At 40.2% G+C, this 230,686-nt stretch carries 230 protein-coding genes, 3 tRNA genes, 1 other RNA gene, 4 pseudogenes and 1 other annotated feature (1 of these 239 cut by a window edge); of the genes and pseudogenes, 196 read left to right on the top strand and 42 right to left on the bottom strand.

What is annotated here, in order from left to right; genetic code table 11:
* Positions 1-449, bottom strand: partial view of a sodium-dependent transporter gene (locus tag OC530_RS02290; RefSeq protein ID WP_262079140.1) — the 5' end (the start) only. The gene continues 892 nt to the left of window position 1, outside the view; only the first 449 of its 1,341 coding nucleotides appear in the window; its start codon is at positions 447-449; the stop codon falls past the left edge of the window.
* 340 nt (positions 450-789) lie between these two features.
* Here OC530_RS02290 and OC530_RS02285 point away from each other — a divergent pair, with 340 nt between their 5' ends.
* Entirely contained in the window at positions 790-1,530 is a 741-nt protein-coding gene (locus tag OC530_RS02285; RefSeq protein WP_033685220.1) for a MerR family transcriptional regulator, read from the top strand.
* 41 nt (positions 1,531-1,571) lie between these two features.
* Here OC530_RS02285 and OC530_RS02280 read toward each other — a convergent pair whose 3' ends face one another.
* From OC530_RS02280 to OC530_RS02270, 3 genes are read right to left on the bottom strand one after another with little or no spacing between them, the layout of a single operon-like run.
* Positions 1,572-2,093 (bottom strand): DUF1697 domain-containing protein, encoded by a 522-nt coding sequence (locus tag OC530_RS02280; RefSeq protein WP_020903482.1) that lies wholly within the window; start codon positions 2,091-2,093, stop codon positions 1,572-1,574.
* 48 nt (positions 2,094-2,141) lie between these two features.
* A complete protein-coding gene (locus OC530_RS02275) occupies positions 2,142-3,314 on the bottom strand; it encodes an NAD(P)/FAD-dependent oxidoreductase (RefSeq protein WP_023947244.1) in 1,173 nt (390 codons plus the stop codon).
* 57 nt (positions 3,315-3,371) lie between these two features.
* Positions 3,372-4,217, bottom strand: a complete 846-nt coding sequence (locus tag OC530_RS02270; protein WP_024057020.1) for a DegV family protein — start codon at positions 4,215-4,217, stop codon at positions 3,372-3,374.
* A 124-nt stretch (positions 4,218-4,341) separates the two neighbouring features.
* On the opposite strand from OC530_RS02270, the gene OC530_RS02265 reads away from it, so the two are divergent.
* From OC530_RS02265 to OC530_RS02145, 25 genes are all read left to right on the top strand, one after another.
* A complete protein-coding gene (locus OC530_RS02265; protein WP_000004136.1) occupies positions 4,342-4,899 on the top strand; it encodes a TetR/AcrR family transcriptional regulator in 558 nt (185 codons plus the stop codon).
* A gap of 18 nt (positions 4,900-4,917) precedes the next feature.
* Positions 4,918-5,385 carry a cytidine/deoxycytidylate deaminase family protein gene (locus OC530_RS02260; protein WP_023947240.1) on the top strand — a complete coding sequence of 156 codons (468 nt, stop codon included), beginning with the start codon at positions 4,918-4,920 and terminating at the stop codon, positions 5,383-5,385.
* Between the two features lie 89 nt (positions 5,386-5,474).
* Positions 5,475-6,104 (top strand): uracil phosphoribosyltransferase, encoded by a 630-nt coding sequence (upp, locus tag OC530_RS02255; protein ID WP_000515974.1) that lies wholly within the window; start codon positions 5,475-5,477, stop codon positions 6,102-6,104.
* Between the two features lie 173 nt (positions 6,105-6,277).
* Entirely contained in the window at positions 6,278-6,868 is a 591-nt protein-coding gene (clpP, locus tag OC530_RS02250; RefSeq protein WP_000613475.1) for an ATP-dependent Clp protease proteolytic subunit ClpP, read from the top strand.
* A 78-nt stretch (positions 6,869-6,946) separates the two neighbouring features.
* Complete coding sequence (locus OC530_RS02245; protein WP_000462122.1) at positions 6,947-7,222, top strand: YlbG family protein; 276 nt, start codon at positions 6,947-6,949, stop codon at positions 7,220-7,222.
* Positions 7,223-7,299: 77 nt separating this feature from the next.
* Positions 7,300-8,460, top strand: coding sequence for an ABC transporter substrate-binding protein (locus tag OC530_RS02240; RefSeq protein WP_020903477.1), 1,161 nt, complete (start codon positions 7,300-7,302; stop codon positions 8,458-8,460).
* Positions 8,461-8,681: 221 nt separating this feature from the next.
* A complete protein-coding gene (locus OC530_RS02235; protein ID WP_000941427.1) occupies positions 8,682-9,551 on the top strand; it encodes a branched-chain amino acid ABC transporter permease in 870 nt (289 codons plus the stop codon).
* Between the two features lie 3 nt (positions 9,552-9,554).
* Positions 9,555-10,511, top strand: coding sequence for a branched-chain amino acid ABC transporter permease (locus OC530_RS02230; RefSeq protein ID WP_262079126.1), 957 nt, complete (start codon positions 9,555-9,557; stop codon positions 10,509-10,511).
* Positions 10,511-11,275: an ABC transporter ATP-binding protein gene (locus OC530_RS02225; protein ID WP_001185997.1), complete on the top strand. Its 765-nt coding sequence runs from the start codon at positions 10,511-10,513 to the stop codon at positions 11,273-11,275. Before OC530_RS02230 ends, OC530_RS02225 begins: the two co-directional genes overlap by 1 nt.
* Positions 11,275-11,985: an ABC transporter ATP-binding protein gene (locus tag OC530_RS02220; protein ID WP_000062200.1), complete on the top strand. Its 711-nt coding sequence runs from the start codon at positions 11,275-11,277 to the stop codon at positions 11,983-11,985. Before OC530_RS02225 ends, OC530_RS02220 begins: the two co-directional genes overlap by 1 nt.
* A gap of 360 nt (positions 11,986-12,345) precedes the next feature.
* Positions 12,346-13,002, top strand: a complete 657-nt coding sequence (locus tag OC530_RS02215; protein ID WP_000268661.1) for a CBS domain-containing protein — start codon at positions 12,346-12,348, stop codon at positions 13,000-13,002.
* 109 nt (positions 13,003-13,111) lie between these two features.
* Positions 13,112-14,207, top strand: a protein-coding gene (prfB, locus tag OC530_RS02210) for a peptide chain release factor 2 (protein ID WP_138337628.1) whose coding sequence is annotated in 2 segments (ribosomal slippage) — positions 13,112-13,183 and positions 13,185-14,207 — 1,095 coding nt in all. Because the reading frame shifts where the segments join, the coding sequence is not laid out codon by codon here.
* A 17-nt stretch (positions 14,208-14,224) separates the two neighbouring features.
* Positions 14,225-14,917, top strand: a complete 693-nt coding sequence (gene ftsE / locus OC530_RS02205; protein ID WP_000022265.1) for a cell division ATP-binding protein FtsE — start codon at positions 14,225-14,227, stop codon at positions 14,915-14,917.
* Entirely contained in the window at positions 14,910-15,836 is a 927-nt protein-coding gene (gene ftsX / locus OC530_RS02200; protein WP_049512196.1) for a permease-like cell division protein FtsX, read from the top strand. The genes ftsE and ftsX overlap by 8 nt, the downstream gene beginning before the upstream one ends.
* A 412-nt stretch (positions 15,837-16,248) precedes the next feature.
* Complete coding sequence (locus OC530_RS02195; RefSeq protein ID WP_262079117.1) at positions 16,249-18,429, top strand: PTS transporter subunit IIBC; 2,181 nt, start codon at positions 16,249-16,251, stop codon at positions 18,427-18,429.
* A 51-nt stretch (positions 18,430-18,480) separates the two neighbouring features.
* The gene (locus tag OC530_RS02190; RefSeq protein ID WP_262079115.1) at positions 18,481-19,296 is read left to right on the top strand and encodes an endonuclease/exonuclease/phosphatase family protein; all 816 of its coding nucleotides are present in this window, start codon (positions 18,481-18,483) and stop codon (positions 19,294-19,296) included.
* Between the two features lie 352 nt (positions 19,297-19,648).
* Positions 19,649-20,992, top strand: coding sequence for a DEAD/DEAH box helicase (locus tag OC530_RS02185; RefSeq protein WP_173233728.1), 1,344 nt, complete (start codon positions 19,649-19,651; stop codon positions 20,990-20,992).
* Between the two features lie 366 nt (positions 20,993-21,358).
* On the top strand, positions 21,359-22,549 hold the full coding sequence (gene metK, locus OC530_RS02180) for a methionine adenosyltransferase (RefSeq protein ID WP_262079112.1): 1,191 nt from the start codon (positions 21,359-21,361) through the stop codon (positions 22,547-22,549).
* Positions 22,550-22,881: 332 nt separating this feature from the next.
* Entirely contained in the window at positions 22,882-23,817 is a 936-nt protein-coding gene (locus tag OC530_RS02175) for a dihydroorotate oxidase (RefSeq protein ID WP_262079110.1), read from the top strand.
* Positions 23,818-23,849: 32 nt separating this feature from the next.
* Positions 23,850-24,887: a DNA polymerase III subunit delta gene (holA, locus tag OC530_RS02170; protein ID WP_262079108.1), complete on the top strand. Its 1,038-nt coding sequence runs from the start codon at positions 23,850-23,852 to the stop codon at positions 24,885-24,887.
* A 506-nt stretch (positions 24,888-25,393) separates the two neighbouring features.
* On the top strand, positions 25,394-25,999 hold the full coding sequence (gene sodA / locus OC530_RS02165; protein ID WP_262079105.1) for a superoxide dismutase SodA: 606 nt from the start codon (positions 25,394-25,396) through the stop codon (positions 25,997-25,999).
* Between the two features lie 156 nt (positions 26,000-26,155).
* Positions 26,156-26,686 carry a YutD family protein gene (locus tag OC530_RS02160; RefSeq protein ID WP_261016541.1) on the top strand — a complete coding sequence of 177 codons (531 nt, stop codon included), beginning with the start codon at positions 26,156-26,158 and terminating at the stop codon, positions 26,684-26,686.
* A 20-nt stretch (positions 26,687-26,706) separates the two neighbouring features.
* Positions 26,707-27,792, top strand: coding sequence for a 23S rRNA (adenine(2503)-C(2))-methyltransferase RlmN (rlmN, locus tag OC530_RS02155; RefSeq protein WP_000804760.1), 1,086 nt, complete (start codon positions 26,707-26,709; stop codon positions 27,790-27,792).
* Positions 27,792-28,265 (top strand): VanZ family protein, encoded by a 474-nt coding sequence (locus OC530_RS02150; protein ID WP_261227056.1) that lies wholly within the window; start codon positions 27,792-27,794, stop codon positions 28,263-28,265. The genes rlmN and OC530_RS02150 overlap by 1 nt, the downstream gene beginning before the upstream one ends.
* Before the next feature lie 9 nt (positions 28,266-28,274).
* Entirely contained in the window at positions 28,275-29,816 is a 1,542-nt protein-coding gene (locus tag OC530_RS02145) for an ABC-F family ATP-binding cassette domain-containing protein (protein ID WP_261227055.1), read from the top strand.
* A 55-nt stretch (positions 29,817-29,871) separates the two neighbouring features.
* Here OC530_RS02145 and OC530_RS02140 read toward each other — a convergent pair whose 3' ends face one another.
* From OC530_RS02140 to OC530_RS02125, 4 genes are all read right to left on the bottom strand, one after another.
* Positions 29,872-30,675: a peptidylprolyl isomerase gene (locus tag OC530_RS02140; RefSeq protein ID WP_164226926.1), complete on the bottom strand. Its 804-nt coding sequence runs from the start codon at positions 30,673-30,675 to the stop codon at positions 29,872-29,874.
* Between the two features lie 176 nt (positions 30,676-30,851).
* Positions 30,852-31,076: a helix-turn-helix transcriptional regulator gene (locus OC530_RS02135; RefSeq protein ID WP_173217638.1), complete on the bottom strand. Its 225-nt coding sequence runs from the start codon at positions 31,074-31,076 to the stop codon at positions 30,852-30,854.
* Positions 31,077-31,078: 2 nt separating this feature from the next.
* Positions 31,079-31,657, bottom strand: coding sequence for a DUF3796 domain-containing protein (locus tag OC530_RS02130; protein WP_173217636.1), 579 nt, complete (start codon positions 31,655-31,657; stop codon positions 31,079-31,081).
* 524 nt (positions 31,658-32,181) lie between these two features.
* Positions 32,182-32,328 (bottom strand): hypothetical protein, encoded by a 147-nt coding sequence (locus OC530_RS02125; RefSeq protein WP_262079098.1) that lies wholly within the window; start codon positions 32,326-32,328, stop codon positions 32,182-32,184.
* Positions 32,329-32,505: 177 nt separating this feature from the next.
* On the opposite strand from OC530_RS02125, the gene rpsP reads away from it, so the two are divergent.
* The 7 genes from rpsP to OC530_RS02090 all read left to right on the top strand — a co-directional run bounded on the left by rpsP (position 32,506) and on the right by OC530_RS02090 (position 35,908).
* Positions 32,506-32,778: a 30S ribosomal protein S16 gene (gene rpsP / locus OC530_RS02120; RefSeq protein WP_000268760.1), complete on the top strand. Its 273-nt coding sequence runs from the start codon at positions 32,506-32,508 to the stop codon at positions 32,776-32,778.
* A gap of 19 nt (positions 32,779-32,797) precedes the next feature.
* Positions 32,798-33,037 carry an RNA-binding protein KphA gene (gene kphA / locus OC530_RS02115; RefSeq protein WP_000379617.1) on the top strand — a complete coding sequence of 80 codons (240 nt, stop codon included), beginning with the start codon at positions 32,798-32,800 and terminating at the stop codon, positions 33,035-33,037.
* A 44-nt stretch (positions 33,038-33,081) separates the two neighbouring features.
* Complete coding sequence (locus OC530_RS02110) at positions 33,082-33,408, top strand: MazG nucleotide pyrophosphohydrolase domain-containing protein (protein WP_112443777.1); 327 nt, start codon at positions 33,082-33,084, stop codon at positions 33,406-33,408.
* A 103-nt stretch (positions 33,409-33,511) separates the two neighbouring features.
* Positions 33,512-34,300, top strand: coding sequence for an alpha/beta fold hydrolase (locus OC530_RS02105; protein ID WP_112443488.1), 789 nt, complete (start codon positions 33,512-33,514; stop codon positions 34,298-34,300).
* A gap of 30 nt (positions 34,301-34,330) precedes the next feature.
* Positions 34,331-34,849: a ribosome maturation factor RimM gene (gene rimM, locus OC530_RS02100; RefSeq protein ID WP_083989289.1), complete on the top strand. Its 519-nt coding sequence runs from the start codon at positions 34,331-34,333 to the stop codon at positions 34,847-34,849.
* On the top strand, positions 34,839-35,558 hold the full coding sequence (trmD, locus tag OC530_RS02095) for a tRNA (guanosine(37)-N1)-methyltransferase TrmD (RefSeq protein ID WP_262079089.1): 720 nt from the start codon (positions 34,839-34,841) through the stop codon (positions 35,556-35,558). The genes rimM and trmD overlap by 11 nt, the downstream gene beginning before the upstream one ends.
* Before the next feature lie 11 nt (positions 35,559-35,569).
* Complete coding sequence (locus OC530_RS02090; protein WP_173217632.1) at positions 35,570-35,908, top strand: ATP cone domain-containing protein; 339 nt, start codon at positions 35,570-35,572, stop codon at positions 35,906-35,908.
* Positions 35,909-35,938: 30 nt separating this feature from the next.
* Here OC530_RS02090 and OC530_RS02085 read toward each other — a convergent pair whose 3' ends face one another.
* Positions 35,939-36,259 (bottom strand): hypothetical protein, encoded by a 321-nt coding sequence (locus tag OC530_RS02085; RefSeq protein ID WP_172930969.1) that lies wholly within the window; start codon positions 36,257-36,259, stop codon positions 35,939-35,941.
* Between the two features lie 98 nt (positions 36,260-36,357).
* Between OC530_RS02085 and OC530_RS02080 the strand changes: the two genes are divergently transcribed.
* Positions 36,358-36,573 carry a YdbC family protein gene (locus tag OC530_RS02080; protein ID WP_000807422.1) on the top strand — a complete coding sequence of 72 codons (216 nt, stop codon included), beginning with the start codon at positions 36,358-36,360 and terminating at the stop codon, positions 36,571-36,573.
* Between the two features lie 53 nt (positions 36,574-36,626).
* On the opposite strand, the gene OC530_RS02075 is transcribed toward OC530_RS02080, so the two are convergent.
* Positions 36,627-37,163, bottom strand: a complete 537-nt coding sequence (locus OC530_RS02075) for a biotin transporter BioY (protein WP_262079075.1) — start codon at positions 37,161-37,163, stop codon at positions 36,627-36,629.
* 356 nt (positions 37,164-37,519) lie between these two features.
* On the opposite strand from OC530_RS02075, the gene OC530_RS02070 reads away from it, so the two are divergent.
* The 4 genes and pseudogenes from OC530_RS02070 to OC530_RS02055 all read left to right on the top strand — a co-directional run bounded on the left by OC530_RS02070 (position 37,520) and on the right by OC530_RS02055 (position 40,985).
* Positions 37,520-37,780, top strand: coding sequence for a hypothetical protein (locus OC530_RS02070; protein ID WP_225904818.1), 261 nt, complete (start codon positions 37,520-37,522; stop codon positions 37,778-37,780).
* Positions 37,781-37,886: 106 nt separating this feature from the next.
* Positions 37,887-39,869: an ABC transporter permease gene (locus OC530_RS02065; RefSeq protein ID WP_262079072.1), complete on the top strand. Its 1,983-nt coding sequence runs from the start codon at positions 37,887-37,889 to the stop codon at positions 39,867-39,869.
* A pseudogene (locus OC530_RS02060) lies at positions 39,866-40,488 on the top strand (ATP-binding cassette domain-containing protein). The gene OC530_RS02065 and the pseudogene OC530_RS02060 overlap by 4 nt, the downstream one beginning before the upstream one ends.
* Entirely contained in the window at positions 40,485-40,985 is a 501-nt protein-coding gene (locus OC530_RS02055) for a hypothetical protein (RefSeq protein ID WP_173217622.1), read from the top strand. Before OC530_RS02060 ends, OC530_RS02055 begins: the two are co-directional and overlap by 4 nt.
* Positions 40,986-41,150: 165 nt before the next feature.
* Here the strand turns inward: OC530_RS02055 and gor are convergent, their stop codons facing one another.
* Positions 41,151-42,497 (bottom strand): glutathione-disulfide reductase, encoded by a 1,347-nt coding sequence (gene gor / locus OC530_RS02050; protein WP_262079067.1) that lies wholly within the window; start codon positions 42,495-42,497, stop codon positions 41,151-41,153.
* Between the two features lie 289 nt (positions 42,498-42,786).
* On the opposite strand from gor, the gene OC530_RS02045 reads away from it, so the two are divergent.
* The 16 genes and pseudogenes from OC530_RS02045 to ciaH all read left to right on the top strand — a co-directional run bounded on the left by OC530_RS02045 (position 42,787) and on the right by ciaH (position 58,250).
* A complete protein-coding gene (locus OC530_RS02045) occupies positions 42,787-43,992 on the top strand; it encodes an efflux RND transporter periplasmic adaptor subunit (protein ID WP_262080035.1) in 1,206 nt (401 codons plus the stop codon).
* Positions 43,976-44,677, top strand: a complete 702-nt coding sequence (locus OC530_RS02040; RefSeq protein WP_000811469.1) for an ABC transporter ATP-binding protein — start codon at positions 43,976-43,978, stop codon at positions 44,675-44,677. The genes OC530_RS02045 and OC530_RS02040 overlap by 17 nt, the downstream gene beginning before the upstream one ends.
* A 1-nt stretch (position 44,678) precedes the next feature.
* Positions 44,679-45,938, top strand: a complete 1,260-nt coding sequence (locus OC530_RS02035) for an ABC transporter permease (protein WP_262079064.1) — start codon at positions 44,679-44,681, stop codon at positions 45,936-45,938.
* 123 nt (positions 45,939-46,061) lie between these two features.
* On the top strand, positions 46,062-48,059 hold the full coding sequence (metG, locus tag OC530_RS02030) for a methionine--tRNA ligase (RefSeq protein WP_164226930.1): 1,998 nt from the start codon (positions 46,062-46,064) through the stop codon (positions 48,057-48,059).
* A gap of 48 nt (positions 48,060-48,107) precedes the next feature.
* Positions 48,108-48,344 carry a hypothetical protein gene (locus tag OC530_RS02025; RefSeq protein WP_262079060.1) on the top strand — a complete coding sequence of 79 codons (237 nt, stop codon included), beginning with the start codon at positions 48,108-48,110 and terminating at the stop codon, positions 48,342-48,344.
* Positions 48,345-48,433: 89 nt separating this feature from the next.
* Complete coding sequence (locus OC530_RS02020; protein ID WP_000665422.1) at positions 48,434-48,754, top strand: PadR family transcriptional regulator; 321 nt, start codon at positions 48,434-48,436, stop codon at positions 48,752-48,754.
* A 3-nt stretch (positions 48,755-48,757) separates the two neighbouring features.
* Entirely contained in the window at positions 48,758-49,573 is an 816-nt protein-coding gene (locus tag OC530_RS02015; RefSeq protein WP_262079057.1) for a hypothetical protein, read from the top strand.
* A gap of 74 nt (positions 49,574-49,647) precedes the next feature.
* Complete coding sequence (locus OC530_RS02010) at positions 49,648-50,574, top strand: aldo/keto reductase (protein WP_173213712.1); 927 nt, start codon at positions 49,648-49,650, stop codon at positions 50,572-50,574.
* Between the two features lie 97 nt (positions 50,575-50,671).
* On the top strand, positions 50,672-50,908 hold the full coding sequence (locus OC530_RS02005) for a DUF2829 domain-containing protein (protein WP_000142161.1): 237 nt from the start codon (positions 50,672-50,674) through the stop codon (positions 50,906-50,908).
* Complete coding sequence (locus OC530_RS02000; protein WP_262079053.1) at positions 50,901-51,599, top strand: 3-oxoacyl-ACP reductase; 699 nt, start codon at positions 50,901-50,903, stop codon at positions 51,597-51,599. Before OC530_RS02005 ends, OC530_RS02000 begins: the two co-directional genes overlap by 8 nt.
* 9 nt (positions 51,600-51,608) lie before the next feature.
* Positions 51,609-52,108: pseudogene (locus OC530_RS01995) on the top strand (NUDIX hydrolase).
* Positions 52,086-52,934: a putative PEP-binding protein gene (locus OC530_RS01990; RefSeq protein WP_173213900.1), complete on the top strand. Its 849-nt coding sequence runs from the start codon at positions 52,086-52,088 to the stop codon at positions 52,932-52,934. The pseudogene OC530_RS01995 and the gene OC530_RS01990 overlap by 23 nt, the downstream one beginning before the upstream one ends.
* The gene (locus OC530_RS01985; RefSeq protein WP_173213704.1) at positions 52,931-53,371 is read left to right on the top strand and encodes an ASCH domain-containing protein; all 441 of its coding nucleotides are present in this window, start codon (positions 52,931-52,933) and stop codon (positions 53,369-53,371) included. Before OC530_RS01990 ends, OC530_RS01985 begins: the two co-directional genes overlap by 4 nt.
* A 122-nt stretch (positions 53,372-53,493) precedes the next feature.
* The gene (locus OC530_RS01980; RefSeq protein WP_262079045.1) at positions 53,494-56,040 is read left to right on the top strand and encodes a M1 family metallopeptidase; all 2,547 of its coding nucleotides are present in this window, start codon (positions 53,494-53,496) and stop codon (positions 56,038-56,040) included.
* Between the two features lie 211 nt (positions 56,041-56,251).
* Positions 56,252-56,926, top strand: a complete 675-nt coding sequence (gene ciaR / locus OC530_RS01975) for a two-component system response regulator CiaR (RefSeq protein WP_000590627.1) — start codon at positions 56,252-56,254, stop codon at positions 56,924-56,926.
* The gene (gene ciaH, locus OC530_RS01970; RefSeq protein ID WP_050971617.1) at positions 56,916-58,250 is read left to right on the top strand and encodes a two-component system sensor histidine kinase CiaH; all 1,335 of its coding nucleotides are present in this window, start codon (positions 56,916-56,918) and stop codon (positions 58,248-58,250) included. Before ciaR ends, ciaH begins: the two co-directional genes overlap by 11 nt.
* Before the next feature lie 28 nt (positions 58,251-58,278).
* On the opposite strand, the gene OC530_RS01965 is transcribed toward ciaH, so the two are convergent.
* Positions 58,279-58,566 (bottom strand): DUF3270 domain-containing protein, encoded by a 288-nt coding sequence (locus OC530_RS01965; RefSeq protein ID WP_050971616.1) that lies wholly within the window; start codon positions 58,564-58,566, stop codon positions 58,279-58,281.
* Positions 58,567-58,705: 139 nt separating this feature from the next.
* On the opposite strand from OC530_RS01965, the gene OC530_RS01960 reads away from it, so the two are divergent.
* From OC530_RS01960 to ezrA, 7 genes are all read left to right on the top strand, one after another.
* Positions 58,706-59,635: a peptidase U32 family protein gene (locus OC530_RS01960; protein ID WP_000411189.1), complete on the top strand. Its 930-nt coding sequence runs from the start codon at positions 58,706-58,708 to the stop codon at positions 59,633-59,635.
* A gap of 199 nt (positions 59,636-59,834) precedes the next feature.
* Entirely contained in the window at positions 59,835-62,285 is a 2,451-nt protein-coding gene (locus OC530_RS01955) for a bifunctional DnaQ family exonuclease/ATP-dependent helicase (protein ID WP_262079039.1), read from the top strand.
* A 36-nt stretch (positions 62,286-62,321) separates the two neighbouring features.
* On the top strand, positions 62,322-63,545 hold the full coding sequence (locus OC530_RS01950; protein WP_262079037.1) for an FtsW/RodA/SpoVE family cell cycle protein: 1,224 nt from the start codon (positions 62,322-62,324) through the stop codon (positions 63,543-63,545).
* Positions 63,546-63,555: 10 nt separating this feature from the next.
* A complete protein-coding gene (locus OC530_RS01945) occupies positions 63,556-64,110 on the top strand; it encodes a DJ-1 family glyoxalase III (protein WP_262079035.1) in 555 nt (184 codons plus the stop codon).
* 84 nt (positions 64,111-64,194) lie between these two features.
* Complete coding sequence (locus tag OC530_RS01940; protein WP_262079033.1) at positions 64,195-64,758, top strand: HAD family hydrolase; 564 nt, start codon at positions 64,195-64,197, stop codon at positions 64,756-64,758.
* Between the two features lie 14 nt (positions 64,759-64,772).
* Positions 64,773-66,719, top strand: coding sequence for a DNA topoisomerase (ATP-hydrolyzing) subunit B (gyrB, locus tag OC530_RS01935; protein ID WP_262079031.1), 1,947 nt, complete (start codon positions 64,773-64,775; stop codon positions 66,717-66,719).
* A gap of 81 nt (positions 66,720-66,800) precedes the next feature.
* Complete coding sequence (gene ezrA, locus OC530_RS01930) at positions 66,801-68,528, top strand: septation ring formation regulator EzrA (RefSeq protein WP_262079029.1); 1,728 nt, start codon at positions 66,801-66,803, stop codon at positions 68,526-68,528.
* Between the two features lie 185 nt (positions 68,529-68,713).
* Here the strand turns inward: ezrA and OC530_RS01925 are convergent, their stop codons facing one another.
* Positions 68,714-69,013 (bottom strand): DUF1827 family protein, encoded by a 300-nt coding sequence (locus OC530_RS01925; RefSeq protein ID WP_000767194.1) that lies wholly within the window; start codon positions 69,011-69,013, stop codon positions 68,714-68,716.
* 67 nt (positions 69,014-69,080) lie between these two features.
* Here OC530_RS01925 and OC530_RS01920 point away from each other — a divergent pair, with 67 nt between their 5' ends.
* The gene (locus OC530_RS01920) at positions 69,081-69,227 is read left to right on the top strand and encodes a hypothetical protein (protein WP_000693452.1); all 147 of its coding nucleotides are present in this window, start codon (positions 69,081-69,083) and stop codon (positions 69,225-69,227) included.
* On the opposite strand, the gene OC530_RS01915 is transcribed toward OC530_RS01920, so the two are convergent.
* The 3 genes from OC530_RS01915 to OC530_RS01905 all read right to left on the bottom strand — a co-directional run bounded on the left by OC530_RS01915 (position 69,224) and on the right by OC530_RS01905 (position 72,526).
* On the bottom strand, positions 69,224-69,676 hold the full coding sequence (locus OC530_RS01915) for an NUDIX hydrolase (protein ID WP_000013080.1): 453 nt from the start codon (positions 69,674-69,676) through the stop codon (positions 69,224-69,226). The two genes, OC530_RS01920 and OC530_RS01915, sit on opposite strands and share 4 nt — an antisense overlap.
* 130 nt (positions 69,677-69,806) lie before the next feature.
* Positions 69,807-72,065 carry an ATP-dependent Clp protease ATP-binding subunit gene (locus OC530_RS01910; RefSeq protein WP_262079025.1) on the bottom strand — a complete coding sequence of 753 codons (2,259 nt, stop codon included), beginning with the start codon at positions 72,063-72,065 and terminating at the stop codon, positions 69,807-69,809.
* A gap of 230 nt (positions 72,066-72,295) precedes the next feature.
* Positions 72,296-72,526, bottom strand: coding sequence for a DUF1797 family protein (locus OC530_RS01905; protein ID WP_000443574.1), 231 nt, complete (start codon positions 72,524-72,526; stop codon positions 72,296-72,298).
* Between the two features lie 189 nt (positions 72,527-72,715).
* Between OC530_RS01905 and OC530_RS01900 the strand changes: the two genes are divergently transcribed.
* The 12 genes from OC530_RS01900 to deoD all read left to right on the top strand — a co-directional run bounded on the left by OC530_RS01900 (position 72,716) and on the right by deoD (position 85,257).
* Complete coding sequence (locus OC530_RS01900) at positions 72,716-73,399, top strand: amino acid ABC transporter permease (RefSeq protein ID WP_001011642.1); 684 nt, start codon at positions 72,716-72,718, stop codon at positions 73,397-73,399.
* Positions 73,399-74,133: an amino acid ABC transporter ATP-binding protein gene (locus OC530_RS01895; protein ID WP_262079022.1), complete on the top strand. Its 735-nt coding sequence runs from the start codon at positions 73,399-73,401 to the stop codon at positions 74,131-74,133. The genes OC530_RS01900 and OC530_RS01895 overlap by 1 nt, the downstream gene beginning before the upstream one ends.
* 153 nt (positions 74,134-74,286) lie before the next feature.
* Positions 74,287-75,144, top strand: coding sequence for a bifunctional methylenetetrahydrofolate dehydrogenase/methenyltetrahydrofolate cyclohydrolase (locus OC530_RS01890; RefSeq protein WP_262079020.1), 858 nt, complete (start codon positions 74,287-74,289; stop codon positions 75,142-75,144).
* 136 nt (positions 75,145-75,280) lie between these two features.
* Complete coding sequence (locus OC530_RS01885) at positions 75,281-76,102, top strand: phosphate ABC transporter ATPase (protein ID WP_262079018.1); 822 nt, start codon at positions 75,281-75,283, stop codon at positions 76,100-76,102.
* 13 nt (positions 76,103-76,115) lie between these two features.
* Positions 76,116-76,988, top strand: coding sequence for an NAD(P)H-hydrate dehydratase (locus OC530_RS01880; protein ID WP_262079016.1), 873 nt, complete (start codon positions 76,116-76,118; stop codon positions 76,986-76,988).
* Positions 76,989-77,269: 281 nt separating this feature from the next.
* A complete protein-coding gene (rpiA, locus tag OC530_RS01875) occupies positions 77,270-77,953 on the top strand; it encodes a ribose-5-phosphate isomerase RpiA (RefSeq protein WP_112443519.1) in 684 nt (227 codons plus the stop codon).
* A 13-nt stretch (positions 77,954-77,966) separates the two neighbouring features.
* Positions 77,967-79,178, top strand: a complete 1,212-nt coding sequence (locus OC530_RS01870; RefSeq protein ID WP_112443520.1) for a phosphopentomutase — start codon at positions 77,967-77,969, stop codon at positions 79,176-79,178.
* Between the two features lies 1 nt (position 79,179).
* Complete coding sequence (locus OC530_RS01865) at positions 79,180-79,740, top strand: DUF1697 domain-containing protein (RefSeq protein WP_138702283.1); 561 nt, start codon at positions 79,180-79,182, stop codon at positions 79,738-79,740.
* The gene (locus OC530_RS01860; RefSeq protein ID WP_138702284.1) at positions 79,737-80,546 is read left to right on the top strand and encodes a purine-nucleoside phosphorylase; all 810 of its coding nucleotides are present in this window, start codon (positions 79,737-79,739) and stop codon (positions 80,544-80,546) included. The genes OC530_RS01865 and OC530_RS01860 overlap by 4 nt, the downstream gene beginning before the upstream one ends.
* A gap of 201 nt (positions 80,547-80,747) precedes the next feature.
* Positions 80,748-80,957 (top strand): hypothetical protein, encoded by a 210-nt coding sequence (locus tag OC530_RS01855; protein ID WP_240148104.1) that lies wholly within the window; start codon positions 80,748-80,750, stop codon positions 80,955-80,957.
* A gap of 43 nt (positions 80,958-81,000) precedes the next feature.
* Positions 81,001-83,748: a thiol-activated cytolysin C-terminal domain-containing protein gene (locus OC530_RS10195; RefSeq protein WP_316043865.1), complete on the top strand. Its 2,748-nt coding sequence runs from the start codon at positions 81,001-81,003 to the stop codon at positions 83,746-83,748.
* A gap of 798 nt (positions 83,749-84,546) precedes the next feature.
* Complete coding sequence (gene deoD / locus OC530_RS01835; protein ID WP_000022097.1) at positions 84,547-85,257, top strand: purine-nucleoside phosphorylase; 711 nt, start codon at positions 84,547-84,549, stop codon at positions 85,255-85,257.
* A gap of 23 nt (positions 85,258-85,280) precedes the next feature.
* On the opposite strand, the gene OC530_RS01830 is transcribed toward deoD, so the two are convergent.
* The 3 genes from OC530_RS01830 to coaA all read right to left on the bottom strand — a co-directional run bounded on the left by OC530_RS01830 (position 85,281) and on the right by coaA (position 87,082).
* Positions 85,281-85,805 (bottom strand): DNA topology modulation protein, encoded by a 525-nt coding sequence (locus tag OC530_RS01830; protein ID WP_262079007.1) that lies wholly within the window; start codon positions 85,803-85,805, stop codon positions 85,281-85,283.
* Positions 85,806-85,857: 52 nt separating this feature from the next.
* On the bottom strand, positions 85,858-86,094 hold the full coding sequence (gene rpsT, locus OC530_RS01825) for a 30S ribosomal protein S20 (protein WP_001274000.1): 237 nt from the start codon (positions 86,092-86,094) through the stop codon (positions 85,858-85,860).
* Positions 86,095-86,161: 67 nt separating this feature from the next.
* Positions 86,162-87,082 carry a type I pantothenate kinase gene (gene coaA, locus OC530_RS01820; RefSeq protein ID WP_000180505.1) on the bottom strand — a complete coding sequence of 307 codons (921 nt, stop codon included), beginning with the start codon at positions 87,080-87,082 and terminating at the stop codon, positions 86,162-86,164.
* A 362-nt stretch (positions 87,083-87,444) separates the two neighbouring features.
* Between coaA and OC530_RS01815 the strand changes: the two genes are divergently transcribed.
* From OC530_RS01815 to OC530_RS01775, 9 genes are all read left to right on the top strand, one after another.
* A complete protein-coding gene (locus tag OC530_RS01815; RefSeq protein WP_112443528.1) occupies positions 87,445-87,849 on the top strand; it encodes a hypothetical protein in 405 nt (134 codons plus the stop codon).
* Positions 87,850-88,057: 208 nt separating this feature from the next.
* Positions 88,058-88,648, top strand: a complete 591-nt coding sequence (locus OC530_RS01810) for a class I SAM-dependent methyltransferase (RefSeq protein ID WP_112443529.1) — start codon at positions 88,058-88,060, stop codon at positions 88,646-88,648.
* Positions 88,645-89,922, top strand: coding sequence for a pyrimidine-nucleoside phosphorylase (locus OC530_RS01805; RefSeq protein ID WP_112443530.1), 1,278 nt, complete (start codon positions 88,645-88,647; stop codon positions 89,920-89,922). Before OC530_RS01810 ends, OC530_RS01805 begins: the two co-directional genes overlap by 4 nt.
* A gap of 19 nt (positions 89,923-89,941) precedes the next feature.
* Positions 89,942-90,604, top strand: coding sequence for a deoxyribose-phosphate aldolase (gene deoC, locus OC530_RS01800; protein WP_112443531.1), 663 nt, complete (start codon positions 89,942-89,944; stop codon positions 90,602-90,604).
* Complete coding sequence (locus OC530_RS01795) at positions 90,591-90,980, top strand: cytidine deaminase (RefSeq protein ID WP_112443532.1); 390 nt, start codon at positions 90,591-90,593, stop codon at positions 90,978-90,980. Before deoC ends, OC530_RS01795 begins: the two co-directional genes overlap by 14 nt.
* A gap of 89 nt (positions 90,981-91,069) precedes the next feature.
* Entirely contained in the window at positions 91,070-92,122 is a 1,053-nt protein-coding gene (locus tag OC530_RS01790) for a BMP family protein (protein WP_049543026.1), read from the top strand.
* A 142-nt stretch (positions 92,123-92,264) separates the two neighbouring features.
* Complete coding sequence (locus OC530_RS01785) at positions 92,265-93,800, top strand: ABC transporter ATP-binding protein (protein WP_045606268.1); 1,536 nt, start codon at positions 92,265-92,267, stop codon at positions 93,798-93,800.
* Positions 93,793-94,851: an ABC transporter permease gene (locus OC530_RS01780; RefSeq protein WP_049524890.1), complete on the top strand. Its 1,059-nt coding sequence runs from the start codon at positions 93,793-93,795 to the stop codon at positions 94,849-94,851. The genes OC530_RS01785 and OC530_RS01780 overlap by 8 nt, the downstream gene beginning before the upstream one ends.
* Before the next feature lie 2 nt (positions 94,852-94,853).
* Entirely contained in the window at positions 94,854-95,810 is a 957-nt protein-coding gene (locus OC530_RS01775; RefSeq protein ID WP_000029124.1) for an ABC transporter permease, read from the top strand.
* Positions 95,811-95,861: 51 nt separating this feature from the next.
* Here OC530_RS01775 and plsY read toward each other — a convergent pair whose 3' ends face one another.
* On the bottom strand, positions 95,862-96,503 hold the full coding sequence (gene plsY, locus OC530_RS01770) for a glycerol-3-phosphate 1-O-acyltransferase PlsY (RefSeq protein ID WP_000628795.1): 642 nt from the start codon (positions 96,501-96,503) through the stop codon (positions 95,862-95,864).
* A gap of 135 nt (positions 96,504-96,638) precedes the next feature.
* Here plsY and parE point away from each other — a divergent pair, with 135 nt between their 5' ends.
* The 18 genes from parE to sufB all read left to right on the top strand — a co-directional run bounded on the left by parE (position 96,639) and on the right by sufB (position 116,768).
* Positions 96,639-98,588 (top strand): DNA topoisomerase IV subunit B, encoded by a 1,950-nt coding sequence (parE, locus tag OC530_RS01765; protein WP_262078992.1) that lies wholly within the window; start codon positions 96,639-96,641, stop codon positions 98,586-98,588.
* Between the two features lie 81 nt (positions 98,589-98,669).
* The gene (locus tag OC530_RS01760; protein ID WP_262078990.1) at positions 98,670-99,821 is read left to right on the top strand and encodes a hypothetical protein; all 1,152 of its coding nucleotides are present in this window, start codon (positions 98,670-98,672) and stop codon (positions 99,819-99,821) included.
* Entirely contained in the window at positions 99,818-101,116 is a 1,299-nt protein-coding gene (locus tag OC530_RS01755) for a DNA cytosine methyltransferase (protein ID WP_262078988.1), read from the top strand. Before OC530_RS01760 ends, OC530_RS01755 begins: the two co-directional genes overlap by 4 nt.
* 323 nt (positions 101,117-101,439) lie before the next feature.
* On the top strand, positions 101,440-103,911 hold the full coding sequence (parC, locus tag OC530_RS01750) for a DNA topoisomerase IV subunit A (RefSeq protein ID WP_262078986.1): 2,472 nt from the start codon (positions 101,440-101,442) through the stop codon (positions 103,909-103,911).
* A gap of 135 nt (positions 103,912-104,046) precedes the next feature.
* Complete coding sequence (locus OC530_RS01745; protein ID WP_262078984.1) at positions 104,047-105,069, top strand: branched-chain amino acid aminotransferase; 1,023 nt, start codon at positions 104,047-104,049, stop codon at positions 105,067-105,069.
* Between the two features lie 22 nt (positions 105,070-105,091).
* Positions 105,092-107,059: a peptide ABC transporter substrate-binding protein gene (locus tag OC530_RS01740; RefSeq protein ID WP_262078982.1), complete on the top strand. Its 1,968-nt coding sequence runs from the start codon at positions 105,092-105,094 to the stop codon at positions 107,057-107,059.
* Positions 107,060-107,156: 97 nt separating this feature from the next.
* Positions 107,157-107,387 carry a DUF2969 domain-containing protein gene (locus tag OC530_RS01735; protein ID WP_000037113.1) on the top strand — a complete coding sequence of 77 codons (231 nt, stop codon included), beginning with the start codon at positions 107,157-107,159 and terminating at the stop codon, positions 107,385-107,387.
* A 49-nt stretch (positions 107,388-107,436) separates the two neighbouring features.
* Positions 107,437-107,517, top strand: a tRNA-Tyr gene (locus OC530_RS01730).
* Positions 107,518-107,526: 9 nt separating this feature from the next.
* Positions 107,527-107,598 (top strand) — tRNA-Gln (locus OC530_RS01725).
* 161 nt (positions 107,599-107,759) lie between these two features.
* Positions 107,760-108,962 carry a 30S ribosomal protein S1 gene (gene rpsA / locus OC530_RS01720; RefSeq protein ID WP_001001631.1) on the top strand — a complete coding sequence of 401 codons (1,203 nt, stop codon included), beginning with the start codon at positions 107,760-107,762 and terminating at the stop codon, positions 108,960-108,962.
* A gap of 85 nt (positions 108,963-109,047) precedes the next feature.
* Positions 109,048-109,545, top strand: coding sequence for a GAF domain-containing protein (locus OC530_RS01715; RefSeq protein WP_262078976.1), 498 nt, complete (start codon positions 109,048-109,050; stop codon positions 109,543-109,545).
* Positions 109,545-111,200, top strand: coding sequence for a DNA polymerase III subunit gamma/tau (gene dnaX / locus OC530_RS01710; protein WP_262078974.1), 1,656 nt, complete (start codon positions 109,545-109,547; stop codon positions 111,198-111,200). Before OC530_RS01715 ends, dnaX begins: the two co-directional genes overlap by 1 nt.
* 27 nt (positions 111,201-111,227) lie before the next feature.
* The gene (locus OC530_RS01705; protein WP_001081602.1) at positions 111,228-111,422 is read left to right on the top strand and encodes a DUF3272 domain-containing protein; all 195 of its coding nucleotides are present in this window, start codon (positions 111,228-111,230) and stop codon (positions 111,420-111,422) included.
* Positions 111,423-111,573: 151 nt separating this feature from the next.
* A complete protein-coding gene (sufC, locus tag OC530_RS01700) occupies positions 111,574-112,344 on the top strand; it encodes a Fe-S cluster assembly ATPase SufC (protein WP_000114489.1) in 771 nt (256 codons plus the stop codon).
* 27 nt (positions 112,345-112,371) lie between these two features.
* Positions 112,372-113,634 (top strand): Fe-S cluster assembly protein SufD, encoded by a 1,263-nt coding sequence (sufD, locus tag OC530_RS01695; protein WP_261025856.1) that lies wholly within the window; start codon positions 112,372-112,374, stop codon positions 113,632-113,634.
* A gap of 10 nt (positions 113,635-113,644) precedes the next feature.
* Positions 113,645-114,871 carry a cysteine desulfurase gene (locus OC530_RS01690; protein WP_262078967.1) on the top strand — a complete coding sequence of 409 codons (1,227 nt, stop codon included), beginning with the start codon at positions 113,645-113,647 and terminating at the stop codon, positions 114,869-114,871.
* On the top strand, positions 114,858-115,298 hold the full coding sequence (gene sufU / locus OC530_RS01685) for a Fe-S cluster assembly sulfur transfer protein SufU (RefSeq protein WP_173270323.1): 441 nt from the start codon (positions 114,858-114,860) through the stop codon (positions 115,296-115,298). The genes OC530_RS01690 and sufU overlap by 14 nt, the downstream gene beginning before the upstream one ends.
* Positions 115,299-115,355: 57 nt before the next feature.
* Positions 115,356-116,768: a Fe-S cluster assembly protein SufB gene (gene sufB, locus OC530_RS01680; protein WP_000797047.1), complete on the top strand. Its 1,413-nt coding sequence runs from the start codon at positions 115,356-115,358 to the stop codon at positions 116,766-116,768.
* 83 nt (positions 116,769-116,851) lie between these two features.
* On the opposite strand, the gene pbp3 is transcribed toward sufB, so the two are convergent.
* Entirely contained in the window at positions 116,852-118,093 is a 1,242-nt protein-coding gene (pbp3, locus tag OC530_RS01675; protein ID WP_262078962.1) for a D-alanyl-D-alanine carboxypeptidase PBP3, read from the bottom strand.
* A gap of 102 nt (positions 118,094-118,195) precedes the next feature.
* Between pbp3 and cozE the strand changes: the two genes are divergently transcribed.
* The 3 genes from cozE (at position 118,196) to OC530_RS01660 (ending at position 121,948) form a co-directional block, all read left to right on the top strand.
* Entirely contained in the window at positions 118,196-119,305 is a 1,110-nt protein-coding gene (gene cozE / locus OC530_RS01670) for a cell elongation protein CozE (protein WP_050079225.1), read from the top strand.
* 540 nt (positions 119,306-119,845) lie between these two features.
* Positions 119,846-120,193: a transfer-messenger RNA gene (gene ssrA, locus OC530_RS01665) on the top strand.
* Between the two features lie 420 nt (positions 120,194-120,613).
* On the top strand, positions 120,614-121,948 hold the full coding sequence (locus tag OC530_RS01660) for an Nramp family divalent metal transporter (protein WP_000094595.1): 1,335 nt from the start codon (positions 120,614-120,616) through the stop codon (positions 121,946-121,948).
* A gap of 78 nt (positions 121,949-122,026) precedes the next feature.
* Here OC530_RS01660 and OC530_RS01655 read toward each other — a convergent pair.
* Positions 122,027-122,114 (bottom strand) — tRNA-Ser (locus tag OC530_RS01655).
* Between the two features lie 161 nt (positions 122,115-122,275).
* Between OC530_RS01655 and OC530_RS01650 the strand changes: the two genes are divergently transcribed.
* From OC530_RS01650 to OC530_RS01635, 4 genes are all read left to right on the top strand, one after another.
* Positions 122,276-123,016, top strand: a complete 741-nt coding sequence (locus tag OC530_RS01650; protein WP_173229206.1) for a DeoR/GlpR family DNA-binding transcription regulator — start codon at positions 122,276-122,278, stop codon at positions 123,014-123,016.
* On the top strand, positions 123,013-123,924 hold the full coding sequence (gene pfkB / locus OC530_RS01645; protein ID WP_173229204.1) for a 1-phosphofructokinase: 912 nt from the start codon (positions 123,013-123,015) through the stop codon (positions 123,922-123,924). Before OC530_RS01650 ends, pfkB begins: the two co-directional genes overlap by 4 nt.
* The gene (locus OC530_RS01640) at positions 123,921-125,873 is read left to right on the top strand and encodes a fructose-specific PTS transporter subunit EIIC (RefSeq protein WP_262078957.1); all 1,953 of its coding nucleotides are present in this window, start codon (positions 123,921-123,923) and stop codon (positions 125,871-125,873) included. The genes pfkB and OC530_RS01640 overlap by 4 nt, the downstream gene beginning before the upstream one ends.
* An 89-nt stretch (positions 125,874-125,962) precedes the next feature.
* Positions 125,963-128,266: a DNA translocase FtsK gene (locus tag OC530_RS01635; protein WP_316043864.1), complete on the top strand. Its 2,304-nt coding sequence runs from the start codon at positions 125,963-125,965 to the stop codon at positions 128,264-128,266.
* A 43-nt stretch (positions 128,267-128,309) separates the two neighbouring features.
* Here OC530_RS01635 and OC530_RS01630 read toward each other — a convergent pair whose 3' ends face one another.
* On the bottom strand, positions 128,310-128,741 hold the full coding sequence (locus OC530_RS01630; protein ID WP_173233851.1) for a DUF6556 family protein: 432 nt from the start codon (positions 128,739-128,741) through the stop codon (positions 128,310-128,312).
* Positions 128,742-128,879: 138 nt separating this feature from the next.
* On the opposite strand from OC530_RS01630, the gene OC530_RS01625 reads away from it, so the two are divergent.
* From OC530_RS01625 to OC530_RS01600, 6 genes are all read left to right on the top strand, one after another.
* Positions 128,880-130,022, top strand: coding sequence for a cysteine desulfurase family protein (locus tag OC530_RS01625; RefSeq protein WP_173233853.1), 1,143 nt, complete (start codon positions 128,880-128,882; stop codon positions 130,020-130,022).
* Positions 130,023-130,030: 8 nt separating this feature from the next.
* The gene (gene thiI / locus OC530_RS01620; protein WP_262078951.1) at positions 130,031-131,245 is read left to right on the top strand and encodes a tRNA uracil 4-sulfurtransferase ThiI; all 1,215 of its coding nucleotides are present in this window, start codon (positions 130,031-130,033) and stop codon (positions 131,243-131,245) included.
* 136 nt (positions 131,246-131,381) lie between these two features.
* The gene (locus OC530_RS01615) at positions 131,382-132,206 is read left to right on the top strand and encodes an alpha/beta hydrolase (RefSeq protein ID WP_100104072.1); all 825 of its coding nucleotides are present in this window, start codon (positions 131,382-131,384) and stop codon (positions 132,204-132,206) included.
* A gap of 20 nt (positions 132,207-132,226) precedes the next feature.
* Positions 132,227-132,967, top strand: a complete 741-nt coding sequence (locus OC530_RS01610; protein ID WP_153199706.1) for an esterase family protein — start codon at positions 132,227-132,229, stop codon at positions 132,965-132,967.
* Positions 132,968-132,979: 12 nt separating this feature from the next.
* Positions 132,980-134,146, top strand: a complete 1,167-nt coding sequence (locus OC530_RS01605; protein WP_262078946.1) for an ATP-grasp domain-containing protein — start codon at positions 132,980-132,982, stop codon at positions 134,144-134,146.
* A 260-nt stretch (positions 134,147-134,406) separates the two neighbouring features.
* A complete protein-coding gene (locus tag OC530_RS01600) occupies positions 134,407-134,607 on the top strand; it encodes a hypothetical protein (protein WP_262078944.1) in 201 nt (66 codons plus the stop codon).
* Between the two features lie 115 nt (positions 134,608-134,722).
* On the opposite strand, the gene OC530_RS01595 is transcribed toward OC530_RS01600, so the two are convergent.
* Both OC530_RS01595 and OC530_RS01590 read right to left on the bottom strand, forming a co-directional pair.
* Positions 134,723-135,193 carry an arginine repressor gene (locus OC530_RS01595; protein WP_001043011.1) on the bottom strand — a complete coding sequence of 157 codons (471 nt, stop codon included), beginning with the start codon at positions 135,191-135,193 and terminating at the stop codon, positions 134,723-134,725.
* Positions 135,194-135,211: 18 nt separating this feature from the next.
* The gene (locus tag OC530_RS01590; RefSeq protein ID WP_262078942.1) at positions 135,212-137,485 is read right to left on the bottom strand and encodes a Xaa-Pro dipeptidyl-peptidase; all 2,274 of its coding nucleotides are present in this window, start codon (positions 137,483-137,485) and stop codon (positions 135,212-135,214) included.
* Positions 137,486-137,830: 345 nt separating this feature from the next.
* Between OC530_RS01590 and OC530_RS01585 the strand changes: the two genes are divergently transcribed.
* From OC530_RS01585 to pyk, 3 genes are all read left to right on the top strand, one after another.
* Positions 137,831-140,932, top strand: a complete 3,102-nt coding sequence (locus OC530_RS01585) for a DNA polymerase III subunit alpha (protein ID WP_173212266.1) — start codon at positions 137,831-137,833, stop codon at positions 140,930-140,932.
* 82 nt (positions 140,933-141,014) lie between these two features.
* Positions 141,015-142,022: a 6-phosphofructokinase gene (pfkA, locus tag OC530_RS01580; RefSeq protein ID WP_173212268.1), complete on the top strand. Its 1,008-nt coding sequence runs from the start codon at positions 141,015-141,017 to the stop codon at positions 142,020-142,022.
* Between the two features lie 58 nt (positions 142,023-142,080).
* Positions 142,081-143,586: a pyruvate kinase gene (gene pyk, locus OC530_RS01575; protein WP_050224194.1), complete on the top strand. Its 1,506-nt coding sequence runs from the start codon at positions 142,081-142,083 to the stop codon at positions 143,584-143,586.
* A gap of 30 nt (positions 143,587-143,616) precedes the next feature.
* On the opposite strand, the gene OC530_RS01570 is transcribed toward pyk, so the two are convergent.
* Positions 143,617-143,874 (bottom strand): hypothetical protein, encoded by a 258-nt coding sequence (locus OC530_RS01570; RefSeq protein WP_240149002.1) that lies wholly within the window; start codon positions 143,872-143,874, stop codon positions 143,617-143,619.
* 500 nt (positions 143,875-144,374) lie between these two features.
* Positions 144,375-144,581 (bottom strand): S24 family peptidase, encoded by a 207-nt coding sequence (locus OC530_RS01565; protein ID WP_173212270.1) that lies wholly within the window; start codon positions 144,579-144,581, stop codon positions 144,375-144,377.
* A gap of 764 nt (positions 144,582-145,345) precedes the next feature.
* On the opposite strand from OC530_RS01565, the gene OC530_RS01560 reads away from it, so the two are divergent.
* The 3 genes from OC530_RS01560 to OC530_RS01550 all read left to right on the top strand — a co-directional run bounded on the left by OC530_RS01560 (position 145,346) and on the right by OC530_RS01550 (position 146,834).
* Entirely contained in the window at positions 145,346-146,218 is an 873-nt protein-coding gene (locus OC530_RS01560) for a DUF4300 family protein (protein ID WP_262078937.1), read from the top strand.
* 12 nt (positions 146,219-146,230) lie between these two features.
* Entirely contained in the window at positions 146,231-146,410 is a 180-nt protein-coding gene (locus tag OC530_RS01555; RefSeq protein ID WP_112443569.1) for a hypothetical protein, read from the top strand.
* Positions 146,411-146,522: 112 nt separating this feature from the next.
* The gene (locus tag OC530_RS01550; protein ID WP_112443570.1) at positions 146,523-146,834 is read left to right on the top strand and encodes a hypothetical protein; all 312 of its coding nucleotides are present in this window, start codon (positions 146,523-146,525) and stop codon (positions 146,832-146,834) included.
* Between the two features lie 153 nt (positions 146,835-146,987).
* On the opposite strand, the gene OC530_RS01545 is transcribed toward OC530_RS01550, so the two are convergent.
* The 3 genes from OC530_RS01545 to OC530_RS01535 are packed head-to-tail and all read right to left on the bottom strand — an operon-like array spanning position 146,988 to position 148,837.
* Positions 146,988-147,803 (bottom strand): TIGR03943 family putative permease subunit, encoded by an 816-nt coding sequence (locus OC530_RS01545; RefSeq protein ID WP_112443571.1) that lies wholly within the window; start codon positions 147,801-147,803, stop codon positions 146,988-146,990.
* The gene (locus tag OC530_RS01540; RefSeq protein ID WP_112443572.1) at positions 147,800-148,705 is read right to left on the bottom strand and encodes a permease; all 906 of its coding nucleotides are present in this window, start codon (positions 148,703-148,705) and stop codon (positions 147,800-147,802) included. The genes OC530_RS01545 and OC530_RS01540 overlap by 4 nt, the downstream gene beginning before the upstream one ends.
* Positions 148,706-148,837, bottom strand: coding sequence for an SPJ_0845 family protein (locus tag OC530_RS01535; RefSeq protein ID WP_000268685.1), 132 nt, complete (start codon positions 148,835-148,837; stop codon positions 148,706-148,708). It abuts the gene before it with no gap.
* A 155-nt stretch (positions 148,838-148,992) separates the two neighbouring features.
* Here OC530_RS01535 and OC530_RS01530 point away from each other — a divergent pair, with 155 nt between their 5' ends.
* From OC530_RS01530 to OC530_RS01515, 4 genes are all read left to right on the top strand, one after another.
* Positions 148,993-149,373 carry a PBECR2 nuclease fold domain-containing protein gene (locus OC530_RS01530; protein ID WP_164225984.1) on the top strand — a complete coding sequence of 127 codons (381 nt, stop codon included), beginning with the start codon at positions 148,993-148,995 and terminating at the stop codon, positions 149,371-149,373.
* A gap of 477 nt (positions 149,374-149,850) precedes the next feature.
* The gene (locus tag OC530_RS01525) at positions 149,851-151,980 is read left to right on the top strand and encodes a Tex family protein (RefSeq protein WP_173233874.1); all 2,130 of its coding nucleotides are present in this window, start codon (positions 149,851-149,853) and stop codon (positions 151,978-151,980) included.
* Positions 151,967-152,416, top strand: a complete 450-nt coding sequence (locus OC530_RS01520) for a SprT family protein (protein ID WP_173234123.1) — start codon at positions 151,967-151,969, stop codon at positions 152,414-152,416. The genes OC530_RS01525 and OC530_RS01520 overlap by 14 nt, the downstream gene beginning before the upstream one ends.
* A 58-nt stretch (positions 152,417-152,474) precedes the next feature.
* Positions 152,475-152,747: a PspC domain-containing protein gene (locus OC530_RS01515; RefSeq protein WP_001085044.1), complete on the top strand. Its 273-nt coding sequence runs from the start codon at positions 152,475-152,477 to the stop codon at positions 152,745-152,747.
* Between the two features lie 142 nt (positions 152,748-152,889).
* Here the strand turns inward: OC530_RS01515 and OC530_RS01510 are convergent, their stop codons facing one another.
* Complete coding sequence (locus OC530_RS01510) at positions 152,890-153,075, bottom strand: hypothetical protein (RefSeq protein WP_262080031.1); 186 nt, start codon at positions 153,073-153,075, stop codon at positions 152,890-152,892.
* 433 nt (positions 153,076-153,508) lie between these two features.
* On the opposite strand from OC530_RS01510, the gene OC530_RS01505 reads away from it, so the two are divergent.
* From OC530_RS01505 to OC530_RS01495, 3 genes are read left to right on the top strand one after another with little or no spacing between them, the layout of a single operon-like run.
* Positions 153,509-154,267, top strand: coding sequence for an ABC transporter ATP-binding protein (locus OC530_RS01505; RefSeq protein ID WP_173250082.1), 759 nt, complete (start codon positions 153,509-153,511; stop codon positions 154,265-154,267).
* A 1-nt stretch (position 154,268) separates the two neighbouring features.
* Positions 154,269-156,257: an ABC transporter permease gene (locus OC530_RS01500; RefSeq protein WP_262078912.1), complete on the top strand. Its 1,989-nt coding sequence runs from the start codon at positions 154,269-154,271 to the stop codon at positions 156,255-156,257.
* Between the two features lie 50 nt (positions 156,258-156,307).
* Complete coding sequence (locus OC530_RS01495; RefSeq protein WP_262078909.1) at positions 156,308-156,544, top strand: hypothetical protein; 237 nt, start codon at positions 156,308-156,310, stop codon at positions 156,542-156,544.
* On the opposite strand, the gene OC530_RS01490 is transcribed toward OC530_RS01495, so the two are convergent.
* Positions 156,541-157,236: a VIT family protein gene (locus tag OC530_RS01490; protein WP_173212283.1), complete on the bottom strand. Its 696-nt coding sequence runs from the start codon at positions 157,234-157,236 to the stop codon at positions 156,541-156,543. The genes OC530_RS01495 and OC530_RS01490 overlap by 4 nt on opposite strands.
* A gap of 710 nt (positions 157,237-157,946) precedes the next feature.
* Between OC530_RS01490 and OC530_RS01485 the strand changes: the two genes are divergently transcribed.
* From OC530_RS01485 to OC530_RS01450, 8 genes are all read left to right on the top strand, one after another.
* The gene (locus tag OC530_RS01485; protein WP_173212285.1) at positions 157,947-159,407 is read left to right on the top strand and encodes an aminotransferase class I/II-fold pyridoxal phosphate-dependent enzyme; all 1,461 of its coding nucleotides are present in this window, start codon (positions 157,947-157,949) and stop codon (positions 159,405-159,407) included.
* Positions 159,408-160,268, top strand: coding sequence for a polyamine aminopropyltransferase (gene speE / locus OC530_RS01480; RefSeq protein WP_000366711.1), 861 nt, complete (start codon positions 159,408-159,410; stop codon positions 160,266-160,268).
* Positions 160,265-161,524, top strand: coding sequence for a saccharopine dehydrogenase family protein (locus OC530_RS01475; RefSeq protein WP_000088751.1), 1,260 nt, complete (start codon positions 160,265-160,267; stop codon positions 161,522-161,524). Before speE ends, OC530_RS01475 begins: the two co-directional genes overlap by 4 nt.
* On the top strand, positions 161,524-162,651 hold the full coding sequence (gene nspC, locus OC530_RS01470; protein WP_173212287.1) for a carboxynorspermidine decarboxylase: 1,128 nt from the start codon (positions 161,524-161,526) through the stop codon (positions 162,649-162,651). The genes OC530_RS01475 and nspC overlap by 1 nt, the downstream gene beginning before the upstream one ends.
* A complete protein-coding gene (aguA, locus tag OC530_RS01465; RefSeq protein WP_173212289.1) occupies positions 162,648-163,733 on the top strand; it encodes an agmatine deiminase in 1,086 nt (361 codons plus the stop codon). The genes nspC and aguA overlap by 4 nt, the downstream gene beginning before the upstream one ends.
* 9 nt (positions 163,734-163,742) lie before the next feature.
* Positions 163,743-164,618 carry an N-carbamoylputrescine amidase gene (aguB, locus tag OC530_RS01460; RefSeq protein WP_173212291.1) on the top strand — a complete coding sequence of 292 codons (876 nt, stop codon included), beginning with the start codon at positions 163,743-163,745 and terminating at the stop codon, positions 164,616-164,618.
* A 191-nt stretch (positions 164,619-164,809) separates the two neighbouring features.
* Entirely contained in the window at positions 164,810-165,511 is a 702-nt protein-coding gene (locus tag OC530_RS01455; RefSeq protein ID WP_173229064.1) for a response regulator transcription factor, read from the top strand.
* Positions 165,508-166,386 carry a HAMP domain-containing sensor histidine kinase gene (locus tag OC530_RS01450; RefSeq protein WP_262078901.1) on the top strand — a complete coding sequence of 293 codons (879 nt, stop codon included), beginning with the start codon at positions 165,508-165,510 and terminating at the stop codon, positions 166,384-166,386. Before OC530_RS01455 ends, OC530_RS01450 begins: the two co-directional genes overlap by 4 nt.
* Before the next feature lie 39 nt (positions 166,387-166,425).
* Here OC530_RS01450 and OC530_RS01445 read toward each other — a convergent pair whose 3' ends face one another.
* The 3 genes from OC530_RS01445 to OC530_RS01435 form a co-directional block, all read right to left on the bottom strand.
* Positions 166,426-167,178 carry an ABC transporter permease gene (locus OC530_RS01445; RefSeq protein ID WP_173212297.1) on the bottom strand — a complete coding sequence of 251 codons (753 nt, stop codon included), beginning with the start codon at positions 167,176-167,178 and terminating at the stop codon, positions 166,426-166,428.
* A gap of 10 nt (positions 167,179-167,188) precedes the next feature.
* Positions 167,189-168,097 carry an ATP-binding cassette domain-containing protein gene (locus tag OC530_RS01440; protein ID WP_262078898.1) on the bottom strand — a complete coding sequence of 303 codons (909 nt, stop codon included), beginning with the start codon at positions 168,095-168,097 and terminating at the stop codon, positions 167,189-167,191.
* Positions 168,098-168,238: 141 nt separating this feature from the next.
* Positions 168,239-169,048: a Cof-type HAD-IIB family hydrolase gene (locus OC530_RS01435; RefSeq protein ID WP_173212301.1), complete on the bottom strand. Its 810-nt coding sequence runs from the start codon at positions 169,046-169,048 to the stop codon at positions 168,239-168,241.
* A gap of 272 nt (positions 169,049-169,320) precedes the next feature.
* Here OC530_RS01435 and OC530_RS01430 point away from each other — a divergent pair, with 272 nt between their 5' ends.
* Together OC530_RS01430 and OC530_RS01425 are read left to right on the top strand one after the other, a co-directional pair.
* The gene (locus tag OC530_RS01430; RefSeq protein ID WP_033683595.1) at positions 169,321-169,542 is read left to right on the top strand and encodes an SP_0924 family bacteriocin-like peptide; all 222 of its coding nucleotides are present in this window, start codon (positions 169,321-169,323) and stop codon (positions 169,540-169,542) included.
* Between the two features lie 53 nt (positions 169,543-169,595).
* Positions 169,596-170,267 carry a CPBP family intramembrane glutamic endopeptidase gene (locus OC530_RS01425; protein ID WP_138704472.1) on the top strand — a complete coding sequence of 224 codons (672 nt, stop codon included), beginning with the start codon at positions 169,596-169,598 and terminating at the stop codon, positions 170,265-170,267.
* A gap of 73 nt (positions 170,268-170,340) precedes the next feature.
* On the opposite strand, the gene OC530_RS01420 is transcribed toward OC530_RS01425, so the two are convergent.
* Positions 170,341-170,526: an AraC family transcriptional regulator gene (locus OC530_RS01420; RefSeq protein WP_138704473.1), complete on the bottom strand. Its 186-nt coding sequence runs from the start codon at positions 170,524-170,526 to the stop codon at positions 170,341-170,343.
* Between OC530_RS01420 and OC530_RS01415 the strand changes: the two genes are divergently transcribed.
* The 18 genes and pseudogenes from OC530_RS01415 (at position 170,519) to OC530_RS01330 (ending at position 187,389) form a co-directional block, all read left to right on the top strand.
* The gene (locus OC530_RS01415; protein ID WP_001025693.1) at positions 170,519-171,427 is read left to right on the top strand and encodes a LysR family transcriptional regulator; all 909 of its coding nucleotides are present in this window, start codon (positions 170,519-170,521) and stop codon (positions 171,425-171,427) included. The genes OC530_RS01420 and OC530_RS01415 overlap by 8 nt on opposite strands.
* Positions 171,424-171,885 carry a signal peptidase II gene (gene lspA, locus OC530_RS01410; RefSeq protein WP_138704474.1) on the top strand — a complete coding sequence of 154 codons (462 nt, stop codon included), beginning with the start codon at positions 171,424-171,426 and terminating at the stop codon, positions 171,883-171,885. The genes OC530_RS01415 and lspA overlap by 4 nt, the downstream gene beginning before the upstream one ends.
* Positions 171,875-172,768 carry an RluA family pseudouridine synthase gene (locus tag OC530_RS01405; protein WP_262078890.1) on the top strand — a complete coding sequence of 298 codons (894 nt, stop codon included), beginning with the start codon at positions 171,875-171,877 and terminating at the stop codon, positions 172,766-172,768. Before lspA ends, OC530_RS01405 begins: the two co-directional genes overlap by 11 nt.
* Before the next feature lie 99 nt (positions 172,769-172,867).
* Positions 172,868-173,935, top strand: a pseudogene (locus OC530_RS01400) (MBL fold metallo-hydrolase); the annotation flags it as partial.
* A 5-nt stretch (positions 173,936-173,940) separates the two neighbouring features.
* Positions 173,941-175,824 carry a phosphorylcholine esterase CbpE gene (gene cbpE / locus OC530_RS01395; protein ID WP_262078889.1) on the top strand — a complete coding sequence of 628 codons (1,884 nt, stop codon included), beginning with the start codon at positions 173,941-173,943 and terminating at the stop codon, positions 175,822-175,824.
* 100 nt (positions 175,825-175,924) lie between these two features.
* Entirely contained in the window at positions 175,925-177,034 is a 1,110-nt protein-coding gene (gene proB, locus OC530_RS01390; protein WP_262078887.1) for a glutamate 5-kinase, read from the top strand.
* A gap of 9 nt (positions 177,035-177,043) precedes the next feature.
* Entirely contained in the window at positions 177,044-178,306 is a 1,263-nt protein-coding gene (locus tag OC530_RS01385; RefSeq protein WP_262078884.1) for a glutamate-5-semialdehyde dehydrogenase, read from the top strand.
* A 3-nt stretch (positions 178,307-178,309) separates the two neighbouring features.
* The gene (gene proC / locus OC530_RS01380; RefSeq protein ID WP_055387714.1) at positions 178,310-179,107 is read left to right on the top strand and encodes a pyrroline-5-carboxylate reductase; all 798 of its coding nucleotides are present in this window, start codon (positions 178,310-178,312) and stop codon (positions 179,105-179,107) included.
* A gap of 113 nt (positions 179,108-179,220) precedes the next feature.
* A complete protein-coding gene (tmk, locus tag OC530_RS01375; RefSeq protein ID WP_055387713.1) occupies positions 179,221-179,859 on the top strand; it encodes a dTMP kinase in 639 nt (212 codons plus the stop codon).
* Positions 179,856-180,746: a DNA polymerase III subunit delta' gene (locus OC530_RS01370; protein WP_262078879.1), complete on the top strand. Its 891-nt coding sequence runs from the start codon at positions 179,856-179,858 to the stop codon at positions 180,744-180,746. The genes tmk and OC530_RS01370 overlap by 4 nt, the downstream gene beginning before the upstream one ends.
* A gap of 39 nt (positions 180,747-180,785) precedes the next feature.
* The gene (yabA, locus tag OC530_RS01365; RefSeq protein WP_000358228.1) at positions 180,786-181,103 is read left to right on the top strand and encodes a DNA replication initiation control protein YabA; all 318 of its coding nucleotides are present in this window, start codon (positions 180,786-180,788) and stop codon (positions 181,101-181,103) included.
* Positions 181,104-181,105: 2 nt separating this feature from the next.
* Positions 181,106-181,984, top strand: coding sequence for a 16S rRNA (cytidine(1402)-2'-O)-methyltransferase (rsmI, locus tag OC530_RS01360; protein WP_262078871.1), 879 nt, complete (start codon positions 181,106-181,108; stop codon positions 181,982-181,984).
* 480 nt (positions 181,985-182,464) lie between these two features.
* On the top strand, positions 182,465-183,808 hold the full coding sequence (gene trmFO / locus OC530_RS01355) for a methylenetetrahydrofolate--tRNA-(uracil(54)-C(5))-methyltransferase (FADH(2)-oxidizing) TrmFO (RefSeq protein WP_262078870.1): 1,344 nt from the start codon (positions 182,465-182,467) through the stop codon (positions 183,806-183,808).
* A gap of 59 nt (positions 183,809-183,867) precedes the next feature.
* Positions 183,868-184,605: a UMP kinase gene (pyrH, locus tag OC530_RS01350; protein ID WP_039704027.1), complete on the top strand. Its 738-nt coding sequence runs from the start codon at positions 183,868-183,870 to the stop codon at positions 184,603-184,605.
* 8 nt (positions 184,606-184,613) lie between these two features.
* Positions 184,614-185,171, top strand: coding sequence for a ribosome recycling factor (gene frr / locus OC530_RS01345; protein WP_001262225.1), 558 nt, complete (start codon positions 184,614-184,616; stop codon positions 185,169-185,171).
* A gap of 59 nt (positions 185,172-185,230) precedes the next feature.
* Positions 185,231-186,085: an RNA-binding virulence regulatory protein CvfB gene (gene cvfB, locus OC530_RS01340; RefSeq protein WP_001095445.1), complete on the top strand. Its 855-nt coding sequence runs from the start codon at positions 185,231-185,233 to the stop codon at positions 186,083-186,085.
* An 8-nt stretch (positions 186,086-186,093) separates the two neighbouring features.
* Positions 186,094-186,309, top strand: a complete 216-nt coding sequence (locus OC530_RS01335) for a YozE family protein (protein WP_001232085.1) — start codon at positions 186,094-186,096, stop codon at positions 186,307-186,309.
* An 84-nt stretch (positions 186,310-186,393) separates the two neighbouring features.
* On the top strand, positions 186,394-187,389 hold the full coding sequence (locus OC530_RS01330) for a PhoH family protein (protein WP_218764114.1): 996 nt from the start codon (positions 186,394-186,396) through the stop codon (positions 187,387-187,389).
* Between the two features lie 56 nt (positions 187,390-187,445).
* Here the strand turns inward: OC530_RS01330 and ald are convergent, their stop codons facing one another.
* Positions 187,446-188,558 carry an alanine dehydrogenase gene (gene ald, locus OC530_RS01325; protein WP_112443604.1) on the bottom strand — a complete coding sequence of 371 codons (1,113 nt, stop codon included), beginning with the start codon at positions 188,556-188,558 and terminating at the stop codon, positions 187,446-187,448.
* Between the two features lie 171 nt (positions 188,559-188,729).
* On the opposite strand from ald, the gene OC530_RS01320 reads away from it, so the two are divergent.
* From OC530_RS01320 to OC530_RS01260, 13 genes are all read left to right on the top strand, one after another.
* The gene (locus OC530_RS01320) at positions 188,730-189,299 is read left to right on the top strand and encodes a GNAT family N-acetyltransferase (RefSeq protein ID WP_262078856.1); all 570 of its coding nucleotides are present in this window, start codon (positions 188,730-188,732) and stop codon (positions 189,297-189,299) included.
* 66 nt (positions 189,300-189,365) lie between these two features.
* Entirely contained in the window at positions 189,366-190,016 is a 651-nt protein-coding gene (locus tag OC530_RS01315; RefSeq protein ID WP_262078854.1) for a helix-hairpin-helix domain-containing protein, read from the top strand.
* On the top strand, positions 190,000-192,240 hold the full coding sequence (locus tag OC530_RS01310; RefSeq protein WP_262078853.1) for a DNA internalization-related competence protein ComEC/Rec2: 2,241 nt from the start codon (positions 190,000-190,002) through the stop codon (positions 192,238-192,240). Before OC530_RS01315 ends, OC530_RS01310 begins: the two co-directional genes overlap by 17 nt.
* Before the next feature lie 123 nt (positions 192,241-192,363).
* Positions 192,364-192,627: a hypothetical protein gene (locus tag OC530_RS01305; RefSeq protein ID WP_164226029.1), complete on the top strand. Its 264-nt coding sequence runs from the start codon at positions 192,364-192,366 to the stop codon at positions 192,625-192,627.
* Between the two features lie 32 nt (positions 192,628-192,659).
* Positions 192,660-193,247 carry an ABC transporter ATP-binding protein gene (locus OC530_RS01300; RefSeq protein WP_164226012.1) on the top strand — a complete coding sequence of 196 codons (588 nt, stop codon included), beginning with the start codon at positions 192,660-192,662 and terminating at the stop codon, positions 193,245-193,247.
* A 3-nt stretch (positions 193,248-193,250) separates the two neighbouring features.
* A complete protein-coding gene (locus OC530_RS01295; RefSeq protein ID WP_164226013.1) occupies positions 193,251-194,435 on the top strand; it encodes a hypothetical protein in 1,185 nt (394 codons plus the stop codon).
* A 160-nt stretch (positions 194,436-194,595) separates the two neighbouring features.
* Positions 194,596-194,727, top strand: a sequence feature (ribosomal protein L20 leader region).
* A 15-nt stretch (positions 194,728-194,742) separates the two neighbouring features.
* Positions 194,743-195,273 carry a translation initiation factor IF-3 gene (infC, locus tag OC530_RS01290; protein WP_000848180.1) on the top strand — a complete coding sequence of 177 codons (531 nt, stop codon included), beginning with the start codon at positions 194,743-194,745 and terminating at the stop codon, positions 195,271-195,273.
* A gap of 32 nt (positions 195,274-195,305) precedes the next feature.
* A complete protein-coding gene (rpmI, locus tag OC530_RS01285; protein WP_001125943.1) occupies positions 195,306-195,506 on the top strand; it encodes a 50S ribosomal protein L35 in 201 nt (66 codons plus the stop codon).
* Between the two features lie 51 nt (positions 195,507-195,557).
* Positions 195,558-195,917 (top strand): 50S ribosomal protein L20, encoded by a 360-nt coding sequence (rplT, locus tag OC530_RS01280; RefSeq protein WP_000124834.1) that lies wholly within the window; start codon positions 195,558-195,560, stop codon positions 195,915-195,917.
* 58 nt (positions 195,918-195,975) lie between these two features.
* The gene (locus OC530_RS01275; RefSeq protein WP_000157153.1) at positions 195,976-196,356 is read left to right on the top strand and encodes a VOC family protein; all 381 of its coding nucleotides are present in this window, start codon (positions 195,976-195,978) and stop codon (positions 196,354-196,356) included.
* Positions 196,357-196,604: 248 nt separating this feature from the next.
* Positions 196,605-197,405, top strand: a complete 801-nt coding sequence (locus tag OC530_RS01270) for a dihydroorotate dehydrogenase electron transfer subunit (RefSeq protein WP_262078840.1) — start codon at positions 196,605-196,607, stop codon at positions 197,403-197,405.
* The gene (locus OC530_RS01265) at positions 197,368-198,354 is read left to right on the top strand and encodes a dihydroorotate dehydrogenase (RefSeq protein WP_316043863.1); all 987 of its coding nucleotides are present in this window, start codon (positions 197,368-197,370) and stop codon (positions 198,352-198,354) included. Before OC530_RS01270 ends, OC530_RS01265 begins: the two co-directional genes overlap by 38 nt.
* 41 nt (positions 198,355-198,395) lie before the next feature.
* Positions 198,396-200,165, top strand: coding sequence for a glucosaminidase domain-containing protein (locus tag OC530_RS01260; protein WP_262078836.1), 1,770 nt, complete (start codon positions 198,396-198,398; stop codon positions 200,163-200,165).
* 60 nt (positions 200,166-200,225) lie between these two features.
* Here OC530_RS01260 and pavA read toward each other — a convergent pair whose 3' ends face one another.
* Entirely contained in the window at positions 200,226-201,881 is a 1,656-nt protein-coding gene (pavA, locus tag OC530_RS01255) for an Rqc2 family fibronectin-binding protein PavA (RefSeq protein ID WP_262078834.1), read from the bottom strand.
* A 104-nt stretch (positions 201,882-201,985) separates the two neighbouring features.
* Here pavA and ybeY point away from each other — a divergent pair, with 104 nt between their 5' ends.
* The 18 genes and pseudogenes from ybeY to OC530_RS01165 form a co-directional block, all read left to right on the top strand.
* Positions 201,986-202,483 (top strand): rRNA maturation RNase YbeY, encoded by a 498-nt coding sequence (gene ybeY, locus OC530_RS01250; RefSeq protein WP_000275156.1) that lies wholly within the window; start codon positions 201,986-201,988, stop codon positions 202,481-202,483.
* Positions 202,464-202,859, top strand: coding sequence for a diacylglycerol kinase family protein (locus OC530_RS01245; protein ID WP_000378166.1), 396 nt, complete (start codon positions 202,464-202,466; stop codon positions 202,857-202,859). The genes ybeY and OC530_RS01245 overlap by 20 nt, the downstream gene beginning before the upstream one ends.
* Before the next feature lie 16 nt (positions 202,860-202,875).
* Positions 202,876-203,775: a GTPase Era gene (era, locus tag OC530_RS01240; RefSeq protein ID WP_050208736.1), complete on the top strand. Its 900-nt coding sequence runs from the start codon at positions 202,876-202,878 to the stop codon at positions 203,773-203,775.
* A gap of 48 nt (positions 203,776-203,823) precedes the next feature.
* Positions 203,824-204,648 (top strand): DNA-formamidopyrimidine glycosylase, encoded by an 825-nt coding sequence (gene mutM / locus OC530_RS01235; RefSeq protein WP_001114504.1) that lies wholly within the window; start codon positions 203,824-203,826, stop codon positions 204,646-204,648.
* On the top strand, positions 204,648-205,253 hold the full coding sequence (gene coaE / locus OC530_RS01230; RefSeq protein ID WP_262078826.1) for a dephospho-CoA kinase: 606 nt from the start codon (positions 204,648-204,650) through the stop codon (positions 205,251-205,253). The genes mutM and coaE overlap by 1 nt, the downstream gene beginning before the upstream one ends.
* Positions 205,240-206,439 (top strand): multidrug efflux MFS transporter, encoded by a 1,200-nt coding sequence (locus OC530_RS01225; protein ID WP_262078824.1) that lies wholly within the window; start codon positions 205,240-205,242, stop codon positions 206,437-206,439. The genes coaE and OC530_RS01225 overlap by 14 nt, the downstream gene beginning before the upstream one ends.
* Positions 206,439-206,588: a 50S ribosomal protein L33 gene (gene rpmG, locus OC530_RS01220; RefSeq protein WP_262078823.1), complete on the top strand. Its 150-nt coding sequence runs from the start codon at positions 206,439-206,441 to the stop codon at positions 206,586-206,588. Before OC530_RS01225 ends, rpmG begins: the two co-directional genes overlap by 1 nt.
* Positions 206,589-206,627: 39 nt before the next feature.
* Entirely contained in the window at positions 206,628-206,861 is a 234-nt protein-coding gene (gene secG / locus OC530_RS01215; RefSeq protein ID WP_000282517.1) for a preprotein translocase subunit SecG, read from the top strand.
* Positions 206,862-206,961: 100 nt separating this feature from the next.
* Positions 206,962-209,316 carry a ribonuclease R gene (rnr, locus tag OC530_RS01210; protein WP_262078816.1) on the top strand — a complete coding sequence of 785 codons (2,355 nt, stop codon included), beginning with the start codon at positions 206,962-206,964 and terminating at the stop codon, positions 209,314-209,316.
* Positions 209,279-209,746, top strand: a complete 468-nt coding sequence (gene smpB / locus OC530_RS01205) for an SsrA-binding protein SmpB (protein ID WP_001051750.1) — start codon at positions 209,279-209,281, stop codon at positions 209,744-209,746. The genes rnr and smpB overlap by 38 nt, the downstream gene beginning before the upstream one ends.
* A gap of 14 nt (positions 209,747-209,760) precedes the next feature.
* Positions 209,761-210,621: an SAM-dependent methyltransferase TehB gene (gene tehB / locus OC530_RS01200; protein WP_173253994.1), complete on the top strand. Its 861-nt coding sequence runs from the start codon at positions 209,761-209,763 to the stop codon at positions 210,619-210,621.
* A gap of 223 nt (positions 210,622-210,844) precedes the next feature.
* Positions 210,845-211,036 (top strand): type II toxin-antitoxin system HicA family toxin, encoded by a 192-nt coding sequence (locus OC530_RS01195; RefSeq protein ID WP_078137158.1) that lies wholly within the window; start codon positions 210,845-210,847, stop codon positions 211,034-211,036.
* A gap of 27 nt (positions 211,037-211,063) precedes the next feature.
* Positions 211,064-211,441, top strand: a complete 378-nt coding sequence (locus OC530_RS01190) for a type II toxin-antitoxin system HicB family antitoxin (protein WP_050252888.1) — start codon at positions 211,064-211,066, stop codon at positions 211,439-211,441.
* Between the two features lie 78 nt (positions 211,442-211,519).
* Positions 211,520-212,473, top strand: a complete 954-nt coding sequence (locus OC530_RS01185) for a competence protein CoiA family protein (RefSeq protein WP_173218299.1) — start codon at positions 211,520-211,522, stop codon at positions 212,471-212,473.
* An 18-nt stretch (positions 212,474-212,491) separates the two neighbouring features.
* A complete protein-coding gene (gene pepF / locus OC530_RS01180) occupies positions 212,492-214,294 on the top strand; it encodes an oligoendopeptidase F (RefSeq protein WP_173218301.1) in 1,803 nt (600 codons plus the stop codon).
* A 1-nt stretch (position 214,295) separates the two neighbouring features.
* A complete protein-coding gene (locus tag OC530_RS01175; protein ID WP_173233957.1) occupies positions 214,296-215,009 on the top strand; it encodes an O-methyltransferase in 714 nt (237 codons plus the stop codon).
* Between the two features lie 66 nt (positions 215,010-215,075).
* On the top strand, positions 215,076-216,017 hold the full coding sequence (gene prsA / locus OC530_RS01170; protein ID WP_262078804.1) for a peptidylprolyl isomerase PrsA: 942 nt from the start codon (positions 215,076-215,078) through the stop codon (positions 216,015-216,017).
* 307 nt (positions 216,018-216,324) lie between these two features.
* Positions 216,325-216,420, top strand: a pseudogene (locus OC530_RS01165) (IS630 family transposase); the annotation flags it as partial.
* A gap of 359 nt (positions 216,421-216,779) precedes the next feature.
* On the opposite strand, the gene OC530_RS01160 reads toward OC530_RS01165, so the two are convergent.
* The 4 genes from OC530_RS01160 to OC530_RS01145 form a co-directional block, all read right to left on the bottom strand.
* Entirely contained in the window at positions 216,780-217,400 is a 621-nt protein-coding gene (locus tag OC530_RS01160) for a histidine phosphatase family protein (protein ID WP_173233961.1), read from the bottom strand.
* Complete coding sequence (locus OC530_RS01155; RefSeq protein WP_061423884.1) at positions 217,400-217,882, bottom strand: aminoacyl-tRNA deacylase; 483 nt, start codon at positions 217,880-217,882, stop codon at positions 217,400-217,402. Before OC530_RS01155 ends, OC530_RS01160 begins: the two co-directional genes overlap by 1 nt.
* Positions 217,882-218,724 (bottom strand): DUF368 domain-containing protein, encoded by an 843-nt coding sequence (locus OC530_RS01150; protein WP_173233962.1) that lies wholly within the window; start codon positions 218,722-218,724, stop codon positions 217,882-217,884. Before OC530_RS01150 ends, OC530_RS01155 begins: the two co-directional genes overlap by 1 nt.
* A gap of 94 nt (positions 218,725-218,818) precedes the next feature.
* Entirely contained in the window at positions 218,819-219,619 is an 801-nt protein-coding gene (locus OC530_RS01145; protein ID WP_173233963.1) for a glycoside hydrolase family 25 protein, read from the bottom strand.
* Between the two features lie 143 nt (positions 219,620-219,762).
* Between OC530_RS01145 and glmU the strand changes: the two genes are divergently transcribed.
* The 10 genes from glmU to OC530_RS01095 all read left to right on the top strand — a co-directional run.
* Entirely contained in the window at positions 219,763-221,142 is a 1,380-nt protein-coding gene (gene glmU, locus OC530_RS01140; protein WP_164227026.1) for a bifunctional UDP-N-acetylglucosamine diphosphorylase/glucosamine-1-phosphate N-acetyltransferase GlmU, read from the top strand.
* A 9-nt stretch (positions 221,143-221,151) separates the two neighbouring features.
* Positions 221,152-221,697, top strand: a complete 546-nt coding sequence (locus OC530_RS01135; RefSeq protein ID WP_164227027.1) for an NUDIX hydrolase — start codon at positions 221,152-221,154, stop codon at positions 221,695-221,697.
* A gap of 11 nt (positions 221,698-221,708) precedes the next feature.
* Entirely contained in the window at positions 221,709-222,023 is a 315-nt protein-coding gene (macP, locus tag OC530_RS01130) for a cell wall synthase accessory phosphoprotein MacP (protein ID WP_000517865.1), read from the top strand.
* Between the two features lie 16 nt (positions 222,024-222,039).
* Positions 222,040-222,732, top strand: coding sequence for a 5'-methylthioadenosine/adenosylhomocysteine nucleosidase (locus OC530_RS01125; protein ID WP_262078794.1), 693 nt, complete (start codon positions 222,040-222,042; stop codon positions 222,730-222,732).
* Between the two features lie 76 nt (positions 222,733-222,808).
* A complete protein-coding gene (gene rocS, locus OC530_RS01120) occupies positions 222,809-223,300 on the top strand; it encodes a chromosome segregation protein RocS (protein ID WP_023932717.1) in 492 nt (163 codons plus the stop codon).
* A 97-nt stretch (positions 223,301-223,397) separates the two neighbouring features.
* Positions 223,398-223,988 carry a 3'-5' exonuclease gene (locus OC530_RS01115; protein ID WP_112443632.1) on the top strand — a complete coding sequence of 197 codons (591 nt, stop codon included), beginning with the start codon at positions 223,398-223,400 and terminating at the stop codon, positions 223,986-223,988.
* Between the two features lie 8 nt (positions 223,989-223,996).
* Positions 223,997-225,760: a glycerophosphodiester phosphodiesterase gene (locus OC530_RS01110; protein WP_316043862.1), complete on the top strand. Its 1,764-nt coding sequence runs from the start codon at positions 223,997-223,999 to the stop codon at positions 225,758-225,760.
* Between the two features lie 326 nt (positions 225,761-226,086).
* Entirely contained in the window at positions 226,087-227,010 is a 924-nt protein-coding gene (locus OC530_RS01105; RefSeq protein WP_262078790.1) for an Rpn family recombination-promoting nuclease/putative transposase, read from the top strand.
* Positions 227,011-227,201: 191 nt separating this feature from the next.
* Complete coding sequence (locus OC530_RS01100) at positions 227,202-228,149, top strand: Rpn family recombination-promoting nuclease/putative transposase (protein ID WP_262078788.1); 948 nt, start codon at positions 227,202-227,204, stop codon at positions 228,147-228,149.
* 720 nt (positions 228,150-228,869) lie between these two features.
* A partial coding sequence (locus tag OC530_RS01095; RefSeq protein WP_262078786.1) for a YSIRK-type signal peptide-containing protein occupies positions 228,870-230,686 on the top strand: 1,817 nt, incomplete at its 3' end.

Raw genomic sequence — 230,686 nt, 5'->3', positions numbered from 1 at the left:
GCTGCTTGAGCTCCTAGGGCAATGGCTGGATTTGAAATGATTGAAGTAAATAACTGAGCATAATCACCCGTTCCACCAAGTTGGAACAATTTTCCAAACTCAATGCCTAGATAGACTAAAATCCAGCCACCAATAACACTGTAAAACGATAAAAGGATAAAAAGGGCAAAGGCACCAATCCAACCGATAAAGTTGTACTTGCTATTCTTTCCTAGTTTTCCAAAGGTTTTGATAGCTGAGACACCAGCACTTCGGCCGAGGGCAAACTCAGCTAGCAAAAGGGGAAAACCGATTAGAATAGTGGAGATGAGAAAGACTAGTAAAAAGCCTCCTCCACCGTTAGCAGCAGTCATATAAGGAAATTTCCAAACGGCTCCAAGTCCGATGGCTGAACCAGCAGATGCTAGGATAAAGCCCAGTTTAGAACCCCATTGCGATTTTTCAGACATAGTTAAACTCCTAAAATTAGTATTACAAAAGAAAAAGCTACTGCCCTTGGCAAATAGCCTCATCAGTACTCAAAATGAGCCTTTCTTTTGATTGATAGACTTGACTATCCTATCATGTTTTCTAAGGTCTGTCAAGAAAACCATTTTCATGTTATGATAAAGTAAAAAATTTCGCAAAAACGCTTGACTCTGACCTAGGGGGAGGGGTTATACTATCAATGTAATACTCTTCGAAAATCAAATTCAAACCACGTCAGCGTCGCCTTACCGTACTCAAGTACAGCCTGCGGCTAGCTTCCTAGTTTGCTCTTTGATTTTCATTGAGTATAAGGAGGAAATCATGTACCATATAAAAGAAGCTGCCCAGCTTTCGGGTGTCTCTGTCAAGACCCTGCATCACTACGACAAGATAGGACTCTTAGTTCCTTTAAAGTTAGAAAACGGTTATCGAACCTACAGTCAGGAGGATTTGGAACGCCTTCAGGTCATTCTTTACTACAAATATCTAGGTTTTTCTTTAGAAAAAATAGCAGAGCTGTTAAAGGAAGATAAATCAGATTTATTGCCTCACTTGACTAGACAGTTGGACTATTTGACTCGAGAAAGGCAACATCTGGATACCTTGATTTCCACCTTGCAAAAAACCATTCAAGAACAAAAAGGAGAAAGAGAAATGAGCATTCAAGAGAAATTCGCAGGATTTAACTATCAAGACCATCAAAAATACCACCAAGAGGCGGTAGAGAAGTATGGACAAGATGTGATGGACCAAGCGCTGGAGCGCCAAAAAGGTCACGAAGACGAAGCTACGGCTGCCTTCAATCAAGTCTTTCGAGCCTTGTCACAAAATCTTCAAGCTGGTCTACCTGTAACAGCAACCGAAAATCAAGAAGAAGCCGCTAAACTCTTGCAAGCCATCCGTACTTATGGATTTGACTGCTCTATTGAGGTATTTGGTTATATCGGTAAAGGCTACGTCTACAACCCAGAATTTAAGGAAAACATTGACAAATTTGGACCTGGAACAGCCCAGTACACATCAGATGTGATTGCCTATTATGTCCAAACTCAGACAAAATAAAATCGGAGGAGCATTCTTCCGATTTTTACTAAATTCAAGCACTACTTGCTTAATAATTTTTCTACTACATTTAGTTTTCGCATGGTCAAATCTACATTAAAAAGCTTTTCAAGATAGTTGGTACTGAGCTTTTTTCGTTTTGCAGTTCTAGGGAGATAGAGGTAAAGACAATGGTTACCGATACAAATTTCTTCTTCACCGTAATCAATTTTCAATTTTTCTAAAGGGAGACTTTGAATAGATTCTTGATAAAAAATCACATGTATACGGTCATAAAGATAGTGTTCTCCAAACGGGTTTTCTTGGACAATTTTTTTAAAATCACTTTTGTTCTTGATAACCATTTTTAAGTCGGCCCCAATTTTTTCCTTTATCAGAGTATGAACACATTCTCGTATTTCTTCTAAATCTAAATCACTTTCAAGAATGATATTCCCACTTTGAATATAGGTTCGAACTTGTTGAAAACCGGCTTCTGTTAAGATATCTACTAGATAAGACATTTTAGGGATAGCATTTTTTCCATTAGGAGTAACTCCCCTTAACAAGATAATATGTTCCAAAGGACTTCCTTTCTTTTGGGGCTGATTTAGCCATTAAATAATTCAGATTTAGATTGGGTTTGATCCCGCCACCCAACCAGTACAAAGGGCAGAAGTGATGTTAAACCCACCCGTGTGGGCATTGATATCCAGTACCTCGCCAGCAAAGTGGAGTCCAGGTACCAGCTTACTTTCTAGAGTTTTGGGATTGATTTCCTTGAGACTGACGCCCCCTTTGGTAACAAAGGACTTAGCAAGGGACATTTTACCAGTTACAGGAATTTTAAGTCCCTTGATAGACTGGACAAGTTGTTCGCGTTCCTTTTCAGTCAGTTGTTTGACTTTGTCAGGATAGCCTGGCACAAAAAATTCTGCCAAGCGTTCTGGAAGTAAAGTTTTTAAGGCATTTTTTAGAGATTTTTCCCGATTTTCTTCTAGAAATGTAGCCAAGTCTTTCTCAGAAAGTTGAGGTAGAACATCCAGTGAGAGAACCTCTCCGCCCTTGACAAAGCTGGACATACGCAGAGCAGCAGGGCCTGACAAACCAAAGTGGGTAAAGAGCAAATCGTGAGTGATGACATGCTTACCATAGCTTAGGGTCACATCGTCCAATGAAATTCCTTGCAAGGCCTTGTGTGGAAAATCTGTCAACAAAGGACTTTCAGCGGCTTCAAGATCGGTAATGGTATGCTTAAAATGACGGGCAATCTCGTGACCAAAACCAGTCGAACCAGTAGAGGGATAGGATTTCCCACCAGTTGTGACAATGAGTTTCTCACAAGTGAAGGTTTGGTCTGCGGACTTAAGGACAAACTGGTCGTCTATCTTTTTAACCGAAACAATCTCCGTTTGAGTAGCAACTCGACCACCGAGTTCAGTGATTTTCTTTTCCAAGGCCTCGATAATGGTCCGAGACTTGTCACTAGCAGGAAAGACGCGTCCGTGGTCTTCGACCTTAAGTTTAACACCATTTTCTGTAAAAAAATTAATGATATCATGGTTATCAAATTGGGAGAAGACACTGTAGAGAAAGCGCCCATTTCCAGGGATGCCAGCTAGTAGGTCATCTAGAGTTCCGTTGTTGGTTACATTGCAACGTCCCCCACCAGTACCAGCTAATTTTTTTCCAAGTTTCCGATTTTTTTCGATGAGGAGGGTTTTCTGTCCATAAAAGCTACTGGAAATCGTAGCCATCATACCAGCAGGACCTCCACCAATGACGATAGTATCAAAATGTTTCATAGCTCTATTGTACCACAAAAAAATAAGAGATGAAGTCACCTCTTGTCAAGAATGCAATTAATCAATTTCATACCCCATCAGCAAACCACCATCTTCTGCATAAAAACTGCAGAGACCAGATGTTGGGAGAATTTTAATATCCGCCTGTGGGAAGGTTTCACGTATTCGGTCTGAAAGCTGTTGGCAACATTTCTCGTTATTACGTTGGGCCATGACAATACGGCCACCAGCATATCCAGCTTTAATGATTTCATCATAGGCAGCTTGAACTGATTTCTTTGGTCCTCGTGCTTTTTGTAGCAATTCGAGAGTTCCAGTTTCACTAGCTTCTCCGACCATACGGATATTGAGAAGGCCAACGACCGTACCGATAAGCTTGCTCAAACGGCCGTTCTTCACCAAGTTATCGACTTTAGCTAGGACAAAAAGTAACTTGGTTTTTTCTTGATAGGCGGTGATAGCTTCAACCACTTCTTCAAAAGATAAGCCCTGGTCGATCAAGTCATTCACTTTTTCTACGAGCAAGTCAACTTCCCCACCAGCAGACAAACTATCAATTATATGAATTTTAGTATCAGGATGTTCTTCCAGATAAATATTTTTTGCTAGTTGAGCACTATTGTGGCTTCCAGAAAGAGTACCAGTGATGGTTACTAGGAAAATGTTTTTGGCTCCTTCAAATGCTCGCAAATAATCATCTGGGCTTGGACAAGCTGATTTTGAAGCTTCTGCAGTTGCATACATGGTTTCCATCATTTGGTCAATGTCAAGACTGGCATCATCAACAAAGACCTGATCAGCTACTTGAATGGTTAAGGGCACACTTACAAAGGTCGTGTCAATAGCTGGTCTTGCCAGCTGACGATAATCACAACCAGAGTCAGCAATAATCTTCCAAGTCATAGAAATTCTCCATCTTTGTCAGTTATACATTGACAAAGGTTCTGTCTTTTTTTACAATTATATCATGAAAGCCCTTGAAACAAAAGCCTCATCCGTCTGTTGTGACAAGTAGAAAGAAAATGTTATGTCTGAACGTAGAATCTCTGAAAAGTCTCTTGAAAATCTCAGAAAATCAAACCAAGAATCCAATTTATTAACTAGAGAAGCCATCGAAACAGCCCTCTTGCAACTCTTGGAAAAAAAGGACCTGACCAAGATTAGTATTTCTGAATTGGTCAAACGTGCAGGCGTTTCTCGTGCGGCCTTTTATCGCAATTATGATTCCAAAGAGGAGATTTTAGAAAGCGTATTTAAACGAACTGTCCACAATATTATGGAACAGTTGCATCATTATGATTTAAAGACAGACCTTTATCTGGTCTGGGTTCACCTTTTCCGAGAAGCAAGAAAGGAAGCCAGAGTGATTCAACTTGCCTTAGATTACCATCTGGAAAAAATCTTTGTCCAAGCCATGCAGGAGTTTCTGGAAAAATACCATGGAAAATCAAAAGGTGTCAGCTCTTATCTTCATTCCTTCTGGAGTTCAGCCATCGTCTCAGTCCTTTTAAAATGGATCAAGGATGGCATGAAGGTACCTGCTGAAAAGATTGCAGATTTACGGTTACCATTTTTTAAAAAATAGAGAAAAAGGAGAAGAGATATGACTGAAGAAAGACTAGCATGGGATGAGTATTTTGCAGCCCAAGCTCTACTAATTGCCAATCGTTCCACTTGTAAACGTGCCAAAGTGGGCGCAATTCTGGTAAAGGATAATAAGGTTATTTCAACTGGTTACAATGGTTCAGTGTCAGGAACCGAGCATTGTATTGACCACGAATGTCTGGTCATTGAAGGCCACTGTGTTCGCACCCTTCACGCTGAGGTCAATGCTATCCTTCAAGGTGCAGAACGTGGTGTTCCTAAAGGCTTTACAGCCTATGTAACCCATTTTCCTTGTCTGAATTGTACCAAACAATTGCTTCAGGTCGGTTGTAAGCGTGTGGTTTATATCAACCAGTACCGAATGGACGACTACGCCCAATACCTTTATCAAGAAAAGGGAACAGAATTGACTCATTTACCACTTGAGACAGTACAGACAGCTCTTAAAGAGGCTGATTTAATGTGAAAAATTATCAAAAATAAATGGTTTAGAAAGATTTTTAAACCGTTTTTTGGTATAATAAGAAGAATAAATTGAAAGAAGGAATTCCAAAAATGGGAAAAATTGAAGTTATTAATCATCCACTGATTCAACACAAATTGTCAATCTTGCGTCGTACAGATACTTCTACAAAAGCTTTTCGTGAGCTAGTAGATGAGATTGCAATGTTGATGGGGTATGAAGTACTTCGTGATCTTCCACTAGAAGATGTAGAAATCGAAACACCAATCACAAAAACAGTTCAAAAACAATTGGCAGGTAAGAAATTGGCTATCGTTCCAATCTTGCGTGCAGGTATCGGGATGGTTGATGGACTTTTGAGCTTGGTTCCAGCTGCTAAAGTTGGCCACATCGGTATGTACCGTGATGAAGAAACGCTTCAACCAGTTGAGTACTTGGTGAAATTACCTGAAGATATTGACCAACGTCAAATTTTTGTGGTAGACCCAATGTTGGCAACAGGTGGATCAGCAATCTTGGCTGTTGACTCTCTTAAAAAACGTGGCGCATCAAATATCAAATTTGTCTGCCTTGTATCAGCACCAGAAGGTGTAAAAGCCCTTCAAGAAGCTCATCCAGATGTAGAAATCTTTACAGCAGCCTTGGATGAACGCTTGAACGAACACGGTTATATCGTTCCAGGTCTTGGAGATGCTGGGGACCGCTTGTTCGGTACAAAATAAAATCGAAAAGAAGAATGAATTGGAAAAGAATTTCCAGTCGTGAAAGGAGGTTGAATTTTTGTTTCTGTCTGATGAAAACAGAGCAAAAATTTGACCTTTTTTGACCAAGATATTATAATAGTCTTATCTTCAGTCATTTGACCAACAAAATTAAAACTCAAAAGGAGAAATAAATGATTCCTGTAGTTATTGAACAAACAAGCCGTGGAGAACGTTCCTACGATATTTACTCACGTCTTCTTAAAGACCGCATCATTATGCTGACGGGCCCAGTTGAAGACAATATGGCCAACTCAGTTATTGCCCAGTTGCTTTTCTTGGATGCCCAAGATAGTACAAAGGATATTTACCTTTATGTTAATACACCTGGGGGTTCCGTTTCAGCTGGTTTGGCAATCGTTGATACCATGAACTTTATCAAGGCAGATGTCCAAACCATCGTTATGGGAATGGCTGCATCTATGGGGACGGTCATTGCATCAAGTGGAGCAAAAGGCAAACGTTTCATGCTTCCAAATGCTGAATACATGATCCACCAACCAATGGGCGGTACAGGTGGTGGTACTCAACAAACCGATATGGCGATCGCTGCAGAACACTTGCTCAAAACTCGTAATACCTTGGAAAAAATCTTAGCTGAAAATTCAGGTCAGTCAATCGAAAAAGTCCATGCAGATGCAGAACGTGATAACTGGATGAGCGCCCAAGAAACACTTGAATATGGCTTTATTGATGAAATCATGGCCAATAATTCATTGAATTAATGATGATAGAAGGCAAACTCGACTGGGTTTGCTTTTTTTGATATAATAGGGAGAGATTTCTTAGAAAGAGGATTTATCATGTTTGAAAAAGTCAATCGATCTGGCTTGATTATCTATCTTTACTATAATCGTGATGCCAAAAAACTGCAGGATTATGGAGATATTACCTATCATTCCAAGAAACATCGTTACTTACAGCTTTATGTTCCAACTCAAGAAGTGGAGCAATTGGTCGGGCGCTTGGGCAAGGAAAAATTTATAAAAAAAGTTAGAGTTTGTCATATCCAAGAGTTGGAAACACCCTTTGTGGGCAATCTTTATCGAGAGGAAAACGTTATCATCGAAAAAGTCTAAGAAAAGTGTTGACAATTTTCTGATAATTCGGTATATTCTTAACATGCTATTTATTTAAGAATAAGGAGACAAAAAAGATGAAGAAAAAATTTGCCCTATCGTTTGTGGCGCTTGCAAGTGTAGCACTTCTTGCAGCCTGTGGAGAAGTGAAGTCTGGAGCGTCAAACGCTGCTGGTAATTCAGTAGATGAAAAGACAATCAAAATTGGATTTAACTTCGAGGAAACTGGTGCCGTAGCAGCCTACGGAACATCTGAACAAAAAGGTGCCCAATTGGCCGTTGATGAAATCAATGCAGCAGGTGGTATCGATGGAAAACAAATCGAAGTAGTCGATAAAGATAATAAGTCTGAAACTGCTGAGGCGGCTTCAGTAACAACTAACCTTGTAACCCAATCTAAAGTATCAGCAATCGTAGGACCTGCGACATCTGGTGCAACTGCAGCTGCTGTAGCTAACGCTACAAAAGCAGGTGTTCCATTGATTTCGCCAAGTGCGACGCAAGATGGATTGACTAAAGGTCAAGATTACCTCTTTATCGGAACATTCCAAGATAGCTTCCAAGGAAAAATTATCTCAAACTATGTTACTGAAAAATTAAACGCTAAGAAAGTTGTTCTTTACACTGACAATGCCAGCGACTATGCTAAAGGTATTGCTAAAGCCTTCCGTGAAGCTTACAAAGGTGAAATCGTTGCAGATGAAACTTTCGTAGCAGGTGACACAGACTTTCAAGCAGCCCTTACAAAAATGAAAGGGAAAGACTTTGATGCTATCATCGTCCCTGGTTACTACACTGAAGCTGGTAAAATTGTAAACCAAGCGCGTGGTATGGGAATTGATAAACCAATCGTTGGTGGTGATGGATTCAACGGTGAAGAGTTTGTACAACAAGCAACTGCTGAAAAAGCATCAAACATCTACTTTATCTCAGGCTTCTCAACTACTGTAGAAGTTTCAGCTAAAGCAAAAGCTTTCCTTGATGCTTACCGTGCTAAGTACAACGAAGAGCCTTCAACATTTGCAGCCTTGGCTTATGACTCAGTTCACCTTGTAGCAAACGCAGCAAAAGGTGCTAAAAACTCAGGTGAAATCAAGGATAACCTTGCTAAAACAAAAGATTTTGAAGGTGTAACTGGTCAAACAAGCTTCGATGCAGACCACAACACAGTCAAAACTGCTTACATGATGACCATGAACAATGGTAAGGTTGAAGCAGCAGAAGTTGTAAAACCATAATAGAAAAATGTTGAAATAGGGAATGAGCCGTTGACTCACTCCCTGTTTCGATGTTTAATACTCTTCGAAAATCTCTTCAAACTGCGTCAACTTCGCCTTGCCGTACTCAAGTACAGCCTGTGGCTAGTTTCCTAGTTTGCTCTTTGATTTTTATTGAGTATAAGAACCTATCAAAAAGTGAGGGGAAACCCTCAAAATTATAAATAGAAAGAGTGAATCTTATGCTCCAACAACTAGTAAATGGTTTGATTCTAGGTAGTGTTTATGCGCTGTTAGCCCTAGGATATACCATGGTTTACGGAATTATCAAGCTCATCAACTTCGCCCACGGTGATATTTATATGATGGGAGCCTTTATCGGTTATTTCTTGATTAATTCTTTCCAAATGAATTTCTTTGTAGCTCTTATTGTAGCTATGTTAGCGACAGCCATTCTTGGTGTCGTGATTGAGTTCCTTGCTTACCGACCTTTGCGTCACTCTACTCGTATTGCTGTTTTGATTACGGCTATTGGGGTTTCTTTCTTATTGGAGTATGGCATGGTCTATCTGGTTGGTGCCAATACCCGTGCCTTCCCTCAAGCGATTCAAACAGTTCGCTATGATTTGGGACCAGTTAGCCTAACAAACGTGCAGTTAATGATCTTGGCCATTTCCTTGATTTTGATGATTTTGTTACAGGTCATTGTCCAAAAGACTAAGATGGGGAAAGCCATGCGTGCTGTATCTGTAGATAGCGATGCAGCGCAATTGATGGGGATCAATGTAAACCGTACTATCAGCTTTACCTTTGCTTTGGGTTCTGCTCTTGCGGGTGCGGCTGGTGTTCTGATTGCCCTCTATTATAACTCTCTTGAGCCTTTGATGGGAGTTACTCCAGGTCTTAAATCTTTCGTTGCCGCAGTACTTGGTGGTATCGGAATCATTCCTGGTGCTGCTCTTGGTGGATTTGTAATTGGTCTATTGGAAACCTTTGCGACAGCCTTTGGGATGTCAGACTTCCGTGATGCCATTGTTTATGGAATCTTGTTGTTGATCTTGATTGTCCGCCCAGCTGGTATCCTTGGTAAAAATGTGAAAGAGAAGGTGTAAACGATGAAGGAAAATTTAAAAATTAATATTCTGTGGTTACTCCTTTTGTTAGCTGGCTATGGCTTGATTAGTGTACTGGTTTCAGTCGGAGTACTCAATCTATTCTATGTACAGATTTTACAACAAATCGGAATTAATATTATTCTGGCTGTTGGTCTCAACTTAATCGTTGGTTTTTCAGGTCAATTTTCACTTGGTCATGCTGGTTTCATGGCGATTGGTGCCTATGCAGCAGCTATTATTGGTTCTAAATCACCAACCTACGGTGCCTTCTTTGGAGCCATGATTATAGGTGCTTTGCTTTCAGGAGCAGTTGCCTTACTTGTCGGAATTCCAACATTACGTTTGAAGGGGGATTATCTTGCAGTAGCGACTCTAGGTGTTTCTGAAATTATCCGTATCTTTATCATCAATGGCGGAAGCCTTACAAATGGTGCAGCAGGTATCTTGGGAATTCCTAACTTTACAACTTGGCAAATGGTTTACTTCTTTGTCGTGATCACAACCATTGCAACCTTGAACTTCTTGCGTAGTCCAATTGGTCGTTCAACCCTCTCCGTTCGTGAAGATGAAATCGCTGCTGAGTCAGTTGGGGTTAATACGACTAAAATTAAAATTATCGCCTTTGTCTTTGGTGCTATTACTGCAAGTATTGCAGGATCACTTCAGGCAGGATTTATCGGTTCAGTTGTACCGAAAGATTACACCTTCATCAACTCAATCAACGTTTTGATCATTGTTGTATTTGGTGGGCTTGGTTCCATTACAGGTGCCATCGTTTCAGCTATTGTTCTTGGAATTTTGAATATGCTTCTCCAAGATGTTGCCAGCGTGCGTATGATTATTTATGCTTTGGCCTTGGTATTGGTAATGATTTTCAGACCAGGTGGACTCCTTGGAACATGGGAATTGAGCCTATCGCGTTTCTTTAAAAAATCTAAGAAGGAGGAACAAAACTAATGGCATTACTTGAAGTAAAACAGTTAACCAAACATTTTGGCGGTCTAACAGCTGTTGGAGATGTGACTCTTGAATTGAACGAAGGGGAATTGGTTGGACTAATCGGTCCAAATGGAGCTGGGAAAACTACTCTTTTCAATCTTTTGACCGGTGTTTATGAACCAAGCGAGGGAACAGTAACCCTAGATGGTCACCTTTTGAATGGAAAGTCACCTTATAAGATTGCTTCTTTGGGACTTGGACGTACATTCCAAAATATCCGTCTCTTTAAAGATTTAACAGTTTTAGACAATGTTTTGATTGCTTTTGGTAACCATCACAAACAACATGTTTTTGCTAGTTTCTTACGCTTACCAGCTTTTTACAAGAGTGAAAAAGAATTAAAGGCTAAAGCTTTGGAATTGCTGAAAATTTTTGATTTAGATGGTGATGCAGAAACGCTTGCTAAAAACCTTGCCTACGGACAACAACGTCGTTTGGAAATTGTTCGTGCCCTCGCTACAGAACCTAAAATTCTCTTTTTAGATGAACCAGCCGCAGGTATGAATCCGCAGGAAACAGCAGAATTGACTGAGTTAATTCGTCGTATCAAAGATGAATTTAAAATTACAATCATGCTGATTGAACACGATATGAATCTGGTTATGGAAGTTACAGAACGCATCTACGTACTTGAATACGGTCGTTTGATTGCTCAGGGAACTCCGGACGAAATTAAGACCAATAAACGCGTTATCGAAGCTTATCTAGGAGGTGAAGCCTAATGTCTATGTTAAAAGTTGATAATCTTTCTGTGCATTACGGCATGATCCAGGCAGTCCGTGATGTAAGCTTTGAAGTGAATGAAGGAGAAGTTGTTTCCCTTATCGGTGCCAATGGTGCAGGTAAGACAACTATTCTCCGTACCTTGTCTGGTTTGGTTCGACCAAGTTCTGGAAAGATTGAATTTTTAGGTCAAGAAATCCAAAAAATGCCGGCTCAGAAAATCGTGGCAGGTGGTCTTTCACAAGTACCAGAAGGACGCCACGTCTTCCCTGGCTTGACTGTTATGGAAAATCTAGAAATGGGAGCTTTCTTAAAGAAAAACCGTGAAGAAAATCAAGCTAACTTGAAGAAGGTTTTCTCACGCTTCCCTCGTCTTGAAGAACGGAAGAACCAAGATGCAGCTACTCTTTCAGGGGGAGAACAACAAATGCTTGCCATGGGACGCGCTCTTATGTCAACACCAAAACTTCTTCTTTTAGATGAACCATCAATGGGACTTGCTCCAATCTTTATCCAAGAAATTTTTGATATCATTCAAGATATTCAGAAGCAAGGAACAACTGTCCTCTTGATTGAACAAAATGCCAATAAAGCACTTGCAATCTCTGACCGAGGCTATGTATTGGAAACAGGGAAAATCGTTCTATCAGGAACAGGAAAAGAACTCGCCTCATCAGAAGAAGTCAGAAAAGCATATCTGGGTGGCTAAAACAATCCAGTGGATTGTTTTAGTCGGTGGATGAAGATTACGAAGTAATCATCATTATAGTCCGGGGGAACTTTTTAGTCGACGGATGAAGATTGCGAATCAATCATCAAATCCAGTGGATTGTTTTAGTTGGCAGATGAAGATAACGAAGCAATTCTCATCTGCACTGGAAGGTTAGCTTCTGATAATTGAAACAAAATCGAATGAAGCGTACCTATCCTTCATTCACAGAGCTCGATTTTAGAGCTCTTTTTGCTAGCTTATTCATACTTTTCTGAATTTTGAAAAAGAAATGTAAGCGTTTGATAGATTTGCAAAAAGATTGTATAATAGGGATAAGAATAGAAAAGGAGAAGTCTCATGGCAGTTAAAGATTTTATGACCCGCAAGGTAGTTTATATTAGTCCAGATACAACAGTATCTCATGCAGCAGATTTAATGAGAGAGCAAGGATTGCACCGCTTGCCTGTTATCGAAAATGATCAATTGGTTGGTTTGGTGACTGAGGGCACCATTGCCCAAGCTAGTCCATCAAAAGCAACCAGTCTTTCTATCTATGAGATGAATTATCTTCTAAATAAGACAAAAGTAAAAGATGTCATGATTCGCGATGTTGTCACTGTTTCAGGCTATGCGAGTCTAGAGGATGCAACTTATCTGATGTTGAAAAACAAGATTGGTATTCTTCCTGTCGTAGATAATCATCAAGTATACGGAGTTATTACGGACCGTGACGTTTTCCAAGCCTTTCTTGAAATTGCTGGTTATGGAGAAGAAGGAATTCGTGTGCGCTTTGTTACAGAAGATGAAGTCGGTGTCCTCGGAAAGATTGTTTCTTTGATTGCAGAAGAAAATTTGAATATCTCGCATACCGTAAATATTCCGCGTAAAGATGGTAAGGTGATTATCGAAGTTCAAATCGATGGCTCAATTGATTTACCATCCTTGAAAGAAAAATTTGAATCAGAGAATATTCAAGTAGAAGAAATTACTCGTACTTCAGCAAAAGTCTTGTAAGAAGGGAAGCCGAAAGGCTTCTTTTTACGTGTAATAAGGGATTAGAGCAAAAGATGGAAAGAAATGATAAAATATGCTATAATGAAATGATGTAAAAAAAGGAGTATTTATGGACATTTCAGTAATTCGTCAGAAAATTGACGCAAATCGTGAAAAATTAGCTTCTTTCAGGGGGTCTCTTTGACCTCGAAGGCTTAGAGGAAGAGATTGCCATCTTGGAAAACAAGATGACTGAACCTGATTTTTGGAACGATAATATCGCGGCCCAAAAAACGTCGCAAGAATTAAATGAATTAAAAAACACTTACAATACCTTCCATAAGATGGAAGAGTTGCAGGATGAAGTTGAAATTTTATTGGACTTTTTAGCAGAAGATGAGTCGGTGCATGAAGAATTGGTAACGCAGTTATCCGAACTTGATAAGATGATGACCAGTTACGAGATGACCTTGCTCTTGTCAGAACCTTATGACCACAACAATGCCATATTGGAAATCCATCCAGGATCTGGTGGCACTGAGGCTCAGGACTGGGGTGATATGTTGCTTCGTATGTACACTCGCTATGGAAATGCTAAAGGCTTTAAAGTAGAAGTATTGGATTACCAAGCAGGAGATGAAGCTGGTATCAAGTCAGTAACCTTATCATTTGAAGGACCTAATGCCTATGGTCTTCTCAAGTCAGAAATGGGTGTGCACCGTTTGGTGCGAATTTCACCATTCGACTCTGCCAAACGTCGCCATACCTCTTTCACATCTGTAGAAGTGATGCCTGAGTTGGACGATACCATTGAAGTGGAAATCCGGGAAGATGACATCAAGATGGATACCTTCCGTTCAGGTGGTGCCGGTGGACAAAACGTCAACAAGGTTTCAACAGGTGTACGTTTAACCCACATTCCAACTGGAATTGTTGTCCAATCAACGGTCGATCGTACCCAGTATGGAAATAGAGATCGAGCTATGAAGATGTTGCAGGCTAAGCTCTATCAAATGGAGCAAGAAAAGAAAGCTGCGGAGGTAGATTCCCTCAAGGGTGAGAAAAAAGAAATCACATGGGGAAGCCAAATCCGTTCTTATGTCTTCACGCCTTATACTATGGTAAAAGATCATCGAACTAGCTTTGAAGTTGCTCAGGTAGATAAGGTTATGGACGGGGACCTAGATGGTTTTATCGATGCCTACCTCAAGTGGCGAATCAGTTAAGAAAGAAAGGAACTCACATGTCAATCATTGAAATGAGAGATGTCGTCAAAAAATACGACAACGGAACGACTGCCTTACGCGGTGTTTCGGTCAGCGTTCAACCGGGAGAATTTGCTTACATTGTAGGACCTTCAGGAGCAGGGAAGTCAACCTTCATTCGTTCTCTATATCGTGAAGTAAAAATCGATAAAGGAAGCCTATCAGTTGCTGGTTTTAATCTGGTTAAGATTAAAAAGAAAGATGTCCCGCTTCTACGTCGTAGTGTTGGAGTTGTCTTCCAGGATTATAAACTCTTGCCAAAGAAAACTGTCTATGAAAATATTGCTTACGCTATGGAAGTAATCGGGGAAAATCGCCGTAATATCAAAAAACGTGTGATGGAAGTTTTAGACTTGGTTGGGTTGAAGCACAAGGTTCGTTCTTTCCCAAATGAGCTCTCAGGTGGAGAGCAACAGCGGATTGCGATTGCGCGTGCTATTGTAAACAATCCCAAAGTATTGATAGCCGATGAACCAACAGGAAACCTGGACCCGGATAATTCATGGGAAATTATGAATCTCTTGGAACGGATTAACCTACAAGGGACAACTATTTTGATGGCGACTCATAATAGCCAGATTGTAAATACCTTGCGCCACCGTGTCATTGCCATTGAAAATGGCCGTGTCGTTCGTGACGAATCAAAAGGAGAGTATGGATACGATGATTAGTAGATTTTTTCGCCATTTATTTGAATCACTAAAAAGTTTGAAACGAAATGGTTGGATGACAGTGGCTGCTGTCAGCTCAGTCATGATTACTTTGACCTTGGTTGCCATATTTGCTTCTGTTATTTTCAATACAGCGAAACTAGCTACAGATATTGAAAATAATGTCCGAGTGATGGTTTATATTCGCAAGGATGTAGCTGATAATAGCGAGACTATTGAAAAAGAAGGTCAAACTGTTACAAATAATGACTACCACAAGGTATACAATGCTTTGAAGGGGATGTCTACTGTTAAGAGTGTTACCTTTTCAAGTAAAGAGGAACAATATGAAAAGTTGACAGAAACAATGGGGGATAACTGGAAAATCTTTGAAGGCGATGCCAACCCCCTCTATGATGCCTATATTGTTGATACCAAAGCGCCAAGTGATGTAAAAACTGTGTCTGAAGATGCTAAAAAAATTGAAGGTGTGTCTGAGGTTCAGGATGGTGGTGCCAATACAGAACGCCTATTCCAACTAGCATCATTTATCCGTGTTTGGGGATTAGTTATTGCAGGACTTTTGATTTTTATTGCAGTTTTCTTGATTTCAAATACCATTCGTATTACCATTATTTCTCGCAGTCGTGAAATTCAAATCATGCGCTTGGTTGGTGCTAAGAACAGTTATATCCGTGGACCTTTCTTACTTGAAGGTGCCTTCATTGGTTTGCTTGGAGCAACTGCGCCATCAGTGTTGGTCTTTATTGTTTATCGAATGGTTTACCAATCTGTCAATAAGTCGTTGGTCGGACAAAATCTTTCTATGATCGCGCCAGAGGTATTTACTCCTCTGATGATTGCCCTATTATTTGTGATTGGAATTTTCATTGGTTCACTGGGATCAGGAATTTCCATGCGCAGATTCTTGAAGATTTAGGTAAAATAATTATTTTTATGAGGAGGTTGTAAAATCTCCTTTTTTGCTACAAGAGTTTTTGAAAAGGGACTTCTAATACTCAATGGAAATAAAAGAGCAAACTAGGTAGCTCGCCACAGGATGCTCAAAATACTGATTTGAGGTTGTAGATAAGACTGACGAAGTCAGTCACATGTATACGGTAAGACGACGCTGACGTGGTTTGAAGAGATTTTCGAAGAGTATCAAGAAGTCCCCCAGAGAAGACTTCTTGATGGCTAACTTGAAATTTGGCACTAGAAATTTTTTTGAAAAAAGTGTAATTTTTTTTGTAAAAGCCTTTACAAAAAAAATTAAAGTGGTATAATTAAATCATAAAAGGTGCAAACGTTTTCGTAAAACGTTTGCCTAAATAAAAATAAAGGAGATTTGAATGATGAAAGATACATTCAAAAATGTCTTGTCTTTCGAATTTTGGCAAAAATTCGGTAAGGCTTTGATGGTGGTTATCGCGGTTATGCCGGCTGCTGGTTTGATGATTTCAATCGGTAAGTCTATCGTGATGATTAACCCAACATTTGCACCACTCGTTATTACTGGTGGTGTCCTAGAGCAAATCGGTTGGGGGGTTATCGTTAACCTTCATATCTTGTTCGCCCTCGCTATTGGAGGAAGCTGGGCTAAGGAACGTGCTGGTGGTGCGTTTGCGGCAGGTCTTGCCTTTATCCTAATCAACCGTATCACTGGTACAATCTTTGGCGTATCAGGAGACATGTTGAAGAATCCAGAAGCTATGGTAACAACTCTCTTTGGTGGATCAATCAAAGTTGCTGATTACTTCATTAGTGTTATGGAAGCTCCAGCACTTAACATGGGTGTATTCGTAGGGATTATTTCTGGTTTTATTGGAGCAACTGCTTACAATAAATACTATAACTTCCGTAAGCTTCCTGATGCACTTTCATTCTTTAACGGAAAACGTTTTGTACCATTTGTAGTTATTCTTCGTTCAATAATTGCTGCAATTGTACTTGCTGCTTTTTGGCCACTTGTGCAAACTGGTATCAATAGCTTTGGTATCTGGATTGCCAACTCACAAGAAACTGCTCCAATCCTTGCACCATTCTTGTATGGTACATTGGAACGTTTGCTCTTGCCATTTGGTCTTCACCATATGTTGACTATCCCAATGAACTACACAGCTCTTGGTGGTACTTATGACATTTTAACTGGTGCAGCTAAAGGTACTCAAGTATTTGGTCAAGACCCACTATGGCTTGCATGGGTAACAGACCTTGTTAACCTTAAAGGTACAGATGCAAGTCACTACCAACAATTGTTAGATACTGTTCACCCAGCTCGTTTCAAAGTTGGACAAATGATCGGTTCATTCGGTATCTTGATGGGTATGATCGTTGCTATCTACCGTAATGTCGATGCTGATAAGAAACATCAATATAAAGGTATGATGATTGCGACAGCTCTTGCAACATTCTTGACAGGGGTTACTGAACCAATCGAATACATGTTCATGTTTGTAGCAACACCTATGTATCTTGTTTACTCACTTGTTCAAGGTGCTGCCTTCGCTATGGCTGACGTAGTAAACCTACGTGTCCACTCATTCGGTTCAATTGAATTCTTGACTCGTACACCACTAGCAATTAATGCTGGTATTGGTATGGATATCGTTAACTTTATCTGGGTAACTGTTCTCTTTGCCGTAATCATGTACTTTATCGCAAACTTCATGATTCAAAAATTCAACTACGCAACTCCAGGACGTAACGGAAACTATGAAACTGCTGAAGGTTCAGAAGAAGCTAGCAGCGAAGTGAAAGTTGCAGCTGGTTCTCAAGCTGTAAACATTATCAACCTTCTTGGTGGACGTGCAAACATCGTTGATGTAGACGCATGTATGACTCGTCTTCGTGTAACTGTAAAAGACGCTGACAAAGTCGGTGATGCAGAACAATGGAAAGCAGAAGGAGCTATGGGTCTTGTCATGAAAGGACAAGGAGTTCAAGCTATCTACGGTCCAAAAGCAGACGTATTGAAATCTGATATCCAAGATATCCTTGATTCAGGTGAAATCATTCCTGAAACTCTTCCAAGTCAAATGACAGAAGCACAACAAAATACAGTTCACTATAAAGGTCTTACTGAGGAAGTATACTCAGTAGCCGATGGTCAAGTTGTTGCTTTGGAACAAGTGAAAGATCCAGTATTTGCTCAAAAAATGATGGGTGATGGATTTGCTGTAGAACCTGCAAATGGAAACATTGTATCTCCAGTTTCAGGTACTGTATCAAGCATCTTCCCTACAAAACATGCTCTTGGTCTTGTGACTGAAGCAGGTCTTGAAGTACTTGTTCACATTGGTTTGGACACAGTAAGTCTTGAAGGAAAACCATTTACAGTTCATGTAGCAGAAGGACAAAAAGTTGCAGCAGGTGATCTCCTTGTCACAGCTGACTTGGATGCTATCCGTGCAGCAGGACGTGAAACTTCAACAGTAGTTGTCTTCACAAATGGTGATGTTATTAAATCAGTTAAATTAGAACAAACAGGTTCTCTTGCAGCTAAAACAGCAGTTGCTAAAGTAGAATTGTAATACACTTGAGGTTGGAAGCTGTTTTCCAACCTCTTGTTTTAGGAGAAAAACATGAAATTTTTAACACTCAATACTCATAGCTGGATGGAAAAAGAAGCCGAGGAAAAATTCCAGCTTTTGCTTGAAGATATTCTTGATAAAGATTATGATTTGATTTGTTTCCAAGAAATCAATCAGGAAATCACCTCGCCTAAGGTAGAAGTTAATGATCTCTATCAAGCTTTACCAGCAGCTGAGCCGATTCATCAAGATCATTATGTTAGACTTTTGGTTGAAAAGTTGTCAGAGCAAGGGAAAGATTACTACTGGACTTGGGCCTATAACCATATTGGTTATGACCGCTACCATGAAGGTGTGGCTATCTTGTCTAAAACACCTATTGAAGCAAGAGAAATTTTGGTTTCAGATGTGGATGATCCAACAGACTATCATACTCGCCGTGTCGCCCTGGCTGAAACTGTAGTCGATGGCAAGGACCTTGCAGTTGCCAGTGTCCACCTTTCTTGGTGGGATAAAGGTTTCCAAGAAGAATGGGCGCGATTTGAGGCTGTCTTGAAAGAATTGAACAAGCCACTTTTGCTGGCTGGAGATTTCAACAATCCAGCCGGTAAGGAAGGCTACCAAGCTATTTTAGCTAGTCCATTGGGCTTACAAGACGCTTTTGAAGTTAGTCAAGAGAAAAGTGGTAGCTATACTGTTCCACCAGAAATAGATGGATGGAAAGGGAACACTGAACCCCTTCGAATCGACTATGTTTTTACTACCAAAGAGTTAGAGGTAGAAAATTTACATGTTGTATTTGATGGTAACAATAGTCCGCAAGTCAGTGATCACTATGGCTTGAGTGCTATTTTAAACTGGAAATAATAACTGATACTCTTCGAAAATCAAATTCAAACCACGTCAACGTCGCCTTGCCGTACTCAAGTACAGCCTGAGGCTAGTTTCCTAGTTTGCTCTTTGATTTTCATTGAGTATGAAAAGAGGTTGGGATTATAAAATTCCAGCCTTTTTCTGATTAGAAAAGCTACTGGAAATAGCCTAATACTCTTCGAAAATCAAATTCAAACCACGTCAGCTTCACCTTGCCGTACTCAAGTACAGCCTGCGGCTAGCTTCCTAGTTTGCTCTTTGATTTTCATTGAGTATAAATAAGTGAGACTACTGAAATGGAATAAAATGTGGTATAATTGATAAGATAGATAGAATCGAGGATAGTATGTCATTTACGAAATTTCAATTTAAAAATTATATTAGAGAAGCCTTGGAGGAGTTAAAATTTACAACTCCAACAGAGGTGCAAGATAAGTTGATTCCCATTGTTTTGGCAGGTCGTGACCTAGTAGGAGAATCAAAAACAGGTTCGGGTAAGACTCACACTTTCCTATTGCCGATTTTCCAGCAATTAGATGAAATCAGCGATAGTGTTCAAGCAGTCATTACTGCACCGAGCCGTGAATTAGCTACTCAAATTTACCAAGCAGCTCGTCAGATTGCAGCCCACTCAGAAGTGGAAGTTCGTGTGGTTAATTATGTAGGAGGGACAGATAAGGCTCGCCAAATTGACAAATTGGCAAGTAATCAGCCTCATATTGTTATCGGAACGCCTGGCCGTATTTATGACTTAGTTAAGTCTGGTAACCTAGCTATTCACAAGGCTAAGACCTTTGTGGTCGATGAGGCAGATATGACCTTGGATATGGGATTCTTAGAAACTGTTGATAAAATTGCTGGAAACCTTCCAAAAGACCTGCAATTCATGGTCTTCTCAGCGACTATTCCACAAAAATTGCAACCATTCTTGAAAAAATACTTGTCAAATCCAGTTATGGAGAAAATCAAGACCAAAACGGTCATTTCTGACACTATTGATAATTGGTTGATTTCGACCAAGGGCCGAGATAAGAATGCTCAAATTTACCAGTTAACTCAGTTGATGCAACCGTATTTGGCAATGATTTTTGTTAACACTAAGACACGTGCTGATGAATTGCATTCATATTTGACTGCTCAAGGCTTGAAGGTTGCGAAAATCCATGGGGATATTGCCCCTCGTGAGCGTAAACGTATCATGAACCAGGTTAAAAATTTGGATTTTGAGTACATTGTCGCAACAGATTTGGCGGCGCGTGGAATTGATATTGAAGGTGTCAGCCATGTTATCAATGATGCCATTCCGCAAGATTTGTCCTTCTTTGTCCACCGTGTTGGTCGTACCGGACGCAATGGCCTACCAGGTACAGCTATTACCCTTTACCAGCCAAGTGATGACTCGGATATCCGTGAGTTGGAGAAATTGGGAATCAAGTTTACTCCTAAGATGGTCAAAGACGGAGAATTTCAAGATACTTATGACCGTGACCGTCGTGCCAACCGTGAGAAAAAACAAGATAAACTTGATATTGAAATGATTGGTTTGGTTAAAAAGAAAAAGAAAAAAGTCAAACCAGGTTATAAGAAGAAGATTCAATGGGCGGTTGATGAAAAACGTCGGAAAAACAAGCGCGCTGAAAATCGCGCTCGCGGTCGTGCAGAGCGTAAAGCAAAACGTCAAACATTTTAATAGCAATTGTTGGAGTACTGAGCTCCAACTTTTTGCTTTATGAGAACGAACTATCTATACAGAAACACTACATTATAGACTGCAAATTGCGTTTAAAAATGGTATAATGGTAAAGTTATATAGTCCCGATAAGATGGTAGAAATTTCTATTTTTTCTTTCGAGTCGCAACTCGCAAAGAATGACGGCTCCAAAGTCGTTCGTCATTCTACGGTTGTCGCTATAGGGTGGTCACCCTATGCGCCTTACTAGCTTCAGAAATAAAAAAGTGTCGTTTTTATTTCTTTCGAGTCGCAACTCGTGGATGATAGGGATTTCTATCAGTACTTTGTAACTCTATAACACTATTTTTAAGGGGGGACATTTTTATGTCAGAACGTAAATTATTCACGTCTGAGTCTGTATCTGAGGGGCATCCAGATAAGATTGCAGACCAAATTTCAGATGCGATTTTGGATGCTATTTTAGCAGAGGATCCAGAAGCGCACGTTGCTGCTGAGACAGCTGTATATACTGGTTCCGTCCACGTTTTTGGTGAAATTTCTACAAATGCCTATGTGGATATTAACCGTGTGGTTCGTGATACCATTGCAGAGATTGGCTACACCAATACAGAATATGGTTTTTCTGCTGAGACAGTGGGAGTCCATCCGTCACTTGTTGAGCAATCACCTGATATTGCTCAAGGTGTTAACGAAGCCTTGGAGGTTCGTGGAAATGCAGACCAAGATCCACTTGATTTGATTGGTGCTGGAGACCAAGGGCTTATGTTTGGATTTGCAGTGGATGAAACAGAAGAGCTCATGCCATTGCCAATTTCACTCAGTCATAAGTTGGTTCGTCGTCTGGCAGAACTTCGTAAGTATGGGGAAATTAGCTATCTTCGCCCAGATGCTAAATCACAAGTTACAGTTGAGTATGATGAAAATGACCGTCCAGTACGTGTGGACACAGTCGTTATTTCAACTCAGCACGATCCAGAAGTCAGCAACGAACAAATTCACAATGATGTCATTAGCAAGGTTATCAAAGAGGTTATTCCAGCCTCTTACTTGGATGAGCAAACAAAATTCTTCATCAATCCTACTGGTCGTTTTGTAATCGGTGGGCCTCAAGGGGACTCAGGCTTGACTGGTCGTAAGATTATCGTAGATACCTATGGTGGCTACTCTCGTCACGGTGGTGGTGCTTTCTCTGGTAAAGATGCGACTAAGGTGGACCGTTCTGCGTCATATGCGGCTCGCTATATTGCAAAGAATATCGTTGCAGCAGGCCTTGCTAAGAAAGCAGAAGTGCAGTTGGCCTACGCTATCGGTGTTGCGCAACCTGTTTCTGTTCGTATCGATACCTTTGGTACAGGAACAGTAGCTGAAAGCAAGCTTGAAAAAGCGGCTCGTCAAATCTTTGACCTTCGTCCTGCAGGAATTATTCAAATGTTGGATCTTAAACGTCCAATCTACCGTCAAACAGCGGCTTATGGACACATGGGACGTACAGATATTGACCTTCCATGGGAACGTTTGGACAAGGTAGATGCTTTAAAAGAAGCAGTCAAATAAATAAATTGAAGAAAGAGGGAACCCCCTCTTTTTTATAGTTTTTAACTATACTGGGATACTGTTCTGAAAATCCATTTTGCGAAAGTAGAGATTTACATGTATTTCTTTAAAAATGATAATGGTTGAGATTTCTCCTTGTTGCTTGGACTTCATTCAAAATTCTGTTACCCAAGCCTTGTTCAAACTTCCAATACACTAGCTGTTTCCATAGCATGACTTCTGCACTAGACTTTCTTTTCCGAATAAATAGATAGAACCATAGAATCTAGTAAACCTAGAATTAAAACTGTGGTATAATATTAGCAATAAAAGGAATCCGGAGGATCAGAATCATGGTATCAACGAAAACACAAATTGCTGGTTTTGAGTTTGACAATTGCTTGATGAATGCAGCAGGTGTGGCTTGTATGACGATAGAGGAGCTAGAAGGGGTTAAAAACTCAGTTGCAGGAACCTTTGTCACAAAGACAGCGACCTTGGACTTCCGTCAGGGAAATCCTGAGCCACGTTACCAAGATGTTCCACTTGGTTCTATCAACTCTATGGGTTTGCCAAATAAGGGCTTAGACTACTATCTGGACTACCTTTCGGATCTGCAGGAAAAAGAGCCAAATCGAACTTTCTTCTTATCTCTAGTCGGCATGTCTCCAGAGGAAACCCATACTATCTTGAAAAAAGTCCAAGAGAGTGATTTTCGTGGTCTGACTGAGCTAAACCTCTCTTGTCCAAATGTTCCAGGAAAACCTCAGATTGCCTATGATTTTGAGACAACAGACCGGATTTTGGCAGAGGTGTTTGCCTACTTCACCAAACCTCTTGGAATTAAATTGCCACCATATTTTGACATTGTTCACTTTGACCAAGCGGCAGCTATTTTCAATAAGTATTCTCTTAAGTTTGTCAACTGCGTCAACTCTATCGGAAACGGCCTTTATATAGAAGATGAGTCCGTCGTTATTCGTCCTAAAAATGGTTTCGGTGGGATTGGTGGAGAGTACATCAAACCGACTGCTCTAGCCAATGTTCACGCTTTTTATCAACGTTTAAATCCTCAAATTCAAATCATTGGAACAGGTGGCGTTCTGACTGGTCGTGATGCCTTTGAACATATCCTCTGTGGAGCGAGCATGGTGCAGGTGGGAACCACCCTTCATAAAGAAGGCGTCGTTGCTTTTGACCGAATTACCAATGAACTGAAAGCAATCATGGCGGAAAAAGGGTACGAAAGCCTAGAAGATTTCCGTGGGAAATTGCGCTATATCGATTGAATTCATTAAAAAATCAGAATAAAGGAGAGACGATGCTAGCTATTGAAGAAAGCCAGAAGTTGACTTTAGCAAATTTACCGAACCTGAGCCTTTTTACAGGGACAGATCAGGGTCAGTTTGAAGTTATGAAGAGTCAAGTATTGAAACAGATTGGCTATGATTCTGCTGACCTCAACTTTGCCTACTTTGATATGAAAGAAGTAGTTTACAAGGATGTGGAACTGGAGTTAGTCAGCCTTCCTTTCTTTGCGGATGAGAAAATCGTGATATTGGATCATTTTGTCGATATCACAACAGCCAAGAAACGCTTTTTAATAGATGATGAACTCAAGTCGTTTGAGGAATACCTTGATAACCCTTCACCAACAACCAAGTTGTTAATCTTTGCAGAAGGAAAACTGGATAGCAAAAGACGGTTGGTTAAATTACTGAAGCGTGATGCTAAGGTTTTTGATGCAGTAGAAGCCAAAGAACAAGAATTGCGCCAGTATTTCCAAAAGTGGAGTCAGAAACAAGGTCTGCAGTTTGCCAATCATTCTTTTGAAAATCTCCTCGTCAAGTCGGGTTTTCAATTTAGTGAAATCCAGAAAAATCTCCTCTTTTTACAGTCCTATAAGGAAGACTCTGTTATCGAGGAAGAGGATATTGTCAACGCAATTCCTAAGACCTTACAGGACAATATTTTTGATTTAACTCAGTTTATTCTGACTAAAAAGATGGATCAGGCGCGTGACTTGGTTAGAGATTTGACCTTGCAAGGTGAAGATGAAATTAAACTGATTGCAGTCATGCTAGGACAATTTCGGACTTTTACTCAGGTGAAGATTTTGGCGGAGTCTGGGCAAACAGAATCTCAGATTGCAAGTAGTCTAGGAAGTTTTCTCGGACGCAATCCCAATCCCTATCAAATCAAGTTTGCGCTGAGAGATTCAAGAGGACTTTCCTTGAGCTTTTTGAAGCAAGCTATTTCCTATTTGATTGAGACAGACTATCAGATTAAAACAGGTCTTTATGAAAAAGGTTTCCTTTTTGAAAAGGCACTCCTACAGATTGCTAGTCAGGTCAATTGACATTTTTTTGAAACTATAACCCGCGTCAATATTATTTTGTCGTGGGTTTCTTAGTGATTTACTTATTTTATACTCAAGGAAAATCAAAGAGTAAACTAGGAAACTAGCCGCAGGTTGCTCAAAGCACTGCTTTGAGGTTGTAGATAAGACTGACGAAGTCAGCTCAAAACACTGTTTTGAGGTTGTAGATAAGACTGACGAAGTCAGCTCAAAACACTGTTTTGAGGTTGTAGATAAGACTGACGAAGTCAGCTCAAAACATGTTTTTGAGGTTGCGGATGAAACTGACGAAGTCAGCTCAAAGCACTGCTTTGAGGTTGTAGATAAGACTGACGAAGTCAGTAACATATATCTACGGCAAGGCGACGTTGACGCGGTTTGAAGAGATTTTCGAAGAGTATTATTAGAAAGTATTTCAGTGATTTCTTCATCTATAAGCAAAAAACTTGAAAAAAGTGAATGTTTGCGTTATCATTTTCATATAGAAAGAAAAAGAGGTATTACAGATGGCTATTATCTTACCAGAACTTCCATATGCATACGACGCTTTGGAACCATACATCGATGCGGAAACAATGCACTTGCACCATGACAAACACCATCAAACTTATGTCAACAATGCCAATGCAGCTTTAGAAAAACACCCTGAAATTGGTGAAGATCTTGAAGCCTTGCTTGCTGATGTAGAATCTATCCCAGCTGATATCCGTCAAGCACTTATCAACAACGGTGGTGGACACTTGAACCACGCTCTTTTCTGGGAATTGATGACTCCTGAAAAAACAGCTCCATCAGCAGAACTTGCAGCAGCAATCGATGCAACATTTGGTTCATTTGAAGAATTCCAAGCAGCCTTCACTGCAGCAGCAACAACTCGTTTTGGTTCTGGCTGGGCATGGTTGGTTGTCAACAAAGAAGGTAAACTTGAAGTGACTTCAACAGCAAACCAAGACACACCAATCTCAGAAGGTAAAAAACCAATCTTGGGCTTGGACGTTTGGGAACATGCTTACTACGTGAAATACCGTAACGTGCGTCCTGACTACATCAAAGCTTTCTTCTCAGTGATCAACTGGAACAAAGTAGATGAATTGTACGTAGCAGCTAAATAATGATAGTTGGAGGGAAGAATTGTTCTTCTCTTTTTAAGGTTATATTATTTTTGTCTGACAAAATCGTCAGACTTTTTTCATTTTTATGAGAAACGTGCTAACTGCTAGAAATTATGGTAGAATAAAGTATTAAGTAATCGTGGAAAAAGGATATCTATGCGAAAAGAAATTGCACCTGAATTATACAACTATAACAAGTTTCCTGGTCCTGAGTTCCATTTACATGGGGACAAGGTTGAAACGGAAGGGATAGCTTTTTCCTTGGTGGAAAATATCAAGGATGCCTTTGATGTGACGGCTTTTAATCAGCGTTTTTCAGAAGTCTTAACCAAGTTTGATTATATCGTGGGAGACTGGAGCAACGAACAGCTTCGCCTACGAGGTTTTTACAAGGATGACCGAACAGAAGAAAAACTTGAAAAAATCAGTCGTTTACAAGACTACCTTTTAGAGTATTGTAGTTATGGTTGTGCCTATTTTGTCCTAGAAAATGAAGCCCCTAAGCGAGCATCATTTGACAAGAAAATGCGTAAGAAGGAAGAAGAAATACCTTCTAGAAAAGGAAAGAAACCGGCTCAAACAAAACGAAAACCGAATGCAGATAAGAAAAATAGACGTCGTCAGAAAGACCAGCATTCTCAGAAAGAGGACAAGGGACAACGTCATTTTGTCATTCGTCAGAAGTGAGTAGAGAATAAGGAGAAGAAATGAAACCGTCAATTTATAGTTTAACACGTCAAACCATGCAGGAATGGGTTTTGGAGCAGGGAGAAAAGAAATTCCGTGCAGACCAAATCTGGGAATGGCTTTACCGTAAACGTGTCCAGTCATTTGAAGAAATGACCAACCTTTCCAAGGATTTGATAGCTAAGCTTAATGACCAGTTTGTGGTCAATCCCTTGAAACAACGTATCGTTCAAGAGTCTGCTGATGGTACCGTTAAATATCTTTTTGAATTGCCAGATGGAATGCTGATTGAGACAGTACTCATGCGTCAGCACTATGGTTTGTCTGTCTGTGTGACCACTCAGGTCGGCTGTAATATCGGTTGTACCTTCTGTGCTTCTGGTTTGATCAAGAAACAACGTGACCTCAATAACGGTGAAATCGTAGCGCAAATCATGCTGGTTCAGAAATACTTTGATGAGCGTGGTCAAGATGAACGCGTCAGCCATATCGTTGTCATGGGGATTGGTGAACCATTTGATAACTACAACAATGTCTTGAATTTCGTTCGTACTATCAACGATGATAAGGGAATGGCCATCGGTGCTCGTCACATTACGGTTTCAACCTCAGGCTTGGCTCATAAAATTCGTGATTTTGCTAATGAAGGAGTTCAGGTCAATCTTGCCGTTTCCCTTCATGCACCTAATAATGAGTTGCGTTCAAGCATCATGAAGATTAACCGTGCCTTTCCGATTGAAAAACTCTTTGCAGCTATTGAGTACTACATTGAGACAACCAACCGTCGTGTGACCTTTGAGTATATCATGCTCAATGAAGTCAATGATGGTGTAGAACAAGCCTTGGAATTGGCTGAATTGCTCAAGAACATCAAGAAATTGTCTTATGTAAACTTGATTCCTTATAACCCGGTTAGTGAGCATGACCAATATAGCCGTAGTCCTAAAGAGCGCGTGTTGGCTTTCTATGATACGCTTAAGAAAAAAGGGGTCAACTGTGTGGTTCGTCAAGAGCATGGTACTGATATTGATGCAGCTTGTGGACAATTGCGTTCTAATACAATGAAACGTGACCGTCAGAAGGCAGTCGCAGCAGTAAATCCTTAATGATGAAGAAGACTTATAATCATATTTTGGTCTGGGGAGTCATTTTCTATAGCATTTGTATCGTTTACTTTTGCTTTACTCCTCAAGAACAATCTCCCGTGGGGGTGGAAACTCCAGGTATTCAGCATCTTGGACGCCTGGTTTTTCTTTTGACTCCTTTCAATTCTTTCTGGAAACTGGGTGAAGTGAGTGACATAGGACAATTATGTTGGATTTTTCTACAAAATATCCTCAATGTCTTCTTGCTTTTTCCTCTGATTTTCCAACTCCTTTATCTCCTTCCAAACTTGCGTAAGACAAGAAAAGTGATTTTTTTCAGTTTTCTAGTGAGTCTTGGAATCGAGTGTACGCAGTTAGTCTTGGACTTTTTCTTTGATTTTAATCGCGTCTTTGAAATTGATGATTTGTGGACCAATACCTTGGGTGGCTATCTGGCTTGGCTCCTCTATAACCGATTACATAAAACAAGATAAGGAATTAAAATGAGTATTTTAGAAGTTAAAAATCTGAGTCACGGTTTTGGTGACCGTGCAATTTTTGAAGATGTGTCCTTTCGTCTCCTAAAGGGTGAACATATCGGCCTGGTCGGTGCCAATGGTGAAGGAAAATCAACCTTTATGAGCATCGTGACTGGTAAGATGTTGCCAGATGAAGGGAAGGTTGAGTGGTCCAAATATGTGACTGCCGGTTACTTGGATCAGCACTCCGTCCTTGCTGAAGGTCAATCTGTTCGCGATGTTCTCCGTACAGCTTTTGATGAGCTTTTTAAAGCAGAAGCTCGTATCAATGACCTCTATATGGAAATGGCTGAAGACGGTGCGGATGTTGATGCTCTCATGGAAGAAGTGGGAGAACTTCAAGACCGTTTAGAGAGTCGTGATTTCTATACTTTGGATGCTAAGATTGATGAAGTAGCGCGTGCCCTTGGTGTCATGGATTTTGGCATGGATACGGATGTAACTTCTTTGTCAGGTGGGCAAAGAACCAAGGTGCTTTTGGCTAAACTCCTCCTTGAAAAGCCTGATATCTTGCTGTTGGACGAGCCGACCAACTATTTGGATGCTGAGCATATTGATTGGCTCAAGCGCTATCTCCAAAACTATGAGAATGCCTTTGTCCTTATTTCGCACGATATTCCATTCCTGAACGACGTTATCAATATCGTCTATCATGTGGAAAATCAACAGCTGACGCGTTACTCTGGTGACTACTACCAGTTCCAAGAAGTCTATGCGATGAAGAAATCTCAGCTAGAGGCAGCCTATGAACGCCAGCAGAAAGAGATTGCAGACCTTAAAGACTTTGTCGCACGAAACAAAGCGCGTGTTGCAACTCGAAACATGGCCATGTCTCGTCAGAAGAAATTGGATAAGATGGATATTATCGAGCTGCAAAGTGAGAAACCAAAACCATCCTTTGATTTCAAACCAGCTCGTACACCAGGGCGCTTTATTTTCCAAGTCAAGGACTTGCAGATTGGTTATGATCGACCTCTCACTAAGCCTTTAAATCTTACCTTTGAACGCAATCAAAAGGTTGCTATTATCGGGGCAAATGGTATTGGGAAAACAACTCTCTTGAAGTCCCTATTGGGCATTATTCCACCAATCGCTGGAGAGGTTGAACGTGGAGACTACCTAGAACTTGGCTACTTTGAACAGGAAGTAGAAGGCGGTAATCGCCAAACTCCTCTTGAAGCTGTCTGGAATGCCTTTCCAGCTCTCAACCAAGCAGAAGTTCGTGCAGCCCTTGCTCGTTGTGGTTTGACAACCAAGCATATCGAAAGCCAAATTCAGGTCTTGTCAGGTGGGGAACAAGCCAAGGTTCGTTTCTGTCTCTTGATGAATCGTGAAAACAACGTTTTAGTGCTGGATGAGCCGACTAACCATTTGGATGTGGATGCCAAGGATGAACTCAAACGCGCTCTCAAAGAATATAAGGGATCTATTCTTATGGTCTGCCACGAACCAGACTTTTATGAAGGCTGGATGGACCAAATCTGGGATTTTAATAATCTAACTTAAGAATGAGAGTAAAAGAAATACAGTACCGAATGAGGATACTGTATTTTTTTGGTTTTTATGATTTAAAATCGTAGTCTTTCACCACTTCGATACTATCGATAGTAATAGCAGTCGTTGGCTTGTCTTTTTCATCTTTTTCGGCTTTAGCAATCTTATCTACAACATCCATACCGTCAATCACTTGACCAAAGACTGGGTGTTTGCCATCAAGACTAGGGTTTCCCCCTTCTTTATAGGCTTCGATGATTTTCTTTGGATACTTGCTTGTAGGGAGTTTAGCAGAGGTATCTGTAGAGTTTTGGTTGATGAAGAACTGGCTACCGTTGGTGTTTGGTTGACCAGTATTAGCCATAGCAAGAGCACCACGGATGTTATACAAATAAGGAGTAATCTCGTTTTTGAAACCAGTTCCCTTGTCTTTAGTCTTATCCTTGTCATGCCAGATGGACTGACCACCTGTACCGTCCCCTTTTGGATCTCCAGTTTGAACCATGAAGCCATCGATAACACGGTGGAAGGTAATACCGTTATAGTAGCCTTCTTTAGCATGAGTGAGGAAGTTTTCAACCGCTAGAGGAGCGAGTTTAGGGAAGAGTTTGATACGGATATCACCTTGGCTTGTGTGGAGAATCACTTCGGCTTCATCTTCAGCAACTTCTTTAGATAGTTGTGGGAAATTGGCGTTTTCGTTTGTTAAAGCATCGTTTAACTCCTTGGTAGATTGGGCTGCTGCTTTGGAGCTTTCCTCAGCGGCCAAGCTAGAATCTACATAGTCATCACCACGCAAACTACGTTGGATGTTGCTACATCCAGCTAGAGCTACAGTGGATAGTAAAAGAAGGGTTGCTAGTTTTTTCATTCTGATCCTTTCAAAAATTCATTTCTACCATTGTACCCTAAAAGGAAGGGGATTTCAAATATTAGTGACAAGGTAGTTTTAGAGAAAGCCAAAAGAAAAATCGCTTGCTTAGAGATTTTTCTTTTGGCTTCAATTCCTAATTAATCAATGAACTTAATACTAGGTCTCGAAAAGAATTATGCTTCCTCTTTCTGTCTGAGTTCAAAGAGCTCTTCTACTTTCAGATTAAAAACTTGAGCAATTTTAAGAGCCATTTCCAGCGAAGGATTGTAACGGTTATTTTCCAAGTGCAGAATTGTCTCGCGTCGTATGCCGATGCGGTCGGCTAACTCCTGCTGGGTCATGCCTGTGGACTCACGGACAGATTTGAGATTAGTAATAATATTGCTTTCTTTGGCCATGCTTATCCTCTACGTTCCAAGATAAGATAGACAACCGAAAAGATGCAAATCAAGGCAGCTATGCTAATAAATATCTGTCCCATGTAAAGAGTGAGAGACCCCATATACCCAATGATAACTGCTAGGATCATCAGTGCGCCTAGTATAAAAACAAACATCAAGCTAGCTGCCTTGGCTAAATTAGCATAAAAGCGTTCGTCCGGAGTTTCCTTGACATTTTTTAAAGAGAAAAAAACAAATACAATCACTTCAATAACGAGGCCAATTCCCAAAATCCATTCTTTAATACCAGAACTTACGCTTGGGGTCGCAACCCAAATCCCTACTGTATAAAAAATGCTTGCTGCAAACACAAGTATCGTGTAAAGCTTAGCAGACAAGTCAAAAATAATCTTTCCCTTACCTTTCTGACTCTTATGTAGCCAGCTCCAAATAGCTATAATTTGACCTAACACTGAAATACCAGTAATAACTAACTTGGGTTCCCAACTAAGATTAGAACCAAATAAAACAATAAAATCAATAAAGAGAGCTACGGCAATCATTGCAATGAGGCCACGCATTTTTTGACTTTTTTTCATGATAGACTCCTTTTTTATGTTATAAATATATAACACTTAAATTTTATGTTATAAATATATCACATTTAAATTTAGAAAGCAAGAATTTATGTGCCAAGGTGGCAATTATTTGAAAAAATTTTTTAATAAAAGCCCTCGATAGTCAAACAACTAAAGAATTCTTTGAAGCAATGCATCGGATTTGGTTTGGATAGTTTCGTTAATAATATTTGATGATAAAGAATTTTTGGAAAATCTAGATACTGTATGAATCTCTATTTTTTTCTTAGACTGTTATAAAGTCTGTCAAAATAAGCTTTGTAGGTGTAGAAGTTAATTTTTACAGAACTAAATTATTCCCCTATTTAGAATCTATTAATTCATATTTTCTAAATTAATAGATATCATTCTTAAAATTCTTGATATTTCTTTTGGGAACGGGATTGGGATTTAGGAGCCAAGTATCCAAATCTCGTTCAGGTGAGATGAAGGGTTTGAGTTGATGGTCTTTATAAAATATTTCTAATACTCTTCGAAAATCAAATTCAAACTACGTCAGCTTTGCCTTGCCGTAGATATATGTAACTGACTTCGTCAGTCTTATCTACAACCTCAAAGCAGTGCTTTGAGCAACCTGCGGCTAGCTTCCTAGTTTGCTCTTTGATTTTCATTGAGTATAAAATAGTATTCACGGATAGCTTCTTTCAAACATTTATTTCCTACTTCTAACAAATTTCTAAAAGGTTTAAGAATTTTATAGTCTGTCAAGTTTTTTTCTTGACACCTGCCAGAAATCTGCTATAATAGAACATGTGCTAAATAGCTCAGCTATTTCACCGAAATAAAAAATAAGAAAAGAGACTTTAAAAATGGCAGTTAAAATCCGTTTGACTCGTATGGGTTCTAAGAAAAAACCTTTCTACCGTATCAACGTAGCAGATTCACGTTCACCACGTGACGGACGTTTCATCGAAACAGTTGGAACTTACAACCCACTTGTTGCTGAAAACCAAGTAACTTTGAAAGAAGACCGCGTTCTTGCATGGTTGGCTGATGGAGCTCAACCTTCAGATACAGTTCGCAACATCCTTTCAAAAGAAGGTGTATTGAAGAAATTCCACGATTCTAAATTCTCAAAATAAGTTTAAAGTAGGTTGACAGATGGATACGATTGAAAATCTTATTATTGCGATTGTGAAACCCTTGATTTCACAACCAGATGCCTTAACTATCAAGATAGAAGATACACCAGAATTTTTGGAATATCATTTGGATCTTGATCAAAGTGATGTGGGTCGTGTAATCGGTCGTAAGGGTCGCACTATTTCTGCGATAAGAACGATTGTCTACTCTGTCCCAACTGAAGACAAAAAAGTAAGAATCGTTATTGACGAAAAATAAGAAGGGCGGGACGAATGTCTCGCTTTTTTTGCAAGGAGCAGGATATGAAAGATTTAACGTTTAGACAATTACAAGACTACCTACTGGAACATTACCAGCAGTCTCGGACTGAGGAAGGTCTCTTTATGAAGTTAGTGGAGGAAGTCGGAGAAGTAGCTGAGGTTTTGAATGGTCGTTCTGGTAGAAAAGAAGGAGTTCAAGATTCGAACGAGGAACTAGCAAAAGAACTGGCTGATATTATTCACTACACTGTCGCAATTGCGGCCATCAACGACATAGATCTAACCAAGACTATTTTTGAAAAAGACAAAAAGGCGTCTATCAAATATCAGCATGAACGTGATTTGGAAGGATTTTTGAATGGAAAGTAGAGATGTTGTCCCCTTCCTCCAACTTGAGAAAATCCTTGGAACATGATAAAATAAAGGATAAGGATTTTTAATAATTCATTATATAGAATGAGTGGATTTCTTTATGAAGAGGTTTGAAGTATCTACAGAGATTGGTAGTCTCTCTGTTACTTATCAAAAGCAAAAGAAAATGCTAGTTTGTTTAAGTGGCGCAGGTTTGCTACCAAGTTATGAAAATTTTTCACTTATACTTGAAAAACTTCCTCCTACAATTGGTTATTTGACAATTGATTTTCCGAACACAGGTAGGAGTCCGATTCATGACCAAACTGGAAAAAATCTAGATAATCTTGCAGATGCAGTTTATGAAGTGCTTGAAGAATTGGCGATTTTTGAATATATACTTTGTGTACATAGTTTGAGTGGAATTTTAGCTTGCAAATTACTCAACAAATCAATTAAGTGTCAGGCTTTACTAGCAATTGAACCGACAACTAAAAAAATCATGTTTGCTGATTTTTCAGAAAATCCTTATCCAGAAATGGAAGAGCAGATGAGGCTGATTGACGAGTGTGATCCTGAACTTTATTTTAAGAACTTAACTCAAGCAACATTTAGTCCTGAAACGAATAAAGAAATCTGGGAAATAATGCAAGAAAAAGGCTTAGAGTTGGAAAAGCAAAATCCAGGATTTCAGATATCTGGAGAGATTATTGAGGAAGATTTTGAGGATGTATCAATACCAGATTGTATCCCTGTATTTGTTTTTTGTCAGCCTTATAGAGAAAAAGAGTACAGAGAATCAGAATATTGGACTTCCAATACTAAACTCATTTTAGGAGGGAATCACCATTATTTACAATGGTCCGAAGCGGAAAAAATTGCGGCTATTATTCGAGAATTGTTAGAATAAGATGGAAAGAAGGAGACTACGGGAGACAAGATGAACTACTTTAATGTTGGGAAAATCGTCAATACGCAGGGGTTGCAGGGTGAGATGCGAGTCTTGTCTGTGACGGATTTTGCAGAAGAACGGTTTAAAAAAGGATCTGAGCTGGCCTTGTTTGATGAAAAAGATCAGTTTGTCCAAACAGTGACTATCGCTAGTCACCGTAAACAGAAGAACTTTGACATTATTAAATTCAAAGATATGTATCATATCAATGCTATCGAAAAGTACAAAGGATACAGTCTCAAGGTCGCTGAGGAAGATTTGAATGACCTAGACGATGGTGAATTTTATTATCACGAGATTATCGGTTTGGAAGTCTATGAGGGTGATAATTTGATTGGAACCATCAAAGAAATCCTGCAACCAGGTGCTAACGATGTCTGGGTGGTCAAGCGAAAAGGTAAACGTGACTTGCTCTTGCCTTATATCCCACCAGTGATTCTCAATGTTGATATTCCAAATAAACGGGTCGATGTGGAAATTTTAGAAGGGTTAGACGATGAAAATTGATATTTTAACCCTCTTTCCAGAGATGTTTTCTCCACTGGAGTATTCAATCGTTGGAAAGGCTCGAGAAAAAGGGCTCTTGGATATCCAGTATCATAATTTTCGAGAAAATGCTGAAAAGGCCCGCCATGTAGACGACGAGCCATATGGAGGCGGACAGGGGATGTTGCTCCGAGCCCAACCTATTTTCGATGCCTTTGATGCTATTGAAAAGAAAAATCCGCGCGTTATTCTCCTCGATCCTGCTGGAAAGCAGTTTGATCAGGCTTATGCTGAGGATTTGGCTCAAGAGGAAGAGCTAATCTTTATCTGTGGTCACTACGAAGGGTATGATGAGCGTATTAAGACCTTGGTGACAGATGAGATTTCCTTGGGGGACTATGTCTTGACTGGTGGTGAGTTAGCGGCCATGACTATGATTGATGCGACGGTTCGCCTGATTCCAGAAGTGATTGGCAAGGAGTCTAGCCACCAAGATGATAGTTTTTCTTCTGGGCTTCTCGAGTATCCTCAGTACACACGTCCCTATGATTATCGAGGTATGGTTGTGCCAGATGTACTGATGAGTGGACACCATGAGAAGATTCGTCAGTGGCGTCTGTATGAGAGTTTGAAGAAAACCTACGAGCGCAGACCAGATTTGTTAGAAAATTATCAACTTACAGCAGAAGAAGAAAAAATGCTGGCAGAAATCAAAGAAAACAAAGAATAAAGGAGAAACCTATGCAAGTAATCAAACGTGATGGAGAAATTGCTGAATTTAATCCAGATAAGATTTACCAAGCTATCTTAAAAGCAGCCCAGACTGTCTATGTATTGACAGATGATTTGCGTCAAAACCTTGCACAAGTCACTAAGAAAGTGGTTTTGGATTTGGAAGAGGCCAAGGTGGAACGTGCTACCATTAGCATGATTCAGTCTATGGTTGAACATCGTTTACTGGGAGCAGGTTACATTACCATTGCAGAACACTACATTTCCTATCGTCTACAACGTGATTTGGAAAGAAGTGGTTATGGAGATCATATCGCAGTTCATTTATATTTTGAACAAGTTCGCTAAGAAAAAAGAGTGGGATGAAGCAACTACATCTCACTCTTTCTTAAATCTATTTTTTTGGGCTGTTTGGACAGTTGAAGGGACAAATCGCAGGCGTTGAATATCGCTTATGCGGATAATACGGGTCACATTTTTGGCAAAATTTTTCACAATAATTTGCTGTCCTTGCTGATCGTATTTGATGATGTCACCTGTAAAACTTGTCTCTGACAAGATAAGGTGAACAGCGGTTTGTTTCTGGATAGCCTCTTCAATAGTGGCTGTAAGGGAGTTGCTTTCAGTCTGGTCTGGTTGGTCATGTCCATTTAAAAAGTCATGTATTTTACCTAGAACTTGCTGGAATTTATGTCTCATATTGGCCTCCCTTCTTTTATATCAATATTATATAAAATTTTCCTAAAATCTACAAGATTTTACGAATAATCAGATGAAAGCTAAAAAAGGAGAAGAAAATGGCAGAATTTACATTTGAAATCGAAGAGCACTTGTTGACTCTTTCTGAAAACGAAAAAGGTTGGACCAAGGAAATCAACCGTGTGAGCTTTAATGGTGCCCCTGCAAAGTTTGATATTCGTGCTTGGAGTCCAGATCATACTAAAATGGGCAAAGGAATTACTCTCTCTAATGAAGAATTTCAAACAATGGTGGATGCCTTTAAAGGCAACTAAGTTTTCAAAATGAAAGAAAAGGATATTGAGTCATGACAACTCGATATCCTTTTTTAGTTAGCAAAGTAAGCCTGATTTTTAAGGCGTTGAAGTAATGGACGGCTAATAAAACTAATAGCTAGAAGTTTACCAAGGTCTGGAATGATAAAGGGAAGAACACCCACAACAAGAGCTTTTTCAAATGCTATTCCAGCTAGGAAATGCAAGCTGAGAATCCCGCCGACAAAGACAAGGGCATCACCCAAGAGGTTTGCAAGAAAAATCTTGACAACACCACTCTTGCTGTTGGTTAGAGAGGAAGTCAGTCCAGAGTAAACGAGATAAAACCAAAGATAGCCTGCAGTAGGACCAACTAAAGCCTGAAAACCAGCTCCACCTCCTGCAAAAACAGGAAGACCGATAGCACCTAGAAGAAGATAGAGTCCAACAGAAAGTACAGCTTCTCTCGGTCTAAAGACAGTAGCAATCAAGCCGATTGCAAAGTTTTGCAGAGTGAAGGGGACGGGTCCAATTGGAAGACTGATTTGTGCCAAAACAGCAATGAGAACAGCCCCAATAGCAGGGATAGCATAAACGTGAGCTTTTTTCAAAATAGTTAACCTCTTTTCTGATATATAGTAACTATTATACTCGTAGAGGAATTATTGTCAACCTATTTTTAAAAACAAGGTAACAAAAATTGTAACAGCCGATTTGATTCACAAGAGAAGTTGGATAATTGTTTTTTATCGATTTGTAAATCGCCTTTATAGATAATCTCATTTTATCAATAAAAAATATACTATAAATACTTGACAAACTAAAATATTAGTATTAAATTAATATTATAAACGCTTACAAATAAATGTGTTCAATTTTAAAATAGAGAATTATTACTGAGTTTTTGTCAAATATTATAATTCAAGGAGAAGTAAAATACAAAAAATTTACTAAGAAGAAGTTCATTTTGCTGGCTACAAGTTTTTTCAGTTTTGGATTTGCTACTACAGCTAGTGTTGGTAGTGAAACTACAGCACACCCTGCTCCAAGTCCCATTATTGATTTATGGAAGTATGGTGTAAGTGATAGCTATGGTTATTCGAATTACTTTGTTAGTTCTTCAAATAATATTAGTTCAGAGTCATCAGTAACGAATATTTTGGGAACGTTAAAGTTCACGATAAAAAAGATTATAGATGGACATTTTCAAGCAAAAAATTTGAAATGATGTTCGATTAAATGCACATTGGGATTATTATAGATTTTAAAAAATAATTTATGAAAACAAGAGACCCAATTATAAAATAGAGTCTTTTGTCATATGGTAATTGCTTATGAAATTAAAATTATGTATCATTGGATTCTTCTTTTGTTTGATTGCTACAATTGGTCTGGTCACTATTAGTGATACCGAAATCCCCATACCTTTACCAATTGATGGTGCTTTTTCTATCCAAGGAAAAAGTAATCTTTCTAATAACGAAATATACGAAATGGTTCGTGACTTATCAAAAACGGAAAAGGTTACCATTTACAAGCCAATCGTTCAGAGTTCGGGTCAGTTGAAGTATGTAAACTTTGATGATGTAAATAATGAACAATTAAAGTCAGCACCAATAGTAGGGATGTATTACACACTTGGGAAAATAGATGTAGACAGTTTGAAACCACTTACGATGACTGGACTACAAACAGTATATATGGCTTATCCTTGGTATATAGGAGGAATATTACAATTTACTGGAACTTTAAGAATACTGTTAATGGGTTCAATTTACTTAACTTTATTAGTTGTTTTATTTGTTGTTAGGACGAGGCAGATCAAAGAAGGAGTGATACGACGTTCTTTGGGCTTGCCTGTATACGACCTTAGAAGAGAGTATGTCATTTCTCTTATTTTTGAACTGATTATGATGGCTTTATTGATGATTTCTTACAGTTCTTTTTTGGGTAATGGTTTCTTCACCTATAGTTCTAAGTTATTTTTCTCTCTGCTTTTAACGAATTTTATACTATTTCAAATCATTGATCTTATTACTTTTGTTTTATTTTGGTTGACGATTCAGATTGAAAAGCCCATTGAAATTATCAAAAACAAGGCGAAAAATAAACTTATTTTTGTCGTATGGCTTGTCATCATTTCGATTATCATTCTTGTCTCAGGAATTTTTTTACAAGAAACAAAGAGTAGTCAATCTAGTATGAACATACAAATACAGAATTTAGTACCATGGGACACAGTAAAAGACTGGAGAAGGATTGAGTTCCTTGGAATTGAAAGTAACTCTGCTAAAAATGGAGAAGTTAGTGATTCAGATGGTCAGTATCTACAGATAGTTGCTGCCTTAAAAAACTTAGATTTTTTATATATAGAACGATCTTCGGCATATGTTCCAGATTTCATGAAAACTTCGCATGTTATAGAAAATTTTTCTAAACAATTAGAAAATGACGGGATAACGAATTCAGAAATAAATAAAGAGTTGATTTATATTAATCAAACAGGTGCTAACCTACAAAATAAAGTGAATGGAACAAACTATCATCTTTTAGATAATAAAATAGCAACCATCTATATTCCTGAGAAGTGGAAAGAAAACCAGAAATCTATTGAGAATACAGTTGTAGCAGAACAATTTATTGGAACAAACTATACAAAAGAACAGCTTGCAGTACAAATAATTCCTGATGGGGAAAAAATTTTTTATTTTAATGAAGATGCTGATAATAATCTTAAAATGAAAGATATTTTACCGCTGGCAAATGTAGCAGATAGCAAAGATAATATAGTTGTTGTGTTAGATACGGACAAAATGATGGAAAATAATAAGTTTTCTTTGGCTAGTAACATACTATATAAATCTCTTTTTAGTCCTGAAGCGGTAAAAAAAATAAATGAGATGACTGTCCCGTTGAATTTCTCAATGAATCCAGTAGATGTTTACCAAATTGTGAAATTAAAGATTCAATCCTTAGAGCACCAAATTTTACTTTCACAAATCTTGCAGAAGATAATTTACAGTATTGTCTTTATACTCATTTATCAATATGTCCAACTTTTTATTACTCTAAAACAGAATGAATATGTGAAAAAAATCATTTTGGGTCTGTCAAAAACATATATAGCAATTTCAAGTCTCAAATATTTTATGATGACTATTACAATGGTTATTCTATTTACATTTCTTATGACAGGGCAAATAGAGTTGCTATATATTGGAGTGGCTTCTCTGCTAGTTTTGATGTTGTCAATCATAATGAGTTTTAGGAAATTATCTGAAAGCTACACTAAAATTTTAAAAGGAGATGAATCATGACAATTGACCTTTTGAACGTTTCAAAGAGTTTCGGCTCAAAGAAGATCTTTACAGACTTAAATTTAATATTTGAATCTGGAAAAAGCTATGCATTGATTGGAGGTTCTGGCTCCGGTAAAAGTACCCTTCTTAATATTATAGGAAGATTAGAAAAAATTGACAGTGGGAATGTTTTAGTTGATAAACAAGATATTTGGAATATAAAAGAAAGAACTTTTTTAAAAATACTGTTGGATATGTATTTCAGAATTATTCTTTAATAGATAACAAAACAGTATATGATAATCTGAGCCTTATCACTAAAGACAAAAAAACAATAACTGACGTACTTGAAAAAGTAGGACTGTCAAGTGACTATTTACATCAAAAAATATACGAATTGTCTGGTGGGCAGGCTCAACGTGTAGCTATTGCCAGAATGTTAATGAAACCACGTAAAATTATTTTAGCAGATGAGCCCACAGGAGCTTTAGATGGTGAGATTGGAAAAGAAATCATTCGTTTGTTATTAAATGAAAAAGATGAAGACAAATATGTTATAATAGCGACGCATGATCCAGCTGTCTATAACGAAGTTGATGTGATAATTGACATGAAAGATATAGGGTATAATGTATGAAAAAGATAATTTATATTGCTTTGATCTTTGTAGCTGGGTTACTTGCCTTCTTCTTTTTTGGAAAACAAATGATTACAAAAGAAAATATCAATAAGCCAACGGTAGAGTTAACAGTCTATACGCTTTCTTCTAGTGATACAGAAAAATGGAATAAAGTGAGACAAGTAGAAACGGAAGAGGCTATATACTTCATAACTGTGAAAGAAGCAGAGTCTTCTGAAGAAGTATTTTCAAACATCATTGCAAATGGAGCTGCTACGGGGTTCGGAGTTCGTGAAGAAGAAGTGAAGAAATTCAATAATGGTTTAGGAGACACTATAGAGGACTCTAAGCATAATAAACTAATTGAAATAGAATTTTTTACTTTTTCTGATGATGGCGAGGGATTTGTGGTAGCAAACTTTGACTACGGTAAAGAAGAGTTGAATTCTCAGAAAAAAGATATAAAAGAGTTATATAAAAAAATATATGAATCTTTTAAAGAAAAGAATAAATGATTGTATTATAATCCGTGTATTTTGCTATGGTTTGTTAATTGATTTTTGCATATCTTACTTCAACATACTATAAAATAAGACATAAGAAAACGAGTATCTCCAACTACGGAAATACTCGCTTTTTGATATTTAGAAGTGTTTTTTGCTCTGCTTCTTTTATTTCGATTAACGCATGGTTACAAATTCTTCGGATGCAGTTGGGTGAATCGCCACAGTTGCATCAAAGTCAGCCTTGGTTGCTCCCATTTTGATAGCAACGGCAAATCCCTGAATCATTTCATCAACGCCGTAGCCAATTCCATGAAGTCCGACAACTTTTTCTTCTGAACCAGCTGTGATCAATTTGAAACGAGTTTCTTGATGGTTGCAAGTGCAAGCAGAGTACATAGAAGTAAAGCTTGATTTGTAAACCTTGATTTGGTCTTGACCGTATTCTTTAATAGCTTGTTCTTCTGTCAAACCAACCGTTCCGATAGCAGGGTGTGAAAAGACGACAGTTGGAATAGTTGAGTAATCCATTTTTGCAGTAGTTTTTCCGTTAAAGAGACGTTCAGATAGGGTACGCCCAGCCTTGATTGCAACTGGGGTCAGTTCTTTCTCGCCCGTTACATCACCTAGAGCGTAGATTCCCTCAACAACAGTATTTTGGTATTCATCCACTTGGATAAAGCCACGTTCGTTCAGAGTTACTCCAGCTTTTTCAAGTTGCAAGCTCTTAACATTTGGACGGCGACCAGTAGCCCAGATAACTTGGCTAGCTGTGTGACTAGTACCATCCTCGAAATGAATGGTAATGCCATCAGTAGTTTTTTCTAACTTGACAGGGACTTTGTGAGTATGAAGTGGCAAGTTTGTTCTTTCCATTTCCTTGACCAGACCTTCAACGATGTAAGAATCAAAACTACGTAAAGGACGATCGCGGCGAACAAAGAGATCTGTCTTGACACCAAAGGTGTGGAGTACGCCAGCCAATTCAACGGCAATATAACCCGCGCCTAGAATAGCAACTGACTCTGGCAATTCTTCCCAAGCAAATACATCATCAGAAGAGCCACCTAGCTCAGCACCAGGAATATTAGGAATACTTGGATGGGCACCAGTAGCAATCACAATATGTTTAGCACGAATCAGTTCACCATTTACGCTAACAGTATGAGAATCTACAAATTCAGCATGACCTTCAATCAAGTCTACACCGTTGCGTTTAAAACTGCCATCATAAGAAGAACGAGCGCGATCGATGTAGGCTTCACGATTACGACGTAGGGTAGCAAAGTCAAAGTTAAGATCAGTAGTCTTAAAACCGTAGTCTTCTCCAAATTGATGGAAAGTCTCAGCGATTTGCGCCCCGTACCACATGATTTTTTTAGGAACACAACCGACATTGACACATGTTCCGCCTAGTTTCTTTTCCTCAATAACGGCCGCTTTGGCTCCGTGTTCACCAGCACGGTTCATGGTAGCAATTCCTCCGCTACCTCCACCGATAGCAATGATATCGTATTCTCTCATTGAAAACTCCTTTGTACTCTTTTAAATAGTAGAGTGTCATTTTTTGATAGTCATATTCTATCTTTTTTTTGATGTGATTGCAAAAATCTGCTACGTTCAAAAAAATTAAAGAAAAGGCTTGCAAAAAAGAAAAATAAAGTGTATTATATAACTAGTACAACGATTGTAAAATAAATTCCGAACAATAATTAAATCCTGAAATGTCATTATTTCGTTCTGAAATGTTATTGTTTCAAATTGATAATTTTTGTATAATATTGTTAAGAACTTTAAATCAAAAAGGAGTTTCATTATGAAAAAGAATGGTAAAGCTAAAAAGTGGCAATTGTATGCAGCAATCGGTGCTGCAAGTGTGGTTGTATTGGGTGCTGGGGGCATTTTGCTCTTTAGACAACCTTCTCAGACTGCTGTAAAAGATGAGGCTACTCATCTTGTTGTTGCCAAGGAAGGAAGCGTGGCATCCTCTGTTTTATTATCAGGGACAGTAACAGCAAAAAATGAACAATATGTTTATTTTGATGCTAGTAAGGGTGATTTAGATGAAATCCTTGTTTCTGTGGGTGATAAAGTCAGTGAAGGGCAGGCTTTAGTCAAGTACAGTAGTTCAGAAGCCCAGGCGGCCTATGATTCAGCGAGTCGAGCAGTTGCGAAGGCAGATCGTCATATCAATGAACTCAATCAAGCACGAAATGAAGCCATTTCAGCTCCAGCTCCTCAAGCCTCTGCGCCAGCAGAAGGAGAAGATGCAACGGTGCAAAGTCCAACTCCAGTGGCTGGAAATTCTGTTGCTTCTATTGACGCTCAGTTGGGTGATGCCCGTGATGCGCGTGCAGACGCTGCGGCGCAATTAAGTAAGGCTCAAAGTCAGTTAGATGCAATGACGGTTCTCAGTACCCTAGAGGGAACTGTGGTCGAAGTCAACCACAATGTTTCTAAATCTCCAACAGGAGCTAGCCAAGTAGTCGTTCATGTCGTAAGTAATGAAAACTTGCAAGTTAAGGGAGAATTGTCTGAATATAACCTCGCCAACCTATCTGTAGGTCAAGAAGTAAGCTTTACTTCTAAAGTGTATCCTGATAAAAAATGGACTGGGAAATTAAGCTATATTTCTGACTATCCTAAAAACAATGGTGAAGCAGCTAGTCCAGCTGCCGCAGCTTCTGGTAATTCTGGTTCTAAATATCCATACACTATTGATGTTACAAGTGAAATTGGTGATTTGAAACAAGGATTCTCAGTAAGTGTTGAGGTCAAAAATAAGAGTAAAGCCATTTTGGTTCCTCTAACAAGTGTTGTGACTGAAAATGATAAGAACTATGTCTGGGTGCTTGACGAGCAGAAAAAGGCCAAGAAAGTGGAAGTTGGTTTGGGTAATGCTGATGCAGACAACCAAGAAATCACTTCAGGTCTGACAAATGGAGTCAAGGTCATCAGTAACCCAACGTCTTCTCTAGAGGAAGGAAAAGAGGTGAAGGCTGATGAAGCAACTAATTAGTCTAAAAAATATCTGCAGAAGCTACCGTAACGGTGACCAAGAACTGCAGGTTCTCAAAAATATCAACCTAGAAGTGAATGAGGGTGAGTTTGTTGCCATTATGGGACCATCTGGTTCTGGTAAGTCTACTCTCATGAATACGATTGGGATGTTGGATACACCAAGTAGTGGAGAGTATTATCTTGAAGGTCAAGAAGTGGCTGGATTGGGTGAAAAACAACTAGCTAAGGTTCGCAACCAACAAATCGGTTTTGTCTTTCAGCAGTTCTTTCTTCTATCTAAACTCAATGCTCTGCAAAATGTAGAATTGCCCTTGATTTACGCAGGAGTTTCGGCTTCAAAACGTCGCAAGTTGGCTGAGGAATATCTAGATAAGGTTGAATTGACAGAACGTAGTCATCATTTGCCTTCGGAATTATCTGGTGGTCAAAAGCAACGTGTGGCTATTGCGCGTGCCTTGGTAAACAATCCTTCTATTATTCTAGCAGACGAACCGACAGGAGCCTTGGATACCAAAACAGGGAACCAAATTATGCAACTATTGGTTGACTTGAACAAAGAAGGAAAAACCATTATCATGGTAACGCATGAGCCTGAAATAGCTGCTTATGCCAAACGTCAGATTGTCATTCGCGATGGAGTTATTTCATCTGATAGTGCTCAGTTAGAAAAGGAGGAAAACTAAGATGCAGAATCTGAAATTTGCCTTTTCATCTATTATGGCTCACAAGATGCGTTCTTTGCTTACCATGATTGGGATTATTATCGGTGTTTCATCAGTTGTTGTCATTATGGCTTTGGGAGATTCCCTATCTCGTCAAGTCAATAAAGATATGACCAAATCTCAGAAAAATATTAGTGTCTTTTTCTCTCCTAAAAAAAGTAAAGATGGGTCTTTTACTCAGAAACAATCAGCTTTTACGGTTTCTGGAAAAGAAGAGGAAGTTCCTGTTGAACCGCCAAAACCGCAAGAATCTTGGGTCCAAGAGGCAGCTAAACTCAAGGGAGTGGATAATTACTATGTAACCAACTCAACGAACGCCATCTTGACTTATAAAGATAAAAAAGTTGAAAATGCCAATTTGACAGGTGGAAACAGAACTTACATGGACGCTGTTAAGAATGAAATTATTGCAGGTCGTAGTCTAAGAGAGCAAGATTTCAAAGAGTTTGCAAGTGTCATTTTGCTTGATGAAGAATTATCCATTAGTCTATTTGGATCTCCTCAAGAGGCTATTAACAAGGTTGTAGAAGTCAATGATTTTAGTTACCGAGTCATTGGGGTTTATACTAGTCCAGAGGCTAAAAGGTCAAAAATATATGGGTTTGGTGGCTTGCCTATTACTACCAATATCTCCCTTGCTGCGAATTTTAATGTAGATGAAATAGCTAGTATTGTCTTTCGAGTGAATGATACCAGTTTAACTCCAACTCTGGGTCCAGAACTGGCACGAAAAATGACAGAACTTGCAGGCTTGCAACAGGGAGAATATCAGGTGGCAGATGAGTCCGCCGCATTTGCAGAAATTCAACAATCGTTTAGTTTTATGACGACGATTATCAGTTCCATCGCAGGGATTTCCCTCTTTGTTGGAGGAACTGGTGTTATGAACATCATGCTGGTTTCTGTTACAGAGCGTACCCGTGAGATTGGTCTCCGTAAGGCTTTGGGTGCAACGCGTGCCAATATTTTAATCCAGTTTTTGATTGAATCCATGATTTTGACCTTGTTAGGTGGCTTAATTGGTTTGACAATTGCAAGTGGTTTAACTGCCTTAGCAGGTTTGTTACTGCAAGGCTTGATTACGGGTATAGAAGTTGGAGTATCAATCCCAGTTGCCCTATTTAGTCTTGCAGTTTCGGCTAGCGTGGGTATGATCTTTGGAGTCTTGCCAGCCAACAAGGCATCGAAACTTGACCCAATCGAAGCCCTTCGTTATGAATAAGATCAACAAGATGGACACTCGTCTATCTTGTTTTTGTATAGATTTCCCTATCGAAAATCCTTAAAAATGTGATATAATGAAGTGTTAGAAAAACAGGTTTCATTTGCCTGGAAAGGAAAAATTATGTCTGAAAAGAATTTTTATATTACAACGCCGATTTACTATCCATCTGGGAAACTTCATATCGGTTCTGCCTACACAACCATCGCCTGTGATGTCCTAGCCCGTTACAAACGCCTAATGGGCTACGATGTCTTTTATCTGACAGGTCTTGATGAGCATGGTCAAAAGATTCAACAAAAAGCGGAAGAAGCTGGCATTACACCACAAGCCTATGTTGATGGAATGGCAGTTGGAGTTAAAGAACTCTGGCAATTACTAAATATTTCATACGATAAATTTATCCGTACAACTGATGACTACCACGAAAAAGTTGTCGCACAGGTCTTTGAGCGCTTGCTGGCTCAAGATGATATTTACTTGGGTGAATACTCTGGCTGGTATTCAGTATCAGATGAAGAATTCTTTACAGAAAGCCAGCTTGCAGAAGTATTTCGTGATGAAGCTGGAAATGTGACTGGCGGTATTGCTCCATCAGGTCACGAGGTTGAATGGGTATCCGAAGAATCATACTTCCTTCGCCTCAGCAAATACCAAGACCGTTTGGTAGACTTTTTCAAGTCCCATCCTGAATTTATCACTCCAGATGGTCGTCTCAATGAAATGCTACGTAACTTCATCGAGCCAGGTTTGGAAGATTTGGCGGTATCTCGTACAACCTTTACATGGGGAGTGCCTGTCCCATCAAATCCAAAACACGTTGTCTACGTTTGGATTGATGCCCTTCTTAACTATGCGACAGCTCTTGGCTACGGTCAAGACGAACATGGTAACTTTGATAAGTTCTGGAATGGAACAGTCTTCCACATGGTAGGGAAAGACATCCTTCGTTTTCACTCCATCTACTGGCCAATCCTTCTTATGATGTTGGATGTTAAATTACCTGATCGTTTGATTGCCCATGGTTGGTTCGTCATGAAAGACGGCAAGATGTCTAAATCTAAAGGGAATGTGGTTTACCCTGAAATGTTGGTAGAGCGTTATGGACTAGATCCACTTCGTTACTATCTCATGCGTAGCCTTCCAGTTGGTTCAGACGGAACCTTCACTCCAGAAGACTATGTAGGCCGTATCAACTATGAATTGGCCAATGACCTTGGGAATCTCCTTAACCGTACGGTTTCTATGATTAACAAGTATTTTGATGGTCAAATCCCTGCCTATGTAGAAAGTGTGACTAAATTTGACAATGCTCTTGCTCAAGTAGCTGCTGAATCAATTGCTGATTACCATAAATACATGGAAGCAGTTGACTACCCACGTGCCCTTGAAGCAGTCTGGACCCTTATCTCTCGTACTAATAAATACATCGACGAGACAACTCCATGGGTCTTGGCTAAGGATGAAGCACTTCGTGACCAATTAGCAAGTGTCATGAGCCACTTGGCAGCCAGCCTCCGCGTCGTAGCACACTTGATTGAGCCATTTATGATGGAAACCAGTCGTGCAGTTTTGAATCAACTTGGTCTAGCAGAAGTTTCTAGCCTTGAAAACTTAAATCTAGCAGACTTTCCTGCAGGTGTAACAGTAGTTGCTAAAGGAACACCAATCTTCCCACGTCTCGATATGGAAGAAGAAATCGCCTATATCAAGGAACAAATGGAAGGCAACAAGCCAGCTGTCGAAAAAGAATGGAATCCAGATGAAGTTGAACTCAAACTAAACAAGGAAGAAATCAAGTTTGAAGACTTTGATAAGATTGAAATCCGTGTCGCAGAAGTCAAAGAAGTGTCTAAAGTAGAAGGTTCAGATAAGTTGCTTCAATTCCGCTTGGATGCTGGTGATGGTGAAGACCGTCAAATTCTCTCAGGGATTGCTAAGTACTATCCAAACGAACAAGAGTTGGTCGGCAAGAAAGTCCAAATTGTTGCCAATCTCAAACCTCGTAAGATGATGAAGAAATATGTCAGCCAAGGTATGATCCTATCAGCTGAACATGATGGACAATTAACCCTTCTCGCAGTTGATCCAGCTGTACCAAATGGAAGTGTGATTGGGTAACAATAGACAGGACTAGTTCATGCTAGTTCTGTTTTTTATTTACACTCAATGAAAATCAAAGAGCAAACTAGGAAGCTAGCCGCAGGTTGCTCAAAGCACTGCTTTGAGGTTGTAGATGAAACTGACAAAGTCAGCTCAAAACACTGCTTTGAGGTTGTAGATGAAACTGACGAAGTCAGCTCAAAACACTGTTTTGAGGTTGTGGATAGAACTGACGAAGTCAGTAACCATACATACGGTAAGGCGACGCTGACGTTGTTTGAAGAGATTTTCGAAGAGTATTAACTATTATGCTTTACAAACTAGTGTAGAAGTAGTATACTATAGGTGAAGCTACTAGTAGGTATTACAAAATAGATTAGAAGGGAGAAGGGATGAAAGAAACTCAACTATTAAAAGGTGTTCTTGAAGGTTGTGTCTTGGATATGATTGGTCAAAAAGAGCGGTATGGTTATGAGTTAGTTCAGACTTTGCGAGAGGCTGGATTTGACACTATCGTTCCAGGAACTATTTATCCTTTGTTGCAAAAGTTAGAAAAAAATCAATGGATAAGAGGCGACATGCGCCCGTCGCCAGATGGTCCAGATCGAAAGTATTTTTCATTAACTAAAGAAGGAGAAGAGCGTGTCTCAGTCTTTTGGCAACAATGGGACGATTTGAGTCAAAAAGTAGAAGGAATTAAGAATGGGGGTTAAACCATGAAGAAAATGAAGTATTATGAAGAAACAAGCGCTTTGCTGCATGAGTTTTCTGAGGAGAATCAGCAGTATTTTGAGGAACTGTGGGATAGTTTTAATCTTGCTGGATTTCTCTATGATGAAGACTATCTCAGAGAGCAGATTTATTTGATGATGTTAGATTTCTCAGAAGCAGAACGAGATGGCATGAGTGCAGAGGATTATCTAGGTAAGGATCCTAAAAAATTAATGAAAGAGATGCTCAAGGAAGCGCCACGTAGTTCTATCAAGGAGTCCCTTTTGACGCCAATTCTTGTCCTAGCGGTATTACGTTATTATCAACTACTAAGTGATTTTTCTAAAGGTCCTCTCTTAACAGTCAATTTGCTCACATTTTTAGGGCAACTTCTTCTTTTTCTGATTGGTTTTGGACTTGTGGCCACAATCTTACGTTGGGGGCTAGTCCAAGATTATCCTAAGATGAAAATTGGCACTTATGTTGTCGTTGGGACTCTTGTTCTGCTAGTTGTTCTAGGATATGTAGGAATAGGAAGTTTCATACAAGAAGGAGCCTTTTATCTTCCTGCTCCCTGGTATAGTTTCCTTGTCTTTACGCTTTCTCTAGTCATCAGTATTTGGAATTGGAAAGAAGCGGTCTTTCGTCCCTTTGTCAGTATGATTGTTGCCCATCTTATTGTAGGCTCTCTGCTCCGTTATTATGCGTGGATGGGCATTTCAAATGTTTTCCTCACAAAGATTATTCCTTTAGCAGTTCTCTTTATTGGAATCTTTGTCTTGTTCCGTGGGTTTAAGAAGATAAAATGGAGTGAAATATAGTCAAAAAGCCGTTACAAAGCGGTTTTTTGTTATAATGAAGAGAAGAATGTTAGAAATTTAAGGAGAAAAATTTGATGAGATACATAACTCTTGGTCAAGATGATAAAGAATTATCAGAAATTGTTCTCGGAATGATGAGAATAGAAGATAAGTCTGTAAAAGAAGTTGAAGAGCTTGTAGAAACAGCACTTTCTGTTGGAATCAATGCTTTCGACTTGGCTGATATATATGGTCGTGGTCGTTGTGAAGAACTGTTAGGTCTTGTCCTAAAAAATCGTCCAGATTTAAGAGAAGAGATGTGGATTCAGTCAAAATGTGGCATTCGCATTGAAGAATTTACCTATTTTGATTTTTCTAAGGACTATATTATAAAATCAGTAGACGGTATTTTGCAAAGATTGAAGATTGATCATCTAGATAGCTTGCTTCTTCATCGACCAGATGCTTTGATGGAATCTGACCAAGTAGCAGAAGCCTTTGATCTCCTTTATAAACAAGGTAAGGTTCGAAATTTTGGAGTTTCTAATCAAAATCCTATGATGATGAAGTTGCTTAAAAAAGATGTCAAGCAGCCGCTAACTGTTAATCAGCTACAATTGAGTGCGGCTTTTACTCCAGGATTCGAATCAGGTTTTCATGTTAATATGGAAGATAGTCAAGCAGCTATGCGAGATGGCAGCATTTTTGAATATTGCAAATTACACGATGTGGTCATTCAAGCATGGTCTGTCTTACAATTCGGGTATTTTAGAGGGAATTTTGTTGGCAATGAGAAATTTCAAGCTTTAAATCAAGTACTTGAGCGTTTAGCTATTAAATATGGAGTAACTTCTTCAACTATTGCTATTTCTTGGATATTACGCTACCCAGCCAAAATGCAGGCAGTCGTAGGTACAACAAATCCTAAGCATTTGATAGAAGCTAGCCAAGCGACAAACTTTAATTTAACAAGAAAAGAATGGTATGAAATTTATCTTGCAGCAGGGAATAATTTGCCATAAGTAGAAGCAGATGTAAATAAATCACGGTCAAAAAGCCGTTGTAAAGCGGTTTTTTTGTTATAATTAAATGAAGAATGTAGAATCAAAGGAGAAAAATATGACATTTGAAGAAATGCTGCCTGGGTTAAAGGCTAAGAAAAAATATGTACGAACTGGTTGGGGAGGCGCTGAAAACTATGTCCAACTCTTTGATACTATTGAACAAAACGGGATTGCACTTGAAGTGACGCCCTATTTCCTAATCAACGTGTCTGGAGAAGGAGAAGGTTTTTCCATGTGGAGTCCGACACCTTGTGATGTTTTGGCGACGGATTGGGTAGAAGTGCATGACTAAATGTGTACTCATTACAGGCGTTAGTTCAGGAATTGGTCTGGCTCAAGCTAGCCTCTTTTTAGAGAAGGGCTATCAAGTTTATGGAGTTGACCAAGGTGAATATCCACTCTTACAGGGTGATTTCCACTTTTTACAGAGAGATTTGACCTTGGGCTTGGAGCCTATTTTTGACTGGTGTCCACAGGTGGATATTTTGTGCAATACTGCTGGAGTTTTGGATGATTATAAACCACTGTTGGAACAGACAGCGCAGGAAATTCAAGAAATTTTTGAAATTAACTATGTGACTCCTGTTGAGTTGACTCGATATTATTTGACGCAAATGCTGGAAAATAAAAAAGGCTCCATTATCAATATGTGCTCTATTGCTTCTAGCCTAGCAGGTGGAGGTGGTCACGCCTATACTTCCTCTAAGCATGCCTTGGCTGGATTTACCAAGCAGTTGGCTCTAGACTACGCTGAGGCTGGGATTCAGGTCTTTGGTATCGCTCCGGGAGCAGTCAAGACGGCTATGACCGCTGCGGATTTTGAACCAGGTGGCTTAGCTGACTGGGTGGCTAGTGAAACACCAATCAAGCGCTGGATTGAACCAGAGGAAGTAGCGGAGATCAGCCTTTTCTTAGCAAGTGGAAAAGCGAGCGCCATGCAAGGACAAATTTTGACAATAGATGGTGGCTGGTCTTTGAAGTAGGAGGATCTGATGGAAATCAAAAGACACTTTGGAGTCTACGCTGTTTGCTTTGAAAATAGGAAGTTACTCTGCATTGAAAAAACGAGAGGCCCTTATCAACATCGGTATGATCTACCTGGAGGCAGTCAGCAACTTGGTGAAGGACTGACGGAAACGCTGACTAGAGAAGTTATGGAAGAGACGGGATTTACTGTTAGAAGCTACTCTAATCCTCGAATCTACGATGTTTTCGTCAGGGAAGAGTTAAAAAATTTTATGGTTCACCATATCATGGCCTTGTATGATGTTGAAATGAATGAGAGTGCACCTCAAGTTACGATTTCGGAAGCTGTATCTGATGGTGCGAATGATTCACTGGGATATGTTTGGATGGATATTCAAGAGATTACAGAAGAAATGCATCGCTATTAGTCTTGAAGGTCAAAGCAGAGTTATTAGGATTTCCAGAACTGGGCAATACTTCTTACATGAATTGGAAGGTGAATGATGAAAAATCAACTTGCTCTTAGTGGCGAAAAACTTGATGAAAAAGTTTACCCACAACTATTTCATCATGTTGGCATGATTCGTGGGGAATATTTATTGAGAGAGCTCAATCAAAACATCCTGTTATCAAGTTGTCAGCAATTTGTAAAAGATTATCTAGACACTATTTGTTCCTTGTACTCGGATGAAGAGGTCTGGTATCGTTTTTCAGAATTAACGAATACAGAAGCCAATTGTTTAGAGGGAACTAAAGAGTATTTTGATGAACGTCATCCTTTGTTTGGTTATAGAGGAACTAGACGTTTACTAGCGTGTTCGGATGAATTTCAGGCTGAGGCAAATGTCGTTACAGAAGTTTATCAAACCAATCCCAATCTGTCTGTTATTTTTCCTTTTGTCAATGATGCCGATCAATTAAAGCAAGCTATTAGAGTATTACATCAGCATGGTTTTACTGGGAAAGTCGGAACGATGATTGAATTACCGTCAGCGTATTTTGACTTGGATAGGATACTGGAAACGGGCATTTCAAAGATTGTAGTTGGAATGAATGATTTGACTTCTTTTGTTTTTGCGACCGTGAGAAACAGTCAATGGCATGATATGGAAAGTCCAATAATGTTAGATATGCTAAGAGATATGCAGGATAAAGTAAGGATGAAAAAGATTGATTTTGCTGTAGCAGGCTATCTGAATACTTCTTTCATACAAAAAATAAATCAGATGGATATCGAATGCATTCTCCATTACAGCTCTATTCCGGAGATTTTTGATTTAGAAATTGACCATCCAGACCACCTCAAACGTGTAAAAGAAGAAAGTAAAAAATTACAAAGGAGAAACCCATGACACCGCAAGAAATGTGGAATAAATACAAACAAATCAATCCTTCTATCGGAGATGAAATCGATGCTTGGGCTTTTGGAGTGGAAGCCGATCTCTTGGCAGATTTGGTTTTAAAAGGAGAAAAGACAGCAACAGCTTCAGCCTACGACCTCTACGCACTAGAAGATGAACCCCTTCCGCAAGAAGGGACCTTCGATGTCATTTTAAATAGCCAAGATCAAGCTGTCTGTATTGTCGAAATTACAAAGGTTTCTGTTGAACCCTTCAATCAAGTTTCTGCTGATCATGCCTTTAAAGAAGGGGAAGGTGACAAATCTTTAGCCTATTGGCGTCAGGTTCATGAGGATTGTTTCGCCGAGTGGCTGAGGGAGGCAGGACAGACTTTTACACCTGACAGCAAGGTTGTTTTAGAAGAATTTCGCAAGGTCTACCCCCTGTAGACTGTTAGACGGAAGAAAGTTTTAGAAATCGCTGTCCAATCCTTTTTTCTTAGACAAAACATGATATAATAAGTTTGTTTGAAGAAGAGCTCTAGCTCTTAAACTTAGAATAGGAGAAAACTATGCAAGCAGTTGAACATTTTATTAAGCAATTTGTTCCTGAACACTATGATTTATTTTTAGACTTGAGTCGTGAGACCAAGACGTTTTCAGGGAAGGTGACCATCACTGGTCAAGCACAGAGTGACCGTATTTCCCTCCACCAAAAAGACCTGGAAATCGCTTCTGTAGAAGTTGCAGGTCAAGCTCGTCCATTTACAGTTGACCATGACAATGAAGCCCTTCATATCGAATTGGCTGAGGCTGGTCAAGTTGAAGTGGTTCTTACCTTTTCTGGTAAAATCACAGACAACATGACAGGGATTTACCCTTCTTATTACACAGTTGATGGAGTCAAGAAGGAAGTCTTGTCTACTCAGTTCGAGAGCCATTTTGCGCGCGAAGCCTTTCCATGTGTGGATGAGCCAGAAGCCAAAGCAACTTTTGACCTCTCTCTACGTTTTGACCAAGCAGAAGATGAATTGGCCTTGTCTAACATGCCAGAAATCGATGTTGAAAACCGTAAGGAAACAGGTATCTGGAAGTTTGAGACAACACCTCGCATGTCTTCTTACTTGTTAGCCTTTGTTGCGGGTGATTTGCAAGGTGTGACGGCTAAAACTAAAAACGGTACCCTGGTAGGTGTCTACTCAACCAAAGCACATCCACTTTCAAATCTTGATTTCTCACTGGATATCGCTGTTCGCTCTATCGAGTTTTACGAAGATTACTATGGAGTTAAGTACCCAATTCCTCAATCTCTCCATATCGCCCTTCCTGATTTCTCAGCTGGTGCTATGGAAAACTGGGGTCTGGTGACCTACCGTGAAGTTTACTTGGTTGTGGATGAGAACTCTACATTTGCTAGCCGTCAACAAGTTGCCCTTGTTGTTGCCCATGAATTGGCTCACCAATGGTTTGGTAACCTCGTAACTATGAAATGGTGGGATGACCTTTGGCTCAATGAAAGCTTTGCTAACATGATGGAGTACGTCTGTGTGGATGCTATTGAACCAAGCTGGAATATCTTTGAAGATTTCCAAACAGGTGGAGTACCTCTTGCTCTTGAACGTGACGCTACTGATGGCGTTCAGTCTGTCCACGTCGAAGTTAAACATCCAGATGAAATCAATACGCTCTTTGACGGAGCTATCGTCTATGCCAAAGGAAGTCGCCTCATGCACATGCTTCGCCGTTGGCTAGGTGATGCCGATTTTGCCAAAGGTTTACATGCCTACTTTGAAAAACATCAGTACAGCAATACAATTGGTCGTGACCTTTGGGATGCCCTTGGTCAAGCGTCAGGACGTGATGTCGCAGCCTTTATGGATTCTTGGTTAGAACAGCCTGGTTACCCAGTTCTTACTGTCAAAGTTGAAAATGATGTCTTGAAGATTTCACAAAAACAATTCTTCATCGGTGAGAACGAAGACAAGAACCGTCTCTGGGTTGTGCCACTCAATAGCAACTGGAAAGGCTTGCCAGATACACTTGAAACTGAAAGCATCGAAATTCCAGGCTACGCAGCTCTTCTTGCTGAAAATGACGGAGCTCTTCGTTTCAATACTGAAAATACAGCCCACTACATTACCGACTATCAAGGAGACTTGTTGGATGCAGTTCTTGCTGACCTAGTTGAGCTTGATAACACAAGCAAATTGCAAATCGTCCAAGAACGTCGTTTGCTTGCTGAGGCAGGACACATTTCTTATGCTGACTTGCTCCCAGTTCTTGATAAACTTGCTAAGGAAGAATCTTACCTTGTTGTTTCAGCTGTTTCTCAAGTGATTTCGGCCCTTGAGCGCTTTATCGATGAAGGAACAGAAGCTGAAAGAGCCTTCAAAGCATTGGTTGCTAAATTGGCTCGTCATAATTATGACCGTCTTGGTTTTGAAGCTAAAGATGGCGAATCAGATGAGGATGAATTGGTTCGTCAGGTGGCTGTTTCTATGATGATTCGCTCAAATGATGCAGAAGCTAGTCAAGTCGCTAGCCAAATCTTCGCAGCCCACAAGGATCAGCTTGCAGGACTTCCAGCAGCTATTCGCTCACAAGTTCTGATCAATGAGATGAAACATCATGAGACTAAAGACTTGTTAGCACTTTATCTTGATACTTATACTCATGCAACAGATGCTGTCTTTAAACGCCAGTTGGCAGCAGCTCTTGCTTACAGTACAGATGCGGATAATATCCAAAACTTGATTACTTCTTGGAAGGACAAATTTGTGGTCAAACCACAGGACTTGTCTGCTTGGTATTACCAATTCCTAGCTCACCAAGTAACTCAGGAACCAGCTTGGTCTTGGGCGCGTGAAAACTGGGCTTGGATTAAGGCAGCCCTTGGTGGAGATATGAGCTTTGATAGCTTTGTTATCCTTCCTGCTCACGTATTTAAGACTCAGCAACGCTTGGCAGAGTACAAGGAATTCTTTGAACCGCAACTTTCTGACCTTGCTCTTAGCCGTAACATCGGTATGGGAATCAAGGAAATTGCAGCGCGTGTTGACTTGATTAACCGTGAAAAAGCTGCAGTGGAAGCAGTTGTTCTTCAATACGGAACTAAATAATTAAGACTAAATAAAAGAAAACTCAGCTATCTCATGTAATACTCTTCGAAAATCTCTTCAAACCACGTCAGCGTCGCCTTACCGTACTTAAGTACAGCCTGCGGCTAGCTTCCTAGTTTGCTCTTTGATTTTCATTGAGTATAAAATGCAGAAAGTTGAGTTTTTTTTAAGGCAAATTTGGTATAATGGTTTTAATAAGGAGGAGTTTCTCATGATAAAAATCTTATTGGTTGAGGATGACCTAGGCCTGTCAAATTCAGTATTTGACTTTTTAGACGATTTTGCGGATGTCATGCAGGTATTTGATGGGGAAGAAGGTCTCTACGAAGCTGAAAGTGGTGTCTATGACTTGATTTTGCTCGATTTGATGTTACCAGAAAAAAATGGCTTCCAAGTCTTGAAAGAATTGCGTGAAAAGGGAATTACGACACCAGTTCTGATCATGACCGCCAAGGAAAGTTTGGATGACAAGGGACATGGATTTGAACTGGGAGCGGATGATTATTTGACCAAGCCATTCTACCTAGAAGAACTCAAAATGCGGATTCAGGCTCTTCTCAAACGTTCAGGTAAGTTTAATGAAAATACGCTATCTTATGGAGATATTCTCATCAATTTATCAACAAATACCGTTAAGGTTGAAGATACTCCAGTCGAATTGCTGGGGAAAGAGTTTGATTTATTAGTTTATTTCCTTCAAAATCAAAATGTTATTTTGCCTAAGACTCAGATTTTTGATCGTCTATGGGGATTTGATAGTGACACAACGATTTCAGTTGTAGAAGTTTATGTTTCAAAAGTCCGTAAGAAATTAAAAGGAACCACTTTTGCAGAGAATTTGCAAACCTTGCGCAGTGTTGGGTATATTTTAAAAGATGTTCAGTAAACTAAAAAAAACATGGTATGCGGATGACTTTAGTTATTTTATCCGCAACTTTGGTGTCTTCACTCTGATTTTCTCTACCATGACTCTGATTATTTTACAGGTCATGCACTCGAGTCTCTATACTTCAGTGGATGATAAGCTCCACGGACTGAGTGAAAATCCTCAAGCAGTTATTCAGCTGGCAGTAAATAGGGCAACAGAAGAGATTAAAGATTTAGAAAATGCCGCTACAGATACTAGCAAGACTGAGATAAAACCCAATGTCAGTTCTAACACAGAAGTCATTCTTTTTGATAAAAATTTTACCCAACTCCTTTCTGGAAATCGATTTTTGGGATTGGATAAGATTAAGTTAGAGAAAAAAGAACTAGGACATATCTACCAGATTCAGGTTTTTAATAGCTATGGGCAGGAAGAAATCTATCGCATGATCTTGATGGAAACCAATATCAGTTCGGTTTCAACCAATATCAAGTATGCTGCTGTCTTGATAAATACCAGTCAGTTGGAGCAGGCCAGTCAAAAGCATGAGCAATTGATTGTGATTGTGATGGCAAGTTTCTGGATTTTGTCTTTGCTTGCCAGTCTCTATCTAGCTAGGGTCAGTGTTAGGCCCCTGCTTGAGAGCATGCAGAAGCAACAGTCCTTTGTGGAAAATGCCAGTCATGAGTTACGAACTCCACTTGCAGTTTTGCAAAATCGCTTAGAGACCCTTTTCCGTAAGCCGGAAGCTACCATTATGGATGTGAGTGAAAGCATTGCATCGAGTTTGGAAGAAGTCCGAAATATGCGGTTTTTGACAACAAACTTGTTGAACTTAGCTCGTAGAGATGATGGGATTAAGCCGGAACTTGCAGAAGTTCCAACCAGTTTTTTCAATACGACTTTCACAAACTATGAAATGATTGCTTCGGAAAATGACCGTGTCTTCCGTTTTGAAAATCGGATTCATCGCACGATTGTCACAGATCAACTTCTCTTGAAGCAGTTGATGACTATCCTATTTGATAATGCTGTCAAGTATACTGAAGAGGATGGTGAAATTGATTTTCTTATCTCGGCGACCGATCGTAATCTGTATTTACTTGTTTCAGATAATGGAGTCGGTATTTCCTCAGAAGATAAGAAGAAAATTTTTGATCGATTTTATCGAGTTGATAAGGCTAGAACCCGGCAAAAAGGTGGTTTTGGTTTAGGTTTATCCCTAGCCAAGCAAATTGTAGATGCGCTTAAAGGAACCATTACTGTTAAAGATAATAAACCCAAGGGAACAATCTTTGAAGTGAAGATTGCCATCCACACACCATCTAAAAAGAAAAAATAAACATATCGCTCCAGATGGGGCGATATGTTTATTTTTTAAGTTTTCGTTTGATAATAGAGCGTTGGACTTTTAAAACAAGTAAGCTGGATACTATTGCTGCAGGTAAGGCGAGCACAGTTGTTAATTTTAATGATAAAAAGATAAAACTAAAGATGGCAATGCAGATACAAAAAACAGCGATATTGACAAAAAATAAAATTTCTTTGAGATTGCTATCAGTTTGTGCTTCAGGTGTATAAGCTTGATAATGAGGAAGTTGCTGGTTTAATTCTTCTTGATAGTCTACCTCATAGGATTGTAATTTTCTTACGGGCATGATTCTCTCCTTAACAGTACATACCTATTTTATCATTTTTTCAGCAGAGAATTATTACAGAAAGGTTACAAAAAGAATAAAGTCCCTTTTCATTTTCAAAGAATAGCTGATTTTCTAGAAATGTGGTATAATTTTTCTTATGGAAAAGATTATCATTACAGCAACTGCTGAAAGTATTGAACAAGTTAAACAACTGCTCGAAGCTGGCGTAGACCGTATATATGTCGGTGAGAAAGATTTTGGCCTTCGTCTACCAACAACCTTTAGTCATGACCAATTGCGTGAAATCGCTAAGCTGGTTCATGATGCTGGTAAGGAATTGATTGTTGCAGTCAATGCCCTCATGCACCAAGATATGATGGACCGTATCAAGCCTTTCCTCGATTTCTTGGAAGAAATCAAGACCGATTATATTACGATTGGGGATGCAGGTGTTTTTTACGTAGTCAACCGCGATGGTTATTCCTTTAAAACCATCTACGATGCTTCGACTATGGTAACTAGCAGTCGCCAGATTAACTTCTGGGGACAAAAGGCTGGCGCCTCTGAGGCTGTTTTGGCGCGTGAAATTCCATCTGCTGAACTCTTTAAAATGCCAGAGATTTTGGAAATTCCTGCTGAAGTTTTGGTTTACGGAGCTAGCGTTATCCATCATTCTAAACGTCCGCTCTTGCAAAACTACTATAACTTTACGCACATCGATGATGAAAAGACGCGCAAGCGTGACCTCTTCTTGGCTGAACCAAGTGACCCAGAGAGCCATTACTCTATCTTTGAAGACAATCATGGAACCCACATCTTTGCCAATAACGACCTTGATTTGATGACCAAATTGACAGAATTGGTGGAGCATGGCTTTACTCACTGGAAATTAGAAGGTCTCTATACACCTGGTCAGAACTTTGTTGAGATTGCAAAACTCTTTATCCAAGCGCGTAGCTTGATCCAAGAGGGCAACTTTAGCCATGACCAAGCCTTCTTGCTGGATGAGGAAGTACGCAAGTTACACCCTAAAAACCGTTTCCTTGATACAGGATTTTATGATTACGATCCTGATATGGTTAAATAAAGTAAATGATTCGTTGAGAGAAGGAAGATGCAAACATTTCTTCTCTCAATTTTTCGTATTTCTTCACTATTTTACAAAAATCAGCAGGCTAGAATGCTCTATTCGATGGGATTTTTAAGAAAAGTAGTGTTCTTGAGTTTGAAAATTATCCTATGTTTGCAGGTGCCAAATGGCCCTTTTTTTGGTATAATTTTTTATAATGAAAACGATTGGTAATCGCTATGTTGTGGTTGATTTAGAGGCAACTAGCACAGGTAGTAAGGCTAAAATTATCCAAGTGGGAATTGTTGTGATTGAGGATGGAAAAATCGTCGATCACTATACGACGGATGTCAATCCACACGAACCTTTGGATGCTCATATTAAAGAATTGACAGGGCTAACTGACAAACGTCTGGCGCAAGCACCTGATTTTTCGCAAGTTGCTAGAAAAATCTTTGACTTGGTGGAGGATGGGATTTTTGTAGCCCATAATGTTCAGTTTGATGCCAATCTCTTGGCGGAAAATTTATTTTTTGAAGGCTATGAACTAAGAAATCCTCGTGTTGACACGGTCGAATTGGCTCAGGTTTTTTTCCCTGAACTGGAAAAATATAGTTTGCCGATTTTGTGTCAGGAATTAGGAATTCCTCTAAAGCACGCTCACACAGCCCTTTCAGATGCCCAAGCTACAGCAGAATTACTTCTTTTTTTACGGGAAAAGATGGCCCAGTTTCCGAAAGGTCTCTTGGAACGCTTGCTGGAAATGGCTGACGCTCTCCTATATGAGTCCTACCTGGTTATTGAAGAAATTTGTCGCAACCAATCTATCCTGACTTCTCCAGACTTGGTCGAAGTTCAAGGACTGTATTTCAAGAAAATTGCAGTTCCTCTGGAGTCACGAAAACTATCTCAGGATTTTTCTAAAAATATTTCTCTGTTGAATCTTGAAGTGAGGGAGGAACAAGAAAGTTTTGCTAAAGAGGTTGGCTTGCTATTGAAAGATGAGTCTGTATCTCTGATTCAAGCGCCGACAGGGATTGGGAAAACCTATGGCTATCTCTTACTCGCTTTGTCCCAAGTAAAAGAGCGTCAGATTGTCCTTAGCGTTCCGACAAAGATTCTTCAAAATCAAATCATGGAAGAAGAAGGTCAATATCTTAAGGATGTGTTTCATATAGATATTCATAGTTTAAAGGGACCACACAATTATCTGAAGCTAGATGCCTTTTATCGCTCCTTGCAGGAAAATGATGAAAATCGCTTATTTAGACGCTTTAAAATGCAACTCTTGGTCTGGCTGACTGAGACAGAGACAGGAGATTTGGATGAGATTGGTCAACTCTACCGTTACCAACATTTTCTAACAGACCTTCGTCATGATGGGAATTTATCATCCAAGAGCTTATTTGTGACGGAAGATTTCTGGAAACGTAGTCAAGAAAGGGCACAAACCTGCAAGCTTTTAGTGACCAATCATGCCTATCTTGTAACCAGACTGGAAGATAATCCTGAATTTGTCAGTGACCGTTTATTGATTATTGATGAAGTCCAAAAAGTTTTGTTGGCTTTAGAAAATCTGCTTCAAGAGACCTACGATATCCAGTCTATTGTCGATTTGATTGATAAGGCTTTAATAGGAGAAGAAAACAGGGTTCAACAACGAATACTAGAAAGTATTCGCTTTGAGTGTCTTTACTTGATAGAACAATTTCAGTCTGGCAAATCTAGGAAAAATATCTTAGATTCTCTTGCCAATCTCCACCAGTATTTTTCAGAATTAGAGGTAGAAGGCTTTGAGGAACTGGTTCGCTATTTTACGGCTGAAGGTGATTACTGGCTTGAAGCAACTGAAACGAGTCAAAAGAAAATTCAGATTTCTTCTACAAAATCAGGCCGTATTCTTCTATCTTCTTTAGTGCCTGATTCATGTCAAGTCTTGGGAGTGTCGGCTACTCTTGAGATTAGTCAGAGAGTTTCTTTGGCAGACCTTTTAGGTTACCCTGAAGCCAGATTTGTCAAGATTGAATCTAATAAAAAACAGGATCAAGAAGTGGTCTTGGTCAAAGATTTTCCCTTGGTAACAGAAACCTCCTTAGAAGTCTACGCCAAAGAGGTAGCTGATTTGCTGATGGATGTTCAAGCTTTCCAGCAACCGATTTTGGCTCTCTTTACTGCCAAAGACATGCTTCTAGCAGTATCAGATTTACTTCCAGTTAGCCACTTGGCCCAGTATAAAAATGGGGATGTTCATCAGCTAAAGAAACGCTTTGAAAAAGGTGAACAACAAATCCTGCTTGGAGCAGCAAGTTTCTGGGAGGGAGTTGATTTTTCAAGTCATCCTTTTGTAATTCAAGTTGTACCAAGACTTCCTTTCCAAAATCCCCAAGAACCCTTGACGAAAAAGATCAATCAGGAACTAATTCAAGAAGGGAAAAATGCCTTTTATGATTATCAATTGCCCATGGCTATTATTCGTTTAAAACAGGCTTTGGGAAGAAGTATGAGACGCGAACACCAGCGTTCCTTAACTCTTATTTTGGATAGGAGAATTGTCGGAAAGCGATATGGCAAACAAATTGTGACTTCTCTAGCAAAAGAAGCGACTGTTAAAACCGTCTCTCAATCCGAAATTGATGAGGCTGTTGATAAATTTTTAAATGAACTTTGATAAATAGTATAGTATGAAAGTATAAGGTTAGTGTATATGAAACGTTCTCTCGACTCTAGAGTCGATTATAGTTTGCTATTGCCAGTATTTTTTCTACTGGTTATTGGCGTGGTGGCTATCTATATAGCTGTTAGTCATGATTATCCAAACAATATTCTGCCCATTTTAGGGCAGCAGGTCGCCTGGATCGCCTTGGGGCTTGTGATTGGTTTTGTGGTCATGCTCTTTAATACAGAATTTCTTTGGAAAGTGACCCCTTTTCTATATATTTTAGGCTTGGGACTTATGGTCTTGCCGATTGTCTTTTATAATCCAAGCTTAGTTGCATCAACGGGTGCCAAAAACTGGGTATCGGTAAATGGTATCACCTTGTTCCAACCGTCAGAATTTATGAAGATATCCTATATCCTCATGTTGGCCCGTGTCATTGTCCAATTTACAAAGAAACATAAGGAATGGCAACGTACAGTTCCGCTGGACTTCTTGTTGATTTTCTGGATGATTCTCTTTACCATTCCAGTCCTAGTTCTTTTGGCACTTCAAAGTGACTTAGGGACGGCTTTGGTTTTTGTAGCCATTTTCTCAGGAATCGTTTTATTATCAGGGGTTTCTTGGAAAATTATTATCCCAGTATTTGTGACTGCTGTAACAGGAGTTGCTGGTTTCTTAGCTATTTTTATCAGCAAGGACGGAAGGGCTTTTCTTCATCAATTAGGAATGCCGACCTACCAAATCAATCGTATCTTGGCTTGGCTCAATCCCTTTGAGTTTGCCCAAACAACGACTTACCAGCAGGCTCAAGGGCAGATTGCCATTGGGAGCGGTGGCTTATTTGGTCAAGGTTTTAATGCTTCTAATCTGCTTATCCCAGTTCGCGAGTCGGATATGATTTTCACGGTTATCGCAGAAGATTTTGGCTTCATTGGCTCAGTCCTTGTCATTGCTCTTTATCTCATGCTCATTTACCGTATGTTGAAGATTACTCTCAAATCAAATAACCAGTTCTACACCTATATTTCCACAGGTTTGATTATGATGTTGCTCTTCCACATCTTTGAAAATATCGGCGCTGTGACGGGCTTGCTTCCTTTGACTGGGATTCCCCTGCCTTTTATTTCTCAAGGAGGATCGGCGATTATCAGTAACTTGATTGGCGTTGGCTTGCTTTTATCGATGAGTTACCAGACAAACCTAGCTGAAGAAAAGAGTGGAAAAGTCCGATTCAAACGAAAAAAGGTTGTATTAAAACAAATCAAATAAGGAGAAAATCATGGTTAAAGTAGCAGTCATATTAGCTCAGGGCTTTGAAGAAATTGAAGCTTTGACAGTTGTAGATGTTTTGCGTCGTGCCGATATCACTTGTGATATGGTTGGTTTTGAAGAGCAAGTGACAGGTTCGCACGCAATCCAAGTCAGAGCAGATCGTGTCTTTGAGGGTGAATTATCAGACTATGACATGATTGTCCTTCCTGGAGGGATGCCTGGTTCTGCACATTTGCGTGACAATCAGGCCTTGATTCAAGAATTGCAAAATTTCGAACAAGAAGGGAAGAAACTGGCGGCCATTTGTGCGGCACCAATTGCCCTCAATCAAGCTGGAGTATTGAAAAACAAGGAATACACTTGTTATGACGGTGTTCAAGAGCAAATCCTTAATGGTCAATATGTAAAGGAAACAGTAGTGGTAGATGGTCAGTTGACAACCAGTCGAGGCCCTTCGACAGCTCTTGCCTTTGCCTACGAGTTGGTGGACCAACTAGGAGGAGACGCAGAGAGTTTGCGAACAGGAATGCTCTATCGAGATGTCTTTGGTAAAAATCAGTAAAACGGGAGTTATTCTCTCGTTTTTTATGTGGAAAAATCAGGGAAATCATCGCTTTTTTCATAAAAAAATGCTATAATGAAGGGTATGAAATATCACGATTATATCTGGGATTTAGGTGGAACTTTACTAGATAATTATGAAACGTCAACAGCTGCATTTGTTGAAACATTGACATTGTATGGCATCACACAAGATCATGACAGTGTCTATCAAGCTTTAAAGGTTTCTACTCCTTTTGCGATTGAGACATTCGCTCCCAATTTAGAGCATTTTTTAGAAAAGTACAAGGAAAATGAAGCCAGAGAGCTAGAACACCCGATTTTATTTGAAGGAGTTTCTGAACTATTGGAAGACATTTCAAATCAAGGTGGCCGTCATTTTTTGGTCTCTCATCGAAATGATCAGGTTTTGGAAATTTTAGAAAAAACCTCTATAGCAGCTTATTTTACAGAAGTAGTGACTTCTAGCTCAGGCTTTAAGAGAAAGCCAAATCCTGAGTCTATGATTTATTTAAGAGAAAAATATCAGATTGGCTCTGGTCTTGTCATTGGTGATCGGCCGATTGATATCGAAGCAGGTCAATCTGCAGGACTAGCTACCCACTTGTTTACCAGTATCGTGAATTTAAGACAAGTATTAGACATGTAAGAAAAAGGAAAAAGATGACAGAAGAAATCAAAAATCTGCAGGCACAGGATTATGATGCCAGTCAAATTCAAGTTTTAGAGGGCTTAGAGGCTGTACGTATGCGTCCAGGGATGTATATCGGATCAACCTCAAAAGAAGGTCTTCACCATCTAGTCTGGGAAATTGTTGATAACTCAATCGACGAGGCCTTGGCAGGATTTGCCAACCATATTCAAGTTTTTATTGAGCCAGATGATTCGATTACTGTTGTCGATGATGGGCGTGGTATCCCAGTCGATATTCAGGAAAAAACAGGTCGACCTGCCGTTGAGACAGTCTTTACGGTTCTTCATGCTGGAGGAAAGTTCGGCGGTGGTGGATACAAGGTTTCAGGTGGTCTTCACGGAGTGGGGTCTTCAGTCGTTAATGCCCTTTCCACTCAATTAGACGTTCATGTCCACAAAAACGGTAAAATTCATTACCAAGAATACCGTCGTGGTCATGTTGTCGCAGACCTTGAGGTGGTTGGGAATACAGATAGAACTGGAACAACGGTTCACTTCACACCAGATCCAGAAATCTTTACTGAAACAACAACTTTTGATTTTGATAAATTAAATAAACGGATTCAAGAGTTGGCCTTTCTAAATCGCGGTCTTCAAATTTCAATTACAGATAAGCGCCAAGGTTTGGAACAAACCAAGCATTACCATTATGAGGGTGGGATTGCTAGTTATGTTGAATATATCAACGAGAACAAGGATGTAATCTTTGATACACCAATCTACACAGATGGTGAGATGGATGATATCACAGTTGAGGTAGCCATGCAGTACACAACAGGTTACCATGAAAATGTCATGAGTTTCGCCAATAATATTCATACCCATGAAGGTGGAACGCATGAACAAGGTTTCCGTACAGCCTTAACACGTGTCATCAACGATTATGCTCGTAAGAATAAGTTACTAAAAGACAATGAAGACAACCTAACAGGGGAAGATGTTCGTGAAGGATTAACTGCAGTTATCTCAGTTAAACACCCAAATCCACAGTTTGAAGGACAAACTAAGACCAAACTGGGGAATAGCGAAGTGGTCAAGATTACCAATCGCCTCTTCAGTGATGCCTTCTCCGATTTCCTCATGGAAAATCTACAGATTGCCAAACGTATCGTGGAAAAAGGGATTTTAGCTGCTAAGGCTCGTGTGGCTGCCAAGCGTGCGCGTGAAGTCACTCGTAAAAAATCTGGTTTGGAAATTTCCAACCTTCCAGGGAAACTAGCAGACTGCTCTTCTAACAATCCTGCTGAAACAGAACTCTTCATCGTCGAAGGAGACTCAGCTGGTGGATCAGCCAAATCTGGTCGTAACCGTGAGTTTCAGGCTATCCTTCCAATTCGCGGTAAGATTTTGAACGTTGAAAAAGCAAGTATGGATAAGATTCTAGCTAACGAAGAAATTCGTAGTCTTTTCACAGCCATGGGAACAGGATTTGGCGCAGAATTTGATGTGTCAAAAGCCCGTTACCAAAAACTCGTTTTGATGACCGATGCCGATGTCGATGGAGCCCACATTCGTACCCTTCTTTTGACCTTGATTTATCGTTATATGAAACCAATCCTAGAAGCTGGTTATGTTTATATTGCCCAACCACCAATCTATGGTGTCAAGGTTGGAAGCGAGATTAAAGAATATATTCAGCCAGGAGCAGATCAAGAAATTAAACTCCAAGAAGCCTTGGCTCGCCATAGTGAAGGACGTGCCAAACCAACCATTCAGCGTTATAAGGGTCTGGGTGAAATGGATGATCACCAATTATGGGAAACAACCATGGATCCCGAACATCGCTTGATGGCCAGAGTTTCTGTGGACGATGCTGCAGAAGCAGATAAAATCTTTGATATGTTGATGGGGGATCGAGTAGAACCTCGTCGTGAGTTTATCGAGGAAAATGCCGTTTATAGTACACTTGATGTCTAAAAAATCGGGAGAAGTAGTTCCCTTGGTCTAAAAAATATGATATAATCATTACGATTGTTTCAAGTAAAAAAGGAGTTTGATATGTCTAATGGACAACTAATTTATTTAATGGTTGCAATTGCAGTCATTTTAGTTCTGGCTTATGTAGTGGCAATCTTTCTACGTAAGCGAAACGAGGGAAGATTAGAGGCGCTAGAAGAAAGAAAAGAAGAACTATACAATCTTCCAGTAAATGATGAAGTAGAAACTGTAAAAAATATGCACTTGATTGGACAAAGTCAAGTGGCTTTCCGTGAATGGAATCAAAAATGGGTCGATTTATCTCTCAACTCTTTTGCCGATATTGAAAATAATCTCTTTGAAGCAGAAGGCTATAACCATTCATTTCGTTTTCTCAAGGCCAGTCATCAAATTGACCAAATTGAGAGTCAAATTACTTTGATTGAAGAAGATATTGCTGAAATTCGCAATGCTTTGGCAGACTTAGAGAAGCAAGAATCTAAAAATAGTGGTCGTGTTCTTCATGCTTTGGATTTATTTGAGGAACTTCAGCATAGAGTTGCTGAAAATTCAGAACAGTATGGTCAAGCCTTGGATGAAATTGAAAAACAATTAGAAAATATCCAATCTGAATTTTCACAATTTGTAACCTTGAATTCATCGGGTGACCCAGTAGAAGCTGCTGTGATTTTGGATAATGCTGAAAATCATATCTTGGCTTTGACACATATTGTTGATCGTATACCAGCAATTGTAACAACATTATCTAAAGAGCTACCAGATCAACTAGAAGATTTAGAAGATGGTTATCGTAAACTAATTGATGCTAATTATCATTTTGTTGAAACGGATATTGAAGCACGTTTCCACTTGCTTTATGAAGCATTCAAGAAAAACCAAGAGAATATTCGTCAGTTGGAATTGGATAATGCCGAATATGAGAATGGACAGGCAAAAGAGGAAATCAATGCCTTGTATGATATTTTTACTCGAGAAATTGCTGCTCAGAAAGTAGTGGAAAATCTACTTGCAACTCTTCCAACTTACCTTCAACATATGAAAGAGAATAATACTTTATTGGGAGAAGATATTGCACGTTTGAGCAAGACCTATTTACTTCCTGAGACAGCTGCAAGCCATGTTCGTCGTATTCAGACAGAATTAGAGAATTTTGAGGCAGCTATTGTTGAGGTAACTTCAAATCAAGAAGAACCAACCCAAGCTTATTCAGTTCTTGAAGAAAATCTTGAGGATTTACAAACTCAACTAAAAGATATTGAAGATGAGCAAATTTCAGTTAGTGAGCGCCTGACACAAATTGAGAAAGATGATATCAATGCACGTCAAAAGGCCAATGTTTATGTCAATCGTCTCCATACTATCAAGCGATACATGGAAAAACGCAATCTGCCAGGTATTCCACAAACTTTCTTGAAGTTATTCTTTACGGCAAGCAATAATACCGAGGATTTAATGGTTGAGTTAGAACAGAAAATGATTAACATTGAATCTGTTACCCGAGTTCTTGAAATTGCAACGAATGATATGGAAGCTTTAGAAACGGAAACTTATAATATTGTACAATATGCAACTTTAACAGAGCAACTCTTGCAATATTCTAACCGCTATCGCTCATTTGATGAACGCATTCAAGAAGCATTTAACGAAGCTTTAGAGATTTTTGAAAAAGAATTTGATTATCACGCTTCATTTGACAAGATTTCTCAAGCATTGGAAGTGGCAGAGCCTGGTGTAACCAACCGCTTTGTTACCTCATATGAGAAAACACGTGAAACGATTCGTTTTTAATAAAAGAAAAAGATTTGATTGTGTGAGAAGCAGAATCAAATCTTTTTCTATAGTAGTATCGTGAGCAAAAGGATTCAAAATGATAAAAACGCATAATAGCAGGTGTAGAAACTCTTGCTACTATGCGTTTTATTATGGAAAGACTTATTGGACTTTCGCTCAAGTCGAGTTTTTACTCAATTTCCTTACTTGATTGGGATTGAAATTCCAATTAATTTCTCTGAGTAGAGTGTCTTGATATTGGCTTCATCAATAGAGTCCTTATCAATTTTACGTTTCAAGAAAAATTCTTGAATGGTTTCGATTTCAGGCTCACGAATAGCACGGTGTTTGTTTGAGATGAGGATTTCATAGTGAAGCGGAGCTTGGGTAAAAATAACATCTGTATTCCCTGCAGAATAAACCTCAACAAGGGTTGCATCTGTACTTTCTAGCTGGCTTTTTACAAGTTGCGAGTGTGAGTTTGTCGTATTGATAAGCTTCATAATATTTCCTCCGATTTTCTAATTCTATTATAGCACTTTTTGAATAAAGTCGCTTGATTTATACTCAATGAAAATCAAAGAGCAAACTAGGAAGCTAGCCGTAGGCTGCTCAAAACACAGTTTTGAGGTTGTAGATAAGACTGACGAAGTCAGTGACCATATCTACGGTAAGGCGACGCTGACGTGGTTTGAAGAGATTTTCGAAGAGTATTAGCCAATCTTATGCTGTTTTTTCCAAGATTGGATGGCCCATTTATGGCTACCACGTTTGAGATTTTCAATAGCCTCATCAATAGGGAACCAGGCAATATGATTAAAGTCTTCTAGTGGCTTTTGCACTTCTTTGAAAGAAGTCGCTTCATAGAGGTAGGCAGGATTGTAGTAGTAGGTGTCACGATGACGAGAGTAGAAATATTCGTCAGCTTGTCCGTAATAAGTACCAATTTCAGCTGTGAAACCAAGCTCTTCAATCAATTCACGCTTTAGAGCTTCCTGATGATTTTCACCTGATTCAATTTCGCCACCTGGTAAGAACCAAGCACCATTAGGAGCTTGAACTAAAACTATTTGTTTTTGTTCAGCGTCAGGGATAACTGCATACACTCCATAGCGTGCAACATAGTCTGTATTCGCTTTTTTTTCTCCGAAAGTTGGGTTTGCCATTGCATTTTCCTCACTATCTAGTATCGTTATTATTATCATAATGGACAAAGAGCAAGCTGTCAAGAAATTACAGTTATTTTAGTAAAAAAGAAGCAGAAAAATTTCATTTTCTACTTCTTTTATATAGGATTTATTTTTCTTTTTCAGAAGTTTTAACTTCAGCTTTTTTGGCAGATTTAATCTGAATGTTTCCCTTGCTAGTCATAACTGCTTTGAGATCTTTTTCGCTTGGATTTTCAAGGTAGTAGTCAGTGATTGCGTCCTCTATATAGTCTTGAATAGTACGACGAAGTGGGCGTGCCCCCATTTTTGGATCATAGCCGAGGTCAACCAACTTTTCCTTGACCTTGTCAGTTACATCTAAATGAATGTTGTTGCTAGAAAGGCGCTTATTAACGTCTGCTAGCATAAGCTCGACAATCTGAAGGAGGTTGTCCTTGCTGAGAGCCTTAAATTCGATAATACCATCAAAACGGTTCATAAACTCTGGGCTAAAGAAGTTGCCGAGTTCACCGAGAACAGAGTTGGTACGTCCTTCGCGAGCTGCTCCAAATCCAACGCTGGCTTCTGCCTTACCTGTACCTGCATTTGAAGTCATGATGATGATGGCATCCTTGAAGCTAACGGTACGTCCTTGCCCATCTGTCAAACGACCATCGTCCAAGACCTGGAGGAACATGTGCATAACATCTGGATGGGCTTTCTCTACTTCATCCAAGAGAATAAGAGAATAGGGATTGCGGCGAACTTTTTCAGTTAATTGCCCAGCCTCATCGTAACCAACATAACCTGGAGGGGCGCCGACCAACTTAGCAACGCTGTGTTTTTCCATATATTCACTCATATCAAAGCGAATCATGCTGTCAGCAGAACCAAAGAGTTCGATAGCTAGTTGTTTGGAAAGTTCTGTCTTACCGACACCAGTTGGTCCGACGAAGAGGAAGCTTCCGATTGGGCGGTTAGGCGTACCGAGACCGACACGATTCCGGCGAATAGCCTTGGCAATCTTATCGACAGCATCATCTTGGCCAATAACATGAGACTTGAGATCTTCGGCTAGATGGATGAGTTGAGATTGTTCTTTCTCTTTTAAATCACCAACAGGGATGTTGGTTTTCTGTTCGATAATGTGCTCAATGGTTTTCTCACTGATGATAGGTGTATCTTGGTCTGTGACCTTTTTCTTTTGCATTTCCTTATATTTGGCAATCTGATCGCGGAAATAAGCCGCCTTCTCAAAATCTTCCTCTCGTGTAGCTTGAGATTTAAGATTTTCAGCCTCAATCAAGCGTTGATCAATTACTTTAGGATCCACAAAATTCAAGGTCAAGTTCATCTTAGAACCAGCTTCATCTAGGAGGTCAATGGCCTTATCAGGCAAGAAGCGATCTTGGATGTAACGATTGGAAAGAGTTGCAGCTGCTTCAATTGCAGCATCGGTATACTGAACGTGGTGGTAGTCTTCGTATTTCTTTTGAATACCTTTGAGGATAGTGATTGTTTCTTCCACTGTTGGTTCATCGACCTTAACAGGTTGCATACGACGCTCTAGGGCAGCATCCTTTTCAATGATACGGTATTCATTGAGGGTAGTAGCACCGACCAGTTGCAGTTCCCCACGAGCAAGGGCGGGCTTGAGGATATTTCCTGCATCCATATTGCCATCGCCTGCAGAACCAGCACCGACAATTTCATGGATTTCATCGATAAAGAGGATGATGTCCTCACGTTTGCGAATTTCTTCCATGAGTTTTTGCATGCGTTCTTCAAATTGTCCACGGATACCCGTTCCTTGAACCAGGCTAACCACATCCAGACGGATAACTTGTTTACCTTGGAGTTTATGTGGCACATCGCCATCGATGATTTTCTGAGCTAGGCCTTCGACAACGGCCGTTTTTCCGACACCAGGTTCACCGATAAGGACAGGATTATTCTTGGTTCTACGATTGAGAATCTCGATGACACGGATAATCTCATCGTCGCGCCCAATAACGGGGTCAATGTCTCCACGACGGGCAATCTCAGTTACGTTGATACCAAATTCTTCCAGCAGCCCTTTTTCTTGGCTAGGTGGCGGAGTTTGAGCAGGTCCACGATTTTGAGAACCATAACCGCCGTTTCCACCGTAACCTCCACCTGATTGGGTTGGGGGAGTTGGAGGAGTATTGTTAGAAGGCCTGAAATTGTTTAGGTCATTGAAGAAATCGCCAAAGGGATCAAAGTCACGATTGTTCAGATCCGTCATGCCTTTAAAAAGACTGTTATTAGGATCAGTCTTGATAATCTTGTAGCAGTTTTGACAGAGGTCAATTTGTTTTTGTTTTCCATTGAGATTGGTGTAAAGATGAATTGTTGAGTCGTTAATTTTACAGTTTTGACAAAGCATACATCTACCTCATTTCTTTCTTTAGCCTGACCTGTTCAAAGGTCAAAAATAGTCAAATTTCTATACTCTCATTATAACAGGATTGGGGTGTAAAGCAAGTAAAAACATTGCAGCTTTGAGAAGTTGTTACAACGAAGATCTTTGTGAATTTGGACTATAAAAAAAATCCTATTTGTGAGACAAAAAGGATTTTGGTTAGACATGCAGGGGGTAATCCTGCTTGTTTTACATTAGTAAAGGAGTTCGTAAATCTCCATTGCAATTAAGTCAATGCTATCAAAAGTATAAGTTTCGCGAGCTTCTACGTCACGAAGGGTAAAGATTGAGCCGTTTTCTTCGTCGTGGCTGTACGCAACTTCTGCAACAACAACTCCTTCGCGTTCAAAATTACGTTTTAAATTTCCGCCATCGTTTGCCATTGCTTCAAGGCGGTTGATGATTCTAACCAAATGTGATTCCATTTTGATTCTCCTTCATTTCTTATCGTTACTATTTTACCATAAAGGAGGCCAACTTGACTAGAAAAAACTAAGATTTCTCGCTAATTCTGCTAGTTTAAAGATTTTTAAATAAATTGGATAAAAGATTTGAATTTTAATTCAATGCATGTTATAATCATACAGTACTCTATTTTAGAAAGCAGTGTGACTATGAATTTTTCTTTTTTACCTAAGTATTTACCTTATTTTAACTATGGGGCTGTTGTGACGGTTCTCATTTCTATCTGTGTTGTCTTTTTGGGAACTATTTTGGGTGTTGTCTTGGCTTTTGGGCAACGTTCAAAGTTTAAACCGCTTGTTTGGCTCGCCAACTTGTACGTTTGGATTTTCCGTGGGACACCGATGATGGTTCAGATTATGATTGCCTTTGCCCTTATGCATATCAATGCTCCGACTATTCAGGTTGGAATTTTGGGTGTTGACCTTTCTCGTCTGATTCCAGGGATTTTGATTATCTCTATGAATAGTGGTGCTTATGTTTCTGAGACTGTTCGTGCAGGAATCAATGCGGTTCCAAAAGGTCAGCTAGAGGCAGCTTATTCGTTAGGGATTCGTCCTAAAAACGCTATGAGATATGTGATTTTGCCACAAGCAATCAAAAATATCTTGCCAGCATTGGGGAACGAATTTATTACCATTATCAAGGACAGCTCCCTCTTATCAGCTATCGGTGTTATGGAGTTGTGGAATGGAGCTACAACAGTTTCCACAACAACCTATCTACCTTTAACACCACTTTTATTTGCAGCCTTTTACTACTTGATTATGACCTCTATTTTGACAGTAGCCTTGAAAGCTTTTGAAAAACGTATGGGACAAGGAGATAAAAAATAATGACAGAAACCTTGATAAAAATTGAAAATTTACATAAATCATTTGGAAAGAATGAAGTATTGAAGGGCATCAACCTCGAGATTAAAAGAGGAGAAGTTGTCGTTATCATCGGTCCTTCAGGGAGCGGGAAATCTACCTTGCTTCGCTCTATGAATTTGTTGGAAGAAGCAACCAAGGGGAAGGTTATCTTTGAGGGAGTTGATATTACGGACAAGAAGAATGACCTGTTTGCCATGCGTGAGAAGATGGGCATGGTTTTCCAACAATTCAATCTCTTTCCTAATATGACTGTGATGGAAAATATCACCTTGTCACCTATCAAGACCAAAGGTGAAAGCAAGGCTGTTGCTGAGAAGAGAGCCCAAGAGCTTTTGGAAAAAGTTGGTTTGCCAGATAAGGCAGATGCTTATCCACAGAGTTTGTCAGGTGGCCAGCAACAACGGATTGCCATCGCGCGTGGGTTGGCCATGGAACCTGATGTTTTGCTCTTTGATGAGCCAACTTCAGCCTTGGACCCTGAGATGGTAGGTGAGGTATTGGCTGTTATGCAAGACCTTGCCAAGACAGGAATGACCATGGTTATCGTAACGCATGAGATGGGATTTGCCCGTGAGGTGGCAGACCGTGTCATCTTTATGGCAGACGGTGTGGTTGTTGAAGACGGAACACCTGAGCAGATTTTTGAACAAACCCAAGAACAACGAACTAAAGATTTCTTGAGTAAGGTTTTATAATCTATTTTAAAATTTCAAGACAAGATTAGTGAAAAGCTCAACCAGAGCTTTTTCTTATAGTTTGAAACTATAGGATTGCCTAGAAAAGAAGTGTTAGAGGGTACTAGCAGTTTTTGGTATAATGGAAGATATTTGAAAGAAAAGAGAAGTGATATGACACAGATTATTGATGGGAAAGCTTTAGCGACCAAATTGCAGGGGCAGTTGGCTGAAAAGACTACAAAATTAAAGGAAGAAACAGATCTAGTGCCTGGTTTGGTAGTAATTTTGGTTGGGGACAATCCAGCCAGCCAAGTCTACGTTCGCAACAAGGAGAGGTCAGCTCTTGCGGCCGGTTTCCGTAGCGAAGTAGTGCGAGTTCCAGAGACCATTACTCAAGAGGAATTGTTAGACTTGATTGCCAAATACAATCAAGATCCAGCTTGGCATGGGATTTTGGTTCAGTTGCCATTACCAAAACATATCGATGAAGAGGCGGTTCTATTGGCTATTGACCCAGAAAAGGATGTGGATGGTTTCCATCCTCTAAATATGGGACGCCTTTGGTCTGGACATCCAGTTATGATTCCATCAACACCTGCAGGAATTATGGAAATATTTCATGAATATGGGATTGACTTGGAAGGTAAAAATGCGGTCGTCATCGGTCGTTCTAATATCGTTGGAAAACCCATGGCCCAGCTTCTTTTGGCAAAGAATGCTACAGTGACCTTGACTCACTCACGCACCCATAATCTCGCTAAGGTGGCTGCAAAAGCGGATATTCTTGTAGTAGCAATCGGTCGCGCCAAGTTTGTTACTGCTGACTTTGTGAAACCCGGTGCGGTAGTCATTGACGTTGGGATGAACCGAGATGAAAATGGCAAGCTTTGTGGGGATGTGGATTATGAGGCAGTTGCCCCACTTGCTAGCCATATTACGCCAGTCCCTGGAGGTGTCGGTCCTATGACCATTACTATGCTGATGGAGCAAACTTATCAAGCAGCACTTCGGACATTGGATAGAAAATAAGAGAAAAATCGCTGAAGAGAGTGTATTTTCTATAGCTATATCTGAAATGGCAGAAATGAGTATTAAATTTTAGAAATAAGTTTATAAAAGGAGGTCTGCGCCTCCTTTTTGTTGTATAATGGAGTGAGGTGATTAGATGATTTTAAAAATTTATAATGGGGAATATAGTTTACAATGGGATGGAATATACTACTTATCACTAATTGATTATCCAAATATTCAAGAGTGGGAATTAGAAAAAATTGCTAAATTTATAGCTTACGAAAAACTTCATAAACGTCAAACAAGTATTGAGTGTGCTGATTCTTGTTTAAAAAAAGAAATTTTGAATCACATCTGTCAGCATCCCTTTCTGCCACCATTTACCCCTACAGATAAAAGAGTAGCCTCGACTTATGATCTACATAAGAGGTTAGTGACTTCAGACTACTGTAGTCATACTACGACTATAGATGCAGCTATTTCTATCTTTAAAACAGGTCAGCTCTTATCTGCTGTGAAAGCCTTTGGGCGAGATGCTGAGGAGTTGGTTTTGGATAGTAGAAATGCTGCATCGGATCCGATAGATTATTTTGACTATGTCATGTTAGGGTGGTCAAATACAAGTTCTGGTTATCGATTAGCGATGGAGCGTTTATTAGGTCGAGCTCCTTCAGAGAAAGAATTACAAGACAAGTTTATTCCTGGAGTGAGTTTTCATTTTCTGTATGAAGAATTAATTCAAGCACCAGGTTATATGTTTGATGGCTACCATGTTGCAAAAATTAAGGACATATTGAATTTATTTAGTGAGTTGTATATTTGCATTATTCCAACTCATAATAAGAGCCAATTTGAAAATATTATTCCAAGTCAATTACTGGATAGGGTGTATTATCTTGACCATGATGGAGAAGGTTTGGAGGAGTGGGTTAAAAAAGTATATCGGATTGTTTTAAAACGATCAGGTAAAGGATAGTTGAGGAAAAACGATGAAAGTGATTGATCAAGCCTTACTAGAAAAAGTCATTATTGAACGTTCTTGTACAAGTCATAAAGGGGACTACGGTCGTCTGCTGTTGCTTGGTGGGACTTATCCTTATGGAGGTGCTATCATTATGGCTGCACTAGCTGCTGTTAAGAGTGGTGCAGGATTGGTGACCGTTGGAACGGACAGGGAAAATATTCCAGCTCTGCACAGCCATTTACCTGAGGCTATGGCCTTTTCTCTTCAAGACCAGCAGTTGTTAAAAGAGCAATTGGAGAAGGCAGAAATTGTCTTGCTGGGACCTGGTTTACGAGACGATGCTTTTGGAGAAAATCTAGTCAAACAGGTCTTTGCTAACTTAAGCCAAAATCAGATTTTGATTGTAGATGGAGGGGCCTTGACCATCCTTGCTAGAACAAGTTTGTCATTTCCTTCGAGTCAGCTTATCCTAACTCCTCACCAAAAAGAATGGGAAAAATTATCTGGAATTACGATTGAAAAGCAAAAGGAAGATGCAACGGCTAGTGCCCTGACTTCCTTTCCTCAAGGAACAATTTTGGTGGAGAAAGGCCCAGCTACTCGTATTTGGCAAGTTGGCCAGTCTGATTATTACCAGTTACAGGTTGGTGGTCCCTATCAGGCGACTGGGGGAATGGGAGATACTCTGGCTGGGATGATTGCAGGATTTGCAGGCCAGTTTAAACAAGCCAGTCTCTACGAGAGTGTGGCAGTAGCGACTCATCTTCATTCAGCTATAGCCCAAGAACTATCTCAAGAACAGTATGTGGTCTTGCCGACGGGAATTAGTAATTGTCTTCCTAAAGTAATGAAAATTATTTGTCAACAAGAGAGGGTAAGCAAAGATAAACTTGTTTAAAATAGATAGATAAACCTACTTCCTTCTCTTAATTTATGATTCTTGAAATGCGCCTGCTTTAATGCTAAACTAGACGTATCAAAGTTAAGGTCTTATTTTTGGAACTGGAAAGAGATGAACAAATCAAATACATAAAAGATAAACTCATTTTTATTCGTTTGGTAAAAAGAAAATGCATATTTTTAAAGAAAGATTGATGAAAAATGTAAATTTGATCTTTTCACTTGAATAAAAAGCGGTTTCATAGTAAAATAAGAACTGAGAATGATGGAGGTAAATCGGTGGAAAATCTGAAGAAAATGGCAGGTATCAAGGCTGCTGAGTTCGTGAGCGATGGAATGGTCGTTGGACTTGGAACAGGCTCGACTGCCTATTATTTTGTCGAAGAAATCGGTCGTCGTATCAAGGAAGAAGGATTGCAGATTACAGCTGTAACAACTTCTAGTGTGACTAGTAAACAGGCTGAAGGTCTTAACATCCCGCTCAAGTCTATTGACCAAGTAGACTTGGTTGATGTGACGGTTGACGGGGCGGATGAAGTGGATAGCCAGTTTAACGGAATCAAAGGCGGTGGTGGTGCCCTTCTGATGGAGAAGGTTGTAGCAACGCCCTCAAAAGAATATATTTGGGTGGTGGATGAAAGCAAGCTGGTAGACAAACTAGGTGCTTTTAAATTGCCAGTAGAAGTGGTTCAGTATGGTGCAGAGCAGGTCTTTCGTCGTTTTGAACGAGCTGGCTACAAACCAAGTTTCCGTGAAAAAGATGGCCAACGTTTTGTGACCGATATGCAGAACTTTATCATTGACCTTGCCTTGGATGTCATTGAAGATCCAATTGCTTTCGGACAAGAATTGGACCATGTCGTTGGTGTCGTGGAGCACGGCTTATTCAACCAAATGGTGGATAAGGTCATCGTTGCTGGACAAGATGGCGTTCAGATTTTAACCTCAAGAAAAGAAAAATAGAAGGGGGCATAAGATGTCTAAATTTAATCGTATTCACTTGGTAGTACTGGATTCTGTAGGAATCGGAGCTGCACCAGATGCCAATAACTTTGTCAATGCAGGGGTTCCAGATGGTGCCTCTGACACACTGGGACACATTTCAAAAACAGTTGGTTTGAATGTCCCAAACATGGCTAAAATAGGTCTTGGAAATATTCCTCGTGAAACTCCTCTTAAGACGGTACCAGCTGAAAGCAATCCAACAGGATATGCGACGAAATTGGAAGAAGTATCTCTTGGTAAGGATACCATGACTGGTCACTGGGAAATCATGGGACTCAATATTACTGAACCTTTCGATACTTTTTGGAACGGATTCCCAGAAGAAATCTTGACAAAAATCGAAGATTTCTCAGGACGCAAGGTTATTCGTGAAGCCAACAAACCTTACTCAGGAACGGCTGTTATCGATGATTTTGGACCACGTCAGATGGAAACTGGAGAGTTGATTATCTATACTTCAGCTGACCCAGTCTTGCAAATTGCTGCCCACGAAGACATCATTCCTCTTGATGAATTGTACCGTATCTGTGAATACGCTCGTTCGATTACCCTTGAGCGCCCTGCCCTTCTAGGTCGTATCATTGCTCGCCCTTATGTAGGTGAACCAGGTAACTTCACTCGTACGGCAAACCGTCGTGACTTGGCGGTATCTCCATTTGCCCCAACTGTTTTGGATAAATTGAACGAAGCTGGTATCGATACTTATGCTGTGGGTAAAATCAACGATATCTTTAACGGTGCTGGTATCAACCATGACATGGGCCACAACAAGTCAAACAGCCATGGAATTGATACACTATTGAAGACCATGGGCCTTGCTGAATTTGAAAAAGGATTCTCATTCACAAACTTGGTTGACTTTGATGCCCTTTACGGCCACCGTCGTAATGCTCACGGCTACCGTGATTGTTTGCATGAGTTTGATGAGCGCTTGCCTGAAATTATCGCAGCCATGAGAGAGAACGACCTTCTCTTGATTACTGCGGATCACGGGAACGACCCAACTTACGCAGGAACAGACCACACTCGCGAATATATCCCACTTTTGGCTTACAGTCCTGCCTTTAAAGGAAATGGCGTCATTCCAGTCGGACATTTCGCAGATATTTCAGCGACTGTTGCCGATAACTTTGGTGTGGAAACTGCTATGATTGGGGAAAGTTTCTTAGATAAATTGGTATAAGATGACTCGCTATGCTTTGCTGGTGAGAGGCATCAATGTTGGTGGCAAGAATAAGGTCGTCATGGCGGAGCTTCGTCAAGAACTGACAGATTTGGGACTGGAAAAGGTTGAAAGCTACATCAACAGTGGCAATGTTTTCTTTACTTCGACAGGGCTAAAAGCCCAATTGATTGAAAAATTAGAGACTTTCTTTGAAGCCCATTATCCATTTATTCAGAGCTTTTCTTTACTGAGTCAGGAAGACTATGAAGCAGAAGTGGAAAATCTCCCAGCTTGGTGGAGCGAAGACTTGGAACGAAAAGACGTCCTATTTTACACTGAGGGTTTGGATGTGGATCAAGTCATCGAGAAAGTAGACAGTTTAAAACTGGAAGATGAAGTTCTTCATTTTGGAAAACTTGGTATTTTCTGGGGGAAATTTTCTGAAGAAACCTACTCTAAAACTGCCTATCACAAGGATCTGCTCAAGATGCCTTTCTATCGCCACATTACCATTCGCAATGCTAAAACTTTTGACAAAATCGGTCAAATGCTAAAAACTAAAAAAGGAGACACACAATGACATTTTTAGATAAAATCAATGAAACAGCTGCCTTCCTGAAAGAAAAGGGAATCCAAGCGCCTGAGTTCGGTCTAATCCTTGGGTCAGGACTTGGAGAATTGGCAGAAGAAATCGAAAATCCAGTTGTAGTAGATTATGCTGATATTCCAAACTGGGGCCGTTCAACAGTAGTTGGCCACGCTGGTAAATTGGTATATGGGGAACTTGCAGGTCGCAAGGTCTTGGCTCTTCAAGGTCGCTTCCATTTCTACGAAGGCAATCCTCTGGAAGTCGTGACTTTCCCAGTTCGTGTCATGAAAGTCCTCGGATGTGAAGGTGTCATTGTAACCAATGCGGCTGGTGGTATCGGATTTGGTCCTGGTACTTTGATGGCTATCTCAGACCATATCAATATGACAGGACAAAACCCATTGATAGGTGAAAACTTGGATGACTTTGGTCCTCGTTTTCCAGATATGTCTAAGGCCTACACACCAGAATACCGTGCTACTGCCCATGAAGTAGCTAAAAAACTGGGTATCAAGCTTGATGAAGGTGTCTATATCGGTGTAACTGGTCCAACTTATGAAACACCAGCAGAGATTCGTGCCTATAAGACACTGGGAGCAGATGCAGTTGGTATGTCTACTGTTCCTGAAGTGATCGTGGCAGCCCACTCTGGCTTGAAAGTTCTAGGAATTTCATGTATTACTAACTTTGCGGCTGGTTTCCAAGAAGAACTCAATCACGAAGAAGTTGTAGAAGTAACCGAACGTGTCAAAGGTGATTTCAAAGGCTTGCTTAAAGCTATTCTTGCAGAATTGTAAGAAAAAAGATTTAAAAGGGGGAATGCCTCTTTCCTTTCATGGTTGACTATTCGGAATAAAGAAGAAACATAGGTAGACTATGGGGTTCTTCCTACTCTTGTACCTGAAAGAGTCTGACAGTTAGCATTGTGAAAGACAAGATTCTAGGATACTAGCATTAGCTTCCTACCAAGCAGACTAGGATGATAAGGAAAGATAAGAATGAATTTATACTCAATGAAAATCAAAGAGCAAACTAGGAAGTTAGCCGCAGGTTGCTCAAAACACAGTTTTGAGGTTGTAGATAAGACTGACGAAGTCAGTGACCATATCTACGGTAAGGCGACGCTGACGTGGTTTGAAGAGATTTTCGAAGAGTATTACTTTCTGAATTTCTCAACCTTGTCTTATATAGGGGACAAGGAGATTTAGTTTGAGTCTGCTTATAAATAAACGAAAAGAAAGATAAGAAATAATGAAAATTGGTCAACGAATTATGCGCTTTGGCATAAAAAAATTAAGTATCGGAGTTGTATCTGTTGCAGTCGGCTTCGCATTTCTAGCTCCAGCTGGAATTTCAGCCAATGAAGTAAAACAAGATGTAACATCTGAAGTGGCAACAAGAGTGCCAGATTCTAAGGAGGAATTGAGAGAGCCGGAAAATGTTGCTCCAAAACTAGAAACTCCTCTTAGAGAGGAGCCAAGACTAGCTCCTCAACCGCTTCCGGAAGCAAGTGAAGTTCTTGAAAACAAAAGGGAAGAGTCAAAAGTAGAGATGACAGAGCCAGCTCAAGACTCACCTGTTCATGCTCCTGTAGAAGAAACTAAAGAAGAAGTTGTGACAGAAAAACCAACAAATACTCGTTCTCTAACCGCAGAAGATTTGGTGAAGATTTCCAAAGGGGAATTGCATTTAGAAAATGATTTGATTGATGAATCTCTCTATGGTGAAAAAGTTCTTGATTTGGAAGGGGATGATGACCAAGATGGCATCAAAAACAAAGATGAACTTTATGTTTACAACAAAGATGGTAAGGATTATCTAGGATATAACAGTCATCCCTTGCTAGCAGACAGTGATGGGGATGGTTTGGCAGATGGAGAAGATGACAATAAGAAAGAATGGTATGTCACAGATCGTGATTCTCTTCTCTTTATGGAGTTAGCCTATCGAGACGATGATTATATTGAGAAAATTTTAGATCATAAGAATCCTTTCCCTAGTCTCTATCTTGACCGTCAAGAATACAAACTCATGCACAATGAATTGGCTCCTTTCTGGAAAATGAAAAAAGCCTACCATACAGATAGTGGTTTGGATGCTTTCTTATTTGAGACCAAGAGCGACCTTCCTTATCTCAAAGATGGAACGGTGCACATGTTGGCTATTCGTGGAACGCGAGTTAATGACGCCAAGGACTTAAGTGCAGATTTGGTTTTATTAGGTGGAAATAAACCAGCTCAAGCAGATGATATCCGCAAGGTTGTTGGGGAATTAGCCAAGGATAAAAGTATTACCAAGTTGTATATGACAGGTCATTCTCTTGGAGGATACCTAGCTCAGATTGCAGCGGTTGAAGCTTACCAAAAATATCCTGATTTTTATAATCATGTATTGAGAAAAGTGACGACTTTCAGTGCTCCTAAAGTGATTACTTCCAGAACTGTTTGGAATGCTAAGAATGGTTTCTGGGATGTTGGTTTGGAAAGCCGTAAATTAGCTGTTAGCGGAAAAATTAAGCATTATGTGGTTGATAATGATAATGTTGTGACTCCATTGATTCATAATGATCGTGATATTGTTACATTTACAGGTAATTCACGATTTAAACACCGTTCTCGTGGCTATTTTGAAAGTCGAATGAATGATATTCCTAACTTTAATATTGGTAAACGAGCTACCTTGGATAAACATGGTTATCGTGATCCGAAATTGGATAAAGTGCGATTCTTTAAGAAACAGGCTCTGCCTCAATCTTCTAGTCAACCAAGCGCTGAACCAATGGAAAATATTGCCTTAGGAAAACAGGTTACTCAAAGTTCGACAGCTTTCGGAGGAGATGCTAGAAGAGCTGTGGATGGCAAAGTTGATGGTAACTATGGCCACAATTCTGTCACTCATACCAACTTCCAATCCAAGCCTTGGTGGCAAGTAGATTTGGCTAAAGAAGAAACCATTCGCCAAATCAATATTTACAACCGCACAGACACTGCCCAGGATAGATTGGCAAACTTTGATGTCATTCTTTTAGACAGTTCTGGTAAAGAAATTGAGAGAAAACGTATAGCATCTCTTAAAGATGTGTCAGCACAAATTGCGATTAACCATAAAAAAGCGCGCTATGTTCGGATTGAGCTAGAAGGCTATAATGCTCTCAGTCTTGCAGAAGTCCAAGTATATCGTGCTGAGAATATCGCTTGGAAAAAACAAGCTAAGCAAAGTTCTACTGATTTTGGTGGAGATGCTAGTCGTGCCTTGGATGGCAATACCAATAGTAGTTATAGTCAACAATCTATCACTCATACTAAGTTTGAAAATCAACCTTGGTGGGAAGTTGATTTAGGTCGTACAGAACAGGTAGGACTTGTTCGCCTTCATAACCGTGGGGATGGAGAGCTTTCTAAACGTCTGTCAGACTTTGATGTGATTTTATATGATGAAAAAGGGAAAGAAGTTGCTAGACAGTATGTTTCTAAACTTGACGGAACGAGCTTGGATGTTCAATTAAATGGGAAATTGGGACGCCGTGTTCGTGTGCAACTACGTAAGAACAATCAAGCCCTCAGTCTTGCAGAAGTTGAAGTTTTCCGCTTTATAGTTACGAATGGTGAGACAGCGACACAAGTTTCTAAGCCAGTTCAACCAATCAGTCAGACTCCTGCCAAAGATAAAACATTGACAATTCAACATAGTGGAGCTTACATTGCTCGCTACTCTATAACTTGGGAAGAAGTTACAGTAGACAAAGATGGAAACCAAGTTGTTCGTAGTCGTTCTTGGGAAGGAAACGGTCGCAACCAGACTGCAGGTTTTGTCCTCAACCTCCCAATCAAAGAAAATATGAGAAATCTGCGAATTAAGATTGAGAAAAAGACAGGTCTACTATGGAATAGATGGCAAACAATCTATGAAAACAGACCAATTTTAGCTCAACCCCACCGTAAAATTACCCATTGGGGAACAACATTAAATTCTAAGATTTCTGATGACGATGTCTTGTAAAAAATCCTACTATTTAATAATGAGATGATTTAGTTTATAAGAGAAGAACTACCTGAGCTTGAATAGAACTCAGGTAGCTCTCTGTGAAAGAACAAAATTAATACTCAATGAAAATCAAAGAGCAAACTAGGAAACTAGCCGTAGGCTGCTCAAAGCACTGCTTTGAGGTTGTAGATATAACTGACGAAGTCAGTAACATATATACGGCAAGGCGACGTTGACGTGGTTTGAAGAAATTTTCGAAGAGTATAAACAGAAAGGTAGAGTGAGGTGTTCTAATTTGAACACGAGTGGAAAACTTTTCTAAAAAATCAGAAGAGAAAGGGAGTTCGGGTTTGAATTGAAGCCGGTCTAATCTTCTCAATATCATCAAAATTAAGAAAGAAAGGAATTGACCCCACCCTAAAAGCAGTGGGAAAAAGATAGTTGGTCTGGCGAGTATCGCTCACTGCGCCCAACTCCTATTCCCCCTTCGCTTTTTGACGGGTTTGGTATCTTTCTGATTATAAATTTTAGAAAAAAGAAAGGATGGGTTAACTGTATTCATTGAACTGAATACGGGCGGAGAACTGTGTAAAAAAGATAAACTGTCTAGCATCATCGATGCTTCGTCAGTTTCCTATTTTTACTTTGTTCTCTGTCGCTATCCTAAATATACAATAAAGAAAGGTAGAGCGTGTGTTCTGATTTGAACACGAGCGGAAAACTTGGAAAATAGATAATCTGATGAGAAATCAGGATTTCTCATCAGATTCCTAATTTTCAGTCGTTTTCTTCTCGCTCTTTGTATCATAAATTATGTCTATCCATATTGCTGCTCAGCAGGGTGAAATTGCTGATAAAATTCTTCTTCCTGGGGATCCTCTTCGTGCGAAATTTATTGCGGAGAATTTCCTTGAAGATGCTGTTTGTTTTAACGAAGTGCGTAACATGTTTGGTTATACTGGTACTTACAAGGGTCACCGTGTATCTGTCATGGGAACTGGGATGGGAATGCCATCCATCTCTATATATGCGCGTGAGTTAATTGTTGACTACGGTGTGAAAAAATTGATCCGTGTGGGAACTGCAGGTTCTTTGAATGAAGATGTTCACGTCCGTGAATTAGTTTTGGCACAGGCAGCTGCAACCAACTCAAACATCGTCCGTAATGACTGGCCACAGTACGATTTTCCACAAATTGCTAGCTTTGATTTGCTTGATAAGGCCTACCATATCGCTAAAGAACTCGGTATGACCACCCACGTTGGGAACGTTTTGTCTTCTGATGTCTTTTATTCAAACTACTTTGAAAAGAACATCGAACTTGGTAAATGGGGAGTCAAGGCTGTGGAAATGGAAGCAGCAGCTCTTTACTATCTTGCTGCTCAACACCATGTTGATGCTTTAGCTATTATGACTATTTCAGATAGTTTAGTTAATCCAGATGAAGATACAACTGCAGAAGAACGTCAAAATACCTTCACCGATATGATGAAGGTTGGATTAGAAACCTTGATTGCAGAATAATTATAGTCAAAAAAGGAAGCCTTTTATGAATTGGAGGACTTCCTTTTCTTATCCAGAAATTGATCTAGCTCTCTCTGATTTCGAAGAATAGTGACTTTATGTGAATATTCTTGGCAAAGTTTTTGGTAATTTTCTTTTTGAGCTTTAGTCCGCCCATCCCAGAGAATCCATCTGATAAACTCCCAATTAAATTGTTCTTGACAACCAGCTGCCATACTTTCTCTGACTTTTCCCCGGTATTTAAGATAACGCTTAAAGGCCCGAAAGAGACAGGTAAATGGTGAAAAATTGAGAAAGATGATTTGGTCAGCTTCCTGCATTCTTTCCTCATAGAAACACCAAGAATAATTACCATCGATGACCCAAGCTTCATGCTTGGTGAGAAAATTTTTCATCTCGGTTAACATCCAATCACGGTCACTGTCTTGCCAACCAGGTTGAAATTGGAGTGTGTCCATATGAAGTTTTGGGATGGAGTAGTAGAGAGATAACTTTTCAGCTAGCGTTGACTTACCAGAACCAGAATATCCGATAATTGCAATTTTCATTTTCTACCTTTTCCTATTTGGAGACAAAAAAACAGCCTCTATGGACTGTTTCTTATTTAGCAAGTTTAGCTGAAAGACGAGCTTTGTCGCGGCTTGCTTTGTTTTTGTGAATCAAACCTTTAGTTTCTGCTTTATCGATAGCTGAGCTAGCAGCACGGAAAAGTTCTTCAGATGGGTTTGCTTCGAAAGCTTTGATAGCAGTACGCATAGCTGATTTTTGAGCTGAGTTCTTTTCGTTTTGTTTAACGTTCAATTCAGCGCGTTTGATAGCTGATTTAATGTTTGCCAATGTTCTTACCTCCATATTTACTAACTATACCATTATATCTGAAAACTTACGTTTTGACAAGGGAAAATTATTTTTTTAAGTAAATTTCATCGATTTCATGGTTCTTGCTTTTATGAAGAATCACTTCTGCACGATTTCTAGTTGGTTCAATATAATTTTGTAGATTTGTGAGATTGATACTGGTCCAGACTTGATGAGCAAAGGATTCCACTTCCCCAATTGGCATTTGAGTAAAACGATAGTAGTAGCTTTCAGGGTCGTTTTGGGCTAGGCTCAGCATTTTCAAGAAACGGTCCAGATACCAACTCTCAATATCATCCACTCCAGCATCAACATAGATGGAAAAGTCAAAGAAGTCGGTGATATAGAGACGCTCGTTTTGTGGATTTTGAAAGACATTTATTCCCTCAACAATGACAAAATCAGCAGCTTTGACGCTTTGCTTTTCCTCGGGTACGATGTCGTAGACTTCATGAGAATAGACAGGAATATCTACATCTTGTCCATTTTTGATGCGATCCAGGAAGTTGAGAAGAGCTTCCATATCATAGCTTTCAGGAAATCCCTTACGATTTAGAATCCCCTGCTCAATCAAGGTTTGATTGGGATAGAGGAAACCATCAGTTGTAACCAACTCAACACTAGCATCAGTTACAGTTCTAGAAAGCAGGGTTTGCAATAGTCGGCTGGTTGTTGATTTTCCAACGGCAACACTCCCAGAAACCCCAATAATAAAAGGCTGAGATTTACTTTCACGTTGGAGGAAAATTCCTTTTGAAAAGGCCAAATCTTCCTTAGTTCGCTTGTAAATCTGAATCAGATGAGCCAAGGGGAGATAGATATCTGTAACGTCTTGAAGACTGATTTGGTCATTAAAACTCTTGATAGATTCCAATTCTTCTTCTGTCAAAGGAGGTGTTGTCTTTCGATGTAAAGATTGCCAAGTCTGGCGGCTGATTTTTTCAAAATGTAAAAATTCGTTGGTCATTTGTTTTCCCCTAGATATTTTGTCTATCATACCATAAAAAGCTAAAAAAATAAAGCGGTTTCTTGATAATAGTAAGCCAATATCGTATAATAGAAGTAGATAGAAGTAGATAGAAGTAGATAGAAGTAGATAGAAGTAGATAGAAGTAGATAGAAGTAGATAGAAGTAGATAGAAGTAGATAGAAGTAGATAGAAGTAGATAGAAGTAGATAGAAGTAGATAGAAGTAGATAGAAGTAGATAGAAGTAGATAGAAGTAGATAGAGGATGAACAATTTATTGATGAAGTAGGAGGAGCCGCTTTCTACTGACTTATCAGCTATAAAGGGGGCTTTTGGGTTTATAACTTATAGGAGGTGTGTCATGAAAATCTTAAAAAGTTATATATTGGAACTCTGTTTTATTTTAAGTTTTGCTCTACCTTTTATAAAAGGAGTCAATGCGGATAATGGTAGACGCTTTGTGGAAATCTATTACGGTTTTACTTTTTTGATGGAACATGCCATTGTAACAGTTGTTTTTATCTGTTCACTCTTGATTGCTTGCCTACTAAAAAAACGGTGGACGAAATGGCTTGTTGCGGGTAGTTATCTATTTTTGATTTTGTGGATTGCGACAGAGGGTTATTTCTTCCGCATGTCACTAGAAGATTTGATACGACTTTGGACAAGTTTGGAATTCCTGACAAAAACGTATCAGTTGGGCTTTTATCTAAACATCTTATTGGGAATCCTGTTGATAATAAAGTATTTTAAGGTTAAGCAATAGTCATAAAAATGCGCTTGATTATAGACAATAAATTTGTTGTTTTATCATGTCAATGATAGCTGTAGTCCTAGATGAAATACTATTTGCTTATAAAGGTTGAAAGAGATTGAAGGGGAGCTATTGTAAAGCAACTTCCTTCAATCTTTTTGTCTCATTCTGGATATGTAAACGATTTACAATTTAAGTCAAATTATGGTAAAATAGTTTCATGAGTAAAATGTATTATGCAGAAAATCCTGACGCTGCTCACGACATTCATGAGTTGAGAGTGGACTTGTTGGGAGAAAAAATGACCTTTTTGACGGATGCGGGTGTTTTTAGCAAGAAAATGGTTGACTTCGGAAGTCAACTCTTGCTCAAGTGTCTAGAGGTCAACCAAGGAGAAACTGTCCTTGATGTAGGCTGTGGTTACGGACCTTTGGGCTTGTCTTTAGCTAAGGCTTATGGAGTTCAGGCGACCATGGTCGATATCAATAATCGTGCCTTGGATTTGGCGCGACAAAATGCTGAACGAAATAAAGTAGAAGCGACGATTTTCCAGTCCAACATCTATGAACAAGTTGAAGGTACATTTGACCATGTTATTTCCAATCCTCCTATCCGTGCAGGCAAGCAAGTAGTTCATGAAATCATTGAGAAAAGTAAAGATTTCTTGGAAACTGGTGGGGATTTGACTATCGTTATCCAGAAAAAACAAGGGGCTCCAAGTGCTAAGTCCAAGATGGAAGATGTATTTGGTAATTGTGAAATCGTCAAAAAAGATAAGGGATACTATATCCTTAGAAGTGTGAACGAATGAGAGCAGTTGATTTAATCCAAAAGAAACGAGACGGTCAAGAACTGACTTCGAGTGAAATTGAATGGCTGGTAGAAGGCTATGTATCAGGAACTGTTCCTGATTATCAGATGTCTGCCTTTGCTATGGCTGTTTATTTCAAAGGAATGACGACACGAGAAATCTCTGACCTAACTATGAAGATGGTCAAGACTGGGCAAGAGTTTGACCTGTCTGCCATTGATGGTGTGAAAGTTGACAAGCATTCTACTGGTGGTGTCGGCGATAAGGTAACCTTGATTTTGGCTCCTCTTGTTGCAAGCTTTGGTGTTCCTGTGGCAAAAATGAGTGGTCGTGGTCTCGGCCATACTGGTGGGACAATTGATAAATTGGAGTCCATTAAGGGCTATCAAGTGGAACGCAGTCAAGAAGATTTCATTCGTCAAGTTCAGGATATTGGTGTATCTGTCATTGGGCAATCAGACCAGCTGGTCAAAGCAGATAAGCTTCTCTACGCTCTCCGTGATGTGACCGCAACTGTTGACACGATTCCTTTGATTGCGAGTTCGGTGATGAGCAAGAAAATCGCTGCAGGAGCGGATGCTATTTTACTAGATGTGACTGTCGGTGAGGGCGCCTTCATGAAGACGGTTGATGAGGCGCGTGAGTTGGCTCAAACTATGGTGGAACTTGGTAAGGCAGTTGGTAGAAAAACGGTAGCAGTGATTACCGATATGAGTCAGCCCTTGGGACGAGCGATTGGAAATCGTCTAGAAATTCTTGAAGCACTTGAGATTTTACAAGGTCAAGGACGTCAGGATATTACCCACTTCATCTGTGAATTGGCTCAAATTATGCTTGGCCTGGCAAATGTAAACAAGACAGTTGAAGAAGTTCGTCAACATCTTGAAAATGGCCAAGCGCTTGCTAAGTTTGAGGAGATGGTCCAAGCCCAAGGTGGAGACTTAGAAGACCTCTATCGTTCTGTAAATGTAGCCCATGTGGTGGAAATACCTGCTCAGGAAACGGGTGTCATTTCAGCTCTTCCAGCTATGGAATTTGGGCTTTATGCTATGAGACTGGGGGCAGGCCGTGCAGTCAAGTCTGATGCCTTGGACTATGAAACAGGAATTGTTTTTGAAAAGAAAGTTGGAGATTCCGTTCAAAAGGGAGAAATTGTTGCAAAAGTATACACAAATGGAAAAATTTTTCCTCAGCTAGTTACAGATTTTCAAAAATATGTTAAAATAAATGATAGGGTGCAAAGTTTACGAGAAATTATAGAAATTATCTCATAAACTGCAGGAGAATCCGAATATGAAATTAAATAAATATATCGATCATACGCTTTTAAAACAAGATGCAACAGAAAATCAAATTGATTGTTTGTTGTCTGAGGCTAGGGAGTATGATTTTGCCAGTGTTTGCGTTAATCCGACCTGGGTTGAACATGCCAAAAAAGGGCTTGAAGGCACAGATGTCAAGGTCTGCACAGTAGTAGGTTTCCCCTTGGGAGCAACAACTTCAACTGTGAAAGCTTTTGAGACAAAAGAAGCTATCCAAAATGGGGCTGATGAGATTGACATGGTAATCAATGTTGGGGCTCTCAAATCAGGCAATTTAGCCTTGGTAGAGTCAGATATTCGCGCAGTCGTGGAAGCAAGTGGTGACAAGTTAGTGAAAGTCATTATTGAAGCTTGCCTTCTGACAGATCAAGAAAAAGTTGTGGCTTGTCAATTAGCCCAAAAAGCAGGAGCTGATTTTGTTAAAACATCTACTGGCTTTTCAACTGGTGGCGCTACGATAGCAGATGTTCAATTGATGCGTGAAACAGTTGGGCCTGATATGGGTGTCAAGGCTGCTGGTGGAGCTCGTTCTTATGCAGATGCTCTTGCCTTTGTGGAAGCAGGGGCGACCCGTATCGGAACGTCAGCTGGAGTAGCAATTCTAAAAGGAGAATTGGCAGATGGCGACTACTGAGTTGATTGAACTGGCAATTGAAACCAGCAAACGTGCCTATGTCCCCTATTCTCACTTTCCTATCGGAGCAGTTTTAGTGGCAAAAGACGGAAGTGTTTACACGGGAGTGAATATCGAAAATGCTAGCTATCCTTTGACCAATTGCGGTGAGAGAACAGCCATTTTTAAGGCTGTATCTGAAGGGCAAAGAGAGTTTTCAGAGCTGATTGTTTATGGTCAAACTGAAAAACCAATTTCACCATGTGGTGCTTGTCGCCAAGTAATGGTCGAATTTTTTGAACAAGATCTAAAAGTGACCTTAGTCGCAAAAGATAAATCGACGGTCGAGATGACGGTCGGGGAATTACTTCCATATTCTTTTACAGACTTAAACTAGTCTGAGTCGCTCTTTGAGTGGCACGGTCCTTGTGGCCAACCAATCCATACTTGCAACATCGTTGCACATCTTATTTAGGAGGTTCAGTAATGAACAAGAAACAATGGCTAGGTCTTGGCCTAGTAGCAGTGGCAGCAGTTGGACTTGCTGCATGTGGTAACCGCTCTTCTCGTAAGGCAGATTCATCTTCTGATGTGAAGACAAAAGCAGCAATCGTCACTGATACTGGTGGTGTTGATGACAAATCATTCAACCAATCAGCTTGGGAAGGTTTGCAGGCTTGGGGTAAAGAACACAATCTTTCAAAAGATAACGGTTTCACTTACTTCCAATCAACAAGTGAAGCTGACTACGCTAACAACTTGCAACAAGCGGCTGGAAGTTACAACCTAATCTTCGGTGTTGGTTTTGCCCTTCACAATGCAGTTAAAGATGCAGCAGCAGAGCACACTGATTTGAACTATGTCTTGATTGATGATGTGATTAAAGATCAAAAGAATGTTGCGAGCGTAACTTTCGCTGATAATGAGTCAGGTTACCTTGCAGGTGTAGCTGCAGCAAAAACAACTAAGACAAAACAAGTTGGTTTTGTAGGTGGGCAGGAGTCAGAAGTTATCTCTCGTTTTGAAGCAGGATTCAAGGCTGGTGTTGCGTCAGTAGACCCATCTATCAAAGTCCAAGTTGACTACGCTGGTTCATTTGGTGATGCTGCTAAAGGTAAAACAATTGCAGCTGCACAATACGCAGCCGGTGCAGATATTGTTTACCAAGTAGCTGGTGGTACAGGTGCTGGTGTCTTTGCAGAAGCAAAATCACTCAACGAAAGCCGTCCTGAAAATGAAAAAGTTTGGGTTATCGGTGTTGACCGTGACCAAGAAGCAGAAGGTAAATACACTTCTAAAGATGGCAAAGAATCAAACTTTGTTCTTGCATCTACTTTGAAACAAGTTGGTACAACTGTAAAAGATATTTCTAACAAGGCAGAAAAAGGTGAATTCCCTGGCGGTCAAGTGATCGTTTACTCATTGAAAGATAAAGGGGTTGACTTGGTAACAACTAACCTTTCAGAAGAAGGTAAAAAAGCTGTCGAAGATGCTAAAGCTAAAATCCTTGATGGAAGCGTAAAAGTTCCTGCAAAATAATGGATGGAAGTTATTTCTTAGGAAGCGGCCATCGGCCGCTTTTTAAGAGTTGAGACAAAGTCATTTTGTCTCAGTAAAGCTTGCTACTAGACAAACTAGCAAGTTTTATTGAAATAAAATAAGACTCTGAAAGGAAGAGCACATGGCACACGAAAATGTCATAGAGATGCGTGATATTACCAAGGTGTTTGGTGAATTTGTTGCCAACGACAAAATCAACCTGCACCTACGAAAGGGTGAAATTCATGCACTTTTAGGAGAAAATGGGGCTGGTAAGTCCACGCTCATGAACATGTTAGCAGGGCTTCTTGAACCAACTAGTGGTGAAATTGTGGTCAACGGTCAAGTTGTCAATCTCGACTCCCCATCTAAAGCGGCTAGCTTGGGAATCGGAATGGTTCACCAGCACTTTATGTTGGTAGAAGCCTTCACAGTGGCTGAAAACATCATTTTAGGTAGTGAATTGACTAAAAATGGTGTGCTAGATATCGCTGGAGCTAGCAAAGAAATCAAGGCTCTTTCTGAACGTTATGGCTTAGCTGTGGACCCTTCTGCCAAGGTGGCAGACATCTCAGTTGGAGCCCAACAACGTGTAGAAATTTTAAAAACCCTTTATCGGGGAGCTGATATTCTTATTTTTGACGAACCAACGGCTGTTTTGACTCCATCAGAAATTGAGGAATTGATGGCTATTATGAAAAATCTTGTCAAAGAAGGAAAATCAATTATCTTGATTACCCACAAGTTGGATGAAATTCGTGCAGTTTCTGACCGCGTTACAGTTATCCGTCGTGGGAAATCAATTGAAACCGTCAAAATTGCAGGAGCTACTAATGCTGATTTGGCAGAAATGATGGTAGGACGTTCTGTTTCCTTTAAAACAGAGAAACAAGCCTCTCAACCAAAAGAAGTGGTCTTGTCAATCAAAGATTTGGTGGTCAATGAAAACCGTGGTGTTCCAGCTGTGAAAAATCTGTCCTTGGATGTTCGAGCGGGAGAGATTGTTGGTATTGCAGGGATTGATGGAAATGGTCAGTCTGAACTGATTCAAGCCATTACAGGTCTTCGCAAGGTTGAATCTGGTAGCATTGAGCTAAAAGGAGATTCAATTGTAGGCTTGCATCCACGACAAATTACAGAGCTAAGTGTTGGGCACGTTCCAGAAGACCGTCACCGTGATGGTTTGATTTTGGAAATGATGATTTCTGAAAATATTGCCCTTCAAACTTACTATAAAGAACCACATAGTAAAAATGGAATTTTGAACTATTCAAATATTACTTCTTATGCTAAAAAGCTAATGGAAGAATTTGATGTTCGTGCTGCCAGTGAATTTGTTCCTGCAGCTGCACTTTCAGGAGGAAATCAACAAAAAGCAATTATTGCTCGTGAAATTGATCGTGATCCTGATCTCCTTATCGTCAGCCAGCCAACTCGTGGTTTGGATGTCGGTGCCATTGAATATATCCACAAACGCTTGATTGAAGAGCGTGATAATGGGAAGGCTGTCCTTGTTGTCAGCTTTGAACTAGATGAGATTTTAAATGTCTCAGATCGTATTGCCGTTATCCACGATGGTAAGATTCAAGGTATTGTGTCACCAGAAACAACCAATAAACAAGAACTTGGTGTCTTGATGGCTGGTGGAAACTTGGGAAAGGAGAAGAGTGATGTCTAAAAAACTACAACAAATTTCGGTTCCCTTGATTTCTGTCTTTCTAGGAATTTTACTTGGAGCCATTGTCATGTGGATCTTCGGTTATGATGCTATTTGGGGCTACGAAGAATTGTTCTACACGGCCTTTGGTAGTCTGCGTGGGATTGGAGAAATCTTCCGTGCTATGGGGCCTTTGGTCTTGATTGGTCTTGGTTTTGCTGTTGCCAGTCGTGCAGGTTTCTTTAACGTCGGGCTTCCTGGTCAGGCCTTGGCTGGTTGGATTCTTAGTGGTTGGTTTGCTTTGTCGCATCCAGATATGCCACGTCCCTTGATGATTCTAGCAACTATCGTGATTGCCTTGATTGCTGGAGGGATTGTTGGCGCGATTCCAGGTATTCTTAGGGCTTATCTAGGGACGTCAGAGGTTATCGTAACCATCATGATGAACTACATTGTCTTGTATGTAGGGAATGCCTTTATCCATGCCTTCCCTAAAGACTTTATGCAAAGTACAGATTCGACAATTCGTGTTGGTACTAATGCAACCTATCAGACACCTTGGTTGGCTGAGTTGACTGGTAATTCACGGATGAATATCGGTATTTTCTTTGCTCTCATTGCCGTTGCAGTCATTTGGTTCATGCTCAAGAAAACAACCCTTGGTTTTGAAATCCGTGCGGTTGGTCTTAATCCACATGCTTCAGAATACGCTGGTATTTCTGCAAAACGAACGATTATCCTATCAATGATTATTTCAGGTGCCTTGGCAGGTCTTGGTGGAGCTGTTGAAGGACTTGGAACCTTCCAGAACGTCTATGTTCAAGGCGCATCATTAGCCGTCGGATTTAACGGAATGGCGGTTAGTCTGCTTGCGGCCAACTCACCAATTGGTATTCTCTTTGCATCCTTCCTATTTGGTGTTCTCCAAGTTGGAGCCCCAGGTATGAATGCGGCGCAGGTACCATCTGAGCTTGTCAGCATTGTAACAGCGTCTATTATCTTCTTTGTCAGTGTTCATTACCTTATCGAACGCTTTGTCAAACCTAAAAAACAAGTTAAAGGAGGTAAGTAAAGATGTCTATTACAACCTTGCTCACCCTCTTGGTGTCTTCTATGCTGATTTACTCAGCACCCCTCATCTTTACAAGTATTGGTGGTGTTTTCTCTGAACGTGGTGGTGTGGTAAACGTCGGCCTTGAAGGAATTATGGTTATGGGTGCCTTTTCTGGAGTTGTCTTTAACCTTGAATTTGCAGAACAATTTGGAGCAGCAACTCCATGGCTATCCTTGCTTGTAGCAGGATTGGTTGGAGGCCTCTTCTCTATCATCCACGCAGCAGCGACGGTTCATTTCCGTGCAGACCATGTTGTCAGCGGTACGGTATTGAACTTGATGGCGCCAGCCTTGGCTGTTTTCTTGGTGAAAGTACTTTATAACAAAGGACAAACCGACAACCTAAGTCAGACTTTTGGACGCTTTGATTTCCCAGTCTTGGCAAATATACCAGTTATCGGTGATATTTTCTTCAAGTCAACTAGTCTACTTGGTTATCTGGCGATTGCCTTCTCGTTCCTCGCTTGGTTTATCCTCTTCAAGACTCGATTTGGTCTTCGTCTTCGCTCTGTCGGTGAACACCCTCAAGCAGCGGACACCTTGGGAATCAATGTCTATAAAATGAGATATTTAGGGGTTATTATTTCAGGTTTCCTAGGTGGAATTGGCGGAGCGATTTATGCTCAATCCATCTCAGTTAACTTCTCAGTGACAACTATTGTTGGACCTGGATTTATTGCTCTTGCTGCGATGATTTTTGGAAAATGGAATCCAATCGGAGCCATGCTTTCTAGTCTCTTCTTTGGACTTTCACAAAGTTTGGCTGTTATCGGATCTCAATTGCCATTCCTACAAGGAGTGCCTGCAGTTTACCTTCAAATCGCACCTTATGTTTTGACAATTCTTGTCTTGGCAGCCTTCTTTGGAAAAGCAGTCGCACCAAAAGCAGATGGTATCAACTATATCAAATCAAAATAACAGGCTTATTAATAGCATACAAAAAACGTCAGTACAGAATGAACTGGCGTTTTATTTTTTAGGATGTTGATGGGTTAAGTTCAATCCCCAAGGGACTAAATTTTCAGTTTTATTTTGGATGCGTGTGATATTATCCTTATGGCGAATGATGATCAAACTAGCAAGAGCTAGGATAATAGTGATGAAGAGAGGGTCATAGTTACTCAGGATAAAACCAAAAAGTGGAAAGAGTAGAACTCCGATGACAGCTGCGATAGATGCTGTGACGCTAGACAGCGAAATCATACTACCAAGATAGAGGGTTCCAAAGAAAACAACCGCTAGGTAGAGACAGAAGACAGGCGCAAATCCGAAAATCACTCCCGCACTGGTTGCGACAGCCTTGCCACCCTTAAATCCTGCAAAGATAGGGAAGGTATGGCCAATAACAGCCAAAAGTCCAAAGATGAGAGGCGAAACGCCTTGCAGATGAAAGATAATAGGCAGAAGCGTTGCTAGGGTTCCTTTGAAAAAGTCAATCACAAAGGTTGCCATACCAGCTTTCTTACCTAAAATGCGAAAGGTATTGGTCGTTCCAGTATTACCAGAACCATGCTCGCGCAGATTGATTTGAAAGAATACTTGTCCAATCCAGAGACCAGACGGAATTGAACCCAGCAGATAGGCTAGGATTAATAAAACTATTGTAATCATACTCCTATTATATCATGAAATGGAAAAGAAAGGCAGAGAATCACTTCTGAAATTGTCACATCGGAGAAAGAAAAATTTTGCAAAATCCATGGAAAACCTGTAGAATAGTAAAGATGAACGAATAGGAGGTTCCTTGTGTCAAAAAAGGAAATCAATATTAACAATTATAATGATGATGCCATTCAGGTGCTAGAAGGGTTGGATGCGGTCCGAAAACGTCCAGGGATGTATATCGGATCGACCGATGGTGCTGGTCTCCACCACCTAGTCTGGGAAATAGTCGATAATGCAGTCGATGAAGCCCTGTCTGGGTTTGGTGATCGTATCGATGTAACTATCAATAAAGACGGAAGTTTAACGGTTCAAGACCACGGACGTGGAATGCCAACTGGTATGCATGCGATGGGAATTCCAACTGTTGAGGTTATCTTTACCATTCTTCACGCCGGAGGGAAATTCGGTCAGGGGGGCTACAAGACATCTGGTGGTCTCCACGGGGTTGGTTCTTCCGTTGTTAATGCCCTTTCTAGCTGGTTAGAAGTAGAAATTACTCGTGATGGTGCAATCTATAAGCAACGTTTTGAAAATGGTGGAAAACCTGTCACGACTTTGAAGAAAATCGGTACAGCACCTAAGTCAAAAACAGGTACCAAAGTGACCTTCATGCCAGATGCCAGTATCTTTTCTACGACAGACTTCAAGTACAATACCATTTCAGAACGTCTCAATGAGTCAGCTTTTCTCTTAAAAAATGTGACCTTGTCCTTGACGGACAAGCGAACAGATGAGTCTGTTGAGTTTCACTATGAAAATGGGGTACAAGACTTTGTTTCTTATCTGAACGAAGATAAGGAAACCTTGACGCCAGTTCTATACTTTGAAGGGGAAGACAATGGTTTCCAAGTGGAAGTTGCGCTTCAGTATAATGACGGATTTTCAGATAACATCTTGTCCTTTGTTAATAATGTTCGTACCAAGGACGGTGGAACACATGAGACTGGACTTAAGTCTACCATTACCAAGGTTATGAACGACTATGCGCGTAAGACGGGGCTTCTCAAGGAAAAAGATAAAAATCTTGAAGGTTCCGACTATCGTGAGGGACTAGCGGCTGTTCTTTCTATCCTTGTTCCTGAAGAACACCTCCAGTTTGAAGGTCAGACCAAGGACAAGCTAGGAAGCCCTCTTGCTCGTCCCGTTGTGGATGGAATTGTAGCTGATAAGTTGACCTTCTTCCTTATGGAAAATGGAGAATTGGCTTCTAATCTCATCCGCAAGGCTATTAAGGCCCGTGATGCTCGTGAAGCAGCACGTAAGGCGCGTGATGAGAGCCGAAATGGGAAGAAAAATAAGAAAGATAAGGGCTTGTTGTCTGGAAAATTGACCCCAGCCCAGTCTAAGAATCCAGCTAAGAATGAACTCTATCTAGTCGAGGGGGACTCTGCTGGCGGTTCTGCTAAACAAGGCCGTGACCGTAAGTTTCAGGCTATCTTGCCCCTTCGTGGTAAGGTTATCAATACAGCCAAGGCCAAGATGGCGGATATTCTCAAAAATGAAGAAATCAACACTATGATTTATACTATAGGTGCGGGTGTGGGAGCAGATTTCTCCCTTGAAGATACCAACTATGACAAGATCATTATCATGACCGATGCGGACACCGATGGTGCCCATATTCAGACCTTGCTCTTGACATTTTTCTATCGTTACATGCGTCCCCTAGTTGAGGCAGGACACGTTTATATCGCCCTTCCGCCTCTTTACAAGATGTCCAAAGGCAAAGGTAAGAAAGAAGAAGTGGCCTACGCTTGGACGGACGGAGAGCTAGAAGAACTCCGCAAGCAGTTTGGTAAAGGTGCTACCCTCCAACGCTATAAAGGTCTCGGTGAGATGAATGCGGACCAGCTCTGGGAAACAACTATGAACCCAGAAACCCGCACCCTCATCCGTGTCACAATCGAAGACCTAGCACGCGCCGAACGCCGCGTCAATGTCCTCATGGGGGATAAAGTAGAACCACGCCGTAAGTGGATTGAGGACAATGTCAAGTTTACGCTGGAAGAGAGTGGAGAGATGGTGTTTTAGGGATATTTAGAAATGTTTTATATGCTAGTGAATATTAGTTAAGAAAACTAGGTAACTATATTTGAAAGAGAGCTAACAACTATGTCAGAAACCATTCAAGAAAAAGAATTTCAAAAACGAATTTTTGATAGCTGTGAAATCCAAGAAAATATTAAAGTGTTATTTAATTTTCCAAATTCCAGTCAATTTGAGCGTGAAATAGAATTTATAAATGGTATTACCTCTGATTTTATAATCTATGATAGTAGCAAAGATGAGATGAAGGCTATTTTAGAATGTAAGAGGGCAGATATTGGAGTGACTGAATATGTCCGTGGAGTAGGACAACTTTTCCAGTATGAGTACTTTCAGGATGAGAAAATTAGTCCACGTAGATTTGCAAATATATCTTATTCTTCTGATTGTAATAATAATGTACTAGTTATCCCTTCTTCATTTATTAGGAATACAAGCCTGAATATAGGGCGTTTCAGATACCCTGAAAATTCATCTATCTTAGAAGTGCACGAAAATAATAATCGTGTTCGTCTGATTGATAAGAATGAACTGGAGAAACTTTCAGATGCATTAGAAAATGATTTGACCACAATTAGTCAGTACTATGTACGAGATACAAGAATCTTTGAACATTATATTCTTCTACAGTTTTTGAAATTGCTACATGAATTTAAAGGTTACTTAAACAGAGATGTAATAGAACGGAGCTATTTGAGGAAGATTCATGTTATTAATAATAGAAATTGGAGAAATGCGTTTATTTCGCTATCAAGTTATGGATTAATTGGAAGAAATAATAAATTAACCCAAGCAGCAGGAACGCTGTCGAATGTATCAGTGTTCGAATTTATCAATTCTATTTATGAGGACTATATTGCTCCATTTATTGATGAATTGATGACAGTTTTAGAAGAAAATGCTAATAAAGTTGGTATTGTTTCACTTAGAAATACTGAAATTGCTGAGAAAATACGTCGCAAATATAATGGAAAAGATGTTCTTTTTTTGACAGATAGCGATAGTCGTTATATTTCAAGTTGGTTGAATATCATGAGAGACGATATTGGTTGTATCTCGTTTGAGCCTCGAAGTGCGAAAAGAACAATTAATTTTATTCCAAAAGATTTAACAAGTAAGAGTAGATGTGAGAAAATTGAAGAATTTTCAGTGGCTCAAAACTATGTTGATGAATATTTAAAGATTAAGAAAGACTTAATGAGGGAAATATTAAAATGACAGCAAATACTGGTTATACTATTTTTGAGACTTTTGTTGGTGCTGGTGGTTCTCATTTAGGTTTTATGTGGGAAAATTTCAGAACAGTCTATGTTAATGATTTCGTTGATGACTGTTTGAAAACACTAGTGTACAATAATCCTAACTTAGTGGAAGAAAAGGCTGTTGTGGACAACACTTCTATTACAGACTTAAATCCTGTTGCACTACGTCAACGTTTAAAAGTAGAACAGGGAGAAATAGATGTTTTTTTTGGTGGTGTTGTCTGCAAGAGTTTCAGTCTAGCAGGTGAACGTAATCCTATTGACGAAAGGAATTATCTTTACCATAAACAATTAGAATTGGTGGAGGAATTTTTACCAAAGATTTCGATTGTCGAAAATGTTCCAGGAATTTTAAATGCAAAAATTTATATTGGACAAGATGATGAAGATGAATTAAAAGAAGAAATAATGAAACTTTGGACGGAACTTGAAAATTACAAGGGACGTAAAGCAGCACTTCGTAAAATTCAACAAGTTACTCCAGAATTCGAGGAAGAAGGAAAAAAACTTAGAAATAAGAAAAAATCTCTACTTTCTCGTATTGAAAAATCTGAGAATTATATATCAGTAATGGAGGATATTAGAAGGATTTATGATCGTTTAGGTTATAAAGTTTATACTTCTATTTTAAATGCTTCTTGGTATGGTTCTTCAACAAAGCGTGAACGAGTTATCATTGTGGCTGTTCGTAATGATATTGAAATAGATTTTTCGTTTCCGGAACCTAAGTATATGAGTGAATCTGTTTTTAAGCCTTATTTATCAAAAAAATATTTAAAACTTTCACGTGTTAAAACTGTTAATGATGCATTGGCAATGATTGATTATAGTGATCATGAAGATGCTGATAATCATCCAATGAATCATAGCCCAAGAACGATTGAACGTTTTAAATATATCCCTGAAGGAGATAGTATAGCTAATCATATTGATGAACTCCCTGCTGATTTGAAAATCAGTAAATTCTATTCAAGAGGTTCTACTATGAGATTAGATGGTAATTCTCCGAGTCCAACATTGGTTCCTGGGCACAGTAATTTTCCAGTTCATCCTAAGGAACATAGAAGTATAACTGTGAGGGAAGCGGCTACTATTACAGGATTTCCTCTCAAATATAAATTTTTTGGAACACATAGCAAGCGTTGTGAACATGTAGGTAATGCAGTTCCTCCACAATTAGCACAAGCAATTGCTCAAGAATGTGTAAAGTTATTAGATCAATATTATTCATCGCTTTCAAATAATGATTGATGCCACATTTAGGTAATGATTACGCTTTTGAATTAGAATAGATATATAAGGAGTTGAACACGCCTTAAATACTGTGTAAAATTCCTTATTACTCATTGAAGCAACAAATTTTAAACACAATAAACTACAGAAAGGGTCGTTTGGTTAACTGAACACGGGACTAATCCTTCCTACATCCTTTTATCATTACACCCACTATATATTCTTTGAAAGGAGTTGAACACGCCTTAAATGCTGTGTGAAAAGATAAATTCTCTTGTGAGCATCGCTCACTGCAATAATTTCCTATTTTCACTTGGTATTTTACGGGCTCTGTATCCTATATGAGTAACATTCAAAACATGTCCCTGGAGGACATCATGGGAGAGCGCTTTGGTCGCTACTCCAAGTACATTATTCAAGACCGGGCTTTGCCAGATATTCGTGATGGCTTGAAGCCGGTTCAGCGTCGCATTCTTTATTCGATGAATAAGGATGGCAATACTTTTGACAAGAGCTATCGTAAGTCGGCCAAGTCTGTCGGGAATATCATGGGGAATTTCCACCCACACGGTGATAGTTCTATCTATGATGCCATGGTTCGTATGTCACAGGACTGGAAAAATCGTGAGATTCTAGTTGAAATGCACGGTAACAACGGTTCTATGGACGGTGATCCGCCTGCGGCCATGCGTTATACCGAGGCGCGTTTGTCAGAGATTGCTGGTTATCTCCTTCAGGATATCGAGAAAAAAACAGTTCCTTTTGCTTGGAACTTTGACGATACGGAGAAAGAGCCGACAGTTTTGCCAGCAGCCTTTCCAAATCTTTTAGTCAATGGTTCGACTGGGATTTCGGCTGGTTATGCCACAGATATTCCTCCCCATAATTTGGCTGAGGTTATTGATGCGGCGGTTTACATGATTGACCACCCAACGGCCAAGGTTGATAAACTCATGGAATTCTTGCCTGGACCAGACTTCCCGACTGGAGGGATTATCCAGGGTCGTGATGAAATCAAGAAGGCCTATGAAACTGGGAAAGGGCGCGTGGTTGTTCGTTCCAAGACTGAGATTGAAAAGTTAAAAGGTGGTAAGGAACAAATCGTTATCACTGAGATTCCTTATGAAATCAACAAGGCCAATCTGGTCAAGAAAATCGATGATGTTCGTGTTAATAACAAGGTGGCTGGTATTGCTGAGGTTCGCGATGAGTCTGACCGTGATGGTCTACGTATCGCTATCGAACTCAAGAAAGATGCCAATACGGAGCTTGTTCTTAATTATCTTTTCAAATACACAGACCTGCAAATCAACTACAACTTTAATATGGTGGCGATTGACAATTTCACGCCTCGTCAGGTTGGGATCGTTCCAATCTTGTCTAGCTACATCGCCCACCGTCGTGAAGTGATTTTAGCGCGTTCATGCTTTGACAAGGAAAAGGCTGAGAAACGTCTCCATATCGTCGAAGGTTTGATTCGCGTGATTTCAATTTTGGACGAAGTCATTGCTCTTATCCGTGCTTCTGAGAATAAGGCGGACGCCAAGGAAAACCTCAAAGTTAGCTATGATTTTACAGAAGAACAGGCTGAGGCCATCGTTACCTTGCAACTATACCGCTTGACCAATACCGATGTGGTTGTCTTGCAGGAAGAAGAAGCAGAGCTTCGTGAGAAGATTGCCATGCTTGCGGCTATTATCGGTGATGAGCGGACTATGTACAATCTCATGAAGAAAGAGCTTCGTGAGGTCAAGAAGAAATTTGCTACTCCACGTTTGAGTACTTTAGAAGACATTGCGAAAGCAATCGAGATTGATACAGCTAGTCTGATCGCTGAGGAAGATACCTACGTCAGCGTGACCAAGGCAGGTTACATCAAGCGTACCAGTCCACGTTCCTTTGCGGCTTCAACGCTGGAAGAAATTGGCAAACGTGATGACGATCGTTTGATTTTTGTTCAATCTGCCAAGACAACTCAACACCTCTTGATGTTCACAAGTCTTGGAAATATCATCTATCGACCAATCCATGAATTAGCTGATATTCGCTGGAAGGACATCGGAGAGCATCTGAGCCAAACCATCACAAACTTTGAAACGAATGAAGAAATCCTTTATGTGGAAGTCGTGGATCAGTTTGATGATGCGACAACTTATTTTGCAGCCACTCGTCTAGGTCAAATTAAACGCGTAGAGCGCAAAGAATTCTCTCCATGGCGAACCTACAAGTCTAAGTCTGTCAAGTATGCCAAGCTCAAAGAAGAGACAGACCAGATTGTAGCAGTGGCTCCGATTAAACTAGATGATGTTCTCTTGATTAGCCAAAACGGTTATGCTCTGCGTTTCAATATCGAAGAGGTTCCGGTTGTTGGTGCCAAGGCTGCAGGTGTCAAGGCTATGAACCTGAAAGAAGATGATGTCCTCCAATCGGCCTTTATCTGTAATACCTCGTCCTTCTATCTCTTGACTCAGCGTGGAAGTTTGAAACGTGTTTCCATTGAGGAAATTCCAGCAACCAGCCGTGCCAAACGTGGTTTACAAGTTTTGCGTGAGTTGAAAAACAAACCGCACCGTGTCTTCTTAGCAGGAGCAGTTGCCGAACAAGGATTTGTAGGTGATCTCTTCAGTACAGAAGTGGAAGAGAACGACCAAACTCTGCTTGTTCAATCCAACAAAGGAACAATCTATGAAAGCCGATTGCAAGACTTGAACTTGTCAGAACGCACTAGCAATGGAAGCTTCATTTCTGACACGATTTCAGATGAAGAAGTTTTTGACGCTTATCTTAAAGAAGTATTTACTGAAACTAAATAAGTGAAATGAAGAATCAGTTCTAAGAGCTGGTTCTTTTTTATTGAAGAAATTTTCTGAAAATTACAAAATATACTTGCTATTTTAGAAAAATAGTGTAGAATATAAGAAATAGGTTTTTAGAATAAGGAGTGGAATATGACAGTAACGATTGATTGGGAAAACCTCGGTTTTTCCTATATGAAATTACCTTATCGCTATATTGTTCATTTTAAAAATGGACAATGGAATCAAGGAGAGCTTACAGAGGATGCAACTTTGCATATTTCAGAGTCTTCTCCAAGTCTCCACTATGGACAACAAGCATTTGAAGGTTTGAAAGCTTATCGTACTAAGGATGGCAGTATTCAACTGTTCCGTCCTGATGAAAATGCCAAACGCTTGCAACGTACATGTGACCGTCTCTTGATGCCACAAGTTCCTACAGACATGTTTGTAGAAGCTTGTAAAGCAGTTGTCCGTGCCAATGAAGAATACGTACCACCATACGGAACAGGTGGAACCCTTTATCTTCGTCCACTTTTGATTGGTGTTGGAGATATTATCGGGGTAAAACCAGCAGAGGAATACATTTTTACCATCTTTGCTATGCCAGTTGGAAATTACTTTAAGGGTGGGTTGGTTCCAACCAACTTCTTGATTCAGGATGAATACGACCGTGCTGCTCCAAATGGTACAGGTGCGGCTAAGGTTGGTGGGAACTATGCTGCAAGTCTCTTGCCAGGGAAATTGGCCAAGTCACGCCACTTCTCAGATGTTATCTATCTAGACCCATCAACTCATACAAAGATTGAAGAAGTCGGCTCAGCTAACTTCTTTGGAATTACAGCTGACAATGAGTTTGTAACACCATTGAGTCCATCTATCTTGCCATCTATTACTAAGTATTCTTTGCTTTATTTGGCAGAACACCGCTTGGGCTTGACTCCTATTGAGGGGGATATCCCAATTGATAACCTTGACCGTTTTGTAGAGGCAGGTGCCTGTGGTACAGCAGCAGTTATTTCGCCAATTGGTGGAATTCAGCACGGTGATGATTTCCATGTATTCTATAGTGAAACAGAAGTTGGTCCTGTGACTCGTAAACTCTATGATGAATTGACAGGTATTCAGTTTGGTGATATTGAAGCGCCAGAAGGTTGGATTGTAAAAGTAGATTAAAATAAACAAAAGGAGATTTTTGATGAAATCGAAAAAGTGGCTCTTAACAGCAGGAGTAGTCCTGAGCACGACAGCTCTTTTAGTGGCTTGTGGAAAAGCTGATAAAGAAGCAGATGCACCGACAGCATTTTCATATGTCTATGCAGTAGATCCAGCATCCTTGGACTACAGCATAGCAACGCGTACATCCACAACAGATATTATCGGGAATGTCGTTGATGGCTTGATGGAAAACGACCAGTACGGAAATGTTATTCCTTCCTTGGCTGAAGATTGGTCTGTCTCAAAAGATGGGTTGACTTATACCTATAAACTTCGTAAAGGAGTTAAATGGTACACTTCAGAAGGTGAAGAATACGCAGAAGTAACAGCCCATGACTTTGTGACAGGACTAAAACACGTAGCTGACGGCAAGTCAGACGGTGTTTCTCTCATCCAAAATTCAATCAAGGGCTTGGATGCCTACATGACTGGTGAGACGAATGATTTCTCTACAGTTGGTGTTAAGGCCTTGGACGATTACACAGTTGAATATACCCTAAATAAACCAGAAAGCTTCTGGAACTCTAAAGTTACAACAGCAACTATGTTGCCTGTAAATGAAGAGTTTTTGAAGGCATCAGGTAAAGATTATGGAGCAGTTACTCCAGCAGGGATTCTTTACAATGGTCCTTATATCTTGAAGACCTTGACTTCTAAATCGTTAATCGAATACGAGAAAAATCCAAACTACTGGGATAAAGAAAAGGTAAAAATCGAAAAGATCAAATTGACCTACTACGATGGTTCTGATCAGGAATCGTTGATTCGTAGCTTCTCTTCAGGTGCCTATACGACAGCCCGTCTCTTCCCAAGTAGCTCAAACTTTGCTTCAACTTTGGAACAATACGGAGATAAAATCACTTATAGTCCACAGGACTCAAGTAGTTATTACTTCACCTTTAACGTAAATCGTCAGTCATATAATAAAACTGCGAAAACAAGTGAGGAACAAAAGACTTCTACAAAAGAAGCTATGCTAAATAAGGACTTCCGTCAGGCTATCAACTTTGCCTTCAACCGCCATTCTTATGCTGCCCAGCTAAATGGTGAAGACGGTGCGGACAAGATTATTCGTAACAGCCTTGTTCCTGACAACTTTGTGCAAGCAGGTGGTAAAAACTTTGGTCAAATCGCTCAAGCAGAGTTGGTGAACTATGGTGACCAATGGAAAGGTGTTGAGCTAGTTGACGGTAAGGATTCTATCTACAACCCTGACAAGGCTAAAGCTGCTTTCGAAAAAGCTAAGAAAGACTTGGAATCTAAAGGGGTAACTTTCCCAATTCATTTGGATGTCCCAGTTGAGCAAACAGATACCATCGCCGTTCAACAAAGCAACTCTTTCAAACAGTCAATTGAATCAACTCTTGGTGCTGAAAATGTTGTTATCGACGTTCTTCAAATGACAGATAATGAAAAGGAAACAATCACTTCTCAAGCGCGTGTTCCTTCTCAAAAAGACTATGATTTGAATAGTACAGGATGGGCTCCAAGCTACCAAGACCCAGCATCTTACTTGAATATCATGGATCCTAAATCAGGTTCTGCCATGAAACACCTTGGTATTACTAAAGGGAAAGATAAGGATGTTGTAGCGAAACTTGGTTTGGACCAATATAAGAAATTATTGGATGATGCCGATTCAGAGACTACAAATCTTGAAGAACGCTATGAAAAATATGCCAAGGCTCAAGCTTGGTTGACAGATAGTTCATTATTGATGCCAACAGCTTCATCTGGTGGTTCTCCAGTTGTAAGTAATGTCGTGCCATTCTCAAAACCATACTCACAAGTTGGTATTAAAGGTGACCCATATATCTTTAAAGGAATGAAATTGCAAAAAGATATCGTTACAACAAAAGAATATGAAGAAGCACTGAAAAAATGGCAAAAAGAAAAATTGGAATCAAACGGTAAGTACCAAAAAGAACTAGAAAAACACATTAAATAAAGCAGAAAACTCTATATCAGACAAGCCTGGTATAGAGTTTTTTCTTGCTAGTTTTAGGATTTTCTTGTAAAATAGAAAAAGTGAAGAGAGGTATGAAATGAGTAAGAAAGATAAAAAAATTGAAATTCAAGTAGCAGATGCCAAGGTTAATGTAGGAAAAGACAGTTTTGAAGGTTATACCTTGACCATTGGTAAAAAAGTTATCGGAGAAATTGCCGAATTAGATGGACAATTTGCCATCATAAAGAATGGGAATGTCGATAGTTTTTATAAAAAATTGGAAAAAGCTGTGGAAATTTTGATTGAAAATTATAATTTAGCAAAATAAGTCTTGTTTTTTTGAAATTTTCATGATATAATAGTCCATGTTGATTGTCGGAGAGATAGCGAAGAGGCTAAACGCGGCGGACTGTAAATCCGCTCCTTCGGGTTCGGGGGTTCGAATCCCTCTCTCTCCATTTCATCAATGGGGTATAGCCAAGCGGTAAGGCAAGGGACTTTGACTCCCTCATGCGTTGGTTCGAATCCAGCTACCCCAGTTCTTAGGTAATGATCAAGATAAAAAGCAAAATATCTTAGGGTATTTTATTTTTATAATTGAAAGACGTGAACGATATGAACATGTCCTTGCGGGTGCTTAGGAAAAAAATTATAAGTATGTCAAGTTTAAGAAAAACTTGATTGTTGGAGGATTTTTTAGATGAACGAATTTGAAGATTTGCTAAATAGCGTTAGCCAAGTTGAGACTGGTGATGTTGTTAGTGCTGAAGTATTGACAGTTGATGCGACTCAAGCTAACGTTGCAATCTCTGGAACTGGTGTTGAAGGTGTCTTGACTCTTCGCGAATTGACAAACGATCGCGATGCAGATATCAATGACTTTGTTAAAGTAGGAGAAGTATTGGATGTTCTTGTACTTCGTCAAGTAGTTGGTAAAGATACTGATACAGTTACATACCTTGTATCTAAAAAACGCCTTGAAGCTCGCAAAGCATGGGACAAACTTGTTGGTCGCGAAGAAGAAGTTGTTACTGTTAAAGGAACTCGTGCCGTTAAAGGTGGACTTTCAGTAGAATTTGAAGGTGTTCGTGGATTTATCCCAGCTTCAATGTTGGATACTCGTTTCGTACGTAACACTGAGCGTTTTGTAGGTCAAGAATTTGATGCTAAAATCAAAGAAGTTGACGCTAAAGAAAACCGCTTCATCCTTTCACGTCGTGAAGTTGTTGAAGCAGCTACAGCAGCAGCTCGTGCTGAAGTATTCGGTAAATTGGCTGTTGGTGATGTTGTAACTGGTAAAGTTGCTCGTATCACAAGCTTCGGTGCTTTCATCGACCTTGGTGGTGTTGACGGATTGGTTCACTTGACTGAATTGTCACACGAACGTAACGTATCACCAAAATCAGTTGTAACTGTTGGTGAAGAAATTGAAGTGAAAATCCTTGATCTTAACGAAGAAGAAGGACGTGTATCACTTTCACTTAAGGCAACAACACCTGGACCATGGGATGGCGTTGAGCAAAAATTGGCTAAAGGTGATGTAGTAGAAGGAACAGTTAAACGTTTGACTGACTTCGGTGCATTTGTTGAAGTATTGCCAGGTATCGATGGACTTGTTCACGTATCACAAATTTCACACAAACGTATTGAAAATCCAAAAGAAGCTCTTAAAGTTGGTCAAGAAGTTCAAGTTAAAGTTCTTGAAGTTAACGCAGATGCAGAGCGCGTATCACTTTCTATTAAAGCTCTTGAAGAGCGTCCAGCTCAAGAAGAAGGACAAAAAGAAGAAAAACGTGCTGCTCGTCCACGTCGTCCAAAACGCCAAGAAAAACGTGATTTCGAACTTCCAGAAACACAAACAGGATTCTCAATGGCTGATTTGTTTGGTGATATCGAACTTTAATCAAATTGAAAATTCACAAAATCCTTTGTTTACTAAACAAGGGATTTTTCTTTTGTCTCTGCTCCTTTTTTGATATAATAGTTCTATGTTAAAATCAGAAAAACAATCACGTTACCAAATGTTAAATGAAGAATTGTCCTTCCTATTGGAAGGCGAAACCAATGTTTTGGCTAATCTTTCCAACGCCAGTGCTCTCATAAAATCACGTTTTCCTAATACCGTATTTGCAGGTTTTTATTTGTTCGATGGAAAGGAATTGGTTTTAGGTCCCTTCCAAGGAGGTGTTTCCTGTATCCGTATTGCACTAGGCAAGGGCGTATGTGGTGAAGCTGCTGAGTTTCAGGAAACAGTCCTGGTTGGTGATGTAAGTACCTATCCCAACTATATTTCTTGTGACAGTCTAGCTAAAAGTGAAATTGTGGTGCCGATGATGAAGAATGGTCAGTTACTTGGAGTTCTGGATCTGGATTCTTCAGAGATTGAGGATTACGATGCAACGGATCGAGATTATTTGGAACAATTTGTCGCGATTTTGCTTGAAAAGACAGAATGGGACTTTACAATGTTTGGGGAAAAATCTTAATGTATCAAGCACTTTATCGAAAATATAGAAGTCAAAACTTCTCCCAGTTGGTTGGTCAAGAAGTTGTGGCTAAGACTCTTAAACAAGCAGTGGAGCAAGAGAAAATAAGTCATGCTTATCTTTTTTCTGGTCCACGGGGAACGGGAAAAACCAGTGTAGCTAAGATTTTTGCCAAAGCTATGAACTGTCCAAATCAAGTGGGTGGTGAACCTTGTAATAACTGCTATATTTGCCAAGCAGTGACAGATGGTAGTTTAGAAGATGTCATTGAAATGGATGCGGCTTCTAATAATGGGGTAGATGAAATTCGCGAAATTCGTGATAAATCTACCTATGCGCCTAGCCTTGCTCGTTATAAGGTTTATATCATAGATGAGGTTCACATGCTGTCTACAGGGGCTTTTAATGCCCTCCTAAAGACGCTGGAAGAGCCAACACAGAATGTGGTCTTTATTTTGGCTACTACTGAATTGCACAAGATTCCTGCCACTATTCTATCCCGTGTGCAACGTTTTGAGTTTAAATCGATTAAGACACAGGATATTAAGGAACATATCCGCTATATCTTAGAAAAAGAAAATATCAGTTCTGAACCAGAGGCTGTGGAAATCATTGCCAGACGGGCTGAAGGTGGAATGCGAGATGCCTTGTCTATTTTAGATCAAGCCCTGAGTTTGACACAGGGAAACGAGTTGACGACTGCCATCTCTGAAGAAATTACTGGTACCATTAGTCTATCAGCCTTGGATGATTATGTGGCTTCCTTGTCTCAACAGGATGTTCCCAAAGCCTTAGCTTGCTTAAATCTTCTCTTTGAGAATGGTAAGAGCATGACTCGTTTTGTGACCGACCTTTTGCACTATTTAAGAGACTTGTTAATTGTTCAAACAGGGGGAGAAAACACTCATCATAGTCCAGTCTTTGTAGAAAATTTGGCACTTCCTCAGGAAAATCTGTTTGAAATGATTCGCTTGGCGACAGTGAGTTTAGCAGATATTAAGTCTAGTTTGCAGCCCAAGATTTATGCTGAGATGATGACTATTCGTTTAGCGGAAATCAAGCCTGAACCAGCTCTTTCAGGGGCGGTTGAGCATGAAATTGCTGCACTGAGACAGGAAGTTGCCCGTCTCAAACAAGAACTCGCCAATGTGGGAAACGTATCTAAGCCAACAAATCCAGTTCCTAGTCGTCCAGCAGCGGGCAAGACCGTCTATCGTGTGGATCGTAATAAAGTACAATCTATCTTACAAGAGGCCGTCGAAAATCCTGATTTAGCACGTCAAAATCTGATTCGCTTGCAGAATGCCTGGGGAGAGGTGATTGAAAGTCTTGGAGGTCCTGATAAGGCTCTGCTAGTTGGTTCTCAACCAGTTGCGGCCAATGAACACCATGCTATTCTTGCTTTTGAATCTAACTTCAATGCTGGTCAAACCATGAAACGAGACAATCTCAACACCATGTTTGGTAACATCCTCAGTCAGTCAGCAGGTTTTTCACCCGAAATTTTAGCCATTTCCATGGAGGAATGGAAAGAAGTTCGCGCAGCCTTTTCAGCCAAAGCCAAATCTTTTCAAACTGAAAAAGAAGCAGAAGAAAGCCTGATTCCAGAAGGATTTGAATTTTTGGCTGATAAAGTGAAGGTAGAGGAAGACTAAAGAGAGATTTCATGATACAATAAGTTTATGAATAGACAACAATTTATTATCATCGCGCTGTTTACAGCTGCTGAGACCTATTTTTTCAATGAAGCTTGGATGACTGGTCGTTATATTATGGCAGCCTTTTGGGCCATTTTGCTCTTTAGAAATTTCCGAGTTAGTTACTTGATGGGCAAAATTGTAGATGTCATTGACCAGCATTTAAAAGGAAAAGACTAGTCCTCAGCTTCTAGACAAAATCAAAGCCTTTTAGGCTTTTTTTTGTTATACTATAAAAGTATATTTATTGACCTTTTACCGTATTTTCTAGGGAAATCAAGTATGTTTCTAGTGAGCACTGGTAAAGGTCTTGAAAAAGAAAGGAACTATCATGTCAGTATTAGAGATCAAAGATCTTCACGTTGAGATTGAAGGAAAAGAAATTTTAAAAGGGGTTAACCTAACCCTGAAAACAGGAGAAATCGCCGCTATCATGGGACCAAATGGTACAGGTAAATCGACTCTTTCTGCAGCTATCATGGGAAATCCAAACTATGAAGTTACCAAAGGTGAAGTCTTGTTTGATGGCGTAAACATCCTTGAGTTGGAAGTTGACGAGCGTGCGCGTATGGGACTTTTCCTTGCTATGCAATACCCATCAGAAATTCCTGGAATTACCAATGCTGAGTTTCTTCGTGCAGCTATGAATGCTGGTAAAGAAGACGATGAGAAGATTTCAGTTCGTGAGTTTATCACTAAACTAGACGAGAAGATGGAATTGCTCAACATGAAAGAAGAAATGGCTGAGCGTTACCTCAACGAAGGTTTCTCTGGTGGTGAGAAAAAACGAAATGAAATTCTTCAACTTTTGATGTTGGAACCAACTTTTGCCCTTTTGGATGAGATTGATTCAGGTCTTGATATTGACGCTCTTAAAGTTGTATCGAAAGGTGTCAATGCCATGCGTGGTGAAGGTTTTGGTGCTATGATTATCACTCACTACCAACGTCTCTTGAACTATATCACACCAGATGTGGTACACGTGATGATGGAAGGTCGTGTTGTCCTTTCTGGTGGTCCAGAATTGGCTGCGCGTTTGGAACGTGAAGGATACGCAAAATTAGCTGAAGAACTTGGCTATGACTACAAGGAAGAATTGTAATTTCCTCGTGTCTTTTAGGAGAAGTAAATGACTAAAGAAAATATTAAACTTTTTTCAGAAATGCACGCTGAACCAAGCTGGTTGGCTGATCTCCGTCAAAAAGCTTTTGACAAGATTGAGACTTTGGAATTACCAGTTATTGAGCGTGTCAAATTCCACCGTTGGAATCTGGGGGATGGAACGATTACAGAAAGCGAGCCATCAGCAAATGTTCCAGATTTCACAGCTTTAGATAATCACTTGAAGTTGGTGCAAGTAGGAACTCAAACAGTTTTTGAACAAACACCAGTTGAGTTAGCTGAACAAGGTGTTATCTTCACAGACTTTCACTCAGCTTTAGAAGAAATTCCAGAGCTTATTGAGGAATTCTTCATGTCATCTGTTAAGTATGACGATGACAAATTAGCAGCCTACCATACTGCTTATTTCAATAGTGGTGCCGTTCTCTACATTCCTGATAACGTGGAAATTGCTGAACCAATCGAAGGAATTTTCTATCAAGACAGCGATAGCGATGTGCCGTTTAACAAACATATCCTGATTATCGCAGGTAAAAATTCTAAGATTAGTTATCTGGAGCGTTTAGAGTCACGCGGTGAAGGAAGTGCCAAAGCAACTGCAAACATTACTGTTGAAGTAATTGCACGTTCTGGTGCTCAAGTGAAGTTTGCTGCTATCGACCGTCTAGGTGAAAACGTTACTGCCTACATTAGCCGTCGTGGTAAATTGGGCAACGATGCAAGTATTGACTGGGCAATCGGTGTCATGAACGAAGGAAACGTCGTTGCTGACTTTGATAGCGACTTGATTGGTAACGGTAGCCATGCGGATCTTAAAGTGGTAGCTCTTTCAAGTGGCCGTCAGGTACAAGGGATTGATACCCGCGTAACAAACTATGGTTGTAACTCCATCGGAAATATCCTACAACATGGGGTTATTCTTGAAAAAGCAACCTTAACCTTCAATGGTATCGGCCACATTATCAAGGGTGCTAAGGGAGCAGATGCCCAACAAGAGAGCCGTGTTCTTATGCTTTCAGACCAAGCGCGTTCGGATGCCAATCCAATTCTTTTGATTGACGAAAATGATGTTACTGCAGGTCACGCAGCTTCTATCGGTCAGGTAGATCCAGAAGATATGTATTACCTCATGAGCCGTGGCTTGGATAAGGCAACTGCAGAACGTTTGGTTGTCCGTGGTTTCCTCGGCTCCGTTATCGTTGAGATTCCAGTCAAAGAAGTTCGCGATGAAATGATTGCAACTATCGAAGAAAAATTGTCAAAACGCTAAGGGGAAGCCTATGTTAGATGTAGAAGCGATTCGCAAGGATTTTCCAATTTTAGACCAGATTGTCAATGATGAACCATTGGTTTATTTGGACAATGCTGCGACGACACAAAAACCACTAGCAGTTCTTGAAACGATTAACCGCTACTATGAGAAGGACAATGCCAATGTTCACCGTGGTGTTCATACCTTGGCAGAGCGTGCGACAGCTTCCTATGAAGCCGCTCGTGAATCCATTCGTAAGTTTATCAATGCAGGCTCTACAAAGGAAGTTCTCTTTACCAGAGGAACGACAACCAGTCTGAACTGGGTAGCACGCTTTGCTGAGGAAATTCTGACTGAGGGAGATCAAGTTTTGATTTCCGTCATGGAACACCATTCCAACATCATTCCTTGGCAGGAAGCCTGCCGTAAGACTGGGGCAGAGCTTGTTTATGTCTATCTTAAGGACGGTGCCTTGGATATGGAGGATTTGCGAGTTAAATTGACTGATAAGGTGAAATTTGTCTCCCTAGCTCATGCCTCAAATGTTCTTGGAGTGGTTAATCCTATCAAGGAAATCACTCAAATAGCCCACCAAGTTGGAGCCATCATGGTAGTTGATGGAGCACAATCTACGCCTCATATGAAGATTGATGTCCAGGACTTGGATGTGGACTTCTTTGCCTTTTCAGGTCACAAGATGGCTGGTCCAACTGGTATCGGTGTTCTTTACGGCAAAGAAAAGTATCTGGAACAAATGTCACCAGTTGAATTTGGCGGCGAAATGATTGATTTCGTTTATGAACAATCTGCTAGTTGGAAGGAATTGCCTTGGAAATTCGAGGCTGGAACTCCTAACATGGCTGGTGCAATCGGACTTGCTGCTGTAGTTGATTATCTGGAAAAGATTGGTATGGATGCCATTGAAGCCCATGAACAGGAATTGATCGCCTATGTCTATCCAAAATTGCAGGCGATTGAAGGATTGACTATTTACGGTTCTCAGGACTTGACTCAACGTTCAGGTGTCATTGCTTTTAACCTAGGCGACCTTCATCCTCACGACCTTGCGACTGCTTTGGATTATGAAGGAGTGGCTGTTCGTGCAGGTCACCATTGTGCGCAACCCTTGCTCCAGTATTTGGGTGTTCCAGCAACAGCTCGTGCAAGTTTTTATATCTACAATACCAAGGCAGATTGCGACAAGCTAGTTGATGCCTTACAAAAGACAAAGGAGTTTTTCAATGGCACTTTCTAAACTAGATAGCCTTTATATGGCAGTGGTAGCGGACCATTCGAAAAATCCACATCACCAAGGGAAGTTGGAAGATGCTGAACAAATCAGTCTCAACAATCCGACCTGTGGCGATGTTATCAATCTCTCTGTCAAGTTTGATGTAAATGACCGTTTGGAAGATATCGCTTTTCTAAACTCAGGTTGTACCATCTCAACTGCCTCTGCTAGCATGATGACAGATGCAGTTTTAGGAAAAACCAAGCAAGAAATCTTAGAACTTGCGACCATTTTTTCTGAAATGGTTCAAGGGCAAAAAGATGACAGACAAGATAGTCTTGGTGATGCAGCTTTCTTGTCAGGTGTTGCCAAATTCCCTCAACGAATCAAGTGTGCGACCCTAGCTTGGAACGCCCTGAAGAAAACAATTGAAAATCAAGAAAACAAGTAAGGCAAGTTTCTTTTGTCTTATGAATCAGTAGAAATGAAGAATGAAAGAAAGGATATTATGGCTGAAGAAAGAGTAGAACCAAAACCAATTGATCTTGGTGAATATAAATTTGGTTTCCATGATGATGTAGAGCCTGTCCTATCGACAGGAAAAGGATTGAATGAAGATGTCATTCGTGAACTATCAGCTGCCAAGGGAGAACCTGAGTGGATGTTAGAATTCCGTTTGAAGTCTTATGAAACCTTCAAAAAAATGCCCATGCAAACTTGGGGAGCAGACTTGTCAGAGATTGATTTTGATGACTTGATCTACTACCAAAAACCATCTGATAAACCAGCTCGTTCCTGGGATGACGTTCCTGAAAAAATCAAAGAAACCTTTGAACGTATCGGGATTCCAGAAGCTGAGCGTGCTTATCTAGCCGGTGCCTCTGCCCAGTACGAGTCAGAAGTGGTTTACCACAACATGAAGGAAGAATTTGAGAAGTTAGGTATCATCTTTACAGATACGGATTCTGCTCTTAAAGAATACCCAGACTTGTTTAAACAATACTTTGCCAAGTTGGTACCACCAACAGATAACAAGTTGGCTGCCCTTAACTCAGCAGTATGGTCAGGTGGAACTTTTATCTACGTACCAAAAGGGGTCAAAGTGGATATTCCTCTTCAAACCTACTTCCGTATCAACAACGAAAATACAGGTCAGTTTGAACGTACCTTGATTATCGTTGATGAGGGAGCAAGTGTCCACTACGTAGAGGGCTGTACAGCGCCAACTTATTCAAGCAACAGCTTGCATGCTGCCATCGTAGAAATTTTTGCCTTGGATGGTGCTTATATGCGTTATACAACCATCCAAAACTGGTCTGATAACGTCTATAACTTGGTAACAAAGCGTGCTAAGGCTCAAAAGGATGCCACGGTTGAATGGATTGATGGAAACTTGGGTGCCAAGACAACTATGAAATATCCATCTGTTTACCTAGATGGAGAAGGGGCGCGTGGGACCATGCTTTCGATCGCCTTTGCCAATGCAGGACAACACCAAGATACGGGTGCTAAGATGATCCACAACGCTCCACATACTAGCTCATCTATCGTGTCTAAATCCATCGCTAAAGGCGGAGGAAAGGTTGACTATCGTGGACAAGTAACCTTTAACAAGAACTCTAAGAAATCTGTTTCTCACATTGAGTGTGATACCATTATTATGGATGACTTGTCAGCATCAGATACTATTCCATTTAATGAAATTCATAACTCGCAAGTCGCTTTGGAACATGAAGCTAAGGTTTCTAAGATTTCAGAAGAGCAACTCTATTACCTCATGAGCCGTGGATTGTCAGAATCAGAAGCGACAGAAATGATTGTCATGGGATTTGTGGAGCCCTTCACAAAAGAACTTCCAATGGAGTATGCTGTTGAGCTGAACCGCTTGATTAGCTATGAAATGGAAGGATCAGTCGGATAAAATTTGATTTTAGATTTACTAAAAATCAAGGACTTTGAAGATGAACTTGTAATAAAAAATCGCGATTTTAAACCGCGATTTTTTTATAATTTCTCATTAACAAATCGGATAAACTGATTCCACCAAACTTTTAAGAAGAAAGCTTTTTCAACTTTCTTTTCTGCTACCATTTCGAAACTAGGGCGCTCTGTGGTGATGTAACCTTGACCGATCAAGTCCTTGTCTTCGTAAGTCAGATGGCCAACCACTGTTCCAGCTTCAAGTGGTGCTGGGATTGTTTTAGAATCGGGAGTGAATTGAACAGATTGGGAAGATTGGTTCCCAACACGTTCAATTAGATAGATATCCTCTGGGGCCACTGCAGTGACCGTATCTTCTTTTCCATCTTGTACAGGGGCTTTGCTATCTTGATAGGCATCGCCTTGCTGAACGATTTTGCGAAGTGTAAATGTAGAAGAAATATAATCCATTAGTGAAGATGTAGCTGTAAATCGAGCGTAAGGATTATTGTCTTGATGATCTGCATTTAAAACAACTGTGATGACTCTCATGCCTTTTTCGACAGTAGTACCAACAAAAGACTCTCCAGCCTTATCTGTTGTTCCTGTTTTTAGCCCATCAAAACCACCACGGTAAGCAGGCATACCTTCTAACATGTAGTTGGTTGAAGTGATTGTCATCCCAGCAAAAGTAGAAGAAGGTTTTTTGGTGATTTCTAAGACTTGTGGGTATTTTTTGATGAGGTTGCGGGCAACGATGGCAACATCATAAGCACTGAGCTTATTTTCATCATCTTTATTAGATCCTGGGTAAATGTTATCCCCTAGAGTCTCATTGTTAAGACCAGTTGTATTGACAACCGTGGCATCATTGATTCCCCATTCCAGGAGTTTGGCACGCATCATATCGACGAAGTCTTTCTCTGAGCCAGCAATTTTCTCAGCTAGGGCAATAGCGGCACTGTTGGCACTAGATACCAGAGTTGCTTCAAGCAACTCTTCGACAGTATAATTACGGGCCTCCATAGGAACATTACTGGCTTCAGAATTTGTCGTCAATTGATAAGGATAATCAGAAATATCTACTGGGGTGGATAGTGTGATACTTCCATTTTCCAGAGCTTCATAGACTAGATAAACAGTAATCAATTTTGTTATGGAAGCAATTTCGACAGGTTGCGTTGCATCCTTCTCATAGAGAATTTTACCAGTATTTGCCTCAACAGCAATGGCATGTTTTGCAGCAATATTAAAATCTTGAGCAGCAACAGTAGAAGCACCTCCTAAAAGGGAGACAGTTAATAAAGTTAAAAATATTTTTTTCATAGTAGTCTTATTCTATCATAAAGAAAAAAAATATTCTTGCTTTAATAATTCATCCGTTAAGCTTTTTGAAAATATGGTAAAATAGAGTGAGGGAGGTAACTCATGTTTCGTAGAAATAAATTATTTTTTTGGACCACAGAAATTTTACTCTTAACAATCATCTTTTACCTATGGAGACAGATGGGGTCTTTGATTAACCCTTTTGTTAGCGTGCTTAATACAATTATGATTCCATTTTTATTAGGGGGCTTTCTTTATTATTTGACAAACCCTATTGTTACTTTCTTAAATAAAGTCTGTAAACTCAATCGTTTGCTTGGTATTTTAATTACCTTGTGTGCTTTGGTCTGGGGAATGGTCATAGGTGTTGTCTATCTCTTACCTATTTTGATTAATCAGTTATCTAGCTTGATTATATCTAGTCAAACTATTTATAGTCGAGTACAAGACTTAATCATAGACTTATCTAATTATCCTGCGCTCCAGAATTTGGATGTAGAAGCTACAATTCAGCAGTTAAACTTATCCTATGTTGATATTCTTCAGAATATCCTAAATAGCGTATCAAATAGTGTGGGGAGCGTCTTGTCAGCTCTTATCAGTACTGTTTTGATTTTGATTATGACTCCGGTTTTTTTGGTTTATTTCCTATTAGATGGACATAAATTCTTGCCCATGCTTGAAAGAACGATTCTAAAGAGGGATCGCTTGCATATTGCAGGTCTCTTAAAGAATTTAAATGCGACGATTGCTCGCTATATTAGTGGAGTTTCGATTGACGCAATCATTATAGGTTGTTTGGCTTATATTGGCTATAGTATTATTGGTTTAAAATATGCTTTAGTTTTTGCTATTTTTTCTGGTGTAGCCAATTTAATTCCTTATGTGGGGCCAAGTATTGGTTTGATTCCTATGATCATCGCAAATATATTCACTGATCCCCATAGAATGCTGATTGCAGTGATTTATATGCTTGTTGTTCAGCAGGTAGATGGTAATATCTTATATCCTCGAATCGTAGGAAGTGTTATGAAGGTTCATCCAATCACGATTTTGGTTTTACTTTTGTTGTCAAGCAATATCTATGGTGTAGTTGGAATGATTGTCGCAGTGCCGACCTATTCTATCTTAAAAGAAATTTCTAAGTTCTTATCCCGTTTGTATGAAAATCATAAAATAATGAAAGAACGAGAAAGAGAATTAGCTAAGTAAAACTCAGGAGAACCCTGATTTTTCTTTACTGGAAGTGGCCTTTAGATTAGAAGATTGAAAATAAGTTAAAGTCCTAAACTAATTTTCACAGCTAAGAATAGTAGAAGTTAATCTGATAAAAATCGAAAAACCAGTGGAATTCCGTGTCAGGATAAGTTCCACTGGTTTTCATAGTCTATTAAAGTTTGAATGGAACCTATTTATTTTAGTTTAATAAGTGAAAATTATTCCGAATAATATAAGGATTTATTTTATAGTTTTTAAACTCAAATGAATTGAAACAAAGAGAGTAGGAAAATTCTCATCTGAAAGTATTTTAGAATAATTTTCTTAGTGAATTTCTTCAAAACAGATAGCTTTATCTTAGGTATGTGTTAATTGGATTTTGTAAACTCTATTCACAATCGTAAAGTTATGCACTGAGAAAGTTGTAGTTAGTCTCCCAGTTTGCTAAATTTCTCGAATAGTATCTTTTTTAGGTACGTGATTTCCTTTTTGCATTTTTGTGTTAGATAAGGTATAATGGTTTTATTGTCTTTTGGGGTCGTTACGGATTCGACAGGCATTATGAGGCATATTTTGCGACTCGTGTGGCGACGTAAACGCTCAGTTAAATATAACTGCAAAAAATAACACTTCTTACGCTCTAGCTGCCTAAAAACCAGCAGGCGTGACCCGATTTGGATTGCTCGTGTTCAATGACAGGTCTTATTATTAGCGAGATACGATCAAGTCTCGTCTAGCGGCTTGATAAGAGATTGATAGACTCGCAGTTTCTAGGCTTGAGTTATGTGTCGAGGGACTGTTAAACTAATACATAACCTATGGTTGTAGACAAATATGTTGGCAGGTGTTTGGACGTGGGTTCGACTCCCACCGGCTCCATTGATAATTTACATTGTTTTGTAAATCTTTCTAAAACGTTGTTTTTACAACGTTTTTTATTTTATTCTTTGGTATTCTTTTGCAAAAAAAGAATACAACATTTTGTTGTATCCTAAATATTAAATCAAGTCCTGAATTTTCTTAAGTTTTTATCATATTTTCTGTTATAATTAAGGTGCCTTAAGAAAAATAATGAAAAAACTAAATGTTTTTCATATAGTTTTCATTTTTTGTGTTATAATTAAGGTGCCTTAAGAAAAATATTAATGTGCCTTAAGAAAAATATTAATGTGCCTTAAGAAAAATAATGAAAAAACTAAATGTTTTTCATATAGTTTTCATTGTTTTAATAGTTTAAAGTCAATCTTATTTTTCTCTAATAGAAAATAATGAAAAAGTAGGTTTAGAAAGAGGTAAGTATCTATGTCTTCTCATAAAAAAGTGTCACTCTCTGAGATTAATCAATCTATCGATACTCCAAATAACAATCATTTCTGGCAAAATTTAAAGGCCTTTTTAGGTCCGGGTGCTCTTGTCGCAGTTGGTTATATGGATCCAGGAAACTGGATTACCAGTGTAGTCGGTGGTGCTTCCTATAAGTATAGTCTCTTGTTTGTTATCTTGATTTCATCTCTCATTGCCATGCAACTTCAGCAGATGGCAGGAAAGCTTGGTATTGTAACCCAGATGGACCTGGCTCAAGCAACGGCTCATCATTCACCTAAATGGCTTCGTTATAGTCTATGGGTGATTTTAGAATTAGCCTTGATGGCGACAGATCTGGCAGAAGTTCTAGGTTCAGCGATTGCTCTCAATCTTCTCTTTAAGATTCCGATTATGATAGCCATCCTCTTGACCGTGTTGGATGTTTTTCTCTTATTGCTTCTGATGAAATTTGGCTTTAAGAAGATTGAAGCTATTGTGACAACACTGATTTTAACCATTCTAGCAATTTTTACCTATCTTGTAGCCTTGTCACATCCAAGCTTCCAAGGAATCGTTGAGGGTTATCTACCGAATGCAACCTTATTTGAAAGTCCTTTGCCAGGGCATGAAAGTCAATTAACCTTGGCACTAGGGATCGTGGGAGCAACTGTTATGCCTCATAACCTCTATTTGCATTCATCCTTGTCACAGACTCGTAAAATCAATCACAAGGACAAAAATGATGTTCGAAAAGCCGTACGCTTTATGACCTGGGATTCTAATCTCGAGTTATCCTTGGCCTTTGTCGTTAACTCCCTTCTTTTGATCTTAGGAGCGGCTCTCTTTTTCGGCCATGCATCCGAGATTTCTGCCTTCTCTCAAATGTATAATGCCTTGCAGGATTCTACTATTGCAGGAGCTATAGCTAGCTCGACCTTATCAACCTTGTTTGCCTTGGCTTTATTAGCCAGTGGTCAGAATTCGACAATTACGGGTACCTTGACTGGACAAATCGTTATGGAAGGTTTCTTGCATATGAGATTGCCTCAATGGTTCATTCGTTTGGCGACTCGCCTCTTTGCCTTGCTACCTGTCATGATAGTTGCAGTTCTGTTTGGTCATCAGGAAAAAACCTTGGATCAGTTATTGGTCTATTCACAGGTCTTTCTTTCAATCGCTCTTCCGTTTTCAATCTTCCCTTTGATTTATTTAACTTCTAAGAAATCACTGATGGGCGAATTTACCAATGCTAAATGGAATACCATCCTTGGTTATATTGTTTCCATTATCTTAACAATTCTCAATGTGAAATTGTTATTTGATATTTTCTAAGAAATTCACCCGAGTTATAAAACAAGCATATAAGAAAAAAGATACCCAAGATTTCTTGGGTATCTTTTTTAAAATAAACGGAAGACATGGGATTCGAACCCACGCACGCTGTTACACGCCTACCGCGTTTCCAACACGGCCTCTTAAGCCTCTTGAGTAATCTTCCAATACTTACTCCAATAGTCTACCATAAAGGCTCTTATCTTGCAATAAAAATTCTGGAAATAAGAAAAATGATAGAATTTGAAAGAAAATGATAAAAAATGCTTGACTTTGAAATAAAGTATGATAGAATGAATAGTGTAAACAATAACAGGAGGTGATTCGGTGTTAAAAACAGAGCGGAAGCAACTGATTTTAGAGGAGTTAAATCAACATCGTGTAGTTTCTCTAGAAAAATTAGTTAGTTTGCTAGAAACGTCAGAATCAACGGTTCGAAGAGACTTGGATGAGTTGGAGGTAGAAAACAAGCTTCGTCGCGTGCATGGTGGAGCAGAATTGCCCCACTCCTTGCAGGAAGAAGAAACCATTCAAGAAAAATCTGTCAAAAACCTTCAAGAGAAGAAGTTGCTGGCTCAGAAAGCAGCCTCTCTTATCAAGGAACAAGATGTCATCTTTATCGATGCTGGAACAACGACAGCCTTTTTAATTCATGAATTGGTCAATAAGAATGTTACAGTTGTGACCAACTCCATTCACCATGCAGCTCAGTTGGTTGAAAAGCAGATTCCAACTGTCATGGTTGGAGGAAGTGTCAAGATGGCGACAGATGCGAGCATCGGGGGCGTTGCTCTTAACCAGATTAACCAATTGCACTTTGACCGTGCCTTTATCGGGATGAATGGTGTGGACGATGGCTATTATACGACTCCTGATATGGAGGAGGGAGCTGTGAAGCGTGCTATTTTAGAGAATGCCAAACAGACCTATGTCTTGGTGGATTCGTCTAAGATTGGACAAACTTGCTTTGCAAAGGTAGCACCACTCAAACGCGCTATTGTTATCACAAGTCAAGGGCATGATCTCTTGCAGGTTATTAAGGAGAAAACGGAGGTAATAGAAGTATGATTTATACAGTCACACTCAATCCATCCATTGACTATATCGTTCGTTTGGACCAAGTCCAAGTCGGTAGTGTCAATCGAATGGATAGTGATGATAAGTTTGCTGGAGGGAAAGGAATCAATGTCAGTCGTGTCTTGAAACGCTTGGATATTCCCAATACAGCAACTGGATTTATCGGAGGTTTTACTGGTAAATTTATCACAGATACTTTGGCAGAGGAAGAAATCGAGACACGTTTTGTCCAAGTAGCAGAAGATACTCGCATCAATGTCAAGATTAAAGCAGACCAAGAAACAGAAATCAACGGGACTGGTCCAAATGTGGAACCAGCTCAGCTAGAAGAATTGAAAGCTATTTTATCTAGTTTGACTGCAGAAGATACAGTTGTCTTTGCTGGTTCAAGTGCTAAAAATCTAGGCAATGTTATCTACAAGGATTTGATTGCCTTGACGCGCCAGACGGGTGCGCAAGTCGTTTGTGATTTTGAAGGACAGACCTTGATTGATAGTTTGGACTATCAGCCACTTTTGGTCAAACCAAACAATCATGAACTTGGAGCTATTTTTGGGGTTGAACTCGATAGTTTAGATGAAATTGAAAAATATGCTCGAGAGTTACTGGTTAAGGGTGCTCAAAACGTCATTATCTCTATGGCTGGTGACGGTGCTCTTCTTGTCACATCTGAGGGAGCTTATTTCGCTAAACCAATCAAAGGAACAGTCAAAAATTCTGTCGGAGCTGGCGATTCTATGGTCGCTGGATTTACAGGTGAATTTGTCAAATCAAAAGACGCAGTAGAAGCCTTCAAATGGGGAGTGGCTTGTGGAACGGCAACGACCTTCTCTGATGACTTGGCAACAGCAGAATTTATTAAAGAAACATATGAAAAAGTTGAGGTAGAAAAAAGATGAAAATTCAAGACCTATTGAGAAAAGATGTTATGTTGCTGGATTTGCAGGCAACTGAAAAAACTGCTGTCATCGAAGAGATGATTAAAAGCTTGGTAGACCACGGTTATGTAACAGATTTTGAAACCTTTAAAGAAGGAATTTTGGCGCGTGAAGCTCTCACTTCTACTGGTTTGGGTGACGGAATCGCTATGCCTCACAGCAAAAACTCTGCTGTAAAAGAAGCGACAGTTCTCTTTGCCAAGTCAAACAAGGGTGTTGACTACGAGAGCTTGGATGGACAAGCAACCGACCTCTTCTTCATGATTGCAGCTCCAGAAGGTGCTAATGATACCCACTTGGCTGCCTTGGCAGAATTGTCTCAATACTTGATGAAAGACGGCTTTGCTGATAAACTTCGTCAAGCAACATCAGCTGACCAAGTCATTGAACTTTTTGACCAAGCTTCAGAAAAAACTGAAGAGCCTGTTCAAGTATCTGCCAATGAATCTGCTGACTTTATCGTAGCTGTTACAGCTTGTACAACAGGTATTGCCCACACTTACATGGCCCAAGAAGCCCTTCAGAAAGTGGCTGCTGAAATGGGGGTTGGTATCAAGGTCGAAACCAACGGAGCTAGCGGTGTTGGAAACCAACTAACTGCAGAGGATATCCGCAAGGCTAAAGCTGTTATCATCGCAGCAGACAAGGCAGTTGAAATGGATCGTTTCGATGGCAAACCATTAATCAATCGTCCAGTTGCTGACGGTATCCGTAAGACAGAAGAATTGATTAACTTGGCTCTTTCAGGAGATGCTGAAGTCTACCGTGCTGCTAATGGAGCAGAAGGTGCAACAGCCTCTAACGAAAAACAAAGCCTTGGTGGTGCCTTCTACAAACACTTGATGAGTGGTGTGTCCCAAATGTTGCCATTCGTTATCGGTGGGGGTATCATGATTGCCCTTGCCTTCTTGATTGACGGTGCTTTGGGGGTTCCAAATGAAAATCTTGGCAATCTTGGTTCCTACCATGAACTAGCTTCTATGTTCATGAAAATTGGTGGAGCTGCCTTTGGTTTGATGCTTCCAGTCTTTGCAGGTTATGTTGCCTACTCTATCGCTGAAAAACCAGGTTTGGTAGCAGGTTTCGTGGCTGGTGCTATTGCCAAAGAAGGTTTTGCCTTTGGTAAAATTCCTTATGCCGCAGGTGGTGAAGCAACTTCAACTCTTGCAGGTGTCTCATCTGGTTTCCTAGGTGCCCTTGTTGGTGGATTTATCGCAGGTGCCTTGGTTCTTGCCATCAAGAAATACGTTAAAGTTCCACGTTCACTTGAAGGTGCTAAATCAATTCTTCTTTTGCCACTTCTTGGAACAATATTGACTGGGTTTGTTATGCTAGCTGTTAACATCCCAATGGCAGCAATCAACACTGCTATGAATGACTTCCTAGGCGGTCTTGGAGGAGGTTCAGCTGTCCTTCTTGGTATCGTCCTTGGTGGAATGATGGCTGTCGATATGGGTGGACCAGTTAACAAAGCGGCTTATGTCTTTGGTACAGGTACGCTTGCAGCTACTGTTTCTTCAGGTGGTTCTGTAGCAATGGCAGCAGTTATGGCTGGAGGAATGGTGCCACCACTTGCAATCTTTGTCGCAACTCTTCTTTTCAAAGATAAATTTACTAAGGAAGAACGCAACTCTGGTTTGACAAACATCATCATGGGCTTGTCCTTTATCACTGAGGGAGCAATTCCATTTGGTGCCGCTGACCCAGCTCGTGCGATCCCAAGCTTTATCCTTGGTTCAGCAGTAGCAGGAGGCCTCGTTGGTCTTACTGGTATCAAACTCATGGCGCCACACGGAGGAATCTTCGTTATTGCCCTTACTTCAAATGCCCTCCTTTACCTCGTTGCTGTCTTGGTAGGAGCAATCGTAAGTGGTGTAGTCTATGGTTACCTACGCAAACCACAAGCATAAAACTTAGATAGAAAAATGAAAAGATTGTACCGTTGGGTGCAGTCTTTTTCTCTTTCCGAAATGCCTGTGAAATGTGGTATAATAGAAGAATGGTAAACAAGAATACAAGTAAAACAAGACGGAGACCGTCTAAAGCAGAACTCGAAAGAAAAGAAGCGATTCAACGAATGTTGATTTCGTTGGGAATCGCGATTTTATTGATTTTCGCAGCCTTCAAATTAGGGGCTGCAGGTATCACCCTTTACAATTTAATTCGCTTGCTGGTGGGTAGCCTAGCTTATCTGGCAATATTTGGTATCCTGCTCCACCTCTTCTTTTTCAAGTGGATACGAAAACAGGAAGGACTCTTATCAGGATTTTTTACCATATTTGCAGGTTTGCTCTTGATTTTTGAAACCTATTTAGTTTGGAAATATGGTTTGGACAAGTCGGTCCTAAAAGGAACCATGGCGCAGGTTGTGACGGATTTAACTGGTTTTCGAACGACCAGTTTTGCTGGAGGGGGCTTGATTGGTGTCGCTCTTTATATTCCAACCTCCTTTCTCTTTTCAAATATCGGCACTTACTTTATTGGTTCTATCTTGATTTTAGTGGGTGCCCTCCTAGTCAGTCCTTGGTCTGTTTACGATATTGCTGAATTTTTCAGTAGAGGCTTTGCTAAATGGTGGGAAGGACATGAGCGTCGAAAAGAGGAACGCTTTGTCAAACAAGAAGAAAAAGCTCGCCAAAAGGCTGAGGAAGAGGCTAGATTAGAACAAGAAGAGACCGAAAAGGCCTTACTCGATTTGCCTCCTATTGATATGGAAACGGGTGAAATTCTGACAGCAGATGTTGTGCTTGACGTTCCTCCTGTTCCAGAAGAAGACTGGGTGGAACCAGAAATCATCCTGCCTCAAGCCGAACTTGAATTCCCTGAGCAGGAAGATGGCTCTGATGACGAAGATGTTCAGGTCGATTTTTCAGCCAAGGAAGCCCTCGAATACAAACTTCCAAGCTTACAACTCTTTGCCCCAGATAAACCCAAGGATCAGTCTAAAGAGAAGAAAATCGTCCGGGAAAATATCAAAATCCTAGAAGAAACCTTTGCTAGCTTTGGTATCAAGGTAACAGTTGAACGGGCTGAAATTGGGCCATCAGTGACCAAGTATGAAGTCAAGCCAGCAGTTGGAGTACGGGTCAACCGCATTTCCAATCTAGCAGATGACCTCGCTCTAGCCTTGGCGGCCAAGGATGTCCGAATCGAAGCACCTATCCCAGGGAAATCTCTAGTCGGAATCGAAGTACCCAACTCTGAAATTGCGACAGTTTCTTTCCGCGAACTATGGGAACAATCTCAAACGAAAGCAGAAAATCTCTTGGAAATTCCTCTAGGAAAGGCGGTTAATGGCACTGCAAGAGCTTTTGACCTTTCTAAAATGCCCCACTTGCTAGTTGCAGGTTCAACGGGTTCAGGGAAGTCAGTAGCTGTTAACGGCATTATCGCTAGCATCCTCATGAAGGCGAGACCTGACCAAGTTAAATTTATGATGGTCGATCCCAAGATGGTTGAGTTGTCTGTTTACAATGATATTCCCCACCTCTTGATTCCAGTCGTGACCAATCCACGTAAGGCCAGCAAGGCTTTGCAAAAGGTCGTGGATGAAATGGAAAATCGTTATGAACTCTTTGCCAAGGTGGGAGTTCGGAATATTGCAGGTTTTAATGCCAAGGTAGAAGAGTTCAATGTCCAGTCTGAGTACAAGCAAATTCCGCTACCGCTCATTGTCGTGATTGTGGATGAGTTGGCTGACCTCATGATGGTTGCCAGCAAGGAAGTGGAAGATGCCATCATTCGTCTTGGGCAGAAGGCGCGGGCTGCAGGTATCCACATGATTCTTGCAACCCAGCGTCCATCAGTTGATGTCATCTCTGGTCTGATCAAGGCTAATGTCCCATCTCGAGTGGCTTTTGCGGTATCATCAGGTACAGACTCGCGCACCATCTTGGATGAAAATGGAGCGGAAAAACTGCTTGGACGTGGAGATATGCTTTTTAAACCAATTGATGAAAATCATCCAGTTCGTCTCCAAGGCTCCTTTATCTCGGATGATGATGTCGAGCGCATCGTAAACTTCATTAAGGCTCAAGCAGATGCGGACTACGATGAGAGTTTTGATCCCGGTGAGGTTTCTGAAAATGAAGGAGAATTTTCAGATGGTGAATCTGGTGGTGATCCGCTCTTTGAAGAAGCCAAGGCTTTGGTGATCGAAACCCAGAAAGCTAGCGCATCTATGATTCAGCGTCGTTTATCAGTTGGATTTAACCGTGCGACCCGCCTCATGGAAGAGCTTGAGATGGCAGGTGTCATCGGTCCAGCTGAAGGTACCAAACCAAGAAAAGTATTGCAACAATAAAAAATAGCTTCTTTCCAAGTTTGGAGGGAAGCTATTTTAGTGATTATTGATTAGTTTTATTTTCCGAAGTTGGTGTATTATTGGACTGTTTTTCATTTTCAGTAGCAGGTTTACTTGGAGCAGGAGCAGAAGAATCCTGAGTTGATGTTTTCTGCTCTTCTTTTTTCTCTTCCTTGACGCTGGCTTTTGGTGTTTCCTCTTGCTGTGTTTTTTCTTGAGTGGTGTTAGTTTCTTTATTGGGACTAGTGTTTTCCTTAGGGGATTCTTTTTGAATTTCTTTGACAATGGTTGTCGTCTGGGTTGTCGTAGGTTCTTTTTTAGTATTTTTGTTATTATCCAAGGCGTTCATGATAGTGATACTTGCGGTAATTAAGCCAAGGATACTAGCGATAGTCGCAACGATTTTTTGAAAGACTGTAAAGCCTTTTTTGATGTGTTCTGTTTTTGGTTTTGAAGTTCTACGATAATTAGACATGCATTCTCTCCTTTAATTAAAATTTATTATACCGCATTTCTTTAAAAAAATCTTAAAAAAAGAGGAATTGCCCTTTCTTGTCGCAGGCTCCGTTTCATGATACAATAGAAGGAGTTATTTTAGAAAGCGTGAGAAAACATGATTTACTTTGATAATTCGGCGACGACCAAGCCCTATCCTGAAGCACTTGAAACCTATATGCAGGTCGCTTCAAAAATTTTAGGAAATCCATCTAGTCTCCATCGTTTGGGAGACCAGGCAACACGAATCTTAGATGCTTCTCGGCAACAGATTGCAGATTTAATCGGTAAGAAAAGCGATGAAATCTTCTTTACTTCTGGTGGGACAGAAGGAGATAACTGGGTCATCAAGGGTGTGGCCTTTGAAAAGGCTCAGTTTGGAAAGCACATCATTGTATCAGCCATTGAACATCCGGCAGTCAAGGAATCAGCTCTTTGGTTGAAAAGTCAAGAATTTGAAGTGGATTTTGCTCCGGTAGATGAGAAAGGATTTGTGGATGTTGAGGCGCTGGCAGATTTGATACGACCTGATACGACCCTTGTTTCTATCATGGCTGTGAACAATGAAATTGGCTCGATTCAACCTATTCAAGCTATTTCAGAACTGTTAGCAGACAAGCCGACTATTTCCTTCCACGTTGATGCGGTTCAGGCGCTTGCCAAGATTCCGACTGAAAAGTATCTGACAGAACGAGTGGATTTTGCGACTTTCTCTAGTCACAAGTTCCACGGGGTTCGTGGTGTTGGTTTTGTCTATATCAAGTCTGGCAAGAAGATTACGCCTCTTTTAACAGGTGGTGGTCAGGAGCGTGATTATCGTTCGACAACTGAAAATGTGGCAGGAATTGCAGCGACAGCCAAGGCCCTTCGTTTGTCTATGGAGAAGCTAGATTTCTTTACAAGCAAGACTGGACAGATGAAGGCAGTGATTCGTCAAGCACTTCTGGACTATCCGGATATTTTTGTCTTTTCAGATGAGGAAGACTTTGCCCCTCATATCCTGACTTTTGGAATCAAGGGTGTTCGTGGTGAAGTCATCGTTCACGCTTTTGAAGACTATGATATTTTCATCTCAACGACCTCTGCTTGTTCGTCCAAGGCAGGGAAACCTGCAGGTACCTTGATTGCTATGGGAGTGGATAAAGATAAGGCCCAGTCAGCTGTGCGTCTAAGCCTAGACCTTGAAAATGATATGAGTCAGGTCGAGCAGTTTTTGACCAAGCTAAAATTAATTTATAATCAAACTAGAAAAGTAAGATAGGAGCATTTATGCAGTACTCAGAAATTATGATTCGCTACGGTGAGCTGTCAACCAAGGGTAAAAACCGTATGCGTTTCATCAATAAACTTCGTAATAATATTTCAGACGTTTTGTCTATCTATCCCCAAGTTAAGGTAACAGCAGATCGCGACCGTGCCCACGCTTACCTCAATGGAGCAGATTACACAGCAGTAGCAGAATCGCTCAAACAAGTTTTTGGAATTCAAAACTTTTCCCCTGTTTATAAGGTTGAAAAATCTGTAGAAGTTCTGAAGTCTGCTGTCCAAGAGATTATGCAGGACATCTACAAGGATGGTATGACCTTTAAAATTTCTAGCAAGCGTAGCGACCACAACTTTGAGTTGGATAGTCGTCAACTCAATCAAACACTTGGAGGAGCTGTTTTCGAAGCCATTCCAAATGTGCAAGCTCGAATGAAAAATCCTGACATCAATCTTCAGGTGGAAATCCGTGAAGAAGCAGCCTATCTTTCTTATGAAACTATTCGTGGGGCTGGTGGTTTGCCAGTTGGAACTTCAGGTAAAGGGATGCTCATGTTGTCAGGAGGGATTGACTCACCTGTAGCAGGTTATCTTGCTCTTAAGCGTGGAGTGGATATTGAAGCTGTTCATTTTGCCAGCCCACCTTACACTAGTCCTGGTGCCCTAAAAAAAGCCCAAGATTTGACTCGAAAATTGACCAAGTTTGGTGGAAATATCCAGTTTATCGAGGTTCCTTTTACAGAGATTCAAGAGGAAATCAAGGCTAAAGCGCCAGAAGCCTACCTCATGACCTTGACACGACGTTTTATGATGCGTATTACAGATCGTATTCGTGAGGTACGAAATGGTTTAGTTATCATCAATGGGGAAAGCCTAGGTCAAGTAGCCAGCCAAACCTTGGAGAGCATGCAGGCTATCAATGCAGTTACCAACACTCCCATCATCCGTCCAGTTGTGACAATGGATAAGTTGGAAATCATTGACATTGCTCAGGAAATTGACACCTTTGAAATTTCTATCCAGCCTTTTGAAGACTGTTGTACCATTTTTGCACCTGACCGTCCTAAGACCAATCCTAAGATTAAAAATGCAGAACAGTATGAAAAACGTATGGATGTTGAAGGTTTGGTTGAGCGAGCAGTGGCTGGAATCATGATTACTGAGATTACACCTCAAGCTGAAAAAGATGAAGTCGATGACTTGATTGATAATTTGCTCTAATCAGAAAATCCAAAAGAATTTAGAAAAATAAATGAAAAAGTTAGTTTTTAATCCCAAAAACGGAAGAAAAACTGACTTTTTTTCTATAATTGTGATATAATAAAATAAAATTTTGAATATAGAGAGTTTTCTGATAATGAATCAATCCTACTTTTATCTAAAAATGAAAGAACACAAGCTCAAGGTTCCTTATACAGGTAAGGAGCGCCGTGTGCGTGTTCTTCTGCCTAAAGATTATGAGAAAGACACGAATCGTTCCTATCCTGTTGTTTACTTTCATGACGGGCAAAATGTCTTTTATAGTAAAGAATCCTTTATTGGTCACTCATGGAAGATTATCCCAGCCATCAAACGTAATCCTGATATCAGTCGCATGATTGTCGTAGCCATTGATAATGACGGTATGGGGCGGATGAATGAGTATGCGGCTTGGAAGTTCCAAGAATCTCCTATCCCAGGGCAGCAGTTTGGCGGTAAGGGTGTGGAATATGCCGAGTTTGTTATGGAGGTGGTCAAGCCATTTATCGATGAGACCTACCGTACAAAAGCAGACCGCCAGCATACAGCCATGATTGGTTCCTCATTAGGAGGGAATATTACCCAGTTTATCGGTTTGGAATACCAAGACCAAATTGGTTGCTTGGGCGTCTTTTCATCTGCTAACTGGCTCCATCAAGAAGCCTTTAATCGCTACATCGAGCGTCAGCAACTATCGCCTGACCAGCGCATCTTCATCTATGTGGGAACGGAAGAAGCGGATGATACAGACAAGACATTGATGGCTGGTAATATTAAACAAGCCTATATCGACTCATCGCTTCGCTATTACCATGATTTGATAGCGGGGGGAGTACACTTGGGCAATCTTGTTTTGAAAGTTCAGTCTGGTGCCATCCATAGTGAAATCCCTTGGTCAGAAAATTTACCAGACTGTCTGAGATTTTTTGCAGAGAAATGGTAAGTTAGAAAAGGAGAAAGCCAATGCATATTGAAAACCTTAGCCACTGGAGTGGCCATCTCAACCGTGAAATGTACCTTAATCGTTATGGACATGCTGGGATTCCAGTTGTGGTCTTTGCTTCATCAGGTGGTAGTCACAACGAATACTATGATTTTGGCATGATTGATGCCTGTGCTTCCTTTATCGAGGAAGGCCGTGTTCAGTTCTTTACCCTATCCAGTGTAGACAGTGAGAGCTGGTTGGCCACTTGGAAAAACGGTCACGACCAAGCGGAGATGCATCGTGCCTATGAGCGCTATGTGATTGAGGAGGCCATTCCTTTTATCAAGCACAAGACAGGTTGGTTTGATGGAATGATGACGACAGGTTGTTCTATGGGAGCCTATCATGCACTCAATTTCTTCCTCCAGCATCCAGATGTCTTTACCAAGGTGATAGCTCTCAGTGGTGTTTACGACGCACGTTTCTTTGTCGGCGATTACTACAATGACGATGCTATTTACCAAAACTCGCCAGTAGATTATATCTGGAATCAGAACGACGGCTGGTTTATTGATCGTTACCGTCAGGCAGAGATTGTGCTTTGTACGGGTCTTGGTGCCTGGGAACAAGACGGTCTACCATCCTTTTACAAGCTCAAAGAAGCCTTTGACCAGAAACAAATTCCAGCCTGGTTTGCTGAATGGGGACACGATGTCGCCCACGACTGGGAATGGTGGCGCAAACAAATGCCTTATTTCCTCGGCAATCTCTATTTATAAAAGGAGTTATTTATGAATTACCTTGTTATTTCTCCCTACTATCCACAAAACTTTCAACAGTTTACCATCGAACTAGCTAATAAAGGCATCACAGTCTTGGGAATTGGTCAAGAGCCTTACGAGCAATTGGATGAGCCCTTGCGCAATAGCCTGACCGAGTATTTCCGTGTAGATAACCTTGAGAACATAGATGAAGTCAAACGTGCAGTTGCTTTCCTTTTCTATAAACATGGTCCAATTGATCGCATCGAATCTCATAATGAATACTGGCTTGAGCTGGATGCAACACTCAGAGAACAATTCAATGTCTTTGGTGCCAAACCAGAGGATCTCAAAAAGACGAAATTTAAGTCTGAAATGAAGAAGCTGTTCAAAAAAGCAGGTGTCCCTGTGGTCCCTGGAGCTGTTATCAAGACGGAAGCAGATGTTGATCAAGCTGTGAATGAAATCGGCCTTCCAATGATTGCCAAACCTGATAATGGAGTGGGAGCAGCCGCAACCTTTAAGCTTGAAACAGAAGACGATATCAATCACTTCAAGACTGAGTGGGATCATTCAACTGTTTATTTCTTTGAGAAATTTGTCACCTCTAGCGAAATTTGCACCTTTGATGGTCTTGTGGACAAGGATGGTAAAATCGTCTTTTCAACGACCTTTGACTACGCCTATACACCGCTTGATCTCATGATGTACAAGATGGACAATTCTTATTACGTTCTCAAGGATATGGATCCTAAATTACGTAAATATGGTGAGGCAATTGTCAAAGAATTTGGTATGAAAGAACGTTTCTTCCATATTGAGTTCTTCCGTGACGGGGACAACTACATTGCCATTGAGTACAATAACCGTCCTGCAGGTGGTTTCACTATCGATGTTTATAATTTTGCTCATTCCTTGGACCTCTATCGTGGCTACGCAGCTATAGTCGCAGGAGAAGAGTTCCCAGCGTCAGAGTTTGAACCTCAGTATTGTTTGGCTACATCACGTCGTGCAAATGCTCACTATGTCTATTCAGAAGAGGACTTGCTTGCCAAATACAGTCAGCAGTTCAAGGTTAAAAAAATCATGCCAGAGGCCTTTGCGGAACTTCAAGGAGATTACCTTTATATGCTGACAACTCCGAGTCGACAAGAAATGGAGCAGATGATTGCAGATTTCGGACAACGTCAGGCTTAAGAGACTATTGGATTAAGGAAATTCACTTCCTTAATCCTTTTGTTTTGTCTGATAAAAAATAAGAGCATCCTAACAAGGTAGCTATCATAAAACTTGTTCGATAACTATTTGAAGCAGGATTAGGTGGTCAGAAATTGAATTTTAACATTTCAATTGAGTCATAGTATTGTGCTTTCGTATCCTTAAATCAGCTAAAAGGATCCATGACGACACCTATACGATATAGTTTTCAAAATACCAAACAAGTCTATTAATACTCAATGAAAATCAAAGATCAAACTAGGAAACTAGCTGCAGGCTGCTCAAAACACTGTTTTGAGGTTGTAGATGAAACTGACGAAGTCAGCTTAAAACACTGTTTTGAGGTTGTAGATAAGACTGACGAAGTCAGTAACCATACCTACGGCAAGGCGATGTTGACGGGGATTGAAGAGATTTTCGAAGAGTATAAATCTTCCTAGGATAAAGCAAAACGCATAGTATCAAGGGTTTTCAACACTTGATACTATGCGTTTTCTGATGTTAAAGACTTTCTACCAGGTTTTTTAAAGCATAATTGTTAGTTGTAGTCATTTATTATTCTTCAAAGAAAAATGGTGGGGCGAATTTTTTCAGTTCTTCAAAGCACTTTTGAGCAGCATCTGTATCTTCACAGATGATAAGGCAAACATCATCACCACAAAGGGTTGCGATAATATATTGGAAATCAAGAGCATCAATAATTGTAGCGAACGATTGTGCTAGACCAGGAAGAGTTTTGAGTAGGACTTGGTGCTGAATAGGTCGCAACATGATGAGGGCATCTTCCATATAGTTTTCCAAACGTTTTTCCCATTTTGAGATGGAACCATTATTAAGAACATAATAAGCGTTATCTTCTTCGCGGACTTTTGATAGGTTCATATTTTTGATGTCGCGTGAGAGGGTTGCCTGGGTCACTTGAATGTCGTTCTCAGCAAGAAGGGACTGCAATTCAGCCTGTGTATGAATCTTGTTTTTTGCGACAAGAGCGCGTATAAGTTGGTGTCGGTGTTCTGATTTATTCATAATAATTTAACTCCTTTTTTAGTAAGGTATTGTAAGTGTGGACTGAGTGAGGTCGACAGTCAAGTGGTAGTCGGTATTGTCACGGATTGTGATTTCAAAGTCAGTAGTATAGAGGACTAAACGAAGAGTATCTCCTTCTTTTAGCTTATAAATAGTTGGTTGCAGTTCAAATTGCACATCCATCCATTCATCTGCAGTAATATCCTCTACTAACAGTAGATCAGTTCTATTTTGTAAATTAAGGTAGCCTTTTGTCACGACTCGTTGTGCATCTGGCCTAAATGGTAATTCACAGAGATTTTCCAACATGTGGTAGCGTCCATTATCAATGGTTTTAGCACTTAAAATAGCTGGATAAGGTTGTAGGTATTTCTTTTGACCAAGTTCCAGTAGTTGAGCAGATAAGAACCCCTTGTTTGTGCTGGATTTGATACGAAGATTAAGCTGAGCGCGACCGTTCAGGTGGAGATCTTTAGTCACAGGCAGGTCAATAGTAATCTGATTGGCTTTCCCTTGATAGAGTTCCGTATTGAAGGTCTGGTAGGTCTTACCATAACGCTCAAAATCCTTATCTGGGTACTGGTTTTGAATAGCTTGCTCTTCTTGCCCAAGTGAGAAGGTTTCAAAGTTTTCTTGCCCACCGAAGTTATCAAGTGATAGCCAAGTCTGTGGAGCTGTATTGTCCTGCCAGATAAGAGTAGGAAGTTGGAAATCTGTATCTTGTCCCAGTAATTTTTTAGTCAATAAGGCATTCATGGCTTCACGGAAATCAATGGACTGCCAGTTATTCATATAAACATGGGCACCATTATGGAAAAAGAGGTGCTTGTTTATATGATTAGGAAGGGCATGGAACATCTGGTAAACATGAAGTGGTTTGACATTCCAATCCTGTGAACCGTGGGTAAAGACAACCTCTGCTTTTACATTATGGGCATTGAGCAGATAGTTGCGATCATGCCAAAACTGGTTATAGTCGCCGGTCTTGCGATCTAGTTGTTCCTTTACTTTTTCTAAGTCAGCTTGGTGAGCTTCATTGCCACGGATATAGTCGCCAGCCAAGAGATTACGAGAATAGGTTAACTCAGCAAGGGAGTCAAAGTCCTCACCGGGATAACCGCCTGGACTAGTTACCAGACCGTTTTCACGGTAGTAGTTGTACCATGAAGAAATGCCAGCCTCAGCAATGATTACTTCTAAACCATCGACGCCTGTAGTCGCAAGCCCATTGGACATAGTTCCAAGATAGGAAAGTCCAGTTGTGGCAACTTTTCCGTTTGACCAGTCAGCTTTGACTTGACGTTGGCGCGTGTGGTCAGTAAAGGCACGGCAACGGCTATTAAGCCAATCGATGACATTTTTATAAGCCTCGATTTGCTGGTAGTCTCCATTAGTCATGAAACCAGTAGAGTCTTTGGTACCAATACCTGACACATAGAGATTGGCAAAACCTCGTGGAAGGAAATAGTCATTAAGAGTATAGCTAGAGTTGATGTGGCTTAGCTTTTCCTCAGCTTCCGACACAAGCTCAGCTTGGCCTTGGGGTTGGACGAGATTGAGTTGAGGTTCCTCTAGTTCAATCTTATGAGCAGGCTTTACCTCAAGCTCGCCCTCCATCTTGTAGAGAGCCTTATCGCTTGCCTTGTCATTTGTTCCCTGATGATAAGGGCTGGCTGTCATGATGGCAGGGATTTTTCCATCAAAACGAGGACGAATAATGCTGACCTTGACTAAGTCTGGAAGACCTTTTTGGTCAGTATCGACACGAGACTCAACGTAAACGACTTCACGAATGACATCATGGCTGGAAAAAGTTGCTAAACTTTTGCCGTTAAAGTAGTGATAGTCATTATCCTCAGAGATAAGACCGTCGCTTACCAGTTGATGAATCAGGGTATTCCCTTTTTTGGTGCGAGTATTGAGTAACTGATAGAGATTTTCAATCAAGTCATCGTATACAATAGGAAATCCAGTCTCTTTACGAAAAGCTTCACTGTCTTCGAAGTCAACCAAATAAGAAAAGCCTAAAAGTTGAAAAGTAACAGTATAAAAAATATCTGCTGTCAAGTCTTTATCAGATTTGAAAAAAGTTAATATGTTAGTTTCTTTGTCTATAGCCAAGCAGGAGAGTGGATAGTCGGTGTTCTCATAAGTGAAAAAGAAGCGACGTAAAAAAGTTTCCAGTAATTCCTTGGGATTGGCTGTGTTTTGTAAATCAAAGCCACATTTTTTTAGTTCAGATAAGATATTTTCTTTTGGAAAAGTGATATAACTATATTGATTAAAACGCATAGAACCTCCATATAGAATGATAGTTAAGGTTATTATATCAAAAAAAAAGCAGAAAGGGAATTGTTAACTGCAAAAGGAAATAATCCAATAAAAATGAATAAAGTGCTAAATTCAATATAGAGAACAGTGTAATAATAGACGTAATGGGTATAATATAAAAATTCTAGGAGATTTATATTGTATGTTTTCTATTTTATATATAATATAGTATAAATATAAAAAATAATGACAAAAACACAAATGAATAAAAAGTAAATTAGTACGCTGATGAAATGTTTCTCAAGAGAAGCCTTTTATAGGTGAAAATGGTATAATATAGTGAGAAGGATAGAGGAGAAGTGTAAATTGATCGCACAACTAGATACAAAAACAGTCTATAGTTTTATGGAGAGTGTCATTTCAATCACCAAGTATGTGAGAGCAGCTAAAGAATTCGGCTACACTCATCTGGCTATAATGGATATTGATAATCTTTATGGTGCTTTTGACTTTCTAGAGGTTACAAAAAAATATGGCATTCATCCTTTATTAGGGCTTGAAATGACTGTATTTGTGGATGCTCAGGAAGTGAATCTGCGCTTTTTAGCTCTATCTAGTGTGGGCTATCAGCAGTTGATGAAGCTTTCAACAGCCAAGATGCAGGGGGAGAAAACTTGGTCAGTCCTGTCTCAGTACCTAGAGGATATCGCGGTAATTGTGCCTTATTTTGAAGAGCTTGAATCACTAAATCTAGGCTGTGATTACTATATAGGGGTTTATCCGGAAACACTGGTAAGCGAATTTTATCGTCCTATCTTACCCCTCTATCGGGTCAATGTCTTTGAAAGTAGGGATAGAGAAGTTCTGCAAGTCTTAACAGCAATTAAAGAAAACCTACCGCTCAGAGAAGTTCCCTTGCGTTCACGACAAGATGTCTTTATATCAGCAAATTCTTTAGAGAAATTATTCCTAGAACGATTTCCGCAAGCCTTGGAAAACTTAGAAAAGCTTATTTCAGGTATTTCTTACGATTTGGATACTAGTTTGAAACTGCCTCGTTTTAACCCAGCTAGACCAGCAGTAGAAGAGTTGAGAGAACGTGCTGAGCTTGGGCTTGCCCAGAAGGGATTGTCTAGTAAAGAATATCAAGATCGACTAGACCAAGAATTGGCTGTTATTCATGATATGGGTTTTGATGATTATTTCTTGGTTGTCTGGGATTTGCTGCGTTTTGGACGCTTGAATGGTTATTATATGGGCATGGGACGGGGTTCCGCAGTTGGTAGCTTGGTTTCCTATGCCTTGGACATTACAGGAATTGACCCAGTAGAGAAAAATCTGATTTTTGAACGTTTCCTCAATCGTGAACGCTATACCATGCCTGATATTGATATTGATATTCCTGATATTTATCGTCCAGATTTTATCAGGTATGTTGGCAATAAATACGGTAGTAAACATGCGGCGCAAATCGTTACTTTTTCTACCTTTGGCGCCAAGCAGGCCTTGCGAGATGTTTTGAAACGCTATGGTGTGCCAGAGTATGAATTATCTGCAATTACTAAGAAAATCAGTTTCCGGGACAATCTTAAGTCGGCTTATGAGGGTAACCTCCAGTTTCGTCAGCAAATCAATAGTAAGTTAGAATACCAAAAAGCCTTTGAAATTGCTTGCAAGATTGAGGGCTATCCAAGACAAACTTCTGTCCATGCGGCTGGTGTTGTGATTAGCGACCAAGATTTGACCAACTACATCCCTCTAAAGCATGGTGACGAAATTCCATTGACTCAGTATGATGCTCATGGAGTTGAAGCTAGTGGGCTTTTGAAGATGGATTTTCTGGGACTACGAAATTTGACCTTTGTCCAGAAAATGCAAGAGTTGCTTGCTGAAACAGAAGATATTCACCTTAAAATTGAAGAAATAGATTTGGAAGACAAAGAAACGTTAGCTTTATTTGCTTCTGGCAATACAAAAGGTATCTTTCAATTTGAGCAACCAGGTGCCATTCGTCTGCTTAAGCGTGTGCAACCAGTCTGTTTTGAGGATGTCGTAGCAACTACTTCTCTAAATCGACCAGGCGCTAGTGACTATATCAATAATTTTGTGGCAAGAAAGCATGGGCAGGAAGAAGTGACTGTTCTGGATCCAGTACTGGAGGATATTTTGGCTCCAACTTACGGAATTATGCTCTATCAGGAGCAGGTTATGCAGGTTGCTCAGCGTTTTGCTGGATTTAGTCTTGGGAAAGCCGATATTTTGCGCCGAGCTATGGGGAAAAAGGATGCCTCTGCCATGCATGAGATGAGGGCTTCTTTTATTCAAGGTTCATTAGAAGCTGGACATACTGCGGAAAAGGCAGAGCAGGTCTTTGATGTCATGGAGAAGTTTGCAGGTTATGGTTTTAACAGGTCACATGCCTATGCATACTCAGCCTTGGCCTTTCAGTTGGCTTATTTCAAAACGCATTATCCAGCCATTTTTTATCAGGTCATGTTGAATTCTGCCAACAGTGATTACTTAACAGATGCCTTAGAAGCAGGCTTTGAAGTGGCGCCTCTGTCCATCAACACCATTCCCTATCACGATAAAATTGCCAACAAGTCCATCTATCTAGGATTGAAATCGATTAAGGGAGTCAGCAAGGATTTGGCGCTTTGGATTATTGAAAATAGACCTTATTCTAGCATTGAAGATTTTGTAGCTAAATTACCTGAGAATTATCTGAAACTTCCTCTGCTAGAACCTTTGGTAAAAGTTGGTCTTTTTGATTCATTTGAAAGAAATCGTCAAAAAGTATTCAATAATTTAGTTAATCTATTTGAATTTGTAAAAGAGTTAGGAAGTTTGTTTGGAGATACTATTTATAGTTGGCAGGAATCGGAAGATTGGACGGAACAAGAAAAATTCTATATGGAACAAGAGCTTTTAGGGATAGGTGTCAGCAAACATCCCCTACAAGCTATTGCAAATAAGGCTATTTACCCGATTACTCCAATTGGGAATTTGTCAGAAAATAGCTACGCTATTATTTTGGTTGAAGTTCAGAAAATAAAAGTAATTCGTACCAAAAAGGGCGAAAACATGGCTTTCTTACAGGTAGATGACAGTAAGAAAAAATTGGATGTCACTCTCTTTTCAGACTTATATCGTCAGGTTGGGCAGGAAATAAAAGAGGGAGCCTTCTACTATATAAAAGGAAAAATCCAGTCACGTGATGGCCGTCTGCAAATGATTGCACAAGAAATAAGAGAAGCAGTTGCTGAACGCTTTTGGATACAGGTAAAAAATTATGATTCGGATCAAGAAATTTCACGTATTTTAGACCAGTATAAGGGCCCAATCCCAGTCATTATCAGGTATGAAGAAGAACAGAAAACAATCGTTTCCCCTCATCATTTTGTAGCTAAATCCAATGAATTAGAGGAGAAATTGAATGAAATCGCTATGAAAACGATTTATCGCTAAAAATACGGAAAATAGAAGAATTTTAAAATCAAATGTGGTATAATCAAGAAGAATGTTAAAAGAAAAAGGAGCATAAACCAATATGAAACGTATTGCTGTTTTAACTAGTGGTGGAGACGCCCCTGGTATGAACGCTGCTATCCGTGCAGTTGTTCGTCAAGCAATTTCAGAAGGAATGGAAGTGTTTGGTATCTATGACGGATATGCTGGTATGGTTGCCGGTGAAATTCATCCCTTAAATGCGGCTTCAGTAGGAAACATCATTTCTCGTGGTGGTACTTTCCTTCACTCAGCTCGTTACCCAGAGTTCGCTCAACTTGAAGGGCAACTAAAAGGGATTGAGCAATTAAAAAAACACGGCATTGAAGGTGTAGTTGTTATCGGTGGAGACGGATCTTACCACGGTGCTATGCGTTTGACTGAGCATGGTTTCCCAGCTATCGGTCTTCCAGGTACAATTGATAACGATATCGTTGGTACTGACTTCACAATCGGTTTTGACACAGCGGTTACGACTGCTATGGACGCTATCGATAAGATTCGTGATACATCATTAAGTCACCGTCGTACTTTTGTCATCGAAGTTATGGGGCGTAACGCTGGTGATATCGCTCTTTGGGCTGGTATCGCAACTGGTGCTGATGAAATTATCATCCCTGAAGAAGACTTCAAAATTGAAGATATCGTAGCAAGCATCAGAGCTGGCTATGAATGTGGTAAAAGACACAATATCATCGTTTTGGCAGAGGGTGTTATGTCAGCAGATGAATTTGCTCAAAAACTAAAAGAAGCTGGAGATACGACCGATCTTCGTGTGACAGAACTTGGACATATTCAACGTGGTGGTTCTCCAACTGCGCGTGACCGTGTATTGGCGTCACGTATGGGTGCCCATGCCGTTAAACTTCTTAAAAAAGGTATCGGTGGTGTTGCGGTAGGTATTCGTAACGAAAAAATGGTTGAAAATCCAATTCTTGGTACTGCAGAAGAAGGAGCATTGTTTAGTTTGGCAGCAGACGGTAAGATTATTGTAAATAATCCACACAAAGCTGATCTTGACCTGTCACAATTGAACAATTGCTTGTCATAATTCATAATTTAGTTAATAAGACCAAAAGGTCATATATATAAAGGAGTCACAAAAAATCATGAACAAACGTGTAAAAATCGTTGCAACTTTGGGTCCTGCGGTAGAAATCCGTGGTGGTAAAAAATTCGGTGATGACGGATACTGGGGTGAAAAACTTGATGTTGAAGCTTCAGCTAAAAACATTGCTAAATTGATTGAAGCTGGTGCTAACACATTCCGTTTCAACTTCTCACACGGTGACCACCAAGAACAAGGTGAGCGTATGGCAACTGTTAAACTTGCTGAAAAACTTGCAGGTAAAAAAGTTGGTTTCCTTCTTGATACAAAAGGACCAGAAATCCGTACAGAATTGTTCGAAGGTGAAGCTAAAGAATATTCATACAAAACTGGTGAAAAAATCCGTGTTGCAACTAAACAAGGAATCAAATCAACTCGTGAAGTGATTGCATTGAACGTTGCTGGTGCTCTTGATATTTATGATGATGTTGAAGTTGGTCGTCAAGTTTTGGTTGACGATGGTAAACTTGGTCTTCGTGTTGTTGCTAAAGATGACGCAACTCGTGAGTTTGAAGTTGAAGTTGAAAATGATGGCGTAATTGCTAAACAAAAAGGTGTGAACATCCCTAACACTAAAATTCCTTTCCCAGCTCTTGCTGAACGCGATAACGACGATATCCGTTTCGGTCTTGAACAAGGTATCAACTTCATCGCGATTTCATTCGTACGTACTGCAAAAGATGTGAACGAAGTTCGTGCAATCTGTGAAGAAACTGGAAACGGACATGTTCAATTGTTCGCTAAAATCGAAAACCAACAAGGTATCGATAACTTGGATGAAATCATCGAAGCAGCTGATGGTATCATGATCGCTCGTGGTGACATGGGTATCGAAGTACCATTCGAAATGGTTCCAGTTTACCAAAAAATGATTATCAAGAAAGTCAATGCTGCAGGTAAAGTTGTTATCACTGCAACAAACATGCTTGAAACAATGACTGAAAAACCACGTGCAACTCGTTCAGAAGTATCAGACGTATTTAATGCTGTTATCGACGGTACTGACGCTACAATGCTATCAGGCGAGTCTGCAAACGGTAAATACCCACTCGAGTCAGTAACTACAATGGCTACAATCGACAAGAATGCTCAAACTCTTCTTAATGAATACGGACGTTTGGATTCAGATTCATTCGAACGTAACTCTAAGACAGAAGTAATGGCTTCAGCTGTTAAAGATGCGACTAACTCAATGGACATTAAATTGGTTGTAACTCTTACTAAGACAGGTCACACTGCACGTTTGATTTCTAAATACCGTCCAAATGCTGACATCTTAGCATTGACATTTGACGAATTGACAGAACGTGGTTTGATGTTGAACTGGGGTGTTATCCCAATGTTAACAGATGCTCCATCTTCAACTGACGATATGTTCGAAATTGCTGAACGTAAAGCAGTTGAAGCAGGTCTTGTAGAATCTGGTGACGATATTGTTATCGTTGCTGGTGTACCAGTAGGAGAAGCTGTTCGCACAAACACAATGCGTATCCGCACAGTACGTTAAGAAAAATATAAAAACCTATCATATCCAGCTTTAGAGCTTGTGTGATAGGCTTTTTTTGTATAGAGGGTAAGAAAGAGGCAAAACTTTCATAATGGATTGATACTCTTCGAAAATCTCTTCAAACCACGTCAGCGTCGCCTTACCGTATATATGGTTACTGACTTCGTCAGTTTTATCTGCAACCTCAAAGCAGTGTTTTGAGCTGACTTCGTCAGTTCTATCTGCAACCTCAAAGCAGTGCTTTGAGCAACCTGCGGCTAGCTTCCTAGTTTGCTCTTTGATTTTCATTGAGTATGAAATAAGATATGCACAAAGTGCTTAGGAAATTCAAATGAATTTCTACAAATATTTTAGCAATCGGAATCTACTTGTCTAGATTCGATCTGATATATTTTCGATTTAATGATATGGTATTTAAAACCTCCAAAGCAGCTTGCTCCATTATTTTACTTACGTGAGTGTAGATGTTATTTATTGTTTTAGCGTCTTTGTGTTCCACTCTAACCATTATAGCATTCTTCTCAGCTAGTGTACTAAGGAGTGTGTGCCTGAAAATATGGGAACTAAGGGGCTGATTTATCGGTTTCGCTAGTTTAGTATTTGCCTTTTGCAAAGTGATCTTAAATCCCTTTCTCTAAATTGACATATCACTAGTGTTTAACAAAATCTAATCTGCTTTAGGTCACTTATTCTTTTTTTGAAATGTAGAATGAACTTTTTCAAAGTTTTTCGAATCCTTTAAAATCTGTTTGTTTTATATCGCCATTCTCCCCCTTTTTTAATTCTCCCTATACAGCCTGGCAATTTTTCCGATGGTACGAATATGGTTGCTTTCGTTTAGGTGGATGTCGGGATTGAGTTTTTTTGAGGTAGCCTTGGCGGAGTTTCTTGACATAGTTAGCGCCGTCTACTTGGAAGATGCCGATGGTATTATAGTCAATCTGTGGGGGATTCTTGATAAATAGGTAGTCGCCGTTTCTTATCTTTGGCTCCATGGCCCTGCTGACGACATAAGCGATTGCGTCTTAGTCGTCTGGGATTTCATCCTCATAGAATGGGAATTCCATATCTAAATCGTCGTCCTGCATCAAGCGGCTACCTGCAGAGATAAACTACCTAAAACGAGAGTAAGTAGTCTGTCTGTAGTCGTCCAGTCTGATGATTTTTACGATACTTCGTTTATCTTCGTTTTTCTGCTCATACAGTTGCCTCTCGGCATAGGTCAGGATTTTACCTTGTCTGGATGGTGTCCGTTGGTCGTAGATAGATTGGATATCGCTAGGAGAATCCTTTTGAACTGGAGGAAAGAGGCATCAATCAAGCTACTGAATACTTTAGCTAAGTCAAATATAGTATTTTTCTTAGTAGTCCTAACCCTTTTTTCATAATTTCCAATGGTGTTTTTACTTATACCTATCTTAGTACCCAATTTTTATTGAGTCCAACCATTTACTAGTCTATATTGTTTTATTTTTAGACTGTAACAATCGCAATCTCTTCTTTATCCACAAATGAAATCGCTTTCTATTTTTATAAGTAAAGCATAACACGAAATCCACGAAAATGAAAACTTTGTTGTGTTTTCATAAAAAATTTGTTGACAGAGCACGAAACGCCTACTATAATTAAATCAAGTTTAAGGAAATAACAAAAAAACAAATCAGAGAGAAAGACGATGAACACATTAAATGAGAAAGTAATCAATATCTGTAAAGCAGTAGTTAAAGAAACTTTAATCCAAGACATTTAGGAGAAAAAGATGAAGAAATCAAGAAAATTAGCTACACTAGGAATCTGTTCTGCCTTGTTTTTAGGCTTGGCTGCTTGTCAACAACAAAATACTACTTCTGATGGGACGAGTCAAAGGCAAAGTAGTTCAACGAAAGTTCCATGGAAAGCTTCATACACCAACCTAAACAATCAGGTAAGTACAGAAGAGGTCAAATCTCTCTTATCAGCTCACTTGGATCCAAATAGTGTTGATGCCTTTTTTAATCTTGTAAATGATTATAATACCATTGTTGGCTCAACTGGTTTATCAGGAGATTTCACTTCCTTTACTCACACCGAATACGATCTTGAGAAAATTAGCCATCTTTGGAATCAAAAGAAGGGCGATTTCGTTGGGACCAACTGCCGTATCAATAGTTATTGTCTTTTGAAAAATTCAGTCACCATTCCAAAGCTTGAAAAGAATGACCAATTGCTTTCCCTAGATAATGATGCGATTGATAAGGGAAAGGTCTTTGATTCACAAGATAAGGAAGAGTTTGATATTCTATTTTCGAGAGTTCCAACTGAGGCAACTACAGATGTCAAGGTTCACGCTGAAAAGATGGAAACATTCTTCTCCCAATTTCAATTCAACGACAAAGCTCGAATGCTGTCTGTAGTTTTGCACGATAATCTGGATGGCGAGTATCTGTTTATTGGACACGTTGGCGTCTTAGTACCTGCTGATGACGGTTTCTTATTTGTAGAGAAATTGACTTTCGAAGAGCCCTACCAAGCGATTAAATTTGCCAGCAAGGAAGATTGTTACAAGTATTTAGGCACCAAGTATGCGGACTATACAGGCGAGGGACTGGCTAAGCCTTTTATCATGGATAATGATAAGTGGGTTAAACTTTAATGGTGGTATGATATGACAGTAATCCTAGAACTTTTATTTCTATTTTTGATGAGTTGGTGGGTTATTTCAATCGTTAATAGCCAGAAACCACGAAAAAATGAAACATTTATTGGTTATATCCAAAGATACGATATTGATGGGAATGGCTATCAATCAGAAGTATGGGAAGTGACTGAGGAGGAAGATTTATAATTAAAGAACAGAATCTTCTTTACAGTATTTCACCTATTTCCAAACAGTCCATTTGTAGTTTTATCCAGATTGGTATATAATTTAACTTAGAGAAAATAGGAGGACTAATCAGATGGAATTAAAAGATTTTACAGAAAAAGAACAGGAAATGATAAAGAATGGGCTGACGACGTCTAAGATTAGTGACAAGGAAACTGCTGAGAAGATTCTTGCGCTTGTCCCACAAGACTTGATTAAGCGAATCCCGTTTTTCGTCAGAAAACATGCGACGACACGTACTATTAAACGCATTTCAATCGAACACCCTGAGCTTTACGCTACAGCTCAAACAAGTGGTGAAATCCCAGAAAAAGAACGAGAAGAACTACGTCAGATTATCACGACGATCTTTGAACAAAAGATGAATAAGCATAGTATTAAGTAGAGAATGAAAATGTATTTGATTTGTGAATTGTTAACTAGTTATATATCATTTTAAAAATCGCAATTTATATTCTACTATACAATACTCAACAAAAACGAACAGGCTCTTTTCTGTTATTCAGAAGAGAACTTGTTCGTTTTTATCTTATTTTCCTTAAAAAGCTCGATACACATAGGGGTTTTCTGGTTTATCGACTTTGGTAAAGCTTTCGATTTCCAAGGTTGGAAGGTTTTGTTTGAGTTCTTTATGGTAGTGATTGACCAGTTTTCCCTTGGCTGTTATCCAAGTATTATTTTCATATTGACGGGTATTTCCCTTGGTCAGTAAGCCATAGACACCTGAATCCGCGATACAGTGGATAATGCCGAAGCGGAACAGAAATTGGCTATTGGCATGACTGGGGTCGTTATAGACAAAGCCTGTAAACTGGATTGTCTTGCCCTCAAACTCATCTGGATAGTCGTAGATAGCTTCCATGACTTCCATATAGTTTTCGTTAGTAATGTTAATGCTATCTTGGGACAAGTATTTATCCGCCGCCGTTCGCATTTCCTTTTCATAGGCTGATTTTGAAAAATAAGAACTGGTATCTGGTTTCAAATATTGACTTGTCGTCCCTTCGCTTGTCTGAATGGCCAGATCCGTTCCTTCCGATAGGGGGAAATGATAGCCTTTTGCTGAAACGGTCTGAGAATCCAAGCTAACAGTTGGAAAAGTTAAGCCGATGACAAGTGGAATAGCCAGAAGAGAAATACTCGTCATCTTGGCTAATCGGCTATTCAGATGACTGTGGGTTTTGACTTGCTTCATCCAGATATACAATTGAACAATAGCCAAGATAAAGGAAAGGACCATGGAAATATAGGCAAGATAGGAATAGTGCATGTTGATGTACTGGTTTAATTTGCCCGACAGATGGAGATAAATAGTCAGTTCAAAATAGCCAGCTAAAACTAAAAATCGAATCATAGGATGACTCCAATCAAGAGAGAATACACTAAGACGACAAGAGTCACAATCATAATGAAGTGACTGATAAATCGTGCTTTCAAGTAATTTTTCATCATGAGAATATTTTTAATATCCAGCATTGGGCCAATAACGAGAAAGGCTAGAACCGGTGCCAATCCGAAACTCGAGAGAAGAGAAGTCCCGATAAAGGCATCCGCCTCACTACAGAGCGAAAGAAGAAAGGCCAAAAGCATCAAGAGCAGGATGGCAAAAAGAGGAGTCGCACTGATAGAGGTCAGAATTCGAGTCGGAACGTAGACCTGTGTCACAGAAGCAAAGAGACAGCCGAATACCAAATAACGTCCCGTATCAAAAAATTCATCAATTGCTTGCACAAAAACCTGAAAAACTTTTTTTGCAGGACTCAAATGAGAAAAATCGTGCTCATGACAGGCCAAACGATTTTCTTTCTGAATCGGTTCTTGCCAGAAGAATCCTAGAAAAATCCCAAGTATCACAGCCACTACAATGGAACCTAGAGCTCGTAACAGAGCGACATGGAAGGAGTTCCCAAAGGCAGAATAGGTCGCAAAGAGAACAATAGGATTGATGACAGGTGCTGTCACAAGAAAGGGAACGGCCGTGTAACTGGGAACCTTTTTTTCCAGAAAACGATTGATAATGGGGACGATTCCACATTCACAAGAAGGGAAAAGTATCCCAACGAAGGTCCCAAAAAAGATTCTCCCCCAACGATTTCGAGGGAGAAAATGATAAACCTTGTCAGGTGTGATATAGACCTCAATCAGCCCTGAGACAATACTTCCTATCAGAACGAAGGGTAGGGCTTCAATGATTATAGAGAGAAAAATAGCCCCAGTCTGAAGCACACTAGATGGGAGTTGTTGGAAAGCAGTCATCTAGTTTTTCTTTTCTGCTTTGGCTTTTTTCTCTTTGTCATCAGGGAAAGTGACTTGTTTCAAATCTGGGAGTTTAGCAAACTCTTCAAACATCTTGTCCAAGTCGTCTCGTTTTGTAAATTTTACAGCCATAGGTGTACCTCGATTCTAAATTCTACCTCTATTATACTATTATTTTGAGGAAAAGGGAAAAGTTAAAATTGAGTATCTAACGAATAATAGAGCTTGATATATCCTGATATACACTATGATTGTGATATAATAGTTGTGGAATAACGGAGGAAATGATGGAACATGAAAAGATCGGTCAGGTTACTGACGAAGTAAAAGAAATTTTTAATATTGTTCTTGAAGCCAGTGATATCAAGGTTAACAAAGAAGGTTTAAGAAGCCATATGTTGAAACGTCATCACAATGATGTGATTCGTCATATCGAAGATCTGGAACTGATACTAAGTAATCCAGATTTCGTTGGGGTCAATCCACGAGAGAAAGATGCTAGTTTTGAATATGTAAAAAGATTTGATGATAATGTTCTTGTTGCGATTAAGTTACATAAAAGTGGTGATTTCTTTTATGTTCCGACCATGTATCGCTTACAAGATTTCAAGTTACAAACTCGTATTAAGTCTGGTAGATTGAGAAAGCTTGACAAAAAAAGTAGATAGTGCTAGAATAACATTAACGAAAGACATTTGAGGGCAGAAAGGTTCCTGCCGCACCTTGAAAAAGGTATCTGAGATGCTGGGTACACCGACCAGCCAAGTGTCCGTTATATCAAAGGAGGAGCTTAAATGCTCCTTTTTTGTTTAAAAAATTCAAAATAGATTACACTCACCGCAGGCTCAGGCTTGCGATTTTTTTATTTCTCAAAAACACGCATTTTAAACGATTAGAAACAGAAATTACAATCCTATTGTTCAAAAAAGCGTTTTCTTGAAGAATAGAGAGGGAGAATAGTGGCGCATTATTGTCAAAAATAAAAACAGTGAAATTAATCACGAATCCTTTTGTAAACTATTAGAATTAAATTGCAACCTTCTCAATGAATAGAATATTGAAATGAAGTAAATTTATTTCCCAACTTATGTTTTAAAATTGTAAGAGATAATTTGAATAATATTAGCTTGTGGTATAATAGATTCATGGATAAAAAATATGAAAAAATCTCCCAGGATTTGGGAGTGACGTTAAAGCAAATCGATACCGTTCTAAGTTTGACAGCTGAAGGGGCGACTATTCCCTTTATCGCGCGTTATCGCAAGGATATGACTGGTAGTCTGGATGAGGTGGCGATTAAGGCTATTATTGACCTAGATAAAAGTCTGACTAACCTCAACGACCGTAAGGAAGCTGTCTTGGCTAAGATTCAAGAAAAAGGCAAGCTGACCAAGGAATTGGAAGAAGCTATCTTAGCTGCCGAAAAATTAGCAGATGTAGAAGAACTTTACCTACCCTTTAAAGAAAAACGTCGGACCAAGGCAACTATTGCCCGTGAAGCCGGACTCTTCCCACTTGCTCGCTTGATTTTGCAAAATGTAGCTGACTTAGAGAAAGAGGCTGAAAAGTTTGTCTGTGAAGGATTTGCGACAGGGAAGGAAGCCTTGGCTGGTGCAGTTGATATCTTAGTCGAAGCCTTATCGGAAGACGTGACACTGCGCGCCATGACTTATCAGGAGGTATTGAGACACTCTAAACTTACTTCTCAAGTCAAGGATGAAAGTCTTGATGAAAAGCAGGTTTTTCAGATTTATTATGATTTTTCTGAGACAGTTGGAAATATGCAGGGTTATCGTACCTTAGCCCTCAATCGTGGGGAGAAGCTAGGTGTCTTGAAGGTCGGTTTTGAACATGCAACGGACCGTATCCTTGCCTTCTTTGCTGCTCGTTTCAAGGTAAAAAATGCCTATATAGATGAAGTTGTTCAACAGTCAGTTAAGAAAAAAGTCTTACCTGCTATTGAGCGACGCATTCGGACAGAATTAACTGAGAAAGCAGAAGAAGGAGCTATCCAACTCTTTTCTGACAACCTGCGCAATCTCCTCTTGGTTGCTCCATTGAAAGGGCGCGTGGTTCTAGGATTTGACCCTGCCTTTCGTACAGGTGCCAAGCTAGCTGTCGTGGATGCAACAGGGAAAATGCTGACAACTCAGGTCATTTATCCTGTCAAACCAGCGTCAGCTCGTCAAATCGAAGAAGCCAAGAAAGATCTGGCAGATTTGATTGGTCAATACAGTGTAGAAATTATTGCCATAGGAAATGGGACGGCCAGTCGTGAAAGTGAAGCCTTTGTGGCGGAAGTTCTGAAAGATTTTCCTGAGGTTAGTTATGTCATCGTAAACGAAAGTGGTGCTTCGGTCTACTCTGCCAGCGAACTTGCTCGTCAGGAGTTCCCAGACTTGACCGTTGAAAAACGCTCTGCTATTTCTATCGCCCGTCGTTTGCAGGACCCCCTTGCTGAATTGGTCAAAATCGATCCTAAGTCAATCGGTGTCGGTCAATACCAGCATGATGTCAGTCAGAAGAAACTATCTGAGAGTCTGGACTTTGTTGTCGATACAGTGGTAAACCAAGTCGGTGTCAATGTCAATACGGCCAGTCCAGCTCTTCTTTCACACGTAGCTGGACTCAATAAAACCATTTCTGAAAATATTGTCAAATACCGTGAGGAAGAAGGAAAAATCACTTCACGCGCTCAAATCAAGAAAGTTCCGCGTCTGGGGGCCAAGGCTTTTGAACAGGCAGCTGGTTTCCTTCGTATCCCTGAAAGTAGCAATATCCTTGATAATACAGGAGTTCACCCAGAAAACTATTCTGCTGTTAAGGAACTCTTTAAACGTTTAGATATTAAAGACCTAAACGAGGAAGCCCAAAGCAAACTCAAGTCGCTTTCAGTCAAAGATATGGCGGTAGAGCTAGACCTTGGTCCAGAAACCCTTAAAGATATCATTGCAGATCTTCTCAAACCAGGTCGAGATTTCCGTGATTCCTTTGATGCACCTGTACTTCGCCAAGATGTCCTAGATATCAAAGACTTAGTGGTCGGACAGAAGCTGGAAGGTGTGGTGCGTAACGTCGTTGACTTTGGTGCCTTCGTTGACATTGGGATTCATGAGGACGGCCTGATTCATATTTCACATATGAGTCGTAAATTTATCAAACATCCTAGCCAAGTGGTATCCGTTGGTGATTTGGTGACCGTTTGGGTCAAGAAAATCGATACTGAACGTGAAAAAGTCAATCTGTCGCTCCTCGCTCCAAATGAAACTGACTGATTACGTCAAGCAGGTTTCACTAGAAGACTTCGGCAGACCTTTTATCCATCATGTCCAGTGGAATTCTCGTCTACGTTCGACAGGTGGGCGATTTTTCCCCAAAGATGGGCATTTGGATTTCAACCCAAAGGTTTATCAGGAACTGGGTCTGGATGTTTTTAGGAAAATTGTTCGACATGAACTCTGTCATTATCATCTCTATTTTCAAGGGAAGGGCTATCAACACAAGGATCGGGATTTTAAGGACCTTTTGAAAGCAGTGGATGGATTACGCTTTGTGCCCTCCTTGACAAATAGCCACTCTAAACCACTCAAGCTTTATCGTTGTCAATCCTGCCAACAAAGGTATCTGCGCAAGCGTAGGATTGATACCAAACGCTATCGCTGTGGACTTTGTCGAGGTAAATTGCTACTAATAAATCAGCCTGAGGACTGATGAAAGCCGAGCCTACCCGTGATATACTATGTCTAACCTAGCAGAAAGAGGAAATATCATGAACAGTAAATTTTATAAAATGAGACGAAATCGCATGATTTCAGGAGTTTTAGCAGGTCTGTCAGACAAGTGGAACTTTGATGTTACCCTTGTACGTTTTCTGTTTGCCATTTTTACAGTCGCAAACTTTGGACTTGGGGTGATTATCTATATCATCCTAGCTTCTATCATGCCAACCAAGGAAGAAATCGAAGCAGAAATGTACGGAACAGGCCCACGTAAACGCAAAGAAGCTCAAGCCATTGACGATAATGAAGGCTGGTTTTGGTGAGGTTTTACAAAAGATTTGGAATACGCAAAAAGCTTTAAATCAATAGTCTAAACTGCTTGATTTAAAGCTTTTTTACTTTTAATAATATTTTTCCAGCTTCATCTACAAACTAAAAGCATTCTTTTGAACTCATGTTTCTAATCTATTTTTCATGCTGAGACAATACATTTTTTGCAAAATGATGGATGCTGATAACAACTGATAACCAGCAAATAACATAAGCAGTTCCTGTAAATTCTGTACCGATAAAGTATGTTTTTTCAACTAAGAGCTGACCGATGAATGGAGAGAGCAGATAGAGAAGTCCGATGAGTATATGTTTTTTTATGTTTCATTAAAGCGCACCTTCTTTCCTTATAGATAGTACGATTTGAAAGTGTTCAATTTAATGGTATGTTATCTAGGTAAGCTTACTCAAATGTTAGTTCCCGCTTCCTCCTTTCCAAGGTAAGCCTTTTCACACGTATATTTTACAATTTTAAAAATAGGAAATCAAATCATTTTCTAAGTAATTTTGCTTACATTTCCCCCAATCTTACAAAAATGTAAGATTAAAGTCTCTTTTGTAAGGTTAGGTTATGGCAAGCGGTCTTTTTTTGATGTAAACTAGACTCATAAAGAAAAAGGAGTAACATCATGAAACAAATCTTACAGAAGAAAACAAGAAAACCAAGTCACAAAGATATCGAGCGTGTTCAGCTGGGATGCGCTATGATGCAAGCAACATTTCATTTGATGGGATATTAAGAAAGGAGATTCTCATGACACTTTTAGATGTAAAACACGTTCAAAAAATTTATAAAACTCGTTTTCAGGGCAACCAAGTAGAAGCCCTCAAGGATATTCACTTTACCGTGGAGAAAGGTGACTACGTTGCCATTATGGGTGAGTCTGGTTCTGGTAAATCAACTCTTCTCAATATCTTAGCTATGCTGGACAAACCAAGTCGTGGACAAGTTTACCTGAACGGAACAGATACAGCAACCATTAAAAATTCACAGGCTTCTAGCTTCCGTCGTGAAAAGTTGGGCTTTGTCTTCCAAGACTTTAACTTGCTAGATACTCTGTCTGTTAAAGACAATATCTTGCTTCCGCTTGTCTTGTCAAGAAGACCTATTACGGAGATGATGAAGAAATTGGTGGTGACAGCTGAGAATCTAGGCATCAACCAATTGCAAGAGAAGTACCCTTACGAGATTTCAGGTGGGCAAAAACAGCGTGTAGCAGTAGCACGTGCCATCATCACAGAACCTGAAATTCTCCTTGCGGATGAGCCAACAGGAGCCCTTGACTCCAAGTCATCTGCAGCCTTACTTGATGTTTTTGATGAAATCAATGTGCGCGGCCAAACCATTCTCATGGTAACCCACTCAACAGCAGCAGCTAGCAGAGCTAAACGTGTACTCTTTATCAAAGACGGCATTCTTTACAACCAAATCTACCGCGGAGAGAAAACAGAACGTCAGATGTTCCAAGAAATCTCTGATACCTTGACTGTCATGGCAAGCGAGGTGAATTAGTATGTTTCGATTAACCAATAAGTTAGCGGTATCGAACTTGATTAAAAACCGCAAACTCTACTATCCTTTTGCGCTGGCTGTTCTCTTGGCAGTCACTGTCACCTATCTCTTTTACTCTCTAACCTTTAATCCTAAGATTGCGGAAATCCGTGGAGGAACAACCATTCAGGCTACTCTAGGATTTGGTATGTTTGTCGTCACCCTTGCGTCAGCCATTATCGTCCTCTATGCCAATAGTTTTGTTATGAAAAACCGTTCCAAGGAACTGGGAATTTATGGCATGTTGGGATTGGAGAAACGTCATCTGATCAGTATGACCTTTAAGGAGTTGGTGGTATTTGGGATTCTAACTGTTGGAGCAGGTATCGGTATTGGAGCCTTGTTTGACAAGTTGATTTTTGCTTTCCTACTCAAACTGATGAAATTGAAGGTTGAGCTGGTCGCTACCTTCCAAATGAATGTTGTCATTGCAGTACTTGTTGTCTTTGGATTGATTTTCCTAGGCCTAATGTTCCTGAATGCCCTTCGAATCGCCCGTATGAATGTCCTCCAGCTCTCGCGTGAGAAAGCAAGCGGAGAGAAAAGAGGTCGTTTCCTACCTCTCCAAACGATTCTTGGTTCCATAAGTTTAGGGATTGGCTATTATCTTGCCCTTACGGTAACCGATCCTCTTACAGCCCTAACAACTTTCTTCCTAGCTGTTTTGCTGGTTATCTTTGGTACTTATTTATTATTTAATGCAGGGATTACAGTCTTCCTACAAATCTTAAAGAAAAACAAGAAATACTATTACCAGCCAAATAACCTTATCTCAGTGTCCAACTTGATTTTCCGTATGAAGAAAAATGCGGTGGGCCTTGCAACCATCGCTATCTTGTCAACAATGGTTTTGGTAACCATGTCAGCAGCGACAAGCATTTTCAATTCCGCAGAATCCTTTAAAAAAGTTCTAAATCCTCATGATTTTGGAGTTTCAGGGCAAAATGTTGAAAAAGAAGACTTGGACAAACTCTTGAGCCAGTTTGCAAGTGACAAAGGTTATAAGATTAAAGAGAAAGAAGTGTTTCGTTACACTTACTTTGGTGTTGCGAACCAAGAAGGAAATAAATTAACACTTTTTGAAAAAGGACAAAACCGTGTCCAACCCACAACAGTTTTTATGGTATTTGACCAAAAAGATTATGAAAATATGACTGGTCAAAAATTGTCTCTATCAGGAAATGAGGTCGGACTCTTTGCAAAGAACGAGGGAGTTAAAGAACAAAAAACTCTAATTCTGAATGATCATCAATTTTCTGTCAAAGAAGAATTTAATAAAGATTTCATTGTCAACCATGTCCCAAATCAGTTTAATATTTTGACTGCTGATTACAATTACCTTGTTGTACCTGATTTACAAGCCTTTTTGGATCAATTCCCAGATTCGGCTATCTATAATCAGTTTTACGGTGGCATGAATGTAAATGCCAGCGAAGAAGAACAACTCAAGGTCGCTGACGAGTATGATAAATACCTCGATCAGTTTAATGCTCAATTAAATACGGAAGGTAGCTATGTGTATGGTAGTAATTTATCAGATGCTAGTGCTCAGATGAGTGCCCTCTTTGGAGGTGTCTTCTTTATCGGTATTTTCCTATCCATTATCTTTATGGTCGGAACCGTTCTGGTCATCTACTACAAACAAATTTCTGAAGGCTATGAAGACCGTGAGCGCTTTATTATCTTGCAGAAAGTTGGTTTAGATCAAAAGCAAATCAAGCAAACCATCAACAAACAGGTTTTAACTGTTTTCTTCCTTCCTTTACTCTTTGCCTTCCTACATCTAGCCTTTGCCTACCATATGCTTAGTCTGATTTTAAAAGTGATTGGTGTACTGGATACGACTATGATGTTGATTGTGACCTTGTCTATCTGTGCTATCTTCCTCATCGCCTATGTGCTGATTTTCATGATTACTTCAAGAAGTTATCGCAAGATTGTGCAAATGTAAAAAAGATACCTCGACTTCAAAATCGAGGTATTTCTTGTATTTTATACTCAATGAAAATCAAAAAGCAAACTAGGAAGCTAGCCGCAGGTTGCTCAAAACACAGTTTTGAGGTTGTAGATAAGACTGACGAAGTCAGCTCAAAACACTGTTTTGAGGTTGCAGATAAGACTGACGAAGTCAGCTCAAAATACAGTTTTGAGGTTGCAGATAGAACTGACGAAGTCAGTAATCATACATACGGCAAGGCAACGCTGACGTGGTTTGAAGAGATTTTCGAAGAGTATTAAATGCTGAAAAGTTGTCCGAGCAGGAAGGTAACGCCCATGGTCAAGAGACCAATAGCTAGGTTCCGAATCATAGCTGTTCTAGTCGGAGCCTTTCCAAGTTTGGCACTAGTGTAACCAGTGAGAAGAAGAGCCACACCGACGATAAGGACAGTAACAGGGATGCGGTATTCACTTGGGAAAATAGTTACTGACAGCATTGGTGGTAAGCTACCAAGGAAAAAAGAAATAAAGCTAGAGATAGCAGCATGCCAAGGATTGGTAAATTCTTCATACTCAATACCGTATTTTTCCTCTACCAAAGCCTTGAGCGGATTATTTAAAAAGGCTTTGTTGGTCAAGAGTTGAGCAGAGGTTTCACATTCTCCATTTTGGATATAGGCAGCATAGAGGGACTTTTTGGCTAGTTCCATATCTTGGTCTAGCAAGAGCTGCTCACGCGCAACGGCTGCTTCCTCGGTATCTTTTTGAGTTGAAACGGACACATATTCTCCACCAGCCATTGAAAAGGCACCTGCCAAAATAGCTGCAAATCCTGATAAAAAGATAATCCAGATATTGCTCGTAGCACTAGCAACCCCAATAACCACACCAGCAATGGAAATAATCCCATCGTTAGCACCAAGAACACCCGCACGCAGAATATTTAAACGACCTGCAAAATTTGAATCGATTTCGTGATTTGTTTCTGACATACTATTCTCCTTTTTATCCAGTATAAAGGAAACATATAGGGAAATCAATCTTTTAAAAGTATCTGAAAAAAGTTGCACGATTTTAATGATATAAAAATGTCGACATCTTCTCTGATAGATCAAACACCGAAGGTAAAGAGTGTAGAATAGCATAAAAAATTTTAAATTAAATACGATAATCATTTTGTTCACTTTATAATCGATTACAAGAAAATAATTAGTGTGAAATCAAATAAAATCCAAATATTTTACGAACTTTTTTATATTTTTTTCGTAAAACGCTTTACAAGTTCTTAAAAACATGATATAGTAATAAAGCTTAGAAAATGAGATGATGTTTTCTAGCAAATATAAACCCGAGTAAAAAATGCCTACGGACAGGCAGGGTTGAATGCCGAAGCGTGGTTGAAAAACCACATTATTGATAGGGTTAAAAGCCTACTTTTATAAGTTGATGTTAGGACGTTTGTCCTAATTCATAAATTTTTAGTGTGGTGAAAGCACACGTCATCTTGTGAAACGATCAATAAAGTACGTAATATTTGCTACTAGAGAGTTAGGAAACATCGGGAACAGACATACTCAACAGAAACAAACATAAAAACGTCAGAAGATTGCAGAGCAGGTGAAATCCTGCTCTTTTTTCATGAGTCAACCTTTAGTCGCCTTCGTCTTCTTGAAGCGCTAAAAATACGGTAAAGGAGTATGTCTTGAAAGAGTTAGATCAGAACCAAGCCCCTATTTATGAGGCCTTGGTGAAGTTACGCAAGAAAAGGATTGTTCCCTTTGATGTTCCAGGTCACAAGCGTGGACGGGGAAATCCAGAACTTGTCGAACTGTTAGGTGAAAAATGTGTTGGCATTGATGTCAATTCGATGAAACCCTTGGATAATCTTGGTCACCCCATTTCGATTATTCGGGATGCAGAGGAGCTGGCAGCTGATGCTTTTGGAGCAGCCCATGCCTTTCTCATGATTGGTGGAACAACTTCATCGGTGCAGACTATGATTCTGTCAACCTGCAAGGCAGGAGATAAGATTATTCTGCCACGAAATGTCCACAAATCTGCTATCAATGCGCTGGTTCTATGTGGTGCCATTCCCATCTATATCGAGATGAGTGTGGATCCTAAGATTGGTATCGCTTTAGGTCTTGAAAATGACCGAGTAGCCCAGGCCATAAAGAACCATCCAGATGCCAAGGCCATTTTGATTAACAATCCTACTTACTACGGCATCTGTTCAGACCTAAGGGGATTGACAGAAATGGCCCATGAAGCTGGTATGATGGTTTTGGTAGATGAGGCCCACGGAGCGCATTTGCATTTTACAGATAAACTTCCAATTTCTGCTATGGATGCAGGAGCTGATATGGCAGCAGTTTCCATGCATAAGTCTGGTGGGAGTTTGACCCAAAGTTCGCTTCTTTTAATCGGGAATCAGATGAATCCCGAATACGTACGTCAGATTATCAACCTGACCCAGTCAACATCCGCCTCTTATTTGTTGATGGCTAGTTTGGATATTTCGCGTCGCAACTTGGTCTTTCGTGGTAAAGAGTCGTTTGAGAAGGTCATTGAGCTATCCGAGTATGCTCGCCGTGAAATCAATGCTATCGGTGGCTACTATGCCTACTCAAAAGAGTTAATAGATGGTGTCTCGGTATGTGATTTTGATGTAACCAAGTTGTCAGTTTACACTCAGGGTATTGGCTTAACAGGTATAGAGGTTTATGACCTCCTACGAGACGAATACGACATTCAGATCGAGTTTGGAGATATTGGTAATATCTTGGCCTATATTTCGATTGGTGACCGTATCCAAGACATCGAGCGTTTGGTCGGTGCTTTGGCTGATATAAAGAGACTATACTCACGAGATGGGAAGGACTTGATAGCTGGAGAATATATCCAGCCTGAGTTGGTGTTATCTCCTCAGGAAGCCTTCTATTCAGAGAGAAGAAGTTTGACCTTGGACGAATCTGTCGATCAAGTCTGTGGAGAATTTGTCATGTGTTATCCTCCAGGGATTCCTATCTTGGCTCCTGGAGAACGCATTACACGAGAAATTGTAGACTATATTCAATTTGCCAAAGAACGTGGTTGCTCCCTCCAAGGGACGGAAGATCCCGAGGTCAATCACATCAACGTCATTAAGAGAAAGGAGAACTAGATGGATTTATGGTTTTCTGAAGTTCATACTCCAGATGTGAAATTATCCCTGAGAACTGCCAAACAACTCTACGCTGGAAAAAGTGAATGGCAGGATATCGAAGTCTTGGATACGCCAGCTTTTGGGAAAATACTGATTTTAAATGGGCACGTCTTGTTTTCAGATGCGGATGATTTTGTCTACAATGAAATGACCGTCCACGTTCCCATGGCTGTCCACCCAAATCCCAAGAAAGTCTTGGTTATTGGGGGTGGTGACGGTGGTGTTGCTCAAGTTTTGACACTGTATCCTGAACTGGAGCAAATCGATATTGTGGAACCAGATGAGATGTTGGTTGAGGTCTGTCGTGAGTATTTCCCAGACTTTGCTGCGGGGCTAGATGATCCTCGTGTTACCATTTACTATCAAAACGGGCTACGCTTTTTGCGAAACTGTGAAGATGACTACGATATTATCATCAACGATGCGACAGATCCATTTGGACATACGGAAGGGCTCTTTACCAAGGAATTTTACGGTAACAGTTATCGGGCTCTTAAAGAAGACGGTATCATGATCTATCAGCATGGGAGTCCCTTCTTTGACGAGGATGAGTCAGCTTGCCGAAGCATGCACCGCAAGGTCAATCAAGCCTTTCCAATCAGCCGAGTCTATCAGGCCCATATTCCAACTAGCCCAGCTGGCTATTGGTTGTTTGGATTTGCATCGAAAAAATACCACCCTGTCAAAGATTTTGACAAGGAAGGCTGGAAAGAACGCCAGCTTTTCACAGAATACTACACTGCAAACTTACACGTGGGAGCCTTTATGTTGCCCAAGTATGTTGAAGACATTTTAGAAGAAGAGGAAGGAAAAAAATGAGTCGTTTACTAGTTATTGGATGTGGGGGCGTTGCCCAAGTTGCTATTTCAAAGATTTGTCAAGATAGCGAAACGTTTAAAGAAATTATGATTGCTAGCCGTACTAAGTCAAAATGTGATGACTTGAAGGCTAAACTGGAGGGCAAAACAAGTACAAAGATTGAGACAGCTGCTCTTGATGCTGACAAGGTAGAAGAAGTGATTGCCCTGATTGAAAGCTACAAACCAGAAGCTGTTTTGAACGTAGCTTTACCATATCAAGATTTAACCATTATGGACGCTTGTTTGGCAACAGGTGTCCACTATATCGACACAGCCAACTACGAGGCAGAGGATACAGAAGATCCTGAGTGGCGTGCCATCTATGAGAAACGTTGCAAGGAACTTGGTTTTACAGCCTACTTTGACTACTCATGGCAGTGGGCTTATCAGGAGAAATTCAAAGAAGCAGGTTTGACTGCTCTGCTTGGATCTGGCTTTGACCCAGGTGTGACTAGTGTCTTTTCTGCCTATGCTCTCAAACATTATTTTGATGAAATCCACTATATCGACATTTTAGACTGTAATGGTGGTGACCACGGTTATCCATTTGCGACCAACTTCAACCCAGAAATCAATCTACGCGAGGTTTCTGCGCCAGGTTCTTACTGGGAAGATGGAAAATGGGTCGAAGTCGAAGCCATGTCTATCAAGCGTGAGTATGATTTTCCACAGGTTGGACAAAAAGATATGTATCTCCTTCACCACGAAGAAATTGAATCATTGGCCAAAAACATTCCAGGTGTCAAACGTATTCGTTTCTTTATGACTTTTGGTCAATCTTATCTAACACATATGAAATGCTTGGAAAATGTAGGGCTCCTTCGTACGGATACCATTAACTTTAACGGCCAAGAAATCGTTCCAATCCAATTCTTAAAAGCCTTGCTTCCAGATCCAGCCAGCCTTGGACCACGTACTGTAGGTAAAACCAATATTGGATGTATCTTTACAGGTGTAAAAGATGGCGTTGAAAAGACCATCTACATTTACAATGTTTGCGACCATCAGGAATGTTACGCAGAAGTTGGTTCACAAGCCATTTCTTACACGACAGGCGTTCCAGCCATGATTGGGACAAAATTGGTTATGAACGGTACTTGGAAACAAGCTGGAGTGTATAACCTTGAGGAGTTAGATCCAGATCCATTCATGGAAGCTTTGAATGAGTATGGTTTGCCATGGGTTGTGGTTGAAAATCCACAAATGGTGGACTAATGAAGTTAGAACAAGTACCAACACCAGCTTACGTCATTGACTTGACAAAGTTAGAAGCAAACTGCCGCATTCTACAATATGTACAAGAAGAAGCTGGTTGCAAGGTTTTGCTTGCCCAGAAGGCATATTCCCTCTACAAAACCTATCCCCTAATTAGCCAATATCTCTCTGGTACAACGGCTAGTGGACTCTATGAGGCCAAATTGGCAAGGGAAGAATTTCCTGGTGAAGTCCATGTATTTGCGCCTGCTTTCAAGGATGCAGACTTGGAGGAATTGCTTGAGATAACAGACCATATCGTTTTTAATTCTGAGAGACAGTTGCGTAAGCATGGTTCGCGTTGTCGTGAGGCTGGTATCAGTGTTGGTTTACGTCTCAATCCTCAATGTTCAACACAGGGTGACCATGCGCTCTATGACCCTTGTGCACCTGGTTCTCGTTTTGGCGTAACTTCAGACAAGATACCGAGTGATTTGCTGGATTTGGTGGATGGTCTTCATTTTCACACCCTTTGTGAGCAGGGAGCAGATGATTTACAGACAACTTTGAAAGCAGTAGAAGCGCAGTTTGGTTCTTATTTACATGAAGTAAAATGGCTCAACATGGGTGGTGGTCATCACATCACAAGAGAAGACTATGATGTGAATTTGCTGATTTCTGAAATCAAACGTATTCGAGAAACTTACAATCTTGAAGTTTATATCGAGCCGGGTGAAGCCATTGCGCTCAATGCAGGTTATCTAGCAACTGAAGTATTGGATATTGTAGAAAACGGTATGGAAATCTTGATTTTAGACGCCTCTGCGACCTGCCATATGCCTGACGTACTTGAGATGCCCTATCGTCCACCTTTGAGAAATGGTTTTGAGGCACAGGATAAAGCCCATACCTATAGACTTTCTTCCAATACTTGTCTGACGGGTGATGTAATTGGTGATTATAGCTTTGAAAATCCAGTCCAAATTGGAGACAGACTTTATTTCGAAGACATGGCCATTTATTCTTTTGTCAAAAATAATACCTTTAATGGTATTGGATTGCCAAGTCTCTATCTCATGGACGAACAGGGAGACTGTAGCTTAGTCAAAGCATTTGGCTATCAAGATTTTAAAGGGAGATTATCATGATGGAAAGTCCAAAAAAATTAGGCTATCGTATGCCAGCAGAGTACGAATCACATCATGGTACCCTCATGATATGGCCTACTCGACCAGGTTCATGGCCCTTTCAAGGAAAGGCTGCTAAAGCAGCTTTTAGTCAGATTATTAAGACCATAGCAGAAGGGGAAAGAGTCTATCTTTTGGTGGAGCAAGACTACTTAGCTGAAGCCCAAGACTATCTTGGAGATAGCGTTGTTTATTTAGACATTCCCACCAATGATGCTTGGGCTCGAGATACTGGACCAATCATTCTTCTCAATGACAAAAGAGAAAAGATGGCCGTTGATTGGTCTTTCAATGCTTGGGGTGGTGCTGTTGATGGTCTTTATCAAGATTATGAAGATGATGACCAAGTGGCCAGTCGTTTTGCTGAGTCCTTGGAAATGCCTGTTTATGATGCCAAACCTTTTGTCCTAGAAGGCGGAGCGATACATAGCGATGGTCAAGGAACCATTATCGTAACTGAAAGTTGCCTTCTCAGTCTTGGTCGCAATCCTCATCTGACTAAAGAGGAAATCGAGAGTACCTTATTAGAGTACCTTGGAGCTGAAAAAGTCATTTGGCTTCCTTATGGTATTTATCAGGACGAAACCAATGAACACGTTGACAATGTTTCTGCCTTTGTTGGTCCTGCAGAGCTTGTCTTGGCTTGGACGGACGACGAAAGTGATCCTCAATATGCCATGTCAAAAGCAGATCTCGAACTCTTAGAGCAAGAAACAGATGCAAAAGGTCGTCCCTTCACCATTCATAAACTTCCAATTCCAGCTCTTCATCAAATTGTAACCAAAGAGGATTTGCCAGGCTACATCTATGAAGAAGGAGAAGAAGAACGCTACGCAGGTGAACGACTAGCAGCTTCCTACGTAAACTTTTATATCGCCAACAAGGCTGTCTTGGTTCCACAGTTTGAGGATGTAAACGACCAAGTGGCCCTAGATATTCTCAGCAAGTGTTTCCCAGACCGTAAAGTTGTCGGAATACCAGCCAGAGATATTCTTTTAGGTGGTGGCAATATCCACTGTATCACCCAACAAATCCCAGAATAGGAGAAAAAGATGAGAAATGTAAAAGTTGCAGCCATTCAAATGCAATGCGCTAAGGATGTGGCAACAAATATCCAAACCGCAGAGCGTTTAGTACATCAGGCTGCAGAACAAGGCGCACAAATTATTCTTTTACCCGAGTTGTTTGAACGTCCCTATTTCTGTCAGGAACGCCAGTATGACTACTACCAGCATGCCCAGTCGGTGACAGACAATACAGCTATTCAACATTTTAAAACCATTGCCAAGGAGCTAAAGGTCGTTTTACCAATCAGTTTCTATGAAAAAGATGGCAATATCTTGTATAACTCTATTGCCGTTATTGATGCTGATGGGGAAGTGCTAGGCGTTTATCGGAAGACCCATATACCAGATGATCATTATTATCAAGAAAAGTTTTATTTCACACCCGGTAACACAGGTTTCAAGGTCTGGGATACTCGCTATGCCAAGATTGGTATCGGTATCTGTTGGGATCAATGGTTCCCTGAAACAGCGCGCTGTCTTGCATTGAATGGTGCTGAATTGCTCTTTTATCCAACAGCCATCGGTTCAGAGCCGATTTTGGATACAGATAGTTGTGGCCATTGGCAACGTACCATGCAAGGACACGCAGCAGCAAATATTGTTCCAGTTATTGCAGCCAATCGCTATGGCTTGGAAGAGGTCACGCCTAGTGAGGAAAATGGCGGACAGAGTTCCAGTCTTGACTTCTACGGTTCCTCCTTTATGACGGATGAAACAGGAGCTATTCTAGAGCAAGCTGAAAGACAAGCTGAAGCTGTTCTGTTAGCAACTTATGACCTAGATAAGGGAGCAAGCGAACGCTTAAACTGGGGACTGTTTCGAGATAGAAGACCAGAAATGTATCAACGTATTACGGACTAGTAGGGGAGAAATGAGAGATTCATTCTGCTAGACTAACTTCTTATTAGCAACTATAAGGATACTAGGTCATCTAGCAAGTGGATTTTATATTTTAACCCTCTAAGGCTTTCTCGCGCTTTTATGCGAGGAGCTTTTCTGTTTAAGCTTTATCAATAAAACATGCTATAATAGTTGCAGAAAGGTTGGTATTTATGGCTAGGATATTGGTTATTGAAGACAATAGTGACATTCAAGAGATTTTACGAACACTTCTTACTGAGGAGCATGAGGTGATTCAAGCCTTTTCTGGTACAGAAGGAATCATGCGTTTTGACCAAGGTGAGATTGACCTCGTTTTGCTAGATATCATGCTTCCTGGGAAAAATGGGGATCAGGTTTTAAAAGCCATCAGGGAACAAAGTCAAACTCCAGTCATTATGCTAACAGCTTTGAGCGATAAGAAGTTAATCAGTCAATACCTCTTAGAGGGGGCCAATGATTACATAGTGAAACCCTTTGATTTGGACGAAGTCTTTGCCAGAATTACTGTTCAGTTACGTCAAAGCGTAGAAAAACAGTCTATGGAAATAGGAAAAACTGAACATCTGCCACAAAACTTGAAAAATATCCAGTTTGATGCAGAAAGTTTTGAAATCAAAAATAGTCAGGAAACCATTCGCCTTGCCAAGAAAGAATGCTTGATTCTCCAAACTCTCCTCAAACACCCTAAGAAAATATTTACCAAGGAAGAACTTTATGAACTGGTCTGGGAGGATAGCTATCTACCTGGAGATAATACCCTCAATACGCATTTGAGTAATCTTCGTAAAAAATTAAACCAGCTTGACCCAAATCAAGAATATATTGAAACCATTTGGGGTGTTGGGATAAGATTAAAAGGAGACAAGCAATGACCTACATGATGATCTTTGTTCTACTGATACTCCTAACTATTTTATCGATTGTATTAATTCGCTACCATCTAGCACTTAAAAACTTGAGTCAACAGATTGAGGACAAGATTCTCACAGGTAGTATGAAAAGAGTCGGAGTCAGCATTTTTTCCAAACATTTTTTACAACTCTACCAGCAAATTGAAAATCTATTTCTGGAAGTAGAACAGTCTCGGTTGGTTATGAAAAGGGAAAAGCAGACTCTGGATATGGCCATCAGCAATATTGCCCATGATATTCGGACACCTTTGACTATCGCGTCAGGCTACACGCAACAATTGATAAAAACTCCTGAAGACAAATCAGAAACCTTACAAAAAATAGCCCAACATCTTGATTTAGTTTCCAAACGTTTGGAGGCTCTCCTAGAATATCGTCGTTTGATGGAAGGGGCTGTCAAACCGAAACTGGAAGAAGTGGATCTTTCAGCTTTTATCACCAAGAAGACTCTGGCTTATTATGATGTTTTTCAGGCGGCAAATATCACGCTTGATTTTAAGGTTGAAGCTGGTCTGAAAATAAGGACTGATGAAGACTTGCTGGATCGAATTTTACAAAATCTGCTTGGAAATGTCCTAAAACATGGCAAGGAAGAAGCGCGTCTATCTTTGAGAAAGGAAAAGGGACAGCTTGTCTTAGAGATTGCAAACCTTGTCAAACAGCCCATCAAAAAAATAGAAAATCTCAGCAACCGTTTTTATTCTGAAAATCTATCAGACACCGAAGAATCCTCTGGTTTAGGACTTTATATTACTGAGGAATTATGTCATCTTCTCGGTGCAGAGATGAAACTAGGAACAGATGGGCAATGGTTGTCGGTTTTCATTTACTTTTAACGAAAGAAACCTCCTCTGTAGGCTAGAGGAGGTCATTTTTTATAGACTTTTCTTTTTGAAAACTGTCAATCCACCTATATTAAAGATTACAATAACAGCTAAGCTAACTATAAGCGTGTAGAGAATTGACTCACTATTAGCAGTCATAGCATAGGAAAATTGCAAGGACAAATAGGGTAAAAATTTGATATTTGGAAAAATGATCATTGGCATAGAAAGTAAGGTAGAGCTGACCAAGTAACCAATAAATACTGCAAGATAAGAATGACTAACATAGAGGATGAAGGAAACAATAGAAAGCCAAGCAAGGAGGCAAAGGAATTGAAGGGAAATGGTTATCAGTAGATTTCCAATAAAGCCATCAGGCATAGTCCCAAATCCATTTAAGATAGTTGCTGGAATAAAGGCAATCACGAGACCGATGATGAGTTGAGAAAGTCCAATGCAAGCCAATACAAAGGCTTTGGCAAGGAAAAACTCGGTACGAGAAACACCCACTGTTAAATTATTTTTATAGAGTTTACCGATTAAATCAACTCCAAGCACGAGGCAGGCTAGGACGATGCAGAGAAAAACGAGGTTTGAACCTTGACTAGATGCGTTGATCAGGGCTTGTATACCATTCCAACCTTGGATTGGTATATCTGGTTCTTCTGTCTGGATTGCCATTAGTTGACCCGTAGCCCCAAAAACAGCCCCCATTAACATGAGTAAAAAGAGAATGAACTCTGTAATCCAGAATCCTTTGGAACGGAAAAGACGGTAAAAGTCTGCTTGAATGGTATGTATCATGATTTTTCTCCTATTGGACCAATTGAGTGAAGTATTCTTCTAGGTTTTGACGGGCATAGTAAATCTCGTCAATGGCAACATCTGCCAAGGTTAATTCTTTGAGAATCTGTTTGACATCTTGTTCCTGACCAAAGATGTGGATTTCGTTTTCAGGATTAACAACCTTGAACTGGAGCTGGATTTGTTCTTTCAATACTTGACAAGCTTTCTCTTTATCAGCTGTCTTAAGAACAATGTAATCCTCACTTAGTGTTTCAAATTCAGCTTTGCTGATTTCACGGATAACCTTGCCTTGATCTAAAATACCAAAGCGATTAGCTAGGAGATAGAGTTCTGACAAGATATGGCTAGAGATGAGAATGGTGATCCCTTTTTCTTGATTGAGCCGTTGAATCATGAGTCGAAATTCTTTGATACCGATTGGGTCGAGACCGTTGATAGGTTCATCTAAAATCAGGAAGTCTGGTTTAGATAGAAGGGCAATGGCGATACCAAGTCTTTGTTTCATTCCAAGAGAGAAATCACGAAAGAATTTTTTACCTGTATCTGCCAAACCTACATAGTCCAGCGTTTCTCGAATGACTTGATCAGCATTTGGAATATGGCGAATCATACAGTAATATTTCAGATTTTGGTAGGCTGTTAAGTGATTATGGGCCACAGGTGATTCGATCACTGAACCTACTCGAGATAGAGCCCTGCTCCACTCATTTTCCGTTTGGCTAGAGAAGAGGGAAACAGTCCCTTTATCCGCAAACAGTAGTTGCGTAATAATTTTGATTAAGGTGGTTTTCCCAGCTCCGTTCTTCCCGATAAGTCCATAAATATCTCCCTCTCTTATCGTTAGATGAAGATCCTGAAGGATAGCTTGTTTGTCAAAGTTTTTGGACAATCCATGAATATCAAGTACTGTTTTCATGATTCTCTCCTTTTGATTTATTTTGATAACTTTAGTATAAAGCATAGAAATCAAAGAAAGCTCAAGCATTTCTAAAGAGTTTCTAAAGTTTTAGGAATTCTTAAATATCAAAACCCAGTTGACACGAACTGGGCTTCTTAATTATAGAATATATTTCTCAATGGCACGCGCAACGCCGTCTTCTTCGTTGCTTGCTGTAACGGAATCCGCAAGAGATTTGACATAATCGCTGGCATTTCCCATAGCAATGCCAAGCCCTGCAAACTGGAGCATTTCGATATCGTTATTGGCATCGCCCATAGCCATGATTTCTGAGGAATCAAGCTTCAAAATCTCTGCTAGTCGAGAAAGAGCAGTAGCCTTTGTCGTACCAAGTGGCATGGCTTCATAAATGACAGGCTGTGAACGAACTCCACTAAATCGTTGACAGAGTTCCCCAGCAAAACGCTTCTCAAAATCGTCCGTTTGGCTCTCTGTCCCCAAAAACATCCCTTGGAACATACGGTACTTGCCACTAGTCGCTTCCTCAAGAGAAATTTCAGTCAGGTCTGAAAAGACCAGCTTGGCATCATTTTCAATGACTTGATTAGGTTTGCCACCGAGGACGAAATAATGTTCCTCATCAAAAAGAGTCAACTGAACATCACTTTTTTCAGCTAGGTCATAGAGGTACTCGATGTCTGCTGGACTAAGTTCTTGCCAGTCAACTAGCTCCCAATCACTGGTCTGGTGAGTTGAACAACCGTTGTTAACAATGACATATTCATTCTGGAGGTCTAGCCCCAGTTTTTTGTAGTAGGGGAGAACACCGAAAAGCGGGCGACCTGTACAAAGTACCAGTTTGACACCTTTTTCAATAGCTTGGTGAATGGCAGTGATGTGAGCTTGTGGGATTTCCTTGGCTTCATTTAGGAGGGTTCCATCCATATCCAAGGCTAGTAGTTTAATCATAAGTCTTCCTTCTTTATCTTTTGGTATTATTATAGCATATTTGGGAGAAGAAATTGATAGAAAGCTTGGGGCTAATTGATTTTACAGTTTAGGATGTTTTGATGACAATTCATGATTTGAAGAGGATATTTGGCCAAGATATGCTATACTAAAATTGTCAATGTTGCAACTAGACAAATTAAAAAACCAACTTAATATAATATTTTTTTTTGTAAGTAGGTATGAGTATCAGATTACTCAACTAATCTAAACAATAACGGAGGAAATATATCATGATTTTAATGACAAAAAATATAAATCTAACAAATGAAGAATTAGAGATGATCCAAGGTGGAGCAGATCCCTATGGTAAAGAACCTAATGGTTATTATGCTTGGCAAATGGAACCAGTATTAACTATGCCGGTTCATGGATTTTGTCCCAGAGGAACCTATGATTTAGGATATATTGGAGGAGGTAACCATCTTTGCAAAGGAAGTGCCGCGAGATTTTAAGTAAAATTTAGTAGGAATATGAAGAAACAAGGGGAGAAAACAGAGGATTTAATATGAAAAAACGGATTATTCAGATTTTACTAGCATTATCCTTAATTTTTTACAAATCAACTTGGTTTTGGGGAATTTTCAATCACCTCGCAAAGCCCTATCTACCAGCAAGTCGTGAGTTTTTTCAGATTCTACTTTTGCTGGAAAGTGGTGTTCTTTTGTCAGCAGTCATCTATCTACTAGTTTTTGCAGGAAAGAAGACTTTTCATTTCACGTGGCAGTTGAGGTACTTTATCTACCTTTTACTGGGCTACATCATTTTGTATATGTCGGACTTCCTCTTGTCTTATTTCATAACCTCGACTTCAAATCAAATCTCTTTGAATGAAACGATAGAAATGATGGGGAGACAGGAATTACCCTATTTCTTGCTCATAGCTTGCTTCATCGGCCCTATTGCTGAGGAATTGATTTATCGCGGTGTGCTTATGACAACCTTTTTCAAAAACTCGCCTTGGTACGGAGATGTCTTGCTTTCTGCTATTATTTTCGGTTATATTCATATCAATTTCGCTTTAACACCTTTTGCTTTTTTCATTTATGCTAGTGGAGGTCTCATTTTAGCTCTACTGTATCGCATGACAAAAAATCTCTACTATCCAATACTAGTTCATATTCTCATCAATATCACTGCTTTCTGGAATGTGTGGTTACTCCTATTTTCAGGAAGTTAGCTTACTAAAAAAATGTCGGAACTTTCCGGCATTTTCTTTTTTTCACAAATAGTCATCGTTTTTCTTTCCTATACTAAAGTGGTGTGTATCCAGTTATTTTTTTGAATTGATTTTGAAAATAAGATTGGCTTGAGAAAGGCAGATAGTGAAGATAGTTAAGAAGGTTAAGAAGAATAGGATGTTCTTTTTTCCTTTTTGGAAAACTTCTAAAATATGGTATAATGAAAAGATAAAGAAGTTGGGGGTAGAAGATGAACATTCAACAATTACGCTATGTTGTGGCTATTGCAAATAGCGGTACTTTCCGTGAAGCTGCTGAAAAGATGTATGTTAGTCAGCCGAGTCTGTCTATTTCTGTTCGGGATTTGGAAAAAGAATTGGGCTTTAAGATTTTCCGTCGGACCAGCTCAGGGACTTTCTTGACCCGTCGTGGTATGGAATTCTATGAAAAAGCGCAAGAATTGGTTAAAGGATTTGATATTTTTCAAAATCAGTATGCCAATCCTGAAGAAGAAAAAGATGAATTTTCCATTGCCAGTCAGCACTATGACTTCTTGCCACCAACCATTACGGCCTTTTCAGAGCGCTATCCTGATTATAAGAACTTTCGTATTTTTGAATCAACTACTGTTCAAATTTTAGACGAAGTAGCTCAGGGGCACAGTGAGATTGGGATTATCTACCTCAACAATCAAAATAAAAAGGGGATTATGCAACGCGTTGAAAAGCTAGGTCTGGAGGTCATTGAATTGATTCCCTTCCATACCCATATTTATCTCCGTGAGGGGCATCCTTTAGCCCAGAAAGAGGAATTGGTTATGGAGGATTTAGCGGATCTACCGACAGTTCGTTTCACTCAAGAGAAAGATGAGTACCTTTATTATTCAGAGAACTTTGTTGATACCAGCGCTAGCTCACAGATGTTTAATGTGACAGACCGTGCCACCTTGAATGGTATTTTGGAGCGGACGGACGCCTATGCAACAGGTTCTGGATTTTTAGATAGTGACAGTGTCAATGGCATCACAGTTATTCGTCTCAAGGATAACCTAGATAATCGCATGGTCTATGTTAAACGTGAGGAAGTGGAGCTGAGTCAGGCTGGAACTCTTTTCGTAGAAGTCATGCAAGAATATTTTGATCAGAAGAGGAAATCATGAAAAAAAGAGCAATAGTGGCAGTCATTGTACTGCTTTTGATTGGGCTGGATCAGTTGGTCAAATCCTATATCGTCCAGCAAATTCCACTGGGTGAAGTGCGTTCTTGGATTCCCAATTTTGTTAGCTTGACCTACCTGCAAAATCGAGGGGCAGCCTTTTCTATCTTACAAGATCAGCAGTTGCTATTCGCTGTCATTACTCTGGTTGTCGTGGTAGGTGCCATTTGGTATCTACATAAACACATGGAGGACTCACTCTGGATGGTCTTGGGTTTGACCTTGATTATTGCAGGTGGTCTTGGAAACTTTATTGACAGGGTGAGTCAGGGCTTTGTTGTGGATATGATCCACCTTGACTTTATCAATTTTGCAATTTTCAATGTGGCAGATAGCTATCTGACTGTTGGAGTGATTATTTTATTGATTGCAATGTTAAAAGAGGAAATAAATGGAAATTAAAATTGAAACTGGTGGCCTGCGTTTGGATAAGGCTTTGTCAGATTTGACAGAATTATCACGTAGTCTCGCGAATGAACAAATCAAATCAGGTCAGGTTTTGGTCAATGGCCAAGTCAAGAAAGCTAAATACACTGTCCAAGAGGGTGATGTCGTTACTTACCATGTGCCAGAGCCGGAGGTCTTAGAGTATGTGGCTGAGAATCTTCCGCTAGAAATCATCTACCAAGATGAGTATGTGGCTGTCGTTAACAAACCTCAGGGGATGGTTGTGCATCCGAGTGCTGGTCATACTTGTGGAACTCTGGTAAATGCCCTTATGTATCATATTAAGGACTTGTCGGGTATTAATGGAGTTCTGCGTCCAGGAATTGTTCACCGTATTGATAAGGATACATCAGGCCTTCTCATGATTGCTAAAAACGATGAGGCGCATCTAGCACTTGCTCAAGAACTCAAGGATAAAAAGTCTCTTCGCAAATATTGGGCGATTGTTCATGGAAATTTGCCCAATGATCGTGGTGTGATTGAAGCACCGATTGGCCGTAGTGAAAAAGACCGTAAGAAACAGGCTGTGACTGCTAAAGGAAAGCCTGCAGTGACTCGTTTCCACGTCTTGGAACGTTTTGGTGATTACAGCTTGGTAGAGTTGCAGCTAGAGACAGGACGCACTCATCAAATCCGTGTTCACATGGCTTATATTGGCCATCCAGTCGCTGGTGATGAGGTCTATGGTCCTCGTAAGACTTTAAAAGGACATGGCCAATTTCTCCATGCCAAGACGCTAGGATTTACTCATCCGAGAACAGGTGAGACCTTGGAATTTACAGCAGATATCCCAGAGATATTTAAGGAAACTTTAGAGAGATTGAGGAAGAAAGAATGAAGTGTAAAAAGAAGTCCAGTATAATTATGGTAACTGCAATCTTAATCATAATATATATATATATATAATGGGTTAACGCTAGAAAAATATTTTGGCTTTTCCAGTAATAAAATACATTTTGTTAATGTACTGACTGCAGGAAGTGATGCTATTATTTTGGAAAGTAATGGTCATTTTGCCATGATTGATGTAGGAGAAGATTATGATTTTCCTGATAGTAGTAATCCTAAATATCCTTTGAGACCAGGAATCGGTACTTCTTATAAGCATGTAATGACAGATAGAGTATTCCGTCATTTGAAGGAATTGGGTGCCCGAAAACTTGATTTTATTTTGGTGACCCATACCCACAGTGACCATATTGGAAATATGGATGAAATATTAGATAAATACCCTGTTGATCGTATTTATATGAAAAGATATGATGATAGTCGTATAACTGATAAAAATCGTTTGTGGGATAATCTCTACGGATATGATAATGCGATTAAAGCTGCAAATCGTAATGGGGTGAAATTAATTCAAGATATATCGGCAGATGAATCTCATTTTCAGTTTGGAGACATGGATATTCAGCTCTATAATTATGAAAATGAATATGATGAGAATGGAAATCTTAAACCTGTTTGGGACGATAATTCCAATTCCTTGATTAGTGTAGTCAAAGTCAATGGCAAGAAAATTTACCTTGGGGGCGACTTAGATAATGTTCATGGAGCAGAAGACAAGTATGGTCCTCTTATTGGAAAAGTTGATTTGATGAAGTTTAATCATCATAAGGATACCGAAAAATCAAATACAAAAAACTTTATATTAAATCTATCTCCAGAAATCATAGTGCAGACAAGTGATGCTGTTCCAGGTTTTTATGATAGTCCTATTGTAGACAACCCTGAATATATAGCATGGTTAGATAGTTTAGGGATAAAGCGAATAAATGCAGCTAGTACAGAATATGATGCAACTGTTTTTGATATTAGACAAAATGGCATAGTTGATATAAGTAAACAATATAAAAAAATACCATCGTTTGTTTCGGGATGGCATCAGAAATCTAATGGCGAGTGGTGGTACCAAGCACCAGATTCTACAGGAAATTATTCTATCGGTTGGAACGAAATTGATGGAAAAAGATATTATTTTAATCAAAAAGGAATTCTAATAGAGCAATAATGAAAAAGAAATTGATTAGTTTAGCACTTGCAGGCGCTTTTTTAGGTTTGTCATGGTATGGGAATGTTCAAGCTCAAGAAAGTTCAGAAAATAAAATCCACTTTATAAATGTTCAAGAAGGTGGCAGCGATGCGATTATTCTTGAAAGCAATGGACATTTTGCCATGGTGGATACAGGAGAAGATTATGATTTCCCAGATGGAAGTGATTCTCGCTATCCATGGAGAGAAGGAATTGAAACGTCTTATAAGCATGTTCTAACAGACCGTGTCTTTCGTCATTTGAAGGAATTGGGTGTCCAAAAACTTGATTTTATTTTGGTAACCCATACCCACAGTGATCATATTGGAAATGTTGATGAATTACTGTCTACCTATCCAGTTGACCGAGTCTATCTTAAAAAATATAGTGATAATCGTATTACTAATTCTGAACGTCTATGGGATAATCTGTACGGTTATGATAAGGTTTTACAGACTGCTTCAGAAAAAGGTGTTTCAGTTATTCAAAACATCACACAGGAAGATGCTCATTTTCAGTTTGGGGACATGGATATTCAACTCTATAACTATGAAAATGAAACTGATTCATCAGGTGAATTAAAGAAAATTTGGGATGACAATTCCAATTCCTTGATTAGCGTGGTGAAAGTCAATGGCAAGAAAATTTACCTTGGGGGCGATTTAGATAATGTTCATGGAGCAGAAGACAAGTATGGACCTCTCATTGGAAAAGTTGATTTGATGAAGTTTAATCATCACCATGATACAAACAAATCAAATACCAAGGATTTCATTAAACATTTGAGTCCGAGTTTGATTGTTCAAACTTCGGATAGTCTACCTTGGAAAAATGGTGTTGATAGTGAGTATGTTAATTGGCTCAAAGAACGAGGAATTGAGAGAATTAATGCAGCCAGCAAAGACTATGATGCAACAGTTTTTGATATTCGACAAGATGGGTTTGTCAATATTTCAACCTCCTACAAGCATATTCCAAGTTTTCAAGCTGGTTGGCATAAGAGTGCATATGGAAACTGGTGGTATCAAGCGCCTGATTCTACAGGAGAGTATACTGTCGGTTGGAATGAAATTGAAGGTGAATGGTATTACTTTAACCAAACGGGTATCTTGTTACAGAATCAATGGAAAAAATGGAACAATCATTGGTTCTATTTGACAGACTCTGGTGCTTCTGCTAAAAATTGGAAGAAAATTGCTGGAATCTGGTATTATTTCAACAAAGAAAATCAGATGGAAATTGGTTGGGTAAATACTGGAGGTCAGTCCTATTATTTATCAAAGGATGGCTCTATGAAGACAGGCTGGCTTCAATATAAGGGTCAATGGTATTACTTTGCTCAATCAGGGGAAATGAAAACGGGTTGGGTAAAAGATAAAGAAACCTGGTACTATATGGGTTCTACTGGTATCATGAAGACAGGCGAGATAGAAGTTGCTGGTTATCATTACTATCTGGAAGATTCAGGAGCTATGAAGCAAGGTTGGATTAAAAAGGCAAATGCTTGGTATTTCTACAAGGAAGATGGTTCACGAGCTGTTGGTTGGATTAAAGACAAGGATAAATGGTACTTCTTGAAAGAAAATGGTCAATTGCTTGTGAACAGTAAGACACCAGAAGGCTATACTGTTGATTCAAGTGGTGCCTGGTTAGTGGATGTTCCGGTCGAGAAATCTGTTACAACTAAAGTCACAAGTCATTCAGAAATAAAAGAATCGAAAGAAGTAGTGAAAAAAGATCTTGAAAGTAAAGAAATTAGACAGAATGAAGGTGTTACAAGCGCTTCAACTAGTCAAGATTTGACTTCTTCAACTTCAAAAAGCTCTGAAATGAGTGCAAACAAATCGGAATCAGAACAGTAGTAAAAAAGAAGGTTTTAGGGCCTTCTTTTTCCTATCAACTCTTTTCTATTTCCTGTTATTCATGTTATAATGGATAAATATGAAGAATCGGAGTGAGACTATGAAATACAAACGGATTGTCTTTAAGGTGGGGACTTCTTCTCTGACGAATGAGGATGGAAGTTTATCACGTAGTAAGGTAAAGGCTATTACCCAGCAGTTGGCTATGCTGCACGAGGCTGGTCATGAATTGATTTTGGTGTCGTCGGGTGCTATTGCGGCAGGTTTTGGAGCCTTAGGATTTAAAAAGCGTCCGACTAAGATTGCTGATAAACAGGCTTCAGCAGCGGTAGGGCAGGGGCTTTTGTTGGAAGAATACACGACCAATCTTCTCTTGCGCCAAATCGTTTCTGCCCAAATCTTGCTGACCCAGGATGACTTTGTGGATAAGCGCCGTTATAAAAATGCCCATCAGGCTTTGTCAGTTCTACTTAGCCGTGGCGCGATTCCTATCATCAATGAGAATGACAGTGTCGTTATTGATGAGCTCAAGGTTGGGGACAATGATACTCTAAGTGCCCAGGTGGCGGCTATGGTCCAAGCAGACCTTTTGGTTCTCTTGACAGATGTGGACGGCCTCTATACTGGAAATCCTAATTCAGATCCAAGAGCCAAACGCTTGGAGCGAATTGAGACCATCAATCGTGAGATTATCGATATGGCCGGTGGAGCTGGTTCGTCAAACGGAACTGGGGGCATGCTAACAAAAATCAAGGCTGCCACTATTGCGACAGAATCAGGAGTTCCTGTTTATATCTGCTCATCTTTGAAGGCAGATGCCATGATTGAAGCAGCGGAGGAGACTCAGGATGGTTCCTACTTTGTTGCTCAAGAGAAGGGGCTTCGTACCCAGAAACAATGGCTGGCCTTCTATGCTCAGAGTCAAGGTTCTATTTGGGTTGATAAAGGGGCTGCGGAAGCTCTCTCCCAACATGGAAAGAGTCTTCTCTTATCTGGTATTGTTGAAGCAGAAGGCGCCTTTTCTTACGGTGATATTGTGACAGTATTTGACAAGGAAAGTGGAAAATCACTTGGAAAAGGGCGTGTGCAATTTGGTGCATCTGCTTTGGAGGATATGTTGCGTTCTCAAAAAGCTAAGGGGGTCTTGATTCACCGTGATGACTGGATTTCCATTACTCCTGAAATCCAACTACTCTTTACAGAATTTTAGAGGTAAACTATGGTAAGTACACAAGAACAATTTGAACAGGTACAGGCTGTTAAAAAATCGATTAACACAGCTAGTGAAGAGGTGAAAAACCAAGCCTTGCTAGCCATGGCTGATCATTTATTAGTAGCTACTGAGGAAATTTTAGCTGCCAATGCCCTCGATATGGAAGCAGCAAAGGGCAAAATCTCAGATGTGATGCTGGATCGTCTTTATTTGGATGCAAGTCGTATAGAATCGATGGCAACTGGGATTCGTGAAGTGGTTGCTTTACCAGATCCAATCGGTGAAGTTTTAGAAACAAGTCATCTTGAAAATGGTTTGGTTATCACCAAAAAACGTGTGGCTATGGGGGTTATCGGTATTATCTATGAAAGCCGTCCAAATGTGACGTCTGATGCAGCTGCTTTGGCTCTCAAGAGTGGAAATGCAGTTGTTCTTCGTAGTGGTAAGGATGCCTATCAAACTGCCCATGCTATTGTCACAGCATTGAAAAAGGGCTTAGAGACAACGACCATTCACCCAGATGTGATTCAACTAGTGGAAGATACTAGCCGAGAAAGTAGCTATGCTATGATGAAGGCCAAGGACTATCTAGACCTGCTTATTCCTCGTGGAGGGGCTGGCTTGATCAATGCTGTGGTTGAAAATGCTATTGTACCAGTTATCGAGACAGGAACAGGCATTGTCCATGTTTATGCGGACAAGGATGCAGATGAAGATAAGGCACTGTCTATTATCAACAATGCTAAAACCAGTCGTCCTTCTGTCTGCAATGCCATGGAGGTTTTGCTAGTTCATGAAGCCAAGGCAGCAAGCTTCCTTCCTCGCTTGGAGCAAGTGCTGGTTGCAGATCGAAAAGAAGCTGGTCTGGAACCAATTCAATTCCGCTTGGATGAGAAAGCAAGTCAGTTTGTTTCAGGTCAAGCAGCTGAGGCTCAAGACTTTGACACCGAGTTTTTAGACTATGTCCTAGCTGTTAAGGTTGTGAGCAGTTTAGAAGAAGCGGTCGCGCATATTGAAGCCCACAGTACCCATCATTCGGATGCCATTGTGACGGAAAATGCTGAAGCTGCGGCTTACTTTACAGATCAAGTGGACTCTGCAGCGGTTTATGTCAATGCCTCAACTCGTTTCACCGATGGTGGCCAATTTGGACTTGGTTGTGAAATGGGAATTTCTACTCAGAAACTGCACGCGCGTGGTCCAATGGGATTAAAAGAGTTGACCAGCTACAAGTATGTGGTTGCTGGTGATGGGCAGATAAGGGAGTAAGAGATGAAGATTGGATTTATCGGCTTGGGGAATATGGGTGCTAGTTTGGCCAAGGCTGTCTTGCAGGCCAAGACGGGTGATCAGATTCTCCTTGCCAATCGTAGTCAAGCCAAGGTAGATGTTTTCATTGCAGACTTTGGTGGTCAGGCTTCCAGCAACGAAGAAATTTTTGCAGAAGCAGATGTGATTTTTCTAGGTGTTAAGCCAGCTCAGTTCTCAGATTTACTTTCTCAATATCAGACCATTCTTGAAAAACGAGAGAGTCTTCTTTTGATTTCGATGGCAGCTGGATTGACCTTGGAAAAACTAGCAAGTCTTCTTCCAAGTCAGCACAGAATTATTCGTATGATGCCCAATACTCCAGTTTCTATCGGTCAAGGAGTCATTAGTTATACCTTGTCAGCCAACTGCCAAGCAGATGATAAGGAAGTCTTTTGTCAACTTTTACAACATGCCGGTTTATTGTTTGAAATCAGTGAAGGCTTAATCGACGCGGCGACAGGTCTTGCAGGTTGTGGACCAGCCTTTGTCTATCTTTTCATTGAAGCTTTGGCGGATGCAGGTGTTCAGACAGGATTGCCACGAGAAACTGCTCTACAAATGGCAGCTCAAACAGTTATTGGAGCAGGTCAATTGGTCCTTGAAAGTCAGCAACATCCTGGAGTATTGAAAGACCAAGTTTGTAGCCCAGGCGGTTCAACTATCGCTGGTGTAGCAAGCTTAGAAGCGCATGCTTTTCGAGGAACAGTCATGGATGCAGTTCATCAAGCCTATAAACGAACACAAGAACTAGGTAAATAAGAGGTGGCTTTGACTGCCTCTTTTATGGTGGCTGAAATGAGAAGACAAAAAGATTGTCACAAACCCCTATTTTTTTGATAGAATAGAAGTAGTAAAAAAGAAATGAGTTAGACATGTCAAAAGGATTTTTAGTCTCTCTTGAGGGACCAGAGGGAGCAGGAAAGACCAGTGTTTTAGAGGCTCTGCTCCCAATTTTAGAGGAAAAAGGAGTAGAGGTGCTGACGACCCGTGAACCTGGAGGAGTCTTGATCGGGGAGAAGATTCGGGAAGTAATTTTGGATCCAAGTCATACTCAGATGGATGCGAAGACAGAGTTGCTTCTTTATATTGCTAGTCGCAGACAGCACTTGGTGGAAAAAGTTCTCCCAGCACTTGAAGCTGGCAAGTTGGTCATTATGGACCGCTTCATCGATAGTTCCGTTGCCTATCAGGGATTTGGTCGTGGCTTGGATATTGACGCCATTGATTGGCTCAATCACTTTGCGACAGACGGCCTTAAACCCGATTTGACACTCTATTTTGACATCGAGGTGGAAGAAGGACTAGCTCGCATTGCTGCTAATAGCAATCGTGAGGTCAATCGTTTGGACTTGGAAGGGTTGGACTTGCATAAAAAAGTTCGTCAAGGCTACCTTTCTCTTCTGGACAAAGAAGGAAATCGCATAGTCAAGATTGATGCTAGTTTTCCTTTGGAGCAAGTTGTGGAAACTACCAAGGCTGTCTTGTTTGATAGAATGGGATTAGCTAAATGAAACAAGATCAACTAAAGGCTTGGCAACCAGCCCAGTTTGACCGCTTTGTCCGTATCTTGGAGCAAGACCAGCTCAATCATGCCTACCTCTTTTCAGGTTTCTTTGGAAGCTTGGAAATGGCGCAATTTTTGGCTAAAAGTCTCTTTTGCACGGATAAAGTAGGTGTTTTACCATGTGAGAAATGCCGAAATTGTAAGCTGATTGAACAGGGAGAATTTCCCGATGTTACCTTGATTAAGCCAGTCAATCATGTCATCAAGACAGAACGGATTCGAGAATTGGTGGGACAGTTTTCCCAAGCAGGGATTGAAAGCCAGCAGCAGGTCTTTATTATCGGGCAAGCTGAGAAAATGCATCCTAATGCAGCTAATTCTCTGCTCAAGGTCATCGAAGAACCCCAGAGTGAGGTTTATATTTTCTTCTTGACCAGTGATGAGGAGAAGATGCTACCGACCATCCGCAGTCGAACCCAGATTTTCCACTTTAAAAAGCAAGAAGAGCAACTCATCTTACTCTTAGAACAAATGGGACTGGTCAAGAAAAAAGCAACTCTTTTAGCCCAGTTTAGTCAATCGCGAGCTGAAGCAGAAAAGTTGGCTAATCAGGCAAGTTTTTGGACCTTGGTCGATGAAAGTGAACGCCTGCTGACTTGGTTAGTGGCTAAGAAAAAAGAAAGTTATTTGCAAGTTGCCAAACTAGCTAGCTTGGCAGATGATAAGGAAAAACAAGATCAGGTTTTACGGATTCTTGAAGTCCTCTGTGGACAAGATATCCTACAAGCAAGAGTAAGGGTGATTCTACAAGATTTGCTAGAAGCTAGAAAAATGTGGCAAGCTAATGTCAGCTTTCAAAATGCCATGGAATATCTGGCTTTGAAAGAAATATAAACTCAAAAATGAATGATAAAGAAAGGAAAGGGCTGTTTTATGGACAAAAAAGAATTATTTGACGCGCTGGATGATTTTTCCCAACAGTTATTGGTAACCTTGGCCGATGTGGAAGCCATCAAGAAAAATCTCAAGAGCCTGGTAGAGGAAAATACAGCTCTTCGCTTGGAAAATAGTAAGTTGCGTGAACGCTTGGGTGAGGTGGAAGCAGATGCTCCCGTCAAGGCTAAACATGTTCGCGAAAGTGTCCGTCGCATTTACCGAGATGGATTTCACGTTTGTAATGATTTTTATGGACAACGTCGAGAGCAGGACGAGGAATGTATGTTCTGTGACGAGTTGTTATACAGGGAGTAGGCATGCAGATTCAAAAAAGTTTTAAGGGGCAGTCTCCCTATGGCAAGCTGTATCTAGTGGCAACGCCGATTGGCAATTTAGATGATATGACCTTTCGAGCTATTCAGACCTTGAAAGAAGTTGACTGGATTGCGGCTGAGGACACGCGCAATACAGGTCTTCTGCTCAAGCATTTTGACATTTCTACTAAGCAGATTAGTTTTCATGAGCACAATGCCAAGGAAAAAATTCCCGATTTGATTGGTTTCCTGAAAGCAGGACAAAGCATTGCTCAGGTATCCGACGCGGGTCTGCCTAGCATCTCAGACCCTGGTCATGATTTGGTTAAGGCAGCCATTGAGGAAGAAATTGCGGTTGTGACTGTTCCGGGTGCCTCTGCAGGAATTTCTGCTTTGATTGCCAGTGGTTTAGCGCCACAGCCACATATCTTTTACGGCTTTTTACCGAGAAAATCAGGCCAGCAAAAGCAATTTTTCGACTCGAAAAAAGATTATCCTGAAACTCAGATTTTCTATGAATCTCCCCATCGTGTGGCATATACGTTGGAAAATATGCTAGAAGTCTATGGTGACCGCTCGGTCGTATTGGTCAGAGAATTGACCAAAATCTATGAAGAATACCAAAGAGGTACCATTTCGGAATTGCTGAAAAGCATAGCTGAAACGTCACTCAAGGGCGAATGCCTTCTCATCGTTGAAGGTGCCAGTCAGGATGTGGAGGAAAAAGACGAGGAGGACTTGTTCTTAGAAATCCAAGCCCGTATCCAGCAAGGCATGAAGAAAAATCAAGCTATCAAGGAAGTCGCTAAGATTTACCAGTGGAATAAAAGCCAGCTCTACGCTGCCTATCACGATTGGGAAGAAAATCAAGAAAATGACTAAACAGGGAAGTTTGCCTTCTTCCCTTTTTTTGTTATACTAGTAGAAGAAAAAATTAGAAAGATTTGTGGGAGTGAAAAAGTCTGGGGGACTTTTTCAGCCTGAGCCAAGAAACTCGAAAGCGAAGTAAGTCCTGTGGACTTTTTCAGCCTGAGCCAAGAAACTCGAAAGCGAAGTAAGTCCTGTGGACTTTTTCAGCCCGAGCCAAGAAACTCGAAAGCGAAGTAAGTCCTGTGGACTTTTTCAGCCTGAGCCAGGAAATTCGAAATCGAAGTAAGTCCTGTGGACTTTTTCAGCCTGAGCCAGGAAATTCGAAATCGAAGTAAGTCCTGTGGACTTTTTCAGCCTGAGCCAAGAAATTCGAAAGCGAAGTAAGTCCTGTGGACTTTTTCAGCCTGAGCCAAGAAATTCGAAAACTCTTAAGTTTGATTGGCTTTTTCAATGTGAACCTTGTCTTCACACTCCCAAAGAGGTATTAGTGTCGTGTCTCAATCTTATATCAATGTTATCGGTGCTGGTTTGGCAGGTTCTGAAGCAGCCTACCAAATCGCAGAACGTGGTATTCCAGTTAAACTTTATGAAATGCGTGGTGTCAAGTCAACACCTCAACACAAAACAAACAATTTTGCTGAGTTGGTTTGTTCCAATTCTCTTCGTGGGGATGCTTTGACAAATGCCGTTGGGCTCCTCAAGGAAGAAATGCGTCGCTTGGGTTCAGTTATCTTGGAATCTGCTGAAGCAACCCGTGTTCCTGCAGGAGGTGCACTTGCGGTGGACCGTGATGGTTTCTCTCAAATGGTGACCGAAAAAGTTGCCAACCATCCCTTGATTGAAGTGGTTCGTGATGAAATTACAGAATTGCCGACAGATGTTATCACAGTTGTCGCTACTGGTCCTTTGACCAGCGATGCTCTGGCTGAAAAGATTCATGCTCTTAATGACGGCGATGGTTTCTATTTCTACGATGCGGCAGCGCCGATTATCGATGTCAATACTATAGATATGAGCAAGGTATATCTCAAGTCTCGGTATGACAAGGGAGAAGCTGCCTACCTCAATGCCCCAATGACCAAGCAAGAGTTCATGGATTTCCATGAAGCCTTGGTCAATGCGGAAGAAGCACCGCTTAATTCTTTTGAAAAAGAAAAGTACTTTGAAGGTTGTATGCCAATTGAAGTCATGGCCAAACGTGGTATTAAAACCATGCTTTATGGTCCTATGAAACCAGTGGGTCTTGAGTATCCGGACGACTACACAGGACCTCGTGATGGAGAATTCAAAACACCTTATGCGGTTGTGCAACTTCGTCAGGATAATGCAGCTGGTAGCCTCTACAATATTGTTGGTTTCCAGACCCACCTCAAATGGGGAGAACAAAAGCGTGTCTTCCAAATGATTCCAGGTCTTGAAAATGCGGAATTTGTCCGTTATGGTGTTATGCACCGCAATTCTTACATGGATTCACCAAATCTTCTTGAGCAAACCTATCGCTCCAAGAAACAGCCAAACCTCTTCTTTGCTGGTCAAATGACGGGTGTGGAAGGCTATGTAGAGTCAGCGGCTTCAGGCTTAGTTGCGGGAATTAACGCGGCTCGTCTTTTCAAGGGAGAAAGTGAGGCTATTTTCCCAGAGACAACAGCGATTGGAAGTCTAGCTCATTACATCACCCATGCGGACAGCAAACATTTCCAACCGATGAATGTCAATTTTGGGATTATCAAGGAGTTAGAAGGCGAGCGTATCCGTGATAAGAAGGCTCGTTATGAAAAAATTGCAGAGCGTGCTCTTAGCGACTTAGAGGAATTTTTTTCAAAGATTTGCTCATGATACTATAAAAATCTTAGAAATTGTGATAAAATAGGTAGGATAAAAGAAGGAGAGTGAAAATGGCGAATCCCAAGTATAAACGTATTTTAATCAAGTTATCAGGTGAAGCCCTTGCCGGTGAACGTGGCGTAGGGATTGATATCCAAACAGTTCAAACAATCGCAAGAGAGATTCAAGAAGTTCATAGCTTAGGTATCGAAATTGCCCTTGTTATTGGTGGAGGAAATCTCTGGCGTGGAGAACCTGCTGCAGAGGCAGGAATGGACCGCGTTCAGGCAGATTACACAGGAATGCTTGGGACTGTTATGAATGCTCTTGTGATGGCAGATTCATTGCAACAAGTTGGGGTTGATACACGTGTGCAAACAGCTATTGCCATGCAACAAGTGGCAGAGCCTTATGTCCGTGGACGTGCCCTTCGTCACCTTGAAAAAGGCCGTATCGTTATCTTTGGTGCCGGAATTGGTTCACCTTACTTCTCAACAGATACAACAGCGGCCCTTCGTGCAGCTGAAATCGAAGCGGATGCTATCCTTATGGCTAAAAATGGCGTAGATGGTGTTTACAATGCCGATCCTAAGAAGGACAAGACAGCTGTTAAATTTGAAGAATTGACCCACCGTGACGTTATCAATAAAGGTCTTCGTATCATGGACTCAACAGCTTCAACCCTCTCAATGGATAACGACATTGACTTGGTTGTCTTCAACATGAACCAACCAGGCAACATCAAACGTGTCGTATTTGGTGAAAATATCGGAACAACAGTTTCAAATAATATCGAAGAAAAGGAATAAGAAAGATTATGGCTAACGCAATTATTGAAAAAGCTAAAGAGAGAATGACCCAGTCTCACCAATCACTTGCTCGTGAATTTGGTGGTATCCGTGCAGGCCGTGCCAATGCAAGTTTGCTTGACCGTGTACATGTAGAATACTATGGAGTAGAAACTCCTCTTAACCAAATCGCTTCAATTACGATTCCAGAAGCGCGTGTTTTGTTGGTAACACCATTTGACAAGTCTTCATTGAAAGACATCGAACGTGCCTTGAACGCTTCTGATCTTGGTATCACACCAGCTAACGATGGTTCTGTGATTCGCTTGGTTATCCCTGCTCTTACAGAAGAAACTCGTCGTGACCTTGCTAAAGAAGTGAAGAAGGTCGGCGAAAATGCTAAAGTGGCTGTCCGCAATATCCGTCGTGATGCTATGGACGAAGCTAAGAAACAAGAAAAAGCAAAAGAAATCACTGAAGACGAATTGAAGACTCTTGAAAAAGACATTCAAAAAGTAACAGACGATGCTGTTAAACACATCGACGACATGACTGCCAACAAAGAGAAAGAACTCTTGGAAGTCTAAAAATAAACAGAAAAACTCAGTTGGCATTGCTGGCTGAGTTTTATTCGAAAGAAGGAAATATGAATACAAATCTTGCAAGTTTTATCGTTGGACTCATCATCGATGAAAATGACCGTTTTTACTTTGTGCAAAAGGATGGTCAAACCTATGCTCTTGCTAAGGAAGAAGGTCAGCATACAGTAGGGGATACGGTTAAAGGTTTCGCCTATACAGATATGAAGCAAAAGCTCCGCTTGACCACTCTAGAAGTGACTGCAACTCAGGACCAATTTGGTTGGGGCCGTGTCACAGAGGTTCGTAAGGATTTGGGTGTCTTTGTGGATACAGGCCTTCCTGACAAGGAAATCGTTGTGTCACTCGATATTCTCCCTGAGCTTAAGGAACTTTGGCCTAAGAAGGGTGATCAACTCTACATCCGTCTTGAAGTGGACAAGAAAGACCGTATCTGGGGCCTCTTGGCTTATCAAGAAGACTTTCAACGTCTAGCTCGTCCTGCCTACAACAACATGCAGAACCAAAACTGGCCAGCCATTGTATACCGCCTCAAGCTGTCAGGAACTTTTGTTTACCTGCCAGAAAATAACATGCTTGGCTTTATCCATCCTAGCGAACGCTATGCAGAGCCACGTTTGGGTCAAGTCTTAGATGCGCGTGTCATTGGGTTCCGTGAAGTGGACCGTACCTTGAACCTCTCCCTCAAACCACGTTCTTTTGAAATGTTGGAAAATGATGCTCAGATGATTTTGACTTATTTGGAAAGCAATGGCGGTTTCATGACCTTAAATGATAAGTCATCTCCAGACGACATCAAGGCAACCTTTGGTATTTCTAAAGGTCAGTTCAAGAAAGCACTCGGTGGCTTGATGAAGGCTGGTAAAATCAAGCAGGATCAGTTTGGTACAGAGTTGATTTAGGGAGATATATGAGAAAATCATTTTACACTTGGCTCATGACCGAGCGAAATCCTAAAAGTAACAGTCCCAAAGCTATCTTGGCAGACCTAGCTTTTGAGGAGTCAGCCTTCCCAAAACACACAGATGATTTTGATGAGGTGAGTCGCTTTTTGGAGGAACATGCCAGTTTCTCTTTTAACCTAGGAGACTTTGACAGCATTTGGCAAGAATATTTAGAACACTAGCATGATTCACTGGGTTTGGGCTAGTAATTTCTCCACCCCTTTGCTATAATAAAAAGAAATAAAAGGATTAGAGAGGTTCTTTATTTGAAGGAACATTCAATAGACATTCAACTGAGTCATCCAGATGACCTGTTTCATCTTTTTGGTTCCAATGAACGCCATCTTCGTTTGATGGAAGAAGAGCTTGATGTGGTGATTCATGCTCGTACGGAGATTGTCCAGGTTTTGGGAGAAGAGTCTGCTTGCGAGGAAGCTCGTCAGGTTATTCAAGCTCTCATGGTCTTGGTGAACCGTGGGATGACCGTTGGTACGCCAGATGTGGTGACTGCGATTAGCATGGTCAAAAACGATGAAATCGACAAGTTTGTCGCCCTTTACGAAGAAGAAATTATCAAGGATAATACTGGTAAACCTATTCGTGTCAAAACCCTAGGGCAAAAACTTTATGTGGACAGTGTTAAACAGCATGATGTGACCTTTGGAATTGGGCCAGCAGGTACAGGGAAGACCTTCCTTGCAGTGACCTTGGCAGTGACAGCTCTTAAACGTGGTCAGGTTAAGCGGATTATCCTAACACGCCCGGCAGTGGAAGCTGGCGAGAGTCTAGGTTTTCTTCCGGGAGATCTCAAGGAGAAGGTGGATCCTTACCTTAGACCTGTTTATGATGCCTTGTATCAGATTCTGGGAAAAGACCAAACGACTCGTCTCATGGAGCGTGAAATTATCGAGATTGCGCCCCTTGCCTATATGCGTGGACGAACCTTGGATGATGCCTTTGTCATTCTCGATGAGGCGCAAAATACGACCATCATGCAGATGAAGATGTTCTTGACGCGTTTAGGCTTTAATTCTAAGATGATTGTCAATGGAGATATCAGTCAGATTGACCTTCCGCGTAACGTCAAGTCCGGTTTGATTGATGCCCAAGAAAAGCTCAAGAACATTCACCAGATTGACTTTGTTCATTTTTCAGCCAAGGATGTGGTTCGCCATCCAGTTGTCGCTCAGATTATCCGAGCTTATGAACCAGCTCCAGTTAAAAATGAAGAGCGTGAAGAAGTCCAAGAAAAAACAGAATAGCAAAAAAGAGCAGTTCAGGTGGAATTGCTCTTTCTTTTATCTGATAATTAGATTTTTTAGATTAGTTCATCAATTGGAGTATGTTTTTTATCGAGACCTTGGGCTACTGGAAGACTGGTTAAGTAACCTTGATAAGTAGTAACACCTTGGCGCAAGCCCTCATCTTCAGAGATTGCTTGTACAAAACCTTTACCAGCCAAAGTTTCGATATAAGGAAGAGTGACATTGGTTAGGGCAATGGTTGAAGTACGGGCTACAGCACCTGGGATGTTGGCAACGGCATAGTGGAGCACACCGTGTTTTTCATAGACAGGCTCATCGTGCGTTGTCACACGGTCAGCTGTCTCGATAACACCACCTTGGTCAACAGCAACGTCAACGATGACTGATCCTGGACGCATTTGCTTGACCATCTCATCTGTGACCAGTTTTGGTGCCTTGGCACCTGGGATGAGAACCGCTCCGATCACCACATCCGCATCTCTCACACTGGCTTCGATGTTGAAAGAATTTGACATAAGAGTTTGAATTTGGTGACCAAAGACCTCCTCTAAAACGGAGAGACGTTTAGCACTGATATCAAGGATGGTCACTTGCGCTCCCAATCCTAAAGCGATGCGGGCAGCATGGGTCCCTACGACACCGCCACCGATGATGGTTACTTTCCCTTTAGGTACACCCGGTACACCACCCAGTAGAACGCCAGAACCTCCTGCTTGCTTAGTTAGGAAATGAGCACCGATTTGGACTGCCATACGGCCTGCAACCTCACTCATAGGAACGAGGAGTGGTAATTGACCTTGGGAATCACGGACAGTTTCATAGGCAATCCCAGTTGTTTTTGATTCCAACATAGCATCTGCTAATTCTGGAGCAGCGGCCATGTGCAAGTAGGTGAAGAGAAGCAGGTCGTCACGTAAGTAACCATATTCAGAATCTAGTGGTTCTTTTACTTTCACGACCAACTCTGCAGCCCAGGCTTCACCAGCAGTAGCGACAATTTCAGCTCCTTGCTTTTGATAGTCAGCATCAGTAAAGCCAGAACCGAGACCAGCATTTGTTTCGATAAGGACGCGATGACCACGACCGACTAAACTGTGGACACCAGCAGGTGTGAGGGCAACACGGTTTTCATTATTCTTAATTTCTTTTGGAATTCCGATTAACATAGAGAAAAACTCACTTTCTATTGACGGGTTGTAAATGATTTATCACAATTATCTATAAAATAAGGTGATGATTTTATTCTATATGAAACCGCTTTAAAAAGCAAGAAAAATTTGTTATCACTTCTTTTTTATGCTAGACTGGTAGAAAATATTTTTAAATGGAGGAGAAGTATGGAATCAATCTTTTTAAAACTAGCTCAGTATCCCATAGTCGAGACAGAGCGTTTATTGCTTAGACCTGTAACCTTGGATGATGCGGAAGAAATGTTTGCCTATGCCTCGGACAGAGAAAATACGCGCTACACTTTTCCAACCAATCAAAGCTTGGAAGAAACCAAAAATAATATTGCTCAGTTCTACTTGACTAATCCCTTGGGACGTTGGGGAATAGAACTAAAAAGCAATGGCAAATTTATCGGAACAATTGATTTGCACAAGATTAATCCTGTTCTTAAGAAGGCAGCTATTGGCTACATTATCAATAAAAAGTATTGGAATCAAGGATTGACGACAGAAGCCAATCGTGCCGTAATTAAGCTAGTTTTTGAGAAAATTGGAATGAATAAGTTAGTTGCTTTACACGATAAGGCTAATCCCGCGTCAGGAAAGGTCATGGAGAAATCAGGCATGCGTTTTTCCCACGAAGAAGCTTATGCTTGTATGGACCAGCATGAAGCAGGTCGAATCGTGACAAGAGTTCATTATGTCTTGACCAGGGAAGACTATTTTGCAAATAAATAAGCAGTTGAGAAGAAATTTTCGACTGTTTTTTCTTTCTCTTACGAATAATCTAAGAGAGGAGAATATATGGAAGCAATTATCGAGAAAATCAAAGAGTATAAAATCATTGTCATCTGTACTGGTCTGGGCTTGCTTATAGGCGGATTTTTCCTGCTAAAGCCAGCTTCACCAACACCTGTCAAGGAAACGAATTTGCAGGCAGAAGTTTCAGCTGTTTCCAAGGATTCATCGACTGAAAAGGAAGTGAAGAAGGAAGAAAAGGAAGAACCCCTTGAACAAGATCTAATCACAGTAGATGTCAAAGGTGCTGTCAAATCACCAGGGATTTATGATTTGCCTGTAGGTAGTCGGGTCAATGATGCTGTTCAGAAGGCAGGTGGTTTGACAGAGCAAGCAGACGGCAAGTCACTCAATCTAGCTCAGAAAGTTAGTGATGAGGCTCTAGTTTACGTTCCAACTAAGGGCGAAGAAGCAGCTAGTCAACAGATTACTTCGGGGACAGCTTCTTCGACGAGCAAGGAAAAGAAGGTCAATCTCAACAAAGCCAGTCTGGAAGAACTCAAGCAGGTCAAGGGTCTGGGAGGAAAACGAGCTCAGGACATTATCGATCATCGTGAGGCAAATGGGAAATTCAAGTCGGTTGATGAACTCAAGAAAGTCTCTGGCATTGGTGCCAAGACCATAGAAAAGCTAAAAGATTATGTTACAGTGGATTAAGAATTTCCCTATTCCCTTAATTTACCTGAGTTTTCTATTACTCTGGCTTTACTATGCTATTTTTTCAGCATCCTATCTTGCTTTATTGGGCTTCGTTTTTCTGCTAATCTGTCTCTTTATCCAATTTCCTTGGAAATCAGCAGGCAAAGTTCTAGTGATTTGTGGAATCTTTGGTTTCTGGTTTCTCTTTCAAACTTGGCAACAGAGTCAAGCGAGTCAAAATTTGGCGGATTCTGTTGAGAGGGTACGGATTTTGCCTGACACTATTAAGGTCAATGGTGACAGTCTATCCTTTCGTGGCAAGTCTGATGGACGCATTTTCCAAGTCTATTATAAACTACAGTCCGAGGAGGAGAAAGAAGCCTTTCAAGCTTTAACAGATCTTCATGACTTGGAACTAGAAGGAAAACTTTCAGAGCCAGAAGGGCAAAGAAATTTTGGTGGCTTTGACTACCAAGCCTATCTGAAGACTCAGGGAATTTACCAGACACTCAATATCAAAAAAATCCAGTCACTTCAAAAGGTTGGCAGTTGGGATATAGGAGAAAATCTATCCAGTTTACGCCGAAAGACTGTGGTTTGGATTAAGACACATTTTCCAGACCCTATGCGCAATTACATGACGGGTCTCTTGCTGGGACATCTGGATACAGACTTTGAGGAGATGAATGAGCTTTATTCTAGTTTAGGAATTATCCACCTTTTTGCTTTGTCTGGTATGCAGGTAGGATTTTTCATGAATGTATTTAAGAAACTTCTCTTGCGATTGGGCTTGACCCAAGAAAGGTTGAAATGGCTGACTTATCCCTTTTCCCTTATCTATGCAGGGCTGACAGGATTTTCAGCATCAGTCATTCGCAGTCTCTTGCAAAAGTTACTGGCTCAACATGGGGTTAAGGGCTTGGATAATTTTGCCTTGACCGTGCTTGTCCTCTTTATCGTCATGCCCAACTTTTTCCTGACTGCAGGAGGAGTTTTGTCCTGCGCTTATGCTTTTATCTTGAGCATGACCAGCAAAGAAGGAGAGGGCCTCAAGGCTGTGACCAGAGAAAGTCTAGTCATTTCCTTGGGAATATTGCCCATTCTGTCCTTCTATTTTGCGGAATTTCAACCTTGGTCCATCCTTTTGACCTTCGTCTTTTCCTTTCTATTTGACTTGGTCTTCTTACCGCTCTTGTCTATCTTATTTGCCCTTTCCTTTCTCTATCCAATCATTCAGCTGAATTTTATTTTTGAATGGTTGGAGGACATTATTCGCTTGGTATCACAGGTGGCAAGTAGACCTCTGGTCTTTGGACAACCCAATGCATGGATTTTAATCTTATTGTTAATTTCCTTGGCTTTAGTTTATGATTTGAGGAAAAACATTAAAAGGCTAGTAGTGTTGAGCTTATTGATTACAGGTTTCTTTTTCTTGACCAAGCATCCACTGGAAAATGAAATGACCATGCTGGATGTGGGGCAAGGGGAAAGTATTTTCCTAAGGGATGTAACTGGTAAGACCATTCTTATAGATGTAGGTGGCAAGGCAGAATCTGATAAGAAAATCGAAAAATGGCAAGAAAAGACGACGACCAGCAATGCCCAGCGAACCTTGATACCCTATCTTAAAAGTCGAGGAGTGACCAAGATTGACCAGCTGATTTTGACAAATACGGACAAGGAGCATGTTGGAGATTTGTTGGAGGTGACCAAGGCATTCCATGTAGGCGAAATTTTAGTGTCAAAAGGCCGTTTGAAACAGAAGGAATTTGTGGCAGAACTACAGGCAACTCAAACCAAGGTGCGCAGTGTAACAGCAGGAGAGAACTTGCCAATTTTTGGAAGTCAGTTAGAAGTTCTATATCCAAGGAAAATTGGAGATGGAAGTCATGAAGATTCCATAGTTCTGTATGGGAAACTCTTGGATAAGTACTTTCTTTTCACAGGAAATTTGGAGGAGAAAGGAGAGAAGGACTTGCTGAAGCACTATCCAGACTTGAAAGTGGATGTTTTGAAAGCTAGCCAACATGGCTCTAAAAAATCATCAAGTCCAGCCTTTCTAGAACAGTTCAAACCTGAGATTACTCTTATCTCAGTTGGAAAGAACAATCGAACGAAACTCCCCCATCAGGAAACCTTGACACGACTGGAAGGTATCAATAGTAAAGTTTACCGAACTGACCAGCAAGGAGCTATAAGCTTTAAATGGTGGAATAGTTGGAAGATTGAAAGCGTTCGATAGGAGGAAAAAATTAAAAAATGTTAAATATTATTAAAATAAATCCAAAAAACTATTGCATAACAGATAAGAAAATGATATAATTAAAGCGCTTTCGAAAGTAAATATATTAGTGAGGTGAAAACCATGAGAAAATCAGCAAAAGTCGTTTTATTAGCTAGTTTGTTATCTATTGGTCTTTTTCAGTCCAGTGTATCTGCTAAGACCGTTCTTAAAAGTTATCGCTATGACTGGAATACCTACTATAGGTCTAGTATGAATTACCATGCATATAATTATAATGTCATTCCGGAGTGGTCTAATTATCACGGCTATTCTGAGTATAAAGTTGGCGGAGGCTGGAACTACGATCGTTATGAGGTAGTAAATCGTTACAGCGGAGGCTATTAATCCTTAAAGAGTGAGAAAAAGGAGGACTAGCTATGTTGCAGCTTACTCATGTGACCTTAAAAACGCGACAAGTCATTTTACAAGATGCGGATTTTACCTTTAATAAAGGCAGGGTTTATGGTGTTCTCGCTATCAATGGCTCTGGAAAGACGACACTGTTCCGCGCCATTAGCAACTTAATTCCCATAAGTAGTGGAAATATCGCAGCTCCTCCTTCTTTATTTTATTATGAGAGCGTTGAATGGCTGGATGGAAACTTAAGTGGGATGGACTATCTTCGCCTTATAAAAAACATCTGGAAGTCAGGGCTGAACTTGGGGGATGAAATTGATTACTGGGAAATGTCTGATTATATCAGCCTTCCCATTCGCAAGTATTCCTTAGGCATGAAGCAACGCTTGGTGATTGCCATGTATTTCCTCAGTCAGGCCAAATGCTGGCTCATGGATGAGATTACAAATGGCTTAGACGAGTATTATCGGCAGAAATTTTTTAATAGGCTGGCACAAATCAATAGGCAAGAGCAGCTGGTTCTTTTAAGTTCCCACTATAAGGAAGAGTTGGTGGAGATTTGCGATAGCATGGTAACCATTCGTCAGGGGCAGATAGAAGAGGCTTAGTTTATGAAAGATGTTAGTCAATTTTTATTAAAAAAAGTTTTCAAAAGTCGCTTAAATTGGATTATCTTAGCTTTATTTGCATCTGTACTCGGTGTTACCTTTTATTTCAATAGCCAGACTGCAAACTCAGTCAGCTTGGAGACTAGGTTGGAAACTCATCTTGCAGCCAACGAGAGAGCTATCAATGAAAATGAAGCGAAACTTTCCCAAATGTCTGATACCAGCTCGGAGGAATACCAAATTGCTAAAAGTAATTTAGACTCGCAAAAAAATCTTTTGACGCAAAAGAAAGAAATTCTAACTTTACTAAAAGAAGGGCGCTGGAAAGAAGCCTACTATTTGCAGTGGCAAGATGAAGAGAAGAATTATGAATTTGTATCAAATAACCCGACTTCTAGCTCTGACTTAAAAATGGCGGTTGACCGCGAACGGAAGATTTACCAAGTCCTATATCTCTTAAACATAAAAGCCCACAATTTAGATTATCCGACCCACGGGATTGATCAGATTGTCTGGATTTTAGAGGCTATCATCCCAACCTTGTTTGTGGTTGCTATTATTTTCATGCTAACGCAACTATTTGCAGAAAGATATCAAAATCATCTGGATACAGCTCAGTTATATCCTTTTTCAAAAGTGACATTTGCTTTATCCTCTCTTGGAGTTGGAGTGGGCTATGTAACTGTGCTGTTTATCGGAATCAGCGGATTTTCTTTTCTAGCGGGAAGTCTGATAAGTGGTTTTGGACAGTTAGATTATCCCTACCCGATTTATAGCTTAGTGAATCAAGAGGTAACTATTGGAAAGATACAAGATGTGTTATTTCCTAGCTTGTTCTTAGCTTTCTTAGCCTTTATCGTCATTGTGGAAGTAGTGTACTTGATTGCTTACTTTTTCAAGCAAAAAATGCCTGTCCTCTTTCTTTCACTCATTGGGATTGTTGGCTTATTGTTTGGCATCCAAACAATTCAGCCTCTTCAAAGGATTGCACATCTGATTCCCTTTACTTACTTGCGTTCAGTGGAGATTTTATCTGGAAGATTACCTAAGCTGATTGATAATGTCAATCTAAATTGGGACATGGGGCTAGTCTTACTTCCTTGCCTGATTATCCTTTTGTTAGTGGGGATTCTATTTATCGAAAGATGGGGAAGTTCACAGAAAAAAGAATTTTTTAATAGATTCTAGCTTTCCTATACGGAAAATAAGTAAAAACTAACATAGAGAGGGAATCAACTTGGTTCTCTCTTTTTGATGCGTAAACCAAGCCAAAATACAAACAGAAACTTTTCAAAAAAATAACTTTTTATCTTGACAAGGGCTCGAAAACTTGGTATCATATAAAAGTTGAGAAAAGCAGAAGTGAGAGCTTCTCGCCTTGTGACATTAAGTTGCCTGGCCCTACGGATGAAAAGTTTCTAAGAAACGCTATCATAACGTGCGGGCTTGTATATTTACGAGTCCGCTATTGTTTTTCTCTAATAAAACAAAAGAGGTGAAAACCATAGCAAAGCAAGACTTATTCATCAATGATGAGATTCGTGTACGTGAAGTTCGCTTGATTGGTCTTGAAGGAGAACAGCTAGGCATCAAGCCACTCAGTGAAGCGCAAGCTTTGGCTGATAACGCTAATGTTGACCTAGTCTTGATTCAACCCCAAGCCAAACCGCCTGTTGCAAAAATTATGGACTACGGTAAGTTCAAATTTGAGTACCAGAAGAAGCAAAAAGAACAACGTAAAAAACAAAGTGTTGTTACTGTGAAAGAAGTTCGTCTAAGTCCAACTATTGACAAGGGTGACTTTGATACAAAACTTCGCAATGCACGCAAATTCCTTGAAAAAGGAAATAAAGTTAAGGTATCTATTCGCTTTAAGGGTCGTATGATTACCCATAAAGAGATTGGTGCAAAAGTTTTAGCCGAGTTTGCTGAAGCAACTCAAGATATTGCCATCATCGAACAGCGTGCTAAAATGGATGGACGTCAAATGTTCATGCAATTGGCGCCAGCGACTGACAAAAAATAATTGTCAGAAAGTTAAATAAAGGAGAAAAAATCATGCCAAAACAAAAAACACACCGCGCATCAGCTAAACGTTTCAAACGTACAGGTTCTGGTGGACTTAAACGTTTCCGTGCTTACACTTCTCACCGTTTCCACGGAAAAACTAAGAAACAACGTCGTCATCTTCGTAAAGCATCTATGGTGCATTCAGGAGATTACAAACGTATCAAAGCAATGCTTACTCGCTTGAAATAATAGCCTAACTGTAAGTAAACAATTCTAGGAAATATTTGGAGGAAATAAAACATGGCACGTGTTAAAGGTGGCGTTGTATCACGCAAACGTCGTAAACGTATTCTTAAATTAGCAAAAGGTTACTATGGAGCTAAACACATCTTGTTCCGTACTGCAAAAGAACAAGTAATGAACTCTTACTACTATGCATACCGTGACCGTCGTCAGAAAAAACGTGACTTCCGCAAATTGTGGATCACTCGTATCAACGCGGCAGCTCGTATGAACGGACTTTCATACTCACAATTGATGCATGGTTTGAAATTGGCTGAGATCGAAGTTAACCGTAAAATGCTTGCTGACTTGGCTGTTAACGATGCAGCAGCTTTCACAGCTCTTGCAGATGCAGCGAAAGCAAAACTTGGTAAATAATAACAGATAAGACTGGAACAGGATTGTCCCAGTCTTTTTGAAAATAAAGGAGAAAAATATGGCTTCAAAAATGCTACACACTTGCTTGCGAGTAGAAAATCTTGAAAAATCAATCGCATTTTATCAAGATGCTTTTGGTTTTAAAGAATTGCGTCGCAGAGATTTTCCAGACCATGCCTTCACGATTGTCTATCTAGGTCTTGAGGGTGATGACTATGAGTTGGAGTTGACTTATAACTACGATCATGGTCCTTATGTGGTTGGAGATGGATTTGCCCATATCGCCCTCAGTACACCCGATCTTGAGGCGCTTCATCAAGAGCATAGTGCCAAAGGCTATGAAGTGACTGAGCCAAATGGCCTACCAGGAACTGCACCTAACTATTACTTTGTCAAAGACCCTGATGGATATAAGGTCGAAGTCATCCGTGAAAAATAATCTCGTGAGGTCAAGTAGAATGTTCGTTTTCTACTTGACTTTTTTTAGCTGAAAGAGTATACTAGTAAAAGTTTAACCTTTAAGGGGAGTCCAGAGAGACTCACAAGGTGTCAGATAAAAGAATAGTACAATTTTCTAGAGGAGACTTTTTGAGTGTGCTCTCTTCTGTTGTACGATTTTAACTGAGGCCTTGCACTAGCAAGGTCTTTTCTTTGTCTGGTCCCCTTAAAATTTAAGGAGGAAAAGTCATGAATCCCACATGTAAGAAACGTTTGGGTGCGATTCGTTTGGAAACCATGAAGGTGGTTGCACAGGAGGAAATCGCGCCAGCAATCTTTGAATTAGTCCTAGAAGGAGAAATGGTTGAAGCCATGCGAGCAGGCCAATTTCTTCATCTGCGTGTGCCTGATGACGCCCATCTCTTACGTCGTCCTATTTCAATTTCGTCTATCGATAAGGTTAAGAAGCAGTGTCATCTCATTTATAGGATTGAGGGAGCTGGGACTGCCATTTTTTCAACTTTAAGTCAGGGGGATACTCTTGATGTGATGGGCCCTCAGGGAAATGGTTTTGACTTGTCTAACCTGGACAATCAGAGCCAGGTACTCCTCGTTGGTGGTGGGATTGGTGTTCCGCCCTTGCTTGAGGTGGCTAAGGAATTGCATGCACGTGGTGTGAAAGTAGTGACTGTCCTCGGTTTTGCGAACAAGGATGCTGTTATTTTAGAGACGGAATTAGCTCAATATGGGCAGGTATTTGTAACGACAGATGATGGTTCTTATGGTATCAAGGGAAATGTTTCCGTTGTTATCAAGGATTTAGACAATCAATTTGATGCTGTTTACTCATGTGGGGCGCCTGGAATGATGAAGTATATCAATCAAACCTTCTATAACCATCCAAGAGCCTATCTATCTTTGGAATCTCGTATGGCTTGTGGGATGGGGGCTTGCTATGCCTGCGTCCTAAAAGTGTCAGAAAGCGAGACGGTCAGCCAACGCGTCTGTGAAGATGGCCCTGTTTTCCGCACAGGAAGAGTTGTATTATAAGGAGAAAATCATGACTACAAATCGTTTACAAGTTTCTCTGCCTGGTTTGGATTTGAAAAATCCGATTATTCCAGCATCAGGCTGTTTTGGTTTTGGACAAGAGTATTCCAAGTACTATGATTTAGACCTTTTAGGCTCTATTATGATTAAGGCGACAACCCTTGAACCCCGTTTTGGCAATCCAACTCCAAGGGTGGCAGAGACGCCTGCTGGTATGCTCAATGCAATCGGTTTGCAAAATCCTGGTTTGGAAGTTGTTTTGGCTGAAAAGCTACCTTGGCTAGAAAGAGAGTATCCAAATCTTCCTATTATTGCCAATGTAGCTGGTTTTTCAAAACAAGAGTATGCGTCTGTTTCTCATGGTATTTCCAAGGCAGCCAATGTAAAGGCTATCGAGCTCAATATTTCTTGCCCCAATGTAGATCACTGTAATCATGGACTCTTGATTGGTCAAGATCCAGATTTAGCTTATGATGTGGTGAAAGCAGCTGTGGAAGCCTCTGATGTGCCAGTCTATGTTAAATTAACCCCTAGTGTGACCGATATCGTCACTGTCGCAAAAGCTGCAGAAGATGCAGGGGCAAGTGGTTTAACCATGATCAATACTCTAGTTGGAATGCGCTTTGACCTCAAAACCAGAAAACCAATCTTGGCCAATGGAACAGGTGGAATGTCTGGTCCAGCAGTATTTCCAGTAGCCCTCAAACTCATCCGCCAAGTCGCCCAAATAACAGACCTGCCTATCATTGGAATGGGGGGAGTGGATTCGGCTGAAGCAGCCCTAGAAATGTATCTGGCTGGAGCATCTGCCATCGGAGTTGGAACAGCCAACTTTACCAATCCTTATACCTGCCCTGATATCATCGAAAATCTGCCAAAGGTTATGGACACATACGGCATTAGCAGTTTAGAAAATCTCCGCAAGGAAGTAAAAGAGTCTCTTAGGTAAACTGCAATCAATCTGTTCTTGATTTTTTATTAGTTTGTAATATGAATTTAGGAGAATTTTGGTACAATAAAATAAATAAGAACAGAGGAAGAAGGTTAATGAAGAAAGTAAGATTTATTTTTTTAGCTCTGCTATTTTTCTTAGTTAGACCAGAGAGTGCAATAGCCAGTGATGGTACTTGGCAAGGAAAACAATACCTGAAAGCAGACGGCAGTCAAGCAGCCAATGAGTGGGTTTTTGATGCTCATTATCAATCTTGGTTTTATATAAAAGCAGATGCTAACTATGCTGAAAATGAATGGCTGAAACAAGGTGACGACTATTTTTATCTTAAATCTGGTGGCTATATGGCCAAGTCAGAATGGGTAGAAGACAAGGGAGCCTTTTATTATCTTGACCAAAATGGAAAGATGAAAAGAACTGCTTGGGTAGGAACTTCCTATGTTGGTGCAACAGGTGCCAAGGTAATAGAAGACTGGGTATTTGATTCTCAATACGACTCTTGGTTTTATATAAAAGCAGATGGCCAGCACGCAGAGAAAGAATGGCTCCAAATTAAGGGCAAGGACTATTATTTCAAATCTGGTGGTTATTTGCTAACAAGTCAGTGGATTGAGCAGGCTTATGTGAATGCCACTGGTTCCAAAGTACAGCAAGGTTGGCTTTTTGACAGACAATACCAATCTTGGTTTTACATCAAAGAAAATGGAAACCATGCTGATAAAGAATGGATTTTCGAGAATGGTCACTATTATTATCTAAAATCCGGTGGCTACATGGCAGTCAATGAATGGATTTGGGATAAGGAATCTTGGTTTTATCTCAAATCTGATGGGAAAATAGCTGAAAAAGAATGGGTCTACGATTCTCATAGTCAAGCTTGGTACTACTTCAAATCTGGTGGCTACATGGCGAAAAATGAGACTGTAGATGGTTATCAGCTTGGAAGCGACGGTAAATGGCTTGGAGAAAAAGCTACAAACGAAAATGCTGCTTACTATCAAGTAGTTCCTGTCACAGCAAATGTTTATAATGCAGATGGTGAAAAGCTTTCCTATATATCGCAAGGTAGTGTCGTCTGGCTAGATAAGGATAGAAAAAGTGATGACAAGCGCTTGGCTATTACTGTTTCTGGTTTGTCAGGATATATGAAAACAGAAGATTTACAAGCACTAGATGCTAGCAAGGATTTTATCCCTTATTATGAGAGTGATGGCCACCGTTTTTATCACTATGTGGCTCAGAATGCTAGTATTCCAGTAGCTTCTCATATTTCTGATATGGAAGTAGGCAAGAAATATTATTCGGCAGATGGGCTGCATTTTGATGGTTTTAAGCTTGAGAATCTCTTCCTTTTCAAAGATTTAACAGAGGCTACAAACTATAGTGCTGAAGATTTGGATAAGGTATTTAGTCTGTTGAATATTGACAATAGTCTCTTGGAAAATAAGGGATCTACCTTTAAGGAAGCTGAAGAACATTACCATATCAATGCCCTCTATCTCCTTGCCCATAGTGCTTTAGAAAGTGATTGGGGACGAAGTAAGATTGCTAAAGATAAGAATAATTTCTTTGGAATTACAGCCTATGATACGACACCTTACCTTTCTGCCAAGACATTTGATGATGTGGATAAGGGAATTTTAGGTGCAACCAAGTGGATTAAGGAAAATTATATCGATAGGGGCAGAACTTTCCTTGGAAATAAGGCGTCTGGTATGAATGTTGAATATGCCTCAGACCCTTATTGGGGCGAAAAAATTGCTAGTGTGATGATGAAAATCAATGAGAAACTAGGTGGTAAAGATTAGTCTTATTATTGGATATGATTTGAGTGAATAGTATGTTAAAAATCCTGATTTCAAGTAAAATCAGGATTTTTTCATGGATGCGATTTTTTCTGGGTCTGGTGTAACACGGAGGGTCTTTTGTCCTGTGTAAGTGACAAAGCCGGGTTTGCCACCAGTTGGTTTGTTAAGTTTCTTGACCTCGATCATATCTACCTGAACCAGATTTGACAGGCGAGCTTGCGAGAAGTAGGCGGCTAGCTCTGCTGCGTCTGTCTTGACTTCATCAGATGGGTCTAGGTTGCCTGAGATGACAACATGGCTTCCAGGAATGTCCTTGGCATGGAACCAAAGTTCCTCCTTGCGGGCCATTTTAAAGGTTAGTTCCTCATTTTGCAGGTTATTGCGGCCAACATAGATGATGGTTTTGCCATCGCTGGCCAGATATTGTTCTGGTTTTTTGCGTTTCTGGATTTTCTCCCGTTGTCTTCTGCGGATAAAACCTGTTTGAATCAATTCTTCACGGATTTCAGCGATTTCTTCTAGTCCTGCTTGGTTGAGGACGGTTTCCACACTTTCCAGATAGAGAATGGTTGCCTTAGTTTCTTCAATCAAATCAGTCAAGTATTTGACAGCTTCTTTGAGTTTCTGGTACCGTTTGAAATAGCGTTGGGCATTCTGGTTGGGAGTCAGAGCCTTATCAAGCGCAATGGTGATCGGTTGGTTGGTGTAGTAGTTGTCCAGGATAACCTGGTCTTGGTCGTTAGGTACTTGATGGAGGAAGGTTGTTAGCAATTCCCCTTTTTGGCGAAATTCTTCAGCGTTGTCTGTCGCCAGTAACTCTTTTTCTTGTTTTTTGAGTTTGTGGCGGTTTTTCTGAAGTTCATTTTCAACACGGCGAATGAGTTCACTGGCTTGCTGTTTGACGCGGTCTCGCTCAGCCTTATCCTTATAGTAGGTGTCCAACAAATCAGAAAGACTGGTAAAAGGTTCTCCTACACGATTTGCAAAAGGAACTGGAGTGAAGGATGTCTCAGTCAAGTGTGGCTTGGTTTCTTGATTGAAAAAGTTTCGGAAAGTGGAAAGTTTTTCACTAACCAGTATCCTTTCCAATTCATTTGCCGTATCGCGTCCCAGACCTTGAAAGAGGCTTTGAAGATTTTTAGCTGTCGTTTCCTGTGTTTGCAGGATTTCAAAGAGTTTCTCGTCCTTGATCGTAAAAGGATTGAGAGATTCCGTACTTGGCGGAGCGATATAGGTAGACCCAGGAAGCAAGGTACGGTAGCTATTTTGTGAAAAGCCGACGTGTTTAATGACTTCGAGGATTTTGTGGCTACTTTTATCAACCAGTAGAATATTACTGTGTTTACCCATAATCTCGATAATCAAGGTAGCCTGGATATGGTCGCCAATCTCGTTTTTATTGGAAACCGTAATTTCCACGATACGGTCATTTTCCACCTGCTCAATCGACTCAATCAGGGCACCCTGCAAATACTTTCTCAAAACCATGATAAAGGTAGAAGGTTGGGCTGGGTTTTCAAAAGTTGTTTGGGTCAGCTGAATGCGTCCAAAAACTGGATGGGCAGAAAGGAGCAGGCGATGGCTTTGGCGATTGCTGCGGATTTGCAAGACCAACTCTTGTTCAAAAGGTTGATTGATTTTCTGGATGCGACCGTTCACTAACTCTCTTCGCAATTCCTCAACCATGTGGTTTAAAAAAAATCCGTCAAATGACATCGTTCTCTCCTTGTGATTGTATTCCATAGTATTATATCAAAAAGGTAGAATAAAATCATGGAAATGTGGTATAATAAAGCCAAGTAAAGAGAAACGAGAAGCACATGTATATTGAAATGGTAGATGAAACTGGTCAAGTTTCAAAAGAAATGTTGCAACAAACCCAAGAAATTTTGGAATTTGCAGCCCAAAAATTAGGAAAAGAAGACAAGGAAATGGCAGTCACTTTTGTGACCAACGAGCGTAGTCATGAGCTCAATCTAGAGTACCGTGACACAGACCGTCCGACAGATGTCATCAGCCTTGAATATAAACCAGAGTTGGAAATTGCCTTTGATGAAGAGGATTTACTTGAAAATCCAGAATTGGCAGAGATGATGTCTGAGTTTGATGCCTATATTGGGGAACTGTTCATCTCTATCGATAAGGCTCATGAGCAGGCCGAGGAATACGGTCATAGCTTTGAGCGTGAGATGGGCTTCTTGGCAGTGCACGGCTTTTTACATATCAACGGCTATGATCACTACACTCCGGAAGAAGAAGCGGAGATGTTCGGTTTACAAGAAGAAATTTTGACAGCCTATGGACTCACAAGACAATAAACGAAAATGGAAAAATCGTGACCTGATATCTAGTTTAGAATTTGCCCTTACAGGAATTTTTACTGCTATCAAGGAAGAACGCAATATGCGAAAACATGCAGTGACGGCTCTAGTGGTCATCCTTGCAGGTTTTGTTTTTCAGGTGTCACGAATCGAATGGCTCTTTCTCCTATTGAGCATTTTCTTGGTAGTAGCTTTTGAAATTATTAATTCTGCTATTGAAAATGTGGTGGATTTGGCTAGTCACTATCACTTTTCCATGCTGGCTAAAAATGCCAAGGATATGGCGGCTGGCGCGGTATTAGTGGTCTCTCTTTTCGCAGCCTTAACAGGCGCATTGATTTTTCTCCCACGAATCTGGGATTTATTATTTTAAATAGCAAGAGGAAATTATGACTTTTAAATCAGGCTTTGTAGCCATTTTAGGACGTCCCAATGTTGGGAAGTCAACTTTTTTAAATCACGTTATGGGGCAAAAGATTGCCATCATGAGTGACAAGGCGCAGACAACGCGCAACAAAATCATGGGAATTTACACGACTGATAAGGAACAAATCGTCTTTATCGACACACCAGGGATTCACAAGCCTAAAACAGCTCTAGGAGATTTCATGGTTGAGTCTGCCTACAGTACCCTTCGTGAAGTGGATACCGTTCTTTTCATGGTGCCTGCTGATGAAGCTCGTGGTAAGGGAGACGACATGATTATCGAGCGTCTCAAGGCTGCCAAGGTTCCTGTAATTTTGGTGGTGAATAAAATCGATAAGGTTCACCCAGACCAGCTTTTGTCTCAGATTGATGATTTCCGAAATCAGATGGACTTCAAGGAAATCGTTCCTATCTCAGCCCTTCAGGGCAATAACGTGTCTCGTCTAGTGGATATTTTGAGTGAAAATCTGGACGAAGGATTCCAGTATTTCCCGGCTGATCAAATCACAGACCATCCAGAGCGTTTCTTGGTTTCAGAAATGGTTCGCGAGAAAGTTTTGCACCTAACTCGTGAAGAAATTCCGCATTCTGTTGCAGTAGTTGTGGATTCTATGAAACGAGATGAAGAGACAGACAAGGTGCATATCCGTGCAACCATCATGGTCGAGCGCGATAGCCAAAAAGGGATTATCATCGGTAAAGGTGGCGCTATGCTTAAGAAAATCGGTAGCATGGCTCGTCGTGATATTGAACTCATGCTAGGAGACAAGGTCTTCCTAGAAACCTGGGTCAAGGTCAAGAAAAACTGGCGCGATAAAAAGCTAGATTTGGCTGACTTTGGCTATAATGAAAAAGAATACTAAGTAGAGGTGGGCTCATGCCTGCTTCTTGTTTTTACAGAAGGAGGACTTATGCCTGAATTACCTGAGGTTGAAACCATTCGACGTGGCTTGGAAAAATTGATTTTGGGAAAGAAGATTTCGAGTATAGAAATTCGCTATCCCAAGATGATTAAGACGGATTTGGACGAATTTCAAAAGGAAGTGCCTGGTCAGATTATTGAGTCAATGGAACGTCGGGGCAAGTATTTGCTTTTTTACCTGACAGACAAGGTCTTGATTTCCCATTTGCGGATGGAGGGCAAGTATTTTTACTATCCGGACCAGGTTCCTGAACGCAAGCATGCCCATGTTTTCTTCCAATTTGAGGATGGTGGCACGCTTGTTTATGAGGATGTTCGCAAGTTTGGTACTATGGAACTCTTGGCTCCTGACCTTTTAGATGCCTACTTTATTTCTAAAAAATTAGGTCCTGAACCAAGCAAACAAGACTTTGATTTACAGGTCTTTCAAGCTGCCCTTGCCAAGTCCAAAAAGCCTATCAAATCCCATCTCCTAGACCAGACCTTGGTAGCTGGACTTGGCAATATCTATGTGGATGAGGTTCTCTGGCGAGCTCAGGTTCATCCAGCTAGACCTTCCCAGACCTTGACAGCAGAAGAAGCGACTGCCATTCATGACCAGACCATTGCTGTTTTGAGTCAGGCTGTTGAAAAAGGCGGCTCCACCATTCGGACCTATACCAATGCCTTTGGGGAAGATGGAACTATGCAAGATTTTCATCAGGTCTATGACAAGGCTGGTCAAGAATGTTCGCGTTGCGGCACCATCATTGAGAAAATCCAACTAGGCGGACGAGGCACCCACTTTTGTCCAAACTGTCAAAGGAGGGACTGATGGGAAAAATCATTGGAATCACAGGAGGAATTGCCTCTGGTAAGTCAACCGTGACAAATTTTCTAAGAAAGCAAGGCTTTCAAGTGGTGGATGCCGACGCGGTTGTCCACCAACTACAGAGACCTGGTGGTCGTCTGTTTGAGGCTCTAGTACAGCATTTTGGGCAAGAAATCATCCTTGAAAACGGAGAACTTAATCGCCCTCTCCTTGCTAGTCTTATCTTTTCAAATACTGAAGAGCGAGAATGGTCGAAGCAAATCCAAGGAGAGATTATTCGTGAAGAGTTGGCTACTTTGAGAGACCAGTTGGCTCAGACAGGAGAGATTTTTTTCATGGATATTCCCCTGCTTTTTGAGCAGGACTACAGCGCTTGGTTTGATGAGACTTGGTTGGTCTATGTGGACCGAGATGTCCAAGTAGAACGCTTAATGAAAAGGGATCAGTTGTCCAAAGATGAAGCTGAGTCTCGTCTGGCAGCCCAGTGGCCTTTAGAGAAAAAGAAAGATTTGGCCAGCCATGTTTTAAACAACAATGGAAATCAAGACCAGCTTCTTACTCAGGTGTTCTCCCTGCTTGAGGGAGGTAAGCAAGATGACAGAGATTAACTGGAAGGATAATCTGCGCATTGCCTGGTTTGGTAATTTTCTGACAGGAGCCAGTATTTCCTTAGTTGTGCCTTTTATGCCCATCTTTGTGGAAAATCTAGGTGTAGGGAGTGAGCAAGTCGCTTTTTACGCAGGTTTAGCTATTTCTGTCTCTGCCATTTCTGCAGCACTTTTCTCTCCTATCTGGGGCATCCTTGCTGACAAATACGGTCGAAAGCCCATGATGATTCGAGCTGGGCTTGCCATGACCATTACTATGGGAGGCTTGGCCTTTGTGCCAAATATTTATTGGTTAATCTTTCTTCGTTTACTGAATGGTGTATTTGCGGGTTTTGTTCCCAATGCAACTGCCTTGATAGCCAGTCAGGTTCCTAAGGAGAAATCAGGAACTGCCTTAGGTACTTTGTCTACAGGCGTAGTTGCAGGTACTCTAACTGGTCCCTTTATTGGTGGCTTTATCGCAGAATTATTTGGTATTCGTACAGTTTTCTTACTGGTTGGTAGTTTTCTATTTTTAGCTGCTGTTTTAACTATTTGCTTTATTAAGGAAGATTTTCAACCAGTAGCCAAGGAAAAGGCCATCCCAACAAAGGAATTATTTACATCAGTTAAATATCCCTATCTCTTGGTCAACCTCTTTCTGACCAGTTTTGTCATCCAATTTTCAGCCCAATCAATCGGTCCTATCTTAGCTCTGTATGTGCGCGATTTAGGCCAGACAGAGAATCTTCTCTTTGTATCTGGTTTGATTGTATCCAGTATGGGCTTTTCCAGTATGATGAGTGCAGGAGTCATGGGAAAGCTAGGTGACAAGGTGGGCAACCATCGTCTCTTGGTTGTAGCCCAGTTTTATTCAGTTATCATCTATCTTCTCTGTGCCAATGCCTCTAGTCCCCTTCAACTAGGACTTTATCGTTTCCTCTTTGGCTTGGGAACCGGTGCGCTGATACCTGGGGTCAATGCCCTTCTCAGCAAAATGACTCCCAAAGCTGGTATTTCGAGGGTCTTTGCCTTCAATCAGGTATTCTTTTATCTGGGAGGTGTTGTTGGTCCCATGGCAGGTTCTGCAGTAGCAGGTCAATTTGGCTACCATGCAGTCTTTTATGCGACAAGCCTTTGTGTTGCCTTTAGTTGTCTCTTTAACCTTCTTCAATTTCGAACATTATTAAAAGTAAAGGAAATCTAGTGCGAGTAAAAATTAATCTAAAATGCTCCTCTTGTGGCAGTATCAATTACCTAACCAGTAAAAATTCAAAAACCCATCCAGACAAGATTGAGGTTTTAAAGTATTGTTCCAAGGAAAGAAAAGTAACCCTACATCTTGAATCTAAGTAGATTTTATGGTAAAATAATAGGGATTTTAAGGAGTTTGATATGTATAACCTATTATTAACCATTTTATTAGTATTATCTGTTGTGATTGTGATTGCAATTTTCATGCAACCAACCAAAAACCAATCCAGCAATGTATTTGATGCCAGCTCAGGTGATTTGTTTGAACGAAGTAAAGCACGTGGTTTTGAAGCTGTAATGCAGCGTTTGACAGGGATTTTAGTCTTTTTCTGGCTAGCCATTGCCTTAGCATTGACGGTATTATCAAGTAGATAAGAAAATAATGGGCAGGACTAGGTCTTTGCCTCTTTTTATTTTTAAAAGATATTTTAGAAGGTTTTACAGTAAAAGAAAATAAAAAATCTAGAAAGAAACTATGAAAGATAGAATAAAAGAATATTTACAAGATAAGGGAAAGGTAACTGTCAATGACTTGGCTCAGGCTTTGGAAAAAGATGGTTCCAAGGATTTTCGTGAGTTGATTAAAACCTTGTCCTTAATGGAAAGAAAGCACCAGATTCGCTTTGAAGAAGATGGCAGTCTGACCTTGGAAGTCAAGAAAAAACATGAGATTACTCTCAAGGGGATTTTTCATGCTCATAAAAATGGATTTGGCTTTGTCAGCTTGGAAGGCGAAGAGGACGACCTTTTTGTAGGGAAAAATGATGTCAACTATGCTATTGATGGTGATACCGTTGAGGTCGTCATTAAGAAAGTCGCTGACCGCAATAAGGGAACAGCAGCAGAAGCCAAAATTATTGATATCTTAGAACACAGTTTGACAACTGTTGTTGGTCAAATCGTTCTGGATCAGGAAAAGCCTAAGTATGCAGGCTATATTCGTTCGAAAAATCAGAAAATCAGTCAACCCATCTATGTTAAGAAACCAGCCCTTAAACTAGAAGGAACAGAAGTTCTCAAGGTCTTTATCGACAAATACCCAAGCAAGAAACACGATTTCTTTGTGGCGAGTGTCCTCGATGTGGTGGGACATTCAACGGATGTTGGGATTGATGTTCTTGAGGTTTTGGAGTCTATGGACATTGTATCCGAGTTTCCAGAAGCCGTTGTCAAGGAAGCAGAAAGTGTGCCTGATGCTCCGTCTCAAAAGGATATGGAAGGCCGTCTGGACTTGAGAGATGAGATTACCTTCACCATTGATGGCGCTGATGCCAAGGACTTGGACGATGCGGTGCATATCAAGACTTTGAAAAATGGAAATATCGAACTCGGAGTTCACATTGCGGATGTTTCCTACTATGTGACCGAGGGTTCTGCCCTTGATAAGGAAGCCCTTAATCGCGCGACTTCTGTTTATGTGACAGACCGTGTGGTTCCAATGCTTCCAGAACGACTGTCAAATGGCATCTGCTCTCTCAATCCTCAAGTTGACCGCCTGACACAATCTGCTATTATGGAGATTGATAAACATGGTCTTGTGGTCAACTACACTATCACACAAACAGTTATCAAGACAAGCTATCGGATGACCTATAGTGATGTCAATGACATCTTAGCAGGTGATGAGGAAAAGAGACAAGAATATCATAAAATTGTACCAAGTATCGAACTCATGGCCAAGCTTCATGAAACTTTAGAAAACATGCGTGTGAAACGTGGAGCTCTCAATTTTGATACCAATGAAGCGAAGATTTTAGTGGATAAACAAGGTAAGCCTGTTGATATCGTTCTTCGGCAGCGTGGCATTGCCGAGCGGATGATCGAGTCCTTTATGTTGATGGCCAATGAAACAGTTGCCGAGCATTTTAGCAAGCTGGATTTGCCTTTTATCTATCGAATTCACGAGGAGCCAAAGGCTGAAAAGGTTCAGAAGTTTATTGATTATGCTTCGAGTTTTGGCTTGCGCATTTATGGAACTGCCAGTGAAATTAGCCAGGAGGCCCTCCAAGACATCATGCGTACTGTTGAGGGAGAACCTTATGCAGATGTATTGTCCATGATGCTTCTTCGCTCTATGCAGCAGGCTCGCTATTCAGAGCACAATCACGGCCACTATGGATTAGCGGCTGATTATTATACTCACTTTACTAGTCCGATTCGTCGTTATCCGGACCTCCTTGTTCACCGTATGATTCGGGACTACGGCCGTTCTAAGGAAATAGCAGAGCATTTTGAGCAAGTGATTCCAGAGATTGCGACCCAGTCTTCCAACCGGGAGCGTCGTGCTATCGAGGCCGAGCGTGAAGTCGAAGCCATGAAAAAGGCTGAGTACATGGAAGAATACGTAGGTGAAGAGTACGATGCAGTTGTATCAAGTATTGTCAAGTTTGGTCTCTTTGTTGAATTGCCAAACACAGTTGAAGGCTTGATTCATATTACCAATTTGCCTGAGTTCTACCATTTCAATGAACGTGATTTGACTCTTCGTGGAGAGAAATCAGGAACGACTTTTCGTGTAGGTCAGCAAATCCGTATCCGAGTTGAAAGAGCGGATAAAATGACTGGAGAGATTGATTTTTCATTCGTACCTAGTGAGTTTGATGTGATTGAGAAGGGATTGAAACAGTCTAGTCGCAATGATAGAGGGCGTGGTTCAAGTCGCCGTTCAGATAAGAAGGAAGATAAGAGAAAATCAGGACGCTCAAATGATAAGCGCAAGCATTCACAAAAAGACAAAAAGAAAAAAGGCAAGAAACCTTTTTATAAGGAAGTAGCTAAGAAAGGAGCTAAGCATGGCAAAGGGCGAGGGAAAGGTCGTCGCGCAAAATAAAAAGGCGCGCCACGACTATACAATCGTAGATACGCTAGAGGCAGGGATGGTCCTGACTGGAACTGAAATCAAGAGTGTACGAGCAGCTCGAATCAATCTCAAGGATGGCTTCGCTCAAGTGAAAAATGGAGAAGTTTGGTTGAGCAATGTTCATATCGCTCCTTACGAAGAGGGCAATATCTGGAACCAAGAACCAGAACGTCGTCGTAAACTCCTGCTCCATAAGAAACAAATCCAAAAATTAGAACAAGAGACTAAAGGAACAGGAATGACCCTGGTTCCTCTTAAAGTCTATATCAAAGATGGTTACGCTAAACTCCTTTTAGGTTTAGCTAAAGGGAAGCATGACTATGATAAACGGGAGTCTATCAAACGACGTGAACAAAATCGCGACATCGCGCGTGTTATGAAAGCTGTTAATCAGCGATAAAAAGAGGAATGAAGATGGAAAAACTAGTTGCCTATAAACGTATGTCTTTGTGGACTAAAGAAACCATGCCAGAGGCTGTTCAGCAGAAACACAATACCAAGGTTGGGACTTGGGGGAAAATTACTGTCTTGAAGGGAACCCTCAAGTTTATTGAATTGACCGAAGAAGGGGAAGTTCTAGCTGAACACCTATTTGAAGCAGGGGCTGACAATCCCATGGCACAACCACAAGCCTGGCACCGAGTGGAAGCTGCCACAGACGATGTAGAATGGTACTTGGAATTTTATTGTAAACCTGAGGATTATTTCCCTAAGAAATACAATACCAATCCTGTTCATTCAGAGGTCTTAGAGGCCATGCAGACAGTAAAATCAGGGAAAGCCTTGGATTTGGGCTGTGGTCAAGGTCGTAATGCACTCTTTCTAGCCCAGCAAGGTTTTGATGTGACGGCTGTAGATCAAAATGAACTGGCTCTTGAAATCTTGCAAAGCATTGTGGAGCAGGAAGACATGGATATGCCTGTTGGTCTTTACGATATCAATTCAGCCAGTATTAGCCAAGACTATGATTTTATCGTATCAACTGTTGTTCTCATGTTTTTGCAAGCAGACCGCATTCCTGCAATTATCAAAAATATGCAGGAGCATACCACGGTCGGTGGCTATAATCTTATCGTTTGTGCTATGGATACGGAAGATTACCCTTGCTCAGTGAACTTCCCATTCACATTTAAAGAAGGGGAATTGGCAGACTATTACAAGGACTGGGAATTGGTTAAGTACAATGAAAATCCAGGCCATTTGCACCGTCGTGACGAAAATGGCAATCGTATTCAACTACGCTTTGCGACCATGCTAGCTAAGAAAATCAAGTAAACATACATGAAGATTAGGAATTTTTCTGATCTTTTTTTCTTTTTTTACGAATAGATAAGATAGAAGAATTGACAAAAATACGCATTATAAGTATAATTTTAGATAGAAAGGTGACCATAAATGACAATCACAGGTAAGGAAATGGTAAAATTATACTCAATGAAAATCAAAGAGCAAACTAGGAAGCTGGCCGCAGGCTGTACTTGAGTACGGCAAGGATAAGCTGACGTGGTTTGAATTTGATTTTCGAAGAGTATTAGCTCTTGCAAATGGATGGATTGAAGTTCGTAAGAGAGGAAGTCATCATCATTTTAAGAAAGAAGGAGTTCCCTATCTTGTCACTATTCCAGTTCACGGTAATGATGATCTAGGAAAAGGGTTAGAGAGAAAAATATTAAAAGATTTGGGATTGTAGTTGATTTGGAAATTGTGGAGGTGTATTATGCTAAAATCTTATCCTGCTATTTTTCATAAAGAAGGTACTGGATACTGGATTGAATTTCCGGAGTTTGGAGGTGGGACAGAGGGAGCAACGATTGAACTTGCAATGAAAAATGCTCGGGAAATGCTTGAGAGTGTTTTAGCTTCTTATATTGATGAAGGACTGGCTCTGCCTACTCCTAGTGACATTGCTGAGTTGAAAGCTCCTGATGGATTTGTGACTTTGATTCAGGTCAATCCCTTGCCTTTCGTAAAGAATAATAAAGCGATTCGAAAAAATGTTACGGTTCCAGAGTGGCTAGTCAGACTTGCAGATCGTGAGAAAGTGAACTATTCTGAAGTTTTGACACAAGCTCTTGAAAGTCGCTTGCAACTCTAAAATTATAGAGTGATGAAGATTAGGAAATTTCCTGATCTTTTTTCTTTTTTTCGAATAATATAGAAAAGGAGGGAAATCATGTTTGTTGCGAGAGATACTAGGGGAGAATTGGTAAATGTGTTAGAGGATAAGCTTGAGAAGCAAGCCTACACTTGCCCAGCTTGTGGAGGTCAGCTCCGTTTGCGGCAAGGACCAAGTGTCCGAACCCATTTTGCCCATAAATCCTTAAAAGACTGTGATTATTCCTCTGAAAATGAAAGCCCAGAACACCTGTCCAATAAAGAATCACTTTATCACTGGTTGAAAAAAGATGCAGAGGTGCAATTAGAATACCCACTTCCAGAGCTTAAACAGATTGCGGATGTGTTTGTAAATGGCAATCTAGCTTTAGAGGTTCAATGTAGTCCCTTGCCTCAAAAAGTTCTTAAAGAGCGCAGTGAGGGCTATTGTAGTGAGGGTTACCAAGTACTGTGGTTGCTGGGGCAAAAACTGTGGCTCAAAGACCGTTTGACTCGTCTGCAACAAGGTTTTCTCTATTTCAGTCAAAACATGGGCTTTTATGTTTGGGAAGTAGACAAGGAAAAACAGGTTTTAAGGCTTAAATATCTCATCCACCAGGATCTCCGAGGCAGACTCTATTATCAAATCAAGGAATTTCCCTATGGACAAGATAGTTTACTGGAGATATTACGTCTTCCCTATAAGAAACAAAAAATATCTCATTTTACAGCTTCTCAGGACAAGGACATCTGTCGCTATATCCGGCAACAACTCTATTATCAAAATCCTTTTTGGATGAAAGAACAAGCGGAAGCCTATAAAAAGGGAGAAAATCTCCTAACTTATGGTCTAAAAGAATGGTATCCACAAATAAGACCACTAGTAGGTAATTTTTGCCAAATTGAGCAAGATTTGACTCGCTATTATCAGTATTTTCAAACCTATTACCAAGAAAATCCTCAAAATGATTGGCAAAAGCTTTATCCACCAGCCTTTTATCAGCAATATTTCTTGAAAAATATGGTAAAATAGAAAGGATGGAGGAATCTAATGGTATTACAAAGACATGAAATAAATGAAAAAGATACATGGGATCTATCAACGATTTACCCAACTGACCAGGCTTGGGAAGAAGCCTTAAAAGATTTAACAGAACAACTGGAGAAAGTAAGCCAGTATGAAGGCCATCTCTTGGATAGTGCGGATAGCCTACTCGAAATCACTGAATTTTCTCTTGAAATGGAACGCCAGATGGAGAAGCTTTACGTTTATGCTCATATGAAGAATGACCAAGATACACGTGAAGCCAAGTACCAAGAGTACTATGCTAAGGCTATGACTCTATACAGCCAGCTAGACCAAGCCTTTTCATTCTATGAGCCTGAATTTATGGAAATCAGTGAAGAGCAGTATGCTGACTTTTTAGAAGCTCAACCAAAATTGCAGCTTTATCAACACTATTTTGATAAGCTTTTGCAAGGCAAGGATCACGTTCTTTCACAACGTGAAGAAGAATTATTGGCTGGAGCTGGAGAAATCTTTGGTTCGGCAAGTGAAACCTTCGCTATCTTGGACAATGCGGATATTGTGTTCCCTTATGTCCTCGACGATGATGGTAAGGAAGTTCAGCTATCTCATGGGACTTACACACGTTTGATGGAGTCTAAAAATCGTGAGGTGCGTCGTGGTGCCTATCAAGCTCTTTATGCGACTTATGAACAATTCCAACATACCTATGCCAAAACCTTGCAAACCAATGTTAAGGTGCAAAACTACCGTGCTAAAGTTCGCAACTACAAGAGCGCTCGTCATGCAGCCCTAGCAGCCAATTTTGTTCCAGAGAGTGTTTATGACAATTTGGTAGCAGTAGTTCGCAAGCATTTGCCCCTCTTGCATCGTTACCTTGAACTTCGTTCAAAAATCTTGGGGATTTCAGACCTTAAGATGTACGATGTCTACACACCGCTTTCATCTGTTGAATATAGTTTTACCTACCAAGAAGCCTTGAAAAAGGCAGAAGATGCTTTGTCAGTCTTGGGTGAGGATTACTTGAGCCGTGTTAAACGTGCCTTCAGCGAGCGTTGGATTGACGTTTATGAAAATCAAGGCAAGCGTTCAGGGGCTTACTCTGGTGGTTCTTACGATACCAATGCCTTTATGCTCCTTAACTGGCAGGACAATCTTGACAATCTCTTTACTCTTGTTCATGAGACAGGCCACAGCATGCATTCTAGCTATACTCGCGAGACTCAGCCTTATGTTTATGGAGATTACTCTATCTTCTTGGCTGAGATTGCATCAACTACCAATGAAAATATCTTGACGGAGAAATTATTGGAAGAAGTGGAAGACGACGCAACGCGCTTTGCTATTCTCAATAACTTCCTAGATGGTTTCCGTGGAACAGTTTTTCGTCAAACTCAATTTGCCGAGTTTGAACACGCAATCCACCAAGCGGATCAAAATGGTGAAGTCTTGACAAGCGATTTCTTAAATAAACTCTACGCAGACTTGAACCAAGAGTATTATGGTTTGAGTAAGGAAGACAATCCTGAAATCCAATACGAGTGGGCTCGCATTCCACACTTCTACTATAACTACTATGTATACCAATATTCAACAGGCTTTGCGGCCGCCTCAGCCCTAGCTGAAAAGATTGTCCATGGTAGTCAAGAAGATCGTGACTGCTATATCGACTATCTCAAGGCAGGTAAGTCTGACTATCCACTTAATGTCATGAGAAAAGCTGGTGTTGATATGGAGAAGGAAGACTATCTCAACGATGCTTTTGCAGTCTTCGAACGTCGTTTGAATGAGTTTGAAGCCCTTGTTGAAAAATTGGGATTGGCATAAGATGGTTGAATCGTATAGTAAGAATGCCAACCATAACATGCGTCGCCCTGTCGTCAAGGAAGAAATTGTGGACTTGATGCGTCAGCGCCAAAAGCAAGTCACAGGAGCTTTGAAAGAATTGGAAGACTTTGCCCGCAAGGAAAATATTCCCATTATTCCCCATGAAACGGTAGCTTATTTCCGTTTTCTCATGGAAACCATGCAACCTAAAAACATTCTGGAAATTGGGACGGCCATCGGTTTTTCAGCCCTCTTGATGGCAGAATATGCGCCAAATTCTAAGATTACAACCATTGACCGCAATCCAGAAATGATTGGTTTTGCCAAGGAAAATTTTGCTCAATTTGACAGTCGTAAGCAAATCACACTCCTAGAAGGAGATGCGGTAGATGTCTTATCTACCTTGACAGAGTCCTATGATTTCGTCTTTATGGATTCAGCCAAGTCTAAATACATCGTCTTTCTGCCAGAAATCCTCAAACATTTGGAAGTCGGTGGTGTGGTTGTCTTGGATGATATTTTTCAAGGCGGTGATGTTGCCAAGGACATTATAGAAGTCCGTCGAGGTCAGCGAACCATCTATCGAGGACTTCAAAGACTATTTGACGCAACCTTAGACAATCCAGGACTTACCGCAACATTAGTACCTCTGGGAGACGGCATTCTCATGCTTCGTAAAAATGTAGCAGATGTTCAATTGCCTGACAGCGAATGATTTTCAGAAAAATTTAAGAAAATATAGTAAAATAGATAGGGTAACACTTATCTCAAAGGAGTAGACATGAAGAAAAAACTATTGGCAGGTGCCATTACACTATTATCAGTAGCAACTTTAGCAGCTTGTTCGAAAGGTTCAGAAGGGGCAGACCTTATCAGCATGAAAGGAGATGTTATCACAGAACATCAATTTTATGAGCAAGTGAAAAGCAATCCTTCAGCCCAACAAGTGTTGTTGAACTTGACTATCCAAAAAGTATTTGAGAAACAATACGGTTCAGAAGTAGATGACAAAGAAGTCAACGATACTATTGCCGAAGAAGAGAAACAATATGGTGAAAACTACCAACGTGTCTTATCACAAGCAGGAATGACTCTTGAAACACGTAAAGCGCAAATTCGTACTAGTAAATTAGTTGAGTTGGCAGTTAAAAAAGCAGCAGAAGCTGAATTGACAGACGATGCTTACAAGAAGGCTTTTGACGAGTACACTCCAGATGTAACGGCTCAAATCATTCGTCTTGATAATGAGGATAAGGCCAAAGAAGTTCTCGAAAAAGCCAAGGCAGAAGGTGCTGACTTTGCCCAATTAGCCAAAGATAACTCAACTGATGAGAAAACTAAAGCGAATGGTGGAGAAATCACCTTTGATTCTGCTTCAACAGAAGTACCGGAACAAGTTAAAAAAGCTGCTTTTGCTTTAGATGTAAACGGCGTTTCTGATGTGATTACAGCAACTGGCACACAAGCCTACAGTAGCCAATATTACATTGTAAAACTCATTAAGAAAACAGAAAAATCATCTAATATTGATGACTACAAAGAAAAATTAAAAACTGTTATCTTGACTCAAAAACAAAATGATTCAACATTTGTTCAAAGCATTATCGGAAAAGAATTGCAAGCAGCCAATATCAAGGTTAAGGACCAAGCCTTCCAAAATATCTTTACCCAATATATCGGTGGTGGAGATTCAAGCTCAAGCAGTAGTACATCAAACGAATAGTCCAAATCAATGAGTCAGGCAAAAACTCGACTTCAGGAAAAAATAAAGTAAATTTTCCCACAATAAAACGCATAGTACAAGGTTTTCAATACCTGATATTATGCGTTTTTTGATTTTCAAGACTTTTTGACCAGCCTCATTTTTTTAACTTGCTACTCAGTGAAAAGCAAAGATTAAACTAGGAAGCTAGCTGTAGGCTTCTCAAAGAACAGCTTTGAGGTTGCAGATAAGACTTATGAGGTCACCAACATATATAATGTGAAGCTGACGTGGTTTGAATAGATTTTAGAAGAGTATGAGTCTGGAAGTTTTAATGGATAATGCAAGATTCCATAGAATGGGTAAGCTAGAGTTCTTATGTGAAGAGTTTGGGCATAAACTTTTACCTCTTCCTCCCTACTCATCTTATACTCAATGAAAATCAAAGAGCAAACTAGGAAACTAGCCGCAGGTTGTACTTGAGTACGGCAAGGCGACGTTGACGCGGTTTGAATTTGATTTTCGAAGAGTATTAGTATAGAAAAGTGAATCTGAAATAGTACATCACTGCTTCTAAAACATTCTTATAAATTGATTTAAATTCTCAAAATCACATTATTCAGTTCTTATTTCATTTTGCTCTACAATCCTGTTGAGAAGACACATGTTCATATCAAAAAGGTATTGGCAAGTTGCAATACCTTTTTACGAGGCTCTTTTGTCTTATTTTTGTTTCAACTGACTATATCTCCTATGGTTCTAGTTCAGAAGGCTAGGCTATAATTATGATTGATAAGAAGTATCATTCCAAGTATCGAGAGTGAATGTTTCAAAATCATGGGTTTCTAGAATTGTCAGGCTGGCATTTGCTAGACCGCCATCTTTACGAAGAAGTGGTTCTTTATATCCTAGAAGAGTACGAAGACTGGCAGTAAGATTGGCACCGTGACCGACAATTAGAATATGCTCAGCTGGACTATCTTTTAATGATTTGATAAATTGGATGGTCCGTTGCGTGGTGCTATAGAGGGATTCGGCTCCAAACATTTGAGTGTCAAATTGAGCAAGATTAGATCGGAAAGCTTTGATTTGTTGCGGGTAAATAGCTTCCAAGGTTGCAATTTTCAAACCTTCTAATTTACCTAGCTGCCATTCACGGAGATTCGGAACACTTTCTAAAGGACAGGGTGTCTTGAGTTGACTTTGGATAATCTCAGCAGATTTGACCGCTCGAGGTAAATCACTTGCATAAATCTGATCAAAAGGAATTTCCTTGAGATATTGGCCAAGTTGTTTTAGGGTTTCAATGGATTCAGGAAGAAGGGGAGAATCTCCACTAGCACCTTGAAAACGCCCTTCTTGGTTCCAGACGGTACGACCGTGGCGGACAAAGTAGAGTTTCATTACTTGCTGTCCTCCAAAATATCTACAAAGTCTGCCTTTACAAAGCTAGCCAGGTCTTGTGGCGCGACGATAATGCTGTGACCAACTTCGCCAGCAGAGACAATCATTTGATCCAAGTCTAGAGCAATTTTATCGATAAAAATGGGATAATTGTGTTTCTGACGAATTCCGACAGGATTATTGGCTCCATGAATGTAACCAGTTGTTTTTTCTAAGTCCTTTTGTGGAATCATGCTCACTTTTTTATTACCAGAAATTTTAGCTAGTTTCTTTTCCGATAAGTGTTGAGTGATAGGCACAATTCCGATAATCGGTCCTGTCTTATCTCCCAAAAGAGCCAAGGTTTTGAAAATCTGATCTCGTTCATAACCTTGAGGCAGCTCTCCTTCCAGGGCATTGATTTGAATCCCCTGATGTGGGATACCTGCTTTAGATAGGATTTGTTCCACCAATGTTTTTTTGATTTTAACTTTTTTTGCCATTATTTATACTTATCCTCCAATTGGCTCATCCAAATACCAAGCCAGATTCCCAGTGCAAAGAAGAAGGCGATGATGACATAGCTAACAAGAGAAAGGCCAGTGTATTGGATACTTTCAGCGTTTCCTGCATTTGGAATCAAGATCAAAAGGGTACTTGATAGGACAATACCGATGATGAAATGATAGACGCGTGAGTGGTAGTTGTTTAAGGCATAATCCATCAATTTTGAAAAAACGATGAGAGTTGCACCTGCACCAATTCCAATCGGGAAGAAGGTTCCCAAGAGGTCAAAGGTTTTAAAACCAGTCAACATAGGAGCATAGAGACCCAAAATCAAAAGTAGATTTGATGGACTGAGGCCAGGAACTAAGACGCCAAGAGCCAGCAGTGCACCTGCTAGGACGAAATTAAGAAAGCTAGCACTTAAGGTTCCAACGACAAAATTTAAGGCATAGAGTCCTAGTCCAGAAATGATAAAGGTTGTCCAGAACCAAGCTAAATCAATCTTGTCTCGGTCAGATTCTCGAGTTGATTCTTTTAGTAGGCTAGGAACCGTACCAATGATGGCACCCGCAAAGCTCCATAAGACAAAGACCTGGTAATTTTCAAGCAGGTATTCAATCGGGTAGGAAAATAATCCGATTCCCAGAAGCATACCGATGGCAACTGGAATAAAGTACAAAACATTTTCTTTAAAGTCTTTAAAGGGATGGGCCAGAAAGCCAATCATCCGTTCGTAAATGCCTAAGATTGCTGCTAGAACTCCTCCGGAAATTCCCGGTAGAATAAATCCAAGAGCAATCACAATCCCTTTAATAATGCGCGCTAACCATGAGAGCATATAGTTCCTCCAACTATTTCTATTTCAAAAAATCCTTACTATATTGTATCACAATCAAACACAAAAAGAAAAAGCAAATGCTAAACAAATGCTTTTAAGGTTTTAAAAAGAGTTTTCTAAAGGTTTCTTCTTTGTTTTTTAAGGGAGAGATGACGTTGATATCCAAATTGTGGTCAAAGCCGGCAATTTTCCCTTTAGATGTGTATTGGTGGATGTCATAATCTAAATCAGTTTTAGGACTGCTCTCAAAAAATCCTGAGTCTGAGCCGTAGGACGGAATCCAAACAGAGGTAAACTTGCCTGTATCAATACTATGTTCTTCCATGAAATAGACCCCAACGTAGATTCCGATGTTTTTAGCACCTAGTGATGCTAATTTTGCTCGAAAGGCTTCAACACCCTCGTTCATATTGGACATGGTTTTGTCTTCTATGTCTAGCCAATAGTAACTAGGGCTGTAAGGAGAGGCAGCATTGTAGAAAACTTCAGCGGCTTTTTCCATTTCTTGGACACTTTTTCCAGCTACATAAGCGTAGACCCCAACGGGGACATTCCGCTTTTGAAGTTCAGTGATATGACTCTTATAGGCTTTGTCTATTCCATTGATAAAGGAAGCATCATTTTCTTTTGTCGTTTGAGCACCGCTGTGAACACGAACAATAGCGCCTGAAATATTTTGTGAGAGGGCATCGTAGTTGATTTCCTCAGGACGCTGCCAGCCAGAGAGGTCAATAATCGGTCTGTCTAAGTGTTTCAAAGCCTGTGCTTCAATCTGCGCTATGTTGGATTTTGTTTTAAAGGATTGGTTGTCATTAAGTGGGCGATTGATGATTAAAATGAACATCATAATCCCAAAAAAACTAAATAAAATAAGTGGATGAATTTGTTTTCTCATATCTCATAATTTTACCCTAAAAATCAAAAAAAATCAAAAAAATGGGTTAAGGAAAGGACTTTGGAGCATTTTTTTATTCAAGGGCGCGGAATGATTTGAAATATGGTATAATAAAAGGGAATTTCTACAGAAAAGAGAAGATTATGTCAAATTTTGCCATTATTTTAGCAGCGGGTAAAGGGACTCGCATGAAATCTGATTTGCCAAAAGTGTTGCACAAGGTTGCGGGTATTTCTATGTTGGAACATGTTTTCCGTAGTGTGGGAGCTATCCAACCTGAAAAGACAGTAACAGTTGTAGGACACAAGGCAGAATTGGTTGAGGAGGTCTTGGCTGGACAGACAGAATTTGTGACTCAATCTGAACAGTTGGGTACTGGGCATGCGGTTATGATGACAGAGCCTATCTTGGAAGGTTTGTCAGGTCACACCTTGGTCATCGCAGGAGATACTCCTTTAATCACAGGTGAAAGCTTGAAAAACTTGATTGATTTCCACATCAATCATAAAAATGTGGCTACTATCTTGACTGCTGAAACAGATAATCCTTTTGGCTATGGACGAATTGTTCGTAATGACAATGCTGAGGTTCTTCGTATTGTTGAGCAAAAGGATGCCACAGATTTTGAAAAACAAATCAAGGAAATCAACACTGGAACATACGTCTTTGACAACGAGCGTTTGTTTGAGGCTTTGAAAAATATCAATACCAACAACGCTCAAGGAGAATACTATATTACAGACGTCATTGGTATTTTCCGTGAATCTGGTGAAAAAGTCGGTGCTTATACTTTGAAAGATTTTGATGAAAGTCTTGGGGTAAATGACCGTGTGGCACTTGCGACAGCTGAGTCGGTTATGCGTCGTCGCATCAATCACCAACACATGGTCAATGGGGTTAGCTTTGTCAACCCAGAAGCAACTTATATCGATATTGATGTTGAAATTGCGCCTGAAGTTCAAATCGAAGCCAATGTTACCTTGAAGGGGCAAACTAAAATTGGTGCTGAGACTCTTTTGACAAATGGAACGTATGTAGTGGATAGCACTATTGGAGCAGGAGCTGTCATTACCAATTCTATGATTGAGGAAAGTAGTGTTGCTGACGGAGTGACAGTCGGTCCGTATGCCCACATTCGTCCAGGTTCAAGTCTGGGTGCACAAGTCCATATTGGAAACTTTGTCGAGGTGAAAGGTTCTTCTATCGGTGAGAATACCAAGGCTGGTCATTTGACTTATATCGGAAACTGTGAAGTGGGTAGCCATGTTAATTTTGGTGCAGGAACCATTACAGTCAACTATGACGGCAAAAACAAATACAAGACAGTCATCGGTAACAATGTCTTTGTTGGTTCAAATTCAACCATTATTGCGCCAGTAGAACTTGGTGACAATTCCCTCGTTGGAGCTGGTTCAACTATTACTAAAGATGTTCCAGCGGATGCGATTGCGATTGGTCGCGGTCGTCAGGTCAATAAAGACGAATATGCAACACGTCTTCCTCATCATCCTAAGAATCAGTAGGAGTCTTTCATGGAATTTGAAGAAAAAACGCTTAGCCGAAAAGAAATCTATCAAGGACCAATATTTAAACTGGTCCAAGATCAGGTTGAATTACCAGAAGGCAAGGGAACTGCCCAACGGGATTTGATTTTCCACAATGGAGCTGTCTGTGTTTTAGCAGTAACGGATGAGCAAAAACTTATCTTGGTCAAGCAGTACCGCAAGGCCATCGAGGCTGTCTCTTACGAAATTCCAGCCGGAAAATTAGAAGTAGGAGAAAATACAGACCCTATAGCAGCAGCCCTGCGTGAATTAGAGGAAGAAACAGCTTATACAGGAAAATTAGAACTCTTGTACGACTTTTACTCAGCCATTGGCTTTTGTAATGAAAAGTTAAAACTATACCTAGCGAGCGACTTGACAAAGGTGAAAAATCCGCGTCCACAGGATGAAGATGAGACCTTGGAAGTTCTCGAAGTGAGCTTAGAAGAAACTAAGGAATTGATCCAATCAGGTCATATTTGTGATGCCAAGACAATTATGGCTGTTCAGTATTGGGAATTACACAAAAAATAGAGGAGGTCAGTATGGGTAAACCTTTATTAACGGATGAAATGATTGAAAGAGCTAATAGAGGCGAAAAAATTTCAGGTCCTCCTTTACTAGATGATAATGAGGAGACTAAGATTTTACCAACCTCTTCTTCCCGTTTTGGTTATGCCAATCCTAAGGATCATGGTTTTAGCCAGGAAACCTTGAAGATTCAGGTTGAACCGTCTATTCATAAAAGCCGTCGCATTGAAAATACCAAGAGAAATGTCTTCAATTCTAAGTTGAATAAGATTTTATTTGCAGTCATCTTTCTCTTGATTTTGCTTGTCTTAGCAATGAAACTGTTGTAATAGAAAAGGAATTGAAATGAAAATAGGAATTATTGCGGCAATGCCAGAAGAACTGGCTTATCTGGTCCAGCATTTAGACAATGCCCAAGAGCAAGTTGTTTTGGGGAATACCTATCATACAGGAAGCATTGCCTCGCATGAAGTCGTTCTTGTAGAAAGTGGAATTGGTAAGGTCATGTCTGCTATGAGTGTGGCGATTTTGGCTGATCATTTCCAAGTGGATGCTCTAATTAACACGGGATCTGCTGGAGCAGTAGCAGAGGGTATTGCTGTTGGGGATGTTGTGATTGCTGACAAATTAGCCTATCATGACGTGGATGTCACAGCTTTTGGTTATGCCTATGGGCAAATGGCGCAACAACCGCTTTATTTCGGATCAGACAAAACCTTTGTTGCCAAAATCCAAGAGAGTCTATCTCAATTGGACCAGAACTGGCATCTTGGTTTGATTGCTACAGGAGATAGTTTTGTTGCTGGAAATGACAAGATAGAAGCGATTAAGTCCCATTTTCCAGAAGTTTTAGCAGTTGAGATGGAAGGAGCAGCTATTGCTCAGGCAGCGCATGCTCTTAATCTTCCAGTTTTAGTTATCCGAGCTATGAGTGACAATGCCAACCATGAAGCAAACATCTCTTTTGATGAGTTTATTATTGAAGCTGGACGTCGCTCTGCCCAAGTCTTACTAGCCTTTTTGAAGGCCTTAGATTAAGCGAAAATTTGACAGTTTTTCTAGCTTATGATAAGATTTAAGTAAAGAAAAGCTAGAAAACGTTTCAGAGGATATTATGAGTATTGAAATGACCGTCAGTGAGATTGCAGAGGTCTTAGGATTATCTCGCCAAGCAATCAATAACCGTGTCAAAGAATTACCAGAAGAAGACACAGATAAAAATGACAAAGGGGTAACAGTCGTTACCAGAAGTGGCTTGATTAAGCTAGAAGAAATCTATAAAAAAACGATTTTTGAAGATGAGCCTGTCAGTGAAGATGTCAAGCAACGTGAACTGATGGAGATTCTGGTTGATGAGAAGAATGCAGAAATTCTTCGTCTCTATGAACAATTAAAAGCCAAGGATCGTCAGTTAGCAGAAAAAGATGAGCAGATGCGCATCAAAGACCGTCAGATTGCTGAGAAAGATAAACAACTGGATCAGCAGCAACAATTGACCCTTCAAGCAATGAAGGATCAAGAAAATCTTAAGCTAGAGCTGGACCAAGCAAAAGAAGAAGTCCAATCCACTAAGAAAGGCTTTTTTGCTCGTTTATTTGGAGGATAATCAAGGAGCTGTTTAGGTTAAATGCTAACCTGATGGCTTCTTTTATTTGTGAATAGTATAGTTGATTAGAATAGAGACAGTATAGGAGAGGTAGAAAATGGAACGATTAGAAGATTACATTGCTTTTGACTTAGAATTTAATCAGCACGAAGGACAAACACACTTGATTCAAGTATCGGCAGTGCGTTTTAGAGATGGTCAGGAAATCGATGCCTATGATTCCTATGTCCATACCAGTATCCCTCTAAAAAGTTTTATCAATGGTTTGACGGGGATTACAGCTGAGACATTAAAAGATGCTCCCCCAGTGGAGGAAGTTATCAAAGAATTTCAAGAGTTTGTGGGTTCTTTGCCGATGGTTGGATACAATGCTGCTAAAAGTGATTTGCCTATTCTAGCAGAGCATGATTTAGATTATAGCCAGCAGTATAAGGTGGATTTGTATGATGAAGCTTTTGAACGCCGTAGTTCGGATTTACATGGTATTGCCAATCTCAAATTGCAAACTGTTGCCTCGTTTCTTGGATTTCAAGGTCAGTCCCATAATAGTTTAGAGGATGCTCGGATGACGGCGCGTGTGTATGAGTCCTTCCTAGAATCAGATCAAGCTAGAGAATTGTTAGAGACGGAAAGCAGCTTATCAAACAATCCTTTTGGTGGCTTGGACTTGTCTCAATTATTTGACTAGGAGTGCCTATGAAACCTGAAAAACCTAAAAAATTGGGTTTTAAACAGATTTACCTCAATCTTGATAAAATCCTCTTTCTCTTTTTCTTAATTTTTATGATAGTGGAGTATTTGTGGGTACCATTCAATTCATGGTTGGCTAGCTTCTTATTAGATCAGACAGGTTATCTTTTTATTTCCTATAACAATGTCTTAGCCATCCTCACTCATTCTCCATTGATTAGTCTAGCTTTTTTAGCCTTGATTGTCATTAACCTTCTGGTTGCTTATTTTCAAATAGGACTCCTCTTTATTGGTGCTCGTCATCTTCTCTATCATGAAAAGCGAAGGCTAATTGAGTATATCCGCAAGGTTTTCCATGAAAGTTTTGGATTTATGAAAAAGCTAACTTGCGCTAAAGCCTTGTTTATCTTTTTCTATATAGCTATGCTTTTTCCTTTTATACGGAAAATGCTGAAGATTTATTATCTCAATAAAATCGTCATTCCAGAGTTTATCCAAGATTATTTAGAAGATAAATATTGGATGTGGTGGCTGAGCATCCTACTTCTATCTCTTATTTTTCTCTATGTCTCTGTCAGATTGATGTTTGCCCTTCCGAAGATTGTATATGATCAGCTGACTGTTCGAGAAGCAGTGATGTTTAGCTTGGAGAAAACCAAGAAAAGAGTTGCTTTTTATGCTTGGAATTTATTTTATATCTTGCTCAAGACAAATTTATTATTTTATCTTCCTTTGATTCCTTTGTTATTGGCTCAAACTTTGGTAGATGACATCACTCAGAGAGAGTCTCTGATTCTTGGTATTTTGAATTTTGTCGTGATTAAAAATCTTTATTATATGGCTCTGACTTACTTTTTGGTTAAATTTGTTTCATTTTTGACAGGAAAGGAGCTGGATATGCTTCCTCGGAGAGAAAAAGATCACATCATGCGATGGGGAGTCATGACTTGTGCCAGTCTTTTCTTTGCCCTAGAAGGTTATATTTATCTGGAGGCTCCCATGGTTCATCTACCTCAGCTTATTTCTCACCGAGGGGTTTCCAATGCAAATGGGATTCAAAATACAGTAGAGTCCTTGGAAACTACAGCACAACTCAAACCAGACTTGGTAGAGACGGACGTGCAGGAAACAAAAGATGGGCAGTTTGTCATGATGCATGATGCTAACTTGAAAAATCTAGCAGGTATCAATAAAAGTCCTCAAGACTTAAACTTGGAGGAGCTTAAAGGGATTGATATTTTTGAAAATGGCTACCAGACTAAAATTTCAAGCTTTGAAGATTATCTCAGTCGAGCCAACGAACTTGGTCAAAAATTACTAATTGAAATCAAAACCAGTAAAAAAGATAGTCCAGACATGATGGACCGCTTTTTAGCCCGTTATGCTGCAAAGCTCAAGATTTATGGACATCAAATCCAATCTTTAGACTACCATGTTGTCGAAAAAGTAAGACAGTATGATGCCGAACTGCCAGTTTATTTCATCATGCCCTACAATTCTGTCTTTCCTAAAACAAGGGCGACAGGATATACTATGGAGTACTCGACCTTGGATGAATATTTTGTAAGCAAACTATGGACAACAGATCAGAAACTTTATGTATGGACTGTCAATGATTCAGAAGCTATCAACAAATCGCTTCACTTAGGAGTAGATGGAGTGATTACAGATGATTTGGAAAAAGTTCAGTGGGAAATAGAAGTAGCCCAAGAAGATCCAGAATATACGGATTTGCTTTTGAAAAAAGCATTGGAATTCTTTGAATTTTAGTAATAAAAAAGAGGAACAACTATTCCTTCCATGATAGGTAAGTATTCTTGTGAATACTTGCTTTTTTGTGGTTGCAATCCGTTTACGAGAATTGTTTGTATTGTTCTTGTTTCAATTGATTTTATGGTGCTTTGAAGTTGGAATGCTACACTATAACTTCTAAAATAGTACTAGAAATTGGAAAGCTTCCTTTATTCTATATATCCATTAGAAAGAATTGATTAAAAATTAGGAGACTTTTAATTTCTTTTCCGAATAAATAGATAGAAGCAGTAAATCTAGTCAATCTAGATTTAAAACTGTGGTATAATAAAAGGAGGAAAAGGATGATTTTAAGACATCCGGGCATTAGCCCAACTAATGACTTGGTTGCTAAGAAGATTTTTAGCAACCCAGAAATCACTTGTCAATTTATTCGCGATATGCTGGATTTACCAGCTAAAAATGTGACGATTTTGGAGGGAAGTAATATTCATGTCTTGCCCACTACACCGTACTCGGCACAGGATTTCTATACCAGTATAGACGTCTTGGCGGAGTTGGACAATGGAACGCAAGTAATTATTGAGATTCAGGTGCATCATCAGAATTTTTTCATCAATCGCCTGTGGGCTTACTTGTGCAGTCAGGTCAATCAAAATCTTGAAAAAATTCGCCAACGAGAAGGAGATACTCACCAGAGCTACAAACACATCGCACCAGTATACGCTATCGCAATCGTGGATAGCAATTACTTCTCGGATGACTTGGCTTTCCACAGTTTCAGCATGCGAGAGGACACGACAGGTGAGGTCTTAACTATCACAAACAATGGTCAAGAAAACCACTTAGTCAAGATGGCTTTCTTGGAACTAAAAAAATATAGAGAAACCAGCAAAGATAAGGTTCGCAAGCCGTGGTTGGAGTTTTTCGGGAACAAACCCTTTACCCAAGAACCCGAGCGAGCCATCAGCCAAGCAGACCAACTGCTGGACTACAAGAGCTGGTCCGAGGAGGACAGGAAAATGTTTAGTCAACTACGTATGCGTGAAGAACAAGCCTTATTGGCTCATGACTATGCCTTGGAACAAGCGGAGGAAAAGGGCTTAGAACGTGGTCTTGAACGTGGTCGTGCGGAGGGGCTTGAACAGGGATTAAAAGTAGGTTTAGTAAATCTAGTTCGCCAAGGTCTCCTGACTTCCGAGGTTGCCAGCCAGCAGTTAGGTATGACTGTCTCTGAGTTTGAAGCGTTGTTGGCAAGACATGAGTGAGAAATCTGTAAATATTATACGATATGAAAACAATTAAAAAGAATAGCTAAATTTCTTGATGGAAAAGAGATTAGCTATCTTTTTTGTTAGGAAAGTTTGAACTTTTCACTTTCTTTTCCGAATAAATAGATAGAAGCATCAAATCTAGCAAATTAGATTAAAAAATGTGCTATAATGAAAGGAGAGGAAATATGATTCTCAGACATCCGGGCATTAGCCCGACCAACGATTTGGTTGCTAAGAAAATTTTCAGCAATCCAGAAATCACTTGTCAATTTATCCGCGATATGCTGGACTTGCCAGCAAAAAATGTAACTATTTTAGAGGGAAGCAATATTCATGTACTACCTTCTCTGCCTTATTCAGCCCAAGATTTCTATACTAGCATAGATGTCTTGGCTGAACTAGATAATGGAACCCAGGTTATTATTGAAATCCAAGTCCACCATCAGAATTTTTTCATCAATCGCCTGTGGGCATATCTGTGTAGTCAGGTCAATCAAAATCTTGAAAAAATCCGCCAGCAAGAAGGAAATACTCACCAGAGTTACAAACATATCGCACCAGTATACGCTATCGCAATCGTGGATAGTAACTACTTCTCAGATGACTTGGCTTTTCATAGTTTTAGCATGCGAGAGGATACGACGGGAGAGGCTTTAACAATTACAAACAATGGACAAGAAAATCATCTGGTTAAGATGGCGTTCTTGGAATTAAAAAAATATAGAGAAACCAGCAAAGATAGTATTCGCAAGCCATGGTTGGAGTTTTTTGGGAACAAGCCCTTTACCCAACACCCCGAGCGAGCCATCAGCCAAGCAGATCAATTGCTAGACTACAAGAGCTGGTCCGAGGAGGACAGGAAAATGTTTAGTCAACTACGTATGCGAGAAGAACAAGCCTTGTTAGCGCAGGACTATGCTTTGGAACAAGCTGAGGAAAAAGGTTTAGAGCGTGGACTTGAACGTGGTCGTGCAGAGGGTCTTGAACAGGGACTGGAGCGTGGGAAAGTCGAAGGAAGGGAAGAAGGGAAACTTTTTGCCTTCCTAGATATGGTTCGCCAAGGTCTTCTGACACCTGAGGTTGCCAGTCAGCAATTGGGAATGACTGTGGCTGAGTTTGAGACATTGTTGTAAAATCAGCACTAACAGTCAGGAAAATCATCTGGCCAAGGTGTACTTTTTGTACTAAAAGACAGGCAAGCGTTTTTGCTTTAGTCTCTTTATCCTTTATCTCTCCTTTGGCTTATATTTATTTGCAGGAATTTTGGAGAGACTTTGGGTATGGTTTTGCTATCGGCCTTTCTCTTTGCTTTTTTCCTATATTTATCTGGGCTTTTATGAGTCTGGCTATGGCTGATTTTTGTCATGGTTAGTCTACCTCTGCTACTCGACAAAGCTGGGAGAGCCTACATCAAGTGATTTGGGATAGGAGTTATATCAAATAATATCTCAGGATTTCTGATTTTTCGGAGAGCCTGTTTTTTTATTTGCTGAGTCTAGGATAGTTCTTACTGGCGATAGATAGCAAGACGAACAGTTTCTTTTGAATGTCATATAAATTTAAAATTTCTGAAAATAATGAAAAATATACTAAATTTCCAAATAAGGAGCCTCTAAATCCTTTAAAATAAGCAATATGCATATATATATATATATATAATTATCGATTTTCTAAAACAAAGTGAGGTTGAAGGAAGGGAACTAAGTTGATATAATGAAGTGTTAGTAAACACTGGGCTTTTTGTCATTTGTTTAAGATGAAAAAAGGTCATGTTTTCCTGTTTTTATTGCGAGTTGATGCCTGCATGACCATGGCTAGAGGAGCAAAGACAGGGTAGAAAGAAAGGAAAAACTATGAAACAGTTTAAAATGAATGAGCGCCAACGCTTTTCTATACGCAAGTTTTCAATTGGAGCAGCCTCAGTCTTGCTAGGGTCTGTCTTTTTTGTGGCTAATCCAGCGACAGAAGTCCAGGCGGCGGAAGCAAATACAGAAGTGGTCAGTCAGGATGGAAATGGCAACACTGGGAATCCATCTGTCTTACCGCCATCAGATACAAGCAATCAAAATCTTAACGTAGAACAAGAAGGAGCTAAGCCAAACACTCAAGAGACAGAGAAAAAAGAGCCAGGAACTCCATCTAAAGATAGTGAAGGAAAAGCTAAGTCAACAGTAGAGAATACAGGTGACGAAAAAGTTGATGGTGTAGTTAAACCTGTGTCTGGTGAATCATCTCCCGTGTTTGAGGAAGAAAAAGATAAAAAAGAAGCTCAATCGGAGTCGGAAGAGGAAACAGTATCCATAGGTCGCCGAAGCAAATCACCTCAATCTCAAGATAGAAGTGTAGAGAAACAGAATGAGGGAAGTGCTGCAAGTAGCACAAGTTATATAAATGGTGAAGGAAGTTACTCTCTATCAGATGATATACACAAGCTTCTTCAAAAGCTCAAGAATAGTGATGAAAATCAAGAACAAGTCCAAAAACTCAATGAAGCATATGAAAAATTCAATGCAGCATTGGGAACATCGGAAACTGGACTTGTTGATCAGGAGATTTTTAATGCGGCACTTGAAGAGTATAGAAAGGCTAGTCAACTTCAGCAGGGAGAAGCGGCCAATTTAGATGGAAATCTAAGACATTCTAGGGAAACTTCTAGTTTGAAAGTAGGAGTTGCAAAAGGGTTAAAAAGTGATCCTAAACTTTCAAATGAAAAAATTATCCCTTCAGATGGTCACCCTGTAGGAAATAATATTCGCTTTTTAGCGGAATCATCAAGTGGTAAAGAAATAAGAAGAATTACAGTAAAAGCATATGATCCGCAAGCAAATAGTGGACAAGGTGGATTCACAGTAGATGCTGTTAAAAATAAGTTAGGTTTGACAACTTCGGGATTACAAGGAAGTGGAAGTAAAAAATGGGTAGATTTAACTGGACATATACCTGATAACAGATTCGGAGTAAATAATATCATTGTCGAAGCTGAAGATTCGTCAGGATATACACAAAGAACTACAGTTGGAGTTACCAGACCGTTGCCTAAAGCTAGCTTTACAACTAAAAATGAAGCATTGAATGGAAAAGCAAATAAGGAAGGTAATGATCGCCCAGTGGTCAGTGGGAAAATACCGTATCCGGTTGAAACTAATAATATTCCAAGCGATGCAGAATTAAAGGCCTATTTAGTGACTGGTGGGAGAGTTGATGACAGTCGTTATATTCCTGGGGCATCAGATTATACTACTATAGCTGTTACACGAATAAAAGCTGATGGGACATTTGATTTTGTTCCTCCTGAATATACTTCAAATACTATAGGGACAAGAGCCCTTAAACTTGTTGTAAAATATACAAAAAAAGGAACAAATGAAACTTATTATGAAGGATTAGAATCGTTGTTTTCCAATGATAGCCTTCAAGCGACAGAGCAGGTGGACAAATCTGCACTACAAAACTTAGTGAATGCAGCACCAGGCAAACGCCAAACTCCAGCTTACTATAACGCTACGGATGAAAATAAGAGAGCTTATGACCAAGCAATCACAGCTGCAGAAGGCGTCTTGGCTAAAGCAAATGTGACACAAGCAGAAATCACAGCGGAAACAAGCAAAGTCGAAACAGCTCAAGGTAAGCTAACAGGTACAGCTACAGATAAGAGTCCACTACAAAACTT

The organism is Streptococcus sp. Marseille-Q5619 (genome assembly GCF_946901205.1).
Lineage (GTDB): Bacteria > Bacillota > Bacilli > Lactobacillales > Streptococcaceae > Streptococcus.
The sequence above is the reverse complement of the archived record's forward strand: the minus strand, read 5'-3'. Positions and strand labels throughout refer to the sequence as shown.

What these genes read in the sequence shown, in the direction of transcription:
- OC530_RS01115 (WP_112443632.1), top strand. Translation starts at nt 223,398, where the DNA reads ATGGAACGATTAGAAGATTACATTGCTTTTGACTTAGAATTTAATCAG.
- OC530_RS01270 (WP_262078840.1), top strand. Translation starts at nt 196,605, where the DNA reads ATGAATCCCACATGTAAGAAACGTTTGGGTGCGATTCGTTTGGAAACC.
- OC530_RS01125 (WP_262078794.1), top strand. Translation starts at nt 222,040, where the DNA reads ATGAAAATAGGAATTATTGCGGCAATGCCAGAAGAACTGGCTTATCTG.
- pfkA (WP_173212268.1), top strand. Translation starts at nt 141,015, where the DNA reads ATGAAACGTATTGCTGTTTTAACTAGTGGTGGAGACGCCCCTGGTATG.
- OC530_RS01310 (WP_262078853.1), top strand. Translation starts at nt 190,000, where the DNA reads ATGTTACAGTGGATTAAGAATTTCCCTATTCCCTTAATTTACCTGAGT.
- OC530_RS01160 (WP_173233961.1), bottom strand. Translation starts at nt 217,400, where the DNA reads ATGAAACTCTACTTTGTCCGCCACGGTCGTACCGTCTGGAACCAAGAA.
- trmD (WP_262079089.1), top strand. Translation starts at nt 34,839, where the DNA reads ATGAAAATTGATATTTTAACCCTCTTTCCAGAGATGTTTTCTCCACTG.
- OC530_RS01505 (WP_173250082.1), top strand. Translation starts at nt 153,509, where the DNA reads ATGACACTTTTAGATGTAAAACACGTTCAAAAAATTTATAAAACTCGT.
- OC530_RS01910 (WP_262079025.1), bottom strand. Translation starts at nt 72,065, where the DNA reads ATGCTTTGTCAAAACTGTAAAATTAACGACTCAACAATTCATCTTTAC.
- sufB (WP_000797047.1), top strand. Translation starts at nt 115,356, where the DNA reads ATGGCTGAAGAAAGAGTAGAACCAAAACCAATTGATCTTGGTGAATAT.
- OC530_RS01295 (WP_164226013.1), top strand. Translation starts at nt 193,251, where the DNA reads ATGAAAGATGTTAGTCAATTTTTATTAAAAAAAGTTTTCAAAAGTCGC.
- OC530_RS01570 (WP_240149002.1), bottom strand. Translation starts at nt 143,874, where the DNA reads ATGAAAATCAAAGAGCAAACTAGGAAGCTAGCCGCAGGTTGCTCAAAG.
- OC530_RS01150 (WP_173233962.1), bottom strand. Translation starts at nt 218,724, where the DNA reads ATGCTCTCATGGTTAGCGCGCATTATTAAAGGGATTGTGATTGCTCTT.
- sufD (WP_261025856.1), top strand. Translation starts at nt 112,372, where the DNA reads ATGACTAAAGAAAATATTAAACTTTTTTCAGAAATGCACGCTGAACCA.
- OC530_RS01175 (WP_173233957.1), top strand. Translation starts at nt 214,296, where the DNA reads ATGGTTGAATCGTATAGTAAGAATGCCAACCATAACATGCGTCGCCCT.
- prsA (WP_262078804.1), top strand. Translation starts at nt 215,076, where the DNA reads ATGAAGAAAAAACTATTGGCAGGTGCCATTACACTATTATCAGTAGCA.
- OC530_RS01715 (WP_262078976.1), top strand. Translation starts at nt 109,048, where the DNA reads ATGTTAAAATCAGAAAAACAATCACGTTACCAAATGTTAAATGAAGAA.
- OC530_RS01900 (WP_001011642.1), top strand. Translation starts at nt 72,716, where the DNA reads ATGAATTTTTCTTTTTTACCTAAGTATTTACCTTATTTTAACTATGGG.
- aguA (WP_173212289.1), top strand. Translation starts at nt 162,648, where the DNA reads ATGATGGAAAGTCCAAAAAAATTAGGCTATCGTATGCCAGCAGAGTAC.
- OC530_RS01890 (WP_262079020.1), top strand. Translation starts at nt 74,287, where the DNA reads ATGACACAGATTATTGATGGGAAAGCTTTAGCGACCAAATTGCAGGGG.
- OC530_RS01625 (WP_173233853.1), top strand. Translation starts at nt 128,880, where the DNA reads ATGATTTACTTTGATAATTCGGCGACGACCAAGCCCTATCCTGAAGCA.
- OC530_RS01145 (WP_173233963.1), bottom strand. Translation starts at nt 219,619, where the DNA reads ATGAGAAAACAAATTCATCCACTTATTTTATTTAGTTTTTTTGGGATT.
- OC530_RS01370 (WP_262078879.1), top strand. Translation starts at nt 179,856, where the DNA reads ATGAAACAAGATCAACTAAAGGCTTGGCAACCAGCCCAGTTTGACCGC.
- OC530_RS01760 (WP_262078990.1), top strand. Translation starts at nt 98,670, where the DNA reads ATGTCAGAAACCATTCAAGAAAAAGAATTTCAAAAACGAATTTTTGAT.
- OC530_RS01300 (WP_164226012.1), top strand. Translation starts at nt 192,660, where the DNA reads ATGTTGCAGCTTACTCATGTGACCTTAAAAACGCGACAAGTCATTTTA.
- rocS (WP_023932717.1), top strand. Translation starts at nt 222,809, where the DNA reads ATGAGTATTGAAATGACCGTCAGTGAGATTGCAGAGGTCTTAGGATTA.
- OC530_RS02270 (WP_024057020.1), bottom strand. Translation starts at nt 4,217, where the DNA reads ATGACTTGGAAGATTATTGCTGACTCTGGTTGTGATTATCGTCAGCTG.
- era (WP_050208736.1), top strand. Translation starts at nt 202,876, where the DNA reads ATGACTTTTAAATCAGGCTTTGTAGCCATTTTAGGACGTCCCAATGTT.
- rimM (WP_083989289.1), top strand. Translation starts at nt 34,331, where the DNA reads ATGAACTACTTTAATGTTGGGAAAATCGTCAATACGCAGGGGTTGCAG.
- OC530_RS02080 (WP_000807422.1), top strand. Translation starts at nt 36,358, where the DNA reads ATGGCAGAATTTACATTTGAAATCGAAGAGCACTTGTTGACTCTTTCT.
- pbp3 (WP_262078962.1), bottom strand. Translation starts at nt 118,093, where the DNA reads ATGAAAAAAATATTTTTAACTTTATTAACTGTCTCCCTTTTAGGAGGT.
- OC530_RS01535 (WP_000268685.1), bottom strand. Translation starts at nt 148,837, where the DNA reads ATGGCTGTAAAATTTACAAAACGAGACGACTTGGACAAGATGTTTGAA.
- OC530_RS01105 (WP_262078790.1), top strand. Translation starts at nt 226,087, where the DNA reads ATGATTTTAAGACATCCGGGCATTAGCCCAACTAATGACTTGGTTGCT.
- OC530_RS01635 (WP_316043864.1), top strand. Translation starts at nt 125,963, where the DNA reads ATGGTAAACAAGAATACAAGTAAAACAAGACGGAGACCGTCTAAAGCA.
- OC530_RS01275 (WP_000157153.1), top strand. Translation starts at nt 195,976, where the DNA reads ATGGCTTCAAAAATGCTACACACTTGCTTGCGAGTAGAAAATCTTGAA.
- OC530_RS02040 (WP_000811469.1), top strand. Translation starts at nt 43,976, where the DNA reads ATGAAGCAACTAATTAGTCTAAAAAATATCTGCAGAAGCTACCGTAAC.
- OC530_RS01455 (WP_173229064.1), top strand. Translation starts at nt 164,810, where the DNA reads ATGGCTAGGATATTGGTTATTGAAGACAATAGTGACATTCAAGAGATT.
- OC530_RS01660 (WP_000094595.1), top strand. Translation starts at nt 120,614, where the DNA reads ATGTCTTCTCATAAAAAAGTGTCACTCTCTGAGATTAATCAATCTATC.
- OC530_RS01610 (WP_153199706.1), top strand. Translation starts at nt 132,227, where the DNA reads ATGCATATTGAAAACCTTAGCCACTGGAGTGGCCATCTCAACCGTGAA.
- OC530_RS02110 (WP_112443777.1), top strand. Translation starts at nt 33,082, where the DNA reads ATGAAAGATTTAACGTTTAGACAATTACAAGACTACCTACTGGAACAT.
- OC530_RS01640 (WP_262078957.1), top strand. Translation starts at nt 123,921, where the DNA reads ATGAAAATTCAAGACCTATTGAGAAAAGATGTTATGTTGCTGGATTTG.
- OC530_RS01245 (WP_000378166.1), top strand. Translation starts at nt 202,464, where the DNA reads ATGGACTCACAAGACAATAAACGAAAATGGAAAAATCGTGACCTGATA.
- sodA (WP_262079105.1), top strand. Translation starts at nt 25,394, where the DNA reads ATGGCTATTATCTTACCAGAACTTCCATATGCATACGACGCTTTGGAA.
- OC530_RS01905 (WP_000443574.1), bottom strand. Translation starts at nt 72,526, where the DNA reads ATGGAATCACATTTGGTTAGAATCATCAACCGCCTTGAAGCAATGGCA.
- OC530_RS01600 (WP_262078944.1), top strand. Translation starts at nt 134,407, where the DNA reads ATGAAAATCAAAGATCAAACTAGGAAACTAGCTGCAGGCTGCTCAAAA.
- plsY (WP_000628795.1), bottom strand. Translation starts at nt 96,503, where the DNA reads ATGATTACAATAGTTTTATTAATCCTAGCCTATCTGCTGGGTTCAATT.
- OC530_RS02135 (WP_173217638.1), bottom strand. Translation starts at nt 31,076, where the DNA reads ATGGCCAAAGAAAGCAATATTATTACTAATCTCAAATCTGTCCGTGAG.
- OC530_RS02275 (WP_023947244.1), bottom strand. Translation starts at nt 3,314, where the DNA reads ATGAAACATTTTGATACTATCGTCATTGGTGGAGGTCCTGCTGGTATG.
- OC530_RS01790 (WP_049543026.1), top strand. Translation starts at nt 91,070, where the DNA reads ATGAACAAGAAACAATGGCTAGGTCTTGGCCTAGTAGCAGTGGCAGCA.
- kphA (WP_000379617.1), top strand. Translation starts at nt 32,798, where the DNA reads ATGGATACGATTGAAAATCTTATTATTGCGATTGTGAAACCCTTGATT.
- proB (WP_262078887.1), top strand. Translation starts at nt 175,925, where the DNA reads ATGAAATACAAACGGATTGTCTTTAAGGTGGGGACTTCTTCTCTGACG.
- OC530_RS01945 (WP_262079035.1), top strand. Translation starts at nt 63,556, where the DNA reads ATGGTTAAAGTAGCAGTCATATTAGCTCAGGGCTTTGAAGAAATTGAA.
- OC530_RS01155 (WP_061423884.1), bottom strand. Translation starts at nt 217,882, where the DNA reads ATGGCAAAAAAAGTTAAAATCAAAAAAACATTGGTGGAACAAATCCTA.
- cbpE (WP_262078889.1), top strand. Translation starts at nt 173,941, where the DNA reads ATGAAAAAGAAATTGATTAGTTTAGCACTTGCAGGCGCTTTTTTAGGT.
- OC530_RS01435 (WP_173212301.1), bottom strand. Translation starts at nt 169,048, where the DNA reads ATGATTAAACTACTAGCCTTGGATATGGATGGAACCCTCCTAAATGAA.
- OC530_RS02260 (WP_023947240.1), top strand. Translation starts at nt 4,918, where the DNA reads ATGACTGAAGAAAGACTAGCATGGGATGAGTATTTTGCAGCCCAAGCT.
- ezrA (WP_262079029.1), top strand. Translation starts at nt 66,801, where the DNA reads ATGTCTAATGGACAACTAATTTATTTAATGGTTGCAATTGCAGTCATT.
- nspC (WP_173212287.1), top strand. Translation starts at nt 161,524, where the DNA reads ATGAAGTTAGAACAAGTACCAACACCAGCTTACGTCATTGACTTGACA.
- OC530_RS01450 (WP_262078901.1), top strand. Translation starts at nt 165,508, where the DNA reads ATGACCTACATGATGATCTTTGTTCTACTGATACTCCTAACTATTTTA.
- tehB (WP_173253994.1), top strand. Translation starts at nt 209,761, where the DNA reads ATGGAAAAACTAGTTGCCTATAAACGTATGTCTTTGTGGACTAAAGAA.
- clpP (WP_000613475.1), top strand. Translation starts at nt 6,278, where the DNA reads ATGATTCCTGTAGTTATTGAACAAACAAGCCGTGGAGAACGTTCCTAC.
- OC530_RS01440 (WP_262078898.1), bottom strand. Translation starts at nt 168,097, where the DNA reads ATGAAAACAGTACTTGATATTCATGGATTGTCCAAAAACTTTGACAAA.
- upp (WP_000515974.1), top strand. Translation starts at nt 5,475, where the DNA reads ATGGGAAAAATTGAAGTTATTAATCATCCACTGATTCAACACAAATTG.
- deoD (WP_000022097.1), top strand. Translation starts at nt 84,547, where the DNA reads ATGTCTATCCATATTGCTGCTCAGCAGGGTGAAATTGCTGATAAAATT.
- OC530_RS01555 (WP_112443569.1), top strand. Translation starts at nt 146,231, where the DNA reads ATGACAGTAATCCTAGAACTTTTATTTCTATTTTTGATGAGTTGGTGG.
- OC530_RS01815 (WP_112443528.1), top strand. Translation starts at nt 87,445, where the DNA reads ATGAAAATCTTAAAAAGTTATATATTGGAACTCTGTTTTATTTTAAGT.
- OC530_RS01810 (WP_112443529.1), top strand. Translation starts at nt 88,058, where the DNA reads ATGAGTAAAATGTATTATGCAGAAAATCCTGACGCTGCTCACGACATT.
- OC530_RS01990 (WP_173213900.1), top strand. Translation starts at nt 52,086, where the DNA reads ATGAAAAATCAACTTGCTCTTAGTGGCGAAAAACTTGATGAAAAAGTT.
- OC530_RS01915 (WP_000013080.1), bottom strand. Translation starts at nt 69,676, where the DNA reads ATGGCAAACCCAACTTTCGGAGAAAAAAAAGCGAATACAGACTATGTT.
- OC530_RS02175 (WP_262079110.1), top strand. Translation starts at nt 22,882, where the DNA reads ATGGTATCAACGAAAACACAAATTGCTGGTTTTGAGTTTGACAATTGC.
- pepF (WP_173218301.1), top strand. Translation starts at nt 212,492, where the DNA reads ATGGTATTACAAAGACATGAAATAAATGAAAAAGATACATGGGATCTA.
- OC530_RS01415 (WP_001025693.1), top strand. Translation starts at nt 170,519, where the DNA reads ATGAACATTCAACAATTACGCTATGTTGTGGCTATTGCAAATAGCGGT.
- OC530_RS01385 (WP_262078884.1), top strand. Translation starts at nt 177,044, where the DNA reads ATGGTAAGTACACAAGAACAATTTGAACAGGTACAGGCTGTTAAAAAA.
- OC530_RS01985 (WP_173213704.1), top strand. Translation starts at nt 52,931, where the DNA reads ATGACACCGCAAGAAATGTGGAATAAATACAAACAAATCAATCCTTCT.
- ftsE (WP_000022265.1), top strand. Translation starts at nt 14,225, where the DNA reads ATGTCAATCATTGAAATGAGAGATGTCGTCAAAAAATACGACAACGGA.
- macP (WP_000517865.1), top strand. Translation starts at nt 221,709, where the DNA reads ATGGGTAAACCTTTATTAACGGATGAAATGATTGAAAGAGCTAATAGA.
- OC530_RS01475 (WP_000088751.1), top strand. Translation starts at nt 160,265, where the DNA reads ATGAGTCGTTTACTAGTTATTGGATGTGGGGGCGTTGCCCAAGTTGCT.
- tmk (WP_055387713.1), top strand. Translation starts at nt 179,221, where the DNA reads ATGTCAAAAGGATTTTTAGTCTCTCTTGAGGGACCAGAGGGAGCAGGA.
- holA (WP_262079108.1), top strand. Translation starts at nt 23,850, where the DNA reads ATGCTAGCTATTGAAGAAAGCCAGAAGTTGACTTTAGCAAATTTACCG.
- OC530_RS01550 (WP_112443570.1), top strand. Translation starts at nt 146,523, where the DNA reads ATGGAATTAAAAGATTTTACAGAAAAAGAACAGGAAATGATAAAGAAT.
- OC530_RS01335 (WP_001232085.1), top strand. Translation starts at nt 186,094, where the DNA reads ATGAGAAAATCATTTTACACTTGGCTCATGACCGAGCGAAATCCTAAA.
- OC530_RS01530 (WP_164225984.1), top strand. Translation starts at nt 148,993, where the DNA reads ATGGAACATGAAAAGATCGGTCAGGTTACTGACGAAGTAAAAGAAATT.
- yabA (WP_000358228.1), top strand. Translation starts at nt 180,786, where the DNA reads ATGGACAAAAAAGAATTATTTGACGCGCTGGATGATTTTTCCCAACAG.
- gyrB (WP_262079031.1), top strand. Translation starts at nt 64,773, where the DNA reads ATGACAGAAGAAATCAAAAATCTGCAGGCACAGGATTATGATGCCAGT.
- coaE (WP_262078826.1), top strand. Translation starts at nt 204,648, where the DNA reads ATGGGAAAAATCATTGGAATCACAGGAGGAATTGCCTCTGGTAAGTCA.
- secG (WP_000282517.1), top strand. Translation starts at nt 206,628, where the DNA reads ATGTATAACCTATTATTAACCATTTTATTAGTATTATCTGTTGTGATT.
- OC530_RS01100 (WP_262078788.1), top strand. Translation starts at nt 227,202, where the DNA reads ATGATTCTCAGACATCCGGGCATTAGCCCGACCAACGATTTGGTTGCT.
- OC530_RS02025 (WP_262079060.1), top strand. Translation starts at nt 48,108, where the DNA reads ATGAAAATCAAAGAGCAAACTAGGAAGCTAGCCGCAGGTTGCTCAAAG.
- OC530_RS01735 (WP_000037113.1), top strand. Translation starts at nt 107,157, where the DNA reads ATGAGTAAGAAAGATAAAAAAATTGAAATTCAAGTAGCAGATGCCAAG.
- OC530_RS01980 (WP_262079045.1), top strand. Translation starts at nt 53,494, where the DNA reads ATGCAAGCAGTTGAACATTTTATTAAGCAATTTGTTCCTGAACACTAT.
- pavA (WP_262078834.1), bottom strand. Translation starts at nt 201,881, where the DNA reads ATGTCATTTGACGGATTTTTTTTAAACCACATGGTTGAGGAATTGCGA.
- OC530_RS01545 (WP_112443571.1), bottom strand. Translation starts at nt 147,803, where the DNA reads ATGATTCGATTTTTAGTTTTAGCTGGCTATTTTGAACTGACTATTTAT.
- gor (WP_262079067.1), bottom strand. Translation starts at nt 42,497, where the DNA reads ATGAGAGAATACGATATCATTGCTATCGGTGGAGGTAGCGGAGGAATT.
- OC530_RS02220 (WP_000062200.1), top strand. Translation starts at nt 11,275, where the DNA reads ATGTCTATGTTAAAAGTTGATAATCTTTCTGTGCATTACGGCATGATC.
- ybeY (WP_000275156.1), top strand. Translation starts at nt 201,986, where the DNA reads ATGTATATTGAAATGGTAGATGAAACTGGTCAAGTTTCAAAAGAAATG.
- OC530_RS02140 (WP_164226926.1), bottom strand. Translation starts at nt 30,675, where the DNA reads ATGAAAAAACTAGCAACCCTTCTTTTACTATCCACTGTAGCTCTAGCT.
- rlmN (WP_000804760.1), top strand. Translation starts at nt 26,707, where the DNA reads ATGAAACCGTCAATTTATAGTTTAACACGTCAAACCATGCAGGAATGG.
- OC530_RS02240 (WP_020903477.1), top strand. Translation starts at nt 7,300, where the DNA reads ATGAAGAAAAAATTTGCCCTATCGTTTGTGGCGCTTGCAAGTGTAGCA.
- OC530_RS01885 (WP_262079018.1), top strand. Translation starts at nt 75,281, where the DNA reads ATGATTTTAAAAATTTATAATGGGGAATATAGTTTACAATGGGATGGA.
- OC530_RS02160 (WP_261016541.1), top strand. Translation starts at nt 26,156, where the DNA reads ATGCGAAAAGAAATTGCACCTGAATTATACAACTATAACAAGTTTCCT.
- OC530_RS02150 (WP_261227056.1), top strand. Translation starts at nt 27,792, where the DNA reads ATGATGAAGAAGACTTATAATCATATTTTGGTCTGGGGAGTCATTTTC.
- OC530_RS01955 (WP_262079039.1), top strand. Translation starts at nt 59,835, where the DNA reads ATGAAAACGATTGGTAATCGCTATGTTGTGGTTGATTTAGAGGCAACT.
- OC530_RS01590 (WP_262078942.1), bottom strand. Translation starts at nt 137,485, where the DNA reads ATGCGTTTTAATCAATATAGTTATATCACTTTTCCAAAAGAAAATATC.
- ciaH (WP_050971617.1), top strand. Translation starts at nt 56,916, where the DNA reads ATGTTCAGTAAACTAAAAAAAACATGGTATGCGGATGACTTTAGTTAT.
- metK (WP_262079112.1), top strand. Translation starts at nt 21,359, where the DNA reads ATGTCAGAACGTAAATTATTCACGTCTGAGTCTGTATCTGAGGGGCAT.
- OC530_RS02245 (WP_000462122.1), top strand. Translation starts at nt 6,947, where the DNA reads ATGTTTGAAAAAGTCAATCGATCTGGCTTGATTATCTATCTTTACTAT.
- OC530_RS02130 (WP_173217636.1), bottom strand. Translation starts at nt 31,657, where the DNA reads ATGAAAAAAAGTCAAAAAATGCGTGGCCTCATTGCAATGATTGCCGTA.
- ftsX (WP_049512196.1), top strand. Translation starts at nt 14,910, where the DNA reads ATGATTAGTAGATTTTTTCGCCATTTATTTGAATCACTAAAAAGTTTG.
- OC530_RS02190 (WP_262079115.1), top strand. Translation starts at nt 18,481, where the DNA reads ATGAAATTTTTAACACTCAATACTCATAGCTGGATGGAAAAAGAAGCC.
- OC530_RS01500 (WP_262078912.1), top strand. Translation starts at nt 154,269, where the DNA reads ATGTTTCGATTAACCAATAAGTTAGCGGTATCGAACTTGATTAAAAAC.
- OC530_RS01740 (WP_262078982.1), top strand. Translation starts at nt 105,092, where the DNA reads ATGAAATCGAAAAAGTGGCTCTTAACAGCAGGAGTAGTCCTGAGCACG.
- OC530_RS01565 (WP_173212270.1), bottom strand. Translation starts at nt 144,581, where the DNA reads ATGGAGCCAAAGATAAGAAACGGCGACTACCTATTTATCAAGAATCCC.
- cvfB (WP_001095445.1), top strand. Translation starts at nt 185,231, where the DNA reads ATGAATACAAATCTTGCAAGTTTTATCGTTGGACTCATCATCGATGAA.
- mutM (WP_001114504.1), top strand. Translation starts at nt 203,824, where the DNA reads ATGCCTGAATTACCTGAGGTTGAAACCATTCGACGTGGCTTGGAAAAA.
- OC530_RS01420 (WP_138704473.1), bottom strand. Translation starts at nt 170,526, where the DNA reads ATGTTCATCTTCTACCCCCAACTTCTTTATCTTTTCATTATACCATAT.
- OC530_RS02105 (WP_112443488.1), top strand. Translation starts at nt 33,512, where the DNA reads ATGAAGAGGTTTGAAGTATCTACAGAGATTGGTAGTCTCTCTGTTACT.
- rpsA (WP_001001631.1), top strand. Translation starts at nt 107,760, where the DNA reads ATGAACGAATTTGAAGATTTGCTAAATAGCGTTAGCCAAGTTGAGACT.
- OC530_RS02265 (WP_000004136.1), top strand. Translation starts at nt 4,342, where the DNA reads ATGTCTGAACGTAGAATCTCTGAAAAGTCTCTTGAAAATCTCAGAAAA.
- OC530_RS01805 (WP_112443530.1), top strand. Translation starts at nt 88,645, where the DNA reads ATGAGAGCAGTTGATTTAATCCAAAAGAAACGAGACGGTCAAGAACTG.
- OC530_RS02015 (WP_262079057.1), top strand. Translation starts at nt 48,758, where the DNA reads ATGAAGAAAATGAAGTATTATGAAGAAACAAGCGCTTTGCTGCATGAG.
- OC530_RS01135 (WP_164227027.1), top strand. Translation starts at nt 221,152, where the DNA reads ATGGAATTTGAAGAAAAAACGCTTAGCCGAAAAGAAATCTATCAAGGA.
- OC530_RS01320 (WP_262078856.1), top strand. Translation starts at nt 188,730, where the DNA reads ATGGAATCAATCTTTTTAAAACTAGCTCAGTATCCCATAGTCGAGACA.
- ciaR (WP_000590627.1), top strand. Translation starts at nt 56,252, where the DNA reads ATGATAAAAATCTTATTGGTTGAGGATGACCTAGGCCTGTCAAATTCA.
- rpmI (WP_001125943.1), top strand. Translation starts at nt 195,306, where the DNA reads ATGCCAAAACAAAAAACACACCGCGCATCAGCTAAACGTTTCAAACGT.
- OC530_RS02185 (WP_173233728.1), top strand. Translation starts at nt 19,649, where the DNA reads ATGTCATTTACGAAATTTCAATTTAAAAATTATATTAGAGAAGCCTTG.
- pfkB (WP_173229204.1), top strand. Translation starts at nt 123,013, where the DNA reads ATGATTTATACAGTCACACTCAATCCATCCATTGACTATATCGTTCGT.
- OC530_RS01260 (WP_262078836.1), top strand. Translation starts at nt 198,396, where the DNA reads ATGAATTTAGGAGAATTTTGGTACAATAAAATAAATAAGAACAGAGGA.
- OC530_RS01110 (WP_316043862.1), top strand. Translation starts at nt 223,997, where the DNA reads ATGAAACCTGAAAAACCTAAAAAATTGGGTTTTAAACAGATTTACCTC.
- OC530_RS01430 (WP_033683595.1), top strand. Translation starts at nt 169,321, where the DNA reads ATGATTTTAATGACAAAAAATATAAATCTAACAAATGAAGAATTAGAG.
- OC530_RS01630 (WP_173233851.1), bottom strand. Translation starts at nt 128,741, where the DNA reads ATGTCTAATTATCGTAGAACTTCAAAACCAAAAACAGAACACATCAAA.
- pyk (WP_050224194.1), top strand. Translation starts at nt 142,081, where the DNA reads ATGAACAAACGTGTAAAAATCGTTGCAACTTTGGGTCCTGCGGTAGAA.
- frr (WP_001262225.1), top strand. Translation starts at nt 184,614, where the DNA reads ATGGCTAACGCAATTATTGAAAAAGCTAAAGAGAGAATGACCCAGTCT.
- OC530_RS01780 (WP_049524890.1), top strand. Translation starts at nt 93,793, where the DNA reads ATGTCTAAAAAACTACAACAAATTTCGGTTCCCTTGATTTCTGTCTTT.
- OC530_RS01525 (WP_173233874.1), top strand. Translation starts at nt 149,851, where the DNA reads ATGGATAAAAAATATGAAAAAATCTCCCAGGATTTGGGAGTGACGTTA.
- OC530_RS01895 (WP_262079022.1), top strand. Translation starts at nt 73,399, where the DNA reads ATGACAGAAACCTTGATAAAAATTGAAAATTTACATAAATCATTTGGA.
- OC530_RS02010 (WP_173213712.1), top strand. Translation starts at nt 49,648, where the DNA reads ATGAGATACATAACTCTTGGTCAAGATGATAAAGAATTATCAGAAATT.
- OC530_RS01830 (WP_262079007.1), bottom strand. Translation starts at nt 85,805, where the DNA reads ATGAAAATTGCAATTATCGGATATTCTGGTTCTGGTAAGTCAACGCTA.
- OC530_RS01775 (WP_000029124.1), top strand. Translation starts at nt 94,854, where the DNA reads ATGTCTATTACAACCTTGCTCACCCTCTTGGTGTCTTCTATGCTGATT.
- OC530_RS02065 (WP_262079072.1), top strand. Translation starts at nt 37,887, where the DNA reads ATGAAATTAAAATTATGTATCATTGGATTCTTCTTTTGTTTGATTGCT.
- ald (WP_112443604.1), bottom strand. Translation starts at nt 188,558, where the DNA reads ATGTTAATCGGAATTCCAAAAGAAATTAAGAATAATGAAAACCGTGTT.
- OC530_RS01965 (WP_050971616.1), bottom strand. Translation starts at nt 58,566, where the DNA reads ATGCCCGTAAGAAAATTACAATCCTATGAGGTAGACTATCAAGAAGAA.
- OC530_RS01860 (WP_138702284.1), top strand. Translation starts at nt 79,737, where the DNA reads ATGACATTTTTAGATAAAATCAATGAAACAGCTGCCTTCCTGAAAGAA.
- OC530_RS02235 (WP_000941427.1), top strand. Translation starts at nt 8,682, where the DNA reads ATGCTCCAACAACTAGTAAATGGTTTGATTCTAGGTAGTGTTTATGCG.
- OC530_RS01225 (WP_262078824.1), top strand. Translation starts at nt 205,240, where the DNA reads ATGACAGAGATTAACTGGAAGGATAATCTGCGCATTGCCTGGTTTGGT.
- OC530_RS02085 (WP_172930969.1), bottom strand. Translation starts at nt 36,259, where the DNA reads ATGAGACATAAATTCCAGCAAGTTCTAGGTAAAATACATGACTTTTTA.
- OC530_RS01855 (WP_240148104.1), top strand. Translation starts at nt 80,748, where the DNA reads ATGAATTTATACTCAATGAAAATCAAAGAGCAAACTAGGAAGTTAGCC.
- OC530_RS01265 (WP_316043863.1), top strand. Translation starts at nt 197,368, where the DNA reads ATGGCCCTGTTTTCCGCACAGGAAGAGTTGTATTATAAGGAGAAAATC.
- OC530_RS01185 (WP_173218299.1), top strand. Translation starts at nt 211,520, where the DNA reads ATGTTTGTTGCGAGAGATACTAGGGGAGAATTGGTAAATGTGTTAGAG.
- OC530_RS01515 (WP_001085044.1), top strand. Translation starts at nt 152,475, where the DNA reads ATGAACAGTAAATTTTATAAAATGAGACGAAATCGCATGATTTCAGGA.
- OC530_RS02005 (WP_000142161.1), top strand. Translation starts at nt 50,672, where the DNA reads ATGACATTTGAAGAAATGCTGCCTGGGTTAAAGGCTAAGAAAAAATAT.
- proC (WP_055387714.1), top strand. Translation starts at nt 178,310, where the DNA reads ATGAAGATTGGATTTATCGGCTTGGGGAATATGGGTGCTAGTTTGGCC.
- OC530_RS01960 (WP_000411189.1), top strand. Translation starts at nt 58,706, where the DNA reads ATGGAAAAGATTATCATTACAGCAACTGCTGAAAGTATTGAACAAGTT.
- rplT (WP_000124834.1), top strand. Translation starts at nt 195,558, where the DNA reads ATGGCACGTGTTAAAGGTGGCGTTGTATCACGCAAACGTCGTAAACGT.
- sufU (WP_173270323.1), top strand. Translation starts at nt 114,858, where the DNA reads ATGGCACTTTCTAAACTAGATAGCCTTTATATGGCAGTGGTAGCGGAC.
- OC530_RS01605 (WP_262078946.1), top strand. Translation starts at nt 132,980, where the DNA reads ATGAATTACCTTGTTATTTCTCCCTACTATCCACAAAACTTTCAACAG.
- OC530_RS01865 (WP_138702283.1), top strand. Translation starts at nt 79,180, where the DNA reads ATGACTCGCTATGCTTTGCTGGTGAGAGGCATCAATGTTGGTGGCAAG.
- OC530_RS01425 (WP_138704472.1), top strand. Translation starts at nt 169,596, where the DNA reads ATGAAAAAACGGATTATTCAGATTTTACTAGCATTATCCTTAATTTTT.
- speE (WP_000366711.1), top strand. Translation starts at nt 159,408, where the DNA reads ATGGATTTATGGTTTTCTGAAGTTCATACTCCAGATGTGAAATTATCC.
- deoC (WP_112443531.1), top strand. Translation starts at nt 89,942, where the DNA reads ATGAAATTAAATAAATATATCGATCATACGCTTTTAAAACAAGATGCA.
- OC530_RS01755 (WP_262078988.1), top strand. Translation starts at nt 99,818, where the DNA reads ATGACAGCAAATACTGGTTATACTATTTTTGAGACTTTTGTTGGTGCT.
- OC530_RS02020 (WP_000665422.1), top strand. Translation starts at nt 48,434, where the DNA reads ATGAAAGAAACTCAACTATTAAAAGGTGTTCTTGAAGGTTGTGTCTTG.
- glmU (WP_164227026.1), top strand. Translation starts at nt 219,763, where the DNA reads ATGTCAAATTTTGCCATTATTTTAGCAGCGGGTAAAGGGACTCGCATG.
- OC530_RS01490 (WP_173212283.1), bottom strand. Translation starts at nt 157,236, where the DNA reads ATGTCAGAAACAAATCACGAAATCGATTCAAATTTTGCAGGTCGTTTA.
- OC530_RS01940 (WP_262079033.1), top strand. Translation starts at nt 64,195, where the DNA reads ATGAAATATCACGATTATATCTGGGATTTAGGTGGAACTTTACTAGAT.
- OC530_RS02145 (WP_261227055.1), top strand. Translation starts at nt 28,275, where the DNA reads ATGAGTATTTTAGAAGTTAAAAATCTGAGTCACGGTTTTGGTGACCGT.
- OC530_RS02035 (WP_262079064.1), top strand. Translation starts at nt 44,679, where the DNA reads ATGCAGAATCTGAAATTTGCCTTTTCATCTATTATGGCTCACAAGATG.
- OC530_RS01925 (WP_000767194.1), bottom strand. Translation starts at nt 69,013, where the DNA reads ATGAAGCTTATCAATACGACAAACTCACACTCGCAACTTGTAAAAAGC.
- OC530_RS02055 (WP_173217622.1), top strand. Translation starts at nt 40,485, where the DNA reads ATGAAAAAGATAATTTATATTGCTTTGATCTTTGTAGCTGGGTTACTT.
- OC530_RS10195 (WP_316043865.1), top strand. Translation starts at nt 81,001, where the DNA reads ATGAAAATTGGTCAACGAATTATGCGCTTTGGCATAAAAAAATTAAGT.
- OC530_RS02225 (WP_001185997.1), top strand. Translation starts at nt 10,511, where the DNA reads ATGGCATTACTTGAAGTAAAACAGTTAACCAAACATTTTGGCGGTCTA.
- OC530_RS01870 (WP_112443520.1), top strand. Translation starts at nt 77,967, where the DNA reads ATGTCTAAATTTAATCGTATTCACTTGGTAGTACTGGATTCTGTAGGA.
- OC530_RS01795 (WP_112443532.1), top strand. Translation starts at nt 90,591, where the DNA reads ATGGCGACTACTGAGTTGATTGAACTGGCAATTGAAACCAGCAAACGT.
- OC530_RS01560 (WP_262078937.1), top strand. Translation starts at nt 145,346, where the DNA reads ATGAAGAAATCAAGAAAATTAGCTACACTAGGAATCTGTTCTGCCTTG.
- rsmI (WP_262078871.1), top strand. Translation starts at nt 181,106, where the DNA reads ATGCAGATTCAAAAAAGTTTTAAGGGGCAGTCTCCCTATGGCAAGCTG.
- metG (WP_164226930.1), top strand. Translation starts at nt 46,062, where the DNA reads ATGTCTGAAAAGAATTTTTATATTACAACGCCGATTTACTATCCATCT.
- OC530_RS01405 (WP_262078890.1), top strand. Translation starts at nt 171,875, where the DNA reads ATGGAAATTAAAATTGAAACTGGTGGCCTGCGTTTGGATAAGGCTTTG.
- OC530_RS02000 (WP_262079053.1), top strand. Translation starts at nt 50,901, where the DNA reads ATGACTAAATGTGTACTCATTACAGGCGTTAGTTCAGGAATTGGTCTG.
- OC530_RS01495 (WP_262078909.1), top strand. Translation starts at nt 156,308, where the DNA reads ATGAAAATCAAAAAGCAAACTAGGAAGCTAGCCGCAGGTTGCTCAAAA.
- OC530_RS02230 (WP_262079126.1), top strand. Translation starts at nt 9,555, where the DNA reads ATGAAGGAAAATTTAAAAATTAATATTCTGTGGTTACTCCTTTTGTTA.
- lspA (WP_138704474.1), top strand. Translation starts at nt 171,424, where the DNA reads ATGAAAAAAAGAGCAATAGTGGCAGTCATTGTACTGCTTTTGATTGGG.
- sufC (WP_000114489.1), top strand. Translation starts at nt 111,574, where the DNA reads ATGTCAGTATTAGAGATCAAAGATCTTCACGTTGAGATTGAAGGAAAA.
- OC530_RS01690 (WP_262078967.1), top strand. Translation starts at nt 113,645, where the DNA reads ATGTTAGATGTAGAAGCGATTCGCAAGGATTTTCCAATTTTAGACCAG.
- OC530_RS01705 (WP_001081602.1), top strand. Translation starts at nt 111,228, where the DNA reads ATGAATAGACAACAATTTATTATCATCGCGCTGTTTACAGCTGCTGAG.
- OC530_RS01315 (WP_262078854.1), top strand. Translation starts at nt 189,366, where the DNA reads ATGGAAGCAATTATCGAGAAAATCAAAGAGTATAAAATCATTGTCATC.
- OC530_RS01595 (WP_001043011.1), bottom strand. Translation starts at nt 135,193, where the DNA reads ATGAATAAATCAGAACACCGACACCAACTTATACGCGCTCTTGTCGCA.
- OC530_RS01540 (WP_112443572.1), bottom strand. Translation starts at nt 148,705, where the DNA reads ATGACTGCTTTCCAACAACTCCCATCTAGTGTGCTTCAGACTGGGGCT.
- pyrH (WP_039704027.1), top strand. Translation starts at nt 183,868, where the DNA reads ATGGCGAATCCCAAGTATAAACGTATTTTAATCAAGTTATCAGGTGAA.
- OC530_RS01445 (WP_173212297.1), bottom strand. Translation starts at nt 167,178, where the DNA reads ATGATACATACCATTCAAGCAGACTTTTACCGTCTTTTCCGTTCCAAA.
- OC530_RS01880 (WP_262079016.1), top strand. Translation starts at nt 76,116, where the DNA reads ATGAAAGTGATTGATCAAGCCTTACTAGAAAAAGTCATTATTGAACGT.
- OC530_RS02195 (WP_262079117.1), top strand. Translation starts at nt 16,249, where the DNA reads ATGATGAAAGATACATTCAAAAATGTCTTGTCTTTCGAATTTTGGCAA.
- OC530_RS01920 (WP_000693452.1), top strand. Translation starts at nt 69,081, where the DNA reads ATGAAAATCAAAGAGCAAACTAGGAAGCTAGCCGTAGGCTGCTCAAAA.
- OC530_RS01745 (WP_262078984.1), top strand. Translation starts at nt 104,047, where the DNA reads ATGACAGTAACGATTGATTGGGAAAACCTCGGTTTTTCCTATATGAAA.
- coaA (WP_000180505.1), bottom strand. Translation starts at nt 87,082, where the DNA reads ATGACCAACGAATTTTTACATTTTGAAAAAATCAGCCGCCAGACTTGG.
- OC530_RS02285 (WP_033685220.1), top strand. Translation starts at nt 790, where the DNA reads ATGTACCATATAAAAGAAGCTGCCCAGCTTTCGGGTGTCTCTGTCAAG.
- OC530_RS01520 (WP_173234123.1), top strand. Translation starts at nt 151,967, where the DNA reads ATGAAACTGACTGATTACGTCAAGCAGGTTTCACTAGAAGACTTCGGC.
- OC530_RS01950 (WP_262079037.1), top strand. Translation starts at nt 62,322, where the DNA reads ATGAAACGTTCTCTCGACTCTAGAGTCGATTATAGTTTGCTATTGCCA.
- thiI (WP_262078951.1), top strand. Translation starts at nt 130,031, where the DNA reads ATGCAGTACTCAGAAATTATGATTCGCTACGGTGAGCTGTCAACCAAG.
- OC530_RS01305 (WP_164226029.1), top strand. Translation starts at nt 192,364, where the DNA reads ATGAGAAAATCAGCAAAAGTCGTTTTATTAGCTAGTTTGTTATCTATT.
- aguB (WP_173212291.1), top strand. Translation starts at nt 163,743, where the DNA reads ATGAGAAATGTAAAAGTTGCAGCCATTCAAATGCAATGCGCTAAGGAT.
- OC530_RS01615 (WP_100104072.1), top strand. Translation starts at nt 131,382, where the DNA reads ATGAATCAATCCTACTTTTATCTAAAAATGAAAGAACACAAGCTCAAG.
- cozE (WP_050079225.1), top strand. Translation starts at nt 118,196, where the DNA reads ATGTTTCGTAGAAATAAATTATTTTTTTGGACCACAGAAATTTTACTC.
- dnaX (WP_262078974.1), top strand. Translation starts at nt 109,545, where the DNA reads ATGTATCAAGCACTTTATCGAAAATATAGAAGTCAAAACTTCTCCCAG.
- smpB (WP_001051750.1), top strand. Translation starts at nt 209,279, where the DNA reads ATGGCAAAGGGCGAGGGAAAGGTCGTCGCGCAAAATAAAAAGGCGCGC.
- OC530_RS01785 (WP_045606268.1), top strand. Translation starts at nt 92,265, where the DNA reads ATGGCACACGAAAATGTCATAGAGATGCGTGATATTACCAAGGTGTTT.
- parC (WP_262078986.1), top strand. Translation starts at nt 101,440, where the DNA reads ATGAGTAACATTCAAAACATGTCCCTGGAGGACATCATGGGAGAGCGC.
- OC530_RS01190 (WP_050252888.1), top strand. Translation starts at nt 211,064, where the DNA reads ATGCTAAAATCTTATCCTGCTATTTTTCATAAAGAAGGTACTGGATAC.
- OC530_RS02215 (WP_000268661.1), top strand. Translation starts at nt 12,346, where the DNA reads ATGGCAGTTAAAGATTTTATGACCCGCAAGGTAGTTTATATTAGTCCA.
- rpsP (WP_000268760.1), top strand. Translation starts at nt 32,506, where the DNA reads ATGGCAGTTAAAATCCGTTTGACTCGTATGGGTTCTAAGAAAAAACCT.
- OC530_RS02090 (WP_173217632.1), top strand. Translation starts at nt 35,570, where the DNA reads ATGCAAGTAATCAAACGTGATGGAGAAATTGCTGAATTTAATCCAGAT.
- rnr (WP_262078816.1), top strand. Translation starts at nt 206,962, where the DNA reads ATGAAAGATAGAATAAAAGAATATTTACAAGATAAGGGAAAGGTAACT.